230 protein-coding genes, 3 tRNA genes and 1 other RNA gene (1 of these 234 running past the window's edge) are annotated in these 224,096 nt (G+C 59.7%); 116 read left to right on the top strand and 118 right to left on the bottom strand.

All coding sequences use genetic code 11. The features are described from left to right. On the bottom strand, positions 1–1,442 hold the 5' portion of the coding sequence (locus MWU53_RS10070; RefSeq protein WP_247092911.1) for a phage terminase large subunit family protein. 598 nt of this gene lie to the left of the window's left edge; the window shows 1,442 of its 2,040 coding nt (coding positions 1–1,442); it begins with the start codon at positions 1,440–1,442; its stop codon lies beyond the left edge, outside the window. After that, on the bottom strand, positions 1,390–1,959 hold the full coding sequence (locus MWU53_RS10065) for a hypothetical protein (RefSeq protein WP_247092910.1): 570 nt from the start codon (positions 1,957–1,959) through the stop codon (positions 1,390–1,392). Before MWU53_RS10065 ends, MWU53_RS10070 begins: the two co-directional genes overlap by 53 nt. Before the next feature lie 128 nt (positions 1,960–2,087). On the opposite strand from MWU53_RS10065, the gene MWU53_RS10060 reads away from it, so the two are divergent. Genes MWU53_RS10060 through MWU53_RS10040 form a run of 5 tightly spaced genes read left to right on the top strand, consistent with a single transcriptional unit; the run spans position 2,088 to position 3,929 of the window. Then, positions 2,088–2,270, top strand: coding sequence for a hypothetical protein (locus MWU53_RS10060; protein ID WP_247092909.1), 183 nt, complete (start codon positions 2,088–2,090; stop codon positions 2,268–2,270). A 33-nt stretch (positions 2,271–2,303) separates the two neighbouring features. Next, positions 2,304–2,516: a hypothetical protein gene (locus MWU53_RS10055; protein WP_247092908.1), complete on the top strand. Its 213-nt coding sequence runs from the start codon at positions 2,304–2,306 to the stop codon at positions 2,514–2,516. Positions 2,517–2,548: 32 nt separating this feature from the next. Then, positions 2,549–2,854, top strand: a complete 306-nt coding sequence (locus MWU53_RS10050; RefSeq protein WP_247092907.1) for a hypothetical protein — start codon at positions 2,549–2,551, stop codon at positions 2,852–2,854. After that, on the top strand, positions 2,851–3,303 hold the full coding sequence (locus tag MWU53_RS10045; RefSeq protein ID WP_247092906.1) for a hypothetical protein: 453 nt from the start codon (positions 2,851–2,853) through the stop codon (positions 3,301–3,303). Before MWU53_RS10050 ends, MWU53_RS10045 begins: the two co-directional genes overlap by 4 nt. Positions 3,304–3,347: 44 nt before the next feature. Then, positions 3,348–3,929, top strand: a complete 582-nt coding sequence (locus tag MWU53_RS10040) for a DUF3489 domain-containing protein (RefSeq protein ID WP_247092904.1) — start codon at positions 3,348–3,350, stop codon at positions 3,927–3,929. 9 nt (positions 3,930–3,938) lie between these two features. Here the strand turns inward: MWU53_RS10040 and MWU53_RS10035 are convergent, their stop codons facing one another. From MWU53_RS10035 to MWU53_RS09995, 9 genes are all read right to left on the bottom strand, one after another. Continuing rightward, positions 3,939–4,148, bottom strand: a complete 210-nt coding sequence (locus tag MWU53_RS10035; protein ID WP_108483530.1) for a hypothetical protein — start codon at positions 4,146–4,148, stop codon at positions 3,939–3,941. After that, a complete protein-coding gene (locus tag MWU53_RS10030; RefSeq protein ID WP_247092902.1) occupies positions 4,145–5,407 on the bottom strand; it encodes a site-specific DNA-methyltransferase in 1,263 nt (420 codons plus the stop codon). The genes MWU53_RS10035 and MWU53_RS10030 overlap by 4 nt, the downstream gene beginning before the upstream one ends. A gap of 477 nt (positions 5,408–5,884) precedes the next feature. After that, positions 5,885–6,274, bottom strand: coding sequence for an XRE family transcriptional regulator (locus MWU53_RS10025; RefSeq protein WP_247092900.1), 390 nt, complete (start codon positions 6,272–6,274; stop codon positions 5,885–5,887). Positions 6,275–6,293: 19 nt separating this feature from the next. Continuing rightward, positions 6,294–6,593, bottom strand: coding sequence for a type II toxin-antitoxin system HigB family toxin (locus MWU53_RS10020; RefSeq protein WP_247092898.1), 300 nt, complete (start codon positions 6,591–6,593; stop codon positions 6,294–6,296). Between the two features lie 82 nt (positions 6,594–6,675). Then, on the bottom strand, positions 6,676–7,278 hold the full coding sequence (locus tag MWU53_RS10015) for a hypothetical protein (protein ID WP_247092896.1): 603 nt from the start codon (positions 7,276–7,278) through the stop codon (positions 6,676–6,678). Between the two features lie 95 nt (positions 7,279–7,373). Beyond that, positions 7,374–8,339 (bottom strand): helix-turn-helix domain-containing protein, encoded by a 966-nt coding sequence (locus tag MWU53_RS10010; RefSeq protein ID WP_247092895.1) that lies wholly within the window; start codon positions 8,337–8,339, stop codon positions 7,374–7,376. Next, positions 8,336–8,731 (bottom strand): VRR-NUC domain-containing protein, encoded by a 396-nt coding sequence (locus MWU53_RS10005; protein WP_247092893.1) that lies wholly within the window; start codon positions 8,729–8,731, stop codon positions 8,336–8,338. The genes MWU53_RS10010 and MWU53_RS10005 overlap by 4 nt, the downstream gene beginning before the upstream one ends. Then, the gene (locus MWU53_RS10000) at positions 8,728–8,997 is read right to left on the bottom strand and encodes a hypothetical protein (RefSeq protein WP_247092890.1); all 270 of its coding nucleotides are present in this window, start codon (positions 8,995–8,997) and stop codon (positions 8,728–8,730) included. The genes MWU53_RS10005 and MWU53_RS10000 overlap by 4 nt, the downstream gene beginning before the upstream one ends. Further along, complete coding sequence (locus MWU53_RS09995; protein WP_247092888.1) at positions 8,994–9,269, bottom strand: helix-turn-helix domain-containing protein; 276 nt, start codon at positions 9,267–9,269, stop codon at positions 8,994–8,996. Before MWU53_RS09995 ends, MWU53_RS10000 begins: the two co-directional genes overlap by 4 nt. A gap of 520 nt (positions 9,270–9,789) precedes the next feature. On the opposite strand from MWU53_RS09995, the gene MWU53_RS09990 reads away from it, so the two are divergent. Next, a complete protein-coding gene (locus MWU53_RS09990; protein WP_247092886.1) occupies positions 9,790–10,467 on the top strand; it encodes a hypothetical protein in 678 nt (225 codons plus the stop codon). A 22-nt stretch (positions 10,468–10,489) separates the two neighbouring features. Here the strand turns inward: MWU53_RS09990 and MWU53_RS09985 are convergent, their stop codons facing one another. Next, a complete protein-coding gene (locus MWU53_RS09985) occupies positions 10,490–11,749 on the bottom strand; it encodes a site-specific integrase (RefSeq protein WP_247092884.1) in 1,260 nt (419 codons plus the stop codon). A gap of 361 nt (positions 11,750–12,110) precedes the next feature. On the opposite strand from MWU53_RS09985, the gene MWU53_RS09980 reads away from it, so the two are divergent. From MWU53_RS09980 to MWU53_RS09955, 6 genes are all read left to right on the top strand, one after another. After that, positions 12,111–12,224 (top strand) — tRNA-Leu (locus MWU53_RS09980). Positions 12,225–12,809: 585 nt separating this feature from the next. After that, positions 12,810–13,112 carry a hypothetical protein gene (locus MWU53_RS09975; RefSeq protein WP_247092882.1) on the top strand — a complete coding sequence of 101 codons (303 nt, stop codon included), beginning with the start codon at positions 12,810–12,812 and terminating at the stop codon, positions 13,110–13,112. Next, a complete protein-coding gene (locus MWU53_RS09970; protein ID WP_247092880.1) occupies positions 13,109–13,462 on the top strand; it encodes a hypothetical protein in 354 nt (117 codons plus the stop codon). The genes MWU53_RS09975 and MWU53_RS09970 overlap by 4 nt, the downstream gene beginning before the upstream one ends. A 118-nt stretch (positions 13,463–13,580) precedes the next feature. Continuing rightward, positions 13,581–14,303 (top strand): hypothetical protein, encoded by a 723-nt coding sequence (locus tag MWU53_RS09965; RefSeq protein ID WP_247092878.1) that lies wholly within the window; start codon positions 13,581–13,583, stop codon positions 14,301–14,303. A gap of 131 nt (positions 14,304–14,434) precedes the next feature. Continuing rightward, a complete protein-coding gene (locus tag MWU53_RS09960; RefSeq protein ID WP_247093046.1) occupies positions 14,435–15,541 on the top strand; it encodes a DUF1611 domain-containing protein in 1,107 nt (368 codons plus the stop codon). Next, a complete protein-coding gene (locus tag MWU53_RS09955) occupies positions 15,538–16,683 on the top strand; it encodes an alanine racemase (protein WP_247092876.1) in 1,146 nt (381 codons plus the stop codon). The genes MWU53_RS09960 and MWU53_RS09955 overlap by 4 nt, the downstream gene beginning before the upstream one ends. A gap of 755 nt (positions 16,684–17,438) precedes the next feature. Here the strand turns inward: MWU53_RS09955 and MWU53_RS09950 are convergent. Next, on the bottom strand, positions 17,439–17,852 hold the full coding sequence (locus tag MWU53_RS09950; RefSeq protein WP_247092874.1) for a helix-turn-helix domain-containing protein: 414 nt from the start codon (positions 17,850–17,852) through the stop codon (positions 17,439–17,441). 171 nt (positions 17,853–18,023) lie between these two features. Here MWU53_RS09950 and MWU53_RS09945 point away from each other — a divergent pair, with 171 nt between their 5' ends. Next, complete coding sequence (locus MWU53_RS09945; RefSeq protein ID WP_247092873.1) at positions 18,024–18,719, top strand: YqiJ family protein; 696 nt, start codon at positions 18,024–18,026, stop codon at positions 18,717–18,719. Between the two features lie 49 nt (positions 18,720–18,768). After that, on the top strand, positions 18,769–20,451 hold the full coding sequence (locus tag MWU53_RS09940; protein WP_247092872.1) for a flotillin domain-containing protein: 1,683 nt from the start codon (positions 18,769–18,771) through the stop codon (positions 20,449–20,451). A 61-nt stretch (positions 20,452–20,512) separates the two neighbouring features. Here MWU53_RS09940 and MWU53_RS09935 read toward each other — a convergent pair whose 3' ends face one another. The 3 genes from MWU53_RS09935 to MWU53_RS09925 form a co-directional block, all read right to left on the bottom strand. Further along, positions 20,513–21,337, bottom strand: a complete 825-nt coding sequence (locus MWU53_RS09935) for a hypothetical protein (protein ID WP_247092871.1) — start codon at positions 21,335–21,337, stop codon at positions 20,513–20,515. A 101-nt stretch (positions 21,338–21,438) separates the two neighbouring features. After that, positions 21,439–22,269, bottom strand: a complete 831-nt coding sequence (locus tag MWU53_RS09930) for a hypothetical protein (protein WP_247092870.1) — start codon at positions 22,267–22,269, stop codon at positions 21,439–21,441. A gap of 3 nt (positions 22,270–22,272) precedes the next feature. Beyond that, a complete protein-coding gene (locus MWU53_RS09925; RefSeq protein ID WP_247092869.1) occupies positions 22,273–24,168 on the bottom strand; it encodes a DUF4422 domain-containing protein in 1,896 nt (631 codons plus the stop codon). Between the two features lie 95 nt (positions 24,169–24,263). Between MWU53_RS09925 and MWU53_RS09920 the strand changes: the two genes are divergently transcribed. Further along, complete coding sequence (locus MWU53_RS09920) at positions 24,264–25,346, top strand: hypothetical protein (protein ID WP_247092868.1); 1,083 nt, start codon at positions 24,264–24,266, stop codon at positions 25,344–25,346. On the opposite strand, the gene MWU53_RS09915 is transcribed toward MWU53_RS09920, so the two are convergent. The 4 genes from MWU53_RS09915 to MWU53_RS09900 all read right to left on the bottom strand — a co-directional run bounded on the left by MWU53_RS09915 (position 25,343) and on the right by MWU53_RS09900 (position 29,470). Beyond that, complete coding sequence (locus MWU53_RS09915; RefSeq protein WP_247092867.1) at positions 25,343–26,275, bottom strand: hypothetical protein; 933 nt, start codon at positions 26,273–26,275, stop codon at positions 25,343–25,345. The two genes, MWU53_RS09920 and MWU53_RS09915, sit on opposite strands and share 4 nt — an antisense overlap. Positions 26,276–26,445: 170 nt before the next feature. Next, complete coding sequence (locus MWU53_RS09910; protein WP_247092865.1) at positions 26,446–27,462, bottom strand: ABC transporter substrate-binding protein; 1,017 nt, start codon at positions 27,460–27,462, stop codon at positions 26,446–26,448. After that, complete coding sequence (locus MWU53_RS09905; RefSeq protein ID WP_247092864.1) at positions 27,432–28,808, bottom strand: sensor histidine kinase; 1,377 nt, start codon at positions 28,806–28,808, stop codon at positions 27,432–27,434. The genes MWU53_RS09910 and MWU53_RS09905 overlap by 31 nt, the downstream gene beginning before the upstream one ends. Beyond that, complete coding sequence (locus tag MWU53_RS09900; RefSeq protein WP_247092863.1) at positions 28,805–29,470, bottom strand: response regulator transcription factor; 666 nt, start codon at positions 29,468–29,470, stop codon at positions 28,805–28,807. Before MWU53_RS09900 ends, MWU53_RS09905 begins: the two co-directional genes overlap by 4 nt. A 118-nt stretch (positions 29,471–29,588) precedes the next feature. Here MWU53_RS09900 and MWU53_RS09895 point away from each other — a divergent pair, with 118 nt between their 5' ends. The 4 genes from MWU53_RS09895 (at position 29,589) to MWU53_RS09880 (ending at position 33,888) form a co-directional block, all read left to right on the top strand. Continuing rightward, positions 29,589–30,566: a tripartite tricarboxylate transporter substrate-binding protein gene (locus MWU53_RS09895; protein WP_247092862.1), complete on the top strand. Its 978-nt coding sequence runs from the start codon at positions 29,589–29,591 to the stop codon at positions 30,564–30,566. A gap of 263 nt (positions 30,567–30,829) precedes the next feature. Next, positions 30,830–31,312, top strand: a complete 483-nt coding sequence (locus tag MWU53_RS09890; protein WP_247092861.1) for a tripartite tricarboxylate transporter TctB family protein — start codon at positions 30,830–30,832, stop codon at positions 31,310–31,312. Between the two features lie 11 nt (positions 31,313–31,323). Further along, a complete protein-coding gene (locus tag MWU53_RS09885; protein ID WP_247092860.1) occupies positions 31,324–32,838 on the top strand; it encodes a tripartite tricarboxylate transporter permease in 1,515 nt (504 codons plus the stop codon). Positions 32,839–32,871: 33 nt separating this feature from the next. Next, the gene (locus MWU53_RS09880) at positions 32,872–33,888 is read left to right on the top strand and encodes an AbrB family transcriptional regulator (RefSeq protein ID WP_247092859.1); all 1,017 of its coding nucleotides are present in this window, start codon (positions 32,872–32,874) and stop codon (positions 33,886–33,888) included. 42 nt (positions 33,889–33,930) lie between these two features. Here MWU53_RS09880 and MWU53_RS09875 read toward each other — a convergent pair whose 3' ends face one another. Then, complete coding sequence (locus MWU53_RS09875; RefSeq protein WP_247092858.1) at positions 33,931–34,920, bottom strand: zinc-ribbon domain-containing protein; 990 nt, start codon at positions 34,918–34,920, stop codon at positions 33,931–33,933. A gap of 157 nt (positions 34,921–35,077) precedes the next feature. Between MWU53_RS09875 and MWU53_RS09870 the strand changes: the two genes are divergently transcribed. The 4 genes from MWU53_RS09870 to MWU53_RS09855 are packed head-to-tail and all read left to right on the top strand — an operon-like array spanning position 35,078 to position 37,993. Continuing rightward, positions 35,078–35,752, top strand: coding sequence for an ATP-binding cassette domain-containing protein (locus tag MWU53_RS09870; protein WP_247092856.1), 675 nt, complete (start codon positions 35,078–35,080; stop codon positions 35,750–35,752). After that, positions 35,752–36,654: an FtsX-like permease family protein gene (locus tag MWU53_RS09865; protein ID WP_247093044.1), complete on the top strand. Its 903-nt coding sequence runs from the start codon at positions 35,752–35,754 to the stop codon at positions 36,652–36,654. Before MWU53_RS09870 ends, MWU53_RS09865 begins: the two co-directional genes overlap by 1 nt. Continuing rightward, positions 36,654–37,388 (top strand): lysophospholipid acyltransferase family protein, encoded by a 735-nt coding sequence (locus tag MWU53_RS09860; protein WP_247092854.1) that lies wholly within the window; start codon positions 36,654–36,656, stop codon positions 37,386–37,388. Before MWU53_RS09865 ends, MWU53_RS09860 begins: the two co-directional genes overlap by 1 nt. After that, complete coding sequence (locus tag MWU53_RS09855; RefSeq protein WP_247092852.1) at positions 37,388–37,993, top strand: pyridoxamine 5'-phosphate oxidase family protein; 606 nt, start codon at positions 37,388–37,390, stop codon at positions 37,991–37,993. The genes MWU53_RS09860 and MWU53_RS09855 overlap by 1 nt, the downstream gene beginning before the upstream one ends. Before the next feature lie 3 nt (positions 37,994–37,996). Here MWU53_RS09855 and MWU53_RS09850 read toward each other — a convergent pair whose 3' ends face one another. Both MWU53_RS09850 and MWU53_RS09845 read right to left on the bottom strand, forming a co-directional pair. Further along, positions 37,997–38,332 (bottom strand): carboxymuconolactone decarboxylase family protein, encoded by a 336-nt coding sequence (locus MWU53_RS09850; RefSeq protein ID WP_247092850.1) that lies wholly within the window; start codon positions 38,330–38,332, stop codon positions 37,997–37,999. An 87-nt stretch (positions 38,333–38,419) separates the two neighbouring features. Continuing rightward, positions 38,420–39,385, bottom strand: a complete 966-nt coding sequence (locus MWU53_RS09845) for an acetyl-CoA carboxylase carboxyltransferase subunit alpha (RefSeq protein ID WP_247092849.1) — start codon at positions 39,383–39,385, stop codon at positions 38,420–38,422. Positions 39,386–39,577: 192 nt separating this feature from the next. Here MWU53_RS09845 and MWU53_RS15950 point away from each other — a divergent pair, with 192 nt between their 5' ends. Continuing rightward, complete coding sequence (locus MWU53_RS15950; protein ID WP_281501363.1) at positions 39,578–39,700, top strand: hypothetical protein; 123 nt, start codon at positions 39,578–39,580, stop codon at positions 39,698–39,700. A gap of 43 nt (positions 39,701–39,743) precedes the next feature. Here MWU53_RS15950 and MWU53_RS09840 read toward each other — a convergent pair whose 3' ends face one another. Then, positions 39,744–40,172 carry a Spy/CpxP family protein refolding chaperone gene (locus tag MWU53_RS09840; RefSeq protein ID WP_247092847.1) on the bottom strand — a complete coding sequence of 143 codons (429 nt, stop codon included), beginning with the start codon at positions 40,170–40,172 and terminating at the stop codon, positions 39,744–39,746. A gap of 258 nt (positions 40,173–40,430) precedes the next feature. Further along, entirely contained in the window at positions 40,431–41,390 is a 960-nt protein-coding gene (locus tag MWU53_RS09835) for an L-malyl-CoA/beta-methylmalyl-CoA lyase (RefSeq protein WP_247092845.1), read from the bottom strand. Between the two features lie 273 nt (positions 41,391–41,663). Between MWU53_RS09835 and dgcN the strand changes: the two genes are divergently transcribed. Continuing rightward, positions 41,664–42,665 carry an N-acetyltransferase DgcN gene (dgcN, locus tag MWU53_RS09830; RefSeq protein WP_247092843.1) on the top strand — a complete coding sequence of 334 codons (1,002 nt, stop codon included), beginning with the start codon at positions 41,664–41,666 and terminating at the stop codon, positions 42,663–42,665. An 83-nt stretch (positions 42,666–42,748) separates the two neighbouring features. Then, a complete protein-coding gene (gene dgcA / locus MWU53_RS09825; RefSeq protein ID WP_247092841.1) occupies positions 42,749–43,714 on the top strand; it encodes an N-acetyl-D-Glu racemase DgcA in 966 nt (321 codons plus the stop codon). A gap of 2 nt (positions 43,715–43,716) precedes the next feature. On the opposite strand, the gene MWU53_RS09820 is transcribed toward dgcA, so the two are convergent. Then, entirely contained in the window at positions 43,717–44,166 is a 450-nt protein-coding gene (locus MWU53_RS09820; RefSeq protein ID WP_247092839.1) for a DMT family transporter, read from the bottom strand. Between the two features lie 117 nt (positions 44,167–44,283). On the opposite strand from MWU53_RS09820, the gene MWU53_RS09815 reads away from it, so the two are divergent. Then, on the top strand, positions 44,284–45,138 hold the full coding sequence (locus tag MWU53_RS09815) for a D-amino-acid transaminase (RefSeq protein ID WP_247092838.1): 855 nt from the start codon (positions 44,284–44,286) through the stop codon (positions 45,136–45,138). 69 nt (positions 45,139–45,207) lie between these two features. Here the strand turns inward: MWU53_RS09815 and parA are convergent, their stop codons facing one another. The 4 genes from parA to MWU53_RS09795 form a co-directional block, all read right to left on the bottom strand. Next, positions 45,208–45,846, bottom strand: a complete 639-nt coding sequence (parA, locus tag MWU53_RS09810; protein ID WP_247092836.1) for a ParA family partition ATPase — start codon at positions 45,844–45,846, stop codon at positions 45,208–45,210. A 116-nt stretch (positions 45,847–45,962) separates the two neighbouring features. Beyond that, entirely contained in the window at positions 45,963–46,277 is a 315-nt protein-coding gene (locus MWU53_RS09805) for a DUF1244 domain-containing protein (protein ID WP_247092834.1), read from the bottom strand. A gap of 12 nt (positions 46,278–46,289) precedes the next feature. Beyond that, positions 46,290–46,625 (bottom strand): 5-carboxymethyl-2-hydroxymuconate isomerase, encoded by a 336-nt coding sequence (locus MWU53_RS09800; RefSeq protein ID WP_247092832.1) that lies wholly within the window; start codon positions 46,623–46,625, stop codon positions 46,290–46,292. Between the two features lies 1 nt (position 46,626). Continuing rightward, entirely contained in the window at positions 46,627–47,367 is a 741-nt protein-coding gene (locus tag MWU53_RS09795) for an N-formylglutamate amidohydrolase (protein WP_247093042.1), read from the bottom strand. Between the two features lie 146 nt (positions 47,368–47,513). On the opposite strand from MWU53_RS09795, the gene pyk reads away from it, so the two are divergent. The 5 genes from pyk (at position 47,514) to MWU53_RS09770 (ending at position 51,684) form a co-directional block, all read left to right on the top strand. Then, entirely contained in the window at positions 47,514–48,953 is a 1,440-nt protein-coding gene (gene pyk, locus MWU53_RS09790; protein ID WP_247092830.1) for a pyruvate kinase, read from the top strand. 63 nt (positions 48,954–49,016) lie between these two features. Beyond that, positions 49,017–49,253, top strand: coding sequence for a hypothetical protein (locus MWU53_RS09785; protein ID WP_247092828.1), 237 nt, complete (start codon positions 49,017–49,019; stop codon positions 49,251–49,253). Between the two features lie 132 nt (positions 49,254–49,385). Continuing rightward, complete coding sequence (rpmI, locus tag MWU53_RS09780; RefSeq protein WP_142851789.1) at positions 49,386–49,586, top strand: 50S ribosomal protein L35; 201 nt, start codon at positions 49,386–49,388, stop codon at positions 49,584–49,586. A 14-nt stretch (positions 49,587–49,600) separates the two neighbouring features. Then, positions 49,601–49,966 (top strand): 50S ribosomal protein L20, encoded by a 366-nt coding sequence (gene rplT, locus MWU53_RS09775; protein ID WP_247092826.1) that lies wholly within the window; start codon positions 49,601–49,603, stop codon positions 49,964–49,966. Positions 49,967–50,142: 176 nt separating this feature from the next. Next, a complete protein-coding gene (locus MWU53_RS09770; RefSeq protein ID WP_247092824.1) occupies positions 50,143–51,684 on the top strand; it encodes a hypothetical protein in 1,542 nt (513 codons plus the stop codon). A gap of 17 nt (positions 51,685–51,701) precedes the next feature. Here MWU53_RS09770 and MWU53_RS09765 read toward each other — a convergent pair whose 3' ends face one another. After that, on the bottom strand, positions 51,702–52,037 hold the full coding sequence (locus tag MWU53_RS09765) for a cupin domain-containing protein (protein WP_247092822.1): 336 nt from the start codon (positions 52,035–52,037) through the stop codon (positions 51,702–51,704). A gap of 195 nt (positions 52,038–52,232) precedes the next feature. Between MWU53_RS09765 and MWU53_RS09760 the strand changes: the two genes are divergently transcribed. The 8 genes from MWU53_RS09760 to MWU53_RS09725 all read left to right on the top strand — a co-directional run bounded on the left by MWU53_RS09760 (position 52,233) and on the right by MWU53_RS09725 (position 59,315). Beyond that, positions 52,233–52,583 carry a YciI family protein gene (locus tag MWU53_RS09760; RefSeq protein ID WP_247092820.1) on the top strand — a complete coding sequence of 117 codons (351 nt, stop codon included), beginning with the start codon at positions 52,233–52,235 and terminating at the stop codon, positions 52,581–52,583. Between the two features lie 6 nt (positions 52,584–52,589). Further along, entirely contained in the window at positions 52,590–53,837 is a 1,248-nt protein-coding gene (locus MWU53_RS09755) for a DUF6596 domain-containing protein (protein ID WP_247092818.1), read from the top strand. A 70-nt stretch (positions 53,838–53,907) separates the two neighbouring features. After that, a complete protein-coding gene (pheS, locus tag MWU53_RS09750; protein ID WP_247092816.1) occupies positions 53,908–54,981 on the top strand; it encodes a phenylalanine--tRNA ligase subunit alpha in 1,074 nt (357 codons plus the stop codon). Beyond that, a complete protein-coding gene (locus MWU53_RS09745) occupies positions 54,978–55,577 on the top strand; it encodes a hypothetical protein (RefSeq protein ID WP_247092814.1) in 600 nt (199 codons plus the stop codon). Before pheS ends, MWU53_RS09745 begins: the two co-directional genes overlap by 4 nt. After that, positions 55,577–57,973 carry a phenylalanine--tRNA ligase subunit beta gene (pheT, locus tag MWU53_RS09740; RefSeq protein WP_247092812.1) on the top strand — a complete coding sequence of 799 codons (2,397 nt, stop codon included), beginning with the start codon at positions 55,577–55,579 and terminating at the stop codon, positions 57,971–57,973. The genes MWU53_RS09745 and pheT overlap by 1 nt, the downstream gene beginning before the upstream one ends. A 115-nt stretch (positions 57,974–58,088) precedes the next feature. Further along, positions 58,089–58,538, top strand: a complete 450-nt coding sequence (locus MWU53_RS09735) for a YtoQ family protein (RefSeq protein ID WP_247092811.1) — start codon at positions 58,089–58,091, stop codon at positions 58,536–58,538. 129 nt (positions 58,539–58,667) lie between these two features. Then, on the top strand, positions 58,668–59,096 hold the full coding sequence (gene mscL, locus MWU53_RS09730; RefSeq protein WP_247092809.1) for a large conductance mechanosensitive channel protein MscL: 429 nt from the start codon (positions 58,668–58,670) through the stop codon (positions 59,094–59,096). Between the two features lie 142 nt (positions 59,097–59,238). Beyond that, a tRNA-Met gene (locus MWU53_RS09725) sits at positions 59,239–59,315 on the top strand. A gap of 126 nt (positions 59,316–59,441) precedes the next feature. Here the strand turns inward: MWU53_RS09725 and ald are convergent. Then, a complete protein-coding gene (ald, locus tag MWU53_RS09720) occupies positions 59,442–60,560 on the bottom strand; it encodes an alanine dehydrogenase (protein WP_247092807.1) in 1,119 nt (372 codons plus the stop codon). A gap of 161 nt (positions 60,561–60,721) precedes the next feature. Between ald and MWU53_RS09715 the strand changes: the two genes are divergently transcribed. Next, complete coding sequence (locus tag MWU53_RS09715) at positions 60,722–61,180, top strand: Lrp/AsnC family transcriptional regulator (protein ID WP_247092804.1); 459 nt, start codon at positions 60,722–60,724, stop codon at positions 61,178–61,180. A gap of 109 nt (positions 61,181–61,289) precedes the next feature. On the opposite strand, the gene MWU53_RS09710 is transcribed toward MWU53_RS09715, so the two are convergent. Beyond that, complete coding sequence (locus tag MWU53_RS09710; protein ID WP_247092802.1) at positions 61,290–62,531, bottom strand: MFS transporter; 1,242 nt, start codon at positions 62,529–62,531, stop codon at positions 61,290–61,292. A gap of 98 nt (positions 62,532–62,629) precedes the next feature. Here MWU53_RS09710 and zapE point away from each other — a divergent pair, with 98 nt between their 5' ends. Next, on the top strand, positions 62,630–63,715 hold the full coding sequence (gene zapE / locus MWU53_RS09705; protein WP_247092800.1) for a cell division protein ZapE: 1,086 nt from the start codon (positions 62,630–62,632) through the stop codon (positions 63,713–63,715). Positions 63,716–64,121: 406 nt separating this feature from the next. Here zapE and MWU53_RS09700 read toward each other — a convergent pair whose 3' ends face one another. Genes MWU53_RS09700 through MWU53_RS15995 form a run of 3 tightly spaced genes read right to left on the bottom strand, consistent with a single transcriptional unit; the run spans position 64,122 to position 67,304 of the window. Further along, positions 64,122–65,396 (bottom strand): folylpolyglutamate synthase/dihydrofolate synthase family protein, encoded by a 1,275-nt coding sequence (locus MWU53_RS09700; protein ID WP_247092798.1) that lies wholly within the window; start codon positions 65,394–65,396, stop codon positions 64,122–64,124. Continuing rightward, on the bottom strand, positions 65,393–66,346 hold the full coding sequence (gene accD / locus MWU53_RS09695; protein WP_247092796.1) for an acetyl-CoA carboxylase, carboxyltransferase subunit beta: 954 nt from the start codon (positions 66,344–66,346) through the stop codon (positions 65,393–65,395). The genes MWU53_RS09700 and accD overlap by 4 nt, the downstream gene beginning before the upstream one ends. A 31-nt stretch (positions 66,347–66,377) precedes the next feature. Then, the gene (locus tag MWU53_RS15995; protein ID WP_247092794.1) at positions 66,378–67,304 is read right to left on the bottom strand and encodes a type II CAAX endopeptidase family protein; all 927 of its coding nucleotides are present in this window, start codon (positions 67,302–67,304) and stop codon (positions 66,378–66,380) included. Positions 67,305–67,642: 338 nt separating this feature from the next. Here MWU53_RS15995 and MWU53_RS09685 point away from each other — a divergent pair, with 338 nt between their 5' ends. The 8 genes from MWU53_RS09685 (at position 67,643) to MWU53_RS09650 (ending at position 74,250) form a co-directional block, all read left to right on the top strand. Continuing rightward, complete coding sequence (locus MWU53_RS09685; protein ID WP_247092792.1) at positions 67,643–67,870, top strand: hypothetical protein; 228 nt, start codon at positions 67,643–67,645, stop codon at positions 67,868–67,870. Between the two features lie 66 nt (positions 67,871–67,936). Beyond that, entirely contained in the window at positions 67,937–68,170 is a 234-nt protein-coding gene (locus MWU53_RS09680; protein ID WP_247092790.1) for a hypothetical protein, read from the top strand. A 120-nt stretch (positions 68,171–68,290) separates the two neighbouring features. Further along, the gene (locus MWU53_RS09675) at positions 68,291–69,064 is read left to right on the top strand and encodes a DUF6478 family protein (protein ID WP_247092788.1); all 774 of its coding nucleotides are present in this window, start codon (positions 68,291–68,293) and stop codon (positions 69,062–69,064) included. A 25-nt stretch (positions 69,065–69,089) separates the two neighbouring features. Beyond that, positions 69,090–69,470 (top strand): hypothetical protein, encoded by a 381-nt coding sequence (locus MWU53_RS09670; protein WP_247092786.1) that lies wholly within the window; start codon positions 69,090–69,092, stop codon positions 69,468–69,470. Then, the gene (locus MWU53_RS09665; protein WP_247092783.1) at positions 69,467–69,952 is read left to right on the top strand and encodes a DUF523 domain-containing protein; all 486 of its coding nucleotides are present in this window, start codon (positions 69,467–69,469) and stop codon (positions 69,950–69,952) included. Before MWU53_RS09670 ends, MWU53_RS09665 begins: the two co-directional genes overlap by 4 nt. Before the next feature lie 178 nt (positions 69,953–70,130). After that, a complete protein-coding gene (locus MWU53_RS09660; RefSeq protein WP_247092781.1) occupies positions 70,131–72,158 on the top strand; it encodes an NADPH-dependent 2,4-dienoyl-CoA reductase in 2,028 nt (675 codons plus the stop codon). 27 nt (positions 72,159–72,185) lie between these two features. Next, positions 72,186–73,106, top strand: a complete 921-nt coding sequence (locus tag MWU53_RS09655) for an AEC family transporter (RefSeq protein ID WP_247092779.1) — start codon at positions 72,186–72,188, stop codon at positions 73,104–73,106. A gap of 238 nt (positions 73,107–73,344) precedes the next feature. Then, positions 73,345–74,250 (top strand): LysR family transcriptional regulator, encoded by a 906-nt coding sequence (locus MWU53_RS09650; RefSeq protein ID WP_247092777.1) that lies wholly within the window; start codon positions 73,345–73,347, stop codon positions 74,248–74,250. A gap of 61 nt (positions 74,251–74,311) precedes the next feature. Here MWU53_RS09650 and MWU53_RS09645 read toward each other — a convergent pair whose 3' ends face one another. The 4 genes from MWU53_RS09645 to MWU53_RS09630 are packed head-to-tail and all read right to left on the bottom strand — an operon-like array spanning position 74,312 to position 77,276. Then, entirely contained in the window at positions 74,312–75,235 is a 924-nt protein-coding gene (locus MWU53_RS09645) for an OmpA family protein (protein WP_247092775.1), read from the bottom strand. Next, on the bottom strand, positions 75,232–75,807 hold the full coding sequence (locus MWU53_RS09640; protein WP_247092773.1) for a peroxidase-related enzyme: 576 nt from the start codon (positions 75,805–75,807) through the stop codon (positions 75,232–75,234). The genes MWU53_RS09645 and MWU53_RS09640 overlap by 4 nt, the downstream gene beginning before the upstream one ends. A gap of 12 nt (positions 75,808–75,819) precedes the next feature. Continuing rightward, complete coding sequence (locus MWU53_RS09635; protein WP_247092771.1) at positions 75,820–76,551, bottom strand: GNAT family N-acetyltransferase; 732 nt, start codon at positions 76,549–76,551, stop codon at positions 75,820–75,822. Further along, positions 76,548–77,276 carry a molybdopterin-binding protein gene (locus MWU53_RS09630; RefSeq protein WP_247092769.1) on the bottom strand — a complete coding sequence of 243 codons (729 nt, stop codon included), beginning with the start codon at positions 77,274–77,276 and terminating at the stop codon, positions 76,548–76,550. The genes MWU53_RS09635 and MWU53_RS09630 overlap by 4 nt, the downstream gene beginning before the upstream one ends. 38 nt (positions 77,277–77,314) lie before the next feature. Here MWU53_RS09630 and sfsA point away from each other — a divergent pair, with 38 nt between their 5' ends. Further along, positions 77,315–78,025, top strand: coding sequence for a DNA/RNA nuclease SfsA (gene sfsA / locus MWU53_RS09625; protein WP_247092766.1), 711 nt, complete (start codon positions 77,315–77,317; stop codon positions 78,023–78,025). 35 nt (positions 78,026–78,060) lie between these two features. After that, the gene (gene map, locus MWU53_RS09620; protein ID WP_247092764.1) at positions 78,061–78,909 is read left to right on the top strand and encodes a type I methionyl aminopeptidase; all 849 of its coding nucleotides are present in this window, start codon (positions 78,061–78,063) and stop codon (positions 78,907–78,909) included. Between the two features lie 76 nt (positions 78,910–78,985). On the opposite strand, the gene rsmD is transcribed toward map, so the two are convergent. Continuing rightward, positions 78,986–79,546, bottom strand: coding sequence for a 16S rRNA (guanine(966)-N(2))-methyltransferase RsmD (gene rsmD, locus MWU53_RS09615; protein ID WP_247092762.1), 561 nt, complete (start codon positions 79,544–79,546; stop codon positions 78,986–78,988). After that, positions 79,543–80,751, bottom strand: a complete 1,209-nt coding sequence (locus MWU53_RS09610) for an FAD-dependent oxidoreductase (protein WP_247092760.1) — start codon at positions 80,749–80,751, stop codon at positions 79,543–79,545. Before MWU53_RS09610 ends, rsmD begins: the two co-directional genes overlap by 4 nt. 152 nt (positions 80,752–80,903) lie before the next feature. Here MWU53_RS09610 and MWU53_RS09605 point away from each other — a divergent pair, with 152 nt between their 5' ends. Next, the gene (locus MWU53_RS09605) at positions 80,904–81,398 is read left to right on the top strand and encodes a peroxiredoxin (protein ID WP_247092758.1); all 495 of its coding nucleotides are present in this window, start codon (positions 80,904–80,906) and stop codon (positions 81,396–81,398) included. 5 nt (positions 81,399–81,403) lie between these two features. Here the strand turns inward: MWU53_RS09605 and MWU53_RS09600 are convergent, their stop codons facing one another. The 5 genes from MWU53_RS09600 to MWU53_RS09580 form a co-directional block, all read right to left on the bottom strand. Next, positions 81,404–82,591: a GNAT family N-acetyltransferase gene (locus tag MWU53_RS09600; protein WP_247092757.1), complete on the bottom strand. Its 1,188-nt coding sequence runs from the start codon at positions 82,589–82,591 to the stop codon at positions 81,404–81,406. A 31-nt stretch (positions 82,592–82,622) separates the two neighbouring features. Next, positions 82,623–83,390 (bottom strand): glycerophosphodiester phosphodiesterase family protein, encoded by a 768-nt coding sequence (locus tag MWU53_RS09595; RefSeq protein WP_247092756.1) that lies wholly within the window; start codon positions 83,388–83,390, stop codon positions 82,623–82,625. After that, a complete protein-coding gene (locus tag MWU53_RS09590; RefSeq protein ID WP_247092755.1) occupies positions 83,387–83,848 on the bottom strand; it encodes a RidA family protein in 462 nt (153 codons plus the stop codon). The genes MWU53_RS09595 and MWU53_RS09590 overlap by 4 nt, the downstream gene beginning before the upstream one ends. Before the next feature lie 118 nt (positions 83,849–83,966). Further along, complete coding sequence (locus MWU53_RS09585; RefSeq protein WP_247092754.1) at positions 83,967–85,280, bottom strand: HlyD family type I secretion periplasmic adaptor subunit; 1,314 nt, start codon at positions 85,278–85,280, stop codon at positions 83,967–83,969. After that, complete coding sequence (locus MWU53_RS09580) at positions 85,277–87,004, bottom strand: type I secretion system permease/ATPase (protein WP_247092753.1); 1,728 nt, start codon at positions 87,002–87,004, stop codon at positions 85,277–85,279. Before MWU53_RS09580 ends, MWU53_RS09585 begins: the two co-directional genes overlap by 4 nt. Positions 87,005–87,197: 193 nt before the next feature. Here MWU53_RS09580 and MWU53_RS09575 point away from each other — a divergent pair, with 193 nt between their 5' ends. The 5 genes from MWU53_RS09575 (at position 87,198) to MWU53_RS09555 (ending at position 91,990) form a co-directional block, all read left to right on the top strand. Continuing rightward, positions 87,198–87,941 (top strand): VacJ family lipoprotein, encoded by a 744-nt coding sequence (locus tag MWU53_RS09575; protein ID WP_247092752.1) that lies wholly within the window; start codon positions 87,198–87,200, stop codon positions 87,939–87,941. A 10-nt stretch (positions 87,942–87,951) separates the two neighbouring features. Continuing rightward, on the top strand, positions 87,952–88,539 hold the full coding sequence (locus tag MWU53_RS09570; protein ID WP_247092751.1) for an ABC transporter substrate-binding protein: 588 nt from the start codon (positions 87,952–87,954) through the stop codon (positions 88,537–88,539). A gap of 671 nt (positions 88,540–89,210) precedes the next feature. Further along, a complete protein-coding gene (locus tag MWU53_RS09565) occupies positions 89,211–89,843 on the top strand; it encodes a TetR/AcrR family transcriptional regulator (protein WP_247092750.1) in 633 nt (210 codons plus the stop codon). A gap of 135 nt (positions 89,844–89,978) precedes the next feature. Beyond that, positions 89,979–90,821 (top strand): type II CAAX endopeptidase family protein, encoded by an 843-nt coding sequence (locus tag MWU53_RS09560; RefSeq protein ID WP_247092749.1) that lies wholly within the window; start codon positions 89,979–89,981, stop codon positions 90,819–90,821. Continuing rightward, positions 90,818–91,990, top strand: coding sequence for a serine hydrolase domain-containing protein (locus tag MWU53_RS09555; protein WP_247092748.1), 1,173 nt, complete (start codon positions 90,818–90,820; stop codon positions 91,988–91,990). The genes MWU53_RS09560 and MWU53_RS09555 overlap by 4 nt, the downstream gene beginning before the upstream one ends. Positions 91,991–92,337: 347 nt before the next feature. Here the strand turns inward: MWU53_RS09555 and MWU53_RS09550 are convergent, their stop codons facing one another. Then, entirely contained in the window at positions 92,338–94,563 is a 2,226-nt protein-coding gene (locus tag MWU53_RS09550; protein WP_247092747.1) for a transglycosylase domain-containing protein, read from the bottom strand. A 286-nt stretch (positions 94,564–94,849) separates the two neighbouring features. Between MWU53_RS09550 and MWU53_RS09545 the strand changes: the two genes are divergently transcribed. The 4 genes from MWU53_RS09545 (at position 94,850) to MWU53_RS09530 (ending at position 97,756) form a co-directional block, all read left to right on the top strand. Continuing rightward, complete coding sequence (locus tag MWU53_RS09545) at positions 94,850–95,188, top strand: P-II family nitrogen regulator (RefSeq protein WP_108855226.1); 339 nt, start codon at positions 94,850–94,852, stop codon at positions 95,186–95,188. A 17-nt stretch (positions 95,189–95,205) separates the two neighbouring features. Beyond that, positions 95,206–96,513 (top strand): ammonium transporter, encoded by a 1,308-nt coding sequence (locus MWU53_RS09540; protein ID WP_247092746.1) that lies wholly within the window; start codon positions 95,206–95,208, stop codon positions 96,511–96,513. Between the two features lie 214 nt (positions 96,514–96,727). Beyond that, positions 96,728–96,940: a DUF2892 domain-containing protein gene (locus MWU53_RS09535; protein WP_108855228.1), complete on the top strand. Its 213-nt coding sequence runs from the start codon at positions 96,728–96,730 to the stop codon at positions 96,938–96,940. Positions 96,941–97,156: 216 nt separating this feature from the next. After that, on the top strand, positions 97,157–97,756 hold the full coding sequence (locus MWU53_RS09530) for a hypothetical protein (RefSeq protein WP_247092745.1): 600 nt from the start codon (positions 97,157–97,159) through the stop codon (positions 97,754–97,756). Positions 97,757–97,825: 69 nt separating this feature from the next. On the opposite strand, the gene MWU53_RS09525 is transcribed toward MWU53_RS09530, so the two are convergent. The 10 genes from MWU53_RS09525 to MWU53_RS09480 all read right to left on the bottom strand — a co-directional run bounded on the left by MWU53_RS09525 (position 97,826) and on the right by MWU53_RS09480 (position 106,427). Next, positions 97,826–99,010: an amino acid aminotransferase gene (locus MWU53_RS09525; protein ID WP_247092744.1), complete on the bottom strand. Its 1,185-nt coding sequence runs from the start codon at positions 99,008–99,010 to the stop codon at positions 97,826–97,828. Positions 99,011–99,013: 3 nt separating this feature from the next. Next, the gene (gene sseA, locus MWU53_RS09520; RefSeq protein WP_247092743.1) at positions 99,014–99,868 is read right to left on the bottom strand and encodes a 3-mercaptopyruvate sulfurtransferase; all 855 of its coding nucleotides are present in this window, start codon (positions 99,866–99,868) and stop codon (positions 99,014–99,016) included. Positions 99,869–99,999: 131 nt separating this feature from the next. Beyond that, complete coding sequence (locus MWU53_RS09515; protein WP_247092742.1) at positions 100,000–100,290, bottom strand: hypothetical protein; 291 nt, start codon at positions 100,288–100,290, stop codon at positions 100,000–100,002. Between the two features lie 118 nt (positions 100,291–100,408). Next, positions 100,409–100,861 (bottom strand): YaiI/YqxD family protein, encoded by a 453-nt coding sequence (locus MWU53_RS09510; protein WP_247092741.1) that lies wholly within the window; start codon positions 100,859–100,861, stop codon positions 100,409–100,411. Positions 100,862–100,865: 4 nt separating this feature from the next. Then, positions 100,866–101,696, bottom strand: coding sequence for an S-formylglutathione hydrolase (gene fghA, locus MWU53_RS09505; protein ID WP_247092740.1), 831 nt, complete (start codon positions 101,694–101,696; stop codon positions 100,866–100,868). 36 nt (positions 101,697–101,732) lie between these two features. Then, positions 101,733–102,845 (bottom strand): NnrS family protein, encoded by a 1,113-nt coding sequence (locus tag MWU53_RS09500; RefSeq protein ID WP_247092738.1) that lies wholly within the window; start codon positions 102,843–102,845, stop codon positions 101,733–101,735. Continuing rightward, a complete protein-coding gene (locus MWU53_RS09495; protein ID WP_247092737.1) occupies positions 102,842–103,768 on the bottom strand; it encodes an AEC family transporter in 927 nt (308 codons plus the stop codon). The genes MWU53_RS09500 and MWU53_RS09495 overlap by 4 nt, the downstream gene beginning before the upstream one ends. A gap of 44 nt (positions 103,769–103,812) precedes the next feature. After that, positions 103,813–104,127, bottom strand: a complete 315-nt coding sequence (locus tag MWU53_RS09490; RefSeq protein WP_247092735.1) for a cupin domain-containing protein — start codon at positions 104,125–104,127, stop codon at positions 103,813–103,815. A gap of 81 nt (positions 104,128–104,208) precedes the next feature. Beyond that, positions 104,209–105,186 carry an iron exporter MbfA gene (gene mbfA, locus MWU53_RS09485; RefSeq protein ID WP_247092733.1) on the bottom strand — a complete coding sequence of 326 codons (978 nt, stop codon included), beginning with the start codon at positions 105,184–105,186 and terminating at the stop codon, positions 104,209–104,211. A 128-nt stretch (positions 105,187–105,314) separates the two neighbouring features. Beyond that, positions 105,315–106,427 carry an S-(hydroxymethyl)glutathione dehydrogenase/class III alcohol dehydrogenase gene (locus tag MWU53_RS09480; RefSeq protein WP_247092731.1) on the bottom strand — a complete coding sequence of 371 codons (1,113 nt, stop codon included), beginning with the start codon at positions 106,425–106,427 and terminating at the stop codon, positions 105,315–105,317. A gap of 111 nt (positions 106,428–106,538) precedes the next feature. On the opposite strand from MWU53_RS09480, the gene MWU53_RS09475 reads away from it, so the two are divergent. Both MWU53_RS09475 and MWU53_RS09470 read left to right on the top strand, forming a co-directional pair. Beyond that, the gene (locus tag MWU53_RS09475) at positions 106,539–106,802 is read left to right on the top strand and encodes an I78 family peptidase inhibitor (protein ID WP_247092729.1); all 264 of its coding nucleotides are present in this window, start codon (positions 106,539–106,541) and stop codon (positions 106,800–106,802) included. A 242-nt stretch (positions 106,803–107,044) separates the two neighbouring features. After that, a complete protein-coding gene (locus tag MWU53_RS09470; protein WP_247092727.1) occupies positions 107,045–107,920 on the top strand; it encodes a DMT family transporter in 876 nt (291 codons plus the stop codon). Positions 107,921–108,060: 140 nt separating this feature from the next. Here MWU53_RS09470 and MWU53_RS09465 read toward each other — a convergent pair whose 3' ends face one another. The 4 genes from MWU53_RS09465 to paaI form a co-directional block, all read right to left on the bottom strand. After that, positions 108,061–108,507 (bottom strand): cytochrome c, encoded by a 447-nt coding sequence (locus tag MWU53_RS09465; RefSeq protein ID WP_281501360.1) that lies wholly within the window; start codon positions 108,505–108,507, stop codon positions 108,061–108,063. Between the two features lie 180 nt (positions 108,508–108,687). Then, positions 108,688–109,266: a TetR/AcrR family transcriptional regulator gene (locus tag MWU53_RS09460; protein WP_247092722.1), complete on the bottom strand. Its 579-nt coding sequence runs from the start codon at positions 109,264–109,266 to the stop codon at positions 108,688–108,690. A 3-nt stretch (positions 109,267–109,269) separates the two neighbouring features. Next, positions 109,270–110,577 (bottom strand): phenylacetate--CoA ligase PaaK, encoded by a 1,308-nt coding sequence (gene paaK / locus MWU53_RS09455; RefSeq protein ID WP_247092720.1) that lies wholly within the window; start codon positions 110,575–110,577, stop codon positions 109,270–109,272. A 36-nt stretch (positions 110,578–110,613) separates the two neighbouring features. Then, complete coding sequence (gene paaI / locus MWU53_RS09450) at positions 110,614–111,048, bottom strand: hydroxyphenylacetyl-CoA thioesterase PaaI (RefSeq protein WP_247092718.1); 435 nt, start codon at positions 111,046–111,048, stop codon at positions 110,614–110,616. Between the two features lie 330 nt (positions 111,049–111,378). Here paaI and MWU53_RS09445 point away from each other — a divergent pair, with 330 nt between their 5' ends. Beyond that, positions 111,379–111,726 (top strand): DUF2794 domain-containing protein, encoded by a 348-nt coding sequence (locus MWU53_RS09445; RefSeq protein WP_247093040.1) that lies wholly within the window; start codon positions 111,379–111,381, stop codon positions 111,724–111,726. A gap of 2 nt (positions 111,727–111,728) precedes the next feature. On the opposite strand, the gene MWU53_RS09440 is transcribed toward MWU53_RS09445, so the two are convergent. From MWU53_RS09440 to MWU53_RS09430, 3 genes are all read right to left on the bottom strand, one after another. Then, the gene (locus MWU53_RS09440) at positions 111,729–112,577 is read right to left on the bottom strand and encodes an NlpC/P60 family protein (RefSeq protein WP_247092716.1); all 849 of its coding nucleotides are present in this window, start codon (positions 112,575–112,577) and stop codon (positions 111,729–111,731) included. Further along, complete coding sequence (locus MWU53_RS09435; RefSeq protein ID WP_247092714.1) at positions 112,577–113,953, bottom strand: leucyl aminopeptidase family protein; 1,377 nt, start codon at positions 113,951–113,953, stop codon at positions 112,577–112,579. The genes MWU53_RS09440 and MWU53_RS09435 overlap by 1 nt, the downstream gene beginning before the upstream one ends. Positions 113,954–114,037: 84 nt before the next feature. Beyond that, entirely contained in the window at positions 114,038–114,418 is a 381-nt protein-coding gene (locus MWU53_RS09430; RefSeq protein WP_247092712.1) for a hypothetical protein, read from the bottom strand. 139 nt (positions 114,419–114,557) lie between these two features. Between MWU53_RS09430 and MWU53_RS09425 the strand changes: the two genes are divergently transcribed. Together MWU53_RS09425 and MWU53_RS09420 are read left to right on the top strand one after the other, a co-directional pair. Continuing rightward, positions 114,558–115,205 (top strand): carbonic anhydrase, encoded by a 648-nt coding sequence (locus MWU53_RS09425; RefSeq protein ID WP_247092710.1) that lies wholly within the window; start codon positions 114,558–114,560, stop codon positions 115,203–115,205. Between the two features lie 125 nt (positions 115,206–115,330). After that, positions 115,331–115,867, top strand: a complete 537-nt coding sequence (locus MWU53_RS09420; RefSeq protein ID WP_247092708.1) for a flavodoxin domain-containing protein — start codon at positions 115,331–115,333, stop codon at positions 115,865–115,867. A 69-nt stretch (positions 115,868–115,936) separates the two neighbouring features. Here the strand turns inward: MWU53_RS09420 and MWU53_RS09415 are convergent, their stop codons facing one another. Together MWU53_RS09415 and MWU53_RS09410 are read right to left on the bottom strand one after the other, a co-directional pair. After that, positions 115,937–117,547, bottom strand: a complete 1,611-nt coding sequence (locus MWU53_RS09415; RefSeq protein WP_247092707.1) for a DUF4139 domain-containing protein — start codon at positions 117,545–117,547, stop codon at positions 115,937–115,939. A gap of 126 nt (positions 117,548–117,673) precedes the next feature. Further along, positions 117,674–118,696 (bottom strand): aspartate-semialdehyde dehydrogenase, encoded by a 1,023-nt coding sequence (locus MWU53_RS09410; protein WP_247092705.1) that lies wholly within the window; start codon positions 118,694–118,696, stop codon positions 117,674–117,676. A gap of 355 nt (positions 118,697–119,051) precedes the next feature. On the opposite strand from MWU53_RS09410, the gene MWU53_RS09405 reads away from it, so the two are divergent. Further along, positions 119,052–120,365 (top strand): DEAD/DEAH box helicase, encoded by a 1,314-nt coding sequence (locus MWU53_RS09405; RefSeq protein WP_247092703.1) that lies wholly within the window; start codon positions 119,052–119,054, stop codon positions 120,363–120,365. Positions 120,366–120,410: 45 nt separating this feature from the next. Here the strand turns inward: MWU53_RS09405 and MWU53_RS09400 are convergent, their stop codons facing one another. Together MWU53_RS09400 and hemE are read right to left on the bottom strand one after the other, a co-directional pair. After that, on the bottom strand, positions 120,411–121,598 hold the full coding sequence (locus MWU53_RS09400; RefSeq protein ID WP_247092701.1) for an MFS transporter: 1,188 nt from the start codon (positions 121,596–121,598) through the stop codon (positions 120,411–120,413). Between the two features lie 117 nt (positions 121,599–121,715). Further along, entirely contained in the window at positions 121,716–122,753 is a 1,038-nt protein-coding gene (gene hemE, locus MWU53_RS09395; RefSeq protein WP_247092699.1) for a uroporphyrinogen decarboxylase, read from the bottom strand. Between the two features lie 115 nt (positions 122,754–122,868). Here hemE and hemC point away from each other — a divergent pair, with 115 nt between their 5' ends. Further along, entirely contained in the window at positions 122,869–123,825 is a 957-nt protein-coding gene (gene hemC, locus MWU53_RS09390; protein ID WP_247092697.1) for a hydroxymethylbilane synthase, read from the top strand. A 48-nt stretch (positions 123,826–123,873) separates the two neighbouring features. Here hemC and MWU53_RS09385 read toward each other — a convergent pair whose 3' ends face one another. The 6 genes from MWU53_RS09385 to clpS all read right to left on the bottom strand — a co-directional run bounded on the left by MWU53_RS09385 (position 123,874) and on the right by clpS (position 128,952). After that, the gene (locus MWU53_RS09385; protein ID WP_247092695.1) at positions 123,874–125,049 is read right to left on the bottom strand and encodes an acetyl-CoA C-acyltransferase family protein; all 1,176 of its coding nucleotides are present in this window, start codon (positions 125,047–125,049) and stop codon (positions 123,874–123,876) included. An 86-nt stretch (positions 125,050–125,135) separates the two neighbouring features. Beyond that, positions 125,136–125,585, bottom strand: a complete 450-nt coding sequence (locus tag MWU53_RS09380) for a MarR family winged helix-turn-helix transcriptional regulator (RefSeq protein ID WP_247092693.1) — start codon at positions 125,583–125,585, stop codon at positions 125,136–125,138. A 159-nt stretch (positions 125,586–125,744) separates the two neighbouring features. After that, on the bottom strand, positions 125,745–126,635 hold the full coding sequence (hemF, locus tag MWU53_RS09375) for an oxygen-dependent coproporphyrinogen oxidase (protein WP_247092691.1): 891 nt from the start codon (positions 126,633–126,635) through the stop codon (positions 125,745–125,747). A 93-nt stretch (positions 126,636–126,728) separates the two neighbouring features. Beyond that, positions 126,729–127,556 (bottom strand): SDR family oxidoreductase, encoded by an 828-nt coding sequence (locus MWU53_RS09370; protein WP_247092689.1) that lies wholly within the window; start codon positions 127,554–127,556, stop codon positions 126,729–126,731. 46 nt (positions 127,557–127,602) lie between these two features. Then, positions 127,603–128,592 (bottom strand): methyltransferase, encoded by a 990-nt coding sequence (locus tag MWU53_RS09365; RefSeq protein ID WP_247092687.1) that lies wholly within the window; start codon positions 128,590–128,592, stop codon positions 127,603–127,605. Positions 128,593–128,613: 21 nt separating this feature from the next. Further along, on the bottom strand, positions 128,614–128,952 hold the full coding sequence (gene clpS, locus MWU53_RS09360) for an ATP-dependent Clp protease adapter ClpS (RefSeq protein ID WP_247092685.1): 339 nt from the start codon (positions 128,950–128,952) through the stop codon (positions 128,614–128,616). Between the two features lie 397 nt (positions 128,953–129,349). Between clpS and MWU53_RS09355 the strand changes: the two genes are divergently transcribed. Continuing rightward, positions 129,350–130,861 (top strand): D-alanyl-D-alanine carboxypeptidase family protein, encoded by a 1,512-nt coding sequence (locus MWU53_RS09355; RefSeq protein ID WP_247092684.1) that lies wholly within the window; start codon positions 129,350–129,352, stop codon positions 130,859–130,861. A 6-nt stretch (positions 130,862–130,867) separates the two neighbouring features. Here MWU53_RS09355 and MWU53_RS09350 read toward each other — a convergent pair whose 3' ends face one another. From MWU53_RS09350 to MWU53_RS09330, 5 genes are all read right to left on the bottom strand, one after another. Next, on the bottom strand, positions 130,868–132,475 hold the full coding sequence (locus MWU53_RS09350; protein ID WP_247092683.1) for an ABC transporter ATP-binding protein: 1,608 nt from the start codon (positions 132,473–132,475) through the stop codon (positions 130,868–130,870). Further along, complete coding sequence (locus tag MWU53_RS09345; RefSeq protein ID WP_247092681.1) at positions 132,472–133,578, bottom strand: ABC transporter permease; 1,107 nt, start codon at positions 133,576–133,578, stop codon at positions 132,472–132,474. The genes MWU53_RS09350 and MWU53_RS09345 overlap by 4 nt, the downstream gene beginning before the upstream one ends. A gap of 2 nt (positions 133,579–133,580) precedes the next feature. Next, positions 133,581–134,663, bottom strand: coding sequence for a microcin C ABC transporter permease YejB (yejB, locus tag MWU53_RS09340; protein ID WP_247092679.1), 1,083 nt, complete (start codon positions 134,661–134,663; stop codon positions 133,581–133,583). A 38-nt stretch (positions 134,664–134,701) separates the two neighbouring features. Continuing rightward, on the bottom strand, positions 134,702–136,600 hold the full coding sequence (locus tag MWU53_RS09335) for an extracellular solute-binding protein (protein WP_247092677.1): 1,899 nt from the start codon (positions 136,598–136,600) through the stop codon (positions 134,702–134,704). 178 nt (positions 136,601–136,778) lie between these two features. Beyond that, a complete protein-coding gene (locus MWU53_RS09330; RefSeq protein WP_247092674.1) occupies positions 136,779–137,312 on the bottom strand; it encodes a cytochrome c family protein in 534 nt (177 codons plus the stop codon). Between the two features lie 119 nt (positions 137,313–137,431). On the opposite strand from MWU53_RS09330, the gene MWU53_RS09325 reads away from it, so the two are divergent. Next, entirely contained in the window at positions 137,432–138,265 is an 834-nt protein-coding gene (locus MWU53_RS09325; RefSeq protein ID WP_247092672.1) for a prephenate dehydratase, read from the top strand. An 18-nt stretch (positions 138,266–138,283) separates the two neighbouring features. Here the strand turns inward: MWU53_RS09325 and MWU53_RS09320 are convergent, their stop codons facing one another. Both MWU53_RS09320 and nudC read right to left on the bottom strand, forming a co-directional pair. Continuing rightward, positions 138,284–138,745, bottom strand: coding sequence for an SRPBCC family protein (locus MWU53_RS09320; RefSeq protein WP_247092670.1), 462 nt, complete (start codon positions 138,743–138,745; stop codon positions 138,284–138,286). Between the two features lie 39 nt (positions 138,746–138,784). After that, positions 138,785–139,747 (bottom strand): NAD(+) diphosphatase, encoded by a 963-nt coding sequence (gene nudC / locus MWU53_RS09315; RefSeq protein WP_247092668.1) that lies wholly within the window; start codon positions 139,745–139,747, stop codon positions 138,785–138,787. Positions 139,748–139,976: 229 nt separating this feature from the next. Here nudC and MWU53_RS09310 point away from each other — a divergent pair, with 229 nt between their 5' ends. The 3 genes from MWU53_RS09310 (at position 139,977) to rsgA (ending at position 143,212) form a co-directional block, all read left to right on the top strand. After that, on the top strand, positions 139,977–141,761 hold the full coding sequence (locus MWU53_RS09310; RefSeq protein WP_247092666.1) for a bifunctional 2',3'-cyclic-nucleotide 2'-phosphodiesterase/3'-nucleotidase: 1,785 nt from the start codon (positions 139,977–139,979) through the stop codon (positions 141,759–141,761). Between the two features lie 37 nt (positions 141,762–141,798). Continuing rightward, positions 141,799–141,896: signal recognition particle sRNA small type (ffs, locus tag MWU53_RS09305), an RNA gene on the top strand. Positions 141,897–142,180: 284 nt separating this feature from the next. Beyond that, complete coding sequence (gene rsgA, locus MWU53_RS09300) at positions 142,181–143,212, top strand: ribosome small subunit-dependent GTPase A (protein WP_247092664.1); 1,032 nt, start codon at positions 142,181–142,183, stop codon at positions 143,210–143,212. Between the two features lie 88 nt (positions 143,213–143,300). Here rsgA and MWU53_RS09295 read toward each other — a convergent pair whose 3' ends face one another. Beyond that, positions 143,301–143,786: a protein phosphatase gene (locus MWU53_RS09295; RefSeq protein WP_247092662.1), complete on the bottom strand. Its 486-nt coding sequence runs from the start codon at positions 143,784–143,786 to the stop codon at positions 143,301–143,303. A 108-nt stretch (positions 143,787–143,894) separates the two neighbouring features. Between MWU53_RS09295 and MWU53_RS09290 the strand changes: the two genes are divergently transcribed. From MWU53_RS09290 to recR, 3 genes are all read left to right on the top strand, one after another. Then, complete coding sequence (locus MWU53_RS09290) at positions 143,895–145,655, top strand: DNA polymerase III subunit gamma/tau (RefSeq protein WP_247092660.1); 1,761 nt, start codon at positions 143,895–143,897, stop codon at positions 145,653–145,655. A gap of 66 nt (positions 145,656–145,721) precedes the next feature. Beyond that, positions 145,722–146,066, top strand: coding sequence for a YbaB/EbfC family nucleoid-associated protein (locus MWU53_RS09285; protein WP_133489112.1), 345 nt, complete (start codon positions 145,722–145,724; stop codon positions 146,064–146,066). After that, a complete protein-coding gene (gene recR, locus MWU53_RS09280) occupies positions 146,067–146,663 on the top strand; it encodes a recombination mediator RecR (protein WP_247092658.1) in 597 nt (198 codons plus the stop codon). Between the two features lie 8 nt (positions 146,664–146,671). Here recR and MWU53_RS09275 read toward each other — a convergent pair whose 3' ends face one another. From MWU53_RS09275 to argH, 3 genes are all read right to left on the bottom strand, one after another. Continuing rightward, the gene (locus MWU53_RS09275) at positions 146,672–149,197 is read right to left on the bottom strand and encodes a DUF4175 domain-containing protein (protein ID WP_348647036.1); all 2,526 of its coding nucleotides are present in this window, start codon (positions 149,195–149,197) and stop codon (positions 146,672–146,674) included. A 43-nt stretch (positions 149,198–149,240) separates the two neighbouring features. Then, a complete protein-coding gene (gene lysA / locus MWU53_RS09270) occupies positions 149,241–150,506 on the bottom strand; it encodes a diaminopimelate decarboxylase (RefSeq protein ID WP_247092653.1) in 1,266 nt (421 codons plus the stop codon). Positions 150,507–150,764: 258 nt separating this feature from the next. Beyond that, a complete protein-coding gene (gene argH / locus MWU53_RS09265; RefSeq protein WP_247092651.1) occupies positions 150,765–152,177 on the bottom strand; it encodes an argininosuccinate lyase in 1,413 nt (470 codons plus the stop codon). A gap of 179 nt (positions 152,178–152,356) precedes the next feature. Between argH and MWU53_RS09260 the strand changes: the two genes are divergently transcribed. Further along, the gene (locus MWU53_RS09260) at positions 152,357–153,559 is read left to right on the top strand and encodes a lytic murein transglycosylase (RefSeq protein ID WP_247092649.1); all 1,203 of its coding nucleotides are present in this window, start codon (positions 152,357–152,359) and stop codon (positions 153,557–153,559) included. On the opposite strand, the gene MWU53_RS09255 is transcribed toward MWU53_RS09260, so the two are convergent. Beyond that, positions 153,556–154,140: a DNA-3-methyladenine glycosylase I gene (locus MWU53_RS09255; RefSeq protein ID WP_247092647.1), complete on the bottom strand. Its 585-nt coding sequence runs from the start codon at positions 154,138–154,140 to the stop codon at positions 153,556–153,558. The two genes, MWU53_RS09260 and MWU53_RS09255, sit on opposite strands and share 4 nt — an antisense overlap. 136 nt (positions 154,141–154,276) lie before the next feature. On the opposite strand from MWU53_RS09255, the gene MWU53_RS09250 reads away from it, so the two are divergent. The 5 genes from MWU53_RS09250 (at position 154,277) to MWU53_RS09230 (ending at position 159,431) form a co-directional block, all read left to right on the top strand. Continuing rightward, positions 154,277–155,080, top strand: coding sequence for an EAL domain-containing protein (locus tag MWU53_RS09250; protein ID WP_247092645.1), 804 nt, complete (start codon positions 154,277–154,279; stop codon positions 155,078–155,080). Between the two features lie 159 nt (positions 155,081–155,239). Further along, positions 155,240–156,415: an acetyl-CoA C-acetyltransferase gene (locus MWU53_RS09245; protein ID WP_247092644.1), complete on the top strand. Its 1,176-nt coding sequence runs from the start codon at positions 155,240–155,242 to the stop codon at positions 156,413–156,415. Between the two features lie 183 nt (positions 156,416–156,598). Continuing rightward, complete coding sequence (phbB, locus tag MWU53_RS09240; RefSeq protein ID WP_247092643.1) at positions 156,599–157,321, top strand: acetoacetyl-CoA reductase; 723 nt, start codon at positions 156,599–156,601, stop codon at positions 157,319–157,321. A gap of 296 nt (positions 157,322–157,617) precedes the next feature. Continuing rightward, positions 157,618–158,559, top strand: a complete 942-nt coding sequence (locus tag MWU53_RS09235; RefSeq protein ID WP_247092642.1) for a transcriptional regulator GcvA — start codon at positions 157,618–157,620, stop codon at positions 158,557–158,559. Next, the gene (locus tag MWU53_RS09230) at positions 158,556–159,431 is read left to right on the top strand and encodes an EamA family transporter (RefSeq protein WP_247092641.1); all 876 of its coding nucleotides are present in this window, start codon (positions 158,556–158,558) and stop codon (positions 159,429–159,431) included. The genes MWU53_RS09235 and MWU53_RS09230 overlap by 4 nt, the downstream gene beginning before the upstream one ends. 16 nt (positions 159,432–159,447) lie before the next feature. Here MWU53_RS09230 and MWU53_RS09225 read toward each other — a convergent pair whose 3' ends face one another. The 3 genes from MWU53_RS09225 to MWU53_RS09215 all read right to left on the bottom strand — a co-directional run bounded on the left by MWU53_RS09225 (position 159,448) and on the right by MWU53_RS09215 (position 160,722). Then, positions 159,448–159,615, bottom strand: a complete 168-nt coding sequence (locus MWU53_RS09225) for a YdcH family protein (protein WP_247092640.1) — start codon at positions 159,613–159,615, stop codon at positions 159,448–159,450. 126 nt (positions 159,616–159,741) lie between these two features. Then, entirely contained in the window at positions 159,742–160,500 is a 759-nt protein-coding gene (locus tag MWU53_RS09220) for a methyltransferase (protein WP_247092639.1), read from the bottom strand. A 6-nt stretch (positions 160,501–160,506) separates the two neighbouring features. Continuing rightward, on the bottom strand, positions 160,507–160,722 hold the full coding sequence (locus tag MWU53_RS09215) for a DUF2007 domain-containing protein (protein WP_108855285.1): 216 nt from the start codon (positions 160,720–160,722) through the stop codon (positions 160,507–160,509). 59 nt (positions 160,723–160,781) lie between these two features. Between MWU53_RS09215 and MWU53_RS09210 the strand changes: the two genes are divergently transcribed. Beyond that, positions 160,782–161,777 carry a polyprenyl synthetase family protein gene (locus tag MWU53_RS09210; protein ID WP_247092637.1) on the top strand — a complete coding sequence of 332 codons (996 nt, stop codon included), beginning with the start codon at positions 160,782–160,784 and terminating at the stop codon, positions 161,775–161,777. 92 nt (positions 161,778–161,869) lie between these two features. Here the strand turns inward: MWU53_RS09210 and MWU53_RS09205 are convergent, their stop codons facing one another. The 3 genes from MWU53_RS09205 to MWU53_RS09195 form a co-directional block, all read right to left on the bottom strand. Beyond that, positions 161,870–162,700, bottom strand: a complete 831-nt coding sequence (locus tag MWU53_RS09205; protein ID WP_247092635.1) for a 4-(cytidine 5'-diphospho)-2-C-methyl-D-erythritol kinase — start codon at positions 162,698–162,700, stop codon at positions 161,870–161,872. Next, on the bottom strand, positions 162,697–164,424 hold the full coding sequence (locus MWU53_RS09200; protein ID WP_247092633.1) for a tetratricopeptide repeat protein: 1,728 nt from the start codon (positions 164,422–164,424) through the stop codon (positions 162,697–162,699). The genes MWU53_RS09205 and MWU53_RS09200 overlap by 4 nt, the downstream gene beginning before the upstream one ends. Before the next feature lie 116 nt (positions 164,425–164,540). Further along, on the bottom strand, positions 164,541–166,193 hold the full coding sequence (locus tag MWU53_RS09195) for an electron transfer flavoprotein-ubiquinone oxidoreductase (protein ID WP_247092630.1): 1,653 nt from the start codon (positions 166,191–166,193) through the stop codon (positions 164,541–164,543). A 293-nt stretch (positions 166,194–166,486) separates the two neighbouring features. On the opposite strand from MWU53_RS09195, the gene greA reads away from it, so the two are divergent. Continuing rightward, the gene (gene greA / locus MWU53_RS09190) at positions 166,487–166,957 is read left to right on the top strand and encodes a transcription elongation factor GreA (RefSeq protein ID WP_247092628.1); all 471 of its coding nucleotides are present in this window, start codon (positions 166,487–166,489) and stop codon (positions 166,955–166,957) included. Between the two features lie 2 nt (positions 166,958–166,959). Beyond that, positions 166,960–168,030, top strand: coding sequence for a hypothetical protein (locus MWU53_RS09185; protein WP_247092627.1), 1,071 nt, complete (start codon positions 166,960–166,962; stop codon positions 168,028–168,030). Between the two features lie 291 nt (positions 168,031–168,321). On the opposite strand, the gene MWU53_RS09180 is transcribed toward MWU53_RS09185, so the two are convergent. From MWU53_RS09180 to MWU53_RS09165, 4 genes are all read right to left on the bottom strand, one after another. Beyond that, positions 168,322–171,645, bottom strand: a complete 3,324-nt coding sequence (locus tag MWU53_RS09180) for an efflux RND transporter permease subunit (RefSeq protein WP_247092626.1) — start codon at positions 171,643–171,645, stop codon at positions 168,322–168,324. A gap of 3 nt (positions 171,646–171,648) precedes the next feature. Then, positions 171,649–173,106: an HlyD family efflux transporter periplasmic adaptor subunit gene (locus MWU53_RS09175; protein WP_247092625.1), complete on the bottom strand. Its 1,458-nt coding sequence runs from the start codon at positions 173,104–173,106 to the stop codon at positions 171,649–171,651. Between the two features lie 122 nt (positions 173,107–173,228). Then, a complete protein-coding gene (gene moaB / locus MWU53_RS09170; protein ID WP_247092624.1) occupies positions 173,229–173,777 on the bottom strand; it encodes a molybdenum cofactor biosynthesis protein B in 549 nt (182 codons plus the stop codon). 22 nt (positions 173,778–173,799) lie between these two features. Beyond that, positions 173,800–174,627 (bottom strand): uracil-DNA glycosylase, encoded by an 828-nt coding sequence (locus MWU53_RS09165; RefSeq protein ID WP_247092623.1) that lies wholly within the window; start codon positions 174,625–174,627, stop codon positions 173,800–173,802. A 126-nt stretch (positions 174,628–174,753) separates the two neighbouring features. Here MWU53_RS09165 and MWU53_RS09160 point away from each other — a divergent pair, with 126 nt between their 5' ends. The 5 genes from MWU53_RS09160 to MWU53_RS09140 are packed head-to-tail and all read left to right on the top strand — an operon-like array spanning position 174,754 to position 178,503. After that, the gene (locus MWU53_RS09160; protein ID WP_247092622.1) at positions 174,754–175,716 is read left to right on the top strand and encodes an aspartate carbamoyltransferase catalytic subunit; all 963 of its coding nucleotides are present in this window, start codon (positions 174,754–174,756) and stop codon (positions 175,714–175,716) included. Then, the gene (locus MWU53_RS09155) at positions 175,709–176,167 is read left to right on the top strand and encodes a hypothetical protein (RefSeq protein WP_247092621.1); all 459 of its coding nucleotides are present in this window, start codon (positions 175,709–175,711) and stop codon (positions 176,165–176,167) included. Before MWU53_RS09160 ends, MWU53_RS09155 begins: the two co-directional genes overlap by 8 nt. Before the next feature lie 10 nt (positions 176,168–176,177). After that, complete coding sequence (gene pyrC, locus MWU53_RS09150; protein WP_247092620.1) at positions 176,178–177,449, top strand: dihydroorotase; 1,272 nt, start codon at positions 176,178–176,180, stop codon at positions 177,447–177,449. Continuing rightward, positions 177,442–178,047, top strand: coding sequence for a glycerol-3-phosphate 1-O-acyltransferase PlsY (gene plsY / locus MWU53_RS09145; protein WP_247092618.1), 606 nt, complete (start codon positions 177,442–177,444; stop codon positions 178,045–178,047). Before pyrC ends, plsY begins: the two co-directional genes overlap by 8 nt. Before the next feature lie 27 nt (positions 178,048–178,074). Beyond that, on the top strand, positions 178,075–178,503 hold the full coding sequence (locus tag MWU53_RS09140; RefSeq protein WP_247092616.1) for a DUF805 domain-containing protein: 429 nt from the start codon (positions 178,075–178,077) through the stop codon (positions 178,501–178,503). On the opposite strand, the gene MWU53_RS09135 is transcribed toward MWU53_RS09140, so the two are convergent. Next, entirely contained in the window at positions 178,504–178,761 is a 258-nt protein-coding gene (locus MWU53_RS09135; RefSeq protein ID WP_247092614.1) for a DUF167 domain-containing protein, read from the bottom strand. It abuts the gene before it with no gap. 74 nt (positions 178,762–178,835) lie between these two features. On the opposite strand from MWU53_RS09135, the gene MWU53_RS09130 reads away from it, so the two are divergent. From MWU53_RS09130 to MWU53_RS09120, 3 genes are all read left to right on the top strand, one after another. After that, the gene (locus MWU53_RS09130) at positions 178,836–179,948 is read left to right on the top strand and encodes a class II histone deacetylase (protein WP_247092612.1); all 1,113 of its coding nucleotides are present in this window, start codon (positions 178,836–178,838) and stop codon (positions 179,946–179,948) included. Positions 179,949–180,047: 99 nt separating this feature from the next. Then, the gene (locus tag MWU53_RS09125) at positions 180,048–180,626 is read left to right on the top strand and encodes a nitroreductase family protein (RefSeq protein WP_247092610.1); all 579 of its coding nucleotides are present in this window, start codon (positions 180,048–180,050) and stop codon (positions 180,624–180,626) included. Further along, positions 180,626–181,312 carry an EI24 domain-containing protein gene (locus MWU53_RS09120; protein WP_247092608.1) on the top strand — a complete coding sequence of 229 codons (687 nt, stop codon included), beginning with the start codon at positions 180,626–180,628 and terminating at the stop codon, positions 181,310–181,312. Before MWU53_RS09125 ends, MWU53_RS09120 begins: the two co-directional genes overlap by 1 nt. 41 nt (positions 181,313–181,353) lie before the next feature. On the opposite strand, the gene MWU53_RS09115 is transcribed toward MWU53_RS09120, so the two are convergent. Together MWU53_RS09115 and mce are read right to left on the bottom strand one after the other, a co-directional pair. Continuing rightward, a complete protein-coding gene (locus MWU53_RS09115) occupies positions 181,354–181,629 on the bottom strand; it encodes a DUF1467 family protein (RefSeq protein ID WP_247092606.1) in 276 nt (91 codons plus the stop codon). Further along, a complete protein-coding gene (gene mce / locus MWU53_RS09110) occupies positions 181,629–182,033 on the bottom strand; it encodes a methylmalonyl-CoA epimerase (protein WP_163037903.1) in 405 nt (134 codons plus the stop codon). Before mce ends, MWU53_RS09115 begins: the two co-directional genes overlap by 1 nt. A 158-nt stretch (positions 182,034–182,191) precedes the next feature. Here mce and MWU53_RS09105 point away from each other — a divergent pair, with 158 nt between their 5' ends. Next, positions 182,192–182,911, top strand: coding sequence for a response regulator (locus MWU53_RS09105; RefSeq protein ID WP_247092604.1), 720 nt, complete (start codon positions 182,192–182,194; stop codon positions 182,909–182,911). A 119-nt stretch (positions 182,912–183,030) separates the two neighbouring features. Beyond that, positions 183,031–183,213: a hypothetical protein gene (locus MWU53_RS09100; RefSeq protein ID WP_247092602.1), complete on the top strand. Its 183-nt coding sequence runs from the start codon at positions 183,031–183,033 to the stop codon at positions 183,211–183,213. 77 nt (positions 183,214–183,290) lie between these two features. On the opposite strand, the gene MWU53_RS09095 is transcribed toward MWU53_RS09100, so the two are convergent. The 3 genes from MWU53_RS09095 to aspS all read right to left on the bottom strand — a co-directional run bounded on the left by MWU53_RS09095 (position 183,291) and on the right by aspS (position 187,870). Then, entirely contained in the window at positions 183,291–184,526 is a 1,236-nt protein-coding gene (locus MWU53_RS09095) for a DUF1501 domain-containing protein (protein ID WP_247092601.1), read from the bottom strand. 13 nt (positions 184,527–184,539) lie between these two features. After that, positions 184,540–185,925 (bottom strand): DUF1800 domain-containing protein, encoded by a 1,386-nt coding sequence (locus MWU53_RS09090; RefSeq protein ID WP_247092600.1) that lies wholly within the window; start codon positions 185,923–185,925, stop codon positions 184,540–184,542. A gap of 94 nt (positions 185,926–186,019) precedes the next feature. Further along, a complete protein-coding gene (gene aspS / locus MWU53_RS09085; protein ID WP_247092599.1) occupies positions 186,020–187,870 on the bottom strand; it encodes an aspartate--tRNA ligase in 1,851 nt (616 codons plus the stop codon). Between the two features lie 262 nt (positions 187,871–188,132). Here aspS and MWU53_RS09080 point away from each other — a divergent pair, with 262 nt between their 5' ends. From MWU53_RS09080 to MWU53_RS09070, 3 genes are all read left to right on the top strand, one after another. After that, positions 188,133–189,401 (top strand): glycosyltransferase family 87 protein, encoded by a 1,269-nt coding sequence (locus MWU53_RS09080; RefSeq protein ID WP_247092598.1) that lies wholly within the window; start codon positions 188,133–188,135, stop codon positions 189,399–189,401. Between the two features lie 105 nt (positions 189,402–189,506). Beyond that, complete coding sequence (carB, locus tag MWU53_RS09075; protein ID WP_247092597.1) at positions 189,507–192,776, top strand: carbamoyl-phosphate synthase large subunit; 3,270 nt, start codon at positions 189,507–189,509, stop codon at positions 192,774–192,776. 123 nt (positions 192,777–192,899) lie between these two features. Continuing rightward, positions 192,900–193,217: a hypothetical protein gene (locus MWU53_RS09070; protein WP_247092596.1), complete on the top strand. Its 318-nt coding sequence runs from the start codon at positions 192,900–192,902 to the stop codon at positions 193,215–193,217. Here the strand turns inward: MWU53_RS09070 and MWU53_RS09065 are convergent. The 6 genes from MWU53_RS09065 to MWU53_RS09040 form a co-directional block, all read right to left on the bottom strand. Beyond that, positions 193,214–194,248, bottom strand: coding sequence for a fatty acid desaturase (locus MWU53_RS09065; protein WP_247092594.1), 1,035 nt, complete (start codon positions 194,246–194,248; stop codon positions 193,214–193,216). The genes MWU53_RS09070 and MWU53_RS09065 overlap by 4 nt on opposite strands. Positions 194,249–194,356: 108 nt before the next feature. After that, complete coding sequence (locus tag MWU53_RS09060) at positions 194,357–194,758, bottom strand: DUF4864 domain-containing protein (protein ID WP_247092592.1); 402 nt, start codon at positions 194,756–194,758, stop codon at positions 194,357–194,359. A 50-nt stretch (positions 194,759–194,808) separates the two neighbouring features. Next, entirely contained in the window at positions 194,809–195,285 is a 477-nt protein-coding gene (locus tag MWU53_RS09055) for a hypothetical protein (protein WP_247092590.1), read from the bottom strand. 65 nt (positions 195,286–195,350) lie between these two features. Then, on the bottom strand, positions 195,351–196,745 hold the full coding sequence (gene rimO / locus MWU53_RS09050; protein ID WP_247092587.1) for a 30S ribosomal protein S12 methylthiotransferase RimO: 1,395 nt from the start codon (positions 196,743–196,745) through the stop codon (positions 195,351–195,353). A gap of 104 nt (positions 196,746–196,849) precedes the next feature. Then, positions 196,850–197,440 (bottom strand): GcrA family cell cycle regulator, encoded by a 591-nt coding sequence (locus tag MWU53_RS09045; RefSeq protein ID WP_247092585.1) that lies wholly within the window; start codon positions 197,438–197,440, stop codon positions 196,850–196,852. Positions 197,441–197,547: 107 nt separating this feature from the next. Next, complete coding sequence (locus MWU53_RS09040; protein ID WP_247092583.1) at positions 197,548–198,423, bottom strand: DMT family transporter; 876 nt, start codon at positions 198,421–198,423, stop codon at positions 197,548–197,550. A gap of 248 nt (positions 198,424–198,671) precedes the next feature. On the opposite strand from MWU53_RS09040, the gene MWU53_RS09035 reads away from it, so the two are divergent. Both MWU53_RS09035 and argF read left to right on the top strand, forming a co-directional pair. After that, complete coding sequence (locus MWU53_RS09035) at positions 198,672–199,853, top strand: aspartate aminotransferase family protein (protein WP_247092581.1); 1,182 nt, start codon at positions 198,672–198,674, stop codon at positions 199,851–199,853. After that, positions 199,850–200,776 (top strand): ornithine carbamoyltransferase, encoded by a 927-nt coding sequence (gene argF, locus MWU53_RS09030; protein ID WP_247092580.1) that lies wholly within the window; start codon positions 199,850–199,852, stop codon positions 200,774–200,776. Before MWU53_RS09035 ends, argF begins: the two co-directional genes overlap by 4 nt. A 365-nt stretch (positions 200,777–201,141) precedes the next feature. Here the strand turns inward: argF and MWU53_RS09025 are convergent, their stop codons facing one another. From MWU53_RS09025 to hrpB, 3 genes are all read right to left on the bottom strand, one after another. Next, the gene (locus MWU53_RS09025) at positions 201,142–202,623 is read right to left on the bottom strand and encodes an inorganic phosphate transporter (RefSeq protein WP_247092578.1); all 1,482 of its coding nucleotides are present in this window, start codon (positions 202,621–202,623) and stop codon (positions 201,142–201,144) included. Positions 202,624–202,751: 128 nt separating this feature from the next. Beyond that, positions 202,752–203,210: an NUDIX hydrolase gene (locus tag MWU53_RS09020; RefSeq protein ID WP_247092576.1), complete on the bottom strand. Its 459-nt coding sequence runs from the start codon at positions 203,208–203,210 to the stop codon at positions 202,752–202,754. Between the two features lie 116 nt (positions 203,211–203,326). Beyond that, positions 203,327–205,780 (bottom strand): ATP-dependent helicase HrpB, encoded by a 2,454-nt coding sequence (hrpB, locus tag MWU53_RS09015; RefSeq protein WP_247092574.1) that lies wholly within the window; start codon positions 205,778–205,780, stop codon positions 203,327–203,329. A 131-nt stretch (positions 205,781–205,911) separates the two neighbouring features. Here hrpB and meaB point away from each other — a divergent pair, with 131 nt between their 5' ends. From meaB to MWU53_RS08990, 5 genes are all read left to right on the top strand, one after another. Next, positions 205,912–206,892 (top strand): methylmalonyl Co-A mutase-associated GTPase MeaB, encoded by a 981-nt coding sequence (gene meaB, locus MWU53_RS09010; protein WP_247092573.1) that lies wholly within the window; start codon positions 205,912–205,914, stop codon positions 206,890–206,892. 192 nt (positions 206,893–207,084) lie between these two features. Beyond that, positions 207,085–208,914: an ABC transporter ATP-binding protein gene (locus tag MWU53_RS09005; protein WP_247092572.1), complete on the top strand. Its 1,830-nt coding sequence runs from the start codon at positions 207,085–207,087 to the stop codon at positions 208,912–208,914. Between the two features lie 201 nt (positions 208,915–209,115). After that, positions 209,116–209,403, top strand: a complete 288-nt coding sequence (gene rpmB, locus MWU53_RS09000; protein WP_163037863.1) for a 50S ribosomal protein L28 — start codon at positions 209,116–209,118, stop codon at positions 209,401–209,403. Between the two features lie 130 nt (positions 209,404–209,533). Further along, the gene (locus MWU53_RS08995) at positions 209,534–209,881 is read left to right on the top strand and encodes a hypothetical protein (RefSeq protein ID WP_247092571.1); all 348 of its coding nucleotides are present in this window, start codon (positions 209,534–209,536) and stop codon (positions 209,879–209,881) included. A gap of 51 nt (positions 209,882–209,932) precedes the next feature. Further along, positions 209,933–210,457 carry a copper chaperone PCu(A)C gene (locus MWU53_RS08990; protein ID WP_247093038.1) on the top strand — a complete coding sequence of 175 codons (525 nt, stop codon included), beginning with the start codon at positions 209,933–209,935 and terminating at the stop codon, positions 210,455–210,457. 122 nt (positions 210,458–210,579) lie between these two features. On the opposite strand, the gene MWU53_RS08985 is transcribed toward MWU53_RS08990, so the two are convergent. Both MWU53_RS08985 and MWU53_RS08980 read right to left on the bottom strand, forming a co-directional pair. Further along, the gene (locus MWU53_RS08985) at positions 210,580–211,269 is read right to left on the bottom strand and encodes an NAD-dependent deacylase (RefSeq protein ID WP_247092570.1); all 690 of its coding nucleotides are present in this window, start codon (positions 211,267–211,269) and stop codon (positions 210,580–210,582) included. After that, positions 211,266–211,916 carry a helix-turn-helix domain-containing protein gene (locus MWU53_RS08980; protein WP_247092569.1) on the bottom strand — a complete coding sequence of 217 codons (651 nt, stop codon included), beginning with the start codon at positions 211,914–211,916 and terminating at the stop codon, positions 211,266–211,268. Before MWU53_RS08980 ends, MWU53_RS08985 begins: the two co-directional genes overlap by 4 nt. A 105-nt stretch (positions 211,917–212,021) precedes the next feature. Here MWU53_RS08980 and MWU53_RS08975 point away from each other — a divergent pair, with 105 nt between their 5' ends. Both MWU53_RS08975 and MWU53_RS08970 read left to right on the top strand, forming a co-directional pair. Continuing rightward, positions 212,022–212,255, top strand: a complete 234-nt coding sequence (locus MWU53_RS08975; protein WP_247092568.1) for a YdeI/OmpD-associated family protein — start codon at positions 212,022–212,024, stop codon at positions 212,253–212,255. Between the two features lie 35 nt (positions 212,256–212,290). Continuing rightward, a complete protein-coding gene (locus MWU53_RS08970; protein ID WP_247092567.1) occupies positions 212,291–212,743 on the top strand; it encodes a low molecular weight protein-tyrosine-phosphatase in 453 nt (150 codons plus the stop codon). Here MWU53_RS08970 and MWU53_RS08965 read toward each other — a convergent pair. Further along, complete coding sequence (locus tag MWU53_RS08965; RefSeq protein WP_247092565.1) at positions 212,740–213,045, bottom strand: hypothetical protein; 306 nt, start codon at positions 213,043–213,045, stop codon at positions 212,740–212,742. The genes MWU53_RS08970 and MWU53_RS08965 overlap by 4 nt on opposite strands. A 147-nt stretch (positions 213,046–213,192) precedes the next feature. Next, positions 213,193–214,242 carry a Glu/Leu/Phe/Val dehydrogenase dimerization domain-containing protein gene (locus MWU53_RS08960; protein WP_247092563.1) on the bottom strand — a complete coding sequence of 350 codons (1,050 nt, stop codon included), beginning with the start codon at positions 214,240–214,242 and terminating at the stop codon, positions 213,193–213,195. Between the two features lie 124 nt (positions 214,243–214,366). Between MWU53_RS08960 and MWU53_RS08955 the strand changes: the two genes are divergently transcribed. Next, on the top strand, positions 214,367–214,822 hold the full coding sequence (locus MWU53_RS08955) for an Lrp/AsnC family transcriptional regulator (RefSeq protein ID WP_247092561.1): 456 nt from the start codon (positions 214,367–214,369) through the stop codon (positions 214,820–214,822). Between the two features lie 26 nt (positions 214,823–214,848). Here the strand turns inward: MWU53_RS08955 and MWU53_RS08950 are convergent, their stop codons facing one another. After that, positions 214,849–215,829: a hypothetical protein gene (locus MWU53_RS08950; RefSeq protein ID WP_247092559.1), complete on the bottom strand. Its 981-nt coding sequence runs from the start codon at positions 215,827–215,829 to the stop codon at positions 214,849–214,851. A 171-nt stretch (positions 215,830–216,000) separates the two neighbouring features. Between MWU53_RS08950 and lepA the strand changes: the two genes are divergently transcribed. The 6 genes from lepA to MWU53_RS08920 all read left to right on the top strand — a co-directional run bounded on the left by lepA (position 216,001) and on the right by MWU53_RS08920 (position 220,514). Beyond that, positions 216,001–217,800 (top strand): translation elongation factor 4, encoded by a 1,800-nt coding sequence (gene lepA, locus MWU53_RS08945; protein ID WP_247092557.1) that lies wholly within the window; start codon positions 216,001–216,003, stop codon positions 217,798–217,800. 205 nt (positions 217,801–218,005) lie between these two features. Further along, positions 218,006–219,241: an AAA family ATPase gene (locus MWU53_RS08940; protein ID WP_247092556.1), complete on the top strand. Its 1,236-nt coding sequence runs from the start codon at positions 218,006–218,008 to the stop codon at positions 219,239–219,241. 144 nt (positions 219,242–219,385) lie between these two features. Then, on the top strand, positions 219,386–219,892 hold the full coding sequence (locus tag MWU53_RS08935) for an alkylphosphonate utilization protein (RefSeq protein ID WP_247092555.1): 507 nt from the start codon (positions 219,386–219,388) through the stop codon (positions 219,890–219,892). A 46-nt stretch (positions 219,893–219,938) separates the two neighbouring features. Further along, positions 219,939–220,133: a CTP synthetase gene (locus tag MWU53_RS08930; protein ID WP_247092554.1), complete on the top strand. Its 195-nt coding sequence runs from the start codon at positions 219,939–219,941 to the stop codon at positions 220,131–220,133. A 70-nt stretch (positions 220,134–220,203) separates the two neighbouring features. Beyond that, positions 220,204–220,383 (top strand): CTP synthetase, encoded by a 180-nt coding sequence (locus MWU53_RS08925; RefSeq protein WP_247092553.1) that lies wholly within the window; start codon positions 220,204–220,206, stop codon positions 220,381–220,383. Positions 220,384–220,437: 54 nt separating this feature from the next. Further along, positions 220,438–220,514: transfer RNA gene (locus MWU53_RS08920), tRNA-Arg, on the top strand. Positions 220,515–221,262: 748 nt separating this feature from the next. Here the strand turns inward: MWU53_RS08920 and MWU53_RS08915 are convergent. Then, positions 221,263–222,627, bottom strand: coding sequence for an aspartate ammonia-lyase (locus tag MWU53_RS08915; RefSeq protein WP_247092552.1), 1,365 nt, complete (start codon positions 222,625–222,627; stop codon positions 221,263–221,265). 226 nt (positions 222,628–222,853) lie between these two features. Between MWU53_RS08915 and MWU53_RS08910 the strand changes: the two genes are divergently transcribed. Further along, entirely contained in the window at positions 222,854–223,870 is a 1,017-nt protein-coding gene (locus MWU53_RS08910; RefSeq protein WP_247092551.1) for an amino acid ABC transporter substrate-binding protein, read from the top strand. Positions 223,871–224,096 lie beyond the last annotated feature (226 nt).

Here is a 224,096-nt window from a genome sequence, read left to right as displayed (position 1 = left end):
TAAACGGCTGCCGTCTCATACCCTGTGTCGATGGCCAACTTCGCCAGGGGCATGACAGCGCCGTGTTCATGCACCCATGTCTGGCCAAGGAGCGCCGTCAGCTGGTCCCAGCAGGCCGGATCATCCGGCCCGCCCGGGATCACGATGTGATCGACGAGCCAACTTTCCAGACCGCGCCCCCAAGCCCATACATCGACTTCGATCCGGTCCTTCTGCACATCTGCCCCCGCCGTCAGGAACAGTCCACCTGCCGGGATCTGTGCTGGGAAAGACACGCGGCGATCCGCCAGCCGCTGCCATTCCGGGGCCTCCCCGCTCTCAATCCATGTTTCGCCCAGCAGCGTGTTGCGCGCGGCGCGCAGCATCTCGTCAGAGCCTTGCGCTGCCAGCCACTCCCGCGCGACCTGTTCCCAGCTTTTCCAGCCAATCGGCGAATACAGTGCTGAGAGGTGGAAGCCGATCGCGTTCGGATCGGAACTGACAGCGGTTGCTCGCCATTCGCCCAGCGCCAGCATCTCCGTCTTATGGTGCTCTGCGATGGGTTTCTCACACCCTGCGCAGTGGTAGGCTGCGGAGTCAGGCTGCCCCTTGTCCCAGCGCAGCCGTTCAAACTGCAGCCATTGCATTTGGCCGCAATGCGGGCACGGGACAAAATACCGCCGCTGATCACTCGCCTCAAACTCGCGTTCAATCCGGCTCAACCCCCGGATCGTCGGCGTCGAGACCATGAACACCTTGCGCCTGTGCGCGAAGGTCGTGGTGCGGGCCTCTGCCAGACTGACAGGATCGCCTTCCTCGTCGGCCGAGGCCGGATAGGCATCGACCTCATCGAGGAAGACATAGCGCGCGGGCATCGATCGCAGGCCCGTCGCCGAATTCGCCCCGGTCAGCACCAGAATGCCGCCGGGGAATTCCTTGGACAGCATCGAATTGCCCGCATCGCGCGAGCGGGCTGGACTGACGCGCTCCTTTAGCGCCGGGCTTTCTTCAATCAGCGGATCAATCCGCCCGCGCGACGTGCGCTTCGCCATCTCTACCGTTGGCAGCACCGCCAGCATCGGCCCGGGCGCGTGGTGGATAACAAAGCCGATCCAGTTATTGCCCGCCTCCGTCGCACCGACCTGCGCGGCTTTCATAAAGCTGATTCGCTGCGCGGGGTGGCCGGGCGACAGCGCATCCATGATCGCGCGCAGATAGGGCGTCCGCGCTGTCCGGTATTGACCCGGCTCAGCGGCAGCCCGCGACGACAGCTTGCGGTGTTTATCGGCCCATTGCGACACCGTCAGATCCGGATCGGGCCGCATCCCGCGCCGCCAGGTCCGCAGGATGTCCTCGGCACCCTCGAAGCCAAGGTCGAGCCCCTCGGTCAGGTCTGATGTTGCCCCCTCATCATTCAAGCGAGACCCTGAGGTCTGCCAAGGCGTCGAGCTGCTCTCGGACATGGGTTTCCAGCACCCTTTGCAGGATCGCAGTTTCGATCGCCACGGGAGTGCCCGATACCTTCTCCATCTCTGCGGATAATTGCGCGGCCATCAGGGCGGCCACGCGGGTGGGCCAGGTGACCCATGTGTCGCGCTCCTGGCGCGCCAGACGAAACACCAGCGTTTCTGCCCGTGCGCGGTCGACCAACACTCCCTTCTTCTTTTGTATCGACAGCTGGCGCTCTTGGGCCTGGTAAACCGTCAGTGCCGTGCGTGCCTTCAGATACGACGTGCTGTCGCCGGGGCCGGAGACGCTGCCTCCCGTGATCCCACTGCCATCACCCCCAGCACCCATCTTACCCCGCGAGCGCATTTGCTGATCTGGATCGGTCATCACTCCGCGGCGCGCATCAGAGGCTGCAGCGTTGATCGACCCGTCCGGCAACAGCACCAACCGCCCGTTCTTGCGCGCCTTTTGCACGGCCCCGCGCGAGAGGCCGGAATGGGCGGCATAGGCGCGTTCAGACAGTCCTTCCATGGCGCTGTGAATATCCCCAACATATTGAAACTAAATGAGAATAAATATCTTATTCAGTTGATTACACTCCCACATAGAGCGACTCTGGGTGCAGAAAAACGATGCAACCCAGCCCCGGAGACAACGCCATGACCACGAAGACCAAAGCCCCCAGCGAAGCCCTGCTGCTGGAAATCGCAGCGAAGCATTTCCACAGCATCGAGACGCTGGAAACCCGCAACCGCGATCGCCTCGACTTCCACGATGTCGCCATCTGGTCCATCCGCACGGCGCTTGAGGAGGCTTTCGAGGCCGGACGCCGCGCCGCTTAAACCCCCACACCCCACTCCTGAAAGGACACGCAAATGGCCATCGCCACCACTTCCGACACGACACGCATCTTTATCGACCGCAGCCGCTTCATCCAGGTCATGACCGTGCCCGCGCTGCAGGGCCATTTCAACGACATCAGTTTGAACGCTGAGGTCTTCGAGATGGCGGGCCGGATCGGGATCGACTGCCTGACGATCGAATTGGCCGATGTCGTCCCCCTCCTGCAACAGCACGGGCTCATCTGAGCCCGCGCAGACACCGCAATCAGGAGACAGCCATGAGTACGCGCGCGCAAATCGCTATCCAGATCGGACCGGATCAATGGGCCCACATTTATTGCCACTTTGATGGCTACCCCTTGCACATGCTTCCCGCGCTGGCGCCGTGGACGCCCGAGGACATCCTCGCGGCCAAGGAAATCCGGCAGGTCCGCGCGGACGCGCTGGACTGTTTTGATCAGCCCCGCGAGCCGCCGATCCTGCCGCGCCCGACCTGCCAGCTCTGCCACCTCTACGTCTGGCGGGACGGGGGATGGATTGAACTCGACCCCGAAGCCCCCGCCCCCGAGGGAGCAGCCCAATGACCAATCCCTCCCTGAACTGCCTGTCCGAAGGCCACGGAGCAACCACCATGACCACGCACCCCATTCTGCCCAGCCGCAACGAGGACTACGGGTTCTTCCGGACCCTGACTGTTTGCCCGCATCGCGACCGCCGCAGCGCGGAAGTCTGGACGCTTGCCTCGCGCCTGATCGCTGCTGCCATCGGCACTGACAGCGAGGACGAGATGATCGGCATCCGCGATTTCCTCGACAGCCGCATGGGCCGCCACTTCGCCGATGATGTGGTCGGCAACATGACGGGCTGCAACATCGACACCGAGACTGCGATCGCATCCGCGATCCGCCGCTGGCAGGACTGGCGTATCAGCCGCAAAACCGAGCGCTGCGACGGGATCCCCGCTGGGCTGCCCTACCTGACGGGTTGGGTGCAGCACTTCGCAGTCGCCGCCGCGATGGTCGAGACCGACTGACCCAGACCCAAACCCCGACATCCCCATCACGACAGGAGGCCCAGATGCCCAAACTCACCGATACCCAGACCATCATCCTCAGCCGCGCGGCCGCGCGCCCTGACAATCTGGCCATGCCGCTGCCCAAGGGGTTGCATGGGGCGGCCGCACAAAAGGCGGTGGCCGCGATGATCGCACGCGGCTGGCTCGAAGAGGTCGAGGCCAACCTTCGGCGCGGCGAGCCGTTTTGGCGCGAAACAGGCGATGGCCATGGCACCACGCTGGTTGCGACAGAGGCCGGGCTTGCCGCGATCGGCATCGAGCCGGTGGTGGCGACCACGACGACCAATCTGCGCAAGGCGAAGCTAGAGCTGGCCCCGAAGCCGAAAGACGCGTCTGCTGCACAAACTCATTCTGCCACAACCAAGTCTGTTGCCATCCGCGCTGGCACCAAGCAGGCGGAGATCATCGCGCTCATTCAGCGGCCACAGGGCGCATCCATCAGCGAAATCGTTGAGGTGACCGGCTGGGCTGCACATTCCGCCAGAGGCATGATCTCGGGCGGGTTGAAAAAGAAGCTTGGACTGGCGATCATCTCCGAGAAGGTTGATCAACGGGGCACCGTGTATAAAATTGATGTGGCCTGACCCCAGCCATTACCTCAAGCGAGCGAACAACCTACGCAGCGCGTAGCTGCGCAGCAGGGATATCCCCACGAAAACCGTGCCCAGCGCCAGGTTGTCACCAAGGTTCGTGTGCAAGCCGAACCACGGGAACACGATGATCTGCGTGAACACAGCCAACACATACCCAAGCGCGACATTGGTGATGGCCTCGATCAATGACATACGGCGGGACTGCATCACGCGGTCAGCCGTTGCGACTTGAGTGCCCTGAAGGTCTCTCCACTTTCTGCCAAAACAGCCTCTTTGCCGGTAAAGGCCTGCCAGCGCTCGATGGCCACATCGACATATGCCGGGTTTAACTCGACCCCGTAACACACCCGGCCCGTCGTCTCGGCCGCGATCAGCGTAGTGCCGGACCCAATGAAGGGTTCAAACACGGCCTGACCGGGGCTTGAGTTGTTCAGGATAGGGCGACGCATGCATTCCACCGGTTTCTGTGTTCCGTGCACAGTGTCCGCATCCTGATCCTTATTGGCGATCTGCCACAGTGTGGTCTGCTTGCGATCACCGGCCCAGTGGCCCTTGCCTTTTGCGCGCACAGCATACCAGCAGGGCTCATGCTGCCAGTGATAATCGCCGCGGCTCAGCACCAGCCGGTCCTTGGCCCAGATAATCTGCGAGCGGATATTGAATCCTGTCACCGTGAGGCTTTCTGCCACGGTCGCAGCATGCAGCGCGCCATGCCAGACATAAGCAACGTCACCTGGGAACAGCGACCAAGCCTCGCGCCAGTCAGCGCGGTCGTCGTTCAGCACCTTGCCGGTGCGCTTGGTCTTCGCGGTGCCTGCCTGGTTGCGCCAGCTTGGATCATATTCGACACCATAGGGTGGGTCGGTGACCATCAGCAGTGGCTTCACATTCCCAAGCAGCCGTCCGACGACATCTGCGCTGGTACTGTCGCCGCAAATCAATCGGTGCGCACCCAGCTGCCAGACATCGCCCGGAACCGACACCGGTGTGACCGGCAGCTCTGGAACATCATCCTCGCCCTCGACGGGACCATCGCTGCCCAGCGCATCGGGGTCCTGCAATAACGCATCCAGTTCGTCATCGCTGATCCCCAGCAGTGACAAGTCGAAATCCTCAGCCAGCAGCCCTGCGATCTCGTCGCGCAGCATCGCCTCGTCCCATTCGCCCATCTCGGTCAGCTTGTTGTCGGCGATACGGTAGGCGCGGCGCTCAGCCTCATCGAGATGGCCTAGCCGTATTACCGGCACATCGGTCAGCCCCAGCATCGTGGCAGCTAGTATCCGGCCGTGGCCCGCAATCAACTCACCATCGTCAGCCACCATGCAGGGTACGGTCCAGCCGAACTTCGCCATGCTTGCGGCGATCTTGGCCACCTGATCGTCGCCGTGGATTTTGGCGTTGTGGGCGTAGGGCCGCAGCCGATCAATCGGCCACGTCTCGATCTCGCTTGGCGCGAAGACAAGGTCCATAGGGCGGTTCTCGTTTGAGGCTGAGCGGACATGCCGATGCGCGCGGGCAACATAGCCAGCGACACAATCGGATCCGCGATGTGGGAAAAACAAAAAACGCCCGCGAGGTATATCCTCCGGGCGCAACTTTTCTATGATCAAGGGGTACGTCAAGGGGGCTAGAAAAGTCAATCTGATTTTTGTTTTGAATCAGCGGGTTCTGCAAAGCCCAAAACGTGCTGCCGCTGGGGTGGCTTCCCAAGCTGGCCAAACTGGTTGGATTTTGGCCAAGCTGGATTCTTGACTAAACCACTCAAGAATCCAGCTTGAGAGCCAGCTTTATACTCCCAAACATCTGTAATCTAATCATTTTAATTCCGCTGCTGGCCAAGGTGGCTTCCAAGTGGCTTCCCCGGTGAAAAAGCCACGCGCTAGCGAAATGGCGCGCTAAGCCCCCCCGTATACGAATAGCGCCAGGGAGGAACCATGGGAGGGGGGTCAGGCCCCCTCGCTGTTGGCTTCGAGGTGATAGGGCACGATCAAAGACGCTGCCGGGATTTTCCAGCTGCTGTTGATCTTTTGGATCATTCGCAGTGTCAGCGGGCGCTTGCGGTTCATGATTTCAGACGCCCGGGGTTTGCCGCCAACCAGCTCTGCCAGATCGCTCTGCTTCTTCTTCTTGATGTCCATGAACACTTTCAAGGTCTCGATAGGATCCAGCGCTTCGATTGGGTATTCGCGGTTTTCATAGGCTTCGATGAGGTCCGTCAGAATATCGAAGCGATCTGCCTCTGCTGTCCCGGGTGCGGGCGGTGCATCGAAGTATTGCTCGATGTCTGCAAGCGCCCAATCCAGATCTTCATCTGTTCGAATGACACGGAGTTCCATTTGTTCTTTCCTGATTTACTTAGACCTTGGTTACGTCAATCTTGTCATATTCAGCGTGGGTTCCCACGAACTTGATCATCACGCGGTAGTACGGGCCATAAACAACGCGTGCGACCAAACGGAACTTATTGCCGCCGATGTCAAATACGATCCTACTGTCTCCTACGAAGTCTACCGACGCGCCAAACATGTCCTTCACATCCTGCGGCCGTTCCCATTGCGCTCGCTCAATTTCTGCATACCAAAACAGAAGGGGAGCTTTTGCTGAAGCGTGCTTAGTCCAATACTCGACCAGTGTTCGTCTTGACAGAATCCGCATATTACCTCGTATAGTTCCCTCCTTGGGAACTCAAGCCCTTATGTTACCAATACGGGAACCTGTCAAGGGTGAGATGCTTGGCTCAGTGCCATGGCCGCACCTTCGGCATAACTTCCGCTACCTCAACCTCCCGCAACATCCCACCTGCCAAGAGCCCATCGCGCACCCAATCCAGCGCTGCCCACCAATCCTCATAGCCGCGCCGAGCGGACGCAATCTGTTCCGGATACGGCCGCCATGTCACCGGACAGGCCCGAACGTCGATAGTCCGCCACTTCCCTTTGATTAGAACGCGCTCGGTGCCGACAACTACGCTAACAGCGCGATCACCATGCCGGTTACGTTTGATGTCGACCGGAACGCAACGCGGCACAGCGCCTGGCATCCAGTCCGGGGTCAGCCCAGCGCGTGCGAGCTCTGCCACGCGAATGGCCATGCGCTTGCCGCCAAGGCTGTCGGGCATGCCCGCCACTGTGGCGGCGATCACCTCAGCATCCTCGTGGATGTAGCTGCCCATCTTGTACTGGCCGCCATCCACTTTGCAGCCCAGTGCTGCGCGTTGCATCAGCACGTATTCGAGACCAAAGCCAAACCCTTGCCCACGCTCGGGGTCCGGTGGTTCCGGAAGTTCTAGCTGCGCGTGCTCCACGCGGAAGGCCCATTCCAGTGCTTGCTGTGCGCTCATCACGCGCTTGGGGCGGCCCTGCCTGGAGGGCGATTGCTTTCCTGTTCCGGGAGATCGACCGCTTGTCTGCCCATGGAGCCTGTGATCAAATCGGCTCATAGCAGGCCTCGGGCGCGCAGCCGCTCGGTGGTCACCAGCCTGCGGGCCAGCATTGCTTCGCACATGGCATTGCTGATCATGCTGGCGGGTAAATATTCGTCGGAGTTGACCTTGGCCGCATAAAACGCCGCCAGCTCATCCGGGTTGGGCGGTGCCTTTCCTTGGATCTTGCGGCTGCGCTTGGCTTTCTGCGTCCGGCCAGTTGCCGCCGACTGGGCGTCGCGCTGGGCTGCACGCTCCATGAACCGATCCAGCGCCTTGGGCCCATCTGGTGGGGCAGGATGATCCTGCCGGGTCTCAGTTGCGACCTCGATGATCCGCTCTTCGGAAAGCCCGAGGTTTTGGCTCCAGCGGCGAACGTGCAACCGCGCGGGCTCACCCTGCCACCAGGCTGGAAGGCTGGCAGCTGCCGCAAAGCCCAGCGCCCCGAGCAGTTCGGCAAAGAACATCTCAAAACCTGGCTCTCGCGCCTGCGCGTCCTCCTCCTCCTTTACTGGTTTCCTTAAAGGTTCTCTTACAAGGTTAGTCTCCGGATTCCGGAGATGGCTTTGGGCAAAATCAGGAGATGGCTTTGCCGAAAATCCGGAGATGGCTCCATGTCCGGAATCAGGAATTGGGTGGGCATGTTGTTCTTCCTCTGTTCCGTCCTTTCCATCTACGGTTTCCGGAGTTGGCTCTTGTGGAAAGCCCTCTTCAAATCCCAAGATGTAGCGTGTCGCCTGACGCTTGTGGGTGCGTGGATCATGACTGCGCACGCGGTGGATCAAACGCAACTCTTCCAGTTTGGCCAGGTGCGCGTTCAGCGCCGAGACTGACATTTCGGCATCCTCGGCAAGCCGGGCCTGCGTCGGGAAACAGCCGAAATCCGGGTTGTGCCGGTCGCACAGGAACCACAGCACGATCTTTGTTGCAGGCTTGAGCCCGCGCTGCTGGATGGCCCAGTTGGTTGCTTTGTGGCTCATGGTACCGCCCTCCCAACTGGGACAGCGATGCGCGAAGTGAACCCATGATCAGACAGCGCGCCCAGCGCATCATCGAGCGAGCGGATCAAGCCCCAGCCGAAGCCCTGAGCCAGAACAGCATCCCGGAATTCCTCCTGCGCGGGGCTCAGCCGCCCTTTGAGGGATTTCAGCTCCAAAAACAGCACGCGGCCCTCGCAAAGCACGATCAAATCTGCAAATCCTGCATGCACCCCCATTCCAACAAGGATTGCTTGGCGCTTCGCCCCACGCGGACCTGCCTCTACGACCTCGTTGACGCAGTGATGAATGATTGCCCCCTTTGGCAGGGCGAAGCGCAGCGCGACCACAACAGCGCGCTGCAGATCTGCCTCGGGTGTTCCGCGCCGCTTCATTGGCGGTCCTCCCCGTCGCTAGACCGACAATTGTCACGACCAGGTGCTTTAGCTTCGAGGATCACCAGTAAAATGCGCGCATCCTCGCATTCCTCTGGCGTCTCGCCGTGCTTGATCAAAACCTTGCACGCCATGCGCAGCAGGTGATCGGAATGATGGGCAACATCGGACATGACGGTGCGTGCTTCGCGCAGGCGCTCGTCGATCCAATCCTGGCGTGCTTCATCGCGCTGGCTGCGCTTGCGGAAGGGGTGGAGCGCGCTCATCGCCGCCCCCGAGATTTCTGTCCTGGGCACCGGGAGGAGGCATTGCGATCCTGTTCCTGCGCCAGAAGCCAGGCGCGCACGGTCTCGCGTCGGTAGAGCACCTTGCGCCCGACCTGGGTCGGCGCAGGACCAATCCGCCGGGCGGTCCAGCGGCAAAGTGTTTCTGAGGTCAGGTCCAGTTCAGCGGCGAGTTCCGCGCGGGTCATCCATTCCGACAGCATGGGCCGGGTGCCAACACCGCCCATTGTGCTGTCCAATTCGAGGTCAGACATGTGCATCTCCTTGCAACATCCGAGGACAGCCCCCGGACGCCGCGAAGAAAGCAGACGCGCCCCACCGGAATTTAGGAATAAACCGGAATAACTACGCCGGGATTTATTCCGGTTGTTGAAAGTCAATGACTTACACAGCTTTCCGGGTGCTGCAGTGACCGCTCATGTTGCCTGAGTAGGCAGAATCAATCCCCGGATACCGTTTGATCCGATAGGTCCGCCCGGGCCTCATGTTGCCTGAGGCGTGTATCCTTGCTGTTCACCGCCGAGTATTGCGCTCGGCCCGTTCTGCACATTGGTTTGGATGTTGCCGCTTTTGAGTGACCGCCAGCGACAGGGCGAACGTCAGCCGTGATTTTCTCGCGCGAGAACAGATGGTTGAGGTCCGATCCGGAAAATACCATTCGGGACTTCACGCACTTCCCAAAGGGTCACTGGCCGCAGGGCCGTGCCGCTGTGCTCGACTGCTTCCGGCATCGGGCCGGAGCCGCATTCTGCGATCCGGCACGCTGATACCGCAGTGGCCGGAATTGCCGAGCGCACCGGCGCTGCGGAGAAAAAGGAAACTGACATGCCAAAGATTTCGAGGGCATTTTTCTATTTGACCGAGTTGCCAATTCGCTGGGGGCGCAGCCTACCCGAGATTACGGGCTGGGCGCTCGCAGGGCGGCTGAACCTCATGGTCCCGATCGCGCCCGTGCAATGCGGGATTGAGCGCGCGAGTGGGATTGTCCGCGTGCGGGCTGAGGACGTTGCGCGCCTGTTTCACCCGGATCACCCAATACACTTGTCATGTGCGGTTATCCGCATCTTGCCGACCGGCGCGTTGGACCCGGTGTATGTTACGGACCCCGCAGGCGGAATCGAGGTCCGGCTGCGTGATCTGATGCTGGACGCTGGAGAAGTCAGTGATTTTGAGCAGGTCAATGACTTGCTTGGCATCGGCACGCGATCTGGACGGAAAAAAACTGGTGGGAATTCTGGCCAGGGGCGTCCTGCGGCATACGAATGGGAAACCATGCTGGTGGATGTAATGATCGATATTTCCGAAAACGGGTTGCCAGACAAGCAGGATGACTTTTTGAAGCTGATCCTCGATTGGTTCACCGAGAACAGCGCGGATGGCATGGTGCCAGAGGTAAGCACGGTGCGGAAGCGCTATGCACAGATCTGGTGGCGGCTGCAGGATCGACTCTAAAAAATGAAATCGAGGGCTGCCATCACGCAGTCCTCGACGTCTTTTCTGTTGAATGCACAAGTTTTGGGCGCGCGCTAAAGATACTTGCCACTGCATTGACGCCCTCTCTCAGCGGCGTGTCCATCAGGTGTGCATAGCGCTGGGTGGTGGTCATCTGGGTGTGCCCCAGAAGTCGACCAATCATTTCAAGCGACGCCCCGCCGCTCACGAGGAGCGAGGCAAAGGTGTGGCGCAGGTCATGGATGCGGACGCCTTCGATTTGCGCCTCCCTCTGCATCCTGATCCAGAAACGGCGGATTTCCTGCACCGGCTGGCCCGGTGTGTCGCCGGGGAATAGCCATGGGCAGCCCTTGGGCACTATCAGGCGCTGTTGCCGAACCAACTTGGCGGCGTCGTTAGAAATCGGGATACGATGAATTTTGCGCTGCTTGGTGGTCGCTGCGGGCTTCGACCAGCTACCAAACTCGAGGTTAAAATCCTCGAACCGCGCCGTGCGCACCTCGCCGACGCGTGCGCCTGTTAACATGCACATGCGAATGATCGCAGCGCCCCGCTGATCCTCGGCAATATCTAGGGCTGCCGCAAGGCGTTCTATCTCCTCAAAGCCCAAAAAGCGCTCTCGGCTGTTCTCTGTGCGCTGATGGAATTTTTGTGCCGGATTATCCCTTCGCCATTCCCATTCGATTGCGAGGTTGAACATCTTGCGCAGGGCTTGCCCCAGGCGATTGGCGCGGATCGGTGTGGGCTTCGCACCCTGCAGCTTGCGCGCCCGATTATTTGGTTTTTTCTTGTGCGGCCGAGCCCGGCCCTTGGCCACCTCGTCGAGTAGAAGCGCGACATCGCGCTTGGAAATCTCTGTGACCAGCCGCGTTCCCCAGGCCGGTTCAACCATTTTGCGCATCATCGAAATCTGGTCCGCCTGTGAGCGTGGCGCCAAGCGTGGCAAGTGCTCTTCGATGTAGCGATCGACCATGTCGCTCACCGTGGGTGCCGTGCGCTGCTGATCCCGTGCACAGTGGGGGTCTATATCTGCATCAATCTGGCGGCGCAGCTCTTTGGCGCGTTCACGAGCCGCCGCAACTGTCCATTCTGGCCACGGCCCAATCCTATATCGGCGCTGCCGCCCTTTGATGCGGTAGTCCATCGTGAACGCGCGACTGCCAGAGCGGTAGATCCTGATCGCGAAGCCCGCGATGTCACTGTCGAATATCTGGTAGTCGCGCCCCACTTTTGGCGTTGCGCCACGAACTAATTTCTCGTTTATTTTCAATTTTGTAGGCATTTGAACTCCCTTGTTGAAGTTGCTATCAGGCGTAGATTCGCGCCTCTATCAAGTTCAACCACGCCCAGCGTGCCGGAATTCAGGAATAAACCGGCGAAAGAATGGATGGGATTATTCCGCAAGGCGCGCCACCGCGATGAAAGAGTGCCCTTTGGCCAGCGAACTTACTTACGGCTGGCAGGCCTTGTTTAGCCGTGCACTTTGGAAAGCTCTCTGCGGGTTTTGGGTTGTTCGGAAGCGATTATTGCGATTATGATCGGCGTAATCCACGTCAACAATACGTCAACCAACTGATCACATGCCGGAGCCTGCTGACGCCGTTTCAACGCACTGAAGCGCAATCAAGATCAAGAGCCAAAGTTGCGAGATATCAAAGGGTTGCCGGTAAATAATTGAAAAATAAAGATTGTTTAAAAACAAGGGGTTACGGCTCATAACCTGAAGGTCGTAGGTTCAAATCCTACTCCCGCAACCAAAAGCTGATTAGTAATCAGATACTTAAAGGTCGCCCTTGGGCGGCCTTTTTGTTTGGGCATCTGTTTGTGGAAGCGCTGTGGACGCAAGTGACAGGAAAGCGGGGTGTGTCAGCTAAGGCATTTCGAGTTGAACACCTGAGAAGGCACAAACTCTACTCGATACCTATTGCTCGCCGTACATGCGTAAGCCCGTTTTTCACAGATTCTGCTGCTTGTGGCGGCTCTCAGCTCCAAAAAACGGGCCTGGTGTTTGTGTGCAGAGGCGGGAAGAGTTGTTCGCTGCTCGTTACACTAATGATTGCGATTCGAGATGCGTTTGACTGTCCGGTTCCGTGTCGCGGGCGCGCAAAATGAGACCGCTGTTTCTCTGAAAGCTGAACACAGGACTTTAACGAGTTGCCACTCCCTCCCCCTGATTACAGCCACGGCTGGTTGAATTATCTCAAAGCCTCCCCATATATTAACAATACATGAAAGCGATTTCTGATCGAGCGGGCAAGCGACCTGCACTTGAAATCGCCGTGTTCCATCAAGAAAATTCAGACGTCCCGGCAAAATCGCCGTGATTTTTGGGAAAGGTGCCGATGAACTCGCGCACGACGACCACTGTGGTGGCGTTTGCTCATCCTTTCGAACTGGCCGGTTGTCCCGGCGCATTGCCTGCAGGACAATATCCGGTCATCGCTGAAGATGAACTTATCCAGAGCCTAAGCTTTGAAGCATATCGAAGAACCGCGACCTTCCTTGTGAAGGAAAGCCCGGGTCTCACGAAGTTCTTTCCAATACGCCAAGAGGACCTTGATCGGGCCCTTGTCGAGGATCGCGCCCTTTCAGAACGAATTCATGACAGCGTGGCGGCGCTTTCTCCGCCGGAGGATGAATTATGAATAACTTTAAATGGCTTAAATCAGGAATTTATGGCTTCGTGGTCGGTGCGATCACGATTCCGATCATCGGCTTCGGCTGGGGCGGATGGATAAGCACTGGGACCGCAGATGAAGCGGCCAGAGCCTTCGCCAACGACGAGATCACCCGCTCGATGGTGCCGGTCTGCCTGGAAAGGGCCGCATCCGATCCGCAACGGCTGGCCAAACTGACTGGACTTCAAGCCGCGCAAGGGTTCACACGTCGCAACGCGATGATGGCCACTGGCTGGGCGACTATACCTGGGTCCGATACACCCGACCGGAAACTGGCGGACGCCTGCATCGAAAGACTTGACCTTGATGCTTCGTAAGGCAGCCCCCTTTCCCGGCGTGGCTGTGGCTGGTGATTGCCCGGCCAGGCATTCGTGGAAGCCCGGTCAAACGAACGCCCCACGACTTGCTAGATTTGTTCTGGGTTTGGTTCTGTTGATGTTCGCGACCCAGGCTTCCGCACAATCCACGGCCATATCCATACCTGAAAACGCCCACGCCAAGAGGTACGGCGACGGATGGGAATGCGATACGTCCTTCAGACCTGACGGCGATCAATGTGTCGCCGTAGTCGTTCCCAAAAACGCCTATGGTATCAATCACGCCTATGGCAAGGGCTGGGAATGCCATCATGGTTTCAAGGAAACCAACGAAACAAACTGCGTAGAAGTTGTCATCCCCGAGGGTGGATACCTCGATTCCCTTGGCGAACGCTGGCGCTGTCTGCGCGGGTTCGAAAAGGTGGGCGAGACCTGTCGCAAGGTCGCTATTCCCCCAAATGCTTATCTCGAACGCTCTATTTATGGAACCGAATGGCATTGCGAACGTGGGTACGCGGCCAGCGAAGGCAAATGCGTTGCGATCAACGTTCCGAAGAATGGCTATCTGAACCCACGACGCTATGGGCAGCCTTGGGTTTGCGAGCGCGGTTTCTATGAAAACGAAGGTAAATGTGACCCCGTCATCGTCACTCCGAACGCCTATTTCGACGGTTCATCGTCCAATTCTGGGTGGGTGTGCGCGCGCGGATACGCGAAAGTCTCTGGCGGCTGCGACCTGATAATTCTGCCCGAAAACGCGCATCTGGATAACGCGGGCAATCGCTGGACCTGCGATCGAAATTTTCGGCTCAAAGAAGGGCGTTGCGTCCTGAGGCGCTAGTCTTAGGTGCTGCGTGGCTGCTCAAAAAGGAAGAGAACATGAACTCTACAAATCTCAACTCGAGAACACCTCTTAAAAACATCCGTGTTGCCCAAGGGCCGCCTGCGGATAGGTCGGCAAGCTTGTCTAACGTGATCGATACGCCTGTCGTGCGTGCGCCGTCGGCAATTGTGTATTGTGAAGGCAACTTCGCAAAAATCGACGGTAAGACTGCCAATGGACTCGTCCGGCATTCTCAGGCCTATCGCATTCATTCGGTCATCGACAGTGACAAGGCCGGACAGGATAGCGGTCTTGTTCTGGATGGAACCGCCAATCACATCCCGCTATTTTGTGATCTGGAAACGGCAGTTTGTAGCGGCATAGAGGTTCCGGACACGCTGATATACGGCATGGCTCCGTCGACGGGCAAACTGTCTGCCAAGGATCGCGAAGTCATCTTGGGTGCCATTGCCTATGGCATGAATATTGTCAGTGGCCTGCACGAATTCCTAAGCGACGATCCGGAGATCACAGAGGCTGCCAAAGTAGGTGACGTTTCTATCCGTGACATCCGCAAACCGCGCCCTGCCAAGGATATGCGCCTGTTTGATGGTTCGGTGTCGCGTGTCAACGCCATCTGCATCGCCGTCATGGGGACCGATTGTGCAATCGGCAAGCGCACAACGGCTACCGTTCTGGCCGGAGCTTTGAACGCTAAAGGCGTCAAAACTGTGCTGGTTGGAACGGGCCAGACAGGATTGATGCAGGGCGCCCGCCATGGGATCGCAATGGATGCAATCCCACCACAATTTTGCTGCGGCGAACTGGAACGTGCAATCGTCGAAGCCGCTGATACGGAAACCCCAGACGTCATCCTGATCGAGGGGCAGGGCGCACTTAGCCATCCAGCATTCTGCACGTCCGCCTTCATCCTGCGCGGCAGCCAACCTGACGCGGTCATTCTTCAGCATGCACCGAAGCGTGCGCATCGCTGCGATTTTCCCGATATGGCAATGCCGACTCCGTCGTCGGAAATTGCCCTGATCGAAGCTTTCTCGGACACCAAGGTGATCGGGGTGACGCTGAACCATGAAGGCATGGCCGACGAAGAGATTGATGCTGCGATAGCGAGGTATTCCGACCAACTGGATCTTCCCGTCACCGATGCGCTTGCCCGTCCCGTCTATGATTTGGTTTCGATGGTTCGCGATGCTTTTCCAGTGTTGCAGCCCAGCCGTAGTTCGAAACGGTTATGACCTTCGCGCCCCGCATCGACGTTGAGCTTAACAAAATACGCCACAACACGCGTATACTGGTCCAGCGGCTACACCCGCTTGGGATCAATGTGATTGGCGTAACCAAAGCGGTGTGCGGGCACCCAGAGATTGCCAAGGCCATGCTTGCTGGAGGTGCGCGCGGCTTGGCCGATGCGCGGATCTGCAATGTCGAAAGAATGCGGCGGGCGGGCATCACGGCCCCCATCGTGATGATACGGCCGCCGATGCTCAGCCAAGTTCGCGAGGTAACAGATACCTGCAGCGCAAGTTACAACTCGGAATTTGAAACGATCGCGGCCTTGGGTGCGGCCGCACATGAGAAAAGAATGGATCACTGCGTCATTCTGCTGATCGAGATGGGGGACCTGAGGGATGGAATTCTGCCCGATGATCTGGACGCACTCGTGGCCCGGATTATCGATTTGCCGGGTATTGCCTTGAAAGGAATTGCAACCAACTTTGCCTGCCTCGGTCGAGAAGAGCCCGACCATCTTACGATGGCAGCCTTTTCGGCCCTCGCTGATGACGTCGAAAGCGCGTATGGGCCGTACATGGAAACTGTTTCTGGTGGAAGCTCAGTGAGCTTACCATGGGCTCTGAGATCGTTCAAAAGGGGGCGCATCAATGAACTCAGACTGGGTGAGGCGATCCTTTTGGGGATTCATCCAACAACGGGGAACCCAATCCCCGGACTGCACACGGATGCGTTTTCGCTCACTGCTGAAGTGATTGAAGCAAAGGATAAAACTTCCTACTGCAGCAGACCTCGGGTCTCTCCGAAAACCATATCTCTGCGATTGGTCCCCGATCACATCGAAAGTATCCGGGTAAACCTCGCCATCGGGTATCAGGACACCGACATTGCCGGACTAAAGTTCCCAGAAGGGATCGTGCTGGCAGGGGCGACAAGCGATCACACGGTCGTGGAAACCAATGATTGCGGGTTGCGACCCGGCAATGAAGTGAACACACAGCCGAATTACAGCGCACTGATGCGCGCTATGGCCGCACGCGACGTTTCGAAAGTCATGCACAGCGCGTATGATGCATCGTCACGCGGTCCGAAGCGCCGCATTCGACCTGCCACATCCCTGATCGCGATTGATGGAGGCTTCGAATGAAAAGGAAACACCTAGGCGAAGACCCGACCATTCAAGCCGCGAACGATGTCCCCAAAAAGCGCCGGTGCTTGCGCTGTAACGCGTATTTTGAAAGCGAGAGCTTCGGGAACCGCATTTGCGATCCGTGCAAGTCGACGACAGCTTGGCGCAACGGAGTAGCATTTGCCCCAGGAACGTCTAGTCGGCGCTAAATCTAACCTGCCAATGTTCTAAGGTAATGCGGGCCTGGATCACGAACTCTTACCAAACACCTGTCCATTACCTTTGTTTACGTCCAGTGATATCTGCCCCCGCCTTTAGGGGTTTTCGACACAGTACTTATCTAAGCATCTCATTATGCTGAGTTGAAGATTTCCGTACGGTTTCACCCACATCTGACATCGCAGTTCTGTTCGACAATGGCGGTTGCTGGATCTCGCTACCAAAACACTCTTAAAGAGTATGCACGCGGCACCCCACGGGGTGCTTTTTGTATTGTGGGTGCAAGTTCCGTGAACTCCTTCCCGGCGTAGTTCAGATAAATGTAGCAGCTCGCGCACTCCTAAATGGGGATGAGTCGTGCAACGAAGGCGCGGTTGTCAGTGTTTATAGAGCGCCATTGTCTTCGTCGTTCTTGTATCTGAGGGGAAAGGCTATCCGGCAATTGCGGAGTGGAAAGTGTTTGGCCGAATTCAGTTCATGGGTTTCAAAGCCTAACGGCGGACAAAGGCGTTTTAAGTCGATTTTGCATGGATCATATGTGACCCCATCAACGCTTAAACAGCATCCTCCCAAAAATTGGCGGGCATGTCATGCACAAGCTCGGCCGCCTTGTCGTCTACCCAGTCCTCGCGATCTTCCTTGGACCATGATGCGGCTTCTGGCTCGTCGGTCAGAAGTTTCTTCGCCTTCGCCACGGCCTGTTTGTATTTCATGTCCTCGATCCGTCCGTCGGGAATGATCGCATAGACAAATTTGCCACCCATTGCCGTGGCCAACTGTTCCATCTGCCGCAAGGATACCGCGCCATCTTTCTCGCTCCGCTCAGCTTGATACACCGCGTTCCGGCTGACCCCTTTACGCTTTGCAACATAGTCCGCAGACATCCCTAGTGCCCGCCGAACAGACGCAATCCAGCCACGTTCCGGGGGGTCTATCCCGTCGAACTGCTTGGCAGCGCGGTCGATCATGCGCGCGAGACGTCTTTGTTCAATAAAGTCCGGCATTTGGGCCTGTGGGCTTAGAGATCAGTTGATTTATCAGTATATCAGTAAACAATACTATTGGCAAATGTACTTTTTTGCACATAAATACTTAAAATATCTATCCATAGTAGTTATATGTTCCGTGAAAGGAAACTTATGTACGAACTGCTTACCTCCCCGAACACATTCCCTTTCGCGATCGCGCTTGCGGTCGTGACCGGTCTGTTTTTGCTCGAGCTTCTCAGCGCAGTGCTGGGCGGGTCTATTCTTGGGGTCGGAACGGATGCGCCCGATGTGGATGCAGATTTCGACTTTGATCTGTCGACCGAGATTGATGCGGATATCGACATCGATGTCGACGTGGTTGATGGTCCAGAGGGTGCCGAGGCCGCAGAGGCGGCAACCTCGGGTGGGGTGTTTACATGGATCGGCGCGCGCGATGTGCCGTTCCTGATCTGGCTTGTTTCTTTTCTGACCATGTTCGGCCTGTTTGGGCTGATCCTGCAATCCATGCTGACAAGCATAATTGGCCTGCAGTTGCACGCACTTCTTGCGTCTGCAGCTGTAGTCATCCCAGCCCTTGCGGTAACGCGGATCATTGCCAATTGGGTTGCGCTTTTGATGCCGAAGACCGAAACGACCGCTCTGAAGGCGCGACATCTTGGGGGATACAACGGAACCATCACCCAAGGCACGGCATCACGTGGAAAACCAGCCGAGATCAAGATCAAGGATCGGCACGGCAACATCCACTATCTGCGTGTGGAACCCCTGCGGGATGATGAAGTCTTCCCGCAAGGAAGCGAGGTCACCCTGATCCGCAAGCGCGGCGACAAGTTCTTCGTGATCTGATCCGCGTTTCACACCTCACGCACCCATTCACATTATAAGGAGTAGCTTTATGGATCTTTCATCCATCGCAATCATTGCTGGCGTCATCGTTGGTCTTCTGGTCTTTATCGGCCTGATCATGGCCCGGCTTTACAAACGCGCCACCCGCGAAACCAGCCTGGTGAAAACCGGTTCGGGCGGCAAAAGAGTCATCATGGATGGCGGGACGATTGTTGTGCCCTTCCTGCATGAGATTTCGAAGGTCAACATGAAGACCTTGCGGCTTGAGGTCTCGCGCGTGGCCGAGCAATCTCTGATCACCAAGGATCGTATGCGTGTTGACGTTGGTGTCGAATTCTATGTCTCGGTCAATGCGACCGAAGACGGCATCTCGCGCGCGGCTCAGACCTTGGGCGACCGCACCTTCCATGTCGAACAGCTTCGCGAGATGATCGAAGGCAAGCTGGTTGACGGCCTGCGCGCCGTTGCCGCTCAGATGACGATGGATGAACTGCACGAAAACCGCGCAAGCTTTGTGCAGGAAGTGCAGAACGCGATTTCCGAGGACCTTCTGAAAAACGGTCTGGAGCTTGAGGCCGTCTCGCTGACCGCGCTGGATCAAACCCCGTTCGAGGCGCTGGATGAAAACAACGCGTTCAACGCGGTGGGTATGCAGAAACTGGCGGCAGTGATTGCGACCTCGCGCAAGCTGCGTGCTGAAATTGCGGCGGAAGCTGACGTGTCGGTCGCGCAGTCTGAAATGGAAGCTGAAAAGCGCAAGTATCAGATCGAACGCGAGCAGAAGCAGGCCGAGATCGCGCAAATCGAAGAGATCCAGACCCTTCAGGCACAGCAGGAAGCCCAGATTGCCCGCAATCAGGAAGCGTCTGATCGCGCAAAAGATGAGGCGCGCATTGAGCGCGAACGGGCTGTGCGTGCTGCTGAGATCGAGCGTGAACGCGCCATCCGCGAGGCCGAGATCGCCAAAGAGCGCGAGCTGGAAGTAGCCGATCAGGAACGTGCCATCATCGTTGCGAAAAAGTCGGAAGAGGAAAGCCGCGCCAAAGCGTCTGCCGACAACGCCCGCGCAGAAGCCAAGAAAGCGGCCGAAGCGATCGAGACCGCTCGTGCCGTGGCAGAAGCCGAGCGTGTGAAGCGCATCGCGCTGATCGAGGCCGAAAAGGAAGCCGAGCGTCAGGCAACGGCCATCCGTCTGTCGGCCCATGCCGAGAAAGAAGCAGCGAGCGACCGAGCTGCCGCAAAGCTGGAAGAGGCACAGGCAGACGCCAACGCGCTGACCGTCCGGGCCGAAGCGAAACGTGCTGACATGCTGGCGACAGCGGAAGGTCAGAAGGCCATCGCGAACTCGGAAAACGAACTGAGCGCCGAGATCATCGCCATGAAGATCCGCATCGCCCAGCTGGAAGCAATGCCGGCGATCATCGCCGAAATGGTGAAACCCGCCGAGAAGATTGACTCGATCAAAATTCACCAAGTGACCGGTATGGGCCAGCCGGGTGGCACGGGCGGCAGCGAAGGGGCTGGCACGCCAGTGAATCAGGCGCTGGATTCGGTGCTGGGAATGGCCCTGCAAATGCCTGCCATGCAGGCCCTTGGCAAAGAGCTGGGGATCAGCATGGAAAACGGCATCGCCGGGGTTGCAAACGGCGCGATGGAGCTCGAGGTCGAGCCCGCACAGGTTCCGGCACCGAAAGCCGCGCCCACGGAAGAACCCGATGTGCAGGTAAACTAATCAATATCGCCCCGCATGAACGGAATGCGGGGCGATATTTTCGCTGTCAGAGCGCGCGGCTTTAGTTGCGGAGCAATCGTTTTACCGTCTGTTTAACCCGCGCCAAGGTGCTCTTCCGTACTTGGCGCACGCCCTGAGCGGTCATCTCTGTGTCAGGGGTAGCGTTGCGTTCAAGATGCTTTGACACCGTTTTGTACAGCAGGTCATCCAGCCAGTTATCCTGAAAGAACTTTTCCAAAACGACTGGATCAATGTCATCGCGTCCAACGGCACCGCCGGACTTGATTTTTTGCAGTGTGTTCACGGTGGGAACGGTCACTTCGCCGGCGGTCTTCCCGCACAGTTTCAAGACTTTGGTCAGGTAGTCGGCGAGGTACCCTTGGGTTGTCAGACCGATATAGTGCGCGTTCAATACCTCGCACAGAACATCGGGGTTTGTACGGCTGCCGCACAGCCAAACCGCCTGTTGATTGCGAACGTTATCCTTGCCGGACTTTGCTTTTATGAAATCATCAATGCTGGGAAATCGCGCTGAGAATCTTTCGTGATTTGGGTGCCGGAGGCTGCGGTTGTAGTTGTACAGCGATATGACGCGCTGCAATGGGTCGCGGATAACCGAAACGCAATAGATAGGACGTTCAGAGGAAAAACCTGGGTAGAATAGTTGTGGGAATTGGAGGTGCCCTGTGATCAAGCTGCCGGAATACTCTTTGCCGTCTGTCAGCTCTTTCCAATTCTCGGCTGCCTTGTTCCATTGCAGGTGGGTATGCGGCTCGAAGTGCTCTTTCAGAACAGTTTGTACAGCCATTCCAGCGGTTTTGGGGATGTGGATGTGGGCGATCAGGCAGGATGGGTCGATCGGCTCGGCCCCATCAAGGCGATTCATGCAGCGTTCAATGCTAGGTAACTTGTCCAAAACCACGATTTCCACATGCTTTTTATTCTGGCTATCAGGCCAATCAGCGAAACACAAGAAAGGCTAAATCCCTACCAAGGCTCGGCAAATAGGGGTGCCTTGCCCTCGCGGACCAGTTCTTTCGTGCGTTCGAACTGCTTGGAGACATATGTGAACAGCGCCCAATCCAGCGCGTTCGCACTGTAGAAGCGAATTTTCCACGTTGTCGAGATGTCTGATTTCTTGACCGCCTCGCCGTGCAGGATTGTGGTCAGTTCGTTCACGACTGGCGGGGTCTGATGATAATAGTCGTCAAGCGGGTGGCAATCGGGCGTGTGCTGAATAGCCTCTGTCAGCCAGCCACGAAAATGCTCGGTCTCGTGAAGTGGCGCGATGCCCAGATAGTTCTCGTTCAATACGCGCCACAGGGTGCGCGGGTTTCTGCGCGTGCCAGCCAGAGCATGGGATTGCTGGTTTCTGCGCGCGTCACAGTAGAACTCCAGATACCGTTCGATGGTTGGGAAGTCTGAAAAGAACTCTGCGTTTGGTGGATGCTTGGCCGAGCGGAAGTAATTGTATTCCGAGATGACGCGATCCAGAGGCTCGCGGATCACGGCGATGCACCACAGCTGCCTGTCCGGTAGGGCGCGTTTGATCGCGCGAAAATCCACATGCCCTGCATAAAGCCAGTAGTTTTCTTTGGGCTCTTCCTGCAGCAACTTTTCCAGATGTTGCATCGGGGACTGCCAGTCCAGAAGAACGGCTGGGCGTAGCGCATAGAGCAACGGCTGCTGGAAATACATCCCGGCGGTTTTATGGATATGGATATGGGCCAGTGCCGCTTGCTCGGCCGGGGGAAGTCCTTGGTCCCGAATATACAACAACCGTCTGAAGCATTGGTGCAGGGGCAAAAGCATCGACATTCTCTAGCCTAGCACCCGCTTGATCGCCCACTTCATCCGCGGTGGCAGATAGATGCGTGCCGCGGCGCGCATGCGGCGATTGATGCGTCCGACGACCCCGCGTTTGTTGACGGGTCTGTTGACGCCGGATGTGCCATCGCGCGCCCGAGGAATGGGGAACGCGGGCAAGAGCGGCCTGCCGGTTTTCAGGGCCATCAGGGTATCGTAATAGGGCGTGCGGCGCGCGTGTTCCCAGAATGCAGCGCTGAGGGGATGCAGGTTGTTCTGCCACGGTTTGGCAATGCCTGCGTAATGCGCGATCTTGGCGTCCCGCTTTGCTTGGTCCAGCTGCGCCAGAATATCCGCGTCCAGCACCCGTTTCAGATCCCAGCCCAGATAATAGACATTCCATTCCTGCGGCAGAATTTTGGCATCCCGCGCCAGATACTTGTTCAACACGTCCTGATCCAGGAACCAGTATTTGTTGTGCTTCAGATCATCGACCAGGATACGCGACATGTCGCGGCTGCGCAGGATGTCCAGATTCATCACCAGTGTCCCGGCCTGGAAATAGCGATCTTCGATCCCCTCCATCCCCAGAATTTTTGCAGCATATTCCTTGGCAGGAAGCGCGCCTGTCACGCCATCGCTGCGCGTCCCATTCTTCTGAAACGCAACGTTGATATAATCCGTAGCGGCGGCAACTGGGGCGTCTGAGACGTCAAACCTCCACAGGTCGATCATGTCATCTACAGCGACCATGTCGGCGTCCAGATAGATGATCTTATCATGGTTGGGTAGCAGGTCCGGCAAGATCAGCCGATAAAACGTTTCTTTCGAGAAGGGCGGGCGAAGGTAGGTGTTCGAGAACGCATAGGCCATCGACAAGACCTGAATCCGCACATTCGGATAGTCCTGTTCGTACTGGCGGAACTGCGCAATATCGTCGTCGGACAGCCCGCCTTCCATCAGCATGATGCTAATGCCGTAGTCTTCTTTTCGCGTATGAATGATCGAGGCGACCAGCGCATGGCAATACATCGCAAAGTTCACGTCAGTTGCCACTGCGATGTGCATCGTCTCAGCCACATCGGGAAATTCGAAGAACTCCGGCACCGGTTCCAGCGGCTTGGTGTCTTGGATAAGCGCTAATGGCACCTCCAAGATCGTCGTGTCAGGATGGTCTTGGCGGTACTTGCGAATGAAGGCGTTGAACAGGCGCTCGGACAGGTATCCAAACACGCGCGCTTCCTGCTGGGTGCGGGCGGCGGCGTCTATGCGCGCCTCGGCGCGAAACAGGATGTCAAACATCCATTCGCTGTAGGCGTGGAAAATATCGCGGCGCAAAAGGTACGTGTTGGTCTGATAGAAAACCTTGTCAGACAGCGCATCGGCAAATGCCTGCACATAATCCGGATGATGTTGTGCGATGATCTCGCCGACAATATCAAGGTCATCTTCAAAATGGTGCTCGGCTTTCCCGTACTGCTCGCGCACGGTCCGAAAACCGATCTCGCGCACGTCGAAACGATCGGGAACAATGACGTCGTACTGCGCACACAGGCGCTGCAGGTTTTCAGCGCTTTGTCCGATTTCAGTGTCAAATCCGTAGAAGAAACCGGGCAAGGGTACCCCGTGCGCGTCTTTGTGCGACATGCCCTCTTCATAAGACATATGCAGAAAACGCCGATAATGCTGCAGCCCGATATGAGTGGAGTCCGCGTCATTCTTCCACGCCCAGTATTGCGCTGTCAGCTCGCAGAAAAACGGGTTCTTGGCCGAGATATGATCTCCGCTGTCATCCCGCAGCATGCCCAGTTCGTGTCCGGAAAGCGCTGCGCCCACATGAATGGGCTGAACCGCAGCGTTTGAAACGATATGTGAGGGCTTGTGGTACGCAGTGTAAAATCTTACAGACATCGTATTCGGGCTTTGCATTCGGGGGGCTTTCTCACGCTCTTATTAGGCGAGTGTACGTTTTACAATCCTCCTGACAGAATAACGGGGAAATCGACATGAAAGTGCTTAAACCTTTGCAAAATAGGCGCGTAACACTCCATGTTGGCCTTCCAAAAACGGCAACGTCTGCACTGCAATCTACGTTGGCAGACAACTATGCTCAATGCATGGATGCCGGATTGTGCTACCCGCAGGCAATGCGAACACCTGCAGGATATCGCCGTCATAAGCCGTTGCAACATGCCGCAAGGACGCTGACCGAGAGCGATTTTGTCAGCGCATATCAATCTGTTCTGACCGAGGCCGGGGACCGGGATATCGTGTTTTCCTCGGAGGATATTCACTCGCAACTTGCTAGGCGGAAAAACCCGCTTGTCACGTATCTGAACCGGATTCATGGCGCAGAGAATGTTCATATCCTGATTAGTCTGCGCAATGTGTATGACTTCGCGGACTCTGTGATCGCGCAGTTTTACAAAGCGACCTTGTTCGGGATCGAGCCCCATGAACTTGCGCTGGCCGGGAACCTGACGCCGCAGGGCATCTTGGATGCCGCAGAGGATGCATACGGTTTTCCCGTCTATTCCTTTATGAGCTATGTCAACGCAATAAAAGCACATTGCCCAGAGAATGAAATCAGGCTTGTTTCGATTGAGAAGAATGACCTGAACGAACCATATCTAGATTTCATGGCCAGGTATCTGGGACTGGAAGGCGAGTTTGCAAATCCGCCGAGAAAAAACGTTAATGCTCGGAAGGGCAACCAGTTGCAGATGTGTTTTCGAGAAGCCCGGCATTACTTGCGTCAGTCGGAATTTAAAGAACACCAGCGCAGGATCGTGGCCTATAGCGCAAAGCACAGCATCCAAAAACTCGAGGACCGCAACAGGTATCTACACATCGACGATGCCCTGAGAGCTAAAATCAGCCATGTGGCCGAGGCGGAGAAAGAGCAGTTGCTGCCCTTTATGTACACGCCATGCGCTGCCCTGTTTGAAAACAAGCCCGTTCCCCCAACAGAAGATGTCGACCTTCCACGGGCCATGAAAGAAGATATCAGGCGGATCTGCACTGAACCCCCCCAAATGCGGGGTTTCAAGCGCGGCCTTTCAAGTCTACGTCGTAAGTTCCAGCGTTAGAAATCTTCGGGACGGATATGCGGCATGTATTCTTTTAAGAACCGCCGGTTCTTCTTCTCGAAATGAGACATAAACTCTGGATCTAGCTGCGTGACATCCAGCTTTGGACCAAACTGTGCCCATCGCGATGCCTTGATCACGCCAGTGATCAGTCGGTGAATTTTGCTTTCTCGCCCGTTGCGAAAGCGTGGAAACAGGCGGTTTGTTCGTCGCAGCAGCCACAATCCCCGACGCGAAAGTGAGACGTTCCGCTCTCCTGCGGGGGTCTCTAGATCGTCCGCAACTTGCGGCGATCCCAAGGCGCTGAAAAAATCTACCATGATGTCCCCCCCCTCCAATGCGTTGCGGGAAAAAAACCGCGGCATGAAGCGCGAGGACGCGAAATGTGCGGTCCACTTGTTGGCAAAATAGACGTAATTGAAATTGCCGTTTCTCCGGCGCTTTGCGTTCTCCAGATGTTTCGAAAAGCTGCCCGTGCCGCCGACGCTTATATGCGTGCTATAGGCGCTGGACACTTTGCTGTCCTGCCGACGGAAATAGCAGATCACGTCAATATCATCAAAAATACCATTCAGGTACTCTGACAGCTGGGCAATGCTGTTGGGCTGGACCAGACGGCTTTGAAAGTGCTCAGAGGTCACAATCAGCGTGTGATAGTGTTTAGAGAGTTCCTTAACCTCTGCCTGAAAGCCCGCGAGGGTTCTGTTCCTAAACGCTTCAATTGCTTCGGGCGATGTGAGGTTGTTGAGGATAAAATAGTTGTCAGGGTTCTTTTGGAAGCAGGCAACAAGTCCACGATTATTGGTACTGTCAATCGTATGACTAAGGCAAAAGCCATGCTGATTCAGAACAGCTTCGTTCAAATAAAGCCCATGCTGCAGGGCTGTAGTGCCGGTTTTTTCCTGCCCGATATGTAGGATTAGCTTCATATTTAGCGCCACTTCACGTCCGAAACGATTGCAGAGTTATCAGTCCTGTGGAACTGCATCTACCTGATCTTTTTGCTGACTAGCTGGTAATGTCTCTGTGGTCTATCGCAATGATTGAGTCGTTCCTGATAGGCAGATTCTTGTCACCGGCTGGGAAAGTTCGGTTCGGCCTACTTCTGCAATATTGCGCTTTCCCATTCTGAAAGAAACGCACGCTTCTTGAGTTGATCCAAGAAGACAAGAAGACCCGGTCCGATCCGTATGCGGTTCAAGGCGGCTTCATTCTGGCTGAGATCAAGCGCTGGGTTGGTTAGAAGCTGCGCATCTTGCCCATGTGATCGTGTCATCAGGTGATCCAGAAACAGGGCCGCAAGTTCGGATGACGGCGCATTGCTGGGGATCAACGCGGTGCGCAACATGACCGTGGTGAAATCTGCCGGCAGGATGATGGCGAACTCGTCCCGATCCTCGCGGTTGATCGCATAACTTCCAAGAACGTTGTAGGCGATCAGCAGATCACCGGATTTGACCGCGTCGATCATGTCGGACGAGCAACAGTAAAGCTGCGCATCCAGCCCGCCCATGACCTCGGTCAGGCGCCAATAGATCTCGGAGGCCCGCGTGTCTTGGGTCGCGAACAGATAGCCTAGGCCAGACTGGCGCACGTCATAGGTGCCGACCCGGCCGCGGAAAAGGTCAGGGTGCTGGCGCAACAGGTTGATCAGGTCGTTTCTGCTTTCAGGCAGGGGAAGGTCACCGAAACCGGACTTGGACACGACGATCGCCGCGGGTTCCTGCGTGAACGCGAACAACATGTCATTCCACACCGCCCAGTCTGGAAGAGCGCTGGTGGACCCGGGCGTGAAACGCTGGGCCCAGCCGTCATTGGCCAGCTTGGTTTGCAGGTCCATTGCGCTGGACACGGCGACGTCAAACGCCTCGCCTTCATCGACAATCGCCTTTTGCAGCTCAGACGAGCTGACCACCGTGTACTCGATGGCGGTGCCGGGCACCGAGGCAAGGAAGGACGAGATCATCGGCTCAAAGAAGGCGATATCGGCGGTCGAGATGATCCGCAATTCACTGTCGCTGTCCGACGGTCCAAACCGCGCGACCTCTTCAGCCTCGAAGGCGCTGGCCCATCCAGCAGCGAAGATCAGGACGATGGAAAGAGCAAACTGACGCATGCGCCGCCTCCTGGGTTGTTCGTGATGTGTAAGGTGCCGCCGTGGGCCTCGACCACCTCTTTCGCGATGGTTAGCCCCAAGCCAGAGCCGACGATGTCTTGCGTGTTCGCCCCGCGCGCAAAGCGCTTCGGAAGTTCGTCCAACTCATCTGTCTGAAAGCCGGGGCCGGTGTCGTTGACGCTGATTGTTGCGCCGTCATCGGTGGTGGTCAGCGCCACGAGGATCTCGGCGCCGGATGGCGAATACTTCACCGCATTGTCCAAAAGATTGTGCAGCGCATTCTGCACCAAAATGGGGTCGCCCTTGATGACCGCCGTCTCGACCTCGGTCGCCTCAAGCGTGACATCCTTCAGTTCCGAAGTCGGGCGCATGCGTTCGACAGTGTCGTGCACAAGGCGATGCAGGCTAATCTCTTCCCGTGCCAGATGATCCAGTCGGAAGGTCACCATCGCGTGATCCAGAAGCTGCCCCGCCGTGCGCGAGCTGTCGTCGATGGCGCGGATCATTTCCCTTAATGCTTTGCGGGTCTCGGGATCATCAGATTTGCGCTGTGCAACCTCTGCCTTGGTTCGTACGACGGCCAGCGGCGTGCGGACCCTATGCGCGGCTTCTGCGATGAAATCCTCGGATCGCATCAGGGATTGCTGCAAACGGCGCATGAAAGAGTTCAACGAGGCAACCAGCGGCACCATCTCGGACGGGACGGGGGCCGCCACCGGGCGCAGGTCTTTGGGGCCCCTGCGGGAAACCGAGCTTGTCAGTCGATCCAGCGGGCGGATCGTGCTGCGCGAGATGAGCGCCGCCAACAACACCCAGACAAGGAAGAACCCCGCCCCGATCCCCATCGATGTCCGCGAGATCCGTGCAAGCGTCTGTTTCTGACCGGAAAGTGTCTGTGCCACCGTTACTTTAAGAAAACTTCGACCCGTATCCGTCGACATCCGGCGTCTGACCGTGGCAACACGGACTTCTTCACCAAGGAACATGGCCGACAGATATGCTGGCGATACAGCGCCATTTTCTTTCGCTTCCGGCAAGTCGGCGTAGCCGCTTAGAAACTCGTTCTCAAGTCGGATCGCATAGAACACGCGTTCGTCCGAGATACTGTCCAGCATCGACAAGGCAGAGTAGGGCAGGTCGATGCTGATCTCGCCTCCGCTTAAACGCGCGCTGTCTAGAATGGACAGGGCGGACGCGGTCAGCACGTTGTCCTGGCTTTCCTGCGCCACCTGCCGCGCCACGGATTGCACGACGAAGTAGACAACAATCGCCAGAACGGCTGCACTTGCCAAAAGTGACAGCAACAGCCTGCGGCGGATCGAGCCATGTGCGACGGGTGTGCTCATGCGACCTCGAGCTTATAGCCAAGTCCGCGGATGGTTGTGATCTTCACGGTCGAGGCCTCAAGGTGGCGACGCAGCCGCCCGATATAGACTTCGATCGCGTTCTCGGTGACGTCTTCGTCATAGGAAAACAGTCGGTCCACCAGCGTTGATTTCGAAAATACTTGTCCGGGCGCGTTCGCCAAAACCTCGAAAAGGCGCAGCTCGCGGGTGCGTAGCTGGATGTCCTGATCGGGGAGTTTCAGCGTCCCTGACAGCGAATCGAAGCGGAGATTTCCGAGGGTCAGAAGGTTCTGCGCGGCGCCTCCACGACGGCGCATCACCGCGCGGCACCGTGCTTCCAGCTCGGAAAAGTCGATCGGTTTGACCATGTAGTCATCCGCGCCAAGATCCAGAAGTCCGACGCGATCCGCCACTTCCGAGCGCGCCGTCAGAACGATGACCGGCGTGCTTTCTTCCTGTTTTCGATGCCGCGCCAGAAAGGTTCTCCCGTCACCGTCGGGAAGCATAATATCCAGCAAAATCAAATCATAAGAAGTTGTCGCCGTGAAGTCATGCCCGGTCTGAATATCGGGTGCGTGATCGACGACATGCCCATCCAGCATCAACCTGTCCACGACAGCTTCGGCTAGTTGTTCGTTGTCCTCGATCAGCAGGAATCGCATGTAAGTTTTTCTCTTTTTGCTCGTTTTTTAGTCGTGTCAGCTTTGTGTCAGCTTAGATTGTCACCCTCTTCCGACATGAGCGGCAAGTGTCGCCAATGTCAAATGGGAGGACATAAACATGAAATTCAAATTGGGCCGTCGCGCCTTTATCGCTGCTGCTGCATCACTGAGCCTTGCTGCCCCGGTTTTTGCTGACGACCACAAGGTCGTTGACAGCATTCACTTCCTGATCCCGGGTGGCGCAGGTGGCGGCTGGGACGGCACCGCGCGTGGAACCGGCGAAGCCTTGACCGGCGCTGGTCTGGTTGGCACCGCATCCTACGAAAACATGTCGGGTGGCGGCGGTGGTAAGGCCATCGGTTATCTGATCGAAAACGCGGACAGCCAGCACGGCACGCTGATGGTCAACTCGACCCCGATCGTGATCCGCTCGCTGACCGGCGTGTTCCCGCATAACTTCCGTGACCTGACGCTGGTCTCGGGCACAATCGGTGACTATGCCGCCATCGTGGTGGGCAAAGACAGCCCGCTGAATTCGATGGGTGATCTGCTGGCCGCGTTTGACGCAGATGCATCGGGCACCGCAATTGGCGGCGGTTCGGTTCCGGGTGGTATGGACCATCTGGTCGCCGCAATGGTGATGGAGGCCGCGGGCAAAGACGCGCTGGCTGTGAAGTACATCCCGTACGACGCAGGCGGTAAAGCAATGGCAGCCCTGCTGTCAGGCGAAATCGCAGCCCTGTCGACCGGGTTCTCGGAAGCTGTGGCATTGGCAGATGCAGGCGAAGTTAAGATCCTGGGCGTAACCGCAGATGACCGTGTCGCAGCCTATGATGCGCCGACCATGAAAGAGCAGGGGATCGACACATCTTTCGTTAACTGGCGCGGGTTCTTCGCAGCCCCCGGTCTGCCGGCCGACAAGCTGGCCATGTACCAAGAGGCCATCACCAAGATGTACGCCACCCCGGAATGGGAAGCCGTGCGCGCGCGCAATGGCTGGGTCAACATCCACAATTCGGGCGACGACTTCAGAACCTTTCTGGAAGGTCAGGAAAAGGTCATCGGTGACCTGATGAAGAAGCTGGGCTTCCTTTAAAACATCGGGTGCGAGGGGCCAGCCCCTCGCGCTCCCCGAGGTATTTCGGGCAAGAGGAAGGGGAGAGCGCAGGCCCTCCCCAATGGAAGGAAACACCTTCCCCTTGCACGGTCATCGGCTCCTCAGCCTGTACCGTAGATGGAGCCTAGCGGAAGAATGGTTAACAACCTCTTTCCTCTTGCCCAAAATACCTTGGGGTGAATTGAGCCGCAGGCTCAAGAGGGGCAACGCCCCGTCCCAACACCGGAACAAGGAGGATCCTGATGGCTTTGGATCGCTGGGTCTCATTCATCATTCTGTGCGCCGCGCTGGCCTATGGATATGCCGCATTTTTCACCATGGACGCGTCTTTACCGCCGTTCATGCAGCGTAACCCGATCTGGCCAAGCACCTTTCCCAAGGTTCTGGCTGTCCTGACGATCGCCACGTCGCTGTTCATTCTGCTGGGGTTTGAAAAGTCCCCTGAAAGTGACCAAGAGCCGGACATCGATTATCGACGTCTTGGGGATTATTATCTGGGCCAAGCGCTGTCGCTCTTGGGACTGATGGTGGCCTATGCGCTGCTTCTGCGCCCCGCGGGATTCTTGTTCGCCACCTTCGCCTTCCTAAGCTGCGGGTCTTTCACCTTGGGTGAACGCAAGTTCCACATCCTGTTGCCGGTCGCGGCCATCGCCAGCTTTGTTGTCTGGTATCTGGTGGACGAAGTGCTGGGCATCTTCCTGCGCCCCTGGCCATTCTTTTTCTAAGGAGCTGAGACATGATCGAAGGACTTCTGATCGGCCTGAGCGCCGCATTCTCAATCCAAAACCTTTTGATGGTGATCGCCGGCTGTCTGATCGGCACCTTTATCGGCATGCTGCCGGGTCTGGGCCCGATGTCGATCATCGCCATCATGATCCCCGTCGCCATTACGATCGGGGACCCGTCGGCAGCCATCATTCTGTTGGCTGGTGTGTATTACGGTGCCATTTTCGGCGGCTCGACCTCGTCTATCCTGCTGAACGCGCCGGGCGTGGCGGGTACCGTGGCGTCAAGTTTCGATGGCTACCCGATGGCCCGAAAAGGGCAGGCGGGTAAGGCGCTGACCATTGCGGCCATCGCCTCGTTCGCGGGGGGCAGCATTGGTGCACTGCTTCTGATGATCTTCGCACCCATGCTGTCGACCGTCGCGCTCTTGTTCCACTCGGCCGAGTATTTCGCGCTGATGGTTGTCGGCCTGTCTGCCATCGCGGCCTTCGCGGGGACCGGAAACGTGGGCAAAGCCATCCTGATGACCTTGCTGGGGCTTGTCATGGCCACGGTGGGCGAGGGCGCCCTGTTCAACATGCCGCGCTTCACCATGGGGCTGATGGACCTGCAGTCAGGCTTCAGCTTCATCACGCTGGCCATGGCGATGTTCGCCTTGCCCGAGGCGCTGTTTCTGGTCCTGAACCCCAAGCGGTCAGCCCAAGGTGCCAGCGGCAAGATCGAAAACCTGCGCATCACCCGAGAAGAGGGGCGCAAGATTGCGCCGGTCATTGGCCGCCAGTCGATCCAGGGCTTCTTCATCGGCGTATTGCCGGGGGCAGGGGCTACCATCGCGTCGTTCCTTGGCTACGCAGTGGAACGCAACATCGCCACCAAGGAAGAACAGGAAGAGTTCGGCAAAGGATCCATCAAAGGGCTTGCCGCACCCGAAACTGCCAATAACGCCGCCTGTACAGGGTCGTTCGTGCCGCTTCTGACACTGGGCATTCCCGGTTCGGGCACCACGGCGATCCTGCTTGGCGCACTGATCGCGCTGAACGTTACGCCGGGCCCGCGCCTGATGATCGACGAGCCGCAGATCTTCTGGGCGGTCATCATCTCGATGTATATCGGCAACCTTGTTCTGTTGATCCTGAACCTGCCGCTGATCCCCTATATCGCCAAGGTTCTGACCATCCCGCGGACCTATCTGATCCCGTTCATCCTGTTCTTCACGCTGATGGGCAGCTACATCGGGCAGAACAACGCGACCGAGCTTTTGATCCTTGTTGGCATGGGCATTTGTGCGACGGTCCTGAAGTTCGCGGACTATCCGCTGGCCCCACTGCTGATTGGCTTCATTCTGGGCGGGATGCTGGAGGACAACTTCTCGCGCTCGATGCAGCTCTATGATGGGATCGGGTTCATCGTCGACCGGCCGATGACCCTTGGTCTGTTGGTGATCGCGGTTCTGCTGGTGGTCATCCCAAGCTATCGCGCGCGCCGTGCGAAAGCGCGTCAGGAAGGCGTGGCAGAAGGTGATTGATGTGTATGTCAACTAAGGCGGAAGGCTAACAGCATGTCGCGTGCTTTGACCTTTCTGATCGCAGGTGCAGGCAGTCTGGGGTTCTATATCCTTGGGCTGCCTTTGCCGTTTCTGCTTGGACCGATGTTCGCCTGCCTGATTGCCGCGCTGGGTGGCGTACGCCTGAAGGGCGCTGGGCAGTTCGGCATGTTTATGCGGACGTTTCTTGGGGTCGCTGTCGGCAGCTCGATCACGCCCGAGCTGCTGGGCCGCATGCCCGAGATCGCAAGTTCCCTGGCCTTCGTGCCGGTGTTCATCGCGACCATTGCCGTGGTGGGATACCCGTTGCTGCGCCATGTCTTTGGCTTGGACCCCGTCACGTCCTGGTACAGCGCCATGCCCGGCGGGCTTCAGGACATGCTGATCTTCGGCGAGGAAGCCGGCGGCGATCCACGCGCGCTGTCCCTGATCCATGCAACCCGTGTCGTCGTTCTGGTCAGCTGCGCGCCTGTTTTGATGCAGTTCGTCTGGGGGCTGGATCTGAGCGCCCCACCGGGGCAGCCCATGTCGTCAGTCTCGCCCGTGCAGATAGGGATCATGGTAGCGGCGGGTTTGTTCGGCTGGAAGTTTTTCGAACGCATTGGCCTGTTTGGCGCCTCGATCCTTGGGCCAATGATCGTGACCACCGCTTTGTCCTTGGCGGGCGTGATTGAAACCCGCCCCCCGGCCGAGATCATTCAAGCCGCGCAGTTCTTCATTGGTATCGCCGTGGGCGTGAAATACGTTGGCATCACCAGCCGGGAAATCCGCGTGAATGTCGTGGCGGGGATCCTGTATTCCGTCCTGCTTGGGGTGATCTCGTTTGGGTTCTTCATTGTCATCACCCGGTTGGACCTAGCACCCTCGCTTGACGCCTTGTTGGCCTTCCTGCCCGGCGGTCAGGCCGAGATGGTGGTGATTGCGATCATCGCAGGGTCGGATCTGGCCTATGTCGTCACGCACCACATCCTTCGGATCGTCATTGTCGTCCTGTTTGCACCGGTAATTGGGCGCAGGTTTCCGGGGCGCTGAAACGCGTCGAACCTGCGATCATCACATTCTAGGAATGTTGGCTTACCCTTCGGACGAGGTGTCCATCAAACCGCGCATTTTCTCGATCGCGGATTGCATGGCGCCTTCCAGCCACAGCCGGGTGCTGTCGCCGAATGCGGTATACTGGTCAAGCACGCCTTGCGCCTGCGGGAAGCGTTCGCTGATTTGCGGGGCGAGTACGTAGAGGCTGACCAGAATCACTGCCAGCAAGATGCTCAGGCTAAAGCCGCGACGGAACCCTTTGCCACCGGACGCGGTGTCCCCGGCCATCGGGCCAAGATCGATCCGCGTGTCATCCGAAGCTTCGGGCGCGTCGAGGGTCGAGTTGATCTCTTCGATATCCGGAAGCATGTCGCGGCTACGAAGGTCTTTTTCTTCGATACCCTCTTCCGCGTCGGCCGCATCCGCTTCCATTTGCTGAAGGCGGGCGGCAAGCTCGGCATCGTTGTCACGTTGGGCCGCGTCCAAGCCAAGGTCCGGCTGTGTCTCAAGGCGCTGGCTTTCGACCTCGCGGGCACGCAGTTCTCGCTCGGCTTCTTCCTGAAGGATCTGTTTGACCTCTTCGCTGACCTCTTTGCGGGGCACAGCGGCGGCGGGGATTGGAGTGTCCACGACAACATCATCACCGTCGTCAGCTTCGACCTCGGCCTCAGTTTCGATCGGCGTATCTTCGACATCGTCAGTCGCCACATCCGGAACATCGACAGGATCCGCGTTGGCAACGTCTTTGCTGTCCTCGGGGTCAGCGTTTGGCGTATCTTCCGGGGCGGGCTTGGGAGTTGGAGCGGGTGCCGGATCAGACTTGAATGCCGCTTCGATACTGGGCGCCAGTGGGGCTGGGATTTCGATCTTCGGCTCGGGTTTGACCTCGGATTGGGCGGTTGCGGGTCGTGGCGGAGTGAAGAACCACGCGTGACCACAATTCGAACACTGAACATCGCGCCCTTCGCCGGGCATCACGCGATCATCAACTTCGTACTGAGCGCCGCAATTGGGGCAAACCAAACGCATTTTATACCTATCCCCTAAGATCGACAGGATATTTCCCGTCTCAATCAAGAGTAATATGAGCAAAAAGCTTGCGGAAATCAAACACTCGTGTGTCGCACATTGAAACAATCCGCTAGCTGGGGCACAACTAGCGCCAAGCAAGCACGAGGGCATCACATTGATCGAGCTGGAACAGGTCGCTTATGGCTATGGCACCGGGACGTTGTTGTCCGATGTGACCTTGTCCTTGGCGCAGGGATCGTTTCATTTTTTGACCGGCCCATCCGGGGCAGGGAAAACCACGTTGATGAAGCTGTGCTATGGCGAACTGGTCGCGGAACAGGGCAGTGTTGCTTTGTTCGGCCAGAACGTACGCGATATGCAGCGTGATGATGTGGCTGAAGTGCGCCGCCGGATCGGTGTTGTGCATCAGGATTGCCAGTTTCTGGACCACCTCAGCCTTGCTGAAAACATCATGCTGCCGCTGACGGTGTCAGGCCGCGCACTGCATGATCCGTCTGAGCTGCAAGAGCTTCTGGCCTGGGTCGGGTTGCAGCAGCAGGCCAATGCCAAGCCCCCCGAGCTGTCTGGCGGTGAACGTCAACGGGCGGCGCTTGCGCGGGCGGTGATTATGTCTCCGGACGTGATTCTGGCGGATGAGCCGACGGGCAATGTGGATTGGGAGATGTCCGTGCGCCTGCTTCAGTTGTTGGTCGAACTGAACCGCATGGGCAAGACGGTGATGATTGCCACCCACGACATGAACCTGATCCGGTCTGCCAAATCGCAGGTGCAGGCACGCGTGCTGCGGATTTCGAACCATCAGGTCGCATTGGCGGGGGCAAATCTGTGATGAACCTCTTGTCCAACATGCTCCGATTTCTGTCTGGCGATGCGCAGGCCGACCGCGTGGTCCCGCCCACCGGGTTCACCGCACGTCTGACGGTCTTTGCGTCGGCCGCGATGGCGTTTTTGGCGGTGTTCGCCTTGGCCCTGTCGCTGGCAACCGGACGCCTGGCCGACCGCTGGGGCGATGCGCTGGCCAAAAGCGCCACCATTCGTATTTCGGCCCCGCTGGACCAGATGGACGCCCAACTGCTGGCCGTGACCGAGATCTTGGCCACCACCCCCGGCGTGAAAGAGGCGCGACCCCTTGGGGAAGAAGAACAGCGCGCGTTGCTCGAGCCGTGGTTCGGCCCGGATCTGCCGCTTGACCGTCTGCCGATCCCGCGACTTGTCGAAGTGATCGAGAATGACGAGGGCTTTGATGCCGACGGGTTGCGTGCCCGACTGGCGGGCGAAGCCCCCGGTGCCATTCTGGATGATCACGCCCGCTGGCGCGAACCTTTGGTGAAAGCCGCCACGCGTCTGCGGTCATTGGGCTTCGTCGCGATTGTCCTGATCACGACGCTGGCAGGGGTGGTGATCACGCTGGCGGCCTCGGCTGCGCTATCTGCCAACGAACAGGTGATCCGCGTGCTGCGTCTGATCGGTGCGCGGGACAGCTATATCGCCCATGCCTTTGTGCGCCGCTACACGCTGCGCGCGCTGGGCGGGTCCGCTGTTGGCACCGTTCTGGGCGCGCTGGCGCTGTTCTTGCTGCCCTCGGCTGGGTCGGAAGGTGGCTTCCTGACCGGGCTTGGCCTTCAAGGCTGGCAGTGGCTCTGGCCCCTGTTGATCCCACCCTTCGCGGCTTTGGTGGCGTTCCTTGCCACCCGCCAAGCCGCCCTGACAACCTTGCAGGAGAAACGCTGATGCGGAACGCAATTCAATGGCTGCGCTCGCTTCTGTTCATCACTCAGATGTACATCATGCTGCCGATCGTCGGCTTTATCGGTGTCCCCCTTGTCTGGATCAAGCGCGACAATGCGTTCAAGGTGATCCGTTTTTACTGCAACTGGGTCCGCTGGACAGCGTCCTGGATGGTCGGGCTGAAAAGCGAAATCCGGGGCGAGGTGCCAACCGGCGAGGTTCTGATCGCCGCGAAACATCAGTCATTCTTTGACATTCTGCTGCTGGCCTCGGTCCTGCCGCGCTTGAAGTTCATCTATAAAAGCCAGCTGAAATGGGCGCCGATCATCAACATCTACGCGGTCTATACCAACTCGATCCCGGTGAACCGCGGTAAGAAGGGGGCTGCGATCAAACAGATGGTTGCGGCCGTGAAGGATGGGCAGTCGAAGCCCGGGCAGCTTGTGATCTTCTCGCAAGGGACGCGCGTCGCGGCGGGGGCCAAGAAACCCTATAAGGTTGGCACGGGCGTTCTGTACAAGGAAACTGGACAACCTGTCATTCCCGCGTCGACCAATGTGGGCGTGTTCTGGAAACGCCATGGGATCATGCGCCATCCGGGGCTTGCGGTGCTGGAATTCCACGACCCGATCGAGCCAGGCCTTAAGCTTGGCGCGTTTATGGAGCGGATCGAGGATGTGGTGGAAAGCGGCTCGGACGCGTTGATGGAAGAGGCCGGATTTAAGCTGGAGACATAATGGATTTCATCGAAAGTACCGAAGAACTTGAAACGCTTTACGGCACCCCGGGAGAGGCGTCTTTGGTCAAAGTCGCCGATCATCTGACGCCCACCTATCGCGCTTGGATCATGGCATCCCGCTTTTGCATTTTGACGACGGTGGGCCCGGAAGGCACCGATGGCAGCCCACGTGGGGACGATGGCCCCGTGGTGCTAGAGTTGGACGAACGTCACCTTGCCTTGCCCGATTGGCGTGGCAACGAACGGATCGACAGCTTGCGCAACATCGTCAATGACCCGCGCGTGTCCATGATGTTCATGGTGCCGGGTTCGAACAATGTGGTTCGCGTGAATGGCGAGGCCAAGCTAACCGCCGATCCCGACCTGCGCGCCCGGTTCGAGAAAACCGGAAAACAGCCCCGGACTGTGGCCGTGATCCGGATTCACGAGATCTATTCTCAATGCGCCCGCGCCATCATGCGCTCGAAGATTTGGAGCGCCGGCGATGAAAGCGCAGACCTGCCCAGCGTCGGCGACATGCTGAAAGAGATGACGTCCGGCGCGTTTGATGGGGCCAGCTATGATAAGGAGTGGCCGGAACGTGCGAAATCGTCGATGTGGTAGCTGTCAGGCGCTGAACTGCTCATAGGCTTCACGCGCCTTGGCGCTGTACGCCAGCGACGGGCCGCCGCCCATATAGGTCGCCATGGCCAAGGCCTCGTTCAGCTCATCCAGCGTGGTGCCCAGTCGGACCAGTGACCGCACGTGAAAGCCGATGCAACTATCGCAGCGGGTCGAGATGGCGATGCCGAGGGCAATGAATTCCTTGGTCTTCTCGCTGAGCACGCCGTCGGTCTTAGCCGCAGCACCCATTTGACCAAAGCCTTTCATCGTGGCCGGAACGTCCTTGGCCAGATGTCCAATATTGCCTTCGGTTTCTGCAAGAAATGCTTTCCAATCCACGGGGAACCCTCCTGATGTGTGGTTCCCGTGAATATTGTGGACGCGGGCCGGGCTTCCAACCCGCCCCACGAAAGCGTGATCAGGATGTTAGGCCGCCAGACCCTTCGAGCCCATCTTGAGGAACTTCTCGCGGCGCTCTTTCAATAGCGAGTCGCCCTTCTGGCGCTTCATCAGCGCTTTCAGCTCGGCCTCGATGGCTTTGCCGACAGCGGCGATGGTTTCATCGCGACCGCGCTGGGCGCCGCCCATCGGTTCGGGGATGATCTGGTCGATCACGCCGATTTGTTTCAGGTCTTGCGCCGTCAAGCGCAGCGCCTCAGCCGCTTCCCGCATCTTCTCGGCGTCTTTCCACAGGATCGACGCGCAGCCCTCGGGCGAGATCACGGAATAGATCGAATGCTCCAGCATCATGACCGAGTTCGCCGTGGCCAGTGCAACCGCACCGCCCGAGCCACCTTCGCCAATGATGACCGAGACGACAGGCGATTTCACGTTCAGGCTGCGTTCGGTTGAACGCGCGATGGCCTCGGACTGGCCGCGCTCTTCCGCGCCTTTGCCGGGATAGGCTCCGGGGGTGTCGACCAGTGCCACGATGGGCAGGCCAAAGCGGTCGGCCAGATCCATCAGGCGGATGGCTTTGCGATAGCCCTCGGGACGGGCCATGCCGAAATTGCGTTCGATACGGGTCTTGGTGTCGTGGCCTTTTTCCTGACCCATGACGACCACCGGGATGTCGCCGATGCGGCCCAGACCACCCATGACCGCGTGGTCATCGGCAAAGTTCCGGTCGCCTGCCAGCGGCGTGTATTCGGTGAACAGCGCGTTGATGTAATCGCGGCAATGCGGGCGGTCGGGGTGACGCGCGACCTGGCATTTGCGCCAGGGGGTCAGACCCTCGTACAGTTCTTTCAGAAGCTTGTCGGCCTTGGCGTCCAGCGCTTGCGCCTCGCCTTCGACATCCATCTCTTTGTTGTTGCGGGCAAGCGCGCGCAGCTCTTCTGCCTTGCCTTCGATTTCAGCCAGCGGTTTTTCAAACTCGAGATAGTTGGTCATGGGCCTGCCTGATTACACAATGTTCATGACTATATGACGCTTGGGAAGCGGCTTTGCAACGGGGGGCAAAAATCCAGACTGCTCAAAATGTCGATTCCGGCGACGGGAATCCCCAGCACGCGCGTTTGATAATTAGATGACCGCTTTGGCCATTTGGATCAGACCACGTCGAAACGCGAAGGGAGCAGACGCATGACACAGACCATATTCTCGAAACGCCGCGCCTTTCGAGCCTTCACCGCCAGCTATTTGGTCTTGCTGATGACCCTAAGCTTCGCCGCAGTTGCGACGTCCGAGGTGCTGGTCGGGCTGTAGGAACAGTGAGGGCGGCAACACGCTGTGCCGCCGCCCTACAGGATCAGGATACGCCTGCGATTTCCAGCAGTTTGGCGAACTGCTCTTCGGTCAGAACCACGCGCCAGTGATCGGCGCAGTTTGACCGCATCATCACCAATTTGACCTCGTTCGCGCCGATCTTGTCGGCGATGGCCTGACGCTCGGCGGTGGGTTTGCCATCCACGATGGCTTGGCGCAGGGTTGCACGCAGCTCGACCGTTTCAGACTCAAGCGCCTTGCGGTTAGCGGGCATGCTGGCGACCCAGTTTTTCACATCCGCGCGCTGTTCGTCGTTCAGCTGAAGCACGTCCATGTTTTTGGCCAGAATGCCGGTCAGTTGGATCACCGGGCGCGACAGGCCGGTTTTCGCGGGGTTGGAGGGTTGCATTTGTGCCAGAGCAGCCCCGGACAGGCCAAGGGTGAGCGCGGTGGCGATAAGAAGCGGTTTCATCTTTGTGTCTTTCAGTTTGGGATGCGTCCCCAAACGGGCCTCGTCATGACCCGCGCCCACCTTAGCCCCCGACACGCGATTGCCCATGCGACCAGTTGACCGCGCATAAAAAAAGCCCCGCGTAAACGCGGGGCCAGTCGGGGAATATTCTTTTAGTTAGAGCGTTTTCAGGTTCGCATGTGGCTGCATTCGCTGCCTCTCGCCTTCGGCTCGAACGCGATTGCGTCCACATACGGATTGCTGATTCCTGATAACGCTTTAGCTGCCAGCGATCAGCTCGGACTGTGCCACGATCACCTCGGCCTGTTTGATCGACGCGATGTCGACCAGACGGCCTTTGTAGACGGTTGCGCCTTCGCCGTTGGCTTTCGCCTGTTCCATGGCGGCAAGGATCTCGCGGGCCTCGACGACGGCTTCTTCCGACGGGGTGAAGACCTCGTTCGCCAGCGCAATCTGCTTGGGGTGGATGGCCCATTTGCCGACCATGCCCAAAGTGGCCGAGCGTTTGGCCTGCGCGATGTATCCTTCGTCGTCCGAGAAATCGCCGAACGGGCCGTCGACCGGCAGGATGCCGTGGGTGCGGCAGGCGGCGACGATGGCGGCCTGCGCCCAATGCCACGGGTCGGACCAGTGCTTCACGCCTTCGCGCATCATGTAATAGTTTTCCTGCGTCCCGCCGATGCCGGTGGTCTGCATGCCCATCGAGGCTGCAAAGTCAGCAGCACCTAGTGACATGGCCTGCAGGCGAGGCGACGAGGCCGCGATGGCTTCTACATGGGCGATGCCAGCGGCCGATTCGATGATCACCTCAAAGCTGACCGGCTTGGTGCGGCCCTTGGCGCGTTCGATGGCGGTGACCAGCGCGTCCACGGCGTAGACGTCTTCAGCGCAGCCCACTTTCGGGATCATGATCTGGTCGATGCGGTCGCCGGCTTGTTCCAGCAGGTCGACAACATCGCGGTACCAATAGGGGGTGTCGAGGCTGTTGATACGCACCGACATGTATTTGTTGCCCCAATCAATGGTGTTCAGCGCTTCGATGATGTTGGCACGGGCCACATCTTTGTCCGAAGGGGCCACCGAGTCCTCGAGGTCGAGGTTGATCACGTCAGCAGCCGAGGCCGCCATTTTCGGGAACAGCTTGGTGTTCGAGCCCGGGCCAAACAGTTGGCAGCGGTTCGGGCGGGACGGGGCGGCAGGTTGCAGTCGGAAGGACATGACGGGCCTCTCGGTAATGATGTTGCGATTTCTTGGGTGCAATCGTTATTAAATTGCTGCGCTGCCCGCAAGGTTATTTTGCGCCCGCAGCATCGGCGGGCGGATTCTTGGATAAACCGACGTTGCGTCGAAGAAACTTGCGCAAGGATGTCGATTAGACGAAGGAATTTGCGAAATTGCCGCGTTTCGAAGGGAGTTCGGAAGAAAATACGCCGGATAATCGTCAAAATGACGCGACGGATATCTCCACCACTCATCGAAAGGGCCACGGCCATGATCAAGACACCGTATCTTCTGTTCCTGGGCGACGCGCCCGACCAACTGGCCGCCAAAGTGGCCATCGGCATCCGTGACTGGCGCCCTGAAAACGCCGTGGGTCAGTTCCGTATGGAAGGCTGCGGCGCGGATCTGGGTCTGACCGACATGACGCTGGCCGAAGCTAAAGCCGCTGGCGCGAAAACGCTGGTTGTTGGCGTGGCCAACCGTGGCGGCGTGATTTCCAAAGAGTGGAAGAAGGTGCTGGTCACTGCGCTGGAAGAAGGGTTCGATCTGGCCTCGGGCCTGCACAACCTGCTGCGCGACGAGCCCGATCTGGTTGCCGTGGCTGAAGCGACCGGCCAAGAGCTGCACGACGTGCGCATCCCCGAGGTCGACTACCCGATTGCAAATGGCAAGAAACGCACAGGTAAGCGCTGTTTGGCTGTGGGCACCGACTGCTCGGTCGGTAAGATGTACACGGCCCTGTGCATGGATGCTGAAATGCGCGAGCGCGGCCTGAAGTCGACCTTCCGCGCCACTGGCCAGACCGGTATCCTGATCACCGGCGACGGCGTGCCGCTGGATGCTGTGATCGCCGACTTCATGGCGGGTTCGGTCGAGTATCTGACCCCGGACAATGACGAGGACCACTGGGACCACATCGAAGGTCAGGGGTCGCTGTTCCACGTGTCCTATTCGGGCGTGACCATGGCGCTGATCCATGGCGGTCAGCCGGACGCGCTGGTTCTGGCGCACGAGCCGACTCGCGAGCATATGCGCGGTCTGCCCGAGTACACCCAGCCCTCGCTGGAAGCGCTGCGCGACACGGCGCTGAACTTGGCGAAAGTGGCGAACCCGGCCTGTCAGGTGATTGGCGTTTCGGTCAACACGCAGCACATGTCGGATGACGACGCCAAGGCCTATCTGGCGAAGGTTGAGGCCGACATGGGCCTGCCCGCGACCGACCCGTTCCGCTATGGCGCGGGCAAGCTGGTGGATGCGCTGGAAGCGATCTGATAGTGCGTTAGCGGCTCTGGTGGCTGGGGGCTCGGCCCCCAGACCCCCGGGATATTTATGACAAGAAAAAAGAGGGCAGGCGCGTGGAAATCTCAGTCACTCCGGACGTGTTCAAGCTGGCGCAGGTGTTCACCATCTCGCGCGGGTCGCGGACCGAAGCGAAGGTTCTGACCGTTCGGGTTCAGGATGGCAATCATTTGGGTTGGGGAGAATGTGTGCCCTATGCGCGCTATGACGAGACGCTGGAAAGTGTGACGGACGAGATCATGGGGCTGCCTGCGGATGTGACCCGTGCGGCGCTGTATGATCTGTTGCCCGCCGGTGCGGCGCGCAATGCCGTCGACTGTGCGTTGTGGGATCTGGAGGCGAAGCGCGCGGGTAAACGTGCGTGGGAGCTGGCCGGGCTGACTGCGCCGGGGCCTGAGATCACCGCCTATACCCTATCGCTGGCCGAACCTGCCGAGATGCAGGCGCAAGCTGCGAAGAACGCGCATCGTCCTTTGCTGAAGATCAAGCTTGGCACGCCGGACGATATGCCCCGGCTTGAGGCCGTGCGGGCAGGTGCCCCCACCTCGCGCATCATCGTCGACGCCAACGAAGGTTGGTCGGCCGAGGTCTATGCCGATCTGGCTCCGCATCTGGTGCGTCTGGGCGTGGATTTGGTTGAGCAGCCTTTGCCTGCGGGTGAAGACGATGCGCTGATCGGGATGGAGCGTCCGGTGCCCGTTTGTGCCGATGAAAGTTGCCATGATCGCACCAGCCTGCCCAAGTTGAAGGGCAAGTATGATGTGGTGAACATCAAGCTGGACAAGACCGGCGGGCTGACCGAGGCGCTGGCGTTGCGCGAGGCCGCCTTGGCCGAAGGCTATGCGGTAATGGTTGGCTGTATGGTCGGATCAAGCCTGGCGATGGCGCCTGCCACGCTGGTGGCGCAGGGCGCGATGGTCACTGATCTGGATGGGCCGCTGCTGCTGGCCGAGGACCGCGACACGCCGCTTCTGTTTGACGATGCGGGCGTTCACCCGCCTAGTGCCGCACTCTGGGGCTAATGTCAGCCGCGCCCTGCAATCTGGGTCAGGAAAACGCCTACGCCCATGACCGAAATTCCGGCCACGCGCCAGAAGGTCAGGGGCGTGATATTCGCGCCAAACAGGCCGAAATGGTCAATGGCGGCGGCGGCGATCAACTGTCCGATCAGCACAAAGAACACGGCATTTCCGACACCAAAGCTGGGCGCAACCCAGGTAATGGTCAGGACGTAGAACGCCACAAGGCAGCCCGCGAAGAACAGGTGTGGCGGAGACCCCACCGCGCCTTTCAGCGACGCGCCGGACAAAAGGAACACGACGCCGGTGGTCAGGAACGCCACCACGAACAGGATCAAACCCGCCGCAATTGGCGACCCCATGCGTTGGCCCAAAGCGGCGTTCAGCGCGGCCAGAACCGGAATGCCAATCCCGGCGGTCAACATGATGGCGGCGGATTGCGTGGCACTGGGCATGGGGTTTCCTTTGACTCTGGCGTCGGTATTTGTATCAACACCCCAAACAGGAAATGCCGCACGGGTCAAATGGCCCGCAGCGTCACATGCCCGAGCGTCACATGAAGGAGACCTGACATGACCCGCACCGTTTACGTAAACGGAGAATATCTGCCCGAGACCGAAGCCAGCGTCTCGATCTTTGACCGTGGTTTCCTGTTTGCGGACGCGGTGTATGAGGTAACCAGCGTGCTGAACAGCAAGCTGATTGATTTCGAGGGTCACGCCGTGCGTCTGGCGCGTTCGCTGAACGAGCTGGGGATCGAGAACCCGATCTCGAAAGAAGATCTTCTGGAAGTCCACCGCGAGCTGGTGCGCGTGAACGAGATTGACGAGGGTCTGGTCTATTTGCAGATTTCGCGCGGGGCGGACAGCGACCGTGATTTCGTCTTCCCGGACCCCGAGAAGGTGAAGCCGACCGTGGTTCTGTTCACCCAGAACAAGCCGGGTCTGGCTGCGACTGTGAAGCCGATGAAGGTGATCTCGATCGAGGATATCCGCTGGGGTCGTCGCGACATCAAAACGGTTCAGCTGCTGTACCCGTCGATGGGCAAGATGATGGCTAAGGCGGCTGGTGCAGATGATGCGTGGCTGGTGGAAGATGGCTTCGTGACCGAGGGCACGTCGAACAACGTGTACATCGTGAAAGACGGCAAGATCATCACGCGCGGCCTGTCCAACGACATTCTGCACGGCATCACCCGTGCCGCTGTTCTGCGCTTCGCCGAAGAAGCCCAGATGGAGATCGAAGAGCGTAACTTCACCATCGAAGAAGCGCAGAATGCGGATGAAGCATTCTTCACCTCGGCCTCGGCCTTCGTGATGCCGGTTGTGGAAATCGACGGCAAGGCGCTGGGCGATGGTGCGCCGGGCAACGTGGCCCTGCGCCTGCGCGAGATCTATCTGGATGAGAGCCTGAAGAAGGCCGTCTAAGCCAAAAGGTATCGAATTCCGAAGGGGCTGCAGTTGCGGCCCCTTTTTGTTGAACAGGTGCGTGCGGCTTTACAGCTTCAAAGCGGCAGCCACCTCGGCCGCCAGTGCGCGTACTTCGTCCGCCGCGGGACCAGTTCGTTTCGCTTCCAACACACCCAGTCCGCGACCGAGCGCCTCGGCATAAATTACCCTGCTGGACAGGGATGACTGCAACGGTTTTGCACCAAGCTCGGCGACCGCAGTGGACACCTGTTCGCCAACGCGCGTCCCATTACGTGTGCGGTTCATGACAACATTCGTTGGTTTCCCAGCCCGGTCCGCCAAGTCCAGAACATCATTGGTTGCCCAGACATCGGCCTTGCTGGCCGAGACGGGGACCAGCACCAGATCCGACTCACTTAGCACCCAGCGCACGTCGCTGTCGGCTTTGGGGGGCGTGTCGATCAGAACGACGTCGGCCTGTTCCTTGACCCCACGAATGGCGCGCGAGATGCCATAGGCGGTGGCGGTCGCGAACTGAAGATTTTCATCCTCGCCCAGCGTTTCTTCGCGAATATCCAACCACTTACCAAGACTGCCTTGGGGATCCGTGTCCAACAGAGCCACGCTTTTTCCCTCGGACAGGAACGCGATGGCCAGGTTCGAGACGAGCGTTGTTTTGCCCGCGCCACCCTTCTGCTGCGCCACGCAGATGATCCGACTGCTCATTGGTCAAGCCTCCAAATGTCGTTTCTGCGCTGCAGCATACCACTTGGGGGGGAGGAGCGATAGGATATATTGTACGGAAGTTTCCGGGTAATTTTCCCAGAAGCTTCCGGTGATGTTTACTGCTTGTCCGTCACGTTCTCTTTGAACGCCACTTCGAACGCGGCCTGCTTTTCCGGGCTGGCGTCGGTCTGATAGTTCGCCTTCCACTCGGCCATGGTCATGCCATAGAACGCTTCGCGACCTTCTTCCTTCGACATTTCGATGCCGCGATCGTTGGCGGCTTCCTGATACCAGCGGGCAAGGCAGTTGCGGCAAAAGCCGGCCAGATTCATCATGTCGATGTTCTGCGCGTCAGTGCGGTCTTCCATCAGGTGCTTTTGCAGGCGGCGGAAGGCTGCGGCTTCGATCTCGATACGGGTCTGGTCGTCCATGTGGGTTACTCCTTAGAGAACGTCTTTGGCATAGGAGGGGCTGAGGTCTTCGACGTCAACGGATAGGTTGGCGATCTGCGGCAGATGGGCGCGCATGGTGGATAGGATCAGCCTGGAAAGGTCGGATTTCACGGCTTCGGAGCGCCCGGGAAGCAGTGCGAATTGCGCGTGGGCAAAGCTTTGCGCCTCGGTGCCCATCACGGCATAGGCGGTCGGCAGCGCCCGGACCTTGATCGAAGCGGGGTTGGGGATGGCGTCATGGGATGACAGCGCGTCAAGCAACGCCTCGCACAGGGCTTGCATGGCCGCGTCAGCCTCGCCGGTGTATTCGATGCGGATATGTGGCATGTCAGAGCCCCGTTTCGGCCAGAGTTTCCATCAGGATCGGTGCCAGACGTTCGGCCCAAGCGCGCTGATGCTCTTCCGTCTCAATCAAGTCGTTGCGGATCTCGATCAGCACATTGGGGCGCTTTTGCAGCACCGCGTGACGGTCGATGCTGTCGCCGTCCAGATGGCCGCCATAAGGTTCATTTTCACCGACGCAAAGATCGGGGTCCTGCTCCAACTTCTTGATCAGAGGCGTCGCGATGCGACTGTCTTTTTCATGCAGGACTGCAACGTGCCACGGGCGCGGATCGCGGCCGTTCAGTTGTGGCGTATAGGAATGCATCGCCACGATCACCGTATTGTCCTGACGGGCGGCCATATCTGCCAGCGCGTTGTGATAGGGGCGGTGGAAGGCCTCCAGACGGCGGGCTTTTTCGGTTGCATCCGCATGGCGGTTCGCGGGGATCACGGTGCCGTCGTAAAGCTTCATCAACAATGTCGGATCGTCCTCGCCCCGGTTGGGGTCGATCACAAGGCGCGAGAAGTTGGACAGGATCGCGGGCGCGTCCAGAAGCTCGGCCAGATGGATACTGACCCCGGCGGCGCCAACATCATAAGCGATGTGGCGGTTCATATCCTCGGGTGCGATGCCCAGATCGCCGTTGCCGACGCAGGTGGGCACGGTATTTGCGGCATGGTCACACGTGATCAGCCAGCGCGAGGGCCGATCCGGCCCATGAACGTGAAATGGAAGGTATGTCATGATGGTGTTGTTTTTCTGTTTCACATCCCCTTTAAGCGAGGTCAAAGCCGAGCGCCACATGTGAGCGCTAACATTTTGTTGTCAGCGCTAACAAATTAGGGCATAGAGCGGCTGACCCCGCGTAAGAAATGAAAGAGAGGTGCGCCGTGAGACGCCATCGTAATGTCAAGATCGTCGCAACACTGGGCCCGTCTTCAAGTGACTACGATACAATTCGTGCGCTGTTCGAAGCTGGGGCCGATGTATTTCGCATGAACATGTCCCACGGCACCCATGACGAGCAGCGCGCGCGTCATGCCCTGGTGCGTCAGGTGGAAAAAGATCTGGACCGCCCGATTGCGATCTTGGCCGACCTACAGGGACCGAAGCTGCGCTGCGGTGTGTTCTCTGCCGGGGCCGCCGATATCGAAGAGGGGCAAGAGTTCCGCTTTGATCTGGACGAGACCCCCGGCGAAGGGCATCGCGTCTGCCTGCCCCATCCCGAGATCTTCGCGGCGCTGAAGCCCGGATCGACCCTTCTGGTGAATGACGGAAAGCTGCGTCTGAAGGTCAAGGAATGCGGCCCGGATTTTGCCGATTGCGAGGTCGAGGTCGGCGGAACGATTTCTGACCGCAAGGGTGTCAACGTGCCGGACGTGGTGCTTCCGCTTGCGGCGCTGTCTGACAAGGATCGCGCGGATCTGGAATTTGCCTGTCAACTGGGCGTGGACTGGCTGGCGCTCAGCTTTGTGCAGCGCCCGGAAGACGTCGAGGAAGCCCGCGATCTGGCAAAAGGGCGTGCCGCGGTTTTGTCGAAAATCGAAAAACCCGCCGCGGTAGATGCTTTTAGCGCCATCCTTGAAGCGTCTGATGGGATCATGGTTGCCCGTGGCGACCTTGGTGTTGAGCTGCCCGTACACGCCGTGCCACCGATCCAAAAGCGCTTGGTCCTTGCCTGCCGTCGTGCGGGCAAGCCGGTCATTGTTGCCACACAGATGCTGGAAAGCATGATCGAAAGCCCCATGCCGACGCGGGCCGAGGTCTCGGACGTGGCGAACGCGATTTATGATGGTGCGGATGCGGTGATGCTGTCGGCTGAAAGTGCCGCTGGGCAATACCCGGTCGAGGCCGTGTCCACCATGAACGCCGTCGCCATCGAGGTCGAGAATGATGACACCTACCGCGCGCAGGTCGAAGCCTCCCGCGTGGCAAGTCGGTCCGGCATCAATGATGCCATCGTGGCCGCCGCACGCGAGATCGCGGAAACCACGGACATCAAGGCAATCTGCTGCTTTACCCAATCTGGCACCACGGCGCTTTTGACATCGCGGGAACGTCCCCGTGTGCCGATTATCGCGCTGACCCCGTTGCGTGGTACGGCGCGCCGTCTGTGCCTGTCCTGGGGGACCAACTGTTTCGTGACCGCCGGCGAGGTTGAGCGCTTCAAGGCGGCAGTGGTATCTGCTGCGCGCGCTGCCAGAAGTGCTGGTTTTGCGGAAGAAACAGACCAGATTGTTGTGACCGCCGGCGTGCCTTTCAATGTGCCCGGAACCACCAACATTCTGCGCGTGGCGCCCTGTGACGAAAGTATGATCTACGCAACCTGATCAGATTGAGCTATACTTGGTGCAGTTTGTATCAAGTTAGCTGAGTTTGAAGGAGGTTCTTGCGTGACGTATGATACCTTTTTTGTTGCCGGGCTTTTTATTCTGGTACTGGCAATTCCAGCAATTCTGGGCGCGTTTCGGCGTGGGCAGACACCTCGCATTCCGGGTCTCATGTTGCTGATTGGTGGGGGGCTGATCGTGGTTGCGATCAGCGCCAAACCCAACGCCTATTCGATCAGTACAATCCCACAGGTCATTGACGCGGTGATCAGCCACTACGTTGCCTATCTGGGCGCCTGATCCGAAGCCGATTTCCCCAGAAAAAACGCTTGCGAGTCGCGCGATCTGCCCCTATACGGCCAACTTCATGTGCGTGTGGGCTAATGTGGCATGCCCGCCGTGCATCAACGTAACCTTTGTTTGGAGACGAAAATGCCCAAGATGAAGACCAAATCGAGCGCCAAGAAGCGCTTTAAGGTTTCCGCGACCGGCAAGGTCATCGGAGCCCAGGCTGGTAAACAGCACGGAATGATCAAACGGACGAAGAAATTCATCCGCAACGCACGCGGTACGTCCGCTCTGTCCGCCCCCGACGCTAAGATCGTCAAGGGCTACATGCCCTACGACCGCTAAGAGGAGATACTGATATGTCCCGCGTTAAAGGTGGAACCACAACCCACGCCCGTCACCGTAAAGTCGTCAAGGCCGCTAAAGGCTATTACGGCCGTCGTAAGAGCAACTTCAAAGTTGCCCGTCAGGCCGTCGACAAGGCGAACCAGTATGCAACCCGTGACCGTAAGAACCGCAAGCGTCAGTTCCGTGCGCTGTGGATCCAGCGTATCAACGCTGCTGTCCGTTCGCATGACGAAAGCCTGACATACTCGCGCTTCATCAACGGCCTGAACCTGGCTGGCGTTGAAGTGGACCGTAAGGTTCTGGCCGACCTGGCCGTTCACGAGCCCGAAGCATTCGGCGCGATCGTTGAAAAAGCACAGGCTGCTCTGGCTGCCTAAGCCTGATCACAGCAAAGAATTCGAAAGCCGCGAGGGGGAACCTTCGCGGCTTTTTCGTTTGATGGTGCGATTTTGCCGCTGAGACCGCCGGAAGTGGGCGAAAAGATCAACTTATCATTGCGGGGCGAAGCTTTCGCGCTAGGTTGCAAGTAGTTAATGCATTTATAGGCGCATCTATGTTGAGACGCATATCAGGCGACAGTCTTGCGGTGATTGTTGCGCTGGCCGTGCTGGCCTATCTTCTGTCCAAGCACAGCGGCTTTTTTCACGATGATGCCTATATCACCCTGCGCTATGCACGGACCTTTGCGGAAACCGGCTTGATCCAGTGGAATCCCGGCGAATGGGCCGAGGGCTATACCAGCTTGCTGCACGTGGTGCTGACAGGCTGGGTCATGCGGCTTGGCGCCTCGGCGGTTGCCGCGGCGCAAATGGTGAATGCCATCGCGGTTTTCGTCTTGCTGGTGATGACGGCTGTCGCGGCGCGTGCGGTGCTGCCGGGCCGGGAAAACCGGCTGGGGCGAGGGCTGACCGTGTTGACGGTTGCGGGTTCGACCCCGATTGCGCTCTGGGTGCTCGGCGGGCTTGAGGCGGTGGTCGTCGCGGCGCTCCTTGCCAGCGGCGTGGCCGCATTGCTGACTTATCTGCGCCGACCCCACACCGGACTGTTGCTGTTGGCAGCCATCGCCTATGCGCTGGCCGTGCTGACGCGGTTGGATGCGTCTGTGTTTATTGCGGGGTCGGGGCTTGGGCTGCTGGTGGCCGGGTCCGGCACCAAATCTGCCCGCGTGATGGGGGCCACAATCGTCGTTGGCATCCCGGCGGCGGTCTCGTTCCTTCAAATGGGGATCCGCTGGCAGATTTATGGTGAGCTCTTCCCCCTGACGTTCTATGCCAAAGCCGATCTGCCCCTGTCGGAAAAGCTTCTGAACGGTGCCGAGTATCTGTCCGACATGCTGGTGACGATCCCGACCTTGGGCATTGCCTTGGGCGCTGTGGTCATCCTGCGGAAAACGGCGGGGTCGACCCCGGCCGTGAAGTTCCTGCTGTGTGCGACGGTCATGCAGCTGCTCTACATCTGTTGGGCCGGGGGCGACCACATGCCGTGGGCGCGGATGCTGGTGCCGTTGCTTGCGCCGCTGGCCCTGTTGCTTCTGGCATGCTTGACCGCAACGGAGTTGCAGACACGGAATATCGTTGTCGGAACATCGGTCCTTGCGACTTTGATCGTGGCTTTGGTTGAGCCTCCGAAAACGCGGGATCACGCCGCCCATTTCGGCGAGATTATTGGCCATCACATCAATAACACTTGGCCGGAAGGCATCACGATTGCCTTGAATACGGCGGGGGCGACCCCCTTTTTCGCCGGCCAGAACCGCACCTTCATCGACATGCTGGGCTTGAATGATCCGGTGATTGCCAAACGCAAGAATGTTCCGATCTTGACCGAGCGCCAAAGCTGGCCGGGTCACGCCAAGGGGGACGGCGTCTACGTGCTGTCCCGCGCGCCCGACCGGATCATCATCGGCCCAGCCCACGGCGTCAATGTCGCCGAGGCTTGGTTTCTGTCAGGGAAGGAGCTGGAGAACCTGCCCGAGTTTGCCCGATGCTACCAGCAAGTGATCGAACCGGTCCATTATTCAGAATATCTTGCCGCAAGGGGCGAAGAGGCACCAAACCCGCTGCGGTTCCTTTATTACACGCGGGTGTGTCCCTAGGGGCGGCGAACTGGCCGCTATTCCTTGATTGGGTATCGATCCGCCTCGGCAAAGACGTCGATAGCACGTGTTCCAGCCTTAATCCGTCCGCCATGCACGACGCCTGCCGGGATGTTGTAACTGTCGCCTGCCCTGTAGGTTCGTGTCTCGCCGCCGATGGTCAGCTCGATCTCGCCTTCGACAACCGTGCCCCATTGCGGCCCGTGTGAATGCGGCGGAAGCTCCATGTCTTTGAGGAATGTGAAGAAGGCAACCAAACCATGGTCTGATCGCACAACTGCCGTTTGCACCACATCTTCGGGGAACGGAACGTCGATGCTGGGTAATTCTTTTATGAAATCAGGAAAGGGCAAAATGAATCCTTCTGTGTAAAATGTTCCATAAGGGGCTAGTATCTACACGATTTTGGGTCTTCAGTCTGTTTTTAGCTTCTTCAGATCAATTGGGGCAGAGTGAAAAAATCTCGGGGCGATGTCGATTTTGCCGATCTTCAAACGTCTGGTACACAGAAAGGCATAGACCTTTCCCAACAGACGAAAGGAAAACCGATGCAATATATCTGTTTGATTTATAATGCCGAGGATAACGGCCCGCAGCCCGGCACCGACGAATTTGGCCCCTATATGCAGGCCTATGTGGACTACACGCAGGAAGTGCAGGACGCAGGTGTGATGGTTGGGGGCAACGCCCTTAATCCCGTGGCGACCGCCACCACCGTATCCATGCGGGACGGCAAGACCGAGGTCGTGGACGGCCCCTTTGCCGAAACCAAGGAGCAGCTGGGCGGTTACTATATCCTCGACTGCAAGGATCTGGACGAGGCGCTGAAATATGCCGCCAAGATCCCGGATGCGAAATATGGCCGGGTGGAAGTCCGTCCGATCATGGTTTTCGACTGATCCCACATGCTGCCCCCGGTTGAAGCTCAAACGCTGATCACGCGGTTGATCCGTGAAGACTGGGGGCGCATCCTGTCGGCGCTTGTGTCCTCGATTGGTGATTACGCGCTGGCCGAGGACAGCTTGCAGGATGCGGTTATCAAAGCGCTCGAGGTCTGGCCCACGAAGGGCGCACCACGCCATCCAGATGCGTGGATGATCTCGGTCGCGAAGCGCAAGGCGTTGGATCGTCTGCGCCGAACCGCCACCGCGACCCGAAATGCAGCCGAACTGACCCTTTGGCTAGAGCAGCACCAAAGCGACCCCGAGGATACGCCGATGCTGATCACCGACCACCGGCTGGAGCTGATCTATACCTGCTGTCACCCCGCGCTTGAAGAAAAGTCCCGCGTGGCGCTTACTCTGCGCGCGCTGGGCGGGCTGACGACCGCCGAGATTGCCCGCGCGTTTCTGGACAAAACCGACGCGATGGCCGCCCGCCTGACCCGTGCCAAGAAAAAGCTCGCGGGTGCCGGCATCCCCTTCAAACTGCCCGAGCCCGAGGATCTGCACGACCGCACCGACACCGTGTTGCGCGTCATCTATCTGATCTTCAACGAAGGCTATCAAGCGTCTGACGGCCAGCTGACCCGCGGCGATCTGGTGGCCGAAGCGATCCGGCTTGGGCGCATTTTGACGGGTCTGCTTCCCGATCATGCCGAGGCACATGGCCTTCTGGCCCTGATGCTGCTTGGCGAAAGCCGCAGGTTGGCGCGGCAAGGGCAGGGCGGGGCGTTTATCCCGCTGGAACTTCAGAACCGCGCCCGATGGGACCGCGCCAAGATCGCCGAGGGGCTGGCGTTGGTCGAAACCACTTTGACCATGGGTCCTGCCGGTCCTTACGCGCTTCAGGCGGCGATCAGCGCAGTACACGCGCAGGCCGCCGATTTTGCGTCGACCGACTGGGCGCAGATCGTGGCGCTCTATGACGTGCTTTATACGCGCCAGCCCAACCCGGTTTTGCGGATCAATCAAGCCGTGGCGCTGTCTTATGCAGATAGCCCACAGGCCGGTCTGTCCCTACTGAACTCGGTCGAAGCGGAAGGCAAATTCGCCCGCTATCAACCGTTCCACGCCTGTCGTGCTGATCTTCTGGCACGCCTTGGGCGCGACCGCGACGCCGCCGAAAGCTATCGCGCCGCCATCGCCCTGTCGGACGCCCCCGCGCAGGCAGCGTTCCTTGAAAGCCGCCTTCACGCATTGAACGCGCCCTGAACCCCTTCCCCCGCTTGCCATTTTGCCCTCTATTCGCTAGCTGGAAGCGGTGCGAAGCAAAGGGACCGAGATGGACGAGCTCAGAACAAAATATCTGGACGCAATCGGTGGGGCCGCTGACGAAGCGGCGCTGGAAGATATCCGCGTGCAGGCGGTCGGCAAAAAGGGCGAAGTCGCGCTGAAAATGCGCGAGCTGGGCAAGATGACGCCCGAGGAACGCCAAGTGGCTGGCCCCAAGCTGAACGCGCTGAAGGACGAGATCAACTCGGCCATTGCCGCCAAGAAATCCGGGCTGGCCGATGCAGCACTTGACGAACGTCTGCGCACCGAATGGCTGGACGTCACCCTGCCGGGCCGCCCCGCGCGCCAAGGCACGATCCACCCGATCAGCCAAGTGACCGAGGAAATCTCGGCCATCTTCGGCGACATGGGTTTCTCGGTTGCGGAAGGTCCGCAGATCGAAAGCGATTGGTACAACTTCGACGCCCTGAACATCCCGCCGCACCACCCCGCGCGGCAGGAGTTCGACACTTTTTATATGCACCGTGACGAGGGCGACAACCGCCCGCCGCACGTGCTGCGCACCCACACATCGCCCGTGCAAATCCGCGCGATGGAGAAGACCGGCGCGCCGATCCGCGTGATTGCACCGGGCCGCGTCTATCGCTCGGATTACGACCAGACCCACACCCCGATGTTCCATCAGGTCGAGGGGCTGGCGATCGACAAAGACATCTCGATGGCGAACCTGAAATGGACGCTGGAAGAGTTCTGCCGCGCCTTCTTTGAAATCGACGGCATCGAACTGCGCTTCCGCGCGTCACATTTTCCCTTCACCGAGCCGTCGGCAGAAGTCGACATCCGCTGCTCGTGGGAAGGCGGCACCCTGAAACTGGGCGAGGGCGACGACTGGATGGAAATCCTCGGTTCCGGCATGGTGCACCCGAAAGTGCTGTCGGCGGCGGGCGTGAACCCTGACGAGTGGCAGGGCTTTGCCTTCGGTCTGGGCATCGACCGTCTGGCCATGCTGAAATACGGCATCCCCGACCTGCGCGCCTTCTTTGACAGCGACCTGCGCTGGCTGCGCCACTATGGTTTCAGCTCGCTGGACGTGCCGACCATGCGTGGGGGGTTGTCGCGTTGAGTGACCCCTCAATCCCGGATTGGATAAATGCAATTGCAGCGGCTGTTGGTGCCGTGGCGGTGGTTGTGGGTTTATTCGGTGCGAACTCAAAGTTGAATGAGGCACGCAGAACCGCTCGGCAGCTACGACGCTCAGAGGTGGCGGAGGAGCTTGTTGCACTAGCACATAACGTAGATGATGCGCTGCGCGATATTAGAAATCCCATGGACTCTATCCCGAAGGATAAAGCGGGCGACAAACTATATGCCTACCAGCGGCGATACGAACGCATCGTGAAATATAATGATCTTTTCAAGAGCCTCAGAGACGCTCAGATCAGAGTGCGAGCTGTAATCGGCGACAAGGAAGTGGACGGTGCCGTTGAGCTGCTTTTCAAGGCTCGTCAAAGAGTGGCAATCGCAATTGAGTTGCTCGCTGACTACATCCGCGACGATGTCGGAGCACGGACACTCGAAGAGCGCGACCACAAAATCAAACTAAGGCATGATATGTATGGCAGTTTTTCGGATCGTGATGAATTGGGGCAGTCCGTAGCGGACGCTGTGCAACTTATCGAACGTCACTTAAATCCGATTGCTCGACTGGAGAAGAACTAATGAAATTCACCATCTCCTGGCTGAAAGACCACCTCGACACCGAAGCCTCGGTTGACGAAATCGCCGAGGCCTGCACCGATCTGGGGCTCGAGGTTGAGGATATCTTCAACCCCATGGACCGTCTGGGTGCCTTCACCATTGCCAAGGTCAAATCGGCTGAAAAGCACCCCGACGCCGACCGTCTGCGCGTCTGCACCGTTGAAACCAACGAGGGCGAAAAGCAGATCGTCTGTGGTGCGCCGAATGCGCGCGAGGGCATCACCGTGGTGCTCGCCAAGCCCGGCGACTATGTGCCCGGCATCGACGTGACGCTCTCGGTCGGCAGAATCCGCGGCGTGGAAAGCCACGGCATGATGGCCTCCGAGCGCGAGCTGGAGCTGTCGGACGAGCATGACGGCATTATCGAGCTGCCCTCGGGCGAAGTGGGCGACAAGTTCGTCGATTGGCTCGCCGCCAATGACCCCGAGAAGGTCGACCCGGTGATCGAGATCGCCATCACGCCGAACCGCCCCGACGCGCTGGGCGTGCGCGGCATTGCGCGCGACTTGGCTGCCCGAGGTTTGGGCACGCTGAAGCCTTTGAAAGAGCATAAGGTCGAGGGCAACGGCCCCAGCCCAATCAACGTAACCATTGATGACGACACCCGCGATGATGCGCCCGTCTTCATGGGCCGTCTGATCAAAGGCGTGAAGAACGGCCCGTCGCCTGCGTGGCTTCAGGCGCGTCTGAAAGCGGTTGGCCTGCGCCCGATCTCGGCCCTTGTCGATGTGACCAACTTCTTCACCTACGACATGAACCGCCCGCTGCACGTGTTTGACGCGGACAAGGTCAAAGGCGACCTGCGCGTGCATCGCGCGAAGGGTGGCGAGACGCTGGTTGGTCTGGACGAGAAGGAATACACCTTCCCCGAGGGCGCCGTTGTGATCTCGGACGCGGAAGGCGTGGAATCGATTGCGGGCATCATGGGCGGTCTGCCCACGGGTGCGACCCTTGAGACCACCAATGTCTTTCTTGAAGCCGCTGTCTGGGACACGATCCAGATCGCGAAAACCGGCCGCGCGCTGAAGATCAACTCGGACGCGCGTTACCGCAACGAACGCGGCATTGACCCGGAATATAACGCCCCGGCGATCGAAGCCGCGACCCAAATGATCCTTGATCTCTGCGGCGGTGAGGCATCGGACGTTGTGGTGGCTGGCGAAGTGCCGGACGTGAGCCGCGCCTACAAGCTCGACACCGACCGCGTGCAGTCGCTGGTGGGGATGGACATCCCGGCGGATGAGCAGCGCAAGACGCTGACCGCGCTGGGCTTCACCATCGACGGTGACATGGCGCATGTGCCGTCGTGGCGCCCCGACGTGCTGGGCGAGGCCGATCTGGTCGAGGAAGTGGCCCGTGTGGCGTCCCTGACCAAGCTGGTCGGCAAGCCCCTTCCGCGCAGCCATGTGGGTGTGCCGAAAGCGATCCTGACCCCGATGCAAAAGCGCGAAGGCATTGCGCGGCGCACCGTGGCGGCGCTGGGCTACAACGAATGCGTGACCTACAGCTTCATTGATCAGGCAAGTGCTGAACGCTTCGGCACTGGCGGTGACAACGTGGCCTTGGCGAACCCCATTTCGTCCGAGATGAGCCACATGCGCCCGTCGCTGCTGCCCGGTCTGCTGCAAGCCGCCGCCCGCAACCAAGCGCGTGGTTTCATGGATCTGGCCCTGTTCGAGGTTGGCCCTGTGTTCAGCGGCGGCGAGCCGGATGAGTACGAACAGATGGTCACCGGGATCCTCGTCGGTCACACCGGCCCGCGCGACCGTTTCGGCGCACGTCGCCCTGTGGATACCTATGACGCCAAAGCAGATGTCGAGGCCGTTCTGGCTGCCATCGGTGCGCCGGCCAAGCTGACCTATGTGCGCGACATGAACGCGTGGTGGCATCCGGGTCGTTCGGCCAAGCTGGGTCTGGGACCGAAAAACATCCTTGGCGCGTTCGGCGAGTTGCACCCGAAAACCATCGCCGAGATGGACGTGAAAGGCCCCGTTGTGGCCTTCGCCGTGCATCTGGCGAAAGTACCGTTCCCGAAAGCCAAAGGTGCGGGCCGCGCGGCGCTGGGCGCATCGGACCTGCAACCGGTCGAGCGTGACTTTGCCTTCGTGGTGGACGCCGATGTGGAAGCCATCAATCTGGTGAACGCTGCGGCTGGCGCCGACAAGGCGCTGATCACCGATGTGAACGTCTTTGACGAATTCATCGGCGGATCGCTGGGTGAGGGGAAGAAATCCCTCGCCATCACCGTGCGCCTGCAGCCGCGTGACGCGACCCTGACCGACAAGGACATCGAGGCTGTCAGTCAGAAGATCGTCCAGAAGGTTGAGAAGGCCACGGGCGGCAGCCTGCGCGGCTAAATCTTTCGCCGGGGCGCTTTGCGGCCCGGCACACGCCCGCCCGCCCCATGGCGGGCGTGTTCCACGCCCACCCGTGCGGTCGCGTGCCTAACGTCTGGGGATGAAAGGACTTCCTATGACACTTTCCGTCTATCTTTCCGGCGAAATCCACACCGACTGGCGCGAGCAGATCATCGACGGCGCCAAGGATCTGGATGTTACTTTTTCGGCCCCTGTGACGGATCATGATGCCTCGGACGATTGCGGTGTGGCCATTTTGGGCGAAGAGCCCAACAAATACTGGCACGACCACAAAGGCGCGATGATCAATGCCATCCGCACCCGGAAGGGGATCGAGGACGCCGACGTTGTCGTCGTTCGCTTTGGCGAGAAGTACCGCCAGTGGAACGCGGCCTTCGACGCGGGATATGCCGCCGCCAAGGGTAAGTCGCTGATCATCCTGCAGATGCCCGAACATGACCACGCCTTGAAAGAGGTCGACGCAGCCGCACTTGCGGTCGCCCGCGAGCCTGCGCAAGTGGTCGAGATCCTGGCCTATGTACTGAACGGCACCCTCCCAAGCTGACCCAGACGTCAGTTTGCGGTGACACGCGCGTGAATTTTCCCCAGCAAAACGCACGGACTCCGTGTATTATTATGTCTAATGCGAACGGGATCACGCAGGTTGCGCGATCATGAAACATACGGGGATAGTATGCTTAAAGAATTCAAAGATTTCATCGCCAAGGGCAATGTCATGGACATGGCCGTTGGTATCATCATCGGCGCCGCCTTTACCGCGATCGTCAAATCTATGGTCGACGACCTTATCAACCCAATCATTGGTCTGTTCACCGGCGGCGTGGATTTCACCAACAAGTTCGCCGTTCTGGCGGGCGACGTGGCTGCGGGTTCCTCGCTTGAAGCTGCGCGCGAGGCAGGCGCATCCGTATTCGCCTATGGCGCCTTCATCATGGCCGTAATCAACTTCCTGATCATCGCGTGGGTGGTCTTCATGCTGGTGAAGATGGTCAATAAGGCGAAAGAAGCCGCCGAGAAGGAAGAGGAGGCCGTGGAAGAGGCCCCCGCAGGCCCCAGCGAACTGGATCTGCTGACCGAGATTCGCGACGCTTTGAAGAAATAAAACGGGCCGAATTGGACCGCGAATGGGCGTCGGAAAACCCGGCGCCCTTTTGTTTGAAATTTCTGCCCGGGTTTTCGAATTTCTGGCGTTTTTCGTTTGACACTGGAAGCGTGCCAGAATATTCGGACCTCCGATATGAGATGGCGTGGTAGCTCAGCTGGTTAGAGCACAGCACTCATAATGCTGGGGTCGGCGGTTCAAGTCCGCCCCACGCTACCATCTCAATCTTGAAGTAAGCCCTGCTGTCAAAAGCAGGGCTTCTTTCGTTTCAGGACATTCAGGCGCCAAAATAAAAGCCCCGCACAATGGCGGGGCTTTCAATGCGTGATATCTGGGAAGGGAGGATCAGATGTTCAGCGCGTCTTGTCCGGTGATGCTGTCCAGACCAAGGGCTTCACCCACAGCCGCATAGGTCAGCTTGCCGGCGTGTACGTTAAGGCCGTTCAGCAGGTGCGGATCGGCGGCGCAGGCCTCTTTCCAACCCTTATCAGCCAGCGACAGCATGAAGGGCAGGGTGGCGTTCCCCAGCGCGATGGTCGAGGTGCGCGCAACCGCGCCCGGCATGTTGGCCACGCAATAGTGCATCACGTTGTCGACCTCATAGATCGGGTCGGCGTGGGTGGTTGCCTTCGAGGTCTCGAAGCAGCCACCTTGGTCGATGGCAACATCCACCAGTACGGCGCCCGGCTTCATTGTCGAAAGCTGCGCACGGCTGATCAGCTTGGGTGCGGCAGCGCCCGGGATCAGAACAGCACCGATGACCATGTCAGCCTGCTGGACCAGCTCTGCGGTGGCCGCAGCGGTCGAATACTGATTCTTGAAGGTGCCACCAAAGACGTCATCCAGATAGCGAAGACGCGGCAGCGAGCGATCCAGCACGGTCACATCCGCGCCCATGCCAGCGGCGATCTTGGCTGCATGGGTGCCGACGACACCGCCACCGATTACGACGACTTTGGCCGGACCAACGCCGGGAACGCCGCCCATCAAGACGCCACGGCCGCCATTGGCCTTCTGCAGGGTCCACGACCCCACCTGAGGGGCCAGACGCCCTGCAACCTCGGACATCGGGGCCAGCAAGGGCAGGCCACCATTTCTGTCGGTCACGGTCTCGTACGCAATCGCGGTACAGCCCGAGGCCAGCAGGTCATGGGTCTGGTCGGGATCCGGGGCCAGATGCAGATAGGTGAACAGAAGCTGACCTTCGCGCAGCATCTTGCGCTCTACGGCCTGCGGCTCTTTCACCTTCACAATCATGTCGGCCTTGGCGAAAATCTCTTCCGCCGTGTCCAGAACAGTGGCGCCAATGGCGCGGTAATCGTCATCCGAGAACCCAGCGCCCATCCCGGCATTGGTTTCGACGATGACGGAATGACCGCGTCCGATGGCCTCGCCGGCAGCGGCGGGCGTCAATCCGACGCGAAATTCCTGTGGCTTGATCTCTTTTGGGCATCCGATCAGCATGGGGGTGTCCTCCTTCTCCCTGGCGCTGAGAATATCTCTCTCTTCCATTGATCTTGGGGGTGTTCCGATGCAATTGCTTTGAAAAGATGTGGCGTTGCGGATATGTTTTTTCGAAGAAATCTGCGCTGATGGCGCAAACAGCGCAAGGAATGTGATCGAAAATGGAACTTGATAGTGTGGATCGTCGCATCCTACGAGCCTTGCAGCGCACAGGTCGCATCTCGAACGCGGAACTGTCCGAGAAGGTGAACCTGTCCCCATCTGCTTGCCATCGACGCGTGCAACGGCTCGAGGCCGAGGGCTTCATCAAAAACTACGTGGCCCTTCTGGATGCCCGCAAACTGAATTGCCCGACCACGGTCTTTGTCGAGATTACCTTGTCCGGTCAGGCCGACGAGGTGCTGGACGCCTTCGAACGCGAGGTCGCGCGCGTGCCGGACGTTTTGGAATGCCACCTGATGGCAGGCACGGCGGACTATTTGCTAAAAGTTGTCGCCCAAGACACCGAAGATTTCGCGCGCATCCACCGCCAATACCTTGCCCGTCTACCCGGCGTTCAAGGCATGCAATCCAGCTTTGCCCTACGCACGGTGTTCAAAACCACGGCGCTGCCCGTCTAATACGCCCCCGCATTTTCTTGTCATAAATATCCCGGGGTAGCATGAATTTCCGAAGGAAACTCATGCAAGGGGCAGCGCCCTTCAGGCTCACGCAGTGAGCCACCAAAGCCTAGGCTGTACGCGCCGACAAAGGCTGCTCTTTCACCGGCAAATGCACAATGGCCGAAAACGCCCCGACCCCCACACCGATCCACCAAACCATCGTGTAGTCGCCAAACGCGTCATACATCCGGCCCCCCAGCCAGACACCCAGGAAGCTGCCCAACTGGTGCGAGAAGAAGACGATGCCATAGAGCGTCCCCATGTACCGCAGCCCATAGATATGCGCGACAAGGCCCGAGGTCAGTGGGACGGTTGCCAGCCACAGCGATCCCATCGCGATCGAGAAGATGATCACCGAGGTCGGCGTGATCGGCATCAGGATGAACAAGGCCGCCACAATCGTGCGCCCAGTATAGATCGCCGCCAGCAGGTACTTCTTCGAATAGGTCTTGCCCAGATAACCCGCAAACAGCGTACCCGCGATATTCGCCAACCCAATCAACGAAATAGAAATCGCCCCCAATGCCGAGGTCGTCGAGACCCCAACCGCCGCCAGCGTGCCCGACGGATCTATGGCGCCGCACATCTCGGTCACGAAGGCGGGGAAGTGGGCGGTGATGAAGGCCAACTGATATCCGCAGGAAAAGAAGCCCAGAAAGATCAGGGTATAGCTGGGATCCTTGAACGCCTTGATCAGGATCTGCCCCATGCTCTCTTCCAGCTCGGACTTGCTGGCCAGGGGTTCTGTCTTCATCAGCGGCAGCAATGCCAGCGTGGCCAAAATGGCCGCGGCAAAGACCACGAAGACGTTTTGCCATGTCATGAAGCTCAGCAGGTATTCCGCCAACGGCGCGCCAAAGACCTGACCGGCGGACCCGGCAGCGGTGGCAATCGCCAGTGACATCGAGCGGTTCTCGTCGCTGGAAGCGCGTCCCACGACAGCCAGAATGACGCCAAACCCGGTGCCCGCAATGCCGAAGCCCACCAATACCTCAAGCATCTGATGCGCTTCCGGCGTGACAGCCATCGAGCTTGCCACAAGCCCGACTGCATAGATGATCGCGCCCATGATGATGGCCTTACGGTCCCCAATCTTCTCGGCAATCGCGCCGAAGATGGGTTGCCCAATGCCCCAGGCAAGGTTCTGGATCGCAATCGCCAGCGAAAACTCGGCACGCGGCCAGTTGAATTCGGTGGCAATCGGGATCTGGAACACACCGAAGCTGGCCCGGATCGCAAAGCTGATCAGGATGATAAGGCAACCAGCCACAAGGACCGGGGTGATAAGGGGTGCGCGCGTCTCAGTCATTCACACAATGTCAGACAATTGCCGCACTGCGTCAATTCTTGCTTTTTGATGTGCCACTTAACCTTTCTTTATGTGACGCGGCGTTTTATCTGTCACTCATGGCGAACTTGATCCAAACCTATGATGCCCTTGCCCAATCCGGCGAGATTACCCGTGACCCCGCGCAAGAGGCCTGCCTGCCGGGCCTTGAGGACATCCGCGAACATCTGGACGCTGCCCCCAAGCGCAAGCGCGGCATTCTGGGCGGGCTGTTTCATTCCAAGCCCGAAGACGTTCCGCAGGGTCTTTATCTTTGGGGCGGGGTAGGGCGTGGCAAGTCGATGCTGATGGATCTTTTTGTCGATAGTCTTGAGAACACTGCAGCCCGTCGCGTGCATTTCCACGCCTTCATGCAGGAAGTGCACGAGGGCATGAACGCAGCGCGCAAGACCGGTGTAGATGATCCGCTGGCGCCGGTCGCCGCGAAGATCGCCGCCGATGTGAAACTGTTTGCTTTTGACGAAATGCAAATCACCGACATCACCGACGCTATGATCGTCGGGCGATTGTTCGAAAAGCTGTTTGAAGCGGGCGTCGTTGTTGTCACCACATCGAACCGCCACCCTGATGAGCTGTATAAGCACGGGCTGAACCGCCAACTGTTCCTGCCCTTCATCGCGCTTTTGAAAGATCAGATGGTGGTGCATGAACTGGTCAGCCCGAATGACTATCGCCAAGACCGTCTGGCAGGCGAGCAGGTTTATTTCAGCCCCGCGAACGCCGATGCGCGTCAGGCGATTGATGCGCTGTGGAAGGATATGACGGGCGGGCAGGCCGAGCCGCTTGTCCTGACCGTCAAAGGGCGCGAGGTCGTGTTGCCCGCCTATCGCAATGGCGCCGCGCGCGCACGGTTCCACGATCTGTGTGGTGCGATGCTTGGGCCGGGTGACTATCTGACCGTCGCCAATGCGGTGAAGCTGCTGGTGCTGGAAGACATCCCGCGCCTGAGCCGTCAGAACTTCAACGAGGCGAAGCGCTTTGTGACGCTGATCGACGCGCTTTACGAGGCCAAAGTTCGTCTGATCGCATCCGCTGCGGCTCTGCCGGAAATGCTGTATGTCGAAGGGGAAGGCTCGTTCGAGTTCGAACGCACGGCCAGTCGCTTGCGCGAGATGCAGGATAAAGACTGGGGAATGGACGTCTAGCGGCGTGACGAGGGGCCGCGCGTCTGCGACCCCTCAGGTTTTCACCTGCCTGCCTAACTCGGATGGGGTCGGAATACCCCGAAGCGCCGCTGGGTTAGGCAAAGAGTCACGATGTAATTTTGTGATCACAAGGGCATGGATAATTCTTGCCCCGTGCGAATCACTTTGCCGCCCCGGCGAAATGTACTGCTCGATAAGCCGTCCACTTCATGCGGACTTTGCCTATAGAATACTCTATTTATAGGCGCTAACCCCTTAAACCGTCAATGTTTTACATAGAATCACTACCGATTCGCGAATCGGGCAAAAAAGTGATTCTTTTCCGGGGTTTGACTCGTGTTCTTGAAGCGATCGGGCGTGACCGCGCAAAATTAATTTTGTGATCACGCCTGTGAAAGTCGCTATCTCAGCCGTTTTCGCGCAGGATTGCGCCCGCCAGATACAAGGATCCGCAAATCAGGATGCGTGATTGCGGATCGGCTTTCGTGATGGTGGTGACTGCAGCCTCGACCGTGTCTGCGGTGCGCGCCGTCATCCCGACTTTTGTGGCCTCATCCGCCGTGGTCTCGGCAGGAAGGGTGTTGGGCTCGTCAGGGATGGACACGGCGGTCAGGCTGTCGGCCACGCCTGCCAAGGGGCGCAGATAGCCCGCGATGTCTTTGGTGTTCAGCATCCCGCAGATCAGATGAGTTGGCCGCTTGGGCAGATCGGCCAGAACGCCTGCCAGCATCTCGCCCGCTGCCGGGTTGTGACCGCCGTCCAACCACAGCTCGGCGTCACCCGCAGCGTTGATCAGCGGGCCGGTTTTCAGACGCTGCATCCGTGCGGGCCATGTGACGTCGCGCATCGCGGCTTCACAGGCAGCTTCGTCAAAGCCCAGAACGCGCAGCGCGGCAATTGCGGCGCCAGCGTTTTCGATTTGGTGCGGGCCGATCAGGGCGGGCAGGGGCAGATCCAGTAGCCCGTTTTCGTCTTGGAAAATCAGGCGGCCACGTTCTTCCCAGAAATGCCAGTGCTGACCATGTACGAACAGCGGGCAGCCCAGCTTGGCGGCGCGCGCCTCGATCACCTCGAGCGCTTCGTCTTTCTGCGGGCCAACCACGCAGGGCACACCGCGTTTCAGAATGCCGGCTTTCTCGCCCGCGATCTCGGGCAGGGTTTCGCCCAGAAACTGTGTGTGGTCGATCGAGATCGGGGTGATCACGGTCAGCGCGGGTTTCTCGACCACGTTGGTCGCGTCCAGCCGTCCACCCAGCCCGGTTTCCAGCAAGGTGTAATCGGCTGGCGTTTCGGCAAAGGCCATCAGGCCAGCGACGGTCGTGATCTCGAAATATGTGATGTTCTCGCCGCCATTGGCGGCATAGCAGCGGTCCAACACCTCACTCAGGGCGTCTTCGCTGATCAGCTCGCCCGCCAGGCGGATGCGTTCGTGGAAACGCGCCAGATGCGGCGAGGTATAGGCGTGCACCGCCTTGCCCGCGCCCTCAAGCCCCGCGCGGATCATCGCTTGGGTCGAGCCCTTGCCGTTCGTGCCCGCCAGATGGATCACGGCAGGCAGCTTGTCCTGCGGGTTGCCCACGGCCTTCAGAAGCCGCCAAACACGATCAAGCGTCAGGTCGATGATTTTCGGGTGCAGCGACATCATCCGGTCAAGGATGACGTCCGAGCCTTGGGCGCTCACGCTTTGTCAGCCTTTTCGGCGTCTGCGGACACCTCTTCGGTCTGAGCCGGTTCGGCTTCAGCTTCCGGCTCGGGCTTCGGCAGATCGCCCATCACTGCAGGCGGTTGGCCGGTCAGCATGCGCAGAATCGTCACCAGCTCGTCCTTCATGTCCTTGCGGTGCGTCACGCGGTCCAGCATGCCGTGATCCAACAGGTATTCAGCGCGCTGGAAGCCCTCGGGCAGTTTTTCACGGATAGTCTGTTCGATCACGCGCGGGCCTGCAAAGCAGATCAGGGAGTTGGGTTCGGCAATATGCACGTCGCCCAGCATCGCGTAGGAGGCCGTCACGCCACCCGTGGTCGGGTGGGTCAGAACAACAATATAGGGCAGGTTCGCCTCTTTCAGCATCTGCACGGCAACCGTGGTGCGCGGCATCTGCATCAGCGACAGGATGCCTTCCTGCATCCGCGCGCCACCTGCGGCCGAGAACAGCACCAGCGGACGTTTCAGAGCCACGGCACGTTCGGCAGCCGCAATGATTGCGTTGCCCACATACATGCCCATCGAGCCGCCCATGAAGCTGAAATCCTGCGCCGCCGCGATGATCGGGGTGCGGCCGATTTCGCCTTCCGCCACCAGCATCGCTTCGCGTTCGCCGGTGCCCTTGCGGGCGGACTTCATACGCTCGGGATATTTCTTCTGGTCTTTGAACTGCAGCGGATCGTCGATCGGGGCGGGGACGTCCACCTCGGTGAAGATGCCGCCGTCAAACAGATGCATAAAGCGCTCACGCGGCGTGATCGCCATGTGATGATCGCAGCTGGTACAGACATTCTGGTTCTCGGCAAATTCGCGGTGGAACAGCATGGTTCCGCATTCACCACATTTGGTCCACAGATTTTCCGGCACCTCGCGTCGCGAAAAAAGCGAGTTGATGCGGGGGCGGACGTAGTTCGAGATCCAGTTCATCGCCAGACTTCCTTGTTGCGTTTGGCCTTAGTTAGTCTGCCTTGACGGCATTTGCAATTGGGGCTTGCCGCTGCGTGAGCTTCCACCAGATTACAAATGCGACCAGAACCAGCACGGTTTGCAGCATCACCGAGGCCGACGTGGTCCATCCCATCAGATCGACCTCGGCCACGAAAAGGGAAAAACCATCCAAACTTCCCGCATTGCCCATCAGCACCATCGACATGTTGTTGCCGAAGTGCAGACCGGCGGCGGCGCCGATATTGCCGGTGCGGAGTGTCACGAAGCTTAGTACGATGCCCACGACGCTGGTGTGGATGACATAAAACACCGCGTTGATGCCCCAGGTAGAGGGGTCCGCGTGCAGAAGGCCGAAGGCGACCGAGGGTAGGACCGCCCAGATCCAGACCGACTGAAACCGGGCGCGGAGTTGTTGAAGCATATAGCCGCGAAAAACCAGTTCCTCGGCGAAAATCTGGATGAAGATCAGAATCAGGGCGGGGATAAGGATCAGCAGCCATTCGCGCGTTGGCAGGTTGCGTTCAAGCTGGGTCTGATCTTGCGGCGCGATGAGGAGCGGTTCGAACATTTGCAGCAGGCCGGCGGCAAAGCTGATCCCTAAAGCGATCAGGATGCCGATGCGGAACTGTCGCCAAAGCACGCGTTTCTGCGGGCCAAAGAGGGTCAGAAAACTGCGTTTGTGCAGAAACCGTACGACCAGCCACAGGCCAAGGTGATAGCCCAAGAAGGTCAGAAAGAAGATCGCTGTATGTGTTGGGGTTGCCCCGTCCAGGATGGTGGCGGGATCTTTGTCAATCAGCCACGCGCCGCCCATGAATATCGCAAAGGTGGCCGCGAAAAAGACCACGTGGATCAGGGTGAAGCCAAGAACGGACCGCCAGATCTGGCAGGAGTGCTGCGCAGCGGACCAGAAGTAAGACTGGGGGGCGGGGGTCACGGGACGGCTCCTGTACACTTCAACTGGATAGTCCCGACAAATGTGTCGTGGATCGCCGAAAAGGACAATCAGGTTTTCCGTGACTTGCGCCCTGCCGCTCAGAGTTGCTATCCGATCAGAAGGGAACCAGAAATTGTGCAGGGTTGAGTGTGTAGGTGTTAAGTAGTCGAAAAGCCGGAGTTTTCAGGCATCACATACGTTGGGTGGTGGGGGCTGCCCTGACCGCGGCCCTTGCTGGCTGTTTCGGAGGCGCCAAGTCAGATGACATCCGAAACAGCCCTTTGTTTTCAAAGCAAGCGCCATCGGCGTCGCGCGATTTGGTGCGGCGGCGGACGGTCATGTCCGGGGCTGTAACCATCGCCGCGCCCAAGGGATATTGCGTCGATGTCAGTTCGCTGCGGGATCAGACGTCGGGGGCGTTCGTGCCGCTCGGCGCCTGCGCAGCCCTGACGCGCAATGCTGCCGATCCCAGCCCCAAGTCCCCTGCTTTTCTGGCGGCAAGCGTGACAGACCAGCCTGCTGGCGCAGCCGTGGCCGACAAGGATCCAGCCGCGTTGACGGCGTAGGCGCGCCGCTTTCTGGAAAGCACCGCTGGTCGTGCCGCGCTCAGCCGCTCGGGCGATGCCAGCACCGTGACCGTTCTGGACCTGAAGACCGCGTCGGGCGTGGTGAAAGTGCTGACGCACGACAGCTCGGATAATCGTCCGGAATCCTTGTCGGACACGACATGGCGTGCGTTCCTGCCGGTTGGTGACAAACTTGTCGTCGCCAGCGTCACCGGGTTCACAGAGCATCCGCTTGATCAGCGCAATGGTCTGGCGCAGTTGGATAAATTCATCGCGGCGATCGAAAAGGCCAACCCCTGAAACCGCGTTGGTGTCGGTGGCGCGGCGTCAACTTTTCGCAAATTGCGAAATTAACGATTATCTGATTAAGTGCGGCCATCCTGACACCTGATCACCACCAGAACGGGCAGAGACACAGACATGCAAAGCTGGATTACCTCGCTTTCGGATCGCTTGGCCGACCGCCGCGCGCTGCGCCGTTGGGCGCGCGCGGCGCGCGATGCGGGGGCTGTCGATAAGCCCGCGCTACGGAACGCACGTGTGCGGGCCCGGCAGTTGCGACAGCAGTTGGATCAGGTGCTCTACACCGCTGACAGCCGCTTGGCCCTGCCCGCGTTGGGGTCGAATACGTTTCAAAAGCCGCTGCATTCCGATTGGGCGTACCGCCCGGAAGCGTGGCGTGGTCCGCTAGAGCCATCCGGCGTGGCGTCGATCAAAAACGCGACGCCCTTCGGGGACGAGGTGAAGCTGTTTCACGATTGCCCCCTGGCCGAGGTCGCCGTCCGCCAGGTGCGCAACACGCGCGAAGCGGACCTTGCCCCGTTTGGCGTGTCGCTCGAGGTGTTTGGCTTCGAAGGTTCGTTCCTGTCCTTTGCGGTCGAGCTTCCCGAGGCCGCAACCGACGGCCTGCATCGCAACCACATCGTGCGCCTGTCCGTGACTGCCGAGTCCGAGCGCTCCATGGACGTCTTCGCGCGTCTGAACATCCAGCACGGCCCGAACCACGAACAGTTGCCCGACAAACAAACCCTTAGGAACGGCAGCGCGCAGTTCGAATTCGACCTCGCTTATTCCGGGATGAACGAAAAGCGGGTGCAGAAAATGTGGGTGGATCTGGTGTTCGGTGATCCTGAAATGAACCAGATAACGCTGCGCGATCTGACACTGTACCGTTATCCCCGTGCCGAGATTTAAGGCCACCAGTTGAGAAGGAGCACTCATGGCTGACATGTCGCTTGAGAAAGCCCGCATTCACGCAGGCATCTGGGAAGGTGTCCTGACTGCGCCCGTCGATGCCGCGCCCGCGCTTCAGGTGATGCATCAGGCGCAGGTGGTTTCAGGGATCGAGGTGACCGCTCTGGACGGCCAGCCCGGCCAGTTCAACGTGCGTGTTCCGATCCCGGCCGCGCTGCTGGGCGACGGCATCCAGACCTTCGTCATTCAGGACAAAGCGACCGGGCAGACGCTGGACAGTTTCGTGATTGTCACGGGCGAGCCGCTTCAAGCGGACATCCGGGCTGAGATGGATCTTCTGCGTTCGGAACTCGACATGCTGAAGCGGGCCTTCCGTCGGCATTGCCAAGCGGGTGACGACGCATGACCTCGATCCTCGTCAGTGCGTGCCTGCTGGGGCAGAAAGTACGCTATGACGGGGCGGCGAAAACGCTTGATGATGAACGACTAAGCCGTTGGGCCGAGAGGGGCTGGCTGCATCCGATCTGCCCCGAGCTTCTGGGCGGTCTGCCGGTCCCACGCCTGCCCGCCGAAATCGAACCGGGCCATGATGGTGCGTCGGTCCTGTCGGGGCAGGGGCGTATTCTGGACCTGCATGGTGGCGACGTGACGGATGCTTTCTTGCAGGGCGCCAAGATCGCTGTAGTCACGGCGCAGAAGCACGGATGCAAATTCGCGCTTCTGACCGAGGCCAGCCCCTCTTGCGGAACCGATGTGATCTATAGCGGCCACCATGACGGCGTTCGGCGCGCCGGAATGGGAGTCGTGACCGCGGCGCTGACACAGGCCGGGGTGCAGGTGTTTTCTTCGGAACAGATCGGCATGCTGGCAGCCCTGATCGACTTCTGAGTGGTCGATCTTAGACTTGAAACACGAATACTCTGCCACGGCTTCGGCGTTCTCGGGACATTCGTGTCACGTCGTGATCGAATTAAAAGATCGAACACTCTAGGTTACGCAGCGTTTCAGGTGACAGCGCTTTACGTGCACGTCAATATCCTTGGAAACAGGCAGCCCGAGGACCGCTATGACCCGCTACCCACATCTTCTTGCCCCGCTCGATCTTGGTTTCACCACGTTGAAAAACCGTGTGCTGATGGGGTCGATGCACTCCGGACTTGAGGAGCGCGGCGATTGGAATCGCGTGGCCGAGTTCTATGCGACCCGTGCGCGTGGCGGTGCGGCCCTGATCGTGACGGGCGGGATGTCCCCGAATGAAGAAGGCGGCGTGTTCCCCGGTGCGGCTGGCCTGTTCTCGGACGAAGATATTGCCAACCACAAGACAGTTACGGATCGTGTGCACGCCGAGGGCGGCAAGATCGCCATGCAGATCCTGCACGCGGGCCGCTATGCCTATGGCCCGAACTGCGTCTCGGCCAGCCCTGTGAAGTCCCCGATCTCGCCCTTCCCACCGAAAGAGCTGGACGAAGAAGGCATTCAGAAACAGATCGACGATTTCGCCACCGCCGCCGCCCGCGCCAAGAAAGCTGGGTACGATGGGGTCGAGGTCATGGGCTCGGAAGGCTATTTCCTGAACCAGTTCCTTGTGACCCACACAAACAAGCGCGAAGACCGTTGGGGCGGGTCTTATGAAAATCGTATGCGTTTGGCCGTAGAGGTCGTGAAGGCCGTGCGTGCCGCCGTTGGTCCCGAGTTCATTATTATCTATCGCCTGTCGATGATCGATCTTGTCCCGAATGGCTCGACCTTTGACGAGGTGATCCAACTGGCCAAGGAAATCGAGGCCGCAGGCGCGACCATCATCAACACCGGCATCGGTTGGCACGAGGCGCGTATCCCGACCATCGCCACCTCGGTTCCGCGTGCGGCGTTTACGTGGGTGACGAAAAAGCTGATGGGGCAGGTGTCGATCCCGGTCATCACCTCGAACCGGATCAACACGCCCGATGTTGGCGAAGAAGTTCTGGCAGGCGGGGCCGCCGACATGGTGTCGATGGCGCGCCCGTTCTTGGCGGACCCCGATTTTGTCGTGAAAGCGGCCGAGGATCGTGCCGGTGAAATCGCGCCCTGTATTGCCTGCAACCAAGCCTGTCTGGATCACACCTTTGGTGGCAAGATCTCGACCTGTCTGGTGAACCCGCGCGCCTGCTACGAGACCGAGCTCAGCTATGACCTGACCGACACGCCGAAATCCATCGCCATTGTCGGCGCTGGTCCGGCGGGGTTGGCCACCGCGCTGGTCGCGGATGAACGCGGCCATAAGGTGACGCTGTTTGATCGCGCCGATCAGGTGGGCGGGCAGTTGAACATGGCCAAGAAGATCCCCGGCAAGGAAGAGTTTATCGGGCTGGTCGACTGGTATGACCGCATGGTGCGGGCCTCGGACATTGATCTGCAATTGGGGCGCGAGGTGTCTGCTGACGATCTGATTGGTTTCGACGAGGTGGTGATCGCCACCGGCGTGTCCCCGCGTGATCCGCAGATCGACGGGCAGGACGGTGCAAATGTCCTGTCTTATATTGACGTGCTGCGCCACGGCGCGCCTGTGGGTAAGAACGTGGCCATCATTGGCGCTGGCGGCATCGGCTTTGATGTTGCGGAGTTTCTGACACAGGCGGGCGACAGCCCAACCGAGAACCTCGAGGAATGGCTCGCCGAATGGGGCGTGACCGATCCGGGCGATGCGCGCGGCGGGTTGGCCCCGGAAGGTCCGAAACCCGAAGCCCCTGCGCGTCAGGTCGTGTTGCTGCAACGCAAGGCACAGGCGCTGGGCAAGGGGCTGGGCAAAACCACCGGCTGGATCCACCGCGCGACCCTGAAAATGAAGGGCGTCGAGATGCAGGGCGGCGTGAACTACGAACGCATCTCGGACGAGGGGCTGATGGTCAGCTCGGGCGAGGCGCGCGAGAACCCGCGCGTGATCGAGGCCGACAACATCATCCTTTGCGCGGGCCAAGTGCCCGAGCGCACAGTTTTTGATCAGCTGGCCGAGAAAGGCATAGCCGCGCATATCATTGGCGGCGCAGATGTCGCGGCCGAGCTTGACGCCAAGCGGGCCATCGACCAAGGATCGCGATTGGCGGCCTCGCTTTAATTTGGTAGGGGCCTGTAAGGAGGCCCCATGCTATTCCTGTCGATCTTTTTGGGACTTCTACCCAGCTTCCTTCTGATAGGGCTGGGCGGGCTAGTGCGTGGGCGCCTGTCTGACAACGCGTGGCAGGGGCTGGATCGCCTGAATTTCGAGATCCTGTTCCCCGCCCTTCTGTTCGTCGCCGCCGCCAGCCGTCCGATCGAGATTGCACAGGTCATCACCATGGCGCCCGTGGTCTGGGCAATTCTGGGGATGGGGCTGGTTCTGGGCTGGCTGACGCGCCGCATCGGGCCAGAGCGCTTTTTGGATTTTGCAGGCGCGTGGCAGGTCACATGGCGCTTTAACACCGCGCTGGGGCTGGTGGCCGTGGGCCTCTTGCAGCAGGGCGGTCTGGGCGAGATGGCCGTGGCCGTCGGCATGGGCGTACCCGTCGCCAACCTATTTGCGGTCAGTGCGCTGTCGCGTGGTGGAGCGATGGGGCTGAAACAGACGCTTCAGAAGATCGCGCTGAACCCTTTCCTTCTTGCCAGCCTGTCGGGCCTGTGTGTGGGCCTTCTGAAAATCCAGATCCCACAACCAATCCTTGCACCGCTCGAGTTGTTGGCAAAAGCCGCCATTCCCGTCGCGCTGTTGTCCATCGGGGCCACGATGGAGTGGAAGGCTCTGGCGCGATTGAACCAGTTCAGCGCCGCCATTTCAGCGATCAAACTGGTGGCTCTGCCTGCCTTTGCGCTTGCCTGCGGCCTTGTCTTGGGTCTGACGCCCGGAGTTGCCTCTGTTCTGGTGGTGTTCGCAGCGCTTCCAACGGCGTCGGCTGCACATGTGCTTGCGTCCGCATTTGGGGCAGATCGCCGTCTTGTGGCCACATTGATTGCACAAACGACTTTGCTGTCCGCCCTCAGCCTGCCCCTTTGGATAACAATCGCCGAAGTAGTGTTTACCTTACGTTAGGGTGGGTGCATGTTCGGATGGCTGTTCTTTAGTTGAGGTTTGGCAGTTCTTGCCAATAGACACGTTCCCGCTTGCAGCTTTGGGTTGTGAGGCGCTTGAGACCTGTAAAATTGTCTTGTTTCCAGATCGTAAACATAAATCAAATTACCCCCTTAATGTCGGCAGGTCTTCACAGTCTTGCCCCAATTTGTGGCGATACAAACATGGCTGCGAGGATATTTTTTTTAGAGAGTGAGTGATGGATCGATTGACCGAAATGGAGGCATTCGCGACAGTTGTGGATCAAGGGGGATTCACTGATGCCGCCAAGAAGATGGGGATCTCGAAGTCTGCTGTATCAAAGCATGTGTCCAGTCTTGAAGCGCGTTTGGGTGCGCGGCTTCTGAACCGGACGACACGGCGTGTCAGCCCAACCGAGATTGGACTTGCCTATTACGACCGCGCGCGGCGTGTGCTGAATGATGCGGGCGAGGCGGATGCATTGGTGACGTCCATGCAATCGGCCCCGGCAGGGATGCTACGCATCTCGGTCGCGACAGATTTTGGCGTCAATCACCTGAGCCCGGTACTGGGTGAGTTCTTGAAGGACTTTCCCGACGTCACCGTGAACATGGAACTGGCAAACCGGTATGTCGAGCTGATCTCGGAAGGGTTCGACATGGCCATCCGTGTGGGCGAGCTGGAGGATAGCTCGCTGCGCGCGCGCAAGATCGCTGAAACCACGCGCAAAATGGTTGGCAGCCCCGCCTATTTCGAGCACTACGGACGCCCGCAGCGCATTGACGATCTGAACAATCACAAGCTTCTGCACTATTCCAGCCAAAGCTCGGGCAATGTGTGGAAGATCCCCGCCCCGTCGGGTGAGCTGCGACAGGTGCGTTCGGCCGGGTGGCTTAGCGTGAATGACGGGCAGTCGCTTCTGAACGCCGCGATCTCGGGTCTGGGCATCGCGTATCTGCCAAGCTTCCTCTACGCCGATGCGTTAGAGCAAGGGTTGGTGGAAGAGGCCATTCCCGATTTGCCCGCCGACGTGCAGGGGATCTATGCGGTCTACCCTCCGGGCCGGTTCACGCAACCCAAAGTACGCGCGTTCATTGATTTTCTGGTGCAAGCCTTTGCAAATAAAGGGCCAGACATCTGGTAAAGGCAGAGCAGAAACAGCGAAGAGCATCTGCGGCGGGCTGGTCCCGCCGTTTTTTTGCGGGTTAGTTTGTGTTCAGCAGCACCGCTTCCACGCGGCGGTTCAACTCGCGCCCCTCGGCTGTGGCATTCCCCGCCAAGGGGGATAGATAGCCCACGCCATCGGCAGACAGTTGAGCTGCGTCCACGCCATAGCCGTTGATCAGACGCTCCATCACCGATGCGGCGCGCTTGCGGGACAGAGCGACGTTGCCGTCCAGACTGCCTTCGGCATCCGTATGACCGACCAGTACGATCCGCCGGTTGGGGTCAGCGGCCAGAAAAGCTGCCAAGTCAGACAGTGCAGGTACGACGCCATCGGCAAGCTCTGCCGATCCGGTCGAGAATGTCAGGCCCGATAAAACCACATGCCCAAGGGTCGATAGCTGTACGTCCAACGGATCGCTTGGCTGCGGTGTCGAAATCGGAGCGACTTCGGCCGTCGTCAGAAGCGGCGCGGCGTCTTTCGGTGATGTCACGAAAGTCAGTTCGAAGAATGCGTCCTGCGCGCTTTGGCTAAGCAATATCTGGGCGAAGCTGTCATCCTTGCGGGCACTTAGAAAGTGATAGTCTCCTAGGTCGACGAACATGTCCGGAGACCCGAAATGCCCGATCTGAAACCGGAAATCGAACCCGCCACAGGACACGGCTTGGCATTGATACAGGATGCGATAGCCGTCTTTGCGCAACTGATCCCGCAACGAGGTCAGGATCTGGTAACTGCGTTGGGCCTGACCGGGCGCGCGCCATGCCTGCCGGGTCACATGACCGACGGCGGTGGTCGCAGGAACGGCCACGCCGTCAAATCGGCTTGTGGCGATTTCCGCTTGGCCATTTTCCGCGACCTCAGCCTGAAGTCTGGAGCCTGCGGGCAAGTCCAAGGCCGCTGCCCCGAAGGGAAGCGTGGCGACCACACAGACAAGAGCAAACAGGCGGCGGGGCAGGATCATCGGCTTTGGGCGTGATATTCGTCGTTTGGTTTCATCCCGACGGCGGATGCCATGCGGTTGGACATCGAAAAGAACCCAACCGTCGCCGCGATGTCCCAGATGTCCCGATCCGAGAACCCAACATCGCGCAGCGCCTGACGATCCGCTTCCGAGGTTTCCGAGGAGGCTTTGGTAATCTTCTCAGAGAATGCCAGCATCGCAGTCTGACGCGCATCCAGATCGGCCATGCGCCAGTTCATCACCATCGCCTCGCCCAGTTGCGGATTGCCCGACAATTGGCGCACGGCAGCGCCATGGGCGACCTGACAATACCAGCACCGATTGATCGAGCTGACGACCACCGCGATCATCTCGCGTTCCAGTTTGGACAGCCCGCTGTCGTCCAGCATCACCTCGTTATACATGTCCATGAAGGGGCGCAGCTTTGCCATGTCAAACGCATAGGCTTGCAGCACATTCGGGATCAGCCCCAGCTTTTCATCGCAGATGTCGAAGTATTTCTGGATGTCGTCAGGCAGGGGGTCGACCATCGGCAGGTCAAGGGCGGTTACAGGGCTCGTTTTTTGCGACATACTGTGTCCTTCTTAGCGTTTCGCACGGTAATGGTAGTGCCCAACCAGATGCATGCCAAGATTTGCATATAGCGGATTTGCGGCGTGGTTGCCTTGGGTCACGATCAGGGACAGGAACTCGGCGCCCTGATCTTCGGCCCACTTAGCCGCCTGCTTCAACAGGTTTTGCCCAGTGCCCATGCGACGCAGCTTGGGATCGACATGCAGCGCGTGGGCCATGGCGATGCCGTCATGGACACCCACGAAGCCTACGCCCGCAGGGGTGTCATCGGTGCGCGCCAGAAGGGCGGTCTTGGGGCAATCCGCGCGGTCCATCACGGCGCGGCGGTGTTCGTGGATGCCGCCTTCTTCCCACAGCTCGGTCATGATCGACAGCATAGGCCAGATTGCAAAGGCCGACACTGGCGGCAGCGGGTCGCGGGTCAGCTCGGCCACGGGAATGACCCAGATGTTCACCGGGTCAACAATATCATAACCGTGTTTGCCCAGCATCTCGTCCAGATGCTCGTCGCCTGCACGGATTTGGAACAGCGGGTCCATGCCCATGTCGCGCATGGCTTTCTCGGCGGCGGGCAGGTCGGCTTCGGTGGTCGGCCAGTTCTCGGTCGCGGCGGACACGCGTTTGCCGCCGCCTGCGCCATCACGCACCACCCATGCGCCAACACGATGCGTGGCGGCCGGGGGCCAGGTTGCTTCACAGACCTCGATCAATTGCTCGGCGGTGGGAAGATGGGGCGTTTTCATGTGGCCTCCTTGAACTGGTCTTGAAGCGCGCGGGTGGCGTTGTCTAACAGGGCCACATCCGTGCCGCGAATAACGATGTTGACGCCGAATGCGCCGTTTTCAATGAAAGGGTAGGATCCGAAACTGAGTGTAGCATAGTGCTGGACAAGCTGCCCCAAAGGTCCGGCAATGTCGCCTTCGCCCCGGTTAATCCGCACGGTCCTCGACACCAATGGCGCGCCGCCGGTCAGGCCGGGCAGGACGCTTTCGACCATGGCTGTGAAGACCGACGGGACGCCTGCCATCACATGCACGTTTTCCAGCGTAAATCCGGGCGCGACCGAGACAGGATTGTCGATCAGCGTGGCCCGATCCGGGATGCGCGCCATGCGTTGGCGGGCAGCGTTGAACTCGCGGCCGTTCTCAGCGTAATAGGCGGCTAGCAGGTCGCGGGCGTCGTCGCGAATGTCGATATGGTCGTCAAAGGCGCGGGCGATGCAGTCGGCGGTGATGTCATCATGCGTCGGACCGATCCCGCCGGACGTGAACACATGGTCATACCCGGCGGAAAGGGCTTTCACGGCGGACACAATGGCGTCTGCGTCGTCGGACACCACGCGCACCTCTTTCAGATCAATACCGTGCTCGGTCAGGCGGCCTGCAAGGTGATGCATATTCGCATCCCGCGTCCGGCCCGACAGGATTTCATCTCCGATCACCAGCATTGCGGCAGAGGGGTTGGGCATCGCTTGTTCCTTTCCTGTTTCCGGTATAGGCCCGGGATATGGAATTTCCCAGCCCTCTTGTGCCCGCCACGCTTGTCCGTCGTTATAAACGCTTTCTTGCCGACTGCCTGTTGACAGATGGTCGCGAAGTGACAGCCCACTGCGCCAATCCCGGATCCATGATGGGGCTGGCCGAGCCGGGGTCGAAAATCTGGTTGGAGCCCAACGACGATCCCAAGAAAAAGCTGAATTTTGGTTGGCGTTTGGTCGAACACGCGGATGGGCATTTCACCGGCGTCGATACCTCGGTCCCGAACCGGGCACTGAAAGCCGCGCTTGAAGCACGCGCCGTGCCGGGGCTGGGCGACTATCACTCTGTCCGGGCCGAGGTGAAATACGGTGAGAAAAGCCGCATTGATTTCCTGTTGGAAGGCGGCTTGGAAGGTAGTGGCCTGACCTATGTCGAGGTGAAGTCCGTCACCCTGTCCCGCCAAGCCGGTCTGGCCGAGTTTCCCGACAGCGTCACTGCGCGCGGCACCAAGCATCTGGGAGAGCTGGCGAATATGGTCGGCGAAGGCCACCGGGCCGTGATGCTTTATCTGGTGCAGCGCACGGATTGCGACCGGTTCGATCTGGCGCGGGACATTGATCCCGCCTATGGGCGGGCCTTCGACGCGGCACGCGCCGCCGGGGTCGAGGTGATCGTTCTGGGCACGACAATTTCGCCGTCTGGGGTCGATGTCGCAGCCCCTCTGGCGTCTTTGGCCTGAACGCCCTATCTAGGGGGCAGAAGAAGGAAACCACCATGGACGACAAGATGCGCGTAACCAAGGAAGGCATTCGCCTCTATGACCCGGCGGATTTCGCCGGCATGCATGCAGCGGGTAAGCTGGCGGCAGAGATTCTGGACCGTGTGGCCCCGATGATCGCCCCCGGTGTGACCACCGCCGAACTGGACGCCGCGATCGAGGCGATGGTGGACGAAGCGGGCGCCGTATCGGCCACGATCGGCTATAAGGGCTATAAGCACGCGTCGTGTATCTCGCTGAACCATGTGGTTTGTCACGGCATTCCCGGCTCGAAAACGCCGAAGATGAAGAATGACAAGACCGGCCGCAAACATGACGAGCTGGTCGAGGGCGATATCCTTAACATCGACGTCACCGTGATCGTCGATGGGTGGTATGGCGACACCAGCCGCATGTACAAGGTTGGCGCGGTCAAACCCTATGCGGACCGTCTGATTCAAGTAACCCATGATGCGCTGATGGAGGGCATCGCCGCCGTCAAGCCGGGCAACACCTTCGGCGACATCGGCAACGCCATCCAGAAATACGCCGAGGCGCAGCGTATGTCCGTCGTGCGCGATTTCTGCGGCCACGGTCTGGGTCGCGTGTTCCACGCGCCGCCCAACGTGCTGCACTATGGCCGTCCGGGTACGGGCGCCGTGCTGGAAGAAGGCATGTTCTTCACCATCGAACCGATGATCAATCTGGGCCGTCCGGAAACCAAGATCCTGTCCGATGATTGGACCGCGATCACCCGCGACAAGTCGCTGTCGGCGCAGTTCGAACACTCGGTCGGCGTGACGGCGGATGGCTGCGAGATCTTCACCCTGTCGCCCGCCGGGAAGTTCCACCCGACGTGGGGTTGATAGGAAAGTTTACTTAGGGGAAACTTTCTGAGGTTTCCCCCTAGTCACCGAATTCTCTTTGAATCTGTGGTGCCTGCTACGTTTCGGCGTACTCGCAGATCGTGATCACCGTGTCACCATAGCGGCGACTATCCAACTGGGTGACGCCCGCGGGCGGGATCACCGGCACGTTGTCTTCCCACACGATCAGCGCACCGTCTGCGACCCAGCCTGATTTGATCGCCGCCGCCAACGCCTTTTCCCCCAGCCCTTTGCCATACGGCGGGTCCAAAAAGATCAGGTCGTGCGGTGTACCTTCGGGCAGCCGGGTGGCGTCGCGTTTCAGCACCGTTGCCTCGTCGGCGCAGCGGCATTTCTGGATGTTCTCGCGGATCAGCGACAGCGCCTTTCGTCCGTCATCCACCAAGGTGACATGGGAGGCCCCGCGCGAGAGCGCCTCAAGCCCCAGCGCGCCGGTGCCTGCGAACAGGTCCAGCACGCGTGCGTCGTCGATGGGGTCTCCAAAGCGCCCGCCTGTCAGCATGGAAAACAGACTTTCACGCACGCGGTCGGTGGTGGGGCGCAAATGTGCGCCCGCATCCCCCTTGCCGACACTTGCCAGTGCCAGCCCGCGAAAACGTCCTGCGATGATCCTCATGCCAATAGGGCTTTCAGTTCGGTCTCGGGATCGGCCACGGCTGCTTTGTCGGGCGATTTGCCGCCTTCGACCAACCGCTTGCCGACCATATAGGCGCGGGGTTCGTTCATTGCGTCCACGGCCAGCAGGGTGTCGCCCTGATAGTACCAGAAGCTGACGCTGCCGTCCTTGTCGCCGGGGCGGGTGACGATGTTGTCATAGCCCGTGTTCAGCCCCGCGATTTGCAGCTTCACGTCATACTGATCCGACCAGAACCACGGCTTGGCGACATAGTCGACGCCTTCGCCCAGCATGTTGCGGGCGACGATCTCGGCTTGATCAATGGCGTTAGGGACACTTTCCAGACGGATCCGCTCGCCGCGATAGGGGAAGGACGCGCAATCGCCCGCTGCCCAGATCGACGCATCCGAGGTGCGGCCCCCCGCGTCGGTTTTGATGCCATTTTCCAGCTCAAGCCCCGCGCTTTCGGCCAGTGCGCTGTCGGGGGCGATCCCGACGCCAACGATGGCGAAATCAATCTCCAGCTCAGTTCCATCCGACAAGGTGGCACCCGTCACACGCCCCTCACCGGTCAGACGGTCCAGCCCGACGCCTTCGCGGATGTCGACGCCGTGCGAGGCATGCAGCGCGCGGAAATAGTCCGAGGTCTCGGGCGCGGCGACCCGTTGCAGAATGCGGTCAGCCATTTCGACCAGCGTGACTTTCAAGCCCTTCTTGGCGGCCACCGCTGCGGCCTCAAGCCCGATATAGCCGCCGCCGATGATCAACACGCTGCGACCCTCGGCGAACTCGGGCGCCATGCCGTCCACATCGGCCAAGGTGCGCACCACATGGACGCCGTCCAGTTCGCCACCAATCGCAGCAGGCAGATAACGCGGCGTCGATCCGGTGGTGATGGCCAGTTGGTCATAGGCGATCCGCTCATCCCCGATCACCACCTCTTTCGCCGCCGCGTCAATCGCGTCCACGCGGGTGTCCAGCCGCAGGGTGATGTTCTGGTCGGCATAGAAGTTTTCGGGGCGCAGATAGAGGCGCTCCAGCTCCATCTCGCCCAGCAGATAGGACTTGGACAGGGGCGGGCGCTGATAGGGCGGCGCGCTTTCCGCGCCGATCAAAGTGACCTCTCCGTCGAAGCCCGTGTTGCGCAGTTTGGCGACCAGCGATGCTCCGGCCTGTCCGGCTCCGATCACGACGATATGGCTCATGGTTTTCTCCGCGTTTCTGTCAGGGGACGATAGGCCGAAAATAGTTGCTTTGGCAACGATTTGCGTTCTTTCTCTACACAAGATTGTTGGATGACATGGCGCTGAAATAAGTCAAAAGTCAATTTGCTGAATCATAAGTAAGGAATGCGCGAATGACCCTGAGTGTTGGTGACACGTTACCCGATGTAAATCTGTTGCGGATGGGCGCGGAAGGCCCCGAACCTGTCAGCCTGTCGTCCCTGTTGGCGGGGCGTAACGTGGTGATCTTTGCTGTGCCTGCGGCGTTCTCGGGCACTTGCTCGAACGCTCATGTCCCCAGCTATATTCGTACCAAACCCGCGCTGGGTGAGGCCGGGGTGGACGATGTGATCTGCATTTCCGTCAATGATGCGTTTGTGATGAGCGCCTGGGCGGACAGCACCGGAGCGGCCGAGGCAGGGCTGTTGTTCTTGGGCGACCCGCAATCCGAGTTCACCAAAGCCGTTGGCATGGATTTCACCGCGCCGCCTGCGGGCCTGATCAACCGCTCGAAGCGCTACGGAGCCTATGTGGTGGATGGCGAGGTGAAGATCCTGCATATCGAGGACAACCCCGGCATGTGCGGTATCTCGGCTGGGGAATCGATGCTCGAGGCCATTCGGGGCTAAGCCTTTTAGTCGTGTTCCGACACGTCCACGGATTTGAACGGGCCGTAGGATGTCAGGATGTCGATATCCTGCGCCACGGCCCTGCGTTCTGAGCGAAGAAACTGGTCGACGGCCTCGCGAAAGCCGGGGTCGTTGATCCAGTGCAGCGAATGGGTGGCGGCGGGCAGATAACCGCGTGCCAGTTTGTGTTCGCCCTGCGCGCCGGCCTCGACACGGGTCAGACCGTGCTGAATGGCAAAGTCTATGGCTTGGTAATAGCACAGCTCGAAATGCAGGAACGGGTGGTCCTCGACACAACCCCAGTAGCGGCCGAACAGCGTGTCGCGGCCAATCACGTTTAGCGCGCCGGCCACGGGGCGCCCGTCACGTTCGGCCAGCACCAGAAGCACATCCTGAGCCATCGTGTCATGGAGCTGATCAAAGAAGGCGCGGGTCAGATAGGGGCGGCCCCATTTGCGGGCGCCGGTGTCCTGATAGAAATGCCAGAACGCGTCCCAATGCTGCGGTTGGATCTGGTCGCCGGTTAGGGCGAGGATGTCACCGCCAAAGCTTTGCGCAATGCGGCGCTCCTTGCGGATCTGCTTGCGCTTGCGGGAACTCAGTGCATTCAGGAACGCATCGAAGTCCGCGTAGCTGTCATTCTGCCAGTGATATTGCAGCCCTTCGCGCGCCAACAACCCCATGGCCTTGCCCGCCGCAGCCTCGTCCCCCGTGCAGAAGGTCACATGGGCCGAGCTAATCTGGTTGTCTGCCGCGATCTGCACCATGCCCTGCACAAGGGCCGCTTGTCCGATCTGCGTGTGGCCGGGGCGGGTCAGGAAGCGGCGCCCCGTGACGGGCGAGAACGGGACGGCGGATTGCAGCTTTGGATAGTACCGCCCGCCCGCGCGTTCGTACGCATCCGCCCAGCCGTGATCGAACACATATTCGCCCTGACTGTGGGTTTTTACGTAAAGCGGCATCACCGCGATGACCTGTTCGCCCGCGTGCACCGTCAGATGCTGCGGATGCCAGCCTGTGCCTTCCCCGACCGATCCCGAACGCTCCAGCGCCGACAGGAAAGCGTGGGTGGTAAACGGGTCCATGGCCCGCCCGCCCGCGACCCGTTCGGGGCAGGCGCAGGCATCCCAATCCTTTGCGCGGATGGCAGCAAGGGATTGGTGGGTGCGGATGTCGACTTGGGTTTCGCTCACGGTCCTATTGAGGGGTAGAGAGCTGGGCTGGTCAAGCCAGATAGCCTTCGAACGTGACGTTGTCGGCGATCTTGCGGGCCTCGGCCTCGACCTCTTGCGATCGCACCGTCCAGCACAGAACCGGCACGCCGCGATCCTTCAGGCGTGTGACCGCCGGGTTGTCCAGATCCCGCACGTCATGGCTGATGAAGCTTGCGCCCACCCGGTCAAAGTCGGGGATGTCGCGCAGGCGCGCGCGCGTTGCGGCGGGCAGAAGCGAGGTGTCTTCATCCCTGTAGGCCTCGGTCGTCAGGCCAAGGGGGAGGGAGGTGTTGTGCTTGCCGAATTCCTCGACCGAATGGGGGTTGAAGGACATGACGGCGACATCGCCCGTGTAACCTTCAAGCGCCTCGGCTGTGGCTTTCTCCATCACCCCGTCATGCGGACCCATCGCACCGTGTTGGTCCTTGAGTTCGACCAGAAGGGGTACGCGGCCGGCGACGATATCCAGCACTTCGGCGAAGCTTGGAATGCCTTCGTCCCCGCCGGTCAGCCCGATCGCGCCCAGTTCTACCGCGCTGCGTCCGCGCACCGGACCCGTGTCGCCGGTCAGGCGGGACAGGTCATAGTCGTGAAAGACCATGGCCTGCCCGTCTTTCGACATCTGCAAATCAATCTCGATCCCGTAGCCCGCATCCACAGCGGCGCGAATGGCCGCGCGCGAATTTTCCGGGCGGCCTGCCGACAGGTCGTGCAGGGCGCGGTGGGCGATGGGGCGGTCAAAGAAGCTTCGCGGCAGGGGGACGGGTTTGCGGGTCATTTGATCTGGAAGATGCCTTCGATTTCCACGGCCACGCCAAAGGGCAGGCTGGCGGCAGATACGGCCGAGCGCGCGTGCCGGCCTGCATCGCCCAAGGCTTCGACCATGAAGTCCGAAGCGCCGTTGATCACCTTCGGCTGGTCACCGAAATCGGCGGCCGAGTTCACGAAGCCCACCAGTTTTACGACGCGCTGCAGGCGGTCCAGATCGCCACCACAAGCGGCTTTTACTTGGGCCAGCAGGGCGATGGCACAGCTGCGCGCAGCGTCGGCGCCTTCTTCGGCGGTCATGTCGTCGCCCAGCTTGCCGGTCAGGAACGCGCCGTCTTTCATCGAGATCTGGCCCGAGACATGCACGAGGTCTCCGACCTGAACATAAGGCACATAGTTGGCAGCAGGGGCAGGGGCGTCAGGCAGGGTGACGCCCAGTTCAGCAAGGCGGGTTTCAAAAGCGCTCATCGGGCGATCCTTTCAAGTAGCAGGCCCAAGGGGCGGGCCTTTTCAGGACGCTAGCCCGCGTCCGGGATCAGGGGAAGGGGGAAACCGACGCCTTCGTGCTTTTCCCCGTCGCGCTGGATCAGGACTCGCGGAAGGCTTTCTTGAAATAGTCCGAAAGGGGTTCGATCAGATACAGGATTGGGCTGCGATCCGACGTGCGGATGAACGCGGACACCGGCATGCCCGGAAGCAGAACAGCCCCTTCGGGTAGACGTGCGATCTCGCCTTCGTCCATCTGAATTTCCGCCACATAGAATGCTTGTCCGGTCACGTCATCCACAAAGGAATCCGCCGAAATGCGTGTGACATGCCCCAAAAGGTCTGGGGTTTCACGGCTGTTGAAAGCGGGAAACTGCAGATACACCTTCTGCCCTAAGAAAATCTGATCAACGTGCAGCGGCTCAACCCGCGAGTTGATCACCAGATTGCGGTCCTGCGGGACGACATACAGCAAGGGTTGGGCCGGTTGGATCACCGCGCGTTCCGCAAAGACTTGCAATCCGTGGATCACGCCAGTGACCGGTGCGCGGATTTCCAGGCGGTCCAACTGCTCCAGCAGATTGCGGCGCTGCTCGGACAGATCGCGCGTGTTGGCGCGGGAATCGCGCAGCTCTGAAATCGCCTTTTCGCGCAGGTCTGTTTGCAAAGAGATGCTTTGCAATTCCGTCTCGGTGATGCGCAACTCGGCTTCGGCGCGAGAGGCAGAGAGTTCGCCCAGACGTCCGGATATTCCAGCTTCTTCGCGCTTCAACCCCAGCACGCGCGAGGCTTGAGACAAGCCTTTGTCCAGCAGGGCTTGCTGATTTGTCAGTTCCTCGCGGATTAGGGCCAACTGCTCGCGTAGCGCGGTGGTTTGTGCGTCCAGCCCGTCCAGTTGGCGCGAGATCTGGGTCTTGCGTTTCTCGAGCTGTTCAAGCTGCGTCGACATCCCGTCCATGCGCGAATTGAACAGGCGCGTTTGGCCCTTCATCAGGCTGTCGATTTCCGGGTTGTTCGCGGCGGCTTCGATCAGTTCGGGATCAAACGTCAAGCCGTCAGCGCCGTCACGCTCGGCCTCGTACCGGGCTTGGCGTGCCTGAAGTTCAAAATACTGGCCTTCGATGATCGTCAGCTGTGACGCCAGTTGCCCCGCATCCAAGCGTACCAGCACATCGCCGGCCTGCACCACGTCGCCTTCTTTGATCAGGATCTCGGTCACGACGCCGCCGTCTGGGTGTTGAACGACCTTGCGGTTCTGCTCGATCTGCACCTGCCCTTCGGCGATCACGGCACCAGACAATTTGCTGGCGACGGACCATGTGCCAAAGCCGCCGATCAGGACCAGCAAGGCGATGAATCCAAGGATCAGCGGGCGGCGGGCCGAGAAGTTCGGGGCGTGAATATCCTGTGTCATTGCGTGCCCCCGTTGGTCTGGGCCGACTGGATCTGCTGCGCATTCTGAACATGCTTGTTCAGCACCTCGTCGCGCGGGCCGAAGCTGCGTGCGACGCCATCGTCGATAATCAGCAGCAGGTCACATTCCCGAATGGCGGCGGGACGGTGGGCCATGATCATCACGGCACCGCCGCGGTCTTTCACCGCGCGGATCGCGTTGTTCAACGCCTGCGTGCCTTCGTTGTCGAGGTTCGAGTTCGGTTCGTCCAGCACCAGAATGACTGGTTCGCCATAGATCGCGCGGGCCAAGCCGACACGCTGCATCTGGCCGCCGGACAGGGGCGCCCCCCCCGGAGACAGTCGTGTGTCATAGCCGTCGGGCAGCGACAGGATCAGATCATGCGCACCGGCCATCTGAGCGGCGGCAACGACTGCGGCTGCGTCGGGCTGCAGTTCAAGCCCCGCGATGTTTTCGGCAATCGTACCCTCGAACATCTGCACGCGCTGCGGCAGATAGCCGATATACTGCCCCAAGGCCTCGGGTGTGTAATTGTCCAGCGATGCACCGCCCAAGCGGACCGTGCCAGCATCTGGCGTGACAACGCCAGTCAACACCCGCGCGAGGGTCGATTTACCCGACCCGGATGGGCCGATGACCCCCAGCGCCTCTCCTGGGTTCAGGTCGAACGTGACCTGTCGCAGGACGGCGCGGCTTGCCCCACGGGGAATGACCGTCAGCTTGTCCACCTTCAGCTTCGCGTCCGGCCGCGGCAGCGTGGTGCGTTCCTGTTCGGGGGGCGTTTCGGCCAAAAGCTCGGCCAATGCCTGCCAGCCGGACCGTGCGCGTTGCACCAGTTGCCATTGGCTCACGGCCATATCCACGGGCGCAAGGGCGCGGCCCAGCAGGATTGATCCCGCGATCATCGCGCCCGGAGATATCTCTCCTTTCAAGGCCAGATACGCCCCAAGTCCCAGCATCGCGGATTGCAGAAACTGGCGGAAGGTCTTGGACATGGCGGAAAACTGCCCCAGCCGATCCGAGGCGCGCAGGTTTTCATATAGCGACACGTCGCGCGACTGATGCCAGCGCTTATACGCACCGCTGGACATGCCAAGCGCGCGGACCATCTCGGCTTCGACGCGCATCTGTTCGGCCATTCGATCTGCGTGGTGGGTGGCGATCGTGGCCTTGGTCAGGGGCCCCTTGGTCATGATCTGGTTCAGTATCGTGATGCCGATCAGCACGGCCCCACCCGCGATGGCCAAAATGCCCAGCCACGGATGAAAGATGCTGATGGCAAACAGGAAAAACGGGGTCCAAGGAATGTCGAAGGCGGCGGTGATGACCGGGCTGGAGAGCAGCTTTTGCACCGCCTCGAGATCCTTTAGCCCAGCCGACGTGCCGCCGTCTTTGCTGGGGTGGCGCATCACGGCTGAAAACACCCGATGATCAAGCGAGGCCTGAAACTGCGCCCCGGCGCGCGCCAGAATGCGCGCGCGGGCATAGTCCAGAATGCCCATCATCAGGAACAGAAAGCCCATCAGCAGGGTCAGGGCGATCAGCGTCGCCTCAGACCGGCTGCCCAGCACCCGATCATACAGCTGCAGCATATAGATTGGTGCCGTCAGCATCAGCAGGTTCACAAAGACCGAGAACAGCGCAACGCTCCACATCAACCCGTGCAGCTTGCGGCGCTGAGATCGGAGCTCTTCCAGCCCTTGAATCAGTTGGTTCTGTTTCATGTCGGTCTGTTTATTCCTATAAACGCCTGTCTGCAGCCCGGACGGCCTTTGACGCTTGGCAGGTTTCTGCTTGCACCTGTCGCCAAATAGTCACATTCAATAGCTGCGGAAGCCTTAACATCTGTGCAATTGGTCTGCATCTATTATGTGTTGCCCGAATAAGCGGAAAACACCAAGTTTAGCGATAGTTCACGTGAAGAAAAGAAATTCGAAATATGTGGTGGCGCTTGCCGGTCTGGCGCTGATGGGGCTAAGCGCTTGCGCAACAGCGCCTGCGCCTTCTGGCTATGCAGATCCGCACGAGGATCAGAACCGCCGGACGCACCGTGCCAATGTCAATTTGGACAAAGCGCTGGTGTCGCCTGCGTCCAATACCTATGGCAGCCTTCTGCCGCAACCAGTGCGCGATTCGGTTTCGGCGTTCTCGGACAATGCATCCTTGCCGGGGGTGGTTGCGAACAACCTGTTGCAGGGCAATGTTGAAGACGCCGTCCACAACACGGTCCGTTTCGTGTTCAATTCTACGTTAGGTCTGCTTGGCATATTCGACGTGGCGACCGATATTGGTCTGGAGGAACGTGGTAGCGATTTTGGCGAAACCCTGCATGTGTGGGGCGCCGCGGAAGGGGACTATGTGGTTCTGCCCTTCTTTGGCCCGTCGACCGAGCGTGATGCCGTCGGTATCGTGGTGGACTTCGTGTTGAACCCACTAAGCTTGGCTTTGCCGACGGAAGTGAAACATCTTCCCAAAGCGGCCTGGGTTCTGTCTAAGTTTGGTGATCGCTATCAGTTCAGCGGTACGATTGAAGAGTTTTACGAAAGCGAAGAAGGCTATGAGCTGATGCAGCTCTATTATCTGGACTCGCGCCGCTACGAACTTGGCGTTGAAGTAGAAGATGACGAGCTTGAGGATATTTACGATGCGTATGATGGGTAACGAGACCTCTATGACACGTCGCGCCTTTGTTGGCGGGCTGGCTGGTTTGGGCGTATTGGCTGCGATGCCGGGCCGTGCACTGGCTGCGATTTCCGCGTCTCAGGCGGAAAGCCTGATTGGCAAGGTTGTGCGCGACATTAACGGGATCATCAACTCGGGTGCGTCAGAGGCGACGATGATCAAGCGGTTCGAAGGCGTGTTCGCGGAATACGCTGATGTGAATTTCATTGCCCTGTCCGCGCTTGGCCCGGATGGCCGGTCGGCCAGCGCCGCGCAGAAAAGCGCCTTCGTCAAAGCGTTCCGTACCTACATGGCGCGCCGTTATGGCAGCCGCTTCCGCGAGTTTGAAGGTGGTCGCATTGATGTCGTCAGCACGACGCAAGTGAAAAGCCGTTTCGAGGTGCTGACCAAGACCACGCTGAAAGGTCATTCGCCGTTCGACGTCGTGTTTGTCGTGGCAGCCAGCAACGGCAAGTTCATCGACATGCAGGTCGAAGGGATTTCGATCGTGAAATCCGAGCGCAAGGAAATCGGCGCGATGCTGGACCGCCGCAAGGGTGATCTGAACCAGCTGATCGCGGATCTACAAAAGGGCTGATCTTCGCCCCATAGAATGAAGAAAGCCCCGGCCAATGTGCTGACGCATTCCGTGAGTTGGGACATGCCAACAAGACAACCTGTCGCGTTCATCGCGGCAGGTTTTTGTTTTTGAACAGGAAAGTCGGTTTGGATCGTCGGCCGGTCTGGGCCGAGCGCAACTGACATATCGGCGAGGTTGAAGAAACTGACCTTCTTAATCTCGCGGTCGATCAGAATCCCGAGATGCGCCACCACCCTAATGGGCAATGCGTTTTGAACGTCGCATGCATGGCGTACCACGTGCAACGCGAATACTCGGCTTTGTCCCGCTGATCGACAGTTCGCCGAGTTGTCGATCTTGCTGGCGCAGCGAACGGTGGTCGTCTTGGGTCGCAACGCAACGTAGCATAGCACGGCTAAAAGTCAGGTCTGGGCCGTTCCCGTCGCTAGGTAAACAGGGGGGATTCCGGTCATTCGCTGCATGTGCGAGCCAAACATGCCGTAGAGTTGGAAGTCGACATTCAGGCGACGTCTTATCCCGTTTTGCTCTGCAATGCCGCAAGCCAACTCTTCACGAATACTGCCGACAAGCTAAACGTCCATTCTGCGTCAGAACGCACTCTTCGAAGTTAAGCTTGCTCTTGACTGACTGACGGTCAGTCAGTAACAAATGACCAACGGAGGATCGTAATGGCACGAATCGTCAAAGCCCCTGAAGAACGGCGCGCCGAAATCGTCGAAACAGCGGATCGGCTGTTTCGCGAGCATGGCTATGCCAAATGCTCGGTTGAGATGATCATTCGCGAGATTGGCGTCGCAAAAGGGACCTTCTATTATTATTTCAAATCCAAGCCGGACATCCTCGAAGCAATCGTTGACAAAACCCTCGCCCAAATTGTCGAGTCTGCCAAAGGCATTGCTGACGAACCCTCACTGACAGCAATGCAGAAGATGGAAGCTCTCTTGGGAAACAGCCACATCGGCGACGACGGCAGCCTTGAAGTCGCCGAAATGCTGCACCTTCCAGAGAACCGCGAGCTTCACGAACTCACCAACATTCAGACTGTTCTCCAACTCTCACCGATTCTGGCGCAGATCGTCGAGCAGGGGGTTGGTGAAAGTGTTTTCGAGGTCGAGAAGCCACTTGAAACGATCCAGTTTCTTTTCACCGGTGCGCAGTTCCTGACCGACGGCAGCATGTTTGGGTTCTCCGAGGCCGAACTCCGTGCAAGGCGCTTGGTGATGCAAACAATCATAGAAAAAGCACTCGGCGCCAAGCCGGGGAGTTTTGACTTCATGAACCCGATCCGGACCGTGGAGTAGAGGCATGAGCAAAGAAACAGACAAGGTTTTCCAGTGCCGCATCCTGCGGATCGGAAGGCTGTTCTTATTTGCAATTCGAGGGCCAAAAGCGCCCCGGCTTGCCCTGCTTCAACTCTATACACGGGGGAAACTCCCATGGCAGATATTGCCTCAAAAACTCACACCGTTCAGGTACCATCCCGCGCGATCATCGGTTTCTACGCTCTGACGTTCGCGATTACCTGGGGGCTCGTTGGTGGCTACATCCTTGCGCCTGACTGGGCCGCGGCAACTTTCGGCGAGATCAGCGGATCACACCCGTTCTTCTTTCTTGCAACATGGGCGCCGGCGATCTCGGCCTTTGCAGTTGTTCTCTTTTTTGGGGGATTGATAGGCCTGAAATCCTTTCTGTCGCGGCTCTTCATGTGGCGGGGGTCGCCGCCTTGGGTGGTCTTTATCCTGATCGGCATACCGCTTGTCTTCATGATGGGGTCGTTGATGAAAGGCGGGCCGTTTTTTGCGCCGCTCCCACCAGAGGGGGTCGGCGCCGTCGGCGCGCTCACTCTGATGATGCTCTTTCTCGGACCAATCGAGGAATTTGGCTGGCGGGGCATCGCGCAGCCAATTCTGCAACGGCGCATGGCACCGCTCTGGGCCGGTGTGATCATCGGCACACTCTGGGGGATCTGGCACCTGCCTGCGTTTTTTCTATCCGGCACCGTCTTTGCCGGGTGGAACTTCTTTCCCTTTCTCGTCGGCAACATCACCCTTGCAGTTCTTGTGACACCAATCTTTAACACGTCACGCGGCAGCCTTCTCTGGCCGATGCTGTTCCATTGGCAGTTGATCCTTCCAATCTGGCCGGATGCACAACCCTTTGATACATGGATTCTGGTGGCGGTCACCGTCGTCGTCGTGTGGTGGAACCGAGAGACAATGCTTCACCGTACCGGTTCGGTGACGGAGGTCATTCCTGACAATGGGGGAGCGAGCCTGTGAAACGCCCTCTATTACATATCGTCACGCTTCTCGTCCTGCCCTTCGTGATTTCCCTGCCGGTAAGTGCAGCAGAAAACAGCGCGCGCGAAAGGGTCCAGGGTTTGCTTGAAGACTTCCAGCAGACTTACGGCTTCCCCGGCGCAACTGTCGCGTTCTCACTGGCGGATGGCCACATTGAGACGCTTGCAATCGGTCTTGCGGACGTCGAGGCCGGTGTCCCGATGACGACAGAAAGCCGAATGCTGGCGGCGAGCATCGGAAAGATGATCTGGGGGGCTTTGGCGCTCTCGCTTGAGTCGGAAGGAGCGCTAAGCCGTGCCGATCTTGTCTCTGACCACCTCGGCCATCTTCCGTGGTTTGATCGCCTCCCAAATGCGGATACCATGACTGTCGGTCAACTCTTGACCCACAGTGCCGGCCTGCCGGACCACGTTCATATGGAAGATGTCGCTGCTTCGCTGATTGCCCTGGGGTTGCGAACGCCCTTTGAGCCGGACGAGATCATCGCATTCATTCTGGACGAACCCCCGCTATTCGAGGCGGGGTCGGCATGGGCTTACACCGATACTGGCTATCTTTTGCTTGGCTTGGTGATCGAGGCGGCGACTGGCGAGGACGTATTTGACCTTGCCCGGAAGAGGTTCCTTATACCGCTGGATTTGACAAGAACGAACCCGTCCAACGCCCCAGGGATCGAGGGTCTGGCCGTCGGCTACACCGAGGAGAGCAATCCGTTCGGCCTTCCGCCGCGCACGATGGACGAGAGTGGAAGTCTGGCTTGGAACCCAGCCATAGAATGGACGGGTGGAGGCTTTGCATCGACCTCGGCAGACCTCGCCAAATGGGGGCAGGCCTTGTTCAATGGGGAAGCCATGGAGTCCGAATATCTTGACCGATTGCTTGACGGTGTTCCGGTTCACCCGGACGCGCCCGGAATAATTTACGGCAGTGGTGTTGCCATCTATCAAGATACGCCACATGGCCCAGTCTTTGGGCATGGCGGCTGGATTCCGGGCTACGTCTCGAGCGTCAGGCACTACGCCGACCATGACCTCACAATCGCTTTTCAGATCAATTCTGATGTGGGAGTTCTCGATGATGCGACAGACCTTGTTTCTGCGTTAGAGATTGCCTTGGCAGAGGCGCTGATCGGGTCGGCTACTCAATGAGGCCTGTCCACTTTTTCAAGTGACTTCCGGAGCGGACGTTCGTTGTTTAGTCGCGGATGCCGGCGTTGCTCTGCAGATTATGAGTGCGCCACCTCTTGAAAGAACATCCGCAGCAAATGACCGGATCAATGAAGCTGCGCTGCGGCGCCATATACCAAATCCAATGTCCGGTTGGGGCCGGATTTGGACCCTTCCGAATTGAACCGTTGAAGATGTTGAAGAAGAATTGAAATTCGCCATCAAAAATTTTGGACCCCGGCGTAGCTGGCGCCGGGGCCCTATTTGTGTCCCACCACACGGAATGCGTCACCAATGTGCCGGGGCATTTTCTTTGTACGTCTCTTGGATCAGTTGCCTTGGCCGAAGATCGACCGGAGCACACCGATAAACACATCCTCGACAGCTTCGCCGACCGACCCACCACCCCGACCGTTTTGCGGGATGCCTTGGAAGCCGGGGGTGTCACCCGAGTTCATCGTGCGTCCGTCGAACTGCGGCACGAAATCCGGGCGGATCATCGGCAGCGGTGTGGGGACCAGTTGAGACTGAATGTTCACCATCGCCTCGCGCCACATCTCGGCCGGAAGACCGCCGCCGGTCACGCCTTTCAGGGGCGTGTTGTCGTCATAGCCCATCCAGATGCCCATCACGTAATCCGCCGTGAAGGCGATGAACCACGCATCGCGCGCCGATTGGCTGGTGCCGGTCTTGCCTGCGATCTCAAGCCCGTCGATCCGCGCGCGTGTGCCGGTGCCTTCTTGGATCACGCGGTGCATCATATATGTTAGCTGCGCGGCGGCCTCGCGCGAGATTACGCGCTCGCCGATGCCGCCGGTCTGGGTCATCAGGGGATCACGGTCACCGACGAGGCTTAGCTCGGTCAGGCCATAGGGTGTCACGGATGAGCCGCCGTTCAGGATGCCCGCATAGGCGCCGGTGGTTTCCAGAAGCGTGCCGTCCGACGCGCCAAGCGCAAGCGCGGGCCCCGCGGCAAGATCGCTTTCGATGCCAAACATTGACGCGACCGAGCGCACGGCCTCGCGCCCGACTTCCTCGGACACTTTTACGGCGGGGATGTTCAGGGATTTGGCCAAGGCTTCGGTGAAGCTGACCGGGCCATAGAATTTTTTCGAGTAGTTCTTGGGGCACCATTCGCCCGAGCCCGCGATGTTCAGGCAATAGGGCTCGTCGATGACGAAGTCATTCCACTGGAACCCCATGTCCAGCGCAGCGGCGTAGACGAAGGGCTTGAAGGCCGAGCCAGTCTGGCGCTTGGCTTGTGTGGCGCGGTTGAACGCCCCCGTCACGCGGGTTTCACGTCCTCCCACCAGACCCCGGACCGCGCCATCGGCGCTCATCACCACAATCGCGGCCTGCGCTTTCGATCCATCCGAGACCTTTTCGTCAAAGATCTTGGCCATCGCATCTTCCGCCGCTTTCTGAATACGCGGATCCAGCGTGGTCTTGATAATCACGTCCTCGGTCGTCTTGCGGGTCAGGAAAGCCGGCAGGTCGCCCATGATCCAATCCGCGAAATACCCACCCGCCTGCGCCTTGGCGGCTTTCGACAGAGTGGCAGGGTTCGCTTGATACTGTGCGGTTTCCTTGTCCGACAGAAAGCCTTGTTCGTTCATCAGGCGCAGAACAGTGGCCGCGCGATCCTGCGAGCGTTTCAGGTCGTTGGTCGGGGCAAAGCGTGACGGCGCCGTCAGCATACCCGACAGCATAGCGGCCTGCGCCGGATTCAGCTCGGACGCGGGGATGGCGAAATAGCGTTGCGATGCCGCGTCGAACCCGAACGATCCCGCACCCAGATAGGCGCGGTTCATATAGATCGTCAGGATCTCGTCCTTGGTGAACTTGGTCTCCAATGCCATCGCATAGACGGCTTCCTTCATCTTGCGCCACAAGGACCCTTGGCGGCAGTCGGCTTCATAGGCCGCTTCGTTCTTCCATTGGTCGGGATCATAGGGCACGCCAAGGCACAGAAGCTTGGCGACCTGCTGCGTCAGGGTCGAGCCGCCGTGACCCGACAAAGGCCCGCGCCCTTCGCGCATGTTAATCCGCACAGCGCTGGCAATCCCGCGTGGGCTGAGGCCGAAATGGCCGTAGAACCGTTTGTCTTCCGTCGCGACAACAGCGTTCTTCAGATGTGGGCTGACGGTTTCGGTGGTGATGGTGCGCCCGCGTTGGTCTCCGCGCCAGGCGTAGACCTCGCCATAGCGGTCCAGAATTGTGACCGAGCCTTTGGCCCGACCATCCAGCATTGTGTTCAGCTCTGGCATCGTTGACGCGAAATAGAACACCGCAACGCCGATAAGCAGCGCGGTCACCACCGCGCCCTTCCACATCAGGCGCCAGAACAGTCGGAACACCCAGCCGATCAGGACGAAGGGCCACATCAGGATAGAGCGTGGCTTCTTTGGGCCACCGCCACCCGCGCCGCGACGCTTGGTGGCGGCTTTGCGCTTGGTGGTCGTCGTCTTGCGCGCAGGCTTTTTGGGCGCCGCCTTTTTCGCAGGGTAACGCTTGTCTGCCACCAGGGTGGGGCGCTTTTGGCCAGATTGGCTCATGATACTTGTCCGGGTCTGCTCGGTGTCTGCTCAGGGCTTGTCTTTGTGACTTAGCGATTCGTTACGGGCAAGTGTAGCCCGAAGCCTGTTAGCGCGCGACTTTTCGCGCTGCTGCATTTTTCAGCACAGCCCTAGGCAACCGCGTCATTTTCCAAGCGCACCCGGTTTTCAGGTCAGCTTTCCTGCCCAATTTCTGCTCACTCCCGTGCATTTTTCTGCGCTGCGGCGTCTGACTTGCCTCAAGCGCATGGTGACCACGCCATGCCGAAAAGGGAAAGGAAAGAACGTGAAACTGATCATTGCAGCGATCAAACCGTTCAAGTTGGAAGACGTACGCGAGGCCCTGACCACCGTAGGCGTCACCGGCATGATGGTTTCTGAAATCAAGGGCTTTGGGGCCCAGTCGGGTCACACCGAGATCTATCGCGGCGCAGAATACGCCGTGAACTTTTTGCCGAAAATCAAGCTTGAGATCGTCGTGAATGACGACCTTGCCGCCGAAGTCGTCGAGACCATCTCGAAGGCCGCACATACCGGCAAGATCGGTGATGGCAAAATCTTCACCCTCGACGTGTCGGACGCCATGCGCGTGCGCACCGGCGAAACTGGCGTTGACGCCGTATAAGCGTGAAAGGACAGACGATGACACGCAAACTTCTGATTTCGACGGCCCTGTTGGCCGCACTGCCGGGGTTGGCTTTCGCAGAAGGCGAAGCCGCGCCACACACCGGTTTCATCCTGACTTCGGTCTTGTTCCTTCTGGGCGGCATTCTGGTCTTCTGGATGGCCGCTGGTTTTGCCATGCTGGAAGCTGGTCTGGTGCGTTCCAAGAACGTGACCATGCAGTTGACCAAAAACATCGCGCTCTTCTCGATCGCGGCGATCATGTATTGGCTGGCGGGCTACGGCATCATGTATCCGGGTGACTGGCTGGTCGAAGGCTGGCTTGGCCCGTTCTTCGCCGTGACCTCGCTTGACCCGGTTGGGGTTGCTGCTGATGCCGTGGACGTAAGCTATGCCTCGGGCGCATCGGACTTCTTCTTCCAGCTGATGTTCTGTGCCACCACGGCCTCGATCGTATCGGGTACGCTGGCTGAACGTATCAAACTGTGGCCCTTCCTGGCCTTCGTTGTTGTCCTGACCGGCTTCATCTATCCGATCGAAGCAAGCTGGCAGTGGGGCGGCGGCTGGTTGTCGGAAGCTGGCTTCTCGGACTTCGCTGGCTCGACACTGGTGCACGCAGCAGGTGGCTTCGCAGCTCTGGCGGGTGTCCTGATCCTGGGACCGCGTATCGGCAAGTACAAAGACGGCCGCACGATCCCGATGCCGGGTTCGAACCTGCCGCTGGCTACTCTGGGGACGTTCATCCTGTGGCTGGGTTGGTTTGGCTTCAATGGCGGCTCGCAGCTGGCCATGGGCACGATCAGCGATGTTTCGGACGTGGCACGTATCTTCGCCAACACCAACATGGCTGCTGCCGCCGGTGCTGTGGTTGCGATGATCATGACCCAGCTGATGTTCAAGAAGGTCGACCTGACGATGACCCTGAACGGCGCACTGGCTGGTCTGGTCTCGATCACCGCCGAGCCTCTGGCCCCGACGCTGTTCCAGTCGCTGATCATCGGTGGCGTAGGTGGCGCGATCGTGGTCTTCGTGGTGCCGCTGCTGGACCGCCTGAAGATCGACGACGTGGTTGGTGCCATCCCGGTACACCTGGTTGCAGGCTTCTGGGGTACATTCATCGTGGCTTGGACCAACACCGACGCCAGCTTTGGCACCCAGATCATGGGCTTCCTGGCAATCGGCATCTTCGTCTTCGTCGTAAGCTACATCTTCTTCTCGATCATCAAGGCCACCATGGGTCTGCGGGTCAGCGAAGAGGAAGAAGTGAACGGACTGGACATGTCCGAACTGGGCATGGAAGCCTACCCGGAATTCACCAACGGGTAAGACATAAACGCCGGGGGATTAACCCCCGGCACACGCTGGCCGCGCAAACGCCAAGGCCAACAGGGTGGAAAAGGGGGCTGCAAGGTCCCCTTTTCTTTTTGCGTTATCCCTATGCCGTTCACGGCCTGCGCTGCGACAATGACAAGTCTTCACATTCATAAAATAATATGTGATAGAGGGTGCAACTAGGTCACAAAGATACTGGATAGCGAAAATGAATGCACAACGCGCAACAATGTCCATCGCAGGACTGTTCGTTCTGATCAGCCTTGGATTGGCTCAAGCCAATGGGCAGATCGATATCACCTCGGTGAGCTGGCTTTGGTTCACGGCTTTCGTTGGCCTGAATCTGTTCCAAGCCGGACTGACGGGCTTTTGTCCTTTGACAAGAATTCTCGTGAAGCTCGGGCTGAGACCTGCCACTTAATTCTGAGGGCAATGGTCCTCTGTCGTCCTCGCAGCGCTTTTATGCAACTGGACGCTAGATTTCCGAAGGGGGCTGGAAGGCCCTCTTTTCGTTTGTTCGCAATCGAAACACCATTGGGACCTTGGCTCCCGACTTGAAATAGTGTGATACTAACCGTAGGTTGATTTTGATGACGAGCACGGTGGCTCGTCTGAATGGAAAAATCGGAAGTTCGTTTTGAAATTAGCTCTTTTCTCGTTGTGTATTGTGCTTGCAGCTTCTGCGGCGTCTGCCCGCGAAGTGATCGCAAATGTTCAAGTGAAGGGTGGCCCAGCCCTTATCTACGATGATGGGTTTTGGAGGTTTGACGACGAAGTCGGTGAAGTTTGCACCCCGACAGGTAAGCACGGAGAGGTGTGCGCGTTGCCATCCGTTTGGTCTCGTTTGCCGGATGTAGATGAGAGTCGCTATGATCTTCCTGAATTTGTGCAAGGTGAATACCTTGCCGAGTTCAGTGTCCTCCAGAGGCGCAATGGAACTTTGGATCTAAACAATGTTTTAGCGTTCATTGGCAATCAGACAATGCACGATGGACTACGGGGCTTGGCGCTTTTGTCTACCGAAGGATCAATTGGCAACCTCGACGGTAAACACGTGGTTGTCTCTGCCGGTGCAAACGGCGTGTTTGCCTTTACGTTCGCAAACCAAAATGGCCGGTTTTTGATAGCCCAAACCAGAGATCAGAACTCGACGATTTATCACTCTGGCCATCAGAAAGCGCACGAGAGCTTTGTGCAATCACTCTATCCTGCACCGTTTGATTCTGGTCAGGAGTAAGGCAGTTCTTTGAAAAGAGGTTGGGGCCTTAGCCCCAACCTTTGGAGTGTTTTTGCTAACGGTTAGGGCCTAAACCCCAACCTTCACAATCGCTGCTGCCAGCAACGGCACGGTTTCCTCATTCAGACCCGCGATGTTCATGCGGCTGTCACCGACCATGTAGATGCCGTGATCCACGCGCAGGGCTTCGACCTGTTCGGGAGTGGCGCCGAGGCGCGAGAACATGCCGCGGTGGTCGGCGATAAAGCCAAAGCGGTCTGAACCAGAGCGGGCGCGCAGTTCACCTGCCAGCTTTTCGCGCAGGGCCAGCATCCCGGTGCGAACCTCTTCCAGCTCGGCCATCCAGTCGGCTTTCAGACCTTCATCCTCAAGGATCATGGTCACCAGACGGGCGCCGTGATCGGGCGGGAAGCTGAAGTTCTGACGGTTCAGGTGGGTCAGGTTCTGCTGGGTCACGCCTGCTTGCTCGGCGTTCTCCGAGATGCAGGTCAGAAGACCGGTACGCTCGCGATAGATGCCGAAGTTTTTCGAGCAGCTGGCCGCGATCATCGCTTCCGGCACGGCTTGTGCGATCAGGCGCACGCCAGCCGCGTCTTCCTCCAGACCGTCGCCAAAGCCCTGATAGGCGATGTCGATCAGCGGGGTCGCGCCTTTTTCAACGATCAGGTCCGCGACCTCTTTCCACTGGGGCAGGGTCAGGTTTGCGCCGGTCGGGTTGTGGCAGCAACCGTGCAGCAGCACAGCGTCGCCCGCCTTGATGCCCTTCAGGTCTTCCATCATCCCGTCGAAATCAACCGCGCGACTTTCGTTGTCGAAATAGCGGTACTCGGCCATGTTCATGCCAAGATGCTTGATGATCGAGGGGTGGTTCGGCCAGGTGGGTGCCGACAGCCAGATCGTGGCGTCGGGCGAGGCCATCTTGATCAGCTCGACCGCTTGGTGGATCGCGCCGGTGCCGCCGGGTTGGGCAGCCATCGACAGGCGCTCGGACGGGATCACGTCGCCCAGAACCAGCTTGGTCAGCGCGTTGCCATAGGCCGGATCGCCGGCCAGACCGGTATAGGATTTGGTGCTTTCAACGTCCCACAGAACCTTCTCGGCGGCTTTGACAGCGCGCATCACAGGGGTGACACCCTGCGCGTTCTTATAAACGCCAACGCCAAGGTCGATTTTGCCTTCGCGCGGGTCTTCGCGGTACTGCTGCATCAGCGCCATGATCTTGTCTTTGGGCTGGGCTTTCAGGTTGGTGAACATCGTCTACTCTCCGGTTTCGACTTTCAGGTCGGAATACATGCCCCATTCGGACCAGCTGCCGTCATAGACCGCGTGGCGGTCATGGCCCTGACGCTCAAGCGCAAGCGCAAGGATCGCGGCCGTCACGCCCGAGCCGCAGCTGAGGATGGCGGGTTTGTCCAGATTGACATTCGCGGCTTCAAAAATTGCGCGGGTGTCTTCGGGGGATTTCATCGTGCCGTCCGCGTTCAGAAGCGTGGCAAAAGGTACGTTTTTCGAGTTCGGGATGTGCCCGGCGCGCAAACCCTCACGGGGTTCCGGAACCTCGCCGCGGAAGCGTTCTGCGCCACGGGCGTCAATGATCTCGTAGTCGCCAAGCTTCGAGGCAGCCGCAACCTGTGTCACGTCCTTGATCATGTGCGCCTGACGGGTGACGGTCATGTGGCGGTCACGGATGACGGGAGGCATGTCTTCGGTCGGGTGGCCCTCGGCTTGCCATTTCGGCAGACCGCCATCCAGAACGGCAATGTCCTTGTGACCCATCAGGCGGAACATCCACCAGACGCGGGCGGCAGAAAACAGGCCCATACCGTCATAAACAACGATCTGATGGCCGTCGCCCACGCCCAACGCGCGCACGCGGGACATGAACTTTTCCACCGGAGGCATCGTGTGTGGCAGGTCCGAGCGCAGGTCGGCAATTTCATCGATGTCGAAATAGCGCGCGCCGGGGATGTGCGCGGCGTCATATTCCGCCTTCGCGTCCCGGTTCATATCCGGCATGTACCAACTGGCATCAAGGATGCGCAGATCCGGGTCTTTCAAATGTTTCGCCAGCCAGTCGGTCGAGACCAGCGTTTTCGGGTCGCTATGCGGCATGGCTTTCCCTCCGGTCAGTGTTCATTACTGCCTAGTCCCGGACGCACCGATAGGCAAGTAATTGCGTCGAGCTGCCCACGAAAAAAGGGGAGACCGAAGCCTCCCCACCACTCGCTAAATAACTTTGGTGCTTATTTCGCCAGCATGTTGCGCACAACGCCTACCACAGCAAGCAACACACCTCCGCCAACACCACCCGTAGCCACTTGGCCAAGGATGGACGCAATGTCCAAGCCACCCGCGCCTGCGGTGTCTGCAATGCCGCCCGCGCCCAGCATCGACAGGATCGAGCCTCCAAGGCCACCCCCGGCGATCCCAGCGATCGAGTTGATCAGCGTGCCTTGGTTAAGATTTTTCAGAAGGCCGCCAGCGACGTTGCCGCCGATTGCGCCCGAAACAAGATTGATGAGAAGAGCTTCCACGATATGCCTCTTAGTTCAGTTCAGGGCGATGCCCCAATTGGATCTTGTCCAAAGCGAACCACGGACAGATAGTCGAATTAAGGGGAAAGCGTGTTGTGAACAGACGCTTACGTCTAGGTTAACCAGACGTGGCGCAGCGGCGCAGAGCGGTGTCCAGAGCTTGCCGGAAGCGGGCGCGATCGGTTTTGGAAAACGCTTTGCCGCCGCCTTGGCGGAACGGATCTGCCGCGCGCAGGTCTGCCATCAGGTCGCGCATGGCAAGCTGTTCGCGCACGTTGGCCTGAGTGAAGCGCTCGCCATTGTGGCGCAGCACTTCGGCGCCAGCTTCGACGCATTTGGCAGCGAGCGGGATGTCCCCGGTGACCACCACATCGCCGGGTCCCGCGCGATCAGCGATCCACATATCCGCGATATCAGGGCCATCGGGCACATAAATCATTTCGACCAGCGGGTTCGGCGACGGTCGCAGCCCGCCATTCGACACCAGAAACATCTGGGTTTTATAGCGGGTCGCGACGGCCTCGGCCTCGGCTTTGACCGGGCAGGCATCTGCGTCGATATACAGGGCCATCAGGTTACGCCCACAGGGCCTCGGCATGGAAGCTGACGTGGTCTTCCATGAAGGTCGAGACGAAGAAATAGCTGTGGTCATAGCCCGGCTGCATGCGGAACACGGCCTCTTGCCGGCGGGTGGCGATGGCATTGGCCAGTGTTTCGGGCTTCAGAAGATCGATGAACTGGTCCTTGGTGCCTGTGTCGATCAGCATCGGCCCATCGAAGCCCACGTTCTTCATCAGAAGGCTGGCATCATGCGCAACCCACTTGGTGGTGTCGTCGCCAAGATAAGCGCCTAGCTGCTTCTTGCCCCAGTCCGATGCGGTCGGATTGCAGATCGGCGAAAAGGCCGACACCGAGCGGAAGCGTTCAGGCAGAGTCATGGCGATGGTCAGCGCGCCGTGGCCACCCATTGAATGGCCAGTGATGCCTTGGCGTTCCGCATCCAGCGCGAAGTTGTTGAAGACCAGATCAGGCAGATCCTCGGTGATGTAATCCCACATCTGGAAATGCGGCGCCCACGGATCCTGTGTGGCGTTCACATAGAACCCGGCGCCTTGGCCCAGATCATAGGCGTCGTCATCCGCTACACCTTCCCCGCGGGGGCTGGTGTCGGGGAAGATCAACGCGATGCCTTGTTCGGCTGCCCATGCCTGCGCGCCTGCCTTGGTCATGGCGTTTTCATGGGTGCACGTCAGACCCGACAGATACCACAGCACGGGCACGGGGCCGTCCTGTGCTTCGGCCGGTTGGAACAGGCCAAAGGTCATGTCCGTCCCCGTGGCGTCCGAGGCGTGTTTATAGACCCCTTGCGTGCCGCCGAAACAGGCGTTCTCCGAAATCGTTTCCATGGCGCGTTCCTTTCGAAAGATGTTGTCCCGACCTAACTAGAGGCGCGGCGCAATGGCAATGGGGAATGCACGCAGCGCCAGCGCGATCATGCCAACGGCCCATAGCGTGCCGCCTGCGTGGTAGAGAAGGGTTGGGTCGTCCACCCAGCCTGCGCAGACGCGCAGCGCGGCCCCCAGATGAAGCACGCTGAACAAGAGCGTATCGGCGCGTGTCGCCTCGATCGGACGGCCAGAGTGGCCCAGCAAAGCGCGTAACATGACGATGGCGGTCATGGTGCCGATGGCGCCAGCCCCCAGCGCGTGATGGGCCTGATCACTGCTGTCCCAATCGCCAAGACTGGTCGCTGCCAGAAGGCCCAGCCCGATCACAAGCCACGCATAGGCTGCGTGTTGGGCAAACAGAAGCGGCTCTTTCCAGACCGCCAGCCCGCGCCAGCGCGACAGGCGTAGGGCTTGCGCAAAGGCGGCGAGGACCGCAGCGATGCCCGTCAGCATGCTGGTGTCGGTTACGATCCACAGAAGCGCCGTTGCGACAGTCAGGAGCAGGGCGGATTTGTCGACCGTGCCGAACTCGGGTGGTAGACGTGTCGCGCCGCGTTTCTTCAACCAATTGCGGCTGAAGGCGGGGGTGACGCGGCCGCCGATCAGGGTCATCAAGACCAATGATACGGCAAAACCAGCTGTTACGCCGATCTGTGTGTCGAACCACAAGAACACAATCTGCGCGGCCCAGAAGCCAGCAATCATGGCGACCACGACGATATTGCGTGTGTTGCCCGCGGCCACGATCTCGCGCAGGGCCAGAGCTGCCGCAACGGGCAGGAAGCTGGCGGTCAGTAGCTGCGAGGTTGCCGCGTCTGGGGCGGCGAACATCGCCGCACGCCCCGCAAGCCACAAGATGAACAACGCCAGCAAAGCCATCGGGGACAGGGCAGGGCGGCCCGTCCAATTGGGGATCGCGGTGAACAGAAAACCGGCGAGCGCGGCGGGCAAATATCCCCACAGCATCTCGTGCTGGTGCCACAGGTAAGCGTCGGTGACGGGGGTCGCGGCTCCGGAATGGGCGATCAGCCACAAGGGGATCGACAGCCCGGCGAACAGAGCTGCAGCGGGGAAGAACGGGCGATAGGCTCCGGTCAGAAGGATCATGATGTTACCCATGCGATGATGGCGGATACGGTCAGGACCGAGACCAGCGTCGACAGCAAAATAGCCGAGGACACTCGTTGCGGGGCCACCCCATAGTGTTGCGCCAGAATATAGACGTTGCCCGCCACCGGTAGGCCCGCGGCAGCCACCATGACACCTGCCATGAAGGGCTCGACATCGAAGACCATGAAGGCCAAGACACCCACGGCTAGCGGATGCAGGATTAACTTGGCGAAGCTCAGCCAGCCCGCGACGGACAGGCGTTCCGCGGATTTCGAGGCCAAGGACGCTCCGATGGCAAACAGCGCGCCGGGGGTCGAGGCGCCGGCGAGCAGGTCGAGAAACCGTTGAACAGGCTCGGCCAAATCCCATCCGGTCGAGGACCACGCGAACCCAAGCGCCATCGAGACGATCATCGGGTTCGACACCAGCCCTTTGCCGACAGTCCCCAGTACCGCGGGGCTGACCCGCCCGTCGCGCGTGCCGGTGATGATGATCACGATCAGGCTGCTGAACAGGAACAGATCGACGGCCAAAACCAGCATGACAGCGGGGATTGCGGCCTCGCCCAAGAGCAGCGCCAGCATCGGCACGCCCAGAAACCCGGTGTTGCCGATCACCGCGCATTGCGCTTCTATGGCAGCCTCTTGCGCGCCGCGCTTGCGGACCAGTGCCACCACGGTGGCAAGGATGTAGACGCCCAATCCCCCCAGCGCGTAGGCCCAGATGAAGGGCCAACTGATCACCTCGGCCAGCGACAGGTTGGCGGAAAAGCGAAACAACATGGCCGACAGCGCGAAATAGAACACGAAGCGGGTCAAATAGGCTGTGGCTTCCGGTGGGAAAAACCCCCGCGCAGCGGCGCCAAAGCCCAGCCCGATCAGGGCAAAAAACGGAAGGGTCTGCAAAAGCACGTCGATCATGTGCCAAGCCCTAGCACGGAGTATTTCACTTGACCATGCGGCGCTTAGGCAGGCCGGGGATCCTCAAGCAACTCGACCTCGATAAAGGCGCATTCGAAGTCATTTCCGCTGATGACGTCATGCTCGACACCCGCCTTGCGGTCATAGGGCACACCGTTCTTAAGATGTGCCTGAACGCGGGTTCCGTCTGGCAGATCAATGTCGAGGGTTCCGTCGAACATCGGGATGACGAGGTAGTCGTAGGCGTGCCGATGCCAGCCGGTGTTGTCACCCTTCTTGGCAAACCGCCATTCGGTGACGCGCATCCGGTCATTTTCTAGCAACACCGTTCCTACGGCAGTTCCTTTTGCGTCGCACATAGCCGCCTCCTATTTGGTGACAATCCTGCGTTCGGGCCGTTGCTTCGGCTATCGCCAGTCGCCGAGATATGTCAGGCCAGCCTAGCCGCCGCCGATGATCGCCCCTGCCGCGAAGACCAGCGCGCCGCCCACGACAACCTGCAGCGTGGCCCGCATGAACGGGGTTTGCATGAAGCGGTTCTGGATCCAGACGATGGCCCAAAGCTCGATGAAGACGACGATGATCGCGATGGTCGTGGCGGTCCAGAAATCGGTGATCAGATAGGGTAGCGCGTGGCCCAGCCCGCCCAGCGTGGTCATGATGCCCGAGGCAAAGCCGCGCTTCACGGGGCTGCCGCGCCCCGACAGTTCGCCATCATCCGAGGCCGCTTCGGTGAAGCCCATCGAGATCCCGGCGCCGACGCTGGCCGCCAAGCCCACAAGGAAGGTGGTGTGCGTGTCCTGCGTGGCAAATGCGGTTGCGAAAATCGGCGCGAGGGTCGAGACCGAGCCGTCCATCAATCCTGCCAGCCCCGGCTGCACCCATGTCAGGATGAACTGACGATGGGCGGCCTCGTCTTCGCTCTCGCGCGCAGTTTCGTCCAGATGCTTGGTTTCCAGATCAACGGCGGCATGGGCGTGATCGGCTTCGGCCGCGGCCAGATCGCCCAGAAGCTTGCGCGTGTTTGCATCCGACGTAAGGTCGGCGGCCTTGCGATAGAACTGCTCTGCCTGTCGTTCCATCTCGCGGGCTTCGCCCCGGATGGTTTCAAGGCCCAAGTTTTCGACAAGCCAAATGGGACGGCGGGCATAGAAGCCAGCCACATGTTCGCGCCGGATCAGGGGGATCACATCGCCAAACCGCGCCTGATGCGCCTCGATCAGCAGGCGGCGATGTTCGTCTTCTTCCGCGGCCATGCCGTCGAACACTTTTGCGGACGAGGGAAATTCCTCGCGCAAATGCTCGGCATACTGCCGATAGATCCGCGCGTCGTCTTCCTCGTTCGAGATGGCCAGGGCGAGGATTTCCTGTTCGGACAGATCTGAAAAGCGGCGACGTTGCAGGGTGGCGGACAGCATGGAAAGCTCCTGAATTAGAATGGTTCTAATTTAGGGGTTTGCAAAAGGAAGGCAAGTCCACATTCTGTCGCGCCCGGAAAGAAAAAAAGGGGGCCGAAGCCCCCAATTGTGTTTGATGATCGCGTGGATCAGAATTCCACCACCGCACGGATGCTTTCACCCTTGTGCATCAGGTCAAACCCTTCGTTTATCTGATCCAGCGTCAGCTTGTGAGTGATCATCGGGTCGATCTCGATTTTGCCGTCCATGTACCAGTCGACGATCTTGGGCACGTCCGTCCGGCCCGACGCGCCGCCAAAGGCGGTGCCGCGCCACACGCGGCCGGTGACCAGCTGGAAGGGGCGGGTCGAAATCTCGGCGCCCGCAGGGGCGACGCCGATGATGATCGATTCCCCCCAACCCTTATGGGCGCATTCCAGCGCTTGGCGCATCACGTTCACATTGCCGGTGGCGTCAAACGAGTAATCCGCGCCGCCGCCCGTGAGCTCGACCAGATGGGCAACGATATCGCCGTCCACCTTCGAGGGGTTCACGAAATCGGTCATGCCAAAGTGACGGCCCATTTCTTCTTTGCCGTCATTCAGGTCGACGCCAACGATCTGATCCGCACCGGCCATGCGCAAGCCCTGGATCACGTTCAGACCAATGCCGCCCAGGCCGAACACAACGGCGGTCGAGCCGATCTCGACTTTGGCGGTGTTGATCACCGCGCCGATGCCGGTGGTGACGCCACAGCCGATGTAGCAGATCTTATCAAAAGGCGCGTCCTTGCGGACCTTTGCCAGCGCGATCTCGGGCACAACCGTGTGGTTGGCGAAGGTCGAGCAGCCCATATAGTGGTGGATCGGCGTGCCATCCAGCATCGAGAAACGGGTCGAACCATCCGGCAACAGACCTGCGCCTTGGGTCGAGCGGATCGACTGGCAGAGGTTGGTTTTCGGGTTCAGACAGTAGTCACACTCGCGGCACTCGGGCGTGTAAAGCGGGATCACGTGGTCGCCGACCTCAAGCGAGGTCACGCCTTCGCCCACCTCAATCACCACGCCTGCGCCTTCGTGGCCCAGAATAGCCGGGAAGATCCCCTCGGGGTCATCGCCAGAGCGGGTGAATTCGTCGGTGTGGCACAGGCCGGTGGCCTTGATTTCGACCAGAACTTCGCCGGCACGCGGGCCTTCAAGGTTCACTTCCATAATCTCAAGCGGTTTGCCGGCTTCAAGGGCTACGGCGGCACGGGTGCGCATGGGGGTCCTCCTGTTCGTGTGTTGTCCGTAGGGTGGGGGAAACCCGCCCGTTTTTCAACAGCACAGCGACCTTGGCTTGTCTCATGGCGACATTGGCAGGAAAATAAGCTTATGAAACAGTATTTTCTGGGTGCGATTTTCGCCACGCTAAGCGGCTGTGTCGCCCATAGCGGTCAAGAGCCACTTGGCGATTGTGGGGCCGGTGACCTGATGTATCTTATCGGGCAAAACGCCGAGGTGTTGACGGATCTTGATCTTCCCGAAAACCGGCGCGTGCTGCAGCCGGGCATGGCCTATACGCAGGACTATCGGCCAGACCGGCTGAACATCAGCATTGATGAGAATGGATTAATCGACCGCATCTGGTGCAGTTGATCCTGAAAAAAGGGCGCGCCCTGCCGGCAAGCCTCTTACCAGAAGTGTTGTGCGTCTAACACATCGCATGGCGCGACAGGCTCTTTCAACAACGACACCCTCGCTGATTTCTACAAGGACGCTGTAATTCGGAACGGTGGCATCGCGGACAAAACGGTCCTTGGCAGATGCTAGGTCTGTGATACCTCTCTGATATGACAGATTCACTTTCAGATGTGAGAACACTGAACTCCAGACAAGCAATGGCAGCACTTGGCGTGCTATTTGCGTCGGTCTGTTTTGGTATCGTTCCGTATTTCAGCAGAAATTTGACCGACCAAGGACTTGTCCCACATGCAGTCGCTTTTTACCGATATGTCATTGCCGCAGTGATCCTATTCCCTGCGTTTCTAAGCCAGCTGAAAGCGTGGCGTGAACTCGTCTGGGGCTTATGTGCGGGCGCTGCAATGGGATTGGGCTGGATCGGATATGTGACAGCAGTCGAGACGATTCCAGCGTCAACCGTTGGTGTGCTCTACATGACCTACCCCGTTTTCACCGTTGTTATCGCGTGGACACTATTTGCTGATACGCCATCACGCAGAGCTTTGATTGCTTCTAGTTTGATCATTTTGGCTGCCGTTATTGCGGGTAATCCTTCTGCGGTGCCGTCTAACCAGTGGGCTACGCTTGCTACTTCCCTAGCGGCCCCTTTAGGGTTCGGGTTTGGCATATGCGTGCTTGTTCATCGCCTTTCGCGAATACCCCCGCTTGCAAGGATCGCTTCAGTTTCATTGGGATCCGTATTGGCGCTGGCACCCCTTGTGGCAAGCTCAACATCGGCCGAAATTCTGCCCAAAGATTTTGACACATGGATGTTGATTTTGGGAATTGCGGTCTTGTCCGCTCTCGTCCCACAGTTGATTTACACCATAAGCTCGCCAATCATCGGCGCGTCGCGCACTGCAGTTTTCGGGAGTGTCGAACTTCCGACGATGTTCTTCGTTGGCATGTTTGCATTCGGAGAAACCCTAACCTTCTCTCAACTCATTGCCTGTGCGCTGGTCGTCATAGCAATTATAGTTACACGAAGCCGCGTCACACGAAACGTAACGACAAATATCGCTCGAACTCCTTAAGGCTTGTCTCGGTTTGACTGCCACGATGGGCCCAAACCAGTCATTAGGGTGTTGCTGATCGCACTACCGTTCACACATGATCAGCAACACTTCTGGCATGAGGCTTGCCCTGCCGGGTGCGCCCTTGGTCGGTTCAAGCGTTACTTCTTGCGATAATCGTCGTGGCAGGCTTTGCAGGTGCCGCCGATCTGACCCAAAGCGGCGCCAATCGCGCCTTGCTCGGTGATCTCGGCAACGCCTTTGGCTGCCATGACCAAGTCGTCGGCTTTCTTGGCAAAGTCATCCCAGTTTTCCCAGATCGCGGGCAGGGCTTCGGTCGCGGGGTCGGTTTCGTTGGCTTCGAAAACAGCAGGGACCGTCATGCCCTTTTCGACGATGGTGGCGACGGCAGCATTAGCCTTGTCGGCATCAAATGCCATTTCGCCTTTGGCCATACCCGCCAGAGTCTTCATGGATCCACCTATGGCCTTCATGGTCTCCGACCGTTTAATCACGGTGGGATTGGTGGGCTCTGATTGAGCCGCAAGGCCTCCTGCAATCGTGAGGCTTGCAAGAGATGCAAAAGCGAAAATGCGTGCAGTTTTCATAATTAGTCCTTTCAGGAAATGGTGACTCGTTTGCCTAATTGTATGCATATGCATCTATTTTCGAAATCACAGGATCGTGATCAGCCAAATTTTGGGGGAAGTTCGCCGAAGGCGCCGTTGTTTTGGCCCCAACCGGAAACCGTGAGGGGCGCGCGATGCGTGTGACCGGCAGGGAGGCGACTAAAGCGCGTGGACGCCACCAACCACCAGATCTGTCACCAGATCGGCATAGTCTTCGCGGTTCAGCCCTTTGCCGGGACGGTTCCACATATAGTACCAGTTCAAGATGCCAAAGACCGACATGGTCACGGCGCGCAGGTTCGCGCCATTTTCGAACCGTTCAGGGGCTTCGGCTTTCAATGCAGAACCCATCATGTCGATCAGGCGGCGCTGCAGTTCCACCAGAGGCGCCTGCTGGTCCGGTTCAAGCACGGTCAGGCTGTCCAGCTGTAATTTGTGCTCGGCATCCGCGCCCTTATAGGCAAGCAGAATGGCCCGCACTAAACCCCGCAGCCCGTCGGTTTCGGGGGCCGCTTCAACGTCGGCCACCAGCTTGGACAGGTGGTGGTCCAGAATGTCGTAAAGCAGGGCCTCTTTGCTGTCATAGTAATGATAGATAAGCGCTTTTGAGACCCCACAATGCTTGGCTGCAGCCGTCATTGACGCGCGGTCAAACCCGTGTTCCGCGAAATAGGCCGCTGCCCCCTTACGGATGGCAGCGCGTTTTTCTTCGTGATCACGGGCGATCCCACGTGGCATGGATTACTCCTTCGGGCGGTTATCAACGACCCTTACAGCCTTACCCTCGCTTCGTGCAACCTTACCACCGTCGGCAACATGCACTTTAGCACTGACGCCCACATTGGATTTGATCTTGCCAGACAGAGCGCGGGCGGCGGCTTCTGCGCCTTCCTGCGACTGACCTTCGGCCATTTCCACATGAATATGCATTTCATCCATGCGGCCCGGACGTACCAGTTCGATCTGGAAGTGCGGACTTAGGGCGGGCACGTCCATCAGCTGTTCTTCGATCTGGGTCGGGAAGACGTTCACGCCGCGCAGGATGATCATGTCGTCCGAGCGGCCCGTGATCTTCTCCATCCGGCGCATCGAGCGCGCAGTGCCCGGCAACAAACGCGTCAGGTCGCGGGTGCGGTAGCGGATGATCGGGAAACCTTCCTTGGTCAACGAGGTGAACACCAGCTCGCCCAGCTCACCATCTTCGCAGACCTCGCCGGTCTCGGGGTTGATGATCTCGGGATAGAAGTGATCTTCCCAGATGTGCAGGCCGTCTTTGGTTTCTACACATTCGTTGGCCACGCCCGGTCCGATCACTTCCGACAGGCCGTAAATGTCGACCGCGTGCATGTCGAAGGCCTCTTCGATTTCGCGACGCATGTTGTTGGTCCACGGCTCGGCGCCGAAGATGCCAACCTTCAGCGGGCTTTTGCGCGGGTCCAGACCTTGCTTGGCGTATTCGTCCAGAATGGACAGCGCGTAAGAGGGCGTCACGGTAATACCGTCAGCGCGGAAATCTTCGATCAGGCGCACCTGACGCTGGGTCATCCCGCCCGAGACCGGAACCACGGTCAGGCCAGCAGCTTCGGCGCCGCCATGGACACCCAGACCACCGGTAAACAGGCCATAACCATAGGCGTTGTGCAGCACGTCACCCGGACGCAGACCCGAGGCGCGCATGCAGCGGGCAACGACGCTGGCCCACATTGTCAGGTCATTCTTGGTATAGCCTACAACGGTCGGCTGACCCGTGGTGCCCGAGCTGGCGTGGATGCGCGAAATCTGCTCGCGCGGGACGGCAAACAGACCGAACGGATAGTTGTCGCGCAGATCCTGTTTGACAGTGAAGGGGAACTTGGCCAGATCCGCCAGCGTCTTCAGGTCGTCAGGATGCACACCCGCGTCGTCGAAGCTTTTGCGATAGAACGGCACGTTTTCATAGGCGTGTTTCAACGACCATTTCATACGCTCAAGCTGCGTGGCGGCAATCTCATCGCGCGATGCGATTTCAATCGGGTCAAGGTCTTCCTTGCGAGGTGTCAGGTCTTTCATGTCTCTCCTCCGACCAGAGCGCGTGCTCCGGTGCTTCTATCCGTCTTGTTCGTCAAAATGTGTGCCGCTGACCTGTCGCGAATGACCGCGAAACAGAACCACCGTGCGCCCGTCTTCCCCAGTGACGGTAACGTCATAAATGCCGGAGCGGCCGGAGCGGCTGGTTTCGGTCGCGGTGGCGGTCAGGCGTTCGCCCAGTTTGCCCGGGCTAAGATAGGTGATCGAGCAGTGCTGCCCGACCACGCGGTTGTTGTAGCTGTTGCAGGCGAAGGCAAAGGCGCTGTCGGCCAGCGTGAAAGAGAACCCGCCATGGCAGGATCCGTGCCCGTTCACCATATCCTTGCGGATTTCCATCGACAGGACAGCGCAGCCTGGCGCAACGGAATCGATCCGCATGCCCAGTTCCTGACTGGCCGGATCGTCGGCCCACATTGCGTCGGCACTTTTCTCTGCGATTTCCTGCGGCGTCATGTGGCCTCCCCCAAGATCACTCTGTTACAGGATGCACAAAACCGACCGAGCGGTCAATAATGCGTTTTGCATTTCACAAAAACTGCGCGCAATGCGTCACGAATGAGGGCGCGCAAGAGGACTGGAGTTTGGGGAACGTTGTCGATTCCGGCGCCGCTTACTGGATGGGGGCTGTTCTCGCGGCGCCGGAAGAGCCCTCGCTCGTGACGTATTAATATTTCCCTTCCAAGGGGGCGTTAACGCGGTCGCTGAAAGGTAACTTACCGGTCATTTTTGGGCAAAACTGGGGCAGGTATTGATTTGTTTACCATGTCGGTCCACTCTGAATTTATGAACTGGCAGACAACGACGCCCTTCCAAGGGGCAGGCAAACCGGCCGAGCAGGTCGCCTTTAATCGCATCGAACTTGGCGCCATCATGGGGCTGTATGGACGCATGGTTGCCGCTGGTGAATGGCGCGATTATGGGATGAGCTTTCTCAGTGACGTCGCGATCTTTTCGATCTTCCGGCGCACCGCAGAGCACCCCATTTACCGAATCGAGAAGCGACCCAAGCTGCGTGGCAAGCAGGGGCAGTACTCGGTCATTGGTATGGATGGGCGCATTTTAAAGCGCGGTAGCGACCTGCGCACCGTGCTGCGAGTGCTGGAACGCAAGCTGATCCGCGCGGTCGAATAAACCTACAACCGCTTACGCGCGGTGACGGGGCCATCGCCCTGTGCTTCAATCCGTGCGATGGCGTCCGCTGTGTTCTCATAGACCACCGACATGTGATGCGCGTTGGCATGAATGATCCGGTCAGCGTCCACCACCATCGCCACATGGCCTTTCCAAAACAGAATGTCTCCACGTTGTAGCTGCGTGCCCTCGGGGATGTCGTGACCCAAGGCGGCCTCTTGCAGATCGCTATCGCCGGGGCAGGGGATGCCGCAGGCCAGAAGGGCAGCCTGCACCAGCCCCGAACAGTCGATGCCAAAGCCCGAGTTGCCGGCCCAGACATAGGGCGTATCCAGAAACTGCTCGGCAATCGCGACCGGGTCCGTCGCGAACGTGTCGACCGGGCACAGATGCGACGCCGGGATGAAGCCGTGTTTCGGGGCGGACATGGGGGTCTTGGGCAGGGTGACCTCGGCCCATTTGTCGTTCGTGGAGATCACTTGCACCCGGCTATTCATGTGGAACACACGACTATGCGGCGTTTTGAAATCGGGCTCGCGATACATATGCGTCGTGCGCCGGATCACGCGGTGGGTCAGGGGCTGCGGATCGCCAAGGCTCCACGCTTCAAGGTACCCAACATAACCGTCTTTCAGAGACTGCCCGAAGACCATGTGGTCGTCGCCGTCCAGAATGTTGACCTGATCGCCGGACAAGACCTGCCGGTCTCGGTTGCCGCTGGGCGCATCCAGCAGAAAACTGTCGCCGACGACCTGTTTCAGAGTGCCGTCCGTGAAACGCGGGGCATCAACCTTCCCGCGCAAGCTTTCATGCGCGACCTGAGCGTTGGCAGGGGTCAGGCGGCGGTCCATCACAGGCCCAACATGTCAGGCAGTGCATCCAACAACGCACGGGCACCCATGCCGACGCCGCCCTTCGGCCGGCCCGGCGCGGCGGTCGGGTTCCAACCGTAAATGTCGAAATGCACATAGCGCGGCGTGTCTGTGACGAAGCGTTTCAGGAACAGGGCCGCGGTGATCGAACCAGCGAACCCGCCCTTCGGCGCGTTGTCTAGGTCAGCGATGCCGGGTTCGATCATTGCCTCATACGGATCCCAGAACGGCATCTCCCACACTGGGTCGGCGCTGGATTCTGCGCCTTTGCGTAGGGCGCCGGCGTCAGCTGTCTCAGTGGCATAGAACGGCGACAGGTCCGGCCCGACCGCCACCCGAGCCGCCCCGGTCAGCGTCGCCATCGAGACGATCAGGTCCGGTTTGTCCTCATCCGCCAGCGCCAGCGCGTCGGCCAGTACAAGGCGGCCCTCGGCATCCGTATTATTGATCTCGACCGTTAGACCCTTGCGGGACGTCAGGATGTCGCCCGGGCGGAACGCATTGCCAGCAACGGCGTTTTCCACCGCTGGGATCAGAACCCGCAGGCGCAGCTTCAGGCCAAGCGTCATGATCATTTGCGCCAGCCCCAGCACCGTGGCCGCCCCGCCCATGTCTTTCTTCATCAAACCCATCGAGGCGCCGGGCTTCAGGTTCAGCCCGCCCGTGTCAAAGCACACACCCTTGCCGACCAAGGTCAGCGTCGGTCCTTCGTCGCCCCAGCGCATGTCAATCAGACGCGGCGCACGCGCGGCGGCGCGACCAACCGCGTGGACCATCGGGAAATTCTGATCCAGTAGCGCTTTGCCCGAGATGGTCGTGATCGTCGCCCCATGCGTCTTGGCCAATTTGTTTGCCGCCAGTTCCAGCTCGTCCGGGCCCATATCTTCGGCCGGGGTATTGATCAGGTCGCGTGTCGTAAGCTCGCCCGCGGCGATGGCTTCCAGTTGCGCGGCGTTCACGCCGTCGGGGGCGACAAGCTGCGCTTTCGGGATGGATTGCTTGGCGTAGCGGTCGAAGCGATAGCCTTCCAGCAGCCAGCCAAGGGCAAATTCCTGCGTGATCTGATCCGAATGTGCGCTGGCCAGTTGATACACGCCTTCAGGCAGCGCGCCCCGCGCTGCAACAGCGCCAAACCGCTTGCGTTTGCGTGCTGCCGCGGTGCCAAGACCAATCAAAGCCATCTCGATCCCGCCAGCGGTCGACGGCACGACCAAACATTTCCCCAGCCCCCCATCAAATCCATTGGCATCCGCCCATGTCTGGGCTGATTTCGGAAGCGTGGACAGCGTGTCGCTTTTCTCGATCAGATAAAGCGGGATAGTCGCGTCAGTTTGGCTGGCGAAAGTCAGGGTCATCGGGGCTTCGGTCCTTATCTGTGCCGGTTCTGACTGGCAGAGTAGCGCGCCCCGGCACAAGGGCAATCCCCGATATGCACCTGACTAAAGCGACATGTCCTGATGATCCCACACGGCAATCAGGCTGCGCTCCCCTACACGGTTCAGACGGGCAAGCGTAGCGGGCAGTGCTGCTGGATCCTGTGCGACGCATTGTTCTGCCACATCGCGGGCCACGCGGGCCAAGGTTGTCATGCCCAGCCGTTGCGCGATGCGCTTCAGATCTTGGGCCCCTTGCCGCAGGTCCCCATACCTTCGGGATTTCTGGGCATGCTGCAGCCGCCCCAGCCACAGAGCCAGATCCTCAAGCGATTGGTTTAGATTGCGGTCCGCCTGAATCGGGCCAAACCGCACATACAGCGCGCGCAGTTGATCCCGATCCAGTTGGATATCTTCGAAGTAAGTCAATTTCGCTATGTCAGTCATCCCAGCACCCCGGTTGTATCTATCCCTCGGGGGTAGAATGACCGCAGGGCCTCAAGAAATCGTATACCTGTGTCTAAAAATTGCTCGAATTTGGCGGGTTTACAGCGTAGAAACTTTTCGATGCAGACAGGAGACGAACATGAACAAAGCTCGCCCACTTCCTAGCTACCTTGTGCAGCGTTATCACGGTTGGAACGCCACGACATTCTCCGAGAATAAATCTTGGTATCGCCGTCTGGCAGACGAAGGCCAGCGCCCGCGTAGCATGATTATTTCGTGCTGCGACAGCCGTGTTCATGTGACTCAAATGTTTGGCGCTGATCAGGGCGAGATCTTCCTGCATCGTAACATCGCCAACCTTGTTCCCCCGTTCGCGCCGGATGGGGATTATCATGGCACCTCGGCGGCTGTGGAATACGCGGTCACCGCCCTTAAAGTGTCACACCTGATCGTGTTGGGTCATTCGAAATGCGGTGGCGTCAAGGGCTTCCACGAGAAGTGTTTGGGCAATGCGCCCGAGCTGGCCGAGAATACATCGTTCGTGGGTCGCTGGATCGACATTCTTAAGCCGGGTTACGAGCGTCTTGGTGGAAACGACGCCGAGATCGACGACGACACGCTTGAGAAAGAAGGCGTGTTGGTGTCGCTGGAAAACCTGATGACCTTCCCCTTCATCCAGGATGCAGTTGAATCAGAACAACTGACGCTGCACGGATTGTGGACGGACATCGGTGCAGGCGGGTTGGAATTCTTCAACGCCGAAACCGGCGCCTTCGAAGCGCTGTAAGTTTTTTGGCGGGGCGCGGCGATTGCCGCCTGCGCCCCGCAATTGACGCCAGTCAATGAAACCCTCCTGAAAACGTGCCAGACTGAGCGCGGTTTGATCGGCCTGCCATGCCGAAGGAGATTCCCATGAAAATTCTTGTTTCTTATGCCACAAGCGAGGGCCACACGCGCAAGGTTGCCCGGTGGGTCGCTGACCGGATCCATGAACTGGACCACTCGGTCGAGTTGCTGCCGCTTGCCGATGCAAAAGATGTCGACCTTGGCCGGTATGACGCCGCGGTCATGGCAGGGTCTGTGCATGTTGGGCACTACCAGCCCGACGTGGCCGAGTTCGCCAGCGCGCACGCCACGCAGCTGGGGCAGATGCCTACGTTGTTTTTGTCCGTATCGCTTGCCGCGGCGGGGCATGATGCAGACGACTGGCGCGGGCTGGAGCGGATTTTAAGTGAGTTCACAGAGGCCACCAGTTGGACACCCGATCGTGTCGTCCAAGTGGCGGGTGCCTATATGCCGTCCGAATACGGCGTCCTAAGCCGTTTCGTCATGCGGCGCATTATTGCGGAAAAAGACCCCGAGGCCGATCTGGACACGGATCACGACTATACCGATTGGAGCGCGCTGCGCCGCGAGCTGGACAGCTGGCTGGCTGAGGCCGAGGCGTAGTCATAGCTCACTGTTGGGACAGCGGCCCGTTACCGCTGCCCCTACCTTCGAGACCGTCACTCGTTCGGCTTACGGCGCCCACGAGAGGGTCTTGCCCTCGGGCCAGCGCAGAGTGGTTTCGATGCTGATTTCGGACTGGCCGTTGGCGGGGACGTTTAGATGCCAGACGGACACCCCGCGCCGATCCTCAAAATCGGTTTCCGTAGGCGCAGGGGTGGCGTTCACGGTCACTCTTAGCTCTTCCTGTTCGGAATAGGTCGTGGGGAAGAAGACACGAATGCTCTCGGGCGTTCCAGACAGGTTTTCTATGCGGACAACTGATGTATGCTCGCGCGTTGTGTCGCTGGAGAGGATACCCCGTTCGCCTGTCTGGTTGTCCTTCTGAACATATTCCAGACGCAAATGTTCGATCGGCCCAAAAGGCAACAAGAGCGATTGATTGGGCACAGCACCGTCAAAGTCCCCCGTACCAACCAGCAGACCATCGCGATAACTCAGCAGCCCACCGTTAATAAGCGGCTCTTTCGTGGAGTTGACCACCTCGGCCATCAAGAAGGCCGTTTCGTCATACCGGGGAGCCGCCCAGTTTTCCAATGTGGCAGGAAGCTCGATAGCACCCAAATCCAATATGGCCACTTCGTCAGGGCCAGCGCTGATGGGATCGCTAAGCTTATAGGTGACCGAGAAACCGTCAGTAGACGGGTGGAATGCGCTGGCAGCCTCTTCAACCACAATGACATCTTCCACAAGCGGCGTGCTGTATCCGCCTGCTTTCAAGTCATGCTCGACCGGCGCAAACACCGACGCCCTGCGACCATACGTGCGCGAAGGCTCGGTCTGGTCGCCGGGTCTGTTGGTCGCAAGTGTCAGCGAGATGTCCTGCCAGTTGGTGTCTTCCGGCACGATCAACAGGGCTTTTCGTTCCAGCCGTACAGTGTGGGATCCACTTGTGAGATGCGCTTCGTAGTAAGAGCCCCACTCAAGCCCATCGCGCAGAATTTCCTGAGTGAACTGTGCTTCGGTATCAGCCTGAACCTCGACCTCAATGGCCCAAACAGAGCCGCCCGCCAGAGGCGGAAGCGAACGCTCCCACGCGCCTTCGGCGGCGGCGCGCTCTTTCTCAAGGACCTCTTGGACGTCACGTGCTTCGTCCAACTTTGCCTTGGCCTGTGCGATCTGAGACAGAACCTTTTCGCTTCCGTTCAGCACAAGATCCGACAGATTCTGCAGATCTTCGATCGACAGTTTCTCGTCAGGCGTACGCAACGACTTCAGAAAATCAAATTGCGCGGTGAGGGCGGTCACCCGACCCGAGATCGCGGCAGTTTCTCGCGAATGTTCTGCAAGCTTGTCTTCGGCGGCTTCAAGCCGTGCTTTGGCGGCAGCCTGAACTGGAGTCAGGAACGCGTCCGGATCAGCCAAACGGTCACGAAGATATTTGATTCGTTTGATAGACACACCTTCGGTGACGGGCTGAATGTCCGGTGAAATCCCGTCGAAATACTCTGACGCTGGGATCAGAAGGGTATGATGCCCTTTGGAAAGTTGCTGTGTGAATTGAAGCGTTTCTCGCGCCATGCCCGGATAGACAGTTGCCGCGACCACGGTGGGATTAATGCGAAACTCGTCTGCGAAGGCGGGCGATGCGGCAAGTGCCACAAGAGGAAGAAGTCTTTTCATTATTGGGTGCCTGTAGTGCCTGTGCTGTAAACTCTTTTAAGTAGTATGTGGGCACATGCTGAAGGGCAACTCAATAAAAAAGCCCCGCCAAATGGCAGGGCTTTCTCTTAATCTATCGAGGGTCAATCAGCCCTTCTTCAGAACCTCACGGCCCAGCAGTTCGGCGATCTGGACGGCGTTCAGGGCTGCGCCCTTACGCAGGTTGTCCGAGACACACCACATGTTCAGGCCGTTCTCGACCGTGACGTCCTGACGGATACGGCTGATGAAGGTGGCGAAGTCGCCGACGCATTCAACCGGGGTCACGTAGCCGCCGTTCTCGCGCTTATCCACGACCAGAATGCCGGGGGCTGTCCGCAGGATGTCGCGGGCTTCATCTTCGTCCAGGAACTCTTCGGTTTCGATGTTGATCGATTCCGAGTGGCCCACGAAGACCGGCACGCGCACGCAGGTCGCGGTGACTTTGATCGAGGGGTCGACGATTTTCTTCGTCTCGGCCACCATCTTCCATTCTTCTTTCGTGTCGCCCGAGTCCATGAAGACGTCGATATGCGGGATCACGTTGAAGGCGATCTGCTTTGGGTAAACCTTCGGCGCGACTTCCTGACCGGGGACATACATGCCCTTGGTCTGGTTCCACAGTTCGTCAATCGCGTCTTTGCCCGAGCCCGACACCGACTGATAGGTCGACACGACAACGCGCTTGATTTTGGCGCGGTCATGCAGAGGCTTCAGCGCCACAACCATCTGCGCGGTCGAGCAGTTGGGGTTCGCGATGATGTTCTTGTTTTTATAGCCGTGGATCGCGTCCGGGTTTACTTCCGGAACAATCAGCGGGATGTCGGGGTCGTAACGGTACAGCGACGAGTTATCGATCACCACACAGCCAGCCGCAGCCGCTTTGGGTGCGTAGGTTTTGGTGGCATCCGAACCCACGGCGAACAGCGCCATGTCCCAGCCGGTGAAGTCGAAGGTGTCCAGATCCTGGGTGGTCAGGGTCTTGTCACCAAAGCTGACTTCAGTACCGAGCGAACGGCGCGATGCAAGCGCTGCGATCTCGTCTACAGGAAACTGGCGTTCTGCCAGGATGTTCAGCATTTCGCGGCCCACGTTGCCCGTGGCGCCTACGACGGCGACTTTATAGCCCATTACGGCCTCCTATAATGAATCTGTCTTTGAACCACCCAAAGACGGAGGGTTCCTTAGAGCAATTCTGCCTTGCAGAAAAGGCTTTTCCCAATGCAGCGGCATCATTTCCGTTGACTTGTGTGCTTTTGGCTGTGATACGCGGGGTAACTGTCCGGTCGACGCGTGAGCGACCCGCCCCAGATGTGAGGCAGACAGTCTTTTCCACAAGTTCCCAAATCACGCGGGGTTCTAGCGGCCAAATCGGCGCATGGGCATTCGGCCCGCGCGCGAGCATTTGCTGCAAACCTAAGCGACGGGCGCAACAGCCCCACCCGCGTGACAGCGGTGCACCATCGCGTGTGCCAGAAAGACGAAGATGACAAAATTTGCAGATCTCGGGCTGGACCCGAAACTGGTCTCGGCCGTAACAGAAGCTGGTTACGAGACCCCCACCCCCATTCAAGTTCAGGCCATTCCCTTGGTGCTGGAAGGCCGTGACGTAATGGGCCTGGCCCAAACCGGCACCGGCAAGACCGCTGCGTTTGGCCTGCCGCTGATCCACCAGCTGCTAAGCAACCATGACAAACGTCAGCCGAAATCGGTGAAAGCACTGGTGCTGGCGCCAACGCGCGAGCTAGTGAACCAGATCGCCGACAACCTGCGCCTTTATGTGCAGGGCACTCACCTGAAAGTACGTACCGTGGTCGGAGGCGTATCGATCAACAAACAGATCAGCATGTTGGCGAACGGGATCGACATTCTTGTCGCCACGCCGGGTCGACTGATCGACCTGATGGACCGCGGCTCGATCCGCTTGGATACGGCAACCTTCCTTGTTTTGGACGAGGCCGACCAGATGCTCGACATGGGGTTCATTCATGCATTGCGCAAAATTGCCCCGGCGCTGGGCGAGCCGCGCCAGACCATGCTGTTTTCCGCGACCATGCCCAAACTGATGGCAGAGCTGTCACAAGCCTACCTGAAAGACCCGGCCCGCGTGCAGGTTTCACCTCCGGGCAAAGCCGCGGACAAGGTGACACAGGGCCTATACTTCTGCCCCGATCGCAATGCGAAGATCAACAGATTGATCGACCTTCTGCGCCATGACGATCAGGCGCTGTCGCTCGTTTTCTCGCGCACCAAGCATGGTGCCGAGAAGCTGATGAAGCATCTGGTACATGAAGGCTTCAAGGCTGTCTCAATCCACGGCAACAAAAGCCAAGGCCAGCGTGACCGCGCCCTTGCCGCGTTCCGCGCGGGCGAGGCACGTATTCTGGTGGCCACCGATGTCGCCGCACGTGGCATCGACATTCCCGGCGTCAGCCATGTCTATAACTTTGACCTGCCCGAGGTCGCCGACAACTATGTCCACCGCATCGGCCGCACGGCGCGTGCCGGTGCTGATGGGGACGCGATCTCCTTCGTGTCGGGTGTCGAACTGGGCCTGCTGCGTGACATCGAAAAGGTCATGAAGATCGAGATCCCGGTGCTGGGCGGCAAACGCCCGGCCGAGGAAAAACGCCCTCAGCGCGGCCAAGGTGGCGGCGGTGGCGGTGGCCGTCGCGGCGGAGGCGCTGGCGCAGGAGCGGGCGGCGGACGCAGGCCGCGCGGTGCACAGGGGCAGAAACCTGCCGGCAACCCCGGTGGCGCATCGAAGCAGCGTCGCCGCAAACCCCGCAAGTCCGCCTAAAGCGTGTCCGAATAAACTTGGGGCACAAGTTTGTCGCGAAACTCTTTAATCCGTGCGGTCCTGACTGAACAGATACAGCAGGCAGCCGATTAGACCCGGCACAGCAAAGAACAGGAACACGGCCTGATAGGGGGCCGTGACCGCCACATCCGGACCCTGGGCCGAGCGATACACGCTGGCCGAGGCGTATTGGAACACACCCACGCCGCCAATCCCGAACATATTCATCAGCGTCACGCCCCGTCCCACAAGGTGGGGCGGATAGAAGCTGCGTCCATGCGCCATCAAAAGCGGGAAGCTTGCGCCGAAAAGGCCAATGGCGGCCATGGTCAGGGCAATGCGCCAGACTCCGGCCTCGGGTGCGGCCCAAAGCACAAAGACCATTGCCACGGCCAGCATATTGCCGGTGAAAATTACCCATTTGCGGGTGCCAAAGATGCGGTCCATCGGGCCATAGGCAAAGCTGCCGATAACCATCGCCAGTGCAATCGCCATGGTGGCCCAGCCGATCCCGGTCGTGTCTAACCCGTGCACGTCACGCAGAAACGGTCCCGCCCAACTGCCGCGTAGGCCCGCAGCGGGGGCGTATTGCACGAACATCAGCGGGAACAGCGCCCACAGCGCGGGCATTTTCAGCAGGTCCAGAACGGACCCCTTCGATTGCCCTTCCTCGACCTCGACCTTTGGCGGATTGTCGACCGTCACCATGATCAGCGCGGCCACCACCAGCGTCACAGCCGCCAAAGCCCACAGGCAGGCGCGCCAGCCAAACTGTTCGACCGCCAGCGCCAAGGGCAGGGCGCCCGCGATATTTCCCAACGATCCAAAGCCGATCACCATCCCGGCCAACGTGCCGAAAACGGCGGGGGAATAGAGCCGCGCAAAGATGAAATAGCTGGCCATCAACACCGGAGAGCACCCGATTCCGATCAGCACCATCGCATAAAGGATATGATCCGGGCTTGAGGCCATGGCGAACATCGCAGCCCCTCCGGCCCCGCCAAGCGCCAGCAATCCGGCGGCCACTTTGCGCGGACCGATGTTGTCCAAGGCCCAGCCCACCGGGATCTGCATCAAGGCAAAGACCAAGAACCACGCGCCCGACGCTTGCGCCAGATCCTCGGGCGTGGCGCCAAGATCTGCCTTCAGCGCAGGGGTCATCACCGCCAGAAAGGCGCGATAAAATTGGCTTAGGACGTAAGCCACGATCAATGTGATGATACCAACCCGCATGCGGACCTCCCATTCTCAACCCGCGCAGAAGACACGGGGGATCTGCCTTTGGCAAGCCCGCATTTTCTTGCCTCAAATATCCTGGGGTGAGCCCGTCAGGGCGAGGGGCAACGCCCCTCAGCCGCCGTTGCGCACGGTATCAATCATCAGCTGCACATTTTCTGGATCGGCGTCCGGGGTGATCCCGTGGCCAAGGTTGAAAATATGCGGGCCGTTCTTGAACGCCTCAACAATGGCGCGGGTCTCGTCGACCAAGGCCTGGCCGCCGGTGACCATGTGGCTGGACTTCAGGTTGCCCTGCACGCAGCCATCGACCTGCACATTGGCCGCGGCCCATTCCGGGCTGACCGAGTTGTCCAGCGCCACACAATCCACGCCGGTCGCCTTGGCAAAGCCGATATAGCCCTCGCCTGCTTCGCGTGGGAAGCCGATGATGGGAATGCCGGGGTGACGTTTTTTCAGCTCGGACGTGATCACGCGGGCGGGTTCGACCGCGTATTTCTGAAAATCTTCGCCCTTCAACGATCCCGCCCAGCTGTCAAACAGCTTCACCACTTCGGCACCGGCCTCGATCTGTTTGGACAGATATTCAATGGTGCCTTCGGTCAGACGATCCATCACGGCTTCAAACAGCGGGCGGTTCTCAGCCTTCAGCGCGTGTGCGGGACCCTGATCCTTGGTGCCCTGACCGGCGATCATATAGGTCGCCACGGTCCACGGCATCCCGGCGAACCCAATCAGAGTGGTCTCTTCCGGCAATTCGCGACGCAGAATGCGGACGGTTTCATAGATCGGGTTCAGCGTCTCGTGGATGTCATCCTTGCCCGACAGTTTGTCGAAGTCAGCTTGGCTTGTGATCGTCGACAGGCGCGGGCCTTCCCCAGTGACAAACCACAGATCAGCCCCTAGCGCTTGTGGCAGAAGCAGGATGTCGGCAAACAGGATCGCCGCGTCAAAGCCGTAACGGCGGATGGGCTGCAGCGTGACCTCGGCGGCCAGTTCCGAGTTATAGCACAGCTTCAGAAAGTCCCCAGCCTCGGCGCGCGTCGCACGATACTCGGGCAGGTAACGCCCAGCTTGACGCATCATCCAAATCGGAGGGGTCGGAAGGGTCTCGCCTGCAAGTGCGCGCAGAATGGTCTTTTGCTGGGTCATAAGGTGGCCTTTCCTGTTCGGGTCCAAGCCTCGTCCCAAAGCAGCGGCAAGATGTCAAGCGCCGGGTGTGTCGCAGGCATGGACAGAGGGGGGCTTCGCGCGTAAACCAACCGCCATGACTTACACGCTTCCGACCCCCGACGCCCCCCTGAACATCGGCACCCGTGGCAGCCCCTTGGCGCTGGCGCAGGCCTATGAAACGCGCCGCCGCCTGATGGCTGCGTTTGATCTGCCGGAACAGGCGTTTAAGATCGAGGTGATTCATACCACCGGCGATAACCGCTCGATGATCGACGCGGATCGCCCGCTGAAAGAGATCGGCAATAAGGGCCTGTTCACCAAAGAAATCGAAGAGGCGATGCTGGATGGCCGCATCGACATTGCCGTGCACTCGATGAAGGACATGCCGGTGGAGCAGCCTGACGGGCTGGTGCTGGAGTGCTATTTGCCGCGTGAAGACACGCGCGATGCGTTCGTCTCGATCAAGTACAAATCGATTGCAGAGCTGCCGGAGGGCGCCGTCGTCGGCACCTCGTCCCTGCGCCGCAAATCGCAGCTTTTGAACCGCCGTCCCGACCTGAGCGTGGTCGAGTTTCGCGGCAATGTTCAAACTCGCCTGAAAAAGCTGGGTGACAATGTGGCCGAAGCAACCTTTCTTGCCATGGCAGGCCTGAACCGTCTGGGGATGGACGACGTCCCCGCCACGGCGATCGAGACGACTGATATGCTGAATGCCGTCGCCCAAGGCGCCATCGGCATCGAACGCCGCGCCGATGATGCCCGCGCCAAAGACATGCTGGATGCAATCCATGATCTGGAAACCGGCCAGCGTCTGGCCGCCGAACGTGCCTTCCTTGGCGCGCTGGATGGATCGTGTGAAACCCCGATTGCAGGGCTTGCGACGTTGAACGGCGACACCCTGACCCTGAAGGGCGAGATCCTGCGAACGGATGGATCGGAAAGCGTGGCTGATCAGGTCTCGGGCCCGATTGCAGATGGGCCGGAGTTGGGACGCAGGCTTGCGAAGACGCTCCTGTCGCAAGTGGACGACGACTTCTTCGATTGGAAATAAGAAAAGGCCCGGCAAAGCAGCTGGGCCTTTCTTCTTTTTGACGCGTGCTTACAGGCGCTCGATGGCCAGTGCGATCCCCTGACCGCCGCCGATGCACATGGTGATCAGCGCCTTCGAGCCACCGATGCGCTCCAATTCATAAAGCGCTTTCACGGTGATAATCGCGCCCGTCGCGCCGACCGGGTGACCAAGCGCAATCGCGCCGCCGTTCGGGTTCACCTTGGCCGTGTCCAGACCCAGCCCTTTGTTCACCGCAATGGCCTGAGAGGCGAAGGCCTCGTTCGATTCGATCACGTCGAAATCGCCGACCGACAGCCCGGTGCGCGCCAGCAGGTTCTCGACCGCCGGGACAGGGCCGATGCCCATGACCTCGGGCCGTACGCCTGCGTGGCCATAGCCGATGATGCGCGCTTTGGGTTTCAGGCCTGCCGCTTCGGCGGCATCTGCGCGGGCCAGAACCAGCGCCGCCGCACCATCATTGATGCCTGACGCATTGCCTGCCGTGACGCTGCCATCTTTCTGGAACGCGGGCCGCAGCCCGGCGAGCGCTTCGGCGGTCGTCGGCTTGGGATGCTCGTCGCGGGCGAAGGCGACCGTTTCGCGGCGCTTCTTCACGTCAACGGGCACGATCTGGCTGTCGAAATACCCGGCCTCGATCGCAGCAGCGGCGCGGCGCTGGCTTTCCAGAGCGAACGCATCTTGATCCTCGCGGGTCACGCTGTGTTCAGATGCGACGTTTTCAGCGGTGATGCCCATGTGGCCGGTGCCAAACGGGCAATTCAGTGCGCCCAGCATCATATCCTGCGCACCCGTGTCACCCATCTTCTGACCCCAGCGTGCCTGCGGCAGGATATAGGGCGAGCGGCTCATGTTCTCTGCCCCGCCTGCCACGGCGAAATCAGCGTCGCCCTGCATCAGGTTCTGGGTGGCCGAAACAATCGCCTGCAGGCCCGAGCCGCACAGGCGGTTCACGTTCATCGCGGGGGTGGTGTCGGGGATGCCGGCCTCTATCATTGCGACACGCGACAGGTACATGTCGCGCGGTTCGGTGTTGATCACGTGACCGAACACTACATGTCCGATCTGTTCCGGGGAAATACCGGCGCGGGCCATTGCCTCGCGGGTGACGGTGGCGCCAAGCGCGCTGGGCGGGGTTTGGGCAAGGCTGCCGCCAAATCCACCAATCGCGGTGCGCACGCCGTCGAGGATGACGATATCGGACATGTCTGGATCTCCTGTTTTAGGTTGGCAGCACTGTGCCGCAAAGCAGAAGGCCTGTCTTGTGTAACGCTCCGTCAGAGGGAGCGAGATCAGCTTTCGACGGTGGTGCCGGGGTCCAGTCTGTGCAGCAGACCGGTCAGTGCCTCGCGAAAACTGGCATCTTCCGCACCCAAAAGCGTCGACAGCTGCGCCTCATAATCGTCGGCAATGGGGGCCAAGGCCTCGATCATCGCGCGCCCCTTGTCCGTCAGGCTCAGCTCGACCAGACGGCGGTCCGTGGGGTTGATGGTCTTGGTGACATAGCCCGCTGCCTCAAGCCGAGACGCCGCCCGGCTAACCTTGGGCTTGTCCATGTCCACCCGCTTGTGGATCTCGCGCACGCTAACGCTGTCGGCTTGGCTCAGATGCGCCACGACCCGCCATTCGGACACCGAAATCCCATAGGCCTCGCGGTAGTGTTTGGCAAACTCCGCGCTGACACGGCTGGACAGAACAGCAAGCTGATACGGTAGAAAATCGTCAAGTTTAAAGCTGGTCACGCCTGAGCCTTTCGGGTTTTTCCACAGATTGCCCCGACACGTGCGCCAAGGCAAGCCAAAGCCCATTTGCGCATTTTCTTGCCACAAATATCCTGGGGTGAGCCCGCTAGGGCGAGGGGCAAAGCCCCTCAGGCTCGCGGTAGCTTGCCACCGACGCCGTTAAACCCACTTGGCCATCGGCGGCAAGCTCATCAGAACCGCATTGGCGTCATGCCCGGTGGCCAAGCCAAACTTGGTGCCTCGGTCATAAACCAAGTTGTATTCGGCATAGAGCCCGCGATGCACCAGCTGCGTGTCCTTGTCGGCCTCGTCCCACGGTGTGTTGCGACGTTTTTCTGTCACCGGCAGGAACGCGGGCAGAAAGGCGCGGCCGATGTCTTGGGTCAGGGCGAAGTCGACCTCCCAATCTCCGGTGTTACGGTCATCCATGAAAATCCCGCCAACACCACGCGCGCGGCCACGGTGCGGGACAAAGAAATACTCGTCCGCCCATTCCTTCAGCTTGCCGTAGAGCGTGGGATCATGGGGATCCAGATGCTCTTTCTGAACGTTGTGGAAATGCGCGGTGTCCTCGTCATACTCAATGCAGGGGTTCAGGTCCGAGCCACCGCCGAACCACCACGCGCCGGGGGTCCAGAACATGCGGGTGTTCATGTGTACCGCCGGGCAGTGCGGGTTCTGCATATGCGCCACCAGCGAAATGCCCGAGGCCCAGAAACGCGGATCATCTTCGATCCCCGGGACACCACGCGCCGCCATTGCCTGCTGGGCGGGTTTGCCCAGCGTGCCGTAAACGGTCGAGATGTTGACGCCCACTTTTTCAAACACGCGCCCGCCGCGCATGACGCTCATCAAGCCGCCCCCGGCATCTGATTCGTCATCCGACTGGCGGGTGGTTTTCGTGACCTCGAAGCGTCCGGCAGGTTGATCTGACAGGGGGCCGTTCGTCTGGCTGTCTTCGAGGGCTTCGAAGGCGGCTACGATCTGGTCGCGCAGCTCGTGGAACCACTGGCTGGCGCGTGCTTTTTGATCGGTCATCTGGTCGGTCATTGGGGCTCCGGGTGTCAAAGATTACGGCTTTCCGATCAGCTATCAAAGCTGGGCGGGTTTGGCAAAAGGCAGGATGTCGCGTGGGTCGCGTCGTTAGTGCGCCGGGTTGCCCACCACGTCCAACAGGCTGCGCCCGCCATCGACCTGCAAAATATGGCCGGTCATAAAGCTTGACCCTTCCGAGGCCAAGAACTGTACAGCGTTTGCGATTTCCGACGCCGAGGCGATCCGCCCAAGAGGCGTGCCCCCGATGATGTCTCCGCGGGTCTCGGGGTTTGCGCGGATGGTGTTGCGCAGGCTTGCGCTCATCAACGATCCAAATGACACGGCGTTCACGCGGATGCGGTTGGGGGCAAGCGCCACGGCCAAGGACCGGGTCATCTGATCCACCGCCGCCGAGGCGATCGAATAGGCCATCAACCCTGGTTGCGTGCGGGTCGACGCGATCGAGGACAGGTTCACGATGGCCCCCAGCGGGGTTTCGGTGTCGTCCTCGTCCAGCTCCTGGCCTTGCAGGATCATGCGCTTGGCCACCAGTTGGCTAAGGCGCAGGCTGGTCATCAGGTTCTGATCCAGCAAAGACGCGACGGATTTGTCATCCACGTCTAAAGGGTCCGCCAGCGTCACCTGACGCGAGGCGTTGATCAGAATGTCCACCCGCTCGAACGCATCGATCGTGGCCGACAGCAGGTTGGCGATGGTCAGTTTCTCGCGTAGGTCGCCTGCGAAAATGCGGGTGCTTCCGGCCTCGTCGCTGTTCTCGTCGGGGTTCGGGCCCCATTCGTCCAAAAGTCCAGCCTCGTCCATATCAGCGCACACAACATTGGCGCCGTGATCGGCAAAATGGCGGGCGATGGACAGGCCGATACCGTTGGCGGCACCGGTGATGATGGCGGTCTTGCCTGCGATGTTGAAGGACATGATGTCTCCTATCTCGGGGCGATTCCCCGCGCCAGACTAGCGGAAGTTACCGCGTCACGCGATGAGGTTTCAGCCCCGCCAACAGCTTGAAGCCGGGGGTGCCGCCCAGATCCTCGACCACGCGGAAATATTTGGCCAACGTGTCTTCGTAAGGAAGATGGCGGTTGGCCACCATGACAAAGCGGCCCGAAGGCTTCAGGATACGTGCCGCCGACTGGATAAAGGCCTGACCCAGTTCGGGACGACCCGCGCGGCTGGTGTGAAATGGCGGGTTCGAGATCACAACGTCATAGGGCTGATCCGGGGTGAACGCGGTGGCGTCATCCCACAGGAACCGCACGCGCGGATCGTCGATGTTGCGCCGCGCGCAGTCCAGCGCGACCTTGTCGGCTTCGATCAGCTCCAGCGTCTCGACGCCCTCGCGCGACAGGATGTGGCGCGACAGGTATCCCCAGCCCGCACCCAGATCGGCCACGCGGCCATTGATGGCATCGGGCATGACGGCGGCCAGCACCTCGGATCCCTTATCGATCTTCTCGGCCGAGAAAACGCCGGGGCGGGTGATGAAGCCGTCGGGCAGGGTGATGTCTTGGGCTTCCCATTCCGGCGCATCCAGACCTTGGAACCAGACGATCTTGCCATGTGCCTTGGATAGGTTGCCCAGCAGGTTCGCGCGTTTCTTGAGCGCTTTCAGATGGCTGTCCATACCATCCGTCTTTTGACCGTCCAGAATGACCAAACCACCATCCGTGGCGCGATTGGCGGCATGAAGCCACGCCTGTGCCAGCGCTTTCGAGCGGGGCGCACAGACCAGCGCGGCGGCAAAGCCTGCGTCGGGCAGGTCGCTGACGACCTCGTATCCGCGCGCGATCCAGAATTGCACATCGGGATAGAAATGGCTGTAGATCGTCACGCGATCCTTCGGCAGCGCAAAGATGTCGTGATCCGGCGTCGGGCCAATCACCAGAATGCCGCCATCGTCCGGCAGCGTAATCAGCCCCTCTTCAAGGGCAATGGACAAACGTGTTTGAAGCATCTCAGACCCCGCGCGCGGCGGTCATTCCTTTTCCATGGTGCATTGCAGCGGATGCTGGTGTTCGCGTGCCAGCTGCATCACCTGAGTGACCTTGGTTTCGGCAATCTCGTACGAGAAGACGCCCGCCACGGCCAGCCCCTTCTTGTGCACGGTCAGCATCAGCTCGAACGCTTGCGAATGGTTCAGGCCGAAGAAACGCTCCAGCACCATGACGACAAATTCCATCGGGGTGAAATCGTCGTTCAACAGCAACACCTTGTACATCGGCGGGCGCTTGGTCTTGGGCTTGGTTGCAACCGCAAGGCCGGTGTCACCGTCATCATCGGGACGGCCCGAGGACAGAAGGGGGGATGTTGTCATGTCGACATCGCTCCGTGGGTTGCAGTCAAAGGCATCCGGGACACTCAATATAAGGCTTGCCCGTTGTTAGAAAAGGGGCTGGGCCATGTGCGTCCGGAACCGCTCATACAAAAAGAGGGCGAAAGTCTCAACATTTGGTTTCGCAGACCCGCCGGGATGCGGCAAATTCGCGGGTCGAGCAGCCAGGCGGAGCAGCAGCGCCTGCGCAGATCTAGTAAGTGCAATGGTCAGACTCTCAATATCTAGCGGTTGGCGGGGTGCCGTGGCGCTCAGGACACGCAAGCGGGCTAAGTAATTAAGCGGTTTCCCAAACGATTTCCGCGTGCTAGCCTGAAAAAAACAAATCAGCTGGGCAAAAAAAGATCCGGCGATTGAGGCAGAAAAGGTAACCGTCGTGATGACGCGTTTTAAGCAGTTGGCCCGTTTCGGGCTATTTCTCGCAGTTATTGGCTGTTTGGTGGCGCTTGCCCCCATGCGTGCACACGCCGCCCCCTATGCGGCGATGGTGATTGATGCGCGTACCGGCAAAGTGCTGCACGCCCGAAACGCAGACACCCGGTTGCATCCTGCATCCCTGACCAAAATGATGACGCTTTATGTGGCGTTTGAGGCGATCAAGCATGGCGAGATTTCGGCCGACACGGTCGTGACCATCTCGGCCAAGGCGGCTTCTGAGCCGCCGTCGAAGCTGGGGCTTCGTGCAGGCCAGAAGATCAAGCTGCGCTATCTGATCCGCGCTGCTGCCGTGAAATCCGCCAACGATGCCGCCACCGCAATCGGCGAGGCGATCTCGGGCTCGGAAGCCGCTTTTGCGCGTCGTATGAACCGCACTGCCAAGGCGCTGGGCATGACGCGTACGCATTTCAAGAACGCGCATGGGCTGACCGAAAGCGGTCACCTGTCCACCGCGCGGGATATGACCACGCTGGGCCGTCACATTTTTTATGACCACCCGGATTACTACAACCTGTTTTCGCGTCGCTCGACCGATGCTGGTGTGAAAGCGGTCAACAACACCAACCGTCGTTTTCTGAACAGCTATAAGGGTGCTGACGGCATCAAGACGGGCTATACCAATGCCGCCGGTTTTAACCTGGTAGCCTCGGCTGAACGTGGGCAAGAGCGGATCATCACGACCGTTTTCGGCGGGCGTTCAACCGCGTCGCGTAATGCCAAAGTGGCCGAGCTGATGGACCTTGGTTTCCGCCGCGCGCCCAGCCATGCCGCCGTTCGTAAACCTGCGCTACCTGTGTATGCGGGCAATGTCGGAGGGGACATCCCGGCCGAGCCTGGTGCCGCGGGCAAGACCATTCGCCTGATCACAGCCGTCAAACGCAGCCCACGCCCGGCACCCCGTCCCGGTGCGGCGCAAGAACCGGTCATCGACACCCAACTGGCGAGCCTGACCGACAGCATCAAAGACGCTGTGGTTGCGGTGACGGAAGACGCTTCGGTGCCGCCCGAGGCCGAGGCCGTCGCCTTGGCTCCGGCCATCGAAACGTCGCCGGTGCCGACGGCGATCCAACCTTTTGGTGGCGAAGCGACTGTCATCCCTGCGGCCATGTCGTCACCTCCGCCGCGTCCGGCAGCGATCATCCTGACCTCGCTTGAGACCACTGCGCAGCCCGCCCCCGCCGCGCCCGAGATCGTCACACGCATGTCTACCTCGGGTGGGCGGCATTATGCGATCAACGTGGGGGTTCTGGGGTCACGCTATCAGGCCGAACGCCGCCTGTTGAAAACCGCATTGCGTGAAATTGACACGCTGGATGAAGCCCTGCGCAAAGTGGTTAAGCGCTCGGACGGGTGGCATGCAAATTTCGTCAGCATGACACAAGAGCAAGCCGATCTGGCCTGCCGTCGCCTGAACGCCCGCAACACCCGGTGCAAGGTAATTGGGCCGTCCTAATCTGATCTACTGAGAAACAGCGTCGCTGGCCTTCATGTCGAAGGCCGCGGCCATCAGCGCGCGGGTGTAATCGGTCGCGGGCGCGTCAAAGATCTGGTCTGCGTCACCGCTTTCCACCACGTCGCCCGCCCGCATCACCAGTACCTTATGGCTTAGCGCACGCACGACGCGCAGGTCATGGCTGATGAACAGATAAGCCAACCCGTGCTTTTTCTGCAGACTGCGCAGAAGCTCGACGATCTGCACCTGTACGGTCATGTCCAGGGCCGAGGTCGGTTCGTCCAGCACCACTAGTTTCGGGCGCAGGATCATGGCGCGTGCAATGGCGATGCGCTGCCGTTGCCCGCCCGAGAATTCATGCGGATAGCGGTGCATGGTGTTGGGGTCGAGGCCCACTTCCTCCATGATTTCCGCCACCATCTCGCGCCGATTGCGGCCGGGTTCCAGCCCGTGCACCGATAGGCCCTCGGCGATGATTTCCTCGGCGGTCATGCGGGGGGACAGCGACCCATAGGGGTCTTGGAACACGATCTGCATGTCGCGGCGCAGGGGCTGCAGTTGGCGCGATTTCAGTCCTTGAATGCCGTCGCCCATGAAGACAATCGGCCCGTCCGAGCTGATCAGCCGCATGACGGCCAACGCCAGCGTGGTCTTGCCCGACCCGCTTTCGCCGACGATGCCGATGGTTTCACCTGCGCGCACGTTGAAGGTGGCGGCGTTCACGGCCTTGATGTGGCCAACGGTACGACGCATCAGGCCGCGTTGGATCGGAAACCAGATGCGCAGATCTTTGGCGGATGCGATTTCGGGTGCGTCTGCGGGGACCGGGTCGGGGCGGCCATGCGCCTCGGCCCCCAGCAGCATTTTCGTATAGTCGTGCTGCGGGTTCTCGAAGACCTCGGCGGTCGGGCCAGCCTCGACGATCTCGCCGTCTTTCATGACGCAGACGCGGTCCGCGATTTTGCGCACGATGCCAAGGTCGTGGGTGATGAACAGAAGACTCATCCCCTCGCTTTCCTTCAGATCCGCCAGCAGGTCGAGGATTTGGGCCTGAATGGTCACATCGAGCGCCGTAGTGGGTTCGTCCGCGATCAGAAGTTCTGGCCCGTTGGCCAGCGCCATTGCGATCATCACACGCTGACGCTGCCCGCCGGACAGCTGGTGCGGATAATGCGCCAGCCGCGTTTCCGCGTCACGTATGCCGACCTTGTCCAGAAGCTCCAGAATGCGGGTGCGCACGGCGTCCCCTGTCAGGCCTTGATGCAGCTGGATCGACTCTGCCATCTGCTTTTCGATGGTGTGGAGTGGGTTCAGGGATGTCATCGGCTCTTGGAAAATGAAGCTGATGTCGTTGCCGCGCACGTCGCGCAGGTCAGACTTGGACGCGCCGATCATCTCGCGTCCTTCATAGGTGATCGACCCGGTGACTTCAGCACTGTCCGGCAGAAGCGATACGGTCGACAGGGCAGACACGGATTTGCCCGATCCGCTTTCGCCGACCAGCGCGACAGTTTCGCCCTGCTCCACGTAAAAGCTGATCCCACGTACGGCCGGGTGGCTTTTTCCGTCCTGTCGGAAGCTGACGCTTAGGTTGTTGACGGTCAGAAGGCTCATTGGAAGGTCTTTCTTGGGTCAAACGCGTCCCGCACGCCTTCAAAGATGAAGACGAGCAGCGACAGAAGGATCGAGAAGGTCATGAAGGCCGTAAAGGCCAGCCACGGGGCTTGTAGGTTCTGTTTCGCCTGACGGGTCAGCTCGCCCAGTGATGGGGCCGAGGACGGAAGGCCGAAGCCAAGGAAGTCCAGCGTGGCGAGGGTCGAGATCGTGCCGGTGATGATGAAGGGCAGCATGGTCAGCGTGGCGACCATCGCGTTGGGCAGCACGTGGCGGAACATGATCACGCGGTTGGACACGCCAAGCGCGCGGGCGGCGCGGACGTATTCGAAATTGCGGGCGCGCAGGAATTCAGCCCGGACTACGCCCACCAAAGCGGGCCAGCCGAACAGCACCGTCACGAAGACCAGCAGCCAGAAGCTTCGCCCGAGGATCGCGAAGAGAATGATGATCACGTAAAGTGACGGGGTCGATGACCAAATTTCGAGGATCCTTTGGAAGATCAGGTCAATCCAGCCACCGAAATAGCCCTGAATGGCCCCTGCGGCGATCCCGATGACCGAGGTCAGGACCGTCACAACTATGGTGAAGAAGACTGACAGCCGGAAGCCATAGATCACACGGGCCAGTACGTCGCGCGCGGTGTCGTCTGTGCCCAGAAGATGCTGGGCGTCCGGCGCACTGGGGGCGGCGCCGTCGATGTCGTTGATGGTCGTATAGCTGTAGGGGATTGGCGGCCAGATCAGCCACCCTTTGCTGATCGGTTCACCCTCGACTGTGCCGGTCTTGGCTTCGGCAATCACGCCTTCGGGGTCGTCCCAGCAAGCCTCGCTTCCTTGGGCGATGATCAGGCATTGCACTTCGATGTCGCCATAGACGGCCTCGGTCCTGAAATCGCCTCCGAACGCGGTTTCCGGGTAGAATTTGAAGACGGGCGCATAGAAGCCGCCGTCATATCTCACCAAGATCGGTTTGTCGTTGGCCAGAAGCTCGGCGAACAGGGACAGGCCAAACAGGATCGTGAACAGGATCAGCGACCAGAAGGCGCGACCATTGCGGCGGAAGTTGCGCCAGCGGCGTTGGTTCAGGGGGGAAAGCGCCATGTTCAGACCTCGCGCCCTTCAAAGTCGATGCGGGGATCGACGAAGACATACATGAGGTCCGACAGGATGCCGATCAGCAGGCCCAGCAGGCCGAAGACGAAAAGCGTTCCGAAGATGACCGGATAGTCGCGGGCCAGCGCGGCCTCGTATCCCAGACGTCCAAGCCCATCGAGTGAGAAGAGGGTTTCGATAATCACCGAGCCGCCGAAGAACACGCCCAGAAAGACCGAAGGAAAACCGGCGATCACGATCAGCATCGCGTTGCGGAAGACATGACCGTAAAGCACGCGGTTTTCAGCCAGACCCTTGGCACGGGCGGTGACCACGTATTGCTTCTTGATCTCATCCAGAAAGCTGTTCTTGGTCAGAAGCGTCAGGGTCGCGAAACTGGCAATGGTCGAGGCGAGCACCGGCAGGGTGATGTGCCAGAAGTAGTCCACAACCTTGCCCCACAGTGACAGCTCTTCCCAGTTGTCCGAGGTCAGGCCGCGCAGCGGGAACCATTGCAGGTATGACCCGCCTGCAAACAGCACCAGCAGCAGGATCGCGAACAGGAAGCCGGGAATGGCGTAGGCCACGATGATCATGCCCGAGGTCCAAGTGTCGAATTTCGACCCGTCTCGCACCGCTTTCTGAATGCCCAGCGGGATCGAGATCATATAGGCAATCACCGTCGACCAAAGGCCCAGCGTGATCGACACCGGCATCTTTTCGGCCACCAGTTCAAAAACGCCGATCGAGCGGAAGTAGCTCTCGCCGAAATCCAGCCGCATATAGTTCCAGATCATCGAGAAGAAGCGCTCAAGCGGGGGCTTGTCGAAACCGAACTCTTTCTCGAGCTCGGCAATGAACTCGGCGGGCAGACCACGCGCACCCAAATAGCTTTCATCGCTGCTGGCCGCCTCGATCCCAGCGTCCCCGCCACCCGAGATCGTTTCGAACACGTCCCCGCCGCCTTCCATCTGGGCGATGATCTGTTCAATCGGACCCCCGGGCACGAATTGCGTCAGCGTGAAATTGATCACCATGATCCCGAACAGCGTCGGGATGATCAAAAGCAGTCTTCGCAGAATATAGGCGCCCATATGCGGTCCTTGGTTTGTGCTCGGTTATGCGGCGTGAGTTATTTCAACACGCCCGCCGCTTCCAACTTGGCGGCTTTGTCCGCGTCGTACCACCAGAAGGACAGTTCGCCCAGAGACAACGGCGGCAGGTTTTCCGGGTAGCCGAAGATGTCATAGAAGGCCACGGTGTGCTTGTTCTTATACCATTGCGGAATGGTAAAGCCGATATGGCGTAGCACGCGGTCCAGCGCGTTTGTGGTCGTGCGCAGCTGATCCAGCGATTCCGACTGCGCCACGATAGGCAGAAGGGCATCCACGGCGGGATCGCGCAGACGCATCAGGTTGCGCGAGCTGTCTTCGGCGGTTTTCGAGTGGAACCACTGCTCCAGCCCCGTGCCGGGCTCAAACCCCATGCCGATCGAGTGGGTCACAAGGTCGAAATCGCCCGAACGGGTGCGCTCGATATACTGCGGGATGTCCACACGGTCGAGTTTCGCATCCACGCCCAGCTGTTTCAGGTTCTCAACCAGAGGGTTGATCACGCGGTCGAAGGCCGGGCTGTAGGTGACAAAGGTCGCCGTCATGCGCTGGCCATTTTTTTCGAGGAACCCGCTTGATCCGATCTGCCACCCGGCATCTTCCAGCAGCTTGTTGGCCTGCCGATAGAATTTGCGCGAGGGCTGGTTTTCGTCGGCATCGTGGACCGGAGGCATCACGGCGTCGGCGGTCAGGATGCTTTCGGGCAGAAGTCCCTGATCGACCAACGGCTGAAGGATCTCGACCTCTCCTGCGCTGGGGGCACCTTTGGCACCCAGATCAATGCCGGGCCAGAAGCTGTCGACACGGCTGTAAAGGCCGCGGAACAGGGCCTCGTTAGACCACTCGAAGTTGAACATCAGGCGCAGGGCCTCGCGCACTTTGGGGTCCTGCCACGTGGGATTGTCCAGATTGAAGATGAAGCTTTGCGCGGTGCCGACCGATCCGTCAGCAAATTCGGCCTTGATCGCATGGCCGTTGCGCAGATTGGGGAAGTCATAATCCTCGGCCCAAATCTGCGAGGAATTCTCGGTGCGGAAGGTATAGGTGCCTGCTTTGAACCCTTCCATCGCGGCGGTGCCATCGGCAAAGTAGATCGCGGTAATCTCGTCGAAATTGTTCTGTCCGACCGACAGCGGATGGTTCTCGCCCCAATAGTTCGGGTCACGTTCGTAGGTCACGTGGCGGCCATAGTCGAAGCTGCCCAGCTTATAGGCGCCGGTCGCCATGAACGGCGCGTCCGAGCGTTCGTCCACGCGTGCGCCAGTTTCTTCGAACCACGCCTTCGACAGGGCCATGCTGCTGCCAGCAAAGCTGATCCGGTCGCGTTTCGGGGCGTCCTCGGTGAAGGTGTATTTGACTTGAAGCGGGCCGGTGACTTCGACGCCCGCAACGATCTCGGTGATGATGGCGCGGTATTCGGCGATGCCTTGTTCGACAAACAGGTTGTGGCTGAAGGCGATGTCCTCGGCCGTCATCTTGGTGCCGTCCCAGAAGGTCACATCGTCGCGCAGGTTGAAGATCACCCAAGACAGGTCGTCTGGATACTCCATCGTGGTGCACAGGAAGCAGTAGGTGCCATAGGGGTCGTCGGCGGTCGAGGTCAGGATGCTTTCATACCCGATCGTCGCCATCGAGGCCGTCGTCCCCTTGCGGGTGAACTGGTTGAAGCTGTCAAACGTACCCTGAGCCCAGATCGAGATTTCTCCGCCTTTCGGGGCGTTTGGGTTTACGTAATCCAGATGTTTGAAATCGGGGCCGTATTTCAGCTCGCCAAAATTCGAGTAGCCGTGGCTGACGGTGGTCTCGGCCTTGGCGGCCAATGGTGCCAGCGCCAGCAAGGCCCCCGCGGCCAGTCCGAACCCAAATGTCAGGGCGCGGGAGTCGGGTCGGGTCATCGTCTTGGTCTGTGCGTCGCGCATGGCGGTACCTCCGTTCATCCTCGGAATGTGTTGAACCGAGTAAAGAGCGCTGCCCGGTAACATTCAAGGCGCGAATTGGTGAGCTGGGTGTTAATCCGCCGTACGCCGCCCGAAACAGCGCAACGAAAAAGGCCGCCCGGAATCGGACGGCCTTTAAATTTCTTCACCGAAGGGGCGCTTAGCCGCCGATAGTGGCCAGATACGCAACCAGGTTGGCGCGATCGCTGTCTTTCTTCAGGCCCGAGAAGGTCATCTTGTTGCCCGGAGCGAAAGCTTTCGGGCTGGCCAGCCATGCGTCCAGCGCTTCGACAGTCCAAGCGTCGGCGCTCAGGCCAGCAAGTGCGTCCGAGTAGCCGAAGCCGGCAACGCCAGCGATCGGGCGGTCAACCAGACCGTACAGGTGCGGGCCGGTGCCGTTGGCGCCGTCTTCCAGCTTGTGGCAGGCTTTACACTTGCCCCAGACCTTTTCGCCTTTGGCGGGGTCAGCCGCAGCCACCAGTTCTGCGAAGGGAACTGCTTCTTCCGCTTCCGCGGCACCGTGGTCTTCGCTTTCAGTCGCGATGACAAATCCGGTAGAGGCGTGTGCTTCGCCCCCGTGGCCGCCGCTGCTGGTGTTGTACAGGGCGCTGCCGGCCCAGTTGCCCAGCAAGAATACCAAGAGCGTGCCAATCACGGCGGCGCTCGCTTTTGTAAAGGTCATTGTGTCGAACATGTCGCGATCCGTCTCATCCAAAGTCAGAAGCCTTCTAGCCGCTTCCCTTGTGTCTTTTCAAGCGATATGACGCCCAACTTATAGTCCTTTAACGCTAACCCGCAGGAAGGGTCCGCAAAATGACCAGCCGAATCGCCTTTCAAGGAGAGCCGGGCGCCTATTCCCACGAGGCATGTCAGGCCGCCAGACCGTATATGGAAGCCATGCCCTGCGAATCCTTTGACGAGGTGATCGCCGCGGTGCGTTCGGGCAAGGCGGATCAGGCCATGCTGCCGATCGAGAACACGACTTATGGCCGGGTTGCGGACATTCACCGGCTGCTGCCAGAAAGCGGGCTGCACATTCTGGACGAGGCCTTCGTGCGGGTTCGGATCAGTCTGATGGGCCTGCCAGGCGCCAAGATCGACGACATCAAGCTGGTGCGCGCCCATCCCGTGCTGCTGCCACAGTCGGCGAACTTCCTGAAAATGCACGGCATACGCGGTGTTGGTGCGGCAGACAGCGCTGGCGCAGCTGCGCATCTGGCAAAAACCAAGTCACCGGGCGAAGGCGTGCTTGCCTCGGCGCTGGCGGCCGAGATCTATGGGTTGGATTTGCTGGCCGAGGACGTCGAGGATCACGGCCACAACACCACGCGCTTTGTCATCATGGGCCGCGAACCCAATCTGGAGCGCCGCGGCGAGCATGGCATGATCACCACCTTCGTCTTCGAAGTGCGCAACATACCCGCCGCGCTGTACAAGGCGATGGGCGGGTTTGCGACCAACGGCGTGAACATGACCAAGCTTGAAAGCTATATGGTGGACGGATCGTTCAACGCGACGCGGTTTTATGCCGACATCGACGGTCACCCAGATGATCGAGGCGTTCAGCTGGCCCTGGAAGAGCTGGCCTATTTCACCTCAACGCTGGACATTCTGGGCGTTTACCCCCGCGATCCTGCACGCGACTAACGCAATTTACGGGCCTGTTTAGGCTCGATACCGCGCTTCGATCGTTGCGGCGTATTCAGCAACGCGTTTGCGGAAGCGGCGCAGCATCGTTGTGCGCGCCAGTTTCAGGGACTGAATCAACAGCCGTGCCGGAATGGTCTTGGGGCGCATGTCGACGCTCAGAGTCATGCGCGTGCGGGTGCGTGACAGGGCCATCAGCTCTACATCCACGTCCGCAGTCATGCCCGAGATCTTCGACCAGATGCGCAATTGGTTCGGGCGCTCAAACCCTTCAAGATTGATGTCGGCAACCCGCTGACGGCCACGATGGGCAAACTTGGCCTGCCAGCTCATGCCCTGACCAGGCTGGGTCAGCGTATCAACGCGACGGACCTCGGCCCCGCGACGCAACGCGGCAAGTTCGAAGCTTTCGAAATCGGTCACGGCGTCGAATACCTGATCGATTGTGGCCTCGATGTCTTCATGGGTCTTAATCTTCATCAGCCGCTCCTACCGTCTACGTCGCTCGTGAAAATGGGACTAGTCCAACCGATCTGCAAGCCAGTTCTGCATTAGAAAATGTGCAATTGCACCTTTTCTAGCGGGTTTGATCGCGGGATTGCGGCCGGCGAAAATGTCCAACATGTCCTCGCGCGTGACCCAAATCGCATCGGCCAGTTCTGCGGGATCCAATTTTATCTCGGTTGTTGTTGCATGCCCCCAGGTGCCGACCATCAAGGACGACGGATAGGGCCAGGGCTGCGACGCCAGATAACCAACCGGTCCGACGCGCACGCCTGATTCTTCGAAAACTTCACGCCGCGTAGCCGCTTCGATGGTTTCGCCGGGCTCGACGAAGCCTGCCAACAGGGAATACATGTCTTCAGGCCATCCGATCCCGCGCCCAACCAGAACCGAGTTGCCGTGGGTGATCAGCATGATCACGACGGGATCCGTGCGCGGGAAATGCGCGCGGCCACAGGCGTCACAATCGCGTTGCCAACCCGCCATAGCGACGCGTGTCTTCGCGCCGCAATTGGCGCAGAACCGGTGGATACGATGCCATTCAAGGATTGACCGCGCGGTGGCGGCGACCTCGGCTTCGTCCGGGGTCAGGCCCGCCATGGTCGCGCGCAGCTCGGCAAAGCCGAAATCGGCGGGCAGATCTGGATGCGTCTGAATGCTGCGATCCACGAACTGCGTTGCATCTGGTAGATCATCCTCGGGCTCCCAGCGCGAAACGTCCAACGCGAACAGTGGCACGTCAATCTGAAGACCAAGGTAGACCTGTGGGGCAGCTTTGAATTCGGCGGGAAGCGTGGTTTGGGTCAGATAGGCCAGATCCCAGCCGTCCCCTTCGGGTGTCAGCAGGATCTTCCCGCGCCACAGGGGCAACAGCTTCGCCGTCTGCGCCAAGGCCTCAAGCTTGTCCGGGTTTCCGCGGCTTTCGGCATCCCGGTTTAGGCTACCTGCTGCAAATGTGACCTGCTCAGCGATTTTCATGGGGGCGGTCCTGCGTTGGTTCAATCTGGCGCACGCTAACAGAGACGACCCGGCTGTCCAGTTTTGAATCTTGCCGTTATCGGGTCATTAAATTGACATTATGCAACATTAGCGAGAATTATGTCGACACAATCACCCAAGAGGTGAGTGGGGAAAGTGACCGGGGAAATGAATTGGTAAGGGGATGAGGCATTTCATTCAGAATCCAGTTGCGGATCAAGGGGTTCGCGTGCGCCTAAGGATCCTGGCCACAACCGATTTGCACATGAACATCCTGCCCTATGACTATCATGCGGACCGGTCTGTCAGCGGGTGGGGGCTGTCACGCACGGCACAGTTGATAGACAAGGCCCGCAGTGAAGCCGCAAATGTGATTTTGGTGGATAACGGGGATAGCCTTTATGGTTCGGCTCTGGGGGAACGCCAGCCCAATGCGGGCAACGATCCGGTGCATCCCATGATCCGCGCGCTGAACCACCTGAGCTATGATGCCATGAACCTTGGCAACCATGATTTCGACCAAGGACAGGAGGCAGTCTGTCGGGCCATTCGCGGGGCTGCCTTTCCTGTGCTAACGGCGAATGCCGAACTGCCAAAGGGCACGGGAATTGCCCCCTATGCTTTGCTGCGCAGGCAGGTTGAAGACGATCAGGGCGGTGTGCAGACGCTGACGATTGGCGTCATTGGCTTCCTGCCGCCGAACTCGTTACATCAGGCGCAGATCGGCACGACCGATATTCTAGATGCTGCACGTCGCTATGTTCCGCAGATGAAAGCGGAAGGCGCGGATGTGATCATCGCGCTGGCCCATAGCGGGTTGGGGGATAAGGCGCACAGCACGGATATGGAAAACGTGCTGCATCCGCTTTCATCCATTCCGGGGATCGACGCTTTGGTCGGAGGGCATACGCATCAGGCATTCCCCGCCGAGGAGGCCGAGGCTGACGGCCTTCTAAACGGAGTTCCCACGGTCATGCCGGGATTCTGGGGGTCCCATTTGGGGGTGATTGACCTGTCGCTGGTGCGCCGCGATGGGCAATGGAGTGTGTGTCATCGGTCCGCTGGCTTGCGGGCGGTGTCGGAAGATCTTTGCACGGATACGCCCAAGAAAAGCTCAATCGAGACGCTTTTTGAGGATCTCCACAACGCGACACGCGCGGCAATGCAGGCGCGAGTCGGGGAAACGGAGCGCCCGCTGAATAACTATTTTACGCTGGTGGGGGCGGACAGCGCCACGCGGTTGGTTCAGTACGCCATGCTGGACCATGCCCACCTGTGCAAAGATGCGCTGGGCCTGCCCGATCTACCGCTTCTGGCCGCCAGCGCGGCCTTCAAGTCGGGCGGCTTTGGTGGGCCGGATTACTATACGGCCCTGAGTGCGGGAACGATGACGCTACGATCGCTGGCGGATCTCTATATGTTCCCCAACAGCTTTGCGCTGGTGCAGGTGACGGGTGCGTTCCTGCGCAACTGGCTGGAGCGGTCTTGCAGCATCTTTAATCAGGTTTTGCCGGGGCAAACAGAGGTGCAACTGAAAGATGACGGCGTGCCGGGTTACATTCACGAGAGCATCTTGGGACTGACCTATCAGGTCGATCTGTCCCAACCGGCGCGGTTTACGCCTGCGGGGATCCAGCGTGCGGCGGAGGGGGGGCGCATCAGGTCGCTGTGCCACGATGGGCGCGCTGTTCGGGATGACGACCAGTTTTTGTTGGCCACGACGGATTACCGCGTATTGGGTGGGGGGAACTATCCGCTTCCTGCTCCTGAAGACATTTTTCCTGTCGTCCCGATCGAGATTCGCGAGCTTCTGACCGACTATGTTGCCAATCAGGACCGCATCGCGCTTGATGCGACACCGATCTGGAAGTTCCAGCCGATTGAGGGCGCATCGGTCTGGTTTCGATCCTCGCCACAGGGGCGCGAGGTTGCCCAAGAGTACCCGTGGTTGAGGTTGAACGAACTGACCGCGCGTGATGCGCGTGGATTTACCTGCTACGAGCTGCCGCTCTGAGGCTTGCATCCCTCAACGCAGCCTCATATATGAGGGGCGAGAGGTTGGCGCGGGTAGGCGCCTCGCCAATCTGGTCAGGTCCGGAAGGAAGCAGCCACAACGAGCCCCGTCTGGGTCGTGTTCAGCCTCTCACCTAGCATCAAATCCTGCGGATTTGATGCCCCGACAGGGGAAACGTGTTTCGCCGAGAGGGACAATGAATTTCCCGACGCACGAAACGCTGTTTCACAATGTCGGACCAAGGCCCGCGCGGCGATCCCCTACATTCGCCCGCAATTGAACGGAGGGATTTTATGAGTGTCGTCACCGCCTTTCAGGCAGGTTGTCGCCCGTCGGAGTGATCCGGCCCTGCCTGAAACCGTACACCCTACGCCGCGCCTGCGCGATGGGTGATCCTTTGTGCTAAATCAGGCAGATCAATGACATTGACACTTATGGACCTTGGATGGTCCGCATCCTTCGAACAGGCGCGCGCCGAACACCCGGACACGCTGACCCCCTACCGACTGACCGAAATCCACCGCGCGCAGATGAATGCACTGGGCGAGGGTGGCGCCGTAATCCTGACCACGCCGAAATTCTCGGCAGGCGAGTTGGCGGTGGGCGATTGGGTTTTGGCGGATCCCGAAATGCGCATACAGGAAATCCTCGATCGTCGCTCGTTGTTGCAACGGCGCGGCGCGGGGACAGATGCACATGTGCAGCTGATCGCAGCGAACGTGGATACGCTGTTCATCGTCACCTCGTGCAACGACGACTTCAACGTCGCGCGGTTGGAACGGTTTCTGGCCTTGGCGCACGAGGCCGGATGCTATCCGGTTCTGGTGTTGACCAAGGCCGACCTTTGCGATGACCCGCGCGAATACGAGCGCGAGGCGCAGGTATTGGACCCGATGCTGACGATCCTGACGGTGAATGCCCGTGACCCCGAAAGTGCGGCTGCGGTCGCGGCGTGGTGCAAAGCGCCGCAAACCGCCGCCTTCATCGGATCGTCTGGTGTAGGGAAGACAACGCTGACCAACGCGCTGACGGGCGGGGACGCCGCCACCGGCGCGATCCGCGAAGATGACGCCAAGGGCCGTCACGTGACCACGGCACGCTCGATGCGGCCGATGTTGCAGGGCGGGTGGATCATTGACATGCCGGGCATGCGTGCGCTGCGTTTGATCGACACGCGCGAGGGCATCGACAACGTGTTCGACGATCTGGCCGAGCTGGAAACGCAGTGCCGTTTTACAGACTGCGCTCACGAAACCGAGCCGGGCTGTGCTGTTCAGGCTGCGATTGCAGCGGGGGATCTGGATCTGGAGCGTCTGGATCGCTGGCTGAAGTTGCGCAAGGGCGAGAAGAAGAACTCGGAAACCGTGGCGCAGTCGCGATCGCGGGAAAAGAAGTTCTCGAAGATGGTGAAAGGTGTCGTGAAGGGCACGAAGCACCGCAAGGGTCGGTAGCTCGCTTCGCGAGCCTGAGGGGCGTTGCCCCCTGCGAAAGCCCCGCGGGCTTTCGCATTCCCCCAGGATATTTTGACAAGAAAAAGAGCTATAGCTGGTTGGCCCAGTCCTTCTGCGCGTCGGTTTCGACCGCGCAAGGGCGGGCGGCGCGCAGGCGTGCCAGTGCCGCGACTGGCTCTTCCCCGGTTTCGCAGAGGATGCGTAGGAGCAACATGCCGGACCGCCCACAGCCGCCTTTGCAATGGGCCAGTACTTTTCCGCCTTGGGCGAGGATGCGGTGGGCGGTGGGGGATATGACGTCCCAGCCGGCGATGATTTTGGTTGTCGGGGCGCCGAAATCCTGAATGGGTAGGTGATGCCAGATGACGCCTGCTTGTGTCAGGTCGTGGCCCAGATCTGAGGCACCAAAGCTGTCCATCTCGCGCGTGGTGGTCATGGTCAGCACCATGTCGGGCGACCACTCAAGCAATGTCTCAAGGTCTTCGCGATAGTCTCCGCTGCGGCCGGGCAGGGGACAGATGCCAAGGGTGCCATTGCCCGCAGGCAGTTGTGCGATGGGGAAAAGCGGTTCCATGCGCTTGGCGTAGCATGTGGAATGACATCCGCCAATTGGCTTTCGGTGGACGGCGCGGCTTTGGCCGCATAGTCTGGCCCGGATACGAATCCGGCCCGAAGGCATTCCATGACCGACACGCAATCTGACGCCCCAGCCTATCAGGTTCTGGCGCGCAAATATCGCCCTGAAACCTTCGCCGATCTTGTCGGGCAAGAGGCGATGGTGCGCACGCTGAAAAACGCGTTCGAGGCGGACCGGATTGCGCAAGCTTTCGTGATGACCGGCATTCGTGGGGTCGGCAAAACCACCACGGCACGGATCATTGCCAAGGGGATGAACTGCATCGGCCCAGACGGGCAGGGTGGTCCGACGGTCGAACCCTGTGGCGAGTGCGAGCATTGTGTTGCGATTGCCGAAGGGCGGCACGTGGATGTGATGGAGATGGACGCGGCATCACGCACAGGTGTGGGCGATATTCGCGAGATCATTGAAAGCGTGCATTACCGGGCGGCTTCGGCGCGCTACAAGATCTACATCATCGATGAGGTGCACATGCTGTCGACCAGTGCGTTCAACGCGCTGCTCAAGACGCTTGAGGAACCGCCCGCGCATGTGAAATTCATCTTTGCGACGACTGAAATTCGCAAGGTTCCGGTGACGGTCCTGTCCCGCTGCCAGCGCTTTGACCTGCGCCGGATTGAACCCGAAGACATGCTGGCCATGTTGCGCCGGATCGCCGATGCCGAGAAGGCCGAGATTGCGGATGATGCGCTGGCGCTGATCACGCGAGCCGCTGAAGGGTCTGCCCGTGATGCGCAGTCGCTGTTGGATCAGGCGATCTCCCACGGGGCCGGTGAAACCACCGCAGATCAGGTGCGCGCGATGCTGGGCCTGGCCGACCGTGGGCGCGTTCTGGATCTGTTTGACATGATCCTGAAAGGCGACGCGGCGGGTGCGCTGACCGAGCTTGGCGCGCAATATGCGGACGGGGCTGACCCGATGGCGGTGCTGCGCGATTTGGCCGAGGTCTCGCACTGGGTCAGCGTCATCAAAATCACACCGGAAGCGGTCGAGGATCCGACGGTCTCGCCAGACGAACGCACGCGCGGGCAGCAGATGGCGCAGGCCTTGCCGATGCGCGTCCTTGCCCGTATGTGGCAGATGCTTCTGACCTCGATCGAGGAAGTCGGGCGTGCGCCCAATGCGATGATGGCGGCCGAGATGGCCGTGATCCGTCTGACCCATGTGGCCGACCTGCCGTCGCCCGAAGAACTGGTACGCAAGTTGAAGGATAGCCCTACGCCGCCTGCAGGGCCGGGTGGTGGTGGCGGCATGCCATCAGGGAATGGCGCGCCAATGGGAGCGCCCGCCATGTCGACGCAATCTATGCCCTCGGGGCCGGGGGGAGGGGCGACTGCCTTGGCTGTTGCCGCGGATGCCGAAACCTCTCTGGCCCGTTATGCGCGGTTCGAGGATGTGGTTGAGTTGATCCGCACCAACCGCGATGTGAAGCTGTTGGTCGAGGTTGAAGGCGGAGTGCGTTTGGCCGCATACCAACCAGGCCGGATTGAATTTACCCCGTCTGACAACGCCCCCCAGGATCTGGCCGCGCGTCTGGCGCAGCGTCTGCATGGCTGGACAGGTGTGCGCTGGGGCGTGACGCTGGTGAATGGCTGCGAGGCGCCGACCATCACAGAAACCCGCGATGGCGAGAAGCTGGCGTTAGAGGAAGAGGCCAAGGCGCATCCCTTGGTGCAGGCCGTGATCGCCGCCTTTCCCAAGGCGCGCATCACCGAAATCCGATCTGCTGAGGATATGGTTCAGGAAGCTGCCGAAGAAGGTCTGGCCGAGGTCGAAGACGAATGGGATCCGTTCGAGGAAGACTAGGCTCTGCCTTGTAACCGGTGCCTGCGCCTCGTATCTAAAACTCAAGTGAATTGACAGGAGCATCACATGTTCAAAGGACTGGGCGGCCTCGGCGATATGGCCGGGATGATGAAAAAAGCACAGGAAATGCAGGCCAAGATGGCCGAGCTTCAGGAAAACCTCGAAACCATGACCGTCGTGGGCGAAAGCGGCGCAGGGCTGGTCAAGGCGACCGCCACGGCCAAGGGCGTTCTGACCGGTCTGGACATTGATCCCACCATCTTCAATCCGGATGAAAAAGAAGTGGTCGAAGATCTGATCTTGGCCGCGATCAAGGATGCGCAGGCCAAAGCTGCACAGCGTTCGGAAAGCGAAATGTCGCGCCTGACGGAAGAGCTGGGCCTGCCCAAAGACATGAACCTGCCGTTCTAAATGTCAGAAGCACCGCGCGATATCGAGAACCTGATCGAGCTGATGGCGAAGCTGCCGGGGCTGGGTCCGCGTTCGGCCCGTCGGGCGGTGCTATACCTGATCCGTAAACGCGCGCTGGTGCTGACGCCCTTGGCGGATGCGATGCAGGCGGTGGCGGAAACCGCGCGGGAATGTGTGACCTGCGGCAATGTTTCGACCTCGGATCGCTGCGACATCTGCGTGTCCGAAAAACGCTCAACGGGCGAGATCTGCGTGGTCGAAGATGTGGCCGATTTGTGGGCGATGGAGCGCGCGGGTCTGTTCAAGGGCCGTTATCATGTGCTGGGCGGAACGCTGTCCGCGCTGGATGCGGTCGGCCCCGAAGATCTGGGCATTCCGCGTCTGGTGCAGCGGGTCGTTGATGACAATATCAGCGAGGTCATCTTGGCCCTGAACGCCACTGTCGATGGCCAGACCACCGCGCACTATATCGCGGACGAACTTGAAGGTCGCTGCGTGGTGTCTTCGCTGGCGCAAGGCGTCCCTATCGGGGGCGAGCTTGATTATCTGGACGAGGGTACGATCTCGGCGGCTCTATCCGCGCGCAAGCGGATGTAAGGCACGGATTAGAACTGATCCAGCAGACGTTCCAAATAATCGCGTTCCAATTGCGGGCGGTCTGACTCGCCCGAGCGTTTTCGCAATTCCTGCATCAATTCTTCAGCCCGGCGATAGGTCTCGTCCGTGTCCCCCAAAGGACTGTCGGTCGAGGCCGCGCCGCCGCGTCCCGACGCGCTACGCCCCAACGGATCCTGATCCGAGTCCTGATTGCTTTCGCCCGGGTTTTCACCTTGCTGGCCGTTTTCGCGGGCTTGTTGATTTGCCATCGCCTGATCAAACTGGCGCAGACCTTCGCGCATGGCTTCCATTGCGTCGGCCTGCTGGTTCAGCGCCTCGGGGATGTCGCCCTGATCAAGCGCATCGGCGGCCTGACCCATCGCGCGGCCAGCCTCGTCCAGCGCGTCACGTGCGGCCTGTCCCGCAGGATCGCCGGCCCCGGGCAAGTTGCGGCGTTGGGCATCTAATTCGTTTTGTAAGGCACGTTGCTGGTCCGCAAGGCTGGTGCCGGGGTCGCCGCCGCGGCCTTGGCTGTCTTGTCCCTCTTGCGCGCCGCCTTCGCCATTCTGGCCCTGTTCGCCGCCAGAGCCTTCGTGGCTCTGCCCACGTCCCTGACCGCCATCGCGCCCTTCATTCTCTTGGCTTTCACCGGCAGTGGATCCTTGCCCCTGTTCCTGAAGATCGCGGAAGGCCCGGTCTGACAAGCCCTGCTGCTGGCGCATGGTCTCGCGCAGCTCGTCTCGCGCCGCTTCGCCGGGGCGCTGGCTTTCTCCGCCGCGCTGGGCCTGCATGTTCTCCATCATCCGGCGCATTTGATCGAGCAGCTCCATCGCTTCATCGGTGCGGCCTTCGCGCATCAGCTCTTCGATCCGGTCCATCATCGCGTCCAGATCGGATTGGCTTAGCTCGATCGCATTGTCAGGCTGTGGCGCGTTCGGGTCGCCTTCCGGGGCTTGCTGCGCCAGTTGGTCCATATAATCGCGCATCGCCTCGCGGTATTCGTCCATCAGCTCGGCCAACTCTTCCGGCGTGGCCCCGTCGCGCATGGCCTGTTCCAGACGCCGCTGCGCCTCTTCCATGCGGGCGCGGGCGTCGTCCAACTGACCGTCTTCCAATTCGACCGCCACATCCCACAGGACCTGCGCCACCTCGTCCCGCAGATCGCCGGGGACACCATCGGCCACATCGGTAAACGCCAGACCCGCCTCAAGCCGCCGGATCGCTCCGCGCAGTTGCAGATAGATGCCTTCGGGCAGGGACAGGTCTTCGGGGTGGAACAGCGTCGCACGCAGCACTTGCGCGACGCGACGGGCATTGGCGCGGTTCCACAATAGGTCTCGACGTTGCTCGATCAGCGCCTTGGCCATCGGGTTCAGGAAACGGCGGGCGGGCAGGATCATCGGGTAGGGCTGGCTGTCGCCTTCCTGACCCACCCCGTCCTGCGCAACGAATGTGAGTGTGACGGGCAGACCGGCATAGGGGTGTTCGACCAGATTTTCCTGAAGCGCGCCTTCGATCAATTTGCGCGCCCCGCGATAGGGCAGGGGGAGGTCCACCGCCACCTCGGGCCGAGGCTCCGGGTCGATGGTCAGCCCATGCGCGCGTGTGACATCGGCCAGCGACAGGGTGATGATTACGGCGCCACCGGTGACGCCGTAATCGTCGGTGGCGACAAAGCCGAGCGCAAAATTTCCGTTCAGTTGCCGGGTCAGCGGCCCAATCGGGCGGATGGTAGGGGGCGTGTCCTGAAGTGCGGTCAGCGTCCAACTGCGCGCCTTTGGCCCGTCGACAGACAGCGTGCCGCTGCGCGTGATCCGCTGGCTGAGGCTTGGGGCAGCACCGACATCTGTGTCCAGAACCGATCCTTGGAAGGTAAGGGCCTTTGGATCGCCGTACCGGCGCAGGGTCAGGCGGCTGCCCTTCTGGATCGACAAGGCGCCATCAGGTTGATCGTCAAGATACAGGCTGGGTAGGCCAATATAGGGCGGCGGTTCGATCCAGCCTTCCCAACTGGCGGCCACTTGCGCTGCCGCGCCGGGCGTACCCGTGGGCACCGTGCTGTTCCACGGGCCAAAGGCAATCGCCATGATCGCTCCGGTCGCCGCAATCAGCCGCAACGCATAGGGGTCTTTCCGCGCAACCCGCAAATCAGGCCGGGCCGCCTGCACATTGTCCAACCGCGCCAGCATCCGGTCCTGATGCGCCAGCCACAACTGGGCCGAGGCGGCGTCATCCACGCCGGTTGCCTGATCATCCTGAAGCGCGGCAATCGGGTGGCCCGTCAGGCTGTCATCAAGACGTCGAATGGCGTGCCCGGATGTGGGCCAGACAAAGCGGCGCGCGGCGAGTGTAAGGAATACCAGCGCGGCGACAGCAAGCACCATAGGCACCGCCCAGCCCCGCAAACCACCGAAACCCGCCAGCGCAATCGCGGTTAGACCCACGGTCGCAAGCGGCCATCCAACCTGCCAGATCCGCTCCAAAACCATCCCGCCCCTTGTCAATGCCAAGGGCCAACGAAGGCGCTTTTGCACCTTCTGGGGAAGGTCGGGCCGGGTCACCTAACCCGTGGGGTCATCACAGCCATTCAGGAATGGTATCGCGTCCCAGCATTTCTTCATAGGTGGGACGTGCGCGGATGACGGCATATTGATCGTCCATCACCAGCACTTCTGGGATCAGAGGGCGCGAGTTGTACTCGGACGCCATCACCGCGCCATAGGCCCCGGCCGAGCGGAAGGCGATCAGGTCATCGGGTTTCAGGCTGTCCAGATCACGGCCCTTGGCGAAGGTGTCGCCGGTCTCGCAAATCGGGCCGACAATGTCATAGCGCGACTTGTCCTCGCCGGGGGCGGCTTCGACCACGGGGATGATGTCGTGATGCGCTTCGTACATGGCGGGGCGCACAAGGTCGTTCATCGCGGCATCGACGATCAGGAAATCCTGCCCTTCGCCCTCTTTCACGTAGATGACGGAAGTGACCATGATTCCGGCATTGCCGGACACAAGGCGCCCCGGTTCAATCTCGATCTCGCAGCCCAGATGGCCGACGGTTTCCTTCACCATCTGACCATATTCGACAGGCAGGGGTGGGGCTTCATTCGAACGCTCGTAAGGAATGCCCAGACCGCCGCCCAGATCCAGTCGCGTGATGTCGTGGCCGTCTGCGCGCAGTGCTTCGGTCAGCTCGGCGACTTTCTGATAGGCCTGACGGAACGGCTCCAACTCGGTCAGCTGCGAGCCGATATGCACGTCGATGCCAACCGCTTTCAGACCGGGTAGGGATGCGATTTCGGCATAAACCTCGCGCGCGCGGGCGATCGGGATGCCGAACTTATTTTCCGACTTCCCGGTCGAGATCTTGGCGTGGGTTTTCGCGTCCACATCCGGGTTCACACGCACGGTCACCGGGGCAACGACGCCCAGCTCGCTTGCGACCTCGGACAGGACACGCATCTCGGGCTCGCTTTCCAGATTGAACTGGCGAATGCCATTCGTCAGCGCCAGACGCATTTCATCGCGGGTTTTGCCAACGCCCGAGAACACGATCCGGTCACCCGGCACGCCTGCCGCAATCGCACGGCGGTATTCCCCACCGGACACGACGTCCATGCCCGCACCCATTTCGCCCAGCAGTTTCAGCACGGCGAGGTTCGAGTTCGACTTGACCGCGAAACAGACAAGATGGTCAGCCCAGTCCAGCGCTTCGTTGAATAGCCCGATATGACGTTTCAGCGTGGCCGCGGAATAGACATAGAAGGGCGTGCCAACTTCGGCAGCGATCTCTTCAATCGATACGTCTTCGGCGTGCAATACGCCATCGCGGTAAAGGAAATGGTCCATCTTGGGCCTCGTCTGTCTGCGCTTCCTGACTGCCCTAGCGGAACTGCGCCTGCCGCTCAACCCTCTGGGGCTTCTCTTTTTCTTGTCATAAATATCCCGGAGCGCGAGGCAGAGCCTCGCAAATTCAAACGCCGGCCACTTGGACCGGCGTTTGAAGCTACTCTGCTTGGGTATCCTCGGGTGATCCCGGACGGATGGGCTCACCATCCGCACCACAGGCTGCCAGCCCCAGAAGGGCGGTGATCAGAAGCGCGCGGATCATGCCAGCGCCTCTTTCCCCAGTTTTTCTTTCCAACGCGCAATCTGCTTGCGCACTTCGCTGGGTGCGGTGCCGCCATAGCTGGTGCGCGAGGCGACCGAGTTGTGGACGCCCAAGACGCCGAAGACTTCCTCGGTGATTTGCGCGTTGACCGTTTGCATGTCTTCCAGCGACAGGTCGGGCAGGTCGCAGCCGCGATCTTCGGCCATGGCCACCAGCGATCCGGTCACGTGGTGGGCGTCGCGGAACGGCATGTTCAGCGCGCGCACGCACCAATCGGCCAAATCGGTCGCGGTCGAGAACCCGGAGGACGCCGCGGCTTCAAGGCTCTCGGTGTTGGCGGTCATGTCTGACACCATCCCGGTCATCGCAGCCAGCGCCAGCATCAGGTTGTCGGCAGCGTCAAAAACCTGCTCTTTGTCTTCCTGCATGTCCTTGGAATAGGCCAGCGGCAGGCCCTTCATCACAGTCATCAGACCGATATTGGCGCCCATGATCCGACCGATTTTGGCGCGGATCAGCTCGGCGGCATCCGGGTTGCGTTTCTGCGGCATGATCGACGAGCCGGTCGACCATTTGTCCGACATGCGCACAAAACGGAACTGAGCAGATGACCAGATCACCAGCTCTTCAGCGAAGCGGCTGAGATGCATGGCGCAGATGGTTGCGGACGACAGGAACTCCAGCGCGAAGTCGCGGTCGGCCACAGCGTCCAGCGAGTTCGCGGTCGGGCGGTCAAAGCCAAGGGCCTCGGCCGTCATGTGGCGATCAATGGGGAAAGACGTGCCAGCAAGCGCGGCGGACCCCAGCGGGCTTTCGTTCATTCGGGCACGGGCGTCGCGGAAGCGCGACATGTCGCGGCCGAACATCTCGACATAGGCCATCATGTGGTGGCCCCATGTGACGGGCTGCGCGGTTTGCAGGTGGGTGAAGCCGGGCATAACCCAATCAGCACCCGCTTCGGCCTGACCCAGCAGCGCGCGGATCAGGGCCTCGAGTCCATCAATGGCGGCGTCCATCTGGTCACGGACCCACAGGCGGAAATCGGTGGCGACCTGGTCGTTGCGCGACCGGGCGGTGTGCAGACGGCCAGCCGGTTCACCGACGATTTCTTTCAAACGCGCTTCGACATTCATGTGAATGTCTTCCAGCGCGGTCGAGAAGGCGAAATTGCCGCCCTCGATTTCGGCCAGCACGGTCAGCAGACCATCGCGGATGACCTTGGAGTCGTCCTCGGTGATTACACCGGTCGCGGCCAGCATTGCAGCATGCGCGCGCGAGCCTTCGATGTCCTGTCGCGCCATGCGCTGGTCATAGCCGATCGAGGCGTTGATCGCCTCCATGATCGCGTCGGGACCCGCCGAGAACCGGCCGCCCCACATTTCATTCGCGGATTTCGTGTCGTCGCTCATGATCTGCCTTTCAGGACATATTTCTGCTGGGCAATGCTATACGCGGCAAGGCGGGTGGGTGCAATTGCTGTAGCTCCAGTTGTTCATGGCACGGTTTTGCCGATGTGGCCGGATTGCCTTTGTGTCGCCACCTGCAGTCCCTAGAGTGGCTGGACATCACGATGCAAACAGGACTCCAGATGCCCCAACATGCCATTTCCTTCAACCGCCGCATGGCGATGGTCACGCTGGCCGCTGCGGTGGTGATGCCGGGGCGCGTGCTGGCCGATGCTGGGTTTTCCGGCTGGTTGTCGGGGTTTGCGGTCAAAGCGCGGTCGGTGGGGGTCAGCGACGCGGCGCTGAAGGCGCTTGGGCGGGCGGAGTATTTGCCGTCCGTCATCAAGTCAGACCGCCGCCCGGCGGAAACCACGCGCAGTTTGCAGGACTATATCGGGTCAGCCGCTTCGCCCCAGCGGATCAAGGGCGGGCAACGAGCGCTGTCCCGGTATCCGACGCTTTTAAAGAAGATCGAGCGGCAATATGGTGTCCCGAAAGAAGTCGTCGTCGCGATCTGGGGTATGGAAAGCAGCTTTGGCGCGGTGCGCGGATCGGCCTCGGTTCTGTCGACGCTGGCCACGCTGGCCTATGAGGGCCGCCGCCGCGATCTGTTCGAGGCCGAGCTGTTGGCCGCCTTGCAAATCCTTACCGCGGGCGATGTGTCTTCCTCACGCATGAAAGGCTCATATGCGGGCGCGATGGGGCATACCCAATTCATGCCCAGTTCGTATCTGGCCCATGCCGAGGATTTCAACCGCGACGGCGTGCGCGATATCTGGTCGGATGATCCGACGGATGCGCTGGCGTCGACCGCGGCCTATCTGCGCGCCAAGGGATGGGCCAAAGGACAACCTTGGGCGATCGAGGTTCGACTTCCCAAAGGGTTTGATCTGGCCTTGACCGGGCGGATCTATTCGCGTCGTTTGCGCGATTGGGGGAAGATGGGGGTCACCGATGTTAAGGGGCGTGCGCTGACCGGTGCCGAAAGTGGTGCACTGATTCTGCCCGCGGGTCCGACGGGGCCAATTTTTATGATCTTCCAGAATTTCCACGTGCTGAAGACGTATAACTACGCCGATAGCTATGTGATCGGCGTGGGTCATCTGTCTGACCGCCTTGCCGGAGGTCGTGCGATCCAGGCCAGCTATCCCAAGAACCCCTGGGGGATGACCACCACAGAACGGCAGGCGCTTCAGAAAGCCCTGAACGATCTGGGATTTCAGGCGGGGCGTCCTGATGGTGTGATCGGAGAGAAAGGCCGCGCTGCCATTCGTGCCTTTGAGGCATCGCGTGGCATGTCCGTGACCGGTGTGCCCACTGTTCAACTTCTTGCAATTCTAAGTTAGACCTGATCGTGCCGGTGGCAGCTGACCAGATGGTTGTTGAACAGCCCGCAGGCCTCCATCCACGCATAGACGATCGTCGGGCCGCAGAACTTGAACCCGGCCTTTTTCAAGTCCTTCGAGATCTGCGTGGATAGCGGCGACGCGGTCGGCACCTCGTCCAACGTCTTGTAGCGCCCGTTCAATGGGGTGCCGTCTACATAGCCCCACATCATGTCCCGAAACGCGTCCTCGCCCCCCAAGTCCAGATAGGCCTGCGCGTTGGTGATCGTCGCCGCGATCTTGCCGCGATGCCGGATGATGCCTTTGTCCTGCAATAAACGATCGATCTCGGGCTCGCCCCATGTGGCGATGCGTTCGGGATCAAACCCCTCGAACGCTGCGCGAAAATTATCTCGCTTTTTAAGGATCGTGATCCAGCTGAGCCCGGCCTGAAAGCCATCAAGGATTAATTTTTCCCAAAGCGCGCGCCCGTCCCATTCCGGCACGCCCCACTCAAGATCATGATATTCCTGATAAATCGGCTCGGTCCCACACCACGGGCAGCGGGGTGTGTCAGGGCAATGCGTTAGGTTCGAGGTCATACAGTTGGGTCCGTTACAATTTTAGACAACTTAGCGGATTTACGTCTCGTTAGCATAGAATTGCCACTTATGGTCGTACGGCAGCACAGGTGACACCATGTTCAACTTCGGAAGTAAGACCCCCCGGGACACGCAGATGCAAGACCCTGTGGGTGGTCCGATGGGTGACCCGCTTAGCTCGGCCATCGGGATGCGGGACAAGGACGCGATCGGCCTTGTGCGCGAGGCATTGCGAAAGAAACGTGTCCGGCTGGCCTTTCAGCCTGTTGTTCAGACCACGAAGCCAGATCGCCGCGCATTTTTCGAAGGGCTGATCCGCGTGTTGGACTCGAATGGACGGGTGATTCCCGCCAAAGACTTTATCGACTCGGTTGAAGATAAAGAGATGGGGCGCCAATTGGATGCGCTGGCGCTTGAAAAAGGGTTGGAGGCGTTGCAGGCCGAACCCAGCTTGCGTCTGGCCATCAACATGTCTGCCCGATCGATCGGTTATCCGGGATGGAAGAAGGTGTTAGAGCGGGGGCTGGAAGACGACCCGCATCTGGGCGAACGGCTGATCCTCGAGATCACGGAACGCACTGCAATCACCATGCCGGAACTTGTGCGGGTCTTCATGGCTGAGATGCAGGGCCACGGCATCAGTTTCGCGCTGGATGACTTTGGGGCAGGCTATACCTCGTTCAAATACCTTAAAGATTTCTATTTCGACATCATCAAGATCGATGGTGAATTCATTCGCGGGATCCACAGTGATCCGGACAATCAGATCCTCACGCAGGCCATGGTCTCGGTCGCGCGGCATTTCGATATGTTTACCGTGGCGGAAAGTGTTGAAACGGCCGAAGATGCTGCCTTTCTAACCCAGATCGGTGTGGATTGCATGCAGGGGTACTATTTCGGCGTGCCGACTTTGGATCCCTACTGGCGGAAAGCGGCCTAGGCGCGCGTGATAGCGCGACCATGTTTACGCGGCTTGATTTTCTCTGCAATGCAGCACAGGATGCGCCCAGCAATGATCGTGCGGGGTGGTGCGTGTTTTGGAAATTTCTGAAATACGTGCTGTGTCGCTGATCGTCAGACTGGAGGAAAAGGAAGCATCATGACCAATGTTGTAATCGTATCGGCCGCGCGCACCGCCGTGGGCAGTTTCTCGGGTTCGTTCGCGAACACGCCCGCCCATGACCTCGGCGCTGCCGTTCTGGCCGAGATCGTGGCCCGCGCTGGGATCGACCCGTCAGAGGTCAGCGAGACCATTCTGGGTCAGGTGCTTCAGGCCGGTCAGGGTCAGAACCCGGCACGTCAGGCGCATATCAATGCGGGTTACGCGAAAGAGGCTTCGGCTTGGGGCATCAACCAGGTGTGTGGCTCGGGTCTGCGCACCGTGGCGCTGGGCGCGCAGCACGTGCAGCTTGGCGACGCCGCCATCGTTGCCGCTGGTGGCCAAGAAAACATGACTCTCAGCCCCCACGTCGCACACCTGCGCGCTGGGCACAAAATGGGCGACATGAAATTTATCGACTGCATGATCAAAGATGGTCTGTGGGATGCGTTCAACGGCTACCACATGGGCCAGACCGCTGAAAACGTGGCCGAGCAGTGGCAGATCACCCGCGAAATGCAGGACGAATTCGCTGTCGCCTCGCAAAACAAGGCGGAAGCCGCTCAGAAAGCCGGCAAATTCGCAGACGAAATCGTTCCCTTCACCGTGAAAACACGCAAGGGCGATATCATCGTGGATCAGGACGAGTACATTCGCCACGGCGCCACCATGGAAGCTATGCAGAAACTACGCCCGGCCTTCACCAGGGACGGTTCGGTCACCGCTGCCAATGCCTCGGGCATCAACGATGGCGCGGCTGCCGTGTTGCTGATGTCGGCTGATGAGGCCGAGAAGCGCGGGCTGGAGCCGCTGGCACGCATCGCGTCTTACGCCACTGCAGGTCTGGACCCGTCGATCATGGGCGTTGGCCCGATTCACGCGTCGGGCAAGGCGCTGGATAAGGCGGGCTGGAAAGCTCAGGATCTGGATCTGGTTGAAGCCAACGAAGCTTTCGCTGCTCAGGCCTGTGCCGTGAACAAAGACATGGATTGGAACCCGGATGTGGTCAACGTGAACGGCGGCGCCATCGCCATCGGTCACCCGATTGGCGCCTCGGGCTGCCGTATCCTGAACACGCTTCTGTTCGAAATGAAGCGCCGCGACGCCAAGAAGGGTCTGGCGACCCTCTGCATCGGCGGCGGTATGGGCGTGGCCATGTGCCTTGAGCGTCCGTAAGGTCGAAATGAACGATAGAAAAGGCGCCTTCGGGCGCCTTTTTTGTTAAACGTTTTGTCGTCCTCTTGTCGCATATGCAAAATAAACTCTGCATTGCGGCAAAATGTTTGCGCAATAATATTGCGCAAGTTAAATTGAAAATGTAACAGAGTTTCAGGCTCAAGATTCGAAGTGGAGAAAAACATGGCCCGAGTTGCACTTGTCACCGGTGGTTCGCGCGGTATTGGCGCATCAATTTCAAAAGCGCTGAAAGCTGAAGGGTACGAGGTCGCCGCGACCTTTGCTGGCAACGAAGAGAAAGCTGCCGCCTTCACTGCCGAGACCGGCATCAAGACCTACAAGTGGAACGTCGGCAGCTATGAAGAAAGCGCCGCCGGTATCGCACAGGTCGAAGCTGACCTTGGCCCGATCGACGTGGTTGTCGCCAACGCTGGCATCACCCGCGACGCACCGTTCCACAAGATGACCCCCCAGCAGTGGCAGGAAGTCATCGACACCAACCTGACCGGCGTGTTCAACACCGTTCACCCGATCTGGCCCGGCATGCGCGAGCGCAAGTTCGGCCGCATCATCGTGATCAGCTCGATCAACGGTCAGAAAGGTCAGTTTGCTCAGGTGAACTATGCTGCGACCAAGGCGGGCGATCTGGGTATCGTCAAGTCGCTGGCTCAGGAAGGTGCACGCGCAGGCATCACTGCCAACGCTATCTGCCCCGGCTACATCGCGACCGAAATGGTTATGGCGATCCCGGAAAAAGTGCGCGACTCGATCGTTGCGGGCATCCCGGCAGGCCGTCTGGGCGAACCGGAAGAAATCGCACGCTGTGTGGCCTTCCTGGCCTCGGACGATGCGGGCTTCATCAACGGCTCGACCATCTCGGCCAACGGTGCACAGTTCTTCGTCTAATCACGCAGGACAATCACAATTTAAGGGCTGGCCGCTTTGGCTGGCCCTTTTTGTTGGCAGCTGGGGTATCAGCGATGCCAAACGCGCCAGCATCCTACGGCCAATGTTTCGAAAGACCAAGGCGCGCTCTTCATGTGCGCGCTGATAGGCGGCGTGAAGCTCGGTCTGGTTTGTCGCGGTCTCCAACATGGTCCTGGTCCTCTTAAGTCATCTTTGAGTGATCCTAATATGGGGCGTTGAAATGCCAGCGACAAACGAGACTTTCAAAGGTTTCAGATAAGTGATACTTGACTGAAATGAGTGACCGCCTGCCTCCGTTAACCGCCCTACGCGCTTTTGATGCCGCTGCCCGCCATATGTCGTTTCAGAACGCCGCGGCCGAGCTGAACGTGACACCGGCGGCCCTGTCATTTCAGATCAAGTCGCTGGAGGAACATTTCGGTGCGCCGCTATTCCTGCGCCTGAATCGCGCAGTCGAGTTGACCGAAGCGGGCCGTCTTTTGGCCCCCGGTGCGGCGGATGGGTTCGAGATGCTGACCAGCGCCTGGCGCAATGCGCGGCGCAGTTTAGACAGCAATACGCTGACCGTGACGGCGGGCCCGGCGTTCACGTCGAAGTGGCTTGCGCCCCGGCTCTATGCTTTTGCCCAGGCCCATCCCGAGATCGAGTTGCGCTTCGCGGCCGGTTTGAAGTTTGTGGATTTGAACCGGGACGAGGTCGATGTTGCCATCCGATTTGGATACGGGCCGGATGATGGGCTGTATTCTCATCCCCTGGCGAACGAATGGCTGACCCCGGTGATGCTGCCCGCCTTGGCCGAGAAATATCCCGAGCCGAAGGACCTGTTGAATGCGCCGCTGATCCACAACACATCAGATGACTTCCTGAACCCACCATGTGATTGGCCCGCGTGGCTGCGCGCTGCGGGGGTTCAAGGGACGCCCCGCATTTCATCGGTATTTTCGCAACCCGATCACGCGCTGGATGCTGCGATGGCAGGGGTCGGCATTGTGTTGGGGCGACGCGCCTTTGTGGTGAAATATCTGTCCGAGGGTCGCCTTGTGGCCCCCTATGGTCTGGCCCTGTCCACCCAGGCTCGATTCCGGTTCCTGTGCCGTCGTGGACAAGAGAACCGACCAGCAATCGCGGCGTTCCGCGATTGGGTGCTTGCCGAGATTGCAAAGAACACGCATGTGACGGACAGCTTGAAAATTGTTTCGGTCGAGGATTTGTCGTGACGCGGAAAACTGCCACTTTCGTCGGATTCATCGCCGTGCTGCTCTGGTCGCTTCTGGCGCTGTTTACTGTCGGGACGGATCCAGTTCCGCCATTCCAACTGGCTGCGATGACCTTTCTGATCGGCGGAACGTTGGGCGTGATCTGGATCGCCACAACCGAAGGTCTGGGCGTGTTGCGCACGGTCAGTTGGCGCGTCTACGCATTCGGAACCTTGGGCCTGTTCGGTTATCACGCGCTGTATTTCTCGGCCCTGCGCATGGCCCCTGCGGCCGAGGCTGGGTTGATCGCCTATTTGTGGCCACTTTTTATCGTGCTGTTTTCGGGACTGTTGCCGGGGGAAACACTGCGTCCGATGCATGTGATCGGCGCACTGGTGTCCTTTGCGGGTGCGGCGCTGATCGTGCTGGGGGGTGCCACCGGATTTGACACCGCTGCGCTGCCGGGCTTTGCGCTGGCCTTCCTGTGCGCGCTGACATGGTCGGGATACTCGGTCCTGTCGCGGCGGCTTGGAAACACACCCACCGCGTCTGTCGTAGTGTTCTGTCTGGCCACAGCCATCCTATCGACCGGCGCGCATCTTCTGTGGGAGGACACAGTTTGGCCCAACGGCACAATGGGTTGGGCGTCCGTCGCGGGGCTTGGACTGGGGCCTGTCGGGTTGGCCTTCTATGTCTGGGATGTGGGGGTCAAACGTGGCGACATTCAGCTTTTGGGCGTCGCAAGCTATGGCGCGCCTTTGCTGTCTACGCTTGTGTTGATTTTGGCGGGGGTTGCCCAACCACACCCATCATTGCTGATCGCCGGGGTGTTGATTACTGCGGGCGCCTTGATGGCGGCACGGGCCAGTGCCGGTACGACAAAACAGACCTGACCCGAGCCTAAAGTCGTCAGGCCGTAGCCAGTCGTTCAATCTCTTCTTTGATTTGGAGTTTTTGCTTCTTTAGTTCGGTAATCTCGGCATCTGTGGTGCCGGGCGCGCGCTGGATCTCTTCGACTTTATCCGAGAGGACCTCGTGTTTCCTGCGCAGCTCTTCAAGATGCGAACTCATGCTCATGGCGATCCTCCTGTTGGTTTATAGAACGTACCGAGTGCACCACACTTTTTCCCGCTTGTCACGAAAACGTTGCAAATCTTTGCGGGGAATCGCCGACGTGGTTGCACAGGGTTTAACGGGGATGGCTTATCCCCAGTTCAGCGCCGCGCCGTCACGCAAGGTGGCCTGTATCGCAGGCGTATAATGTTCGCGATCCGAAGTATGCGCCGCGCCTTCATGCAGAACAATCGGTGCCGCCAGTCGAAACGCCGCGCGCCCGCCTTTGCGGGCTTGCAGCAGCAACAGTTTCGCGGCGCGCCCGGAGCGCGGGGACAAAGGTTGTACGACCACCGACCCCAGCCGGTCATCTAGCGACGACAGAATGTCCGGCAGCCGCTCGGCTGCGTTGATCATTGTCAGCATCCCGCGCGGTTTCAGGCGCCGTGTGGCCTGATCCATCCAGGCCGCCAATGGTGTCTCTTCGCCCATTGCCTGTTCACGGGCATCATGCGGCGACATGCTGCCCCGTGTCCGGTCGAAATAGGGCGGGTTCATAATCACATGATCAAAGCTTTGGGCACGCAAAGCCTCGGGCATCTGCGCCAAATCCCCATCATGTACGGTCAGCGAAATTCCGTTGTCTTCCGCATTCTTGCGCGCCATTTCCGCATGATCTGCCTGACGCTCAATCCCGTGAAGCTCCAACCCCGGCACGCGTCGCCCAAGACACAAGGACGCCGCCCCGACACCGCAACCCAATTCCAGCACCGACTGACCGGATTGGGCAGAGACTGCGCTTGCCAGAAACACCGGATCGACGCCCGCGCGATAGCCCGTTCTGGGCTGCGTCAACACAAGTTGCCCGCCCAGAAAATCGTCCTGTGTCAGATCGTCGGGATGCATCATGTCCCTTTAGCTTTCAAAGGCGATGTCATGGTCGCGCAGGATGGCGCGGGCGATGAACAGATCCTCGTCACGCACCATCAGACGGCGCGGCAAAATGCCAATGGATCCTTCCAGTGCACTCATATGGACGTCCATCGCAAAGCAAGCTATATCCTCGCCTGTAAGAAGGGCGGTGACGAAGGGGATCATGGTTGGATCCGTGGTTCTCAGAAGCTCTTTCATGCTTTCGGAGATAAGGGCATCCCCGCCCATTTGTCGAGCCGGTTGACGGGAAGGTGAAGATGCTGATCGAAGCTGCACATAAACCGCATGAGCGTCTGGGCCAGCATTTGGCCGAGGATATGGAGTCCGTGAACACGCTGATTCGCGAGCGGATGGCCTCGAAACATGCGCCGCGTATTCCCGAAGTGACTGCGCATCTGGTTGATGCGGGCGGCAAGCGCCTGCGCCCGATGCTGACCTTGGCGGCCGCGCGTCTGTGTGGCTATGACGGCCCCTATCACATCCATCTGGCGGCGACGGTCGAGTTCATTCACACCGCAACCCTTCTGCATGATGACGTGGTGGACGAAAGCGCCCAACGGCGTGGTCGCCCGACCGCGAACTTGCTGTGGGACAACAAGTCCAGCGTGTTGGTGGGTGACTACCTGTTCTCGCGCTCGTTCCAGCTGATGACCGACACCGGTTCGCTGGACGTGCTGCGCATCCTGTCCAACGCCTCGGCCACGATCGCTGAAGGCGAAGTGCTGCAGCTGACCGCCGCCCAAGACCTGTCGACGGATGAAGAGATCTACCGTCAGGTTGTCCGCGGCAAGACCGCTGCGCTGTTCTCGGCCGCGACCGAGGTGGGCGGTGTCATTGCGGGTGCACCCGAAGATCAGGTGAAGGCACTGTTCGACTACGGCGACGCGCTGGGTATTTCCTTCCAGATCGTGGATGACCTTCTGGATTATTGGGGCGGCGACGCCACCGGCAAGAACATCGGCGACGATTTCCGCGAACGCAAACTGACGCTTCCGCTGATCAAAGCTGTGGCCAAGGCAAACGACGAAGAGCGCGCCTTCTGGACCCGCACGATCGAAAAAGGTCGTCAGGAAGAGGGCGATCTTGAGCATGCTTTGGAGCTGCTGAACAAGCACGGTGCTCTGGAAGACACCCGCGCCGAAGCGATCGCTTGGGCGGACAAAGCCAAATCCGCCCTGACTGCACTGCCCGACGCCCCGATCCGCCACATGCTGCACGACATTGCAGATTACGTGGTCGCGCGCCTGAACTAAGCGCTCATTTTCTTGCTAGAAATATCCCGGGGGGACGCCTTTAGGCGTGGGGGCAGAGCCCCCTAGGCTCACGAAGTGAGCCACCGGCAGCCCTACGATAGTTTCGCAGCTTCGACCCACCAGTCAGGTTGCGCCTTTGCCAGCGCGGCCGCCCCGGCGTGCGCCGCGTCCTCGGTTTCGAACAACGCAAAACACGTCGCCCCGGACCCCGACATCCGCGCCAGTCGTGAACCGGGCAAGGCTGCCAAGGCGTCCAGTACAACCTGAATGATCCCAGACCGCGCAATGGCTGGGGTTTCCAGATCGTTGCGTTGGGTTGCCAGCCAGTCGATGAACGCACCCGTTTTCATGCCCTGCGGGATCCGTTTGGGCATGGGCGGGTTCTGCTTGTTTTCCAGCGCTTTGAACACCTCTGGGGTTGGCACGTCCACACCCGGATTTGCCAGCACCGCAAACAAGGGCGGCAGGCCGGGGCAGGGGGCGACGTCCTCGCCAATCCCGCGCATCCGGGCGGCTTGCCGCATCAGGCAGACGCGCGCATCTGCACCAAGCTCTGCGACGCCTTCGGGTAGACGCGTGTCGCCGACTAAGTCAGAGAGCGCCAAGATGGTCGCCGCCGCGTCCGAGCTTCCGCCGCCGATCCCCGCCGCAGCCGGTAGGTGTTTCGACAAGACGATATGTACCGGCACGCCAAACAGATCCGCCGCGCGGGCGACAAGGTTCGTGCCATCCGCCGGCACGCCCTCGGCGCGCGGGCCAATAACCTCAAGTCGGTTCGACTCAGCAGGCATCACAGTGATCCGGTCGCCTACATCGGCGAAGACCACAAGGCTGTCCAACAGGTGATACCCATCGCGTCGCTGCCCTGTGACATGCAGGGTCAGGTTCACCTTCGCGGGGGCGAAAACTTTGGTGATGCTCATTCCGAGGCGCTCAGGGGATCTGCCCCTTCTTCTTCCAGAACCGCGTCCAGTCCAACCTCAAGCTTGCGGCGGATGCGGTCGGGGTCCAGCTCGGTCAGGTCAGTGTCATCGGTGATGAAACTCAGGGCGCGGCTCCATTGGAACTCGGCTTCGCGTTTGCGGCCAACGGCCCAATAGGTGTCGCCCAGATGGTCGTTCAGGATGGGTTCCACCGGATCCAATTCTACTGCGCGTTCCATTTGCACGACGGCCTCGTCATAGCGGCCCAGACGGTAGAGCACCCAGCCCAGACTGTCTACGATATAGCCGCGATCAGGGCGTGCCGCGACGGCGCGTTCGATCATGTTCAGTGCCTCGTCCAGTTTCTCGCGACGTTCAACCAGCGAATAGCCTAGATAGTTCAGGACCGTGGGCTGCTCGGGGCTGAGCTCTAGCGCCTTGCGGAAACCTGCCTCGGCGGCGGGCCAGTCACCCAGCTTGTGGGCCGCAATGGCGCGCTGGAAATAGGTGGGCCATTGGGTGGGAATGTCGGTTTCGAATCCGGCGATGGCAAGGTCATAGGCATCGCGGGCTTCGGCAAAGCGGTCCTGCTGCATCAGCGTATCCCCAAGCGCCACGCGAAAACGCAGCGTGTCCGGGAAAGTTTCGGCCAGCGTGCGCAACTCGCCGGTCGCTTCATCCAGCCGGTCGGCGCGGCGTAGCACATCGGTGCGGCCAAGAGCGGCGTGTTGATAGGCAAAGCTATCTTGCGGCACCCGGCCATAGCTCTCGATCGCCAGATCATGGTGGCCCATGTCTTCAAGGATCTGGGCCGACAGGACCAGAGCCCCGGCATGGGTTGGCGCAAGATGCTCGGCCACTCGGTTGTACAGAAGGATGCCAGTTTGGTCGCCTTCAGGGCCGACCGACTCGGCCACGGCAAACAGAAGCTCGGCAATGCCGTCCTGTGGCGCGCGGATGATGGTGAAGTCCAGCGTCTTCCCGGCTTCGAGATCCGCGATCATTTGTTCGACTTCGGCATCGGACATGCCGGTGCGTGCGGCCGTCATCAGCTCAATCGCTTTGTCCTGCTGGTCGCTTTGGCTAAGTGACTGGGCATGAGCAAGCAGGCCGGAGCGGTTTAGCTGCAGCGCGCCGTTCTCACCCCCCAGAATGCGTGCCGCGCCTTCGAAGTCACCAACATAGGCAAGCGCCAGCGCCTTTTGATACAGGGTGAATCCGTGGCTCGCGTTGTCTTCACCCATCGCGTCAAAAATCGCCAGCGCGTCCGACATTTTGCCTTGGCCGATGCGGATCCAGGCTTGAATCATCTGGTCAATCACAGGGGCGATCGACACTTTGGTGCCCACCAACGCGGTCGCCGTGTCCCAGTCGCCATTCTTCAGCGCATCGCCCAACAGCACAAGCGCGGCGATCTGGTTGTCCGCGCTGACCGAGGCCAGTCTACGCGCGTACGGCAGCGCATCGTCCAGCTTGCCAAGCGCGATCTGGGCGACGATCAGCCCTTCAAGCACGTCCAAATTCTGTGGGTCTTGCGCGATCGCGCGGGTGCCGTAATCCACCATCTCCGGGAAATTGCGCGACAGATCGGCGTGCCGTGCGGCAAGATATGCCCCCGCCGCACTGTCCGAATAGGCGGCAGTTCCAACAACGTATTGTGCGGCCAGAAGGGTCGGAAGGGCAAGGCGGCGCAGGGCCGAAGATGTCAGGCGGAACAAGGGCATAAATTCCTTAAGTCGCAGCAGGTTTACGTTCGTAAAACCTAATGTGCCTTCCAGTTGAAAACAATGAGGGGCAGCACTTGGCCGCCCCTCTTTGTCGCTTTTTTGATCGGTTACGATCACATGTTCGGATAGTTCGGTCCGTCGCCACCCTGCGGAACCGTCCAGGTGATGTTCTGGCTGGGGTCCTTGATGTCGCAGGTTTTACAGTGGACGCAGTTCTGGAAGTTCACGACAAAGCGCGGGTCTTTGCCTTCTTCTTCCACCACTTCGTAGACTCCGGCCGGGCAGTAGCGCTGCGCGGGCTCGGCGAACTCGGGCAGGTTGACCGAGATCGGCAGGTCCGGGTTGGCCAGCTTCAGGTGGCAGGGCTGGCTTTCCTCGTGGTTGGTGGCCGCGAAGGACACGTTGGTCAGGCGGTCAAACGACAGCGTGCCATCGGGCTTCGGATAGTCGATTTCGGGATAGTCCGCTGCCTTGCCGGTGACTTCCGCATCGTTTTTCCCGTGTTTCACGGTGCCAAAGGGCGAGAACTTGAAGATCGACTGCACCCACATGTCTAGACCGCCCAGCATCAGCGATGCGGTCAGGCCGTATTTCGACCACAGGGGCTTCACGTTGCGGACCTTCTTCAGGTCCTTCGCGACGTCGCCGGTGCGCAGCTCTTCTTCGTAATCGTTCAGCTCGTCGCTGGAACGGCCTGCCTTGATGGCTTTCACAGCCGCGTCAGCAGCAGCGATGCCCGACAGCATGGCGTTGTGGTTGCCCTTGATGCGCGGCACGTTTACCAGACCGACCGAGCAGCCCAGCAGTGCGCCACCGGGGAACGATGCTTTCGGCATCGACTGATAGCCCCCTTCCGAGATCGCACGCGCGCCGTAGGCCACGCGCTTGCCGCCTTCCAGCAGCTTGGCGATTTCCGGGTGATGCTTGAAGCGCTGGAATTCCATGTAGGGATACAGGTGCGGGTTCTTATAGTTCAGGTGAACAACGAAACCGACAAACACTTGGTTGTTTTCCAGGTGATAGATGAACGAGCCACCACCGGCGTTCGAACCCAGCGGCCAGCCCATCGTGTGGGTCACAGTGCCTTCGCGGTGCTTGGCGGGGTCGATCTCCCAGATCTCTTTCATGCCGATGCCGAACTTCTGAACGTCGCGGCCAGCCTGAAGGTCGTACTTGCCGATGATCTCTTTCGCCAGCGATCCGCGTACACCTTCCGAGATGAAGACGTATTTGCCGTGCAGTTCCATGCCCGGCTCGGTGTTGGGGCCGTAAGAACCATCAGCTTCCAGACCGAAGACACCGGCAACGACGCCCTTTACTTCGCCATTTTCGCCGTAGACCAGTTCCGATGCGGCCATACCGGGGAAGATTTCCACGCCCAGCTCTTCAGCCTGCTCGGCCATCCAGCGGCAGACATTCGCCATCGACACGATGTATTTGCCGTGGTTGTTCATCAGGGGCGGCATCGGCCAGTTCGGCACGCGCAGGTGACCTGCCGGTCCAAGCACAAGGAAGTTGTCTTTCTTCACTTCCGTCTTGATCGGTGCGCCCTTGTCCTTCCAGTCCGGGATCAGCTTGTCCAGGCCGCAGGTGTCCAGCACGGCACCCGACAGGATGTGTGCGCCCACTTCCGAGCCCTTCTCAAGCACCACGACCTCAAGGTCTGGGTCTTGTTGTTTCAGACGAATGGCGGCGGACAGGCCTGCGGGGCCTGCGCCCACGATGACCACGTCGTATTCCATGCTTTCGCGTTCGATGTCGCTCATAATCTTTTCCCCGGTCGATCCGTTTCGCAAGATCGTTAGCTTGACGCACAGGTCGGGTCAATCAGGACACGACGTTACAAGGGCGTGTTTCCGACAAATTTGCCGAACCACGCCCTTGTTTGCGCTGACACTGGCGACAAGGGGTCGGATTGCTCAATTTCGGATCCAATCGCGCAGGCAAACAAGGCCGTTGCAAACCGCGCCGAATTGCGAGATTTTCAATCCGACCGAGCCGTAATGAGGACACGCTGTCAGGGGCCATGGCGCCGGGCGATAATAAATGAACAGGTTTGATGGAAAAAATACCTTTGACCCGCGCGGGCCACACCGCGCTGAATGACGAATTGAAGCAGCTTAAGTCTGTGGAACGCCCTGCGATTATCGAGGCGATCGCCACCGCGCGCGAGCTTGGCGACCTGAAAGAGAACGCCGAGTATCATTCCGCCCGCGAAAAGCAGGGTTTCATCGAAGGCCGCATCAAAGAGCTGGAAGGCATCCTGTCGCTGGCCGAGGTAATCGATCCGTCGAACATGTCCGGTACCGTCAAGTTCTCGGCGACTGTCACCATCGTGGATGAAGATACCGACGAAGAGAAGACCTATCAGATCGTTGGCGAACCCGAGGCCGACATCGAGAGCGGCAAGCTGAACATCAAGTCGCCGCTGGCCCGCGCCCTGATCGGCAAGGAAGAAGGCGACAGCGTCGAGGTCCGCACCCCGGGCGGCGAGAAAGCATATGAAATCCTGAGCATCGACTGGATCTGACCGTGGCAGACAAGCCCCAGACACAGGACACCAAGCGGTTCCCGCCAAAGGGGACCGCTCCTTTGGAGTTGCTGGACGAGGCGTCCTCGCTTTCCGTGGCCGAAGTGATCGGCCTTGCCCTGTCCTTTGTCTGGCTCGCGGCCTGTACAATGTTCTTCATCGTAATGGGGACCGGTCCGGCTGAGGGTGAGTTTGACCCGCTGCGGTTCGTGATGGTCGTCGTGGCGATTGCAATGCCCGTTGCGTTGATCTGGGTGGCGGTTGCCGCGATGCGCTCGGCCCGGATCATGCGGCAGGAAAGTACCCGGTTGAAAGCGGCGATCGACGGGATGCGCACCGCGTATCTGCAGCAGCAACAAAGCATGGGTGGCACCGGTGCGCAGGCCTCGAAGGTCGAACAGAAACTGGAAGAAATCGCCAAGGTCTCGCGCCGGACGGAAACGGCGCTGGCCACGTTTGTGTCGATTCGCCCCGGAATGCCCAGCCTGACCAACCCGCATCCTGCGCCAATTGCGCCCGCAATGGGCCCCGAAGAAACGCCGAAAGATCCGGGGGATCAAACGAAGCTTGAGCTTGGCACCCCGGCCGAGGATATGATCCCGCCCCTGTCGATTGAGGATTTCATCCGCGCGATGCATTTCCCTGAACATGCTCAGGACGCCGAAGGCTTCCGCGCGCTGCGCCGCGCACTTGAAGACCGGCAGGTCGCGGGGCTGGTACAGGCGGCGCAAGATATTCTGACGCTGTTATCGCAGGACGGTATCTATATGGACGACCTACGTCCCGACCGCGCCCGCCCCGAAGTTTGGCGCAAGTTTGCCGCAGGGGAACGTGGAAAAGAGATTGCCGCGCTGGGCGGGATCCGCGACCGCTCTTCTCTGGCTCTGACGGCTGGGCGGATGCGCAAGGATCCGGTCTTCCGCGACACGGCCCACCATTTCCTGCGCCGCTTCGATCAGACCTATGCGCAGTTTGAAAAGAACGCATCAGACGCGGATTTGGCGGCCATGGCGGATACCCGTACCGCGCGGGCCTTTATGCTGTTGGGGCGCGTTACGGGAACGTTCGACTGAACCCTCCCGCCCGTGCGCCATGCCTGACGGCATGTCACCCGGTTGGGGGTGGCCTCGCTGTGCTCGGCAGATTCTAAGCCTTCGGCGAGGATATTTCTAACAAGAAAAGCGAGTACAGTTTCTTAACCATTACGTGTCATCGTAGAGGGGCGGTACAGGCGGGGACGCCGATGACCGCACAAGGAAAAGCGCAAGCTTGAAGGAGAGGGCGACGCCCTCTCTTTTTCTTGTTTCAAGTATCCTGGGGTGAATGCGCGAAGCGCAGAGGGGCAAAGCCCCCTCTGGACTCTATCACCCTGCGCGGCGTTGGCCGGCATAGGCCGCCGCCATACTGATCACCGCAATCGCTCCACATATCAAAACCGCGCGCAGGATTGCGCCGTTGGTTGCGCCCCACATCGCGACGGATCCAATAAACGTCAGCAGCATTGCGCCTGCGGCCAGCCCGGTCACACGGGCCGCGGGTTTTGCCGCAGCACGTCCGCGCCCCTGCCAAAGACGCCGCAGCGTGGCCAGCATCTTGCCGATGTCGGTCTGAATGGCGATCAGCGACGGCACGATCAACAACACCAGAACCATCCCGAACCCAAGCCCATAGATCAGCGTGATCACCGTGGGCTTCAGGAATTGTGCCTGCCGCGAGGTTTCATAAAGCAGAGGCATCAGCCCCAGCACGGTGGTCAAGGTGGTCAGCATCACCGCGCGCAGGCGGTCGGCGGTGCCTTCGATAATCGCCGGAATGATCCCGCGTTCCTTCGCGTATTCGTCGATGGTGGTCACCAGCACGATGGAATCGTTGATGATGATCCCCGTCATCCCGATCAGACCCACGACCGAGAACATGGATAACGGAACACCCCATTGCACATGGCCGTAAATCGCGCCTACCAGCCCAAACGGAATAATCGACATCACCACCAAGGGCCGTGTCCAGCTTGAAAAAATCCAAGCGAGCGTCAGGAAGATCCCCAGCAACACCAAGATCAGGCCGGTGCGGGCATCCGACAGGAAATCTTTCTGCTGTTCGGCCAGCCCGCCGATGCGGTATTCGATCGAGTGGGTCTCGGCCAAGGTGGGCAGGATCTCGGTCTCGATCGTGCGTTGGATTTCCTCGGCGCGGGCCGGATTGTCTTCGCTGATATCGCCCGAAACATTGACCATCCGAATGCCATTTTCACGTTGGACCGTGGCAAAGCCTTGACGCGTTTGGACCGACACCAGATCGGCCAGACTGACATAGGCGCCCGCCTGCGTGCGCAGCTGCATCCGTTCAAGGAAATCGGCGGAGCGCTCGCCGTCCGGAATTTCGACCCGAATTTCAGCGGAGCGGGTGCCATCGGGATAGGTCGCAGCCTCGACCCCGTTCAAGCGATTGCGCAACACGCGGCTGAGGTCTGAAATAGTGAACCCCAGCGCCTTGCCCTGCGCGGTCAGGTCCAAAATCAGCTCTTCCTTGTCATAGCTCAGGCTGTCTTCCAGCGCTGAAACTTCAGGATACTGGATCAGTTGAATTTTCAAGTCTTCTGCGGCGGCCTTCAATGCCTCCGAGGTTGCGCCGAACAGATCGACGTCAAGGCTGTCTCCGCCCGGACCGAAGCGACCACCGCGGAAGGACAGGACCTCGAGCAGCGGGTGATTCACGATCGCGTCCTGCAGGGCCGAGACGAGTTCAAACGTGGAGTAGGGGCGCAGGTCGGCGTCGATCAGCTCGACCACGATGGACCCAAGAAGGTCGGCGTCCTTGTTGTCCACGCCCGACAGGCCGCGCCCCGCATTGCCGCCGATCTGTGCCAGTGCGCTGGCCACGGGGTCCGCGCCATATTCCGCTTCGAATTGGGCGGTGGTTGCTTCCACGGCGCGCTGCACGTTGTCCAACATGGCGCGGGTGTCGGCGCGGGTTGCGCCTTCGGCCATCGCGAAGTTCGCGGTGATTGACGAGCTTTCAGGCGCGCTGAAGAAGCGGAAGGTCAGGTCGCCCCGAATGAAGATCGACGCTTGGCTGGCAAGGATCACGATGGTCGCCGCAATCACCGGATAGCGCGCCTTGATCACCAGCGCCATGAACGGACGGAACAGATTATCCCGCACCCAGCGGAAGCCTTTGTTTACCTGCCGCGAGGGCCAGTCATACCAATGTTCCTTGGCGGTGTGGGTCAGTGCGTGCGCCATGTGGTGTGGCAGGATCAGGAAGCACTCGATCAGGGACGCCGCCAGCACCACGATCACCGTAAAGGGGATATCGGTGATAAGGTCTCCGAACCGTCCCCCGATCGAGGTCAGGCCGAAGAACGCGATGATCGTGGTCAGGGTGGCGGAAAAGACCGGTGGGAACATCCGCCGTGCAGCGTTCTCGGAAGCGGTGAACGGGCTTTCGCCCAACCTGCGCGCCCGGAAATCGGCGTGTTCGCCCACCACGATGGCGTCATCCACCACGATCCCCAGCGTGATGATCAGCGCAAAAAGCGAGATCATGTTGATCGTGATCCCGGACATATACATCAAGAAAACGGCGGTGGTCATGGCCACTGGAATGCCGGCCGCCACCCAGAATGCTGTGCGGGCATTCAAGAACAGAAACAGCAGAAGCAGCACCAGCCCAAGCCCCTGAAGCCCGTTTTCAGTCAGCATTTTCAGACGAGCCGAGATCAGGGCGGATCGCGTGCGCATCAGCTCGATCTCGACACCTTCGGGCAAGGTTTCCAGCATCTCGGCGCGGATTTCTTCCACGATCTCTTGCAGCTCGATCGCGTCCCCTTGGGCCGAGCGCGAGACGTTCAGCGCCATCGCCGGATCGTCGCCCACGAAATAGGACCGGTTGCGGTTCACGCCTTCGACGCGGACGGTTGCGACGTCTCCGATGGTCAGGTTCGACCCGTCGGGATTGGCGCGCAGGACCAGAGCGGCGATGTCATCCGGCGTCCGTTTGGGGTCGCCCGTGCGCACCCGTGCCGAACCCGAAGATACGTTGCCCGCCGGGTTCGTGCTGACCGCGCCGGCGATGACCTCGGCGATCTGGGCCATGGTCACATCGTTTTCGATCAGCGACAGCGAGGTGACTTCGACCACGGTTTGCGGGGCGGCGAAGCCGCGGATCGAGGTGCGGGTTACGCCGCGTTCGAACAGGCGGATCACCATTTCGTCGGCAAAGCGGCCCAGTTGTTCGATGGCGACAGGGCCCGAGATCACTACATCCGTCACGCTGTCGCGCCACACACCGCGCCGCACTTGGGGCGTGTCGGCGTCCTCGGGCAGGTCAGTGATTTCGTCCACCGCGGCCTGAATGTCATCGGCAGCCTGATTGACGTCCCAGCCGGGTTCGAACTCCATCTCGATCCGGGCGCGGCCCTCGAAGGCGCGCGAGCTGACGCTGGACACGCCGTCCACAGCCAGAAGCGAAGGCTCCATCACTTGGACGATGGCGGTGTCAACATCTTCGGCCCCGGCGCCCTGCCAACTGGTCGTGACCGTGACGCTTTCCACGATCACATCGGGGAAGAACTGCGCCCGCATTTGCGGATAGCTGGCGATGCCAAGCGCCATCAGGATCACCAACAGCAGGTTGGCGACCGTGGCGTGGCGGGTGAAATATGACAGGATGCCGGTGGCTGGGGTCATGGATCAGTTCCCCATATTTTTCTCAAGCCGCGCTAAGGTGTCAGCGGGCAGTTCGCCCTCGTCCAACTGGCGCAGGATGCGATCGCGGGCGCTTTCGGGCATCCGTGTGTTGCTTTCCACAAAGCTTTTCAACAGCGCAATTCGGGCGGGGTCCAAGGCAACCATTTCGGGCTTGGCTTCCGGGGCCAGCTTGCCATCGCGTACGGGGCGTACGCGAATGCCTTCGCCCAGAACCGGGCTGCGTTTGGTGATCGCCTCGCGCCCGTTAAGGCCTGTACCACGCACCAGAACGTCGTCCCCTTGGCGGCGGAGCAACGTCACCTGTGCGCGTTCCAAGCGGTCCTCGTCGCCCAGAAGGAGGATGCTGCCGGACGCATCCAGCGCGGTCGCGGGCAGGCGCACCACTTGGTCCAGCGGCGGCTCGGACAGTTCAACCGTCACGAAATCCCCCGGGCGCAAGCCCGGCGTGGCGTCCAGATTGGCAAAGAGCATCCGGCCCGTCTGCCCTTCGCCCACATTTGCGCTTTCGCGGTCCACCCGGCCAGTGGCGGTCAGGTCCACGCCAGTGGCTTCCAGCCGGACCGTTACCGGCAGGTCAGAAAGCGCGCCGTTGTCTGCCAGAAGCCGCGCATATTGAGCGGTCGAAACGCGGAATCCGACCTCGAGCTTGTTGGGGTCGACCAGCCGCCCCAGCTTTTCATTTGGTGCAACCAACCCACCACGCAGAACGGTTACATCTGTCAGGGTGCCTGCGAATGCGGCACGAATCTCGGTCTCGTCCAGACGGCGCTGGGCCTCGTCACGGGCAATTTCGCGACGCGACAGGGTGGCTTCGGCAGTGGCGACACGGGCTTCGGCGGTGATCACGGCTTGCCGTTTGCCCAGCACGACTTGCGCAGCGGATGCTGCCGCCAGTGCTGCGTTTTCAACGGCTGCTTCGGTGCCGACACCCCGGCCTACAAGATCGTTCTGGCGGGCCAGCGCGGCGTCGCGTAGCTCGGCCTGACGCCGGGCGTTGTCCAGGTCGTCACGCGCCAGATCCAAAGCGGCTGTCGCATCGCGCAGCTCGGCCTCGGACTGGGTCAGATCAGTTTCCGCCAGCGAAAGCGCGGCTTTGTAATCTGTGGGGTCGATGCGCAGCAAAAACGCGCCTTCGTCGACTTGTCCGCCATTCACGAAAGCCTCCGACATCTCGACCACGGTGCCCGAGGCACGGGCGCGGATGTCCAGACTGCGGCGTGTGGCCAGCTCTCCGAAGGAGGACAGGATCGGAGTGATTGTCGACGGCTCAAGCATCACAACGTTGGCCGAAAACACCCGTTCACGGCCCGAAGGGGCGGCGTTGTCGCGATCCGCGCGCGCCTTGAAGGCCGATTGCACCATCAGTCCGGCCATCGCCAAAAGGCCGATCGTGGCAGCCAGCAGGAAAAGCCCAATCAGGCTGCGTCCCAGAAATCGCATACATCTCTCCGTCTCATCCGATGCCATCCTGACGTGGCCCACAGGCCGGGGCAAGCGGCGTGTGGTCACAGGTGCGATAGCGTCGGCCTATATGATCCATACGGATCAAACGGATGAGCGGATTACTTCCGTCGCTTGTGTTCGTCCAAACGTGGAAAAATCTCGACGAAATTGCAGGGGTGGTGGCGATAGTCCAGCTGATGCACCAGAATTTCGTCCCACGCGTCCTTGCAGGCACCGGGGCTGCCGGGCAGCGCAAAGAGGTACGTGCCGTTGGCGACGCCCCCGGTGGCGCGGCTTTGCACCGCCGAGGTACCAATCTTTTTCATCGAGACGATGGTGAAGACCGTCCCGAATGCCTCGATTTCCTTTTCATAGACATCGCGATGCGCCTCGACCGAGACATCACGCCCGGTCAGGCCTGTCCCGCCGGTGGAAATCACAACGTCAATTTCGGGGTCCAACGACCACGCGCGCAGTTGGTCCGCAATCTCGCCGCGCTCGTCACGAATGATCTTGCGATCTGCCAGCAGGTGCCCGGCATCTTCCAAGCGTTTGACCAAGGTGTCGCCCGAACGATCCTCGTCCATCGAGCGGCTGTCCGAGACAGTCAATACCGCGATGCGGACGGGGATGAACTCGCGTTGGTTGTCGGCGGGGATGTGGGACATGGTGTGGCCTGTTTTAAGTGGGCTATGCGCCCTCGTTCAATTTCGCTTGGATTTCGAGAAGATCTGCCCATGCCTCGCGCTTGGCGGCGGGATTGCGCAACAGATAGGCGGGGTGGAACATGGGCATGATCGGCTTGCCCCACTGGCTGTCCCAGTTGCCGCGCAGGCGGGTGATGCCGCGCTTGCCGAGGACGGCCTGACAAGGGGTGTTGCCCATCAAAACGATCAGCTCGGGCGCGACCAGTTGCACGTGGCGTTCGAGGAAGGGGACCATCATGGCCATTTCCTCGGGCGATGGATCGCGGTTTTGCGGCGGGCGCCACGGCATGACGTTGGTGATATAGACGGCATCCTTGGACAGGGGCACATCGCGCCCCATGCCGATGGCGGCGAACATCTTGTCCAGAAGCTGGCCTGCGCGACCCACGAAGGGGCGGCCCTCGATATCCTCGTCCCGGCCCGGCGCTTCGCCGATGATCATCACGCGGGCGGCGGGGTTGCCGTCGGAAATCACCGTATTCCGCGCGCCTTTCTTCAGCTCGCAGCCGTCAAAGGCTTTCATTGCGGCTTTCAGCCCATCCAGATCCTGAGCGCCCGCAGCGGCCTGTTTGGCTAGCGCGACATAGTCGATCCTAGGCTCGGCTGGCGGAGGTGTCGGGGCGGCGCGCTTCGGCAGCTCGACCGGCGCGGATTTCTGGGCGTTGGGCGCAGGTTTTGGTGCAGGTTTCGGCTCGGCTGGCGCCAAGGCATAGCGATCCACCGGGGCGTCGGAAATTGCATCCACCGCGCCCAGCTCGATCTGCCATTCCAAAAGCGCTTTTGCGCTGTGCCAGTCTTGTGCCGATTCCATGTGCGCAGCCTAAGTGCAGCCGCAGGGAAGGTAAACGCCCCACGATTGCACCATGTGCGCACACAAGGGATAGACGAACCCCGCGCCCGAAACTATAAGCGCGTGGAACACAGGACGGAGGCCCGTATGACATTCCGCCAACGACATCTTCTGGGGATCGAACAGCTTCACCCCGAAGAGATCAAAACTGTTCTCGATCTTGCCGACAGTTATGTTGATTTGAACCGCTCTGCGCAGAAACGCTCGGATGTGCTGGCAGGACTGACGCAGATCAACATGTTCTTCGAGAACTCCACCCGCACGCAGGCCTCGTTCGAGATCGCCGGCAAGCGTCTGGGTGCGGATGTTATGAACATGGCGATGCAGGCGTCGTCCATTAAGAAGGGCGAGACGCTGATTGATACGGCGTTGACGCTGAATGCGATGCACCCGGATCTGCTGGTCGTGCGCCACCCTCATTCCGGCGCGGTAAACCTTTTGGCCGAGAAGGTGAACTGCGCCGTCTTGAACGCAGGCGATGGCAAGCACGAGCACCCGACGCAGGCACTTCTGGATGCGCTGACCATCCGGCGCGAAAAGGGCCGTCTGCACCGCCTGACCGTCGCGATCTGCGGAGACATTGCGCATAGCCGCGTTGCCCGCTCGAACCTTATCCTTCTGGGCAAGATGGAGAACCGCGTGCGTCTGGTCGGCCCGCCGACCCTGATGCCCAGCCAGATCGACCAGTTCGGGGTCGAGGTCTATGACGACATGGAAGAGGGTCTGAAAGACGCCGACGTTGTCATGATGCTGCGCCTTCAGCGCGAGCGGATGGATGGCGGCTTTATCCCCTCCGAGCGCGAGTATTATCACCGCTATGGTCTGGACGCTGAAAAGCTGGCCCACGCCAAGGATGACGCCATCGTCATGCACCCCGGCCCGATGAACCGCGGGGTCGAGATCGACGGCACCATCGCCGACGACATCAACCGATCGGTTATTCAAGAGCAGGTCGAAATGGGCGTCGCCGTACGCATGGCGGCGATGGACCTTCTGGCGCGCAACCTGAAAGCCGAACGCGAAAACCGGACCGAGGGTGTCTATGTCTGAGCAAGAGTTCGAACTGGAACCCCGTCTGGAAAGCCAGGTCAGCCCCGAGCTTGAACCGGGTGAAAAGCTGATCGACAGCTTCTCGGGCAACACGCCGACCTATGTGAAAGAGCACGTGATGCTGGCCGCGCTGGGGGCGCTCGTGATCTCGGGCGCGCTGATGGCGATGGGCAATCCGCATGCCTGGACGGGTATCATCGGGTCTGTCGCTGCGATTGCTGTGCGCGGGCTTTATGTCGCCAAGGAACAGCTGGGCTTCACGTGGCACCTGACCAACCGCCGCATGATCGGTCCGGATGGGCGCACCATTCTGCTGACCTCGATCGCCAAGGTGAACGTGATCTTCACTGCGGCTCAGTTGGTCACCCTGTCTGGCGACAAATACATGTTGAAATATCAGGCCGACGCCAAGGCCACCCAAGCCGCGATTGATCGTGCGCGAGGCGCGTAAGGAGACTGAGATGACCACTACCTTCACAAATGCCCGCCTGATCAACCCGGAAACCGGCACGGACGAGATTGGCAGCCTGACCATCGAAGGCGGTCTGATCACCGGCGTGAATGCGGGCGAGGAAGGCGATGTCATCGACTGCGGCGGCAAATGTTTGGCCCCCGGCATCGTGGATATCGGCGTGAAGATCGGCGAGCCGGGCGAGCGGCACAAGGAAAGCTTCCGCACCGCCGGGCTGGCGGCTGCGGCGGGCGGCGTGACCACGATGGTCATTCGTCCCGACACCACCCCCGCTGTGGATACGCCCGAGACATTGTCCTTCGTCACCCGCCGCGCGGGGCAGGTAACCCCTGTGAACGTGCATTCAATGGGCGCCCTGACCAAAGGCCGCGAAGGCCGCGAGATGGTCGAGATGGGCTTTATGCTGGATGCGGGCGCGATTGCGTTTACCGATTGCGACCATGTGGTGACCGACAACAAAGTCTATTCCCGCGCCATGACTTATGCCCGCTCGTTGCGTGCGCTGATCATCGGCCACCCTCAGGATCCGCAGCTGTCCAAAGGGGCAGCCGTAACCTCGGGCAAGTTTGCATCCTTGCGCGGTCTGCCCGCCGTTAGCCCTCAGGCTGAACGAATGGGGCTGGAACGTGATCTGGTGCTGGCCGAGATGACGGGCGTCGCCTATCACGCTGACAGCCTATCCACCGCGAAATCGCTGCCTGCGCTGGAACGTGCCAAGGCGGCGGGCGTTGACGTGTCGGCCGGGGTGAACATCCACCACCTGACCTTGAACGAGCTGGACGTTGGCGACTATCGCACCTTCTTCAAAGTGAAGCCGCCCTTGCGCAGCGAAGATGACCGCCTTGCGATGGTCGAGGCCGTGGCCTCGGGCCTGATCGACATCATCTCGTCCATGCACACGCCGCAGGATGAAGAAAGCAAACGCCTTCCTTTCGAGGAAGCAGCCTCGGGCGCGGTGGCGCTGGAAACCCTTCTGCCCGCCGCGATGCGTCTGGTGCATGCGGGTCTGATCGACCTGCCTACGCTCTGGCGCGCGCTGTCCTTGAACCCGGCCCGACGCTTTAACCTGCCGGGCGGAGAGTTGACTATCGGCGCCCCCGCCGATCTGGTCCTGTTCGACCCGGACGCGCCCTTCGTGCTGGACCGCTTCAAGCTGAACTCGAAATCCAAGAACACGCCGTTCGACGGCGCGCGGATGGAGGGCAAGGTGCTGGGCACATGGGTCGGCGGAGAACGTGTGTTTGGGGGCGAAGATGCCTGATCTGCTCACCTCGTTTCCGCTGCTGATTGGTGTGGCCGTCGCAGGCTATCTGCTGGGCTCGATCCCCTTTGGCATCGTTATGGCACGGCTGTTCGGTCTGGGCGATCTGCGCCAGATCGGGTCGGGCAATATCGGCGCCACCAACGTGCTGCGCACTGGGAACAAACCCGCCGCCTTCTTGACCCTGATCGGAGACGCCGGAAAAGGCGGCGCCGCCGTTCTGCTGGCCCGCGCGCTCTTTGCCGAGGACGCCGCCCAACTGGCAGGCTTCGCGGCGTTCCTTGGTCACTGTTTCCCGGTATTTTTGGGCTTCAAAGGCGGCAAAGGCGTTGCCACTTGGCTGGGCACCATGCTGGCGCTGGCCTTCCCACTGGGGCTGGCCGCTTGTGCCACATGGTTGGTTACTGCGCTGATCTTCCGCATCTCCTCGCTTGCCGCGTTGGTCGCAGCGGCGCTGTCGCCGGTCATCGCTTTGGTGTTTGGCTGGAACAGCCTTGTTCTAATTTCAGTTGCATTGGCTGCCTTGATTTTCTACCGCCACAGCGCGAATATTGCGCGCATCATCTCTGGCGAAGAGCCACGCATTGGGCGCAAGTAGCGTCCCACGTAATAAGGAATAGTCCCGATGGATTTTCAGACATCTGTTAGAACCTGCCTTCAGAAATACGTAACCTTCTCGGGCCGCGCGATCCGAAGCGAATACTGGTGGTTTTCCCTGTTCCTTGTCCTCGCGTCGATCGCTCTGGGAATTGTGGACAGCATTTTCTTTGGCTGGGAAAGCATGTTCTCGCCGCTGAGCGACCTGTTCTCGCTAGCGACCATTTTGCCAAGCCTCGCCGTCACGTCGCGCCGTTTGCATGATATCGACAAATCCGCATGGTGGATGCTGCTGATCCTTGTGCCGATCGTTGGCTGGATCGTTCTGATCTATTGGATGTGCCAGCCCGGCACCCAAGGTCCGAACCAATTCGGCAATGACCCGTTCAACGATGTCCCGGCGGATTATGATGACAGAGACTATGCCCCGTCGTCGATCCCGACTGTCGGTGACTGATCACCCGTTGATCTGAAACACCTTATCTTTCGATGTCGCGCCTTGGACCAGTTCAAGGCGCGATTTTGCGATCCCAAGCGCGTCGGCTAGCAGCTTCCCGACCGCCTTGTTAGCCTTGCCGTTCTCGGGCGCGGTGGTGGTCTGGACGCGGATTTGACCGTCGCGCAGCGTGACCGCGTTACGCGATGCTTTCGGGGTGACCCGGACAGCGATCCGCGCGCCTTCTTTCGCCAGATATGACAGCTCGCCCTTCTTCATGGGCGCAGAGTGCCGCGCGGGGCTGGACGGCGCAAGGGCCGTGGGTCACTGTGCAGGAAATGACGGAGGGCGGCATGCGCAAGACAGGGTTTTTCTGGGACGAGAAGTGCTTTTGGCATTCGGGCGGCAATTATGCGGGTACGCTGCCCGTGGGTGGGCTGGTGCAGCCTTTGGCTGCGGGCGGTCTGCCGGAAAGCCCCGAAACCAAGCGGCGCCTGAAGAACCTGATGGACGTCACCGGGCTGTCTGGCGCGTTGGACCTGCGCACTGCTGCCGTGGCGGATATCGAAACCCTCGCTCGCGTCCATCCAGCTTCATTCCTGTCCGACTTCAAAGCGGCCTCGGACACGGGCGGAGGCGAGCTGGGCCTGCGCACCCCCTTCGGCCAAGGCGGGTTCGAGATTTCGGCGTTGTCGGCAGGTCTGTCCGTCGCCGCGCTGGAAGCCGTTCTTCGGGGCGATGTCGACAACGCCTATGCCCTCTCTCGCCCGCCCGGGCATCACTGTCTGCCGGATTTCCCGAACGGGTTCTGCCTGCTGGCTAATCTGGGCATCGCGATCCGCAATGCGCAGGCCAAAGGCCTCGCCAAGCGCTTTGTCGTGCTGGATTGGGATGTGCATCACGGCAACGGGACCGAGGCGATCTTTCTGGATGATCCTGATGTGCTGACCATCTCGATTCACCAAGAACGCAACTATCCGCTGGATACCGGTGACGCGGATGTGCGGGGCGAGGGGAAAGGGCAGGGGGCCAATATGAACCTTCCGCTGCCGCCGGGCGCGGGGCATGCGACCTATCTGGAAGCGATGGAGCGGATCATCCTGCCTGCCATCCGCGCCCATGAACCCGAGGTGATCGTGGTCGCCAACGGCTATGACGCGGCGGTGATTGACCCGCTGTCCTGCATGTTGGCGACCGCCGACACATTCCGCCAGATGACCCGCATGGTGATGGCGCTGGCGGATGACATTTGCGACGGGCGTGTGATGATGGCGCATGAAGGTGGCTATTCCGAGGTCTACGTCCCCTTCTGCGGCCACGCCGTGCTGGAAGAGATGTCGGGCGCAGGCATTCACGCCCCCGATCCTCTGGCCGAGGCTTTCGCCATCCGGCAGCCCAACGCCAAGGCGGAAGCCTTCTTTTCCGATCAGCTGGCCGACCTGTCTGATTTCTTCAATGTAAAGTGACTTAACATCTTGACGTCGGGCCGCGCAGACCCGACATATCCCCCAAGCCAGCCGCGTCCCGCGGCCAAGCAAGATATTGCTCTGACCAAGGACAAAACAATGCCTGAACGCAACCAAGCGGCGCTTGATTTCCTTCTGACCCGCCGGTCCCGCCCAGCCAAGACCCTGACCGGTCCCGGCCCGGATCGCGAGACCATCAAAACCATCCTGACCGCCGCCGCCCGCACGCCGGATCACGGCAAGCTGGAGCCGTGGCGCTTTGTGGTGCTGGAAAAGCCCGCGCTTATGCGCGCGCACGCGCTTGTGGCGGAACGCGGTGCCGCGTTGGGTCTTGATGCGGCAAAGATCGAGAAAGAGCAGATCGCCTATGACCGCAGCCCCTCGGCTGTTGTCGTTGTGGCAAGCCCGGTAGACAGCGAGAAAGTGCCGGAGATCGAGCAGACCTATTCCGCAGGTGCCGTCTGTCTGGCGCTTTTGAACGCCGCCTTGGCCTCGGGCTGGGGGGCGAACTGGCTGTCTGGCTGGGCCAGCTTTGACGCAGACTTTACCCGTGCTGCCTTTGGCGTGGACAGTCACGAAAGCGTTGCAGGCATCATCCATATCGGCACCGAAACCGTTGCCCCGCCCGAACGCCCGCGCCCGGATCTGGACGCCATCACCACTTGGATTGAAAGCTAATGTTTGACGATTTCTTCCGCGCCCTCGGCCAACTTAGCGACCCGCGCTTTCGTAATGTTCTGCTGAAGGGCCTTGGCCTGACCGTCGGCCTTCTGGCCGCGATCACCATCGCGATGACATGGCTTGTGGGCTTTCTGGTTCCCGACACGCTGTCGCTACCCTTCGTGGGCGAGATCTCGTGGGTCAACGGGCTGGCGCTTTGGGCGTCGATCCTTTTGATGCTGGTGCTGTCCGTCGTCTTGATGGTGCCTGTCGCGGGTGCGTTTACTGGTCTGTTTCTGGACGAGGTCGCCGACGCGGTCGAGGCCAAGCACTATCCGCACCTGCCGCCCAACCCCGAGACGTCGCTTCTAAACGACATCCGCGAGAGCCTTGGCTTTTTCGGCGTGATTGTCGGCGTGAACCTGATCGCCCTGATCCTGTTCTTCTTCGTGGGTCCGCTGGCTCCGATCCTGTTCTACGCGGTGAACGGCTACCTTCTGGGACGAGAATACTTCACCATGGCGGCCATGCGCAGGATGCCCCGCGCAGACGCCCACGCCCTGCGCCGCCGCCATAATGCACAGATTTGGTTTGCCGGGTGCTTGTTGGCGGTGCCGCTGTCGGTGCCGCTGGTGAACCTGCTGATCCCCATTCTGGGGGCGGCAAGCTTCACGCATATGTTCCACCGCCTTGCAGGGCGCTAGAACGAAACAGGGCGCCTCGTAGGCGCCCTTTTCTTTTCTTATCAGCTGGTGTCCTCGTAGCGGTCGAACCAGTCGATATCCTCGACCCCGATCCAACCGGACATGATGATGCCAGCGATGATCGCCCAGACAATCGTCCCTACGATGGTCACGATCACAAGCGTACGCCCCAGTTTGAAGTTGGCCGGGGCTCCGGCATGGGTGCCGGGTACGATCTCGCCCTCGTCGCCTTGGGTGCGCAAACGGATCGGCAGGACCACGAACATGGTCACGAACCAGATCACCACATAAAGGACGGCGGCGGCGGTAATCGACATCAGACTTGTTCCAGTTCCACCAGAGTGCCGGTGAAGTCTTTCGGATGCAGGAACAGAACCGGCTTGCCGTGCGCGCCGATCTTCGGCTCGCCCGTACCCAGAACACGGGCGCCCGAGGCTTGCAGTTGGTCACGTGCGGCCAGAATGTCGTCAACCTCGTAACAAATGTGGTGGATGCCACCCGATGGGTTCTTTTCCAGGAAGCCAGCGATGGGCGAGTTGTCCCCCAGCGGGTAGAGCAGCTCGATCTTGGTGTTGGGAAGTTCGATGAACACAACGGTTACACCGTGGTCGGGCTCGTCCTGCGGTGCGTTCACTTTGGCACCCAGCGTGTCGCGGTATTGTGCGCTTGCGGCCTCAAGGTCCGGTACGGCGATGGCTACGTGGTTCAGGCGTCCGATCATCTTTGTCTCTCCCAATTCAAATGCTGTGCTGCTTATGCATAAGCGGCCCCCTCAGGGCAAGCGGCACTGTGCCACAGGCCGGGAATGCCGCTGCGTTTCACAGGTTAACCGGTTGTTAGGCAGTTTTGCGGCAAGCTGATTCCGAAAGGAGCATGAAGATGAGCGATGATCTGGAAGCCTTCATGATGACCCAACCGCCGACCGCCGAGCGCCCCCTGAACGGGATGACTGTTCTGGTGGTCGAAGACAGCCGCTTTGCGTCCGAGGCGATCCGCCTGTTGTGCTTGCGTTCTGGCGCGCGGATCCGGCGGGCCGACAATCTGGCCGCCGCGCATCGACATCTTCGTGTCTATCGACCCACGGTCGTTATTGTGGATATGGGTCTGCCGGACGGGTTCGGCGCGGACTTGATCGAAGAGCTTTCGGGCGATGCCATCCGCGTGCCCGTGATCCTTGGGATGAGCGGTGATGCCGGCACCCGCGATGCCGCGCTTGATGCAGGGGCGGATGGATTCCTTGAGAAGCCCGTCGAAAGCCTTGCCGCGTTTCAGCAGGCGATTCTGAGTATCTTGCCACATCAGGAAAGGTCCGTCAGTCCACGCACTCTTGTGAATGATGTGATCGCTCCGGATGCGTTGGCGCTGCAGGATGACCTGTCGCACCTGGCGCAGATCATGCGCGCGGGCGACGACGGTGCGACACAGGATTATGTCGCGCAGTTTCTGGGTGGGCTGGCGTGCTCTGCCCATGATCAGGCGCTTGCAGCTGCCGCCAAACGACTTGCTGCCGCCCGAAATGCCGGGCGATCCACGGGGGCCGACATGGCCCATGTGACGCATATTGTAGAAGACCGATTGAGGGAGCGACGGCATCTCTAAGTAGTGAATTCGGGAATTCTGGCACGAAATAAACCTCGGCCTTCCTCATTTCCGCCCCTTTTCGGGGGCACTCTAGACAATGAGGAAAGGTATTTGATTCAATTTGCGAGGTTGATATCGTGCAAAACCTGATCAAGAAATTTGCTGATGAAGAGCTGGGCAACGCCGTTGTTGACTGGACCGTATTGATTGCGGGCGCGGTCATGATGGTGACGGCTGTGGTTCTTGCGGTGGTCGAACCCAATGCGCCGGTGGGCGAGGCGACGGGCCAAATCATCGAAATGCAGTCTTTGGCAGGTTGACCTGACCTTATTGTAGTTGTTCTGCTGTTATGAGTATCGGGCGCGCTAACAAAGCGCGCCCTATTCTTTTTCTCCAATTACACGATGATCTTGGGAAGGCCGGGCGACAGGTCCAACCCGGGGAAGATGGTGTCTTCGATTTCGGATGGGGTTGCATTAAACAGCCCTTGCATTGCCGCCGCCGCATATAGGCGGATGTCAGCAGTCGGCATCAGGTCGCGGCGACCATACAGATCTTCTTCCGCCAACCCTGGCCAATCTCCGTAGATTTTGCCACCGCGCACGGCACCGCCGGCCACGATCACTGTGCCTCCGGTCCCGTGATCCGTACCCTTGCTACCGTTTTGGCGAACCGTGCGCCCGAACTCGGTCATAGCCAAGACTGTGGTCTTGCCCCAGATCGGGCCGAGTTCGGTCTTCAAGGTCATGATCGCGTCTTGCAATGTCCCAAGGGCCCGCTTGAAATTCCCCGCTTGCGCCACATGAGTGTCCCACCCCCCGATCGAGAACGACGCGATGCGTGTGTCCTGTTTCAGCATGTCGGCGGTGAACGATGCGACGCCCTTGGTGCCGCCGTGTTCCTTGGCCATCATCACGGCGTCCGACATGATGCCCGACGGGTCGTTCGGCCCATCATCAGCGTTCAGCAATAGCTCTGGACGCAGGATATCGGTCAGATTGACGGCCTCGCCCAAAGCGGCAGAGAACAGCGGGTCATTTTCGTATACCCGTGTCATTAACAGCCGGGAGGCTTCGGACAGAGGCAGGGTTACATCCGGGGACCATCCAGACGTTGCAGCAGCCCCGCTGAGAATCAGCAAATCCTCATGACCGACCGCCAGTGCGGTGCGGAACTGTGTGTCGGGCATCGTCTGGACCAATCGGTTCAGCCACCCATCCCGTATCGCGCCACCCGCGCCAATACCCGCCTCAAGAATATCCTGCCCATCGAAATGGCTGCGCTTGTCGCGATAAGGGGTCGAGACCGCTTGGCCGAAGGCCAGATCGCCCGCCGCCCAGAGATCGTACAGTTTGTCTGCCGCCGGGTGCAGTGCATGGAAATCTGTCAGTGGAAGTTTCGGGTCCGTCGACGACAGGTCCGGTCTGTGGCCCGAGAACAGGGGGTCACCCACCGGGCGCAGCAGATCAAGGCCATCCATCCCGCCGCGCAAGACGATGACTACCAGTCGAAGATCGCCCGGGGTTGCGGCCAGACTGACCGGCGTGACCAACGGGCTTGCGGCCAGCGAGCAGCCCAGAACACCAGCATTTTTCAGAAAACCGCGTCGGGACAGGGAGTTGTGTTTCGTCATGGCGTTCTCCTTCCTAGCGGCGTTGAAATTCGGGCGAGGACAGGATGATCCCGATCCCCTCCCAGCGGGTTTCGGCGGCGCGGGCTGCGAATAGGGTCGCCTCGGAGGCTTGTCCGGCAAGCGCAGTCTGCACAAAATTGCGCGGATCAGGCAGCTTGGTGTCAAAGGATGAAGGGGCCGAGACCGCCCACTGGATGCGCGCCGCAAGACCTTGTGGCGTGATCCAATGGGCGGGGTCCTCGGGCCAGCCATCGGGGCCGCTTGGGCTTTCCCACGGTTGCCCCATCAGTTTCAATGGCCCGAAGAACAGCAGATTGCGCTCGTTGGGCTTGAGGGCTGACAGCGTGTTGACCGGCACGCCCAAAGCCCGCACCGCTGATGCGATGAAATCGAAGGGCTGCTTGATCTTTGTCTGCTGGGGCACCCATGCAGCAGGATGGGTCAACAAGGTCTCATAAAGCGCCATCAGATCGCCATCGCTGTCCATGAAGCTGACGGTCAAGGCGTCTACCAGATCCGGGTCCGGGTCATCGGCGACAAAATGCGTGGCCAGTTTGCGCGCAATATGGCGCGCAGTGGCCGGGTGGCGGGCAATGTCGTCCAGCGCCTCGAAAATGTCGTCGGCCCGAGGTGCCTGCACCCCATAGGATTTTCCCAGGATGACTTCTGGCCCCGGATTACCCCTGTGTGGACGAAAAACAAAGCGGCCATCTTTCCCCAAGAAAAGCCCGGTAAGAAGATTGGCAAAGGCGCGCACATCGGTCTGGGTATAGCCCCCATCAACGCCAAGCGTGTGAAGCTCAAGTATTTCGCGCGCCAGGTTTTCATTCAAACTGCGTTTGCCCTGCGTGGCCAGCCTGCTTCCTTCCCCGGCGGAGGACAGTTGATCCAAATAGTGCAGCATCACCGGATGGGTGGTGCTGGCACGCAGCATGTCGGAAAAACGTCCGGTGACATGGGGGCGGACGACGTCTTCGGGAAAGGTCGAGGCCACGCCTCTGAACAGCTGCCCTTTGCCGACGACGGTGAAATGATCGGCCCAGAAACGCACCAGGCGCTCGCGAAACGCATCCTCGGCCGTGATGCAGCGGGCCACTGCAGCCAGAAACCACGCGTCCCGCTTGTGCCCCATCTCGCGGTATTTTTCTTTGCGAGCGGATTTAGCGGCTTTGAAGCCGGTGCCTCCTGCGCCGCGCGTTTTGCGAAGGGCTTTGTTCAGTTTCCGGATCTCTTTCAGATCACCGTATATGTCGACAAAGCCCGCGATGGGAAAGCGTTTTGCCTGCTTGTCCGGTTCCGCCAACAGGTTCAGCATCTGCTGAGCAGAGCGTGGTGGTTCGAAGCCCGGTCCCGGTCCAAACCCGAAACGGTTCTGTGCAATACGTGGGTCGAAAGACATCAAGATCTCCTGGCACCAGACTGGCGTGCACAACATGTGCAGGCAAGCCCGATTGTGCCAGGGGAATTATTGATATGCGATGACAGTGATCAGATCATTCTTGCGGAATGACCCGAAGGTGCAGTTCACGCAGCTGTTCGTTCATCGGATCGCTAGGCGCGTTCATCATCAAGTCTTCGGCGCGCTGGTTCATCGGGAACATCACCACTTCGCGGATGTTTTCCTGATCCGCCAGCAGCATCACGATACGGTCCACACCGGCAGCACAACCACCGTGGGGCGGGGCGCCGTACTGGAAGGCATTGACCAGAGCACCGAAACGCTTCTCGACCTCGTCCTTGCCGTAGCCAGCCAGTTCGAAGGCTTTGAACATGATTTCAGGCTTGTGGTTCCGGATTGCACCGGACACGAGCTCGTAGCCGTTACAGGCCAGGTCGTACTGATAGCCCAGTACGTCCAGCGGATCGCCGTTCAGCGCGTCCATACCGCCCTGCGGCATCGAGAACGGGTTGTGTTCAAAGTCGATCTTGCCGGTTTCTTCGTCGGCCTCGTAGATCGGGAAGTCCACGATCCAAGCGAAGGCAAAGCGGTCCTTGTCGGTCAGGCCCAGCTCGTCACCGATGACGGCGCGGGCGCGGCCTGCAACACCTTCAAAGGCTTTCGGCTTGCCGCCCAAGAAGAAGGCAGCGTCGCCCACGTTCAGGCCCAGCTGCTGACGGATGGCTTCGGTGCGTTCCGGGCCAATGTTTTTGGCCAGCGGACCAGCGGCTTCCATGCCACCTTCGACTTCGCCGGATTTCAGCTTGGCCTGAGCCTCTTTCACCGAAATGCCCAGTTCTTGTGCGACGCCATCGGCGGTCTTCTCGCGCCAGAAGATATAGCCCATGCCGGGCAGGCCTTCTTGCTGTGCGAATTTGTTCATGCGGTCGCAGAACTTGCGCGAGCCGCCTTTCGGGGCGGGGATGGCGCGAATTTCGGTGCCTTCGTTTTCCAGCAGCTTGGCGAAGATCGCAAAGCCCGAGCCACGGAAGTGATCCGAGACGATCTGCATTTTGATCGGGTTGCGCAGGTCCGGCTTGTCGGTGCCATACCACAGCGCCGCGTCCTTATAGGAAATCTGCGGCCAGTCCTGATCGACCTTGCGGCCACCGCCGAATTCCTCGAACACGCCTTTCAGAACCGGCTCGATCGTGTCGAACACGTCCTGCTGCTCGACAAAGGACATCTCCATGTCCAGCTGATAGAAATCGGTCGGCGAACGGTCAGCGCGCGGGTCTTCGTCACGGAAGCACGGCGCGATCTGGAAATATTTGTCGAAGCCAGCAACCATCATCAGCTGTTTGAACTGCTGAGGGGCCTGCGGCAGGGCATAGAACTTGCCCGGGTGCAGGCGCGACGGCACCAGGAAGTCACGCGCGCCTTCAGGCGACGAGGCGGTGATGATCGGCGTCTGGTATTCGCGGAAGTTCGCATCCCACATACGCTTGCGCATCGAGGCCACAACGTCCGAGCGCAGCTTCATGTTTTCCTGCATCGCCTCGCGGCGCAGGTCCAGATAGCGGTATTTCAGGCGGGTCTCTTCCGGGTATTCCTGATCGCCAAAGACAATCAGCGGCAGCTCGCCCGCGTCGCCCAGCACTTCAAGGTCACGGACGAAGACTTCGACTTCACCGGTCGGGATCTTGTCGTTCACCAGATCTGCGTCGCGTGCCTTCACGTTGCCGTCAATGCGGATACACCATTCCGAGCGCACCTTCTCCATCTCGGCGAAGACGGGGCTGTCGGGGTCGCACAGAACCTGCGTCACGCCATAGTGGTCGCGCAGGTCGATGAACAGGATGCCGCCATGGTCGCGGACACGATGGACCCAGCCCGACAGGCGGACGGTCTCACCGACGTTGGATTTGTTCAGTTCAGCACAGGTGTGGCTGCGATAGGCGTGCATGTCAGGCTCCCACGAGCGGATTTAAGTCTCGGGCCGATACACCTGCCTTGGCGGGCAAAGTCAAGCCGCAGCGGCACCAATGGCGCAAAAGAGCCGCCACAAGGTGCAATTTTCTTGGAGTCAGCTTCGGCGCTGGCTAGAAAAAACCAATTGGCCCACTCTGGCGGCTGGGCAGTAGGTTTCGAGGCAAAGACCGAATGGTCGGGCAATTTGATCACGCAGTTATATCCCCCGAGACGCGCCAACCTGAAAGGCTGGCCCGATGACGGATCGGATGGACAGGGTCTTGGGCGTCGTCGTTCTTGCCGGTTTCGTCGCCTTGGCGGTTCGCAGTTATTGGGGCAACTGGCCGGTGGATCTGTCGGCGCTTTATTTCGCAGCCTATTTCTTTGACGCCGGGGCGCATGATCTGGTTTACGCCCCGGATGGTCAGGCATTCTGGGATCAGGCCCATCCCGAGTGGCGCGAACTGGCGCGGGCGCAGGGGTATGAGGCGAACCTGTTGCCGGCCTATGTCTATCCGCCGCTTTGGGCTGCGGTTCTGGGGCCGTGGGCCGGCGCCGTGTCCTTTGCAAGCTTCGCGAACAGCTGTCTGATCGCTTTTCTAGGGGCGATCATCGGCATGATTTTCATGGCGTATGAAATGGCCTGCCGGATCGCATCTGCTGCCCACACGCGTATGATTCCCTTCGCTACCTTTTGCCTGATCGGAGCCATTCTGGCCGGATACACCTCGTTTGGTTCGCTTTCCTTTCAGTTGGGGCAGCCGCAGATCCTGGTCTCGTTCCTTTTGATGCTTTGCCTGTACCTGCTCGGCCTTGGCAAAGACATCCCGGCGGGATCCGTGCTGGCATTGGCGGCGGCGATCAAACTGATGCCCGCGATGCTGGTAGTGCTGTTCGTTATGGAAAATCGCTGGCGCGCGCTGGGTGCATTCGTGCTGGCGGGGGCATTGTTGGCCGGTCTTTCGGTGATCGTCGCAGGGTGGCCGATGCATCAGGCCTTGCTAGAGCGGGTCGGGCATCTGTCGACACAGATCTCGATCAGTCGGTTGGGGATCGGGATGGAAACGGTACTCTATCATATCGGGCAAGCGGCGACGGGTGACGTTCAGTGGCAGATCGAACGTCCTGAATTAATAGGGAAACCCGTTTGGCTGGGCATCGCTGCCCGCGCCATTCTGATCGTCGGAATGCTTGCCATCTGGTTCTGCACGCGCGCCGTATTGCCGCCGATCCGACTGTGGGTCCGGTTTACGCTGCTTTTTCTGTTGGTCGTGACAACCGCATCGCTATCGTGGCTTCACTATCTGATATTGCCCGCGCTGTTGGCGTTGATCTCGCTTGGTCTTTCGCCAAGCCCCCGCGTGCGCCTTGTTTTGCTGGGCGGCGCGGTTCTTACCAGCCTGCCGGTCTACTTGTGGCTGCTGGGTACACCGCTTGCGGGCTACGGCGAGGTCTATCTGCATCTGGCCCTGATCGCAGCCGTGGCGCTTGCCCTTTTGCTGACGGCGCGAAATCATCGTGGTTGAAACAGCAAACAGGGCTTGCAGAAACCCTGCTGGTGTCTATAACCCACGACAATTTGCGCGCGGTTGGGATTCCCGCGCGCGTTCAGTCTGCCGATGGGGGATACCATGCCAAAAAGAACCGATATCAACTCGATCATGATCATCGGCGCGGGGCCCATCATTATTGGGCAGGCCTGCGAGTTTGACTACTCGGGTGCACAAGCCTGTAAGGCGCTGCGCGAAGAAGGCTACCGTGTCATTCTGGTGAACTCGAACCCGGCGACGATTATGACCGATCCGGGTCTGGCCGACGCCACTTACATCGAGCCGATCACCGCAGAAGTCGTCGCCAAGATCATCGAGAAAGAGCGCCCCGATGCGCTGTTGCCGACCATGGGCGGTCAGACCGGTCTGAACACCGCGCTGGAGCTGGACGATCTGGGCGTTCTGGACAAGTTCAACGTGGAACTGATCGGCGCCAAGCGCGACGCCATCGAGATGGCCGAAGACCGCAAATTGTTCCGCGAAGCGATGGACCGTCTGGGCATCGAGAACCCGCGCGCGACCATCGTGACCGCACCGACCAATGAAAAGGGTCAAGCTGATCTGGACGCTGGCGTGAAGACGGCGCTGGAGACGCTGGACGACATCGGTCTGCCCGCGATCATCCGCCCCGCCTTTACCTTGGGCGGCACCGGCGGTGGTGTGGCGTATAACCGCGAAGAATACGAACATTACTGCCGCACTGGCATGGATGCCTCGCCGGTGAACCAGATCCTTGTGGATGAAAGCCTGCTGGGTTGGAAAGAATACGAGATGGAGGTCGTGCGCGACACTGCCGACAACGCCATCATCGTCTGCTCGATCGAAAACGTGGACCCGATGGGTGTGCACACGGGCGACTCGATCACCGTCGCGCCCGCGCTGACGCTGACCGACAAGGAATACCAGCTGATGCGCACGCACTCGATCAACGTGCTGCGTGAGATCGGCGTGGAAACCGGCGGGTCGAACGTACAGTGGGCTGTGAACCCGGCTGATGGCCGCATGGTCGTGATTGAGATGAACCCGCGCGTGTCGCGGTCTTCGGCGCTGGCCTCCAAGGCCACGGGTTTCCCGATCGCCAAGATCGCTGCGAAGCTGGCTGTTGGCTATACGCTGGACGAGCTGGACAACGACATCACCAAGGTCACGCCTGCCTCGTTCGAGCCGACCATCGACTATGTCGTCACCAAGATTCCGAAATTCGCCTTCGAGAAGTTCCCCGGCTCCAAGCCCGAACTGACCACCGCGATGAAATCCGTGGGCGAGGCCATGTCGATCGGCCGCACCATCCACGAATCGATGCAGAAGGCGCTGGCGTCGATGGAATCGGGCCTGACCGGCTTTGACGAGGTCGAAATCGAAGGTGCGCCGGAAGAGGCTGCCATCGTCAAAGCGATTTCCGAGCAGCGTCCCGACCGCATCCTGAAGATTGCGCAAGCCATGCGCCTTGGCATGTCGAACTCCGACATCCAGCGCGTGACCGCGTTTGACCCGTGGTTCCTGGATCGCATCCGCGAGATCGTGGATGTCGAAAACGAAGTGCGTGAAAACGGCCTGCCGCTGACCGCTGAAGGTCTGCGCAAGCTGAAGATGATGGGCTTTACCGATGCACGCCTGGCCAAGCTGTCGGGCCGCACCGAAAAAGACGTGCGCGACGTACGCCGGAACGTGGGCGTGAACGCTGTGTTCAAGCGCATCGACACCTGCGCGGCGGAATTCGAAGCGCAAACGCCCTACATGTACTCGACCTATGAAGCCCCGATGATGGGCGAGGTTGAATGCGAGGCCCGCCCGTCCGACCGCAAAAAGGTCGTCATTCTGGGCGGTGGCCCGAACCGTATCGGGCAGGGGATCGAATTCGACTACTGCTGCTGTCACGCCTGTTTCGCGCTGACCGAACGCGGGTACGAGACCATCATGATCAACTGTAACCCCGAAACCGTGTCGACCGACTATGACACCTCGGATCGTCTGTATTTCGAACCGCTGACCTTTGAACACGTGATGGAAATCCTACGTGTCGAGCTGGACAACGGCACGCTGCATGGCGTGATCGTGCAGTTCGGTGGTCAGACTCCGCTGAAACTGGCCAATGCGCTGGAAGCCGAAGGTATTCCGATCCTGGGCACCACCCCGGACGCCATCGACTTGGCCGAAGACCGCGAGCGGTTCCAGGATCTGGTCAACAAGCTGGGCCTGAAACAGCCGAAGAACGGCATCGCCTCGACCGATGAACAGGCGCTTGAAATTGCCGAGGACATTGGCTTCCCGCTGGTGATCCGCCCGTCCTACGTACTTGGTGGCCGCGCGATGGAGATCGTCCGCGACATGGGCCAGCTGAAACGCTACATCGCCGAAGCTGTTGTGGTGTCGGGCGACAGCCCGGTGCTGCTGGACAGCTATCTGTCCGGCGCAATCGAGGTTGATGTCGATGCGCTGTCCGATGGCGAGGACGTACACGTCGCAGGCATCATGCAGCACATTGAAGAAGCCGGCGTCCACTCGGGCGATTCGGGGTGTTCGCTGCCGCCCTACAGCCTGTCGGAAGACATCATCGAAGAGCTGCGCCGCCAGTCGCGCGAGCTTGCGCTGGCCCTGAACGTGGTTGGCCTGATGAACGTGCAGTTCGCCGTGAAAGATGGCGAGATCTATCTGATCGAAGTGAACCCGCGTGCCTCGCGGACCGTGCCTTTCGTGGCCAAGGCGGTTTTGTCGCCCATCGCCTCGATCGCGGCGCGCGTCATGGCGGGCGAGAAGCTGGACGCGTTCGATCTGGTTGATCCCAACATCGACACCTATGCGGTGAAAGAGGCCGTTCTGCCCTTCGCCCGCTTCCCCGGCGTCGACACGATCCTTGGCCCGGAAATGCGCTCGACCGGCGAGGTTATGGGCGCGGACAAGGACTTTGCGATGGCCTTCCTGAAGGCACAGCTGGGCGCAGGCACCATGCTGCCGACCGAAGGCACCGTGTTCCTGTCGATCAAGGATGGCGACAAGACCGCGCAACTGGTCGAGACCGCCCAGATGCTGATCGAGCAGGGCTTCCGCATTATCGCGACTTCGGGCACGGCCAAGTTCCTGGCTGAAAACGCGGTCGAGGCTGATGTTGTGGCGAAAGCCTATGAGCCGGGCCGCATGATCATCGACATCATGAAAGATGGCGAAGTGCATCTGGTCATGAACACGACCGAGGGCGCGCAGTCCGTCAGCGACAGCCGCGAGATGCGCAACGTCGCCCTGATGGACAAGATCCCCTATTTCACCACGCTGGCAGGCAGCCATGCCGCCGCCCGCGCGATGAAGGTCCGCGGTGAACGCGAGATCACGGTCAAGGCGCTACAAGAGGCGTAAGCCCACCAGACAAGACAGAGCAAAGGGCGCGGCAATTCCGCGCCCTTTTTCGTGGTTTGGCGAAAATCTCGTTTGATATGGGCGGGCTGTGCTATGCTTTCCCCAACAAGAAGGAGAGCAGTGATGAAACCCCTTGCCCCCATGGTCTTGCCCGTCGCGGTTGTCGGTCTGTTGTCCGGATGTCAGCTGATGCAGCCATCCACGACGCCCACCACCAACGTCACGGACCTGCCGTTGATGGGTGGATATCGCGACCCGGCGGATGAATGCGAAAAGCTGGGCGAGAACGAACTGACCATCAACTATCTGGACCACACGGCCACACTGGTCGGTTGCCCAGCAGACTATGAAGGTCTGGGCGTGTTCCAAGTGGACACCGGCGGCGTCGAGGTCGCGCGGATCGATGGCTGGGTTCTGTTCAGCGTCCCAAGCGGGATCTAACCGTAAAGCTGCTGCGCCTGGCTGAATGACATCAGTTTCTTGCTTTTCTCATCCCACAGATGCAGTCGCGCACTGGCCAGACTTTCACGGATCGTCATCCGGTTGATCGTCGCCAGATATTCGTTTTCCTTCAGGACTTCTGTCAGGCGATAGAACGGGATGCGGCTGTGTAGGTGATGCACGTGGTGGATGCCGATATTCGCGCTGAACCACTGCAGGATGGCGGGCATTACGTAGTGCGAGCTGCCATGCAACGCCGCATCGTGCAGCTGCCAGTCTTCCTCGGCCTTCCAGTGTGTCTCTTCAAACTGGTGCTGGATATAGAACAACCACATACCTGCGGTGGCGGCCAGAAGCGTGGTGGGTAGGAAGATCAGAAGGACAGGCATCAGCCCACCAAAATACCAGATCAAAACAAGCGCTGCGACGATGACGAGGTTTGTTCCCATGGCGCTGATCCAGTATTTCGCGGCGTTCATCAAGCCGAAAGGCAGACGATTTTGCAGCAGGAACAGATAGCCGGGTGCAAAGCCGAACAGCGTGATGGGGTTGCGATACACCCGGTACTGAAACTTCCGTAGTGGCGACAGCGCTTTGTACTCGGCGACGGTCAGGGTCATGATGTCCCCAATCCCGCGCTTGCCCAGATTGCCGGCGGAGTTGTGGTGGATCGAATGCGTGCGTTTCCAGACGTCGTAAGGCGTCAGGGTGACGACCCCGATCGCCCGGCCAACCCAATCGCTGACGGTCCGGCTTTTGAAGACCGAACCATGTCCACAGTCATGCTGGATGGCAAACAGGCGCAACAGGAATGCCGCGTTGAAAAGCGCAATGCCCAGGCTCAGCCATGGGCTGATCGACAGGCAATACCACGCGAGCGCCCAGAGCAGCAGAAACGGAACCGCGCTGACGACCAGCTCGAACGAGCTGCGTAGCGTGCTGGGTTCGCGATACTTGGCCAGCGTTCTGACCCAATCGCGGGCGGTAAGGTCTTCGTCTTGCGGGAGCGGAATGCTTGAGAGCTCTGTCATTGGCCTGCTTTTGTGGTGTCAGGCCATTCGGATAGACTATCGCGTCAACATATCAAGCGAATTCTGGAATATGTGGGGAACTCTCGTTTTGCGAGAGTGCGCCAAAGTTCAGGCGCTCAGCCCAATCGGGTCGATCCGATAGACGCCGTTAATCCGCCATTTGCCATCGATAACGATCATTTCGTATGCGAACCAATGGTCCTTGCCGGACTGATCCTGAATGCGCAGACGTTGAAGCGTATAGCTGCCATTGGTGATCTGATCGACATACTCCACCTCGGACGGGTTCTGCACCATGGGATAGCCATTCTGCACCATTAGGCCGAAGTTTTCGGGCGTGCCGAACAGGTTCTGAATATTAGGCGAGGCATAGGAAAATGCCGTGTCCGCATCCTGCGCCCCGAACGCGTCGATCTGGGACGAGATCACATCCTCGATGCTTTGGTCTTGTGCATAGACTGGGGTCAGCATCAACGCCAAGCCCAGCAGAAGAGATGTTGGAAACCTCATGTGTATCACCTCCTTTACGAAGACGAATACGGAGCGAGCTGCGGTTTGGATCAGTTGCAGGAATAGATGCCGCGCGCGACGGTGGCTTTCCAATCCGGGCCCAATACCTCGCGGGCGTCGATCGCAGTCTTGTAGCCGCGGTCGCGTGGCTTGAACATCTGGACATACATCATAGCCTCATGCGCGCCAGTCATAACAACCCGCTGGTTGCCGAAATAGGTGACATTGCCATTGGCCGAGGGGCTGGATGTGTCGGCGGTGGCATAGGGGTTCGCATGGGTTGGACCCGTCACGGATGCGCGGGTGCTGTTGGCCACGGTGTTACGGAGGATCTGGAACCGGTCATAGCCACGGCGCAGCGTCTCAACCGCCGCCAGCTCCTGCTCGACCCGGGCGGCTGCCATTGGACCACAGGCAGTCGCGGTGGATGTCCTGAGCATAAACTGACTTTCCAGGCCACTGTTCGATTGGCACCCCGCCAAAGCGGCCAAGCTAAGGGCCAATGCCATTCCGATACGTCGCTTCATGTGGAAATGCCTCCGGTTGGTTCGGCCACAATCTAGCCGAGGTGGTGGTAGGGGCAACCCTTGGTTTATGACGTGAGCTGCCCCCACAGATCATATTCCCCCGCCTCATCCACTTCGACGGACACGATATCCCCGACCGAAAGCCCCTCGGTGCCGTCGTCGATGAACAGGTTGCCGTCGATCTCGGGCGCGTCGGCTTTGGTGCGGCAGGTGGCGATGCCGTCTTCGTCGATGTCGTCGACGATCACGTCCATCATCTGTCCGACTTTCGCGGCCAGTTTGGCTTCGGAAATCGCCTGCGCTTTCTCCATGAAACGGTCCCAGCGGTCTTGTTTGACCTCGGCGGGGACGTGGTCGGGCAGGTCGTTGGAGCGTGCGCCATCGACGTTTTCGTATTGGAAGCAGCCGACGCGATCCAATTGGGCCTCGTCCATCCAGTCCAGAAGGGTCTGAAATTCTTCTTCGGTCTCGCCGGGGTAGCCGACGATGAAGGTCGAGCGCAGGGTGATGTCCGGGCAGTCCGCGCGCCACGCGGCGATCTCGTCCAGCGTTTTGGATGCTGCTGCCGGGCGGGCCATGCGTTTCAACGTGTCCGGGTGGGCGTGCTGGAAGGGGATGTCCAGATAGGGCAGGATCAGCCCCTCGGCCATCAGCGGGATCAGATTGCGCACATGCGGGTAGGGATAGACATAGTGCAGGCGCACCCACAGGTCTTTACCCGCACCCAGCGCGCCAAGGTCACGCGCCAGATCGGTGATGTGGGCGCGGTGGCCGCGTTCTTCCGCGTGCTTGATGTCGACGCCATAGGCCGAGGTATCTTGGCTGATCACCAGCAGTTCTTTCACGCCCGCATCCACCAGTTTCCCGGCCTCGCGGACGACCGCATGGGCCGGGCGGCTGGCCAGTTTCCCGCGCATGTCGGGGATGATGCAGAACTTGCACTTGTGGTTACAGCCTTCCGAGATCTTCAGATAGCTGTAATGGCGCGGGGTCAGGCTGACGCCGGTGGCGGGCAGCAGGTCGATGAACGGGTCGGGGCTGGGCGGCACGGCGCCGTGCACGGCGTCCAGCACCTGCTCGTATTGATGCGGGCCGGTGACGGCCAAGACGCTGGGATGGGTGCCGCGGATGTAATCCTCTTCCGCGCCCAGACAGCCGGTGACGATCACCTTGCCGTTTTCATTCAGGGCTTCTCCGATCGCTTCAAGGCTTTCGGCCTTCGCTGAATCAAGAAACCCGCAGGTGTTTACGATGACTGCATCGGCACCGGAGTAGTCGGGGCTGATCGCATAGCCCTCGGCGCGTAGGCGGGTCAGGATGCGTTCGCTGTCGACCAGCGCCTTTGGGCAGCCAAGGCTGACCATGCCCACGGTGGGCTGACCCGCGCGGGCGGGCTCGGAAAAGCGGGCCTTGGGGGCAAGGTCGGGACGCAGGTTGGGCGGATTTACAGGATCAGTCATGGCGGGCCGTATAGCTAAAGCTGTGCGCGATGGGAAGGGCGCGGGGGTGGAATGCAAAAGCGCGCCCGGTGGGACGCGCTTTCGAAAAACTGTGTCGCGGTCGCTTACCGTTTGCGGTCGCGGCGCGAGGACATCGGTTGGAACGCCACGCCCACATGCGCCTCGCAATAGGGTTTGCCTTGCTGGACGCCCAGACCGCAGAACCAGAAGTCATCGGTGGCCGGGTCGCCCACAGGCCATTTGCAAGTCTTCTCGGTCAGTTCCATCAGGTTCAGACGCTTGGCGCCTTTTTCCACTTCGCTAACTTTGGCCAGGGCCTCGGGGCTGATTTCGTTGGCCGAAGGCTGCGGGGGCAGGGGTTGGCCTGCCGGAATGATCGCCTTGCGCGCGGGCGTTGCTGGTTTGGCGTCCGCCACTGGCGCCTCTTCGGCTTTCGGCGCAGGTTCAGCGGCTTTCTTCGGGGCAGCCTTGGGCTTGGCCGCTACCTTAGGCTTGGCGGCTGTCTTGGCCGTTGCCTTGTCGCCAGCAGGGGCTTTGCTGCCACCGCTCGAGCGGTTGGATAGGCCCAGACGATGCACCTTGCCGATGACCGCATTGCGGGTCACACCACCAAGTTCCTTCGCGATGACCGAGGCCGATTGACCCTCGCCCCACATCTTCTTCAGGATTTCTACGCGCTCGTCGGTCCAGGACATGCTTTCTTCCCGTCTGCTTGGGGGCGGCCGTTCTCGGTCAGGCCCCTTTGAATTCACAAGGCCCTATACTAGTCACCCACGCGGCGGATACAAGCCAAGAAGCCGCTTTACTTGGCCTGTCGTCCTTCGCGCCACGCCAGAATGGCACCACCCGCCACGATAATCCCCGCTCCAAGCGCGCTGAGCCACCCGGGCGCCACGCCAAACAGGCCAAAGTCATAGAGGGCGGCGAAGATCAGTGTTGCATACGAGAACGGCACGACAAAGCTGGCATCGGCGCGCCGGATCGCCTGCACATAGCACGCCTGCGCCGCGGCCATCATGAAGCCAAGCGCTGCCAGCACGCCCCATTGCGCGGGCGTGGGCGCTTGCCACACGAACAGCACCGCGCACGTGGCGATGGTCAGACCGAAGGCGTTGTTGATGACAAGGATCTGCAAGGGCGCTTCGCGCCCGGCCAACCGTTTGATGAAGATGGTCTCGAGCCCTAGTAGCGCTGCCGCCCCGAGGGCTAGAAACGCCGCAGGGTCAAAGCTGCTGGCGCCCGGGCGGATCAGGATCAGCGCGCCCGTCAACGCCATGGCCACAGACAGCCAGCGCCACGGGCCGACACGTTCACCCAGCAGTGGGATGGCCAGCAGCATCGCGAAGACCGGATTCAGGAACGAAATCGCAGTGGCATCCGCCAACGGGATCAGCGTGGCGGCGGCAAACATCAAGGTCACGCCCACAAATCCGGCGGCAGACCGCGCGGCATGAAGTTTCATGTTCGGGCGCGTGATGCGCAACCGGCGAAACAACGCGAAGCTGCCAATCGCCAGAAACGCAAAGGTAAACCGTCCGTGCGTGATCTGGACCGGGTGCAGCGGATCGCCCAACAGATCTTTCCCCGCCAGCTTCGCCATCAGCGTCGTGCCCGCGATGAACACGGTGGCCACCAGCATGAAGCCGACGGCAGCGAGGGGAGCGTTGCGCGTTTCCATCCTTCTCTCCTACGCATAGGTATCTGGTTTGAAAAGGCTGGACAGCACGGGTGCGATCCCCTATCCCGCCCCCATGATCAAACGCCTGCATATCGCTGAAACCCGACGCCGACGCACCCGCGCCTGACGTCCCGTTCGTTTGATCCTGCGCTCCGTTTGCGCAAACCCCTCAGAAACCCTCTGGAAAATGTTGACTTGAAGCCCGCCATCCGGCACGCAAAGGCTTCTTTTTTGTAAAGGATACGACCATGATCCCGTCGCTTCTGCCGACCTATAACCGTGTAGACCTTGCTTTCGAGCGCGGTCAGGGCAGCTGGCTTGTTACGGATGGGGGCGAGCGATATTTGGATCTGGGCGCGGGCATCGCGGTGAATGCGCTGGGCCATGCCCATCCTGCGCTGGTTCAGGTTCTGGCCGAACAGGGTGCGAAGCTTTGGCATGTGTCGAACCTTTACAAGATCCCGCAGCAACAGAGGCTGGCGGATCAGCTGGTCGATCTGACCTTTGCGGACACAGTGTTCTTTACGAACTCGGGCACGGAAGCCTGTGAACTCGCCGTGAAAATGGCGCGGAAGTACTGGTCTGACAAAGGCGAGGAGCGCGCGCGGATCATCGGTTTTGACGGTTCGTTCCATGGCCGGTCGTCCGCAGGCATTGCCGCTGCAGGTGGCGAAAAGCTGACCGCAGGTTTCGGCCCGCTTCTGCCGGGCTTCACGCATCTGCCGTTCGGTGACCTTGATGGTCTGACCAATGAACTGGCCGAGGGCGACGTGGCCGCCGTGATCATCGAACCCGTACAGGGCGAGGGCGGCATTCGCCCCGTGCCGGATGACGAGCTGAAAGCTATCCGTGCCGCTTGTGACGATGCGGGCGCTTTGTTGATCTTTGACGAAGTACAGTGCGGCATGGGCCGGACCGGTAAGCTGTTCGCGCACGAGTTCTCGGGCGTCACGCCGGACATCATGATGGTTGCCAAAGGCATCGGCGGGGGCTTCCCGCTGGGCGCTGTTTTGGCGACCGAAGATGCGGCAAGCGGCATGGTCGCTGGCACCCACGGATCCACCTATGGCGGCAACCCTCTGGCCTGTGCGGTCGGCTCGAAAGTGACCGAGATCGTCGCCGATCCTGCGTTCCTTGCCGAGGTCAGCCGCAAGGCAGGTCTGTTCCGCCAGAAGCTGGAAGGCCTTGTGGCCGAGCACCCTGCTGTATTCGAAGAAGTGCGCGGGTCGGGCTTGATGCTGGGCCTGAAATGCAAGGCGACCAATATGGACGTGCTGGCGAAATGCTATGACGCGCAGTTGCTGTGCGTGCCCGCGGGCGACAACGTGCTGCGCATCCTGCCCGCACTGACCATCGAAGACGAAGACATCTCGCAGGCGGTCACCCGCCTTGAAACCGCTGCCAAGGCCGTGGAGGGCCAGAGCACATGACACATTTCCTTGACATTAACGCCACCGATACGAGCGACCTGAAAAACATCATCTCGGAAGCACACCGGATCAAAGCCGCGCGCGCAGGTCGCCCCAAGGGTGCATTGGACGACGAAAAGCCGCTCGACGGTCATATGGTTGCGCTGATTTTTGAAAAGCCCTCGACCCGGACCCGCGTCAGCTTTGACGTGGGTGTGCGCCAGATGGGTGGGCAAACCATGGTTCTGTCCGGCTCGGAAATGCAGCTGGGCCACGGCGAAACCGTTGCGGATACTGCGAAGGTTCTGTCGCGCTATGTCGACATGATCATGATCCGGACCTTTGAAGAGGCGACGCTGCTTGAGATGGCGGAATACGCTGACGTGCCGGTGATCAACGGGCTGACCAACCGCTCGCACCCCTGCCAGATCATGGCCGACATCCTGACCTATGAAGAACATCGCGGCTCGATCGAGGGTAAGAAAGTGGTCTGGGCCGGCGACGGCAACAATGTCTGCGCGTCTTTCCTGCATGCCGCGGGCCAGTTCGGGTTCGACCTGACCTTCACCGGGCCGGAATCGCTGGATCCGGAAATGGGTTTTGTCGAAGAAGCGCGCGCCAAAGGCGTGAATGTCGAGATTGTGCGCGATCCGGTGAAAGCCGTGGAAGGTGCCGACCTTCTGGTTGCGGACACGTGGGTCTCGATGCACGACGCGCCGTCCGCTCGTGAACGTCGCCACAACCTGCTGCGCCCCTATCAGATCAATGACGAGCTGATGGCGCACGCCAAACCCGACGCGCTGTTCATGCACTGCCTGCCCGCGCACCGGGAAGAAGAAGTCACGAACTCGGTCATGGATGGTCCGCAATCGGTGATCTTCGACGAAGCCGAGAACCGGCTTCACGCGCAGAAGGCCGTGATGCGCTGGTGCTTGGGGAAGTAAATAGAGTAATTTTGGGACCGTCTTCGGGCGAACTACTGGGAAGGATCGAGAGTGTTTGAGGAACTAGCCAGTTTAGTTTCGGCCTTGGTTCTGGCTTGTTTGGTTCGTCGCAATCGGTGTTTCAGGTCACTTTGCTTACGTTAAGCTGGCAAGCAAACGCTATGAGATGTTGGCTCGAAACGTCTCTCGGTGGGCCTTTTGGCTATCGGTTTCGGCGCTTATAATACTGCGGATAATCATAGCTTACTTCATGATCGTGCTAAGTCTGCACTATGGCTAAGATGTGAAACCTTCGCAGTTTTTATATTTGCCATAGAATAGGGCGCCTCAACGGGCGCCCTTATTCGTTTCTATGTTTCCGTTGATCACGCCACGAGGGCGTTCAGCAGATAGAAGATCACTGCCGACATTGTCGCTGCGGCGGGTACTGTGATCACCCATGCTGCCACGATGGTCATGAAGTGCGAGCGGCGTACCAGCTTGCGGCGGCGGCGTTCTTCCGGTGGCACGCGTTTCACTTCGGGGCGTGCGGCCATGGATTTGCGCAGGCGGCGCTCCATGTGGAATTCGCGATAGAAGCCGACGCCAAAGACGCCGCCCACAGCAATGTGGGTCGAGCTGACGGGCAGGCCCAGCCAGCTGGCGACGATCACGGTGATCGCTGCCGAAAGCGCAACGCAATAGGCGCGCATCGGGTTCAGTTTGGTAATCTGGCTGCCCACCATCCGGATCAGTTTCGGGCCGAACAGCATCAGGCCAAAGCTGATCCCGAACGCACCAATGACCATGACCCATGTGGGGATTGAAACCTTGGCGGCGAAGTCGCCCACGCTTTCTACGTGCACGATGGCGGCCAGCGGACCGACAGCGTTTGCCACGTCGTTGGCGCCGTGCGCGAAGGACAGCAGGGCTGCCGAGAAAATCAGCGGCAGGGCAAAGAGTGTCTTCAGCGATTTGGTGCGGTTCTCAAGCCCTTCAGCCTGACGGGCGATGAGCGGCGCGGTAACGACGTAAGCGACGGCCCCAACTGCCGCGCCAATCAAAAGTGCTGTGCCGAGGTCGATCTTGACGACCCGCTTCAGGCCTTTGATCGACAGATATGCACCAAAAGCAGCGGCCATGATCCCGATCAGGATCGGCACCCAGCGTTTGGCAGCGGCGATCTTGTCTTCCTGATAAACAATCTTGTGTTTGATCAGGGCCAGGAACATGGCGGCAACGACGCCCCCCAAAACCGGCGAGATCACCCAGCTTGCAGCGATCTTGCCCATGGTGGGCCAGCTGACCGCGGCAAATCCCGCGGCTGCGATGCCCGCGCCCATGACGCCGCCCACAACCGAGTGTGTGGTCGATACAGGCGCGCCAACCCACGTGGCAAGGTTTACCCACATCGCCGACGAAATCAGCGCAGCCATCATCGCCCAGACAAATGTGCGCGAGTGCTCAAAGCCTGACGGATCAATGATTCCCTTCGAAATGGTCGACACAACGTCACCACCTGCCAGCAGCGCGCCAGCGCTTTCAAACAGCGCAGCAATCACGATGGCGCCACCCATTGTCAGCGCGTTTGCACCTACCGCAGGCCCCATGTTGTTTGCTACGTCGTTTGCGCCGATGTTCAGCGCCATATAGGCGCCGAAGGCGGCGGCGATCACGACAACCAGCGATGTGGGGGTCTGACCAAAGAACACAGCCGCACCCAGGGCAGCAATCACGATGAACGCCAAAGCCACGCCCATGCCGACCAGCGGACGCGCCACCAGTTGGGTTGCATATTCCACCTGGGTGATCTTGTTCAGGTCCTTGTCCAGTGTCTTCCACTGGTTGCCGCTATTCTCGCCGCTCATGTCCCATCCTCGCAAGCTGCTTGTCACACGGTCGTTACACGACCGTCACAATTCAGCGCCCGCGCTAGCTTGTCAGGCCAACGATTGCAACAGATTCTGTGATGGAAATGCCATGTGGCGTAGGGAAATTAGAAATCGCGCAACAGTTTGCGCAAACCTTTTTCCTGGACCATTCCGGCAGCCTCTTCGGGCGACACCCACGCACGGGTGCGTTCGTCGGCCTCGGGAAAGTCGTTTTCCAGCTTCTTGACCTTCATCGGAAATACCGTGGCGGAACAGCGCGTCAGGCTGCCGTCATCCAGTTCCTTGGGGTAGCTGTATTCGCCGATCGGGGCGCGATCCAGTTGACCTTTCTTGACGCCAGCCTCTTCCCAGGCTTCCTGAGCAGCGGCTTCGGCGTCATTCACGCCTTCCATTGGCCAGCCCTTGGGCAGGATCCAGCGTCCGGTTCCACGAGACGTCACAAGCAGAACTTCCTTGTCATCGCCTTGGCCACGATAGCACAGCGCCGCAACCTGAGGACGGCTGGGGCGTTTCAGCATTGGCGATAGGACTTCGTCCCAAGCTTGTTTCAAAAGCGACGACATGGTGGGCCTGCGGTATTCTTGCTCGTTCTTATATATGTTGCGCTGTTAAATAGCTGATTGCGACTGAATTGCAAGTAAATGGGCCGTGATCAGGTATTTAGGGCCGGTTTATGTGGCTATTTGCCCCTCGGTTTGGCGCGTAGGGTCGGGTCCGCGACCGTGGGATCCTCGGGCCAGGGGTGTTTTGGGTAGCGTCCGCGCATGTCCTTGCGCACGTCAGCATAGCTGGTCGCCCAGAAGTTCGGGATGTCCGTCGTGGTCTGTACTGGTCGGCGCGCGGGTGACAGCAATGTCACCCGCAGTGGAGTTTTGCCCACTGTGGGATGGCGGGTGACGCCGAACATCTCTTGCAGGCGCAGGCTGATCTCGGGCGTGTCGCCGGAATAGTCGATGGGCGTCTTGTGCCCCAGCGGCGTGATGAAATGAGCTGGCGCCTCGGCATCCAGTCGCGACATCTGGTTCCAGTCCAGCATCGCGCGCAGGGCATCGAGTATCTCGAACTTCTTCCAGTCGGCGGTGGTTTTCACGCCAGACAAGTGTGGCAGAAGCCAGTCCTCGAGCGTGCCCATCAATGTGGGCTCGGTCATCTCGGGCAGACTGTCCCCACCGGCCCGCACAAGCTCGACCCGTGCGATGAAGCGCTTGGCAGCGTCCGAGGGCCGCAACCCCAGATCGCGCACACCGTCGAGCATCGCGTGGGCCACGATATCTTTAGGCGCGTCCTTCCAGATCCGGTCATCCAGCACCACCGCGCCCAGACATTCCTGTCGCCGCGCAATCACACGCCCCTCGCGCTTGGACCACGCACAACTGTCGACCCAGCGGATCTGATCTTCAAACTGTTCGCGCAATTCGTTTTCGCTGATCTGGACCGCCTGTCGCACGCGCGCCTCGCGCGGGTTGCCGTCCGTGTCGGTGATCACCAGCAGACGCGATCCGGCCAGCACGTCGCCTTCGTCCATGACGGCACCCTTGCCGCCGGACATTACAAAACGCGGGATGTCACCGGGGCGGCGCAAGGCCACCCGGTCGGGATAGGCCAAAGCCGCCATCTGTGCTGTGCTTAGATCAGGGCACGCATCCCCTGCCATCCGGCGCAGGCGCTTGGCTTCGGTTCGGATGCGTTCAATACCACCCCGGTTCGCCTGAATGCCCCGTTTGGCTGCAAAGCCCCTTGGGTCGCGGATCGCCTCAAGCCGAAGGGTCAGGTCCATCGAGGATCCACGGGGTAGGGGGTCGCGGTCGCTCCAAAGCGCAGCCAGATCGGCGGCGTCTGGACCGGCGGTCAGCAGCATATGCCCAAGGCGCGGATGCAGGGGAAGGCGCGCCAGTTTCCTTCCGTGATCTGTGATCCGCCCAGCATCATCCAGCGCGCCCAGCCCGTGCAAAAGCGCCTGCGCTTCCGCCAATACGCCCGTATTGGGCGGTGTCAGAAACGCCAATCCCGACCCATCCGGGCTGCCCCAGCCAGCCAGTTCCAACGCCAAGGGGGCAAGGTCTGCGGTTTCAATCTCGGCAGGCGCAAAGGGGGGCATCCCGCCATCCTCGCCCTTGGTCCAAAGCCGATAGCATGTGCCGGGGGCGACACGACCCGCACGGCCACGGCGTTGTTCGGCTTCGGCCTTCGATACGCGTTCGGTCACCAGTCGGGACATACCTGAACCGGCATCGAACCGAGCGCGCCGCGCCTGTCCTGCATCCACCACCACACGAATGTCCTGAATGGTCAGAGAGGTCTCGGCAATCGCGGTTGCCAGCACGATCTTGCGTCCGTCTTTCGCGGGTTGAATGGCTGCGCGCTGCGCGGCGAAATCCATCGCGCCATAAAGCGTGTGCAGGTGGCAGTTGCTTGGGAGCCGCCCCTTTAGCGCGGCTTCACAGCGGCGGATTTCACCTTCGCCGGGCAAGAAGACCAGCACCCCGCCCTCGGTTTCGGCCAACGCGCTCAGCACCAGATCTGCGGTGGCTTCCGGCAACCGCGCGCCCTTCGACAAAGGCCGCTCAAGATGCCGTGTTTCGACCGGAAAGGCCCGCCCTTCCGAGCGCACAATCGGCGCGTCGTCCAATAGTCGTGCCACCGGGTCGGCGTCCAGTGTGGCGGACATCACAACCAGTTTCAGGTCATCCCGCAGCGCGCCCATCGCTTCCCATGTCAGCGCCAGCCCCAAATCGGCGTTCAGAGAGCGCTCGTGAAACTCGTCAAAGATCACCGCGCCGACGCCCTCGAGCGAGGGGTCAGATTGCAGCATCCGCGTCAGGATGCCCTCGGTCACAACCTCGATCCGGGTGGATTTGGATACCTTTGCCTCGCCGCGAATGCGATAGCCCACGGTTTCTCCGGTTTTCTCGCCCAGCGTCTGCGCCATTCGTTCGGCGGCCCCACGCGCAGCCAAGCGTCGTGGCTCTAGCATGATCAGCCGTCCGTCAAAGGCTCCCGCCTTGAGCATCTCCAACGGCACGACCGTTGTCTTACCCGCGCCCGGGGGCGCCATCAGCACTGCACGGCCCTGTTCCCGCAGCGCCTGAAGCAGCGCTGGAATGGCGTCGTGTATGGGCAATTGGGTCGTCATTCCGTCCTTATCCGACGCTCTGCACCTCGGGTCCAGCCCAGATCACACCGCACATCGGCGCTAACATCCGCCGAGGCTCTGGACAGGGGCGTTTCGGCACGGCATGAACAGACCCGGAAAAGGGAGGCGACATGGATATTCAGGATCTGGCCAAACGGGTGATTGCAGGCGAACGCCGTGCCTTGGCACGTGCCATCACGCTGGTGGAAAGCGGCCGCGCCGATCACCGCGCGCAGGCGGTCGAGCTTCTGGAAGCCACTGCGCCTGAAAACCGCCAGGCCCTGCGCATCGGTCTGTCCGGAACGCCCGGCGTTGGTAAATCGACCTTCATCGAAGCCTTCGGTATGTTCCTGATTGAAAAGGGCCTGAAAGTTGCGGTGCTGGCCGTTGACCCAAGCTCGGCCCGCTCGGGCGGGTCCATTCTGGGTGACAAGACCCGCATGGAAAGCCTGAGCCGCGAGAAGAACGCCTTTATCCGCCCCTCGCCGTCGCAGGCACAAATGGGCGGGGTGGCCCGCCGCACCCGCGAGGCCGTGGCGCTGTGTGAAGCCGCAGGATTTGACATCGTGCTGATTGAAACCGTGGGCGTCGGCCAATCCGAAACCATGGTCGCCGAGATGTCGGACCTGTTCCTTTTGCTGCTGGCCCCTGCCGGCGGAGACGAGCTGCAAGGCGTGAAGCGCGGCATCATGGAGATCGCCGACGTGATCCTGGTGAACAAGGCAGACGGGCCGCTGAAAGAAACCGCGATGCGCACCTGTGCGGACTATGCAGGTGCCCTGCGCTTGTTGCGCAAGCGTGTTTATGACCCCGAAGGCTTCCCCAAGGCGTTGATGGTATCCGCCGTTACCCATGATGGACTGCCCCAAGCGTGGGAGACGATGGAAGAGCTGGTCGCATGGCGGCGCGAGCATGGCCACTGGGAAAAGCGCCGCGCCGCGCAGGCCCGTCATTGGTTCGAAGAAGATCTGCGCATCGGCCTGTTGTCTGCACTGGAAACCGGCAGCGCCCGCGCGCGGATTGACGCGCTGGGCGGGCAGGTGGCGGCAGGCGAATTGTCCGCCTCGCGCGCTGCGGACGAGATGCTGGCCTTCTTAAAAACTGGCGTCTGACAGTTGAAATATAGCGCTCTGCCATCAGGGGTTGATTGGCGCCAACAGCTGGGTTAGCGTAACCTCGAAACATGCAGGAGAATGCAGGATGAATCAGTTCAGGACCCCACCGCGACACTAGACGCTGGTCCTGTTGGGCTGCCGTTAGCCCCGATTATCCTTTGTATTACCCTTTAGCGCGCGGAGCGCACCATGTTTCGGTTTTTCGAAAATCTTATCGACCCATTCCGTCCTTCGTCGGACGAAACACCTCCCACCACGCTGTGGCCCTATCTGAAATCACAATATGACGGTTTCGGTAGGCTGATGGCGTTCATGGCCATGTCGGGCGTCATCGTCGCCCTGATTGAAACCAGCCTGATCTTCTACTCGGGTCGCGTGATCGACCTGATGGATAGCAGTACCACCGAAAGCTTCTTCGCCTCCCACGGGTTTGAGCTGCTGCTGGCCGCCCTGTTTATCCTCTTCCTGCGTCCTGCCACCATCGGGCTGAACCACCTGCTGCTGGAGCAAACCCTTGTGGGCAACCTGCACGATCAGGTCCGCTGGCGGGCGCATAAGCATCTGCTGGGGCAAAGCATGGGCTTTTTCCAGAATGACTTTGCCGGGCGATTGTCCAACCGCGTGATGCAGTTGGGTGGCGCGGTCGAGGATGGCACCTATATGGCGTTCGAAGGCATCTGGTTCGCCCTGACCTATGTCATCGCCGCGGCCATGATCCTCAGCCAGATCGACCCGCGCCTTGCGGTGCCTTTGTTGATTTGGCTGGTGCTTTACGTGGCCTATACGCGTTGGATTGCCCTGCGCGTGGCGTCCGCGTCGGAAAAATGGTCTGACGCGCGGTCGCTTCTGTCGGGGCGGATCGTCGATGCCTATGCCAATATCGAAAGCGTCAAACTGTTCTCTCAGGGTGAAAGCGAAGAACGCTATGTCCTGTCTGCCCTCAAGCGCCACCGCCTGCGGTTCCAGCGCTTCCTGCGCCTGATGACGGAACTCAGCTTTGGCCTGAACGTGCTGAACGGGCTTCTGATCACCGGCGTTCTGGGCACCTCGATCTGGTTCTGGACCCGCGGCGTCGTCACCGTGGGCGAGGTTGCTGCGGCTTCGGCCCTGACCATTCGTCTGAACGGCATGTCCGGCTGGATCATGTGGGTCACGGTGCGTCTGTTCGAACATGCGGGCGTGATCCGTGAAGGGCTGCGCTCGATCTCGGTCGAACATGAGGTGGTTGATGCTCCGAACGCCCCGGCGCTGGCGCTGACCAAGGGCGAGATCCAGTTCGACGGGTTGACCCATCACTATGGAAAAGGCTCGGGTGGGTTGGACAACGTGACACTGGCGGTGCATCCGGGCGAGAAGGTTGGTCTGGTTGGGCGCTCGGGTGCGGGCAAATCCAGCCTTGTGAATCTGCTTCTGCGTTTTCGCGATCCGGAAGGCGGGCGCATCCTGATCGACGGTCAGGACGTGGCGGGCGTGACGCAAGACAGCCTGCGCGCGCAGATCGGGATGGTCACGCAAGACAGCTCGCTGCTGCATCGATCCGTGCGGGCTAACCTGCTCTACGGTCGTCCCTCGGCCAGTGAGGCCGAGATGATTGCCGCCGCCGAACGGGCCGAGGCGCATGCCTTCATCCAGTCGCTGGAAGACCCGAAAGGGCGCACCGGTTATGACGCCCATGTGGGCGAGCGCGGTGTGAAACTGTCGGGTGGTCAGCGTCAGCGTGTCGCCATCGCACGCGTGATGTTGAAGAACGCGCCTATTCTGGTGCTGGACGAAGCCACCTCGGCGCTGGACAGCGAGGTCGAGGCCGCGATCCAGAAAACGCTCTATGGGATGATGGAGGGCAAAACCGTGATTGCCATCGCGCACCGCCTGTCCACCATCGCCCAGATGGACCGGATCGTGGTGCTGGATCAGGGCCGGGTGATCGAAGACGGCAGCCATGATGAACTTCTGGCCGCCAAAGGGATCTATGCCGGTCTGTGGGAGCGCCAATCCGGCGGTTTCCTAGCCGAAGAGTAAACAATTGCGGTGGGGCGGAAATTTCCTGCCCCGCTGCCCCGCGACTCACTTGACGTCCCCCGATAAGGCGTCTATTCACCGCGGACGGAATTCGGGGCGCTGCCGTGGCAGTGCCCGTTTGTATTGACCGGCTGGACGTGAGCGGCGCGAGGGCGCGCTGAAATCTCACCAATCTGGCCCGAGAGAGCAAGGATAAGAGCCATGTCGCGTGTTTGCGAACTGACCGGAAAAGGCCCGATGACTGGCAACAATGTCAGCCACGCCAAAAACAGAACCCGCCGCCGGTTTCTGCCGAACCTGAACGACGTGACGCTTCAGTCGGAAGCACTGGGTCGCGCATTCAAACTGCGCATCTCGGCTGCTGCCCTGCGTTCGGTTGACCACCGTGGTGGTCTGGACGCGTTCCTGGCAAAAGCCAAAGACGTTGAGCTGTCGGCCAACGCTCTGAAGATCAAGAAAGAAATCGCGAAAGCTCAGGCAGCCGCCTAAGCCCCGCGCTTTTCTGGATCGACCAGATTTTGAACCGCCCCGGCCCTTGGCTGCGGGCGGTTTTCGCGTGTGCCCTACCTGTTACATTTTGTCACTTGTCGCCCCTGAAAAAGCGGCATAGCTAGGGGACATGATCCGTGCGGTATTTGCATATGTTCTGGCCTTTGCGCTGACAATCACCAGCTTTGCGCTGGCGGATGCCCGTGGTGAAAACCCGGATATGAATGGTGCGTTCGAAATGGTGCTGTGTACCGGTACCGGCATGACCACCATCACGCTTGGTCCCGATGGCGAGCCCATCGAATCGGTGCACCTGTGCCCCGATGGCACGTCGATCTTTGCGGTCTCATTTTTCCTTCCATCCCTGGATATGCCCGAAACACGGGTGATTGCGCGCATCGTCCCTTCGCGTGCTGTCGCCATGCCGGGTCGGGATGAACTGTCCCCGTCTGCCCGAGGTCCCCCGGCGCTGGTCTGATCCCTTCAATCAAGACCAACCCAAAGACCTAAGGACAAGACTATGTTCCGTATGAAAACCGTTCTGGCTGCCGGTGCAGCTGCCCTTCTTTCCATGCCTGCTTTCGCGGGTGACATCATGATCAACGACGCCTATGCGCGTGCTTCGGGCATGAATGCCAAGGCCGGTGCCGCCTTCTTCCAGATCATGAACCACGGCGCAGAAGATGATCGCCTGATCGCCGCGAAATCTGATGCCGCCAAGCGGGTCGAGCTGCATACCCACAAAGATTTGGGTGACGGCGTAATGAAGATGATGGAAGTCGAAGAGGGCTTCCCCATTGCCGCTGGCGGCATGCACGCGCTGAAGCGCGGTGGCGACCACGTGATGTTCATGGGCCTGAACGCGCCCTTCGTGGATGGCGAAACCCTGACTGTGACGCTGGTGTTTGAAAAAGCCGGTGAGATGACCGTCGAGATCCCGGTCGATCTGAATCGCAACCCGATGGGTGGCGGCATGCAGCACGGCAAGCCTGAAGATGGTAAAATGGGCGAGGGTCAAGGCGCCATGAACCACGGCGCTGCGGTCTCCAACTAAGGACAGCCATTCAGAATTGGGGGTGCGGGGCGATTATGCGTCCCCAGCCCCGTGCCCCTTAAGGGGGTTCGTCACCCTCGGATGGCCGTAGCGTATCGCTGCGGCCTTTCCTTTTTGGCGGACTAGCCCAATACCTCGTCCACCCAAGCGGGGACGATCGTAGTCGCGGGGCCGAAGCGTGCATCGTCAAAGATGCCAGCTGTGTCTGAGGGTTCCAGATTTAGTTCCAGCGTCGGAATGCCCATGGCGCGTGCTTCGCCCACAAACCCAGCGGCAGGATAGACCGTGCCCGAGGTGCCGATGGCGACGAACAGGTCCGCCTCGCCCAACGCGGTATAGATCATGTCCATCTGATAGGGCATCTCTCCGAACCAGACGATATCGGGGCGGGTACGCGGGACGTTGCAACTGGGGCAGGGGGCGGACGGAGACATCTCGCGCGGGGCGGGCCAACGATGGTCGCACTGCGCGCAGAGTGCCCCCGCCAGTTCCCCATGCATATGGATCACATCTGTCGCGCCGCCGCGTTCATGCAGGTCGTCGACGTTCTGCGTGACCAGCGTCACGCGGCCTGTGTGCTGGGCTTGCAAGCGGCCCAAAGCGTCATGGGCAGCGTTGGGGGCAGCGTCCAGACAATTGGCGCGTCGGGCGTTATAGAACGCGTGCACCAGCGCGGGATCACGGGCAAAGCCTTCGGGCGTTGCCACGTCTTCCAGATCGTATTTCGTCCAAAGCCCGTCGACGTCGCGAAACGTTCCCAACCCGCTTTCAGCCGAAATGCCAGCGCCGGTCAGGATCAGGATATGTGTCATTTAAAGCCGCCATAGATGTCCATTGCCTTTTGCAACAGATCAAGCAACGCGGCCACTTGCAAGGGATCCTGCGCGGCGATCTCGCCTTGGGCGGCGAAATTGGCCACGCGCTGTTCGCCCTGTGCAACGGCCTCGAGGTCCTTCCACGCAAAGCCAAGCCGCACTGGCGCCAGCGGCATAGAGCCCGCCACCATGGCCGCCCGCCCCTGCGAAACCGTCAGCGAGAACGGCGCATCGTCCAGCCAGATCTCGGCGCGCAACTCATCGAGCGGCCCAGCGGCGCGTTCAATCGCACCTGCCAGCACGGCGACCCGCGACGAGGGCGCATCGGTTAAGGCGGCATCCTGGGGTGCAGAAATATCCCGGCCGAACCGCGCGAGTTCGAACAGGATCCCGCGTGTCGCTTGTCCGCGTTCCGTCAGCGCATAGACGCGCCCGGATTTCGAGACCAAGCCTGCCTCGACCAGTTCGGCCAGACGGGCAGACAGCATATTGGTCGCAATCCCCGGCAACCCATCACGCAGCTTGCCAAAGCCGGATGGACCCGCATGCAGCTCGCGCAGGACATGCAGCGCCCAACGGTTGCCCAGAAGGTCAAGGGATAGGGAAATTGGACAGTTCAAAGAGTAAGGTTTTGCACGCGACATGCAGTGCTTTTGACCCAGTGCAAAGGGCGCCGCAAGACACGATCTTCATGTTAAGCGAAAGGGCGCCCGTTGACCTGCGAACTATGTGTATTGCAATTTAATCCAATGACCTTGAAACGCCCGATCCACCCCATGCCAGATGATATTGCGACCCGTCTGGACGCCGAAGGGCTGAGGCCCGCCTATGACGCGCGCCCGCCCTATCAGCGGAACGACTATCTTGGCTGGATCGCCCGGGCTAAACGCCCCGAGACACGGCAAAAGCGCATTGACCAAATGTGTGACGAGCTGCGGGGCGGGCGCCTTTATATGAAAATGGTCTGGCGCAAGGACGGGTAGGTGACAGCCCCGACCCGCGCCGCTACAACGCCCCTATGACAACACGTGTTCTTTTCGTCTGCCTCGGTAATATCTGCCGCTCCCCGAGCGCCGAAGGTGTCTTTCGCACGCTTGCCGCCGAAGCAGGGCTTGAGGTTGTGACCGACAGCGCCGGGACGTCGGATTGGCATGTTGGGGAAGCACCTTATGCACCGATGCAGGCCGCGGCTAAAGCGCGGGGGGTCGACCTATCCGACTTGCGCGCACGTCAGTTCACGTCTCGCGATTTTGAGACGTTCGACCTGATTATCGGTATGGATGACAGCAATCTCGACAATATCGAACGTCTGCGGCCAAAGGGATCGCAAACGCCCGTCCAGATCTTCACTGATTTCGCACCCGAGGTCGGCGTGGATCACGTGCCGGACCCGTATTACACGCGTGATTTTGACCAGACACTGGATCTGGTTCAGGCGGCATCATTGGGACTAATCGCGCAGCTGTCTTAACTGCAGTTTTGCGACACCAGTTCGCCGAACCGCTTGTATCTTTTCCAGAACTGCTCGTCCGAGCGCCGGTCGGACTGGCGTGTAGATTGGCTTTTGTGCGGGTCGCTGAAGAACTTGGCCACTTTCGAACGTTCACCGCCCGACAGGGTTGCATCGGCAACTTTTTGAATGCAGCGGCACAGGGAACGCGTGGCATCGGGGCGATCCGCCTTCAAGCAGGCGCGTTCAATCGTGCCGCCATAGGCCGATGGTCCTGATAGCATCGCGGCCGTCAAGGTCACTGCAAGAACTGCTCGTTTCATTCCATCACCTTACAAGTCTGCCTGTTCGGGTCTGCTGCCCGATTTGCACACAGGATACCGACAGAATGCGCCAGATGCAATTTCCTCGAAGTTCAAAACTCGGTTGTCGGCGCTGTCCGTACGACGGAGCGGACAGCGCCTTTCACGTTATGCCGCGAAAGAGGTCATCGAGCGCGTGACCACATCCTGTGCCACCACGACCGGACTGACATCAGCTTGGCACGCGCTTGTCAGGATATCGCCCATGGACTTGTCCAGGGCGCGCAGTTTCTCGTTCACCCAGTCGGTTTGGTTTTCGATCTCAAGGATCTCGGTCGCGACGTTGATAATGCCGCCACCATTTGCGACAAAATCAGGAGCGTAGAGGATGCCGCGGCCGTGCAGCAGCTCGGCGTCTTGAGGCGTGGCCAGTTGGTTGTTGGCGCCGCCCGCCACGGCTTTCACCTTCAACATCGGAATTGTATCCGCGTTCAGTATGCCGCCGATCGCGCAGGGCGCAAAAATGTCGGCCTTGACCGCATAGATTTCGTCCAGCGATGCGGGCGTTGCCCCCAATGATGTGACGGCGGCCTGTACGCGGGCCGGGTCGACGTCGGTGACGATCAGCTCGGCGCCCGCGGCTTTCAGACGGTGACACAGGTTCCAGCCCACATGCCCCAACCCCTGAACCGAAATCACGCGGCCCTTCAACGACGCATCGCCCAAAGCGTGCTTGGACACTTGACGGATCGCGTTGAAAATCCCGCGCGCAGTGATCGGAGAGGGGTCGCCCGACGCGAACTTGCCGTCCGCCAGCCCGGCGACGTAGCGCGACTCCTTCGCTACCTCGGCCATGTCCGCCGGCGTCATACCCATGTCTTCGGCCGTCCAGTAGCGGCCTTCGCAGGCCTCAACGGCTTTCCCGAAAGCGCGCAGCAGTTCGGGTGTTTTCAGCGTGTTCGGATCGCCCATGATCACCGATTTCCCGCCACCCAAGGGCAGCCCCGCCGCCGCGTTCTTATAGGTCATGCCCTCGGATAAACGCAGCGCATCGGTCAGCGCTTCGCCCTCGGACCCGTAAGGTTTCATCCGCAACCCGCCCGCCGCCGGGCCAAGCGCGGTCGAGTGGATAGCGATAAATCCGACCAGCCCAAACTCGGCTGCTTCGACGCGGTAGACGCTTTCGTGGGTGTGCGATGCCACTTGTGTAATGTTCATGATGTCCTCCCTGTTGTTAACAGGCTAACAACGTGGACTGGGGGAAATTCACCAAAATCAGGCGTCGACTCGTGAAATGTTAGAGATTATCTTATGCAAAAGACGCCATAACGAGAAAAACCTAATGGACGCCATCGACCGCCGCATCATCGCCGCCCTGCAAGAGAATGGGCGCCAGAAGCTGGGCGACCTCGCCAGCGCTGTCGGCCTGTCCCCGACACCCTGCGCCCGCCGCATCACTGCGCTGGAAGAGGCCGGGGTGATCACCGGCTATGGCGCGCGCGTCGATCAAGCCAAGCTCGGCCTGCCTGTGACGGTCTTCATCTCGGTCGAACTGGAAAGCCAAATGGGCGAGGCCGTCACCAAATTCGAACGCGCCGTATCGCGCATGGACGAGGTGATGGAGTGCCACCTGATGAGCGGCAACCGAGACATCCTTCTGCGCGTCGTCGTCGCCGACCTGACCACCTTCGACCACTTCATGGAAGAGAAATTGATGCGCGTCGACGGCATCGCACGGATGCGGTCGAGTTTTACCTTGCGGACAATGGTGAAGCGGAATGTGCTGCCGATGGGGTAGGGGCTGCCGGACCATAAGCCCTGAGGCTAGGACTTTAGCTCTTTCCATTTGGCCACATCATCCCAGACGGCAATTGCTGCCAAAATGGCGTCAATGATAGCAAATGCAAGCTTGGCCGCGCCCATTCCCGCCCATTCAATCGCGGCTTTGGTCAATTGACACAGGAGCCTCAGAACTTCTCTGATATTCCCGAATATCAATGTGAGGACCATCTTTACGATGCGCCAAGCGGTCTTAAGAATCACACCTACGAAACCAAGATAAGCGCTTGCGAACAGGTCCATGGCTTTCGTCGCGGCATCCTGCTTGCGGGCCTTCTTTGTTTCTTCGGGGCTGTCGGCCAAATATCTTTTGTATTTGGCATAAGCACTTGTGAATTTCCCGAAAGCGGATTTTGCGGTGCTTAACCAGCTTTTGGGCCGTTTTAGATTGTCAGCCAGATCCGTGGCCCATGTTTTTCCTTTGGCGACGCCAATTCCCAGCAAGGCGAAGGCAAGCGAGATTGAATCGAGGACACCCTGAATGAAAACAATAATTTTCTCAAAATCTGTCTTGCTGATGGCCCCCAAAGGGAGATCTGCCGCCAAGGCCCCATTGATAAACAGATGCATTCGGTCATCTTCTTCAGTGATTTCGAAGATGCGGAAACTGTCGACGTTTTGCTCAACCAGTTTTGGGTCAACTCTCGTTAGAACGGGCGCATTTGAAATGTCATTTTTGATGTCGTTCCATATGGCCTGTGGGTTCTCCGAGTTGGTTTTGACCACGAAATCATCATCGTCCAAGAATGTTCCGGATAGAACCGCCTTTTCCAGTGCCGCCATGGCCTGTTCATGAGTCCCCCCTTCGTCTAGCAATTCGGCCAGATCTTGCGGAAGACTGCTTTCTTCCTTCTCGGCGGGTTCGCTCTCTTCTCCCAGCAATGCGTTCAATGTGTTCGCGTGAATCAGGTCCGGGTTGTACATGGCCCCGGAAAAGGTGTGGCTCGGCAATTCTGTCAAAGGCATCGTGAAATCCATAGTGTGTTTAAAAAAATGTATGAGTACCGTCAAAACTACCACGAATGGCACTTTCAGGCCAATTATTCCGCAGGATAGCTTAAACTCTGAGGAGTGCCGCTGCTCAGTGTTGTTTGGCGCGCTTGACGAGAGGGCGAAAGCGCCTCATATCCCCTTCTTATGACCGACCTGAAACACATCCGCAATTTCTCGATCGTGGCGCATATTGACCACGGCAAATCCACGTTGGCTGATCGTCTCATCCAAGAGACGAACACCGTTGCCGACCGGGACATGAAAGAGCAGATGCTCGACAGTATGGATATCGAGCGCGAGCGCGGGATTACCATCAAGGCGAACACGGTTCGCATCGAATACACGGCCGAGAATGGCGAGGATTATATCCTCAACCTGATCGACACCCCCGGCCACGTTGACTTCGCCTACGAGGTCAGCCGCTCGATGCGCGCGGTCGAAGGGTCGTTGCTGGTTGTCGACTCGACCCAAGGTGTGGAAGCCCAGACGCTGGCCAACGTCTATCAGGCCATCGATGCGGATCACGAGATCGTGCCGATTCTGAACAAGATCGACCTGCCTGCCAGCGACTGTGACCGCGTGGCCGAGCAGATCGAGGATGTGATCGGTATTGATGCGTCCGGCGCCATTCAGGTCTCCGCCAAAACCGGGCAGGGTATCCGCGAGACGCTGGAAGCCATCGTCAACGAACTGCCCGCCCCGCAAGGCGACCCCGATGCGCCGCTGAAGGCCATGCTGGTCGACAGCTGGTACGACGCCTATCTGGGCGTGATCGTTCTGATCCGCGTGATCGACGGTAAGCTGAAGAAGGGCGAGCGGATCCGCATGCTCTCGACCAACGCTGTCTACCCCGTTGATCGCGTCGGTGTCTTCACGCCTGAGATGCAGCCGATTGACGTGCTGGGCCCGGGCGAGATCGGCTTTCTGACTGCATCGATCAAACAGGTGCGTGACACCCGCGTGGGCGACACGGTCACGCATGAGAAGAAGGGCACCGAAGACGCGTTGCCCGGCTTCAAGCCTGCCCAGCCCGTGGTGTTCTGTGGCCTCTTCCCCGTGGATAGCGCCGAGTTCGAAGACCTGCGCGATTCCATCGAAAAGCTCGCCCTGAACGACGCGTCGTTTAGCTATGAAATGGAGACTTCCGCCGCGCTGGGCTTCGGTTTCCGCTGTGGCTTCCTTGGCCTTCTGCACCTCGAAGTCATCCGCGACCGGATCGAGCGCGAATATGACATCGAGCTGATCACCACTGCCCCCTCGGTGATCTATCACGTCTATCTGAAAGACGGCTCGATGATCGAGCTGCACAACCCCGCCGACATGCCCGACCTTTCGGTTGTGGACCACCTGGAAGAGCCGCGCATCAAAGCGACCATCCTTGTGCCCGACGAATATCTGGGCGACGTGCTGAAACTGTGTCAGGACCGCCGCGGTATCCAGATGGACCTGACCTATGCGGGTTCGCGCGCGATGGTTGTCTATGACCTGCCGCTGAACGAGGTTGTGTTCGACTTCTATGATCGCCTGAAATCGGTCACCAAAGGTTATGCCAGCTTCGACTACCAGATGCTCGGCTATCGCGAGGATTTCCTTGTGAAAATGTCGGTCCTTGTGAATGACGAGCCGGTGGACGCGCTGTCAACCATGGTGCACCGCGACCGCGCCCAACAGCGTGGCCGCGCCATGTGCGAAAAGCTGAAAGACCTGATCCCGCGCCACATGTTCAAAATCCCGATCCAAGCAGCCATCGGCGGCAAAGTCATCGCCCGCGAGACGCTGTCGGCAATGCGCAAAGACGTGACCGCCAAGTGTTACGGCGGCGACGCGACCCGGAAGAAGAAACTGCTGGAGAAGCAGAAGGCCGGTAAGAAGAAAATGCGCCAGTTCGGCAAGGTGGATATCCCGCAGGAAGCGTTTATCAACGCGCTGAAGATGGACGATTGAGAATGAAAACGGCCGCGTCAGCGGCCTTTTTTATTCCGTTGGGGAAGGGAACTTCGGAGAAAATAGTGAGTTCTCATCTTGGTGTTCCGCGAAGTCCAGATTGAGTTTCTCTCTAGCGTTGAAAGTCACTATCTAGTGTGCTTTCAATACGTCCAAAGATTGGATCGCGAGCTAGTTGGTTGCTCGTTTCTCAATCGAGGCTTACATGAGGTTTTTGAAGAGAATGAAGCTGAAAAATGTATTCGTGGCAGGTGGAATGCCGACGGTTACTTATATTGATCGAGAACATTTAAGCCTTGAAAGTTCGCTGAGAAATGAACTTGCTGAAGGTTATAAGATTGTTGCGATTACAGGTCCGACAAAATCAGGCAAAACGGTTCTCTGTAAGAAAGTAATTTCTGAGCGGGATTCAGTTTGGATTGATGGCGGTCAAGTTGACGGAAGCGATGACTTTTGGGGCGGCCTTCTTCGCAATCTTGATTTGCCCGATGAAGAAACTATTTCCGAGAAAGTTAGCATTTCAGCCAGCTTCAAAGCCGTAATTGGCCTAAAGACACAAGTCTCGGATGGAAAGACCGTTAAGTTTAACGGTGCCACTAAAAAGGAAATCTTACAAGTGATGAGGGAACGTGACCTGTCCCTCATCGTGGACGACTTTCACTACCTCGAAGACAAACTTCAGACAGAGGTGGTGAGGTCCTTGAAGTCTGAAGTATTTGAAGGCTTGCAAGTTGTCCTTATTGCAGTGCCCCATCGAGCGTTTGATGCAATTAGTGCGGAGCCGGAAATGGAGGGGCGGTACTCGCATATCAATATCCCTGAGTGGTCGGAAAATGATCTCAAAGAGATTGCAAGTATTGGATTTCCCAAACTGGGGATGCAGATGGCTTCTGAAACTATCGATGAGTTTTGTTCGGAATCGTTGGGAAGCCCGCTTCTGATGCAGAGATTTTGTGGCAGGTTATGTCTCAATTACAGTGTAACTGAGACCATCAAACCTGCCAGAGATTATCTGCCCACAAAAACGGTCAGGGAAGCAATTTATCGGCAAGTCTCCGAGCAGTTTGGTTTCCCGACCTTTGAGAAACTGGCGAAGGGCCCACAGTCAAGGTCAAAGAGAAATCCTCGACGGTTGAGAGATGGTACGGGCTCTTTGGACATCTATCAGGCGATTTTGGTTGCGGTGGGCAACACAGGCCCGAAGCCGAAGTTGCACTATGATAAAATTCGTGAAGCACTCCAGAATTTGTTGCGGGACGTGGATGTTCCTCAAAAGCACGAAGTCTCAAATGCTCTTGGGCAGATGGAAATTATTGCCCGTAGAAAGCTCAAAGGCGAACCGGTCTTGGAATGGTCTGATGATTACCTTTACCTGACAAATCCGTTTCTGATGTTTTACATGCGGTGGTCAGATGCGGCTGAGATCGCAAAAATCCCCTAGACTAATCAGAGACAATAGCTCCAATGAAGCTTGATAGAGGCTATGTGGCAAGTTGGGTGACGCTAGCTCCTTCTAAGGGTGGCGGTGCCCTTCCCTCCATTCCCAATCCCCCCTATAGCTCCCTCACCCAACCTCGGAGCCCCTATGCCTTGCCCCCTCTGCGCCGCTGACGCGCCTCTTTCCTCTTTCCCCGTTCCCGGCGGACCCGCTGACGCCTCGGTCATGATCTGCGCCACCTGTGCTGCTCAGATCGACGGCACGTCGGATGAAAATCATTGGCGTGGGCTGGCGTCCTCGATGTGGTCCGAGGATGCGGCGGTTCAGGTGTTGTCGGTGCGGATGTTGAAGCGGCTGGATGCGGCGTGGGCGCGGGATTTGCTGGATCAGGTCTATCTGGACGAGGACACGCAGGCGTGGGTCGACAATGTGGCCGCGGCCTCGCAGCATAAGGACAGCAACGGGGTCACGCTGAATGCGGGGGACAACGTGGTGTTGATCAAGGATCTGCCGGTGAAGGGCGCCGGTTTCACCGCGAAGCGCGGCACGGCGGTGCGGGGGATCAGCCTTGTCGCGGACAACCCCGAGCATATCGAGGGCCGCGTGGAAGGGCAGCGCATTGTCATTCTGACGCAGTTTGTGAAGAAGAAGTAGGCAGCGCGGGCCCCGTGGGCTATGCCGCCTGCGAAGGAGACCCGCCATGCGCGCACCGCTTTGGAAAATCGTCGCCACGTTTTACGGCATCATCGGCTCGACCGTCGCGTCGGTGCTGGTGGTGATCGCATTGGTGAACGGCGTGACGGGTCTGTGGCCGCTTCTGGGCGCGGCGGCGTTGGGCTTCGTGATCGGCCTGCCGGTGAGTTACTATGTCGCGCGTGCAATGGCGGGCGATTGATCAGGATCAAAGCCGTGGTGCCTTTGGGTGCGCACAAATCTCTCAGCAAATATTATGCAAGGAGATTAACATGTTACGTCTTGCCGCCGTCATCTATATCCTTCTCGGCGCCACTCTGGCCGGGATTTTCATGGTCGCAGCCCTGACCATCGGGCAGGATACATTGCAACCGATCCTGTGGTCCGCGATGGCAGGATTCGTGGTCGCGCTGCCGGTATCTTGGGTCGTGGCCAAGCAGATCAACGGCTAAGCCGCGTTTTCAGGTTGAAAGTGGACCGCCGGCGGGGGTAATGCTTCGTCCAGCGGTCCCTTAGCTCAACTGGATAGAGCAGCTGACTTCTAATCAGCAGGTTGAGGGTTCGAGTCCTTCAGGGATCGCCATATTATAAAGTAATATCAGAAACTTTAAGATTTTCATGTCGGAGATTTCTCGCTCTGTATTCTAATAGCTACCGCTTAGCTACCAGTATACATGGCTTTGCTAAGCAAGTGCGGGGCAGGGGACATTGTGGATTGATTCTTAGAACCGAAACGGCCTACTCATCATCAATTTACTTGCCGGCACATATTCTTCATCGTTGGAACTTGGAACACACAATGCAAATCCAGTTCGGTTTATCGTGAACCGCTGCATCGAGCTGAGGTGTGGCTAACTGATCGACCCGACATCTGTCACAAAGGGCGGAATGCCGTCATTCGCTGCGCGAAGCACCAAGGACCGCAATGCGGACAAACCCGACATTGGATTTTCGGCTTGCGCTGGCGCAGCACTTCTTCGCAAGCGCAGCAAATTTTTCCGCAATGCAGCAAAGATCACAACTACTGCGTTTCAAAGGTGTAGTTGTCAACGCTCTCCAGCTTTCCGCTCACTGCTAGTGGAATGGGCACTCGAAGCGTGGACTGAGCTGAGCTCAGTTCCACCCACACAGATATCACCTATGAATTGGACATGTCTCACAGCCATCAAACGCAGTAGTCGAGAGGCTAGATCATTATTGAACTCAACGAATGCCTCGTTACCGCCTTTGACCAAGTAGTAATTTTCTTGACCTGTCCCGCAGTTTAACATGTTGGCACGATCCCACGAGACACTCTTAGTCTGTCATGTGAACAAGGAACCGTTTCTGGATTACTCTGAGTTCAGGGCCACAAGTTTGTCTTCAATCTCCATCTGGAGCTCACGAGCGGATTCGGTCAGGGATACCCCATTTGCCATGGCATGTTTTGCCAATCTCGATGCGGCCGCATATCCAATTTCCGGCACCAAGAAAGTCGCCAGAACAAGACTGTTGTCCAGAGATTTGCGACATTGCGGAATGTTTGCTTCAATGCCAACAACACACTTATCAGCGAGCGTTCGCATCGCCCGTCGAAGAATGCGCAAAGACTGCAAGATGTTCAGGATCGCGACAGGCTCCATTGCATTCAGCTGTAATTGACCGGCTTCAGACGCCATTGTGACCGTTAGATCGTTGCCGATGACCTGAAACGCCACCTGATTAACGACCTCAGGGATCACTGGATTGACTTTCCCCGGCATTATCGACGACCCGGCCTGCACGGCGGGCAGACTGATCTCCGCAAGTCCTGCACGCGGCCCGCCGCCAAGCAAGCGCAAGTCGTTGCAGATTTTCGAGAGTTTCACGGCAATCCTTTTGAGGATACCGGAAAACGTGATCAAAGCCCCAAGGTCAGAAGACGCTTCGATGAAATTCAGAGCGGGCTTTAGCTGGAAATCCGACTTCCTGCTTAATTCGGTGATTGCGAGATCAGAATACCCCTCTGGAGCATTTACTCGGGTTCCGATCGCGGTGCCGCCCAGATTGACCTCGTGCAAAAGCAGCGCGGCTTCTCGCAACCGGTCTATATCTTCATCAATTGTGTTTGAGAACGAACGGAATTCCTGTCCCAGCGTCATTGGCACGGCATCCATAAGCTGTGTTCGCCCAACTTTCATGATCGGGTCAAATTCAACGGCTTTCGCCTCGAATGCGTCACGCAAATGGGTCTGAGCGGCGGTAAAGCTTTCGATGTTGGACAGAATGGCCAGACGCAAGGCCGTTGGGTAAACGTCATTGGTGGACTGAGAGCAGTTCACGTCATCGTTCGGGTGCAGATGGTGATACTCCCCCAGTTCATGCCCCAGTTTCAGCAACCCGACATTGGCGATCACTTCGTTGGCATTCATGTTTGTCGATGTCCCGGCCCCACCTTGGATCATGTCCACGATGAATTCTGCGTGATGCTCTCCTTCGATGATTTCATCGCAGGCGGCTTGTATGGCGGTGGCCTTTTCATGGTCCAATACGCCTAACGTGTTGTTCGCGCGGCTGGCTGCAAACTTCACTTGGGCAAGGGCTTTGACAAGTTCTGGATAGGCGGCCAGAGGTTGACCGGAGATGTAAAAGTTATCATGGGCGCGCTTCGTGTGGACGCCGTATTTCGCCTGATCAGGAATGTCCTGGGTTCCCAACGCGTCTGTTTCGTGCCTCATCATTATCCTCCTATGGGCCATGTTTACCGCTTTAGATGAGGTGAATTTCGAAGCAAGCCAAGGAATCAAACAATTCCGGTTTATGATGCTAACAGACGCTACAATGCATTAGACTAGCGCACCTCGGATGCAAGTCTACAAAAGACCAATTCCCCCTGAACTCTGCTGAACTGAGCAGCGTGGGTGAGATGTCTTCTCACCTGCAAACAAAACTTGGGAGAATATAATGAAAACGTACAAAACAATCGGCACGGCTGCTGCCCTTGCCTTGACAGCGGGCTTTGCGAACGCAGGAACCTTGGATGACGTACGCGCAAATGGTAAAGTCGTCTGCGGCGTGCATTTTGGGTTGGCAGGCTTCGCCGCACCAGATGACGAAGGTAACTTTCAGGGGCTGGACGTTGATGTCTGCCGTGCCGTTGCTGCAGCTGTCTTCGGCGACCCGGACGCCGTTGACTACACGTCTGTGACCGCGAAAACACGCTTCACCGCACTGCAGGGTGGCGAGATCGACATGTTGTCGCGCAACACAACTTGGACCTATAGCCGAGACGCGGCCCTGGGTCTCGATTTCACCGGCGTTACCTACTATGACGGCCAGGGTTTCATGGTGCGTAAAGACCTTGGTGTTTCCAGTGCGCTCGAACTGAACGACGCTACCGTTTGTACGTCAACCGGTACAACCACTGAATTGAACCTGAAGGATTACTTCGACGCCAACAACATGAACTATAAGATTGTTGCGTTCGAAAAAGAAGCGGAAGTGGTTGCGGCCTACGAGGCCGGTCGTTGCGACGTTTATACCACCGACGCATCTGCACTTGCAGCCGCTCGTGTGCAATTGGCAAATGCCGATGAACACATGATCCTGCCCGAGATTATCTCGAAAGAGCCTTTGGGTCCGGTTGTGCGTCAAGGTGATGACCAATGGGGTGATGTTGTGCGGTGGTCTCTGTGGGTGATGGATACCGGCGAAGAACTGGGTATCACATCCGAGAACGTTGACCAGATCAGAGCGGAAACCACCAGCCCTGAAATCAGACGAATCCTTGGCGTCGATGGCGACCTTGGTGAGCCGCTGGGGCTGAGCAACGACTTCGCCTATCAGATCCTGAAAAACGTTGGCAACTATGGTGAATCCTTTGAACGCCATGTTGGCCCAAACACGCCGCTTGGGTTGGGTCGCGGCCTGAACGATACATGGAAGAATGGCGGTCTACGCTACGCTGCACCAATTCGCTGAACTCTTCCCCGACTGCCTCGGAACTTTATGTTCCGAGGCCTTTTATCGAAAGCTGATCATGGAAATACTTCCACGTAGTGAACGTCGTCGCATGGATTGATCAGCCCCACCTAAATGGTCCAGTTTGAATGTTAGTGCATGATTGGCGTTTGTTCCATCGGGACGATGGTTTCAGGGGCCGGTGGGCGGTAGCCCAGAGCACTATGCGGTCGTTTGGTGTTGTAGT

This window comes from Aliiroseovarius sp. S1123 (genome assembly GCF_023015885.1).
Classification (GTDB): domain Bacteria; phylum Pseudomonadota; class Alphaproteobacteria; order Rhodobacterales; family Rhodobacteraceae; genus Aliiroseovarius.
This window is presented reverse-complemented; position numbering and strand designations above follow the sequence as displayed.

Bases quoted from the DNA above. Each gene is read 5' to 3' on its own strand.
- MWU53_RS08955 (WP_247092561.1), top strand. From the start codon at position 214,367: ATGGACGCCATCGACCGCCGCATCATCGCCGCCCTGCAAGAGAATGGG.
- MWU53_RS09500 (WP_247092738.1), bottom strand. From the start codon at position 102,845: ATGATCCTTCTGACCGGAGCCTATCGCCCGTTCTTCCCCGCTGCAGCT.
- aspS (WP_247092599.1), bottom strand. From the start codon at position 187,870: ATGCACGCCTATCGCAGCCACACCTGTGCTGAACTGAACAAATCCAAC.
- MWU53_RS10010 (WP_247092895.1), bottom strand. From the start codon at position 8,339: ATGAGCCACAAAGCAACCAACTGGGCCATCCAGCAGCGCGGGCTCAAG.
- mbfA (WP_247092733.1), bottom strand. From the start codon at position 105,186: ATGCTGTCCGCCACCCTGCAACGTCGCCGCTTTTCAGATCTGTCCGAA.
- MWU53_RS09330 (WP_247092674.1), bottom strand. From the start codon at position 137,312: ATGTTCGACACAATGACCTTTACAAAAGCGAGCGCCGCCGTGATTGGC.
- MWU53_RS09355 (WP_247092684.1), top strand. From the start codon at position 129,350: ATGACGCGTTTTAAGCAGTTGGCCCGTTTCGGGCTATTTCTCGCAGTT.
- dgcN (WP_247092843.1), top strand. From the start codon at position 41,664: ATGATCAAGACACCGTATCTTCTGTTCCTGGGCGACGCGCCCGACCAA.
- MWU53_RS09105 (WP_247092604.1), top strand. From the start codon at position 182,192: ATGAGCGATGATCTGGAAGCCTTCATGATGACCCAACCGCCGACCGCC.
- pheS (WP_247092816.1), top strand. From the start codon at position 53,908: ATGGACGAGCTCAGAACAAAATATCTGGACGCAATCGGTGGGGCCGCT.
- MWU53_RS09250 (WP_247092645.1), top strand. From the start codon at position 154,277: ATGCAAGACCCTGTGGGTGGTCCGATGGGTGACCCGCTTAGCTCGGCC.
- MWU53_RS09510 (WP_247092741.1), bottom strand. From the start codon at position 100,861: ATGGCCCTGTATATCGACGCAGATGCCTGCCCGGTCAAAGCCGAGGCC.
- MWU53_RS09565 (WP_247092750.1), top strand. From the start codon at position 89,211: ATGGCACGAATCGTCAAAGCCCCTGAAGAACGGCGCGCCGAAATCGTC.
- MWU53_RS09045 (WP_247092585.1), bottom strand. From the start codon at position 197,440: ATGTCCTGGACCGACGAGCGCGTAGAAATCCTGAAGAAGATGTGGGGC.
- MWU53_RS09930 (WP_247092870.1), bottom strand. From the start codon at position 22,269: ATGTCGATGCTTTTGCCCCTGCACCAATGCTTCAGACGGTTGTTGTAT.
- ald (WP_247092807.1), bottom strand. From the start codon at position 60,560: ATGCTGATCGGATGCCCAAAAGAGATCAAGCCACAGGAATTTCGCGTC.
- rpmB (WP_163037863.1), top strand. From the start codon at position 209,116: ATGTCGCGTGTTTGCGAACTGACCGGAAAAGGCCCGATGACTGGCAAC.
- MWU53_RS09445 (WP_247093040.1), top strand. From the start codon at position 111,379: ATGAACTGGCAGACAACGACGCCCTTCCAAGGGGCAGGCAAACCGGCC.
- MWU53_RS09910 (WP_247092865.1), bottom strand. From the start codon at position 27,462: ATGCGTCAGTTTGCTCTTTCCATCGTCCTGATCTTCGCTGCTGGATGG.
- MWU53_RS09415 (WP_247092707.1), bottom strand. From the start codon at position 117,547: ATGAAAAGACTTCTTCCTCTTGTGGCACTTGCCGCATCGCCCGCCTTC.
- MWU53_RS09900 (WP_247092863.1), bottom strand. From the start codon at position 29,470: ATGCGATTCCTGCTGATCGAGGACAACGAACAACTAGCCGAAGCTGTC.
- MWU53_RS10030 (WP_247092902.1), bottom strand. From the start codon at position 5,407: ATGGACCTTGTCTTCGCGCCAAGCGAGATCGAGACGTGGCCGATTGAT.
- MWU53_RS10065 (WP_247092910.1), bottom strand. From the start codon at position 1,959: ATGGAAGGACTGTCTGAACGCGCCTATGCCGCCCATTCCGGCCTCTCG.
- MWU53_RS09370 (WP_247092689.1), bottom strand. From the start codon at position 127,556: ATGTCCTTCAACATCGCAGGCAAGACCGCCATCATCACCGGTGCCGCC.
- MWU53_RS10055 (WP_247092908.1), top strand. From the start codon at position 2,304: ATGGCCATCGCCACCACTTCCGACACGACACGCATCTTTATCGACCGC.
- zapE (WP_247092800.1), top strand. From the start codon at position 62,630: ATGGCGAACTTGATCCAAACCTATGATGCCCTTGCCCAATCCGGCGAG.
- MWU53_RS08975 (WP_247092568.1), top strand. From the start codon at position 212,022: ATGACCTTGAAACGCCCGATCCACCCCATGCCAGATGATATTGCGACC.
- fghA (WP_247092740.1), bottom strand. From the start codon at position 101,696: ATGGAAACGATTTCGGAGAACGCCTGTTTCGGCGGCACGCAAGGGGTC.
- pyrC (WP_247092620.1), top strand. From the start codon at position 176,178: ATGACCACTACCTTCACAAATGCCCGCCTGATCAACCCGGAAACCGGC.
- MWU53_RS09130 (WP_247092612.1), top strand. From the start codon at position 178,836: ATGCGCAAGACAGGGTTTTTCTGGGACGAGAAGTGCTTTTGGCATTCG.
- MWU53_RS09175 (WP_247092625.1), bottom strand. From the start codon at position 173,106: ATGCGATTTCTGGGACGCAGCCTGATTGGGCTTTTCCTGCTGGCTGCC.
- clpS (WP_247092685.1), bottom strand. From the start codon at position 128,952: ATGACAACATCCCCCCTTCTGTCCTCGGGCCGTCCCGATGATGACGGT.
- rplT (WP_247092826.1), top strand. From the start codon at position 49,601: ATGTCCCGCGTTAAAGGTGGAACCACAACCCACGCCCGTCACCGTAAA.
- rsmD (WP_247092762.1), bottom strand. From the start codon at position 79,546: ATGAGGATCATCGCAGGACGTTTTCGCGGGCTGGCACTGGCAAGTGTC.
- MWU53_RS08965 (WP_247092565.1), bottom strand. From the start codon at position 213,045: ATGAAACGAGCAGTTCTTGCAGTGACCTTGACGGCCGCGATGCTATCA.
- MWU53_RS10020 (WP_247092898.1), bottom strand. From the start codon at position 6,593: ATGCGGATTCTGTCAAGACGAACACTGGTCGAGTATTGGACTAAGCAC.
- MWU53_RS09950 (WP_247092874.1), bottom strand. From the start codon at position 17,852: ATGATCGACCGCGCTGCCAAGCAGTTCGACGGGATAGACCCCCCGGAA.
- MWU53_RS09685 (WP_247092792.1), top strand. From the start codon at position 67,643: ATGTCCGGGGCTGTAACCATCGCCGCGCCCAAGGGATATTGCGTCGAT.
- hrpB (WP_247092574.1), bottom strand. From the start codon at position 205,780: ATGACGACCCAATTGCCCATACACGACGCCATTCCAGCGCTGCTTCAG.
- MWU53_RS09820 (WP_247092839.1), bottom strand. From the start codon at position 44,166: ATGCCCAGTGCCACGCAATCCGCCGCCATCATGTTGACCGCCGGGATT.
- MWU53_RS09945 (WP_247092873.1), top strand. From the start codon at position 18,024: ATGTACGAACTGCTTACCTCCCCGAACACATTCCCTTTCGCGATCGCG.
- MWU53_RS09540 (WP_247092746.1), top strand. From the start codon at position 95,206: ATGACACGCAAACTTCTGATTTCGACGGCCCTGTTGGCCGCACTGCCG.
- MWU53_RS09905 (WP_247092864.1), bottom strand. From the start codon at position 28,808: ATGAGCACACCCGTCGCACATGGCTCGATCCGCCGCAGGCTGTTGCTG.
- MWU53_RS09650 (WP_247092777.1), top strand. From the start codon at position 73,345: ATGGATCGATTGACCGAAATGGAGGCATTCGCGACAGTTGTGGATCAA.
- paaI (WP_247092718.1), bottom strand. From the start codon at position 111,048: ATGACGCCGCAGGAAATCGCAGAGAAAAGTGCCGACGCAATGTGGGCC.
- MWU53_RS09090 (WP_247092600.1), bottom strand. From the start codon at position 185,925: ATGTCTTTCGACCCACGTATTGCACAGAACCGTTTCGGGTTTGGACCG.
- MWU53_RS08950 (WP_247092559.1), bottom strand. From the start codon at position 215,829: ATGCCTTTGACAGAATTGCCGAGCCACACCTTTTCCGGGGCCATGTAC.
- MWU53_RS08910 (WP_247092551.1), top strand. From the start codon at position 222,854: ATGAAAACGTACAAAACAATCGGCACGGCTGCTGCCCTTGCCTTGACA.
- hemF (WP_247092691.1), bottom strand. From the start codon at position 126,635: ATGACCGACCAGATGACCGATCAAAAAGCACGCGCCAGCCAGTGGTTC.
- lepA (WP_247092557.1), top strand. From the start codon at position 216,001: ATGACCGACCTGAAACACATCCGCAATTTCTCGATCGTGGCGCATATT.
- MWU53_RS08980 (WP_247092569.1), bottom strand. From the start codon at position 211,916: ATGTCGCGTGCAAAACCTTACTCTTTGAACTGTCCAATTTCCCTATCC.
- MWU53_RS10005 (WP_247092893.1), bottom strand. From the start codon at position 8,731: ATGAAGCGGCGCGGAACACCCGAGGCAGATCTGCAGCGCGCTGTTGTG.
- map (WP_247092764.1), top strand. From the start codon at position 78,061: ATGGACGACAAGATGCGCGTAACCAAGGAAGGCATTCGCCTCTATGAC.
- rpmI (WP_142851789.1), top strand. From the start codon at position 49,386: ATGCCCAAGATGAAGACCAAATCGAGCGCCAAGAAGCGCTTTAAGGTT.
- MWU53_RS09480 (WP_247092731.1), bottom strand. From the start codon at position 106,427: ATGCGCACCCGTGCCGCCGTAGCCCTTGAAGCCGGCAAACCGCTTGAG.
- MWU53_RS09160 (WP_247092622.1), top strand. From the start codon at position 174,754: ATGACATTCCGCCAACGACATCTTCTGGGGATCGAACAGCTTCACCCC.
- MWU53_RS08995 (WP_247092571.1), top strand. From the start codon at position 209,534: ATGATCCGTGCGGTATTTGCATATGTTCTGGCCTTTGCGCTGACAATC.
- MWU53_RS09915 (WP_247092867.1), bottom strand. From the start codon at position 26,275: ATGAAGCTAATCCTACATATCGGGCAGGAAAAAACCGGCACTACAGCC.
- MWU53_RS09985 (WP_247092884.1), bottom strand. From the start codon at position 11,749: ATGCCTACAAAATTGAAAATAAACGAGAAATTAGTTCGTGGCGCAACG.
- MWU53_RS09460 (WP_247092722.1), bottom strand. From the start codon at position 109,266: ATGCCACGTGGGATCGCCCGTGATCACGAAGAAAAACGCGCTGCCATC.
- MWU53_RS09965 (WP_247092878.1), top strand. From the start codon at position 13,581: ATGTTCGCGACCCAGGCTTCCGCACAATCCACGGCCATATCCATACCT.
- hemC (WP_247092697.1), top strand. From the start codon at position 122,869: ATGACTTACACGCTTCCGACCCCCGACGCCCCCCTGAACATCGGCACC.
- MWU53_RS08985 (WP_247092570.1), bottom strand. From the start codon at position 211,269: ATGACACATATCCTGATCCTGACCGGCGCTGGCATTTCGGCTGAAAGC.
- MWU53_RS09885 (WP_247092860.1), top strand. From the start codon at position 31,324: ATGATCGAAGGACTTCTGATCGGCCTGAGCGCCGCATTCTCAATCCAA.
- MWU53_RS08935 (WP_247092555.1), top strand. From the start codon at position 219,386: ATGCCTTGCCCCCTCTGCGCCGCTGACGCGCCTCTTTCCTCTTTCCCC.
- MWU53_RS09040 (WP_247092583.1), bottom strand. From the start codon at position 198,423: ATGGAAACGCGCAACGCTCCCCTCGCTGCCGTCGGCTTCATGCTGGTG.
- MWU53_RS09770 (WP_247092824.1), top strand. From the start codon at position 50,143: ATGTTGAGACGCATATCAGGCGACAGTCTTGCGGTGATTGTTGCGCTG.
- MWU53_RS09070 (WP_247092596.1), top strand. From the start codon at position 192,900: ATGAAACCCCTTGCCCCCATGGTCTTGCCCGTCGCGGTTGTCGGTCTG.
- MWU53_RS10050 (WP_247092907.1), top strand. From the start codon at position 2,549: ATGAGTACGCGCGCGCAAATCGCTATCCAGATCGGACCGGATCAATGG.
- MWU53_RS09435 (WP_247092714.1), bottom strand. From the start codon at position 113,953: ATGACCCTGACTTTCGCCAGCCAAACTGACGCGACTATCCCGCTTTAT.
- MWU53_RS09400 (WP_247092701.1), bottom strand. From the start codon at position 121,598: ATGCGGGTTGGTATCATCACATTGATCGTGGCTTACGTCCTAAGCCAA.
- MWU53_RS09405 (WP_247092703.1), top strand. From the start codon at position 119,052: ATGACAAAATTTGCAGATCTCGGGCTGGACCCGAAACTGGTCTCGGCC.
- MWU53_RS10015 (WP_247092896.1), bottom strand. From the start codon at position 7,278: ATGAGCGCACAGCAAGCACTGGAATGGGCCTTCCGCGTGGAGCACGCG.
- MWU53_RS09425 (WP_247092710.1), top strand. From the start codon at position 114,558: ATGAACAAAGCTCGCCCACTTCCTAGCTACCTTGTGCAGCGTTATCAC.
- MWU53_RS09755 (WP_247092818.1), top strand. From the start codon at position 52,590: ATGCTGCCCCCGGTTGAAGCTCAAACGCTGATCACGCGGTTGATCCGT.
- MWU53_RS09420 (WP_247092708.1), top strand. From the start codon at position 115,331: ATGAAAATTCTTGTTTCTTATGCCACAAGCGAGGGCCACACGCGCAAG.
- MWU53_RS09860 (WP_247092854.1), top strand. From the start codon at position 36,654: ATGCGGAACGCAATTCAATGGCTGCGCTCGCTTCTGTTCATCACTCAG.
- mce (WP_163037903.1), bottom strand. From the start codon at position 182,033: ATGATCGGACGCCTGAACCACGTAGCCATCGCCGTACCGGACCTTGAG.
- MWU53_RS08925 (WP_247092553.1), top strand. From the start codon at position 220,204: ATGTTACGTCTTGCCGCCGTCATCTATATCCTTCTCGGCGCCACTCTG.
- accD (WP_247092796.1), bottom strand. From the start codon at position 66,346: ATGAACTGGATCTCGAACTACGTCCGCCCCCGCATCAACTCGCTTTTT.
- MWU53_RS09475 (WP_247092729.1), top strand. From the start codon at position 106,539: ATGAAACAGTATTTTCTGGGTGCGATTTTCGCCACGCTAAGCGGCTGT.
- MWU53_RS09940 (WP_247092872.1), top strand. From the start codon at position 18,769: ATGGATCTTTCATCCATCGCAATCATTGCTGGCGTCATCGTTGGTCTT.
- MWU53_RS09245 (WP_247092644.1), top strand. From the start codon at position 155,240: ATGACCAATGTTGTAATCGTATCGGCCGCGCGCACCGCCGTGGGCAGT.
- hemE (WP_247092699.1), bottom strand. From the start codon at position 122,753: ATGACCCAGCAAAAGACCATTCTGCGCGCACTTGCAGGCGAGACCCTT.
- MWU53_RS09895 (WP_247092862.1), top strand. From the start codon at position 29,589: ATGAAATTCAAATTGGGCCGTCGCGCCTTTATCGCTGCTGCTGCATCA.
- meaB (WP_247092573.1), top strand. From the start codon at position 205,912: ATGGATATTCAGGATCTGGCCAAACGGGTGATTGCAGGCGAACGCCGT.
- MWU53_RS09855 (WP_247092852.1), top strand. From the start codon at position 37,388: ATGGATTTCATCGAAAGTACCGAAGAACTTGAAACGCTTTACGGCACC.
- MWU53_RS09580 (WP_247092753.1), bottom strand. From the start codon at position 87,004: ATGAAACAGAACCAACTGATTCAAGGGCTGGAAGAGCTCCGATCTCAG.
- MWU53_RS09125 (WP_247092610.1), top strand. From the start codon at position 180,048: ATGCCTGAACGCAACCAAGCGGCGCTTGATTTCCTTCTGACCCGCCGG.
- yejB (WP_247092679.1), bottom strand. From the start codon at position 134,663: ATGGGCGCCTATATTCTGCGAAGACTGCTTTTGATCATCCCGACGCTG.
- MWU53_RS09065 (WP_247092594.1), bottom strand. From the start codon at position 194,248: ATGACAGAGCTCTCAAGCATTCCGCTCCCGCAAGACGAAGACCTTACC.
- MWU53_RS09815 (WP_247092838.1), top strand. From the start codon at position 44,284: ATGACCCGCACCGTTTACGTAAACGGAGAATATCTGCCCGAGACCGAA.
- MWU53_RS09865 (WP_247093044.1), top strand. From the start codon at position 35,752: ATGAACCTCTTGTCCAACATGCTCCGATTTCTGTCTGGCGATGCGCAG.
- MWU53_RS09180 (WP_247092626.1), bottom strand. From the start codon at position 171,645: ATGACCCCAGCCACCGGCATCCTGTCATATTTCACCCGCCACGCCACG.
- MWU53_RS08940 (WP_247092556.1), top strand. From the start codon at position 218,006: ATGAGGTTTTTGAAGAGAATGAAGCTGAAAAATGTATTCGTGGCAGGT.
- MWU53_RS08960 (WP_247092563.1), bottom strand. From the start codon at position 214,242: ATGAACATTACACAAGTGGCATCGCACACCCACGAAAGCGTCTACCGC.
- MWU53_RS09800 (WP_247092832.1), bottom strand. From the start codon at position 46,625: ATGCCACATATCCGCATCGAATACACCGGCGAGGCTGACGCGGCCATG.
- MWU53_RS09490 (WP_247092735.1), bottom strand. From the start codon at position 104,127: ATGTGCGACGCAAAAGGAACTGCCGTAGGAACGGTGTTGCTAGAAAAT.
- pheT (WP_247092812.1), top strand. From the start codon at position 55,577: ATGAAATTCACCATCTCCTGGCTGAAAGACCACCTCGACACCGAAGCC.
- MWU53_RS09835 (WP_247092845.1), bottom strand. From the start codon at position 41,390: ATGTCCTTCCGACTGCAACCTGCCGCCCCGTCCCGCCCGAACCGCTGC.
- MWU53_RS10045 (WP_247092906.1), top strand. From the start codon at position 2,851: ATGACCAATCCCTCCCTGAACTGCCTGTCCGAAGGCCACGGAGCAACC.
- MWU53_RS09335 (WP_247092677.1), bottom strand. From the start codon at position 136,600: ATGCGCGACGCACAGACCAAGACGATGACCCGACCCGACTCCCGCGCC.
- MWU53_RS10025 (WP_247092900.1), bottom strand. From the start codon at position 6,274: ATGGAACTCCGTGTCATTCGAACAGATGAAGATCTGGATTGGGCGCTT.
- sfsA (WP_247092766.1), top strand. From the start codon at position 77,315: ATGGAATTTCCCAGCCCTCTTGTGCCCGCCACGCTTGTCCGTCGTTAT.
- parA (WP_247092836.1), bottom strand. From the start codon at position 45,846: ATGAGCAGTCGGATCATCTGCGTGGCGCAGCAGAAGGGTGGCGCGGGC.
- greA (WP_247092628.1), top strand. From the start codon at position 166,487: ATGGAAAAAATACCTTTGACCCGCGCGGGCCACACCGCGCTGAATGAC.
- MWU53_RS08990 (WP_247093038.1), top strand. From the start codon at position 209,933: ATGAAAACCGTTCTGGCTGCCGGTGCAGCTGCCCTTCTTTCCATGCCT.
- MWU53_RS09585 (WP_247092754.1), bottom strand. From the start codon at position 85,280: ATGACACAGGATATTCACGCCCCGAACTTCTCGGCCCGCCGCCCGCTG.
- MWU53_RS09260 (WP_247092649.1), top strand. From the start codon at position 152,357: ATGCCCCAACATGCCATTTCCTTCAACCGCCGCATGGCGATGGTCACG.
- MWU53_RS09155 (WP_247092621.1), top strand. From the start codon at position 175,709: ATGTCTGAGCAAGAGTTCGAACTGGAACCCCGTCTGGAAAGCCAGGTC.
- MWU53_RS09120 (WP_247092608.1), top strand. From the start codon at position 180,626: ATGTTTGACGATTTCTTCCGCGCCCTCGGCCAACTTAGCGACCCGCGC.
- MWU53_RS08930 (WP_247092554.1), top strand. From the start codon at position 219,939: ATGCGCGCACCGCTTTGGAAAATCGTCGCCACGTTTTACGGCATCATC.
- MWU53_RS09935 (WP_247092871.1), bottom strand. From the start codon at position 21,337: ATGAATCGCCTTGATGGGGCCGAGCCGATCGACCCATCCTGCCTGATC.
- carB (WP_247092597.1), top strand. From the start codon at position 189,507: ATGCCAAAAAGAACCGATATCAACTCGATCATGATCATCGGCGCGGGG.
- MWU53_RS09495 (WP_247092737.1), bottom strand. From the start codon at position 103,768: ATGATCGACGTGCTTTTGCAGACCCTTCCGTTTTTTGCCCTGATCGGG.
- MWU53_RS09605 (WP_247092758.1), top strand. From the start codon at position 80,904: ATGACCCTGAGTGTTGGTGACACGTTACCCGATGTAAATCTGTTGCGG.
- MWU53_RS09115 (WP_247092606.1), bottom strand. From the start codon at position 181,629: ATGTCGATTACCGCCGCCGCCGTCCTTTATGTGGTGATCTGGTTCGTG.
- MWU53_RS09890 (WP_247092861.1), top strand. From the start codon at position 30,830: ATGGCTTTGGATCGCTGGGTCTCATTCATCATTCTGTGCGCCGCGCTG.
- MWU53_RS09840 (WP_247092847.1), bottom strand. From the start codon at position 40,172: ATGAAACCGCTTCTTATCGCCACCGCGCTCACCCTTGGCCTGTCCGGG.
- MWU53_RS09215 (WP_108855285.1), bottom strand. From the start codon at position 160,722: ATGAAAGAGCTTCTGAGAACCACGGATCCAACCATGATCCCCTTCGTC.
- MWU53_RS09805 (WP_247092834.1), bottom strand. From the start codon at position 46,277: ATGGACGACCAGACCCGTATCGAGATCGAAGCCGCAGCCTTCCGCCGC.
- MWU53_RS09630 (WP_247092769.1), bottom strand. From the start codon at position 77,276: ATGCCCAACCCCTCTGCCGCAATGCTGGTGATCGGAGATGAAATCCTG.
- MWU53_RS09350 (WP_247092683.1), bottom strand. From the start codon at position 132,475: ATGAGCCTTCTGACCGTCAACAACCTAAGCGTCAGCTTCCGACAGGAC.
- MWU53_RS09465 (WP_281501360.1), bottom strand. From the start codon at position 108,507: ATGAAAACTGCACGCATTTTCGCTTTTGCATCTCTTGCAAGCCTCACG.
- MWU53_RS09165 (WP_247092623.1), bottom strand. From the start codon at position 174,627: ATGGAATCGGCACAAGACTGGCACAGCGCAAAAGCGCTTTTGGAATGG.
- MWU53_RS09525 (WP_247092744.1), bottom strand. From the start codon at position 99,010: ATGTTCACCAACCTGAAAGCCCAGCCCAAAGACAAGATCATGGCGCTG.
- MWU53_RS09140 (WP_247092616.1), top strand. From the start codon at position 178,075: ATGGATTTTCAGACATCTGTTAGAACCTGCCTTCAGAAATACGTAACC.
- MWU53_RS09290 (WP_247092660.1), top strand. From the start codon at position 143,895: ATGACCGACACGCAATCTGACGCCCCAGCCTATCAGGTTCTGGCGCGC.
- MWU53_RS09675 (WP_247092788.1), top strand. From the start codon at position 68,291: ATGCAAAGCTGGATTACCTCGCTTTCGGATCGCTTGGCCGACCGCCGC.
- MWU53_RS09955 (WP_247092876.1), top strand. From the start codon at position 15,538: ATGACCTTCGCGCCCCGCATCGACGTTGAGCTTAACAAAATACGCCAC.
- MWU53_RS09595 (WP_247092756.1), bottom strand. From the start codon at position 83,390: ATGACCCGCAAACCCGTCCCCCTGCCGCGAAGCTTCTTTGACCGCCCC.
- MWU53_RS09255 (WP_247092647.1), bottom strand. From the start codon at position 154,140: ATGACCTCGAACCTAACGCATTGCCCTGACACACCCCGCTGCCCGTGG.
- MWU53_RS09035 (WP_247092581.1), top strand. From the start codon at position 198,672: ATGATCCCGTCGCTTCTGCCGACCTATAACCGTGTAGACCTTGCTTTC.
- MWU53_RS09645 (WP_247092775.1), bottom strand. From the start codon at position 75,235: ATGATCCTGCCCCGCCGCCTGTTTGCTCTTGTCTGTGTGGTCGCCACG.
- MWU53_RS09020 (WP_247092576.1), bottom strand. From the start codon at position 203,210: ATGTCGTCGCTTTTGAAACAAGCTTGGGACGAAGTCCTATCGCCAATG.
- MWU53_RS09550 (WP_247092747.1), bottom strand. From the start codon at position 94,563: ATGAGCCAATCTGGCCAAAAGCGCCCCACCCTGGTGGCAGACAAGCGT.
- MWU53_RS10060 (WP_247092909.1), top strand. From the start codon at position 2,088: ATGACCACGAAGACCAAAGCCCCCAGCGAAGCCCTGCTGCTGGAAATC.
- MWU53_RS09285 (WP_133489112.1), top strand. From the start codon at position 145,722: ATGTTCAAAGGACTGGGCGGCCTCGGCGATATGGCCGGGATGATGAAA.
- paaK (WP_247092720.1), bottom strand. From the start codon at position 110,577: ATGAAAGACCTGACACCTCGCAAGGAAGACCTTGACCCGATTGAAATC.
- MWU53_RS09735 (WP_247092811.1), top strand. From the start codon at position 58,089: ATGACACTTTCCGTCTATCTTTCCGGCGAAATCCACACCGACTGGCGC.
- MWU53_RS09660 (WP_247092781.1), top strand. From the start codon at position 70,131: ATGACCCGCTACCCACATCTTCTTGCCCCGCTCGATCTTGGTTTCACC.
- recR (WP_247092658.1), top strand. From the start codon at position 146,067: ATGTCAGAAGCACCGCGCGATATCGAGAACCTGATCGAGCTGATGGCG.
- MWU53_RS09410 (WP_247092705.1), bottom strand. From the start codon at position 118,696: ATGGGCTATAAAGTCGCCGTCGTAGGCGCCACGGGCAACGTGGGCCGC.
- MWU53_RS10040 (WP_247092904.1), top strand. From the start codon at position 3,348: ATGCCCAAACTCACCGATACCCAGACCATCATCCTCAGCCGCGCGGCC.
- MWU53_RS09235 (WP_247092642.1), top strand. From the start codon at position 157,618: ATGAGTGACCGCCTGCCTCCGTTAACCGCCCTACGCGCTTTTGATGCC.
- MWU53_RS09385 (WP_247092695.1), bottom strand. From the start codon at position 125,049: ATGTCCGATATCGTCATCCTCGACGGCGTGCGCACCGCGATTGGTGGA.
- MWU53_RS09995 (WP_247092888.1), bottom strand. From the start codon at position 9,269: ATGTCTGACCTCGAATTGGACAGCACAATGGGCGGTGTTGGCACCCGG.
- MWU53_RS09635 (WP_247092771.1), bottom strand. From the start codon at position 76,551: ATGAAAACGCCCCATCTTCCCACCGCCGAGCAATTGATCGAGGTCTGT.
- mscL (WP_247092809.1), top strand. From the start codon at position 58,668: ATGCTTAAAGAATTCAAAGATTTCATCGCCAAGGGCAATGTCATGGAC.
- MWU53_RS15950 (WP_281501363.1), top strand. From the start codon at position 39,578: ATGACACAGACCATATTCTCGAAACGCCGCGCCTTTCGAGCCTTCACC.
- MWU53_RS09470 (WP_247092727.1), top strand. From the start codon at position 107,045: ATGGCAGCACTTGGCGTGCTATTTGCGTCGGTCTGTTTTGGTATCGTT.
- sseA (WP_247092743.1), bottom strand. From the start codon at position 99,868: ATGCCGCATAGCGACCCGAAAACGCTGGTCTCGACCGACTGGCTGGCG.
- MWU53_RS09975 (WP_247092882.1), top strand. From the start codon at position 12,810: ATGAACTCGCGCACGACGACCACTGTGGTGGCGTTTGCTCATCCTTTC.
- MWU53_RS09920 (WP_247092868.1), top strand. From the start codon at position 24,264: ATGAAAGTGCTTAAACCTTTGCAAAATAGGCGCGTAACACTCCATGTT.
- rsgA (WP_247092664.1), top strand. From the start codon at position 142,181: ATGACATTGACACTTATGGACCTTGGATGGTCCGCATCCTTCGAACAG.
- MWU53_RS09430 (WP_247092712.1), bottom strand. From the start codon at position 114,418: ATGACTGACATAGCGAAATTGACTTACTTCGAAGATATCCAACTGGAT.
- MWU53_RS09655 (WP_247092779.1), top strand. From the start codon at position 72,186: ATGCTATTCCTGTCGATCTTTTTGGGACTTCTACCCAGCTTCCTTCTG.
- MWU53_RS09060 (WP_247092592.1), bottom strand. From the start codon at position 194,758: ATGAGGTTTCCAACATCTCTTCTGCTGGGCTTGGCGTTGATGCTGACC.
- argH (WP_247092651.1), bottom strand. From the start codon at position 152,177: ATGAGCGACGACACGAAATCCGCGAATGAAATGTGGGGCGGCCGGTTC.
- MWU53_RS09925 (WP_247092869.1), bottom strand. From the start codon at position 24,168: ATGTCTGTAAGATTTTACACTGCGTACCACAAGCCCTCACATATCGTT.
- MWU53_RS09560 (WP_247092749.1), top strand. From the start codon at position 89,979: ATGGCAGATATTGCCTCAAAAACTCACACCGTTCAGGTACCATCCCGC.
- MWU53_RS09610 (WP_247092760.1), bottom strand. From the start codon at position 80,751: ATGAGCCATATCGTCGTGATCGGAGCCGGACAGGCCGGAGCATCGCTG.
- MWU53_RS09570 (WP_247092751.1), top strand. From the start codon at position 87,952: ATGACACGTCGCGCCTTTGTTGGCGGGCTGGCTGGTTTGGGCGTATTG.
- MWU53_RS09440 (WP_247092716.1), bottom strand. From the start codon at position 112,577: ATGGACCGCCGCCTGACCCCTGCCAACGCTCAGGTCGCGCATGAAAGC.
- MWU53_RS09005 (WP_247092572.1), top strand. From the start codon at position 207,085: ATGTTTCGGTTTTTCGAAAATCTTATCGACCCATTCCGTCCTTCGTCG.
- MWU53_RS09535 (WP_108855228.1), top strand. From the start codon at position 96,728: ATGAATGCACAACGCGCAACAATGTCCATCGCAGGACTGTTCGTTCTG.
- MWU53_RS08970 (WP_247092567.1), top strand. From the start codon at position 212,291: ATGACAACACGTGTTCTTTTCGTCTGCCTCGGTAATATCTGCCGCTCC.
- MWU53_RS09325 (WP_247092672.1), top strand. From the start codon at position 137,432: ATGACCAGCCGAATCGCCTTTCAAGGAGAGCCGGGCGCCTATTCCCAC.
- MWU53_RS09670 (WP_247092786.1), top strand. From the start codon at position 69,090: ATGGCTGACATGTCGCTTGAGAAAGCCCGCATTCACGCAGGCATCTGG.
- MWU53_RS09200 (WP_247092633.1), bottom strand. From the start codon at position 164,424: ATGCCCTTGTTCCGCCTGACATCTTCGGCCCTGCGCCGCCTTGCCCTT.
- MWU53_RS09875 (WP_247092858.1), bottom strand. From the start codon at position 34,920: ATGCGTTTGGTTTGCCCCAATTGCGGCGCTCAGTACGAAGTTGATGAT.
- MWU53_RS09220 (WP_247092639.1), bottom strand. From the start codon at position 160,500: ATGATGCATCCCGACGATCTGACACAGGACGATTTTCTGGGCGGGCAA.
- MWU53_RS09205 (WP_247092635.1), bottom strand. From the start codon at position 162,700: ATGAGCATCACCAAAGTTTTCGCCCCCGCGAAGGTGAACCTGACCCTG.
- MWU53_RS09795 (WP_247093042.1), bottom strand. From the start codon at position 47,367: ATGACATACCTTCCATTTCACGTTCATGGGCCGGATCGGCCCTCGCGC.
- MWU53_RS09210 (WP_247092637.1), top strand. From the start codon at position 160,782: ATGCTGATCGAAGCTGCACATAAACCGCATGAGCGTCTGGGCCAGCAT.
- MWU53_RS09025 (WP_247092578.1), bottom strand. From the start codon at position 202,623: ATGAGCGGCGAGAATAGCGGCAACCAGTGGAAGACACTGGACAAGGAC.
- MWU53_RS09845 (WP_247092849.1), bottom strand. From the start codon at position 39,385: ATGACCAACTATCTCGAGTTTGAAAAACCGCTGGCTGAAATCGAAGGC.
- MWU53_RS09710 (WP_247092802.1), bottom strand. From the start codon at position 62,531: ATGACTGAGACGCGCGCACCCCTTATCACCCCGGTCCTTGTGGCTGGT.
- MWU53_RS09590 (WP_247092755.1), bottom strand. From the start codon at position 83,848: ATGAGCGCTTTTGAAACCCGCCTTGCTGAACTGGGCGTCACCCTGCCT.
- MWU53_RS09970 (WP_247092880.1), top strand. From the start codon at position 13,109: ATGAATAACTTTAAATGGCTTAAATCAGGAATTTATGGCTTCGTGGTC.
- MWU53_RS09055 (WP_247092590.1), bottom strand. From the start codon at position 195,285: ATGAAGCGACGTATCGGAATGGCATTGGCCCTTAGCTTGGCCGCTTTG.
- MWU53_RS09665 (WP_247092783.1), top strand. From the start codon at position 69,467: ATGACCTCGATCCTCGTCAGTGCGTGCCTGCTGGGGCAGAAAGTACGC.
- MWU53_RS09295 (WP_247092662.1), bottom strand. From the start codon at position 143,786: ATGGAACCGCTTTTCCCCATCGCACAACTGCCTGCGGGCAATGGCACC.
- MWU53_RS09640 (WP_247092773.1), bottom strand. From the start codon at position 75,807: ATGTCGCAAAAAACGAGCCCTGTAACCGCCCTTGACCTGCCGATGGTC.
- MWU53_RS09135 (WP_247092614.1), bottom strand. From the start codon at position 178,761: ATGAAGAAGGGCGAGCTGTCATATCTGGCGAAAGAAGGCGCGCGGATC.
- MWU53_RS10000 (WP_247092890.1), bottom strand. From the start codon at position 8,997: ATGAGCGCGCTCCACCCCTTCCGCAAGCGCAGCCAGCGCGATGAAGCA.
- nudC (WP_247092668.1), bottom strand. From the start codon at position 139,747: ATGAAAATCGCTGAGCAGGTCACATTTGCAGCAGGTAGCCTAAACCGG.
- MWU53_RS09715 (WP_247092804.1), top strand. From the start codon at position 60,722: ATGGAACTTGATAGTGTGGATCGTCGCATCCTACGAGCCTTGCAGCGC.
- MWU53_RS08915 (WP_247092552.1), bottom strand. From the start codon at position 222,627: ATGAGGCACGAAACAGACGCGTTGGGAACCCAGGACATTCCTGATCAG.
- MWU53_RS09760 (WP_247092820.1), top strand. From the start codon at position 52,233: ATGCAATATATCTGTTTGATTTATAATGCCGAGGATAACGGCCCGCAG.
- MWU53_RS09320 (WP_247092670.1), bottom strand. From the start codon at position 138,745: ATGAAGATTAAGACCCATGAAGACATCGAGGCCACAATCGATCAGGTA.
- plsY (WP_247092618.1), top strand. From the start codon at position 177,442: ATGCCTGATCTGCTCACCTCGTTTCCGCTGCTGATTGGTGTGGCCGTC.
- lysA (WP_247092653.1), bottom strand. From the start codon at position 150,506: ATGGACCATTTCCTTTACCGCGATGGCGTATTGCACGCCGAAGACGTA.
- MWU53_RS09880 (WP_247092859.1), top strand. From the start codon at position 32,872: ATGTCGCGTGCTTTGACCTTTCTGATCGCAGGTGCAGGCAGTCTGGGG.
- MWU53_RS09095 (WP_247092601.1), bottom strand. From the start codon at position 184,526: ATGACGAAACACAACTCCCTGTCCCGACGCGGTTTTCTGAAAAATGCT.
- MWU53_RS09225 (WP_247092640.1), bottom strand. From the start codon at position 159,615: ATGAGCATGAGTTCGCATCTTGAAGAGCTGCGCAGGAAACACGAGGTC.
- argF (WP_247092580.1), top strand. From the start codon at position 199,850: ATGACACATTTCCTTGACATTAACGCCACCGATACGAGCGACCTGAAA.
- MWU53_RS09345 (WP_247092681.1), bottom strand. From the start codon at position 133,578: ATGGCGCTTTCCCCCCTGAACCAACGCCGCTGGCGCAACTTCCGCCGC.
- moaB (WP_247092624.1), bottom strand. From the start codon at position 173,777: ATGTCCCACATCCCCGCCGACAACCAACGCGAGTTCATCCCCGTCCGC.
- MWU53_RS09365 (WP_247092687.1), bottom strand. From the start codon at position 128,592: ATGCTTCAAACACGTTTGTCCATTGCCCTTGAAGAGGGGCTGATTACG.
- MWU53_RS09195 (WP_247092630.1), bottom strand. From the start codon at position 166,193: ATGAGCGACATCGAACGCGAAAGCATGGAATACGACGTGGTCATCGTG.
- rimO (WP_247092587.1), bottom strand. From the start codon at position 196,745: ATGACTGATCCTGTAAATCCGCCCAACCTGCGTCCCGACCTTGCCCCC.
- MWU53_RS09080 (WP_247092598.1), top strand. From the start codon at position 188,133: ATGACGGATCGGATGGACAGGGTCTTGGGCGTCGTCGTTCTTGCCGGT.
- phbB (WP_247092643.1), top strand. From the start codon at position 156,599: ATGGCCCGAGTTGCACTTGTCACCGGTGGTTCGCGCGGTATTGGCGCA.